Raw genomic sequence first — 230,686 nt, 5'->3', positions numbered from 1 at the left:
ACTTCTGGTTGCCTGCATTTTTATGCAGGTTGTGGCATCACTGCCGACTCTGACCCCCGCAAAGAATGGAACGAAACCTGCTACAAGATGCAGACCTTATGGCAGGGAATTCAGTCATAGGAAAGTTGCCAGAGATTTACACTTGACAAGAAAAAGTTTAGATGGGCTGTGTCGTATGGGTGGCAAGTGAAATAGAACAAGTGTATAAGTGTGTATTGACCTCTTGTTTTTTCGGAAATGCAGTGAAAAATTTTATCCTGCTAAGCGGTAAGCAACAAAGAGATTTCTTGCTTTCGCTCGAAATGATAACGGAAAACAGCAAAATGCCAAAGGGCTCTTGCATTGACAAAGAGGAAGGGAGAGCATAAGAGCAAAAGCCTGAAAAGATAAAAAGCCCCTTTTGGTAAGGGGCAGTTTTTTTATAAAGATAGATTTTGTGTATTTGTTCAAAACTTTCTCATATGAACTCTTTGCCAAAGAAATGCAAATTAGCAGAGCAATGCAAAAAATGCGGTAGTCAGAGCGTAGTAAAAAATGGGTTAGTCAGACATAAGCAAAGATACAAATGCAAACATTGTGGTTATAATTTTACCATTAGAGATGCAATAGAAAAAGTGAAGCCAGAAGCAAAAGCTCTTGCCATGTTACTTTATGGCAGTGGTTAAAGCAACTTATGGAATGATTGCACGACTTTTTAACATAAGTCGTAGAACCGTATTATACTGGATAAGAACCATGGGAAGAAGCTTGTCTATTCCTGAAATAGACACAGAAGTAAAAGAAGTACAGATAGATGAGATGTGGCATTTAAAAAACAAAAGTTACGGCTCTGGCGAGCCGTGGATTGTCTTAGAGGTAAAACCATCGGATGGATTATTGGCAATCGTGATGCTCGAACCTTCAAGAAATTATATGAACGATTAAAAGATAAGGCTGAGAGATTTTACACAGATGATTGGGAAGTTTATAGAAAGATAATACCAGAAGATAAGTTGATACAAAACAATTAGAATAGAGCAGAGCAACTCGAATGTGAGGCATTATCTTGGACGGATGACAACAAAAAACAAGATAGTATCAAAATCTATAGAGATGATAGATATTTCATTACGAATAAGCTGTTGTCTAAATGAATATGGATTCTGTGAAATTTTTTCAAAAAAAGTTTTTATCTATCTTCACTTAACACTTTCCTATTTTAGGATTTTCATAGAAGGTCATTTTGAATGAAATACCTCAAAATAACCCCTTTGATTGGAAATCTTTTACAATCACAACTTCGTACATTGTAAAACATCTAAAATTTCAAAAAATGAGAAAGCAGACCACTTGCCATTCACTTGAAGAAGCTCTCAAAGAACCCTTGAAGGTGTATAAGTTGAAGTTGAGAGGTAACCAATTAGGCATCCTACCCAAAGAAATTGGGAAATTGAAAAATTTGGAAGAATTGGATTTGAGCTTTAACCGATTAAGCACTCTGTCCAGAGAAATTGCAGAACTAAAAAATTTAAGAGTACTGAATTTGTGGAATAATCAACTCAGCACCTTGCCCCAAGAAATTAGAGAACTGAAAAATTTGAGAGCATTGGATTTGAGGCATAATCAATTAAGCACTCTGCCCCAAGAAATTGGAGAACTGAAAAGTTTACAAGAATTGAATTTATGGGGTAATCAATTAAGTACCCTGCCCCAAGAAATTGGAGAACTGAAAAATTTGAGAGCATTGAATTTGTGGGGTAATCGATTAAGCACCCTGCCCCAAGAAATTGGAGAACTAAAAAGTTTGAGTGCATTCGATTTGAGCTATAATCAATTCAGCATTCTGCCCCAAGAAATTGGAGAACTGAAAAATTTGGAAGGATTGTATTTGTGGGGTAATCAATTGAGCACCTTACCCCAAGAGATTAGAGGGCTAGAAAAGTTGCGAATATTGGATGTGGGTAATAATCAATTAAGCGCTCTACCCAGAGAAATTGGAGAACTGAAAAATTTGGAAAAATTGTATTTGAGCAATAATCGATTAAGCACCCTGCCCCAAGAAATTGAAGGGCTGGAAAAGTTGCGAATATTGGATGTGAGTAATAACCAATTAAGCGCTCTACCCAGAGAAATTGGAGAACTGAAAAATTTGGAAAAATCGTATTTGAGCTTTAATCGATTAAGCACCCTACCCCAAGAAATTGCAGGACTGAAAAGTTTGCAAGAATTGAATTTGAACCACAATCAATTAAGCGCCCTACCCAGAGAAATTGGGAAAATGGAAAATTTGCAATATTTGAATTTACAAGGAAATAAATTAAGCACCCTACCCCAAGAAATTGGGGAACTGAAAAAATTGCAAGAATTGAATTTGAACTATAATCAATTGAGCGCCCTACCCAGAGAAATTGGGAAAATGGAAAATTTGGAAAAATTGTATTTGAGCAATAATCGATTAAGCACCCTACCTCAAGAAATTGGAGAACTGAAAAGTTTGGAAAAATTGAATTTGAGCCATAATCAATTAAGCACCCTGCCCCAAGAAATTGGAGGACTGAAAAAATTACGAGAATTGAATTTGAACTACAATCAGTTAAGTGCCCTACCCAGAGAAATTGGGAAAATGGAAAATTTGGAAAAATTGTATTTGAGCAATAATCGATTAAGCACCCTACCTCAAGAAATTGGAGAACTGAAAAGTTTGGAAAAATTGAATTTGAGCCATAATCAATTAAGCATCCTGCCCCAAGAAATTGGAAGGCTGAAAAAATTGCAAGAGTTGAATTTGAGATATAATCAGTTAAGCGCTCTGCCCAGAGAAATTGCAGAACTGAAAAATTTGCAAAAATTGAATTTGAGCAGTAATCAGTTAAGCATCCTGCCCCAAGAAATTGCAGAATTGAAAAATTTGCAAGAATTAAATTTGAGCTTTAATCGATTAAGCATCTTACCCCAAGAAATTGGAAGATTGAAAAAATTGTATTTGCGGAGTAATCGATTAAGTGCTCTACTCCAAGAAATTGGAGAACTGAAAAATTTGATAGTATTTTATTTGATGGATAATCAATTAAGTACCCTGCCCCAAGAAATTGAAATTGGAGAACTGAAAAATTTATGGCATTTGAATTTGATGAATTTGAGCAGTAATCAATTCAGTATCCCAACTTCGAGTGCTTTTTCATACTCATCAGCAAATTTGAATTTGAGGCTTAATCAATTCAGCACCCTGCTCACAGAAATTGCAGAACTGAAAAAGTTGGAGAAAGAGTTGCTATTCATTCTCCCCCTACGCGAAATTAAAGAACGGGAAAGGTTAGATAAAGAATCGCTATTCAGCACCCTACTCAAAAAAATTGGAGGACTGAAAAAGAAGTGGAAAGCATTATGCATGTAGACTTGATAACTAAGTATAGATTTTATAGCCTTAATGCCCAAAGGGGTGCGAGGCGCCAAAAGGTAGTGTCTCATTTTGTGTGTATGAGGTTCTATATGTAAGTATTTTTTGAATTTGCAAGAACGAAACGAAGGCGTAGCCGTAGTGAAGTTCTTGCAAAGTTAGATTGCATCGGTTCTACTGCTCCTCCCATTGAAATGAACCATCATAATCTAATTTTGCTTTACGCTCGTAGGCTTTATGGTTCATCGCCACGTAACCCATCAATAATATGGCTGCCTCTGGATTGGGTAGCGCCGCTCGCATGCGCAACGTCCTTTTGTAATCCCTGTTTAGTAGTATATATCATCGAACGTATCCTGTAATCATACTTTAAGTAGGTCAAGTAGTATCGATACCGTTCTGTTGACATCCGCTCCAATACAGGGTATTTTTTCTTATTCCTCTCTATGAAGCAAAGCCACCTTTGCCAGCTCTTCTCAATACTATCATTTGAATTATCCACTTGAAATGCCTTAATCAGCTGCTTTGCTATCTCATGTTTATCTTTGGGCTTGATGTATTTTAACACATTCTTTTTCAAATGAAACACGCAAAACTGGTGCGATACTTGGCTGTAATGTTTAGCGACGGCTTCCTCTATGCCCGCTAAGGCATCGCTGACGACCAAGTCCACTCGTTTGACGCCTCTTAAAAATCTATCTTTATATGACACTCTCAAAGCAGGATAGTATCAAAATCGATAGAGATGATAGATATTTCATTACGAATAAGCTGTTGTCTAAATGAATATGGATTCTATGAAATTTCTCAAAACAAGTTTTTATCTATCTTTAATTAACACCCTCTTTTTCTTTTGTCATCTCTACAAGCACGGGCAGATGTTTTTTCACTGCCTAATAAAAAACGGTGCTTGCGACAAGCAATTGTGCCGTAGCACCGCCGGGAAGCATACATTTTTCCTCGAGAAAAGAGGGGGGCATTCCTAAAAGAGATGCCCCGCTGACTTTACTCTTTCTGTTTGTTTTCTTTCTTGCCTTTGTCAGCTTTATTTTTTGAGCCTTCCCCTTTGACCTTTACTTCCTTGCCGTCGGTCAACAGCTTGGATATAGCCACGAAAGGCGCTACCACAATTTGCTCGCCTTCTTTCAAGCCTTTCACGATTTCGATGTTGTCGAAGTCGCTGATGCCGGTTTCCACGATGCGAGCTTCTACTTTGCCGTCTTTATAGACAAACACCACGGTAACAGGCTCTTCTTTTTGATTACCAGCCTTGTTGTCCGATTCCTGCTTTTCTTTGTTGGGCTTGTCGGTCTGCCCTTTTGCTTTTTTGAGTTCGGAAGGCAGGCGAGTAGTGGCGGCAGCAATAGGCACTGCCACTACATTTTCTTTGCGGTTGGTGATGATTTCGACCGAGGCAGTCATACCGGGGCGCAAGGGGTAGCGCTTGCCACTTTGTCGGCGCAACATGTTTATGGATTCTGGCAAAATGCGGATGCGTACTTCGAATTCGGTAACAGCGTCGGCGGTGGCACTTTGTTTGGCGGTATTGGCAATAGAGGTAACCACGCCGCGGATGGGCGTTTCTACATCCATGAATGCGTCTATTTCGATGGTGGCGGTATCGCCCAAAGATACCTTCACGATGTCGTTTTCGTTTACGTCTACGCGTACTTCCATGTTGTTGAGATTGGCAATGCGCAGCAGTTCAGTACCTGCCATTTGAGCGGTACCTACCACTCGCTCGCCCATTTCTACGTTGAGCAACGACACGATGCCACTGGTGGGGGCATAAATGGTGGTGCGGCGTAGGTTGTCTTGTGCCTCTTTGAGGGTAGCCCGGGCGCTGGCAACAGCATATTGGCTTGCTTCGGTGCTGCTTTTGGCGGCTTCGTATTCCTCTTTGGCTACTTCATAGTCTGTTTTCGATTGCTCGTATTCCAAATCGGAAATTACCTTTTCTGCATAGAGTTTTTGGTTGCGCTCATAGTTGGCTTTGGCAATGAGGTAGCGGGCTTTGGCTTGCGACTCGCGGGCACGTGCCTGCATAAGCTGCGCCTGCTGTTGTTGCAGAGCGGCACGGGCGCGGTCCACCGAAGCCTGAAGCAAGTCGGGGCGCAGGCGCACCAACAGTTGCCCTTTGACGACCGAGTCGCCTTCTTGCACAGTGAGTTCGATGATTTCGCCCGATACTTCGGAGCTTACTTTTACTTCGGCTTCGGGTTGTATTTTGCCCGAAGCTGCTACCTTTTCTACGATGGTAGTGCGCTGCACAGCAGCTATTTCTACTTCAGTCAGTGATTTTTTGCCTATCCAGCCGGCTCTTTGAGCCACAATAAGTAATGCGACAAGCACTACGCCGCTCACGACGAAATGCCATGTTTTCAGGCGGCGGCTTTTCTTTTCTTTCATAACTGTATGTTGTTCCATGATGAATGAAGCTCTATTTGAATACTTGGATTTGAACTGAAAAAGTTGATACGTTTATTGGCTAGCGCCTTGCGTGAGGTAGTCGAGCACCTTGATACGGAACAAATATTCATATTTGGCACGGATGAAGTCGGCTTGTGCACGGGCGAGGTTGAGTTTTGCTAGGTTGTAATCTACAAAAGAGGCACCCCCCAACTCGAAACGTTTTTCCGCATTGCGGAAAGTGCGCTCCAGCGCTTCTATTTGTTTGAGACGAGCGTTGTAGGTAACTTCGGCACTCAACAAGTTATTGTAGGCTTGTTCTACACTCTGGCGCAATTGGTTGCGTGTTTCTTGCATTTGTATTTGAGCAGTGCGCTCCTGTATTTTGCTTTGTTGTATGGCATTGCGGGTGATGCCTGCATTATAAAGAGGAATGCTAAGGTTCAATGATAGAAAAGAGCTGAGGTTGAAGTCCATTTGGTTCCAAAAACCGTTGTCCACAATTTTGCCGTTGGGTATGCTCTGGTTAGCAACCACTATTTTTGAGGGGTCGTCTTGCAAGTAACCAATGGGCACCTGCACGGTAGTGGTAGTGCCGTCGGGTCTGAAAATCCGTTCGGGTGCTGAGTTAGTGTAGAACGAGCTGATACCGGCATTGAGTGAAAGGGTGGGCAGGCGTCTGCCTTGAGCTATTTCACGGCTGACGCGGGCGCTTTCGGCACGCAGCTTGGCACTTTGCAGGCTGTATTGGTTTTGTGCTGCTTGTTCGAACAATTCTTCTATGCTCTTGTTGGCATAGGGGTTGATGATGCTTTCTATTGCTACATCTGATACATCGAAAGCTGTATTTACAGGCATATTCATGAGCTGCTGCAGATTGAGCTTGGCAAAACGCAGTTGGTTTTCGGCAGCAATGATGTTGACATCGTCGTTGGCAAGCTGAGCTTCAAGGTCGAGGACTTGATTTTCAGCGGCGGCACCGGCAGCATACTGTGCTTTCACGCGCTTGAGCTGGGCGTCGGTGGAAGCGCGCTGCGCTTGTGCCACTTTGAGCTGCTCTTTAGCCATGACCACTTGAAGGTAAGCATTTGCCACATCGATGGCTATTTGCTGCTTTTGTTGTTCTACGTCGTATTGAGCTGCTTGGTAATCGAGGCGGCTCTTTTTGATGTTGTTGCTTTGTTGAAAACCATTAAACAGCGTCATGCCGGCATTGATGCCTAAGCTGGTAGAGTTGATAGTTCTTTGTACAAACTGGTTGGTGAAGGGGTCGATGGAGCGCCCTGTGCGGAAGGTCTCGGTGGCATTGCCGCTAATCGAGGGCAGCAGGTTCTCTTTCGATTGGCGGTAGGTGCTTTGGGCGCTTTCAGCCTGCAGGCTGCTGCGTTGAATGCTGAGGCTGTTTTGCACTGCTATTTGCACGCATTGCTCCAGCGTATAGGTTTGCTGGGCGCGGGTCCATGAGCTCGCGAAAATGAAAAGCAAAAGGAGAAGTCCCGTGATTCGCTTCATGCTGTTTGGGTTTATGATTTGTTGAATATAACTTTTTTGTGCACTGTTTTAGTGTGCTTGCAGCAAAAAGATTTGCATTTGGAGAGCATGCAAGCAAGTGCAAAGATAGCGAATCGATGGGATGCCCCAGTTTTTACAGGTCAATATCAGGGATATAGATGACTTCTTTAATCCAAGGGATGCTTTTCATGTATTCGAGGGTGATGGGGCGTATGCCTGAGTCCATCTCGTAGCAATGGCAGGCGAGGTCATTTTTAGCTTTGCGAGAGACTGACAAGGTAGCTATGTTGCAGTCGTCGTGAGCAAGGATGTCGGCAAGGAAAGCAACGGCGCCTTTGGTGTCTTCTGCCATCACGATGAGGGTATGCAAGGAAGCCGAAAAGTTGGCACGGAAACCGTTGTATGAGGCTATGTTGATGAGACCACCGCCTCGGCTTTCACCTATGACCTCTATGCTGCGCTCGCCACGACGCAGCTCCAGTTTTATGGTGTTGGGGTGTAGGGTAGAAGCATTGCCCACTGCGCGGAAGCGATATTTCAAGCCTTGTTGTTTGGCATGCTCAAACGATTCTTTGATGCGCTTGTCGTCGGTCTTGAAGTCGAGCAAGCCAGCGATGATGGCGCGGTCGCTGCCGTGCCCTTCGTAGGTGCGTGCAAACGAGTTGAAAAAGGTGATGGTGGCTTCTTCTGGTATGCCGCCCAATAGGCGTACGGCTACTCGTCCGATGCGTACCACACCGGCAGTATGAGAGCTGGAAGGTCCAATCATAACGGGTCCAATCATATCAAAGATGCTGCTGCCTTCTGACATAATCTTGTAGTTTTGTGCTGGTAAAGGTACACAATATTTCAAAGAAAATGTGGTATTATTTTGATAATTGCTGGGTGGAGGCGCCTTGCATCAGCCCCGAAGACCGTGCCTTTCAATACGGTGATGGGCTGTTTGAGACCATCATCGTGCGCGAAGGGCGGGTTTTGTTTGCCCAAGACCACTATGCGCGTTTACAGCGGGGTGCATCAGCCTTGGGCTTGGCACTGCCCGATTTTGTGCCTACTTGTCCACAGGCATTTGCCCATTGGCTGCAGGCTATTGTAGAAGCGTGGGAGGGACTGTCGGGGGGGAGTTTGCCGCCTTGTGTGCGTTTGAAGCTGATTTTGTGGCGTCGTGCTGGCGGCTTGTATCGTGCCATGCAAACCGAGGCTCATTGTCTTGTGAGCTTGCGCCCCCAAGAGCGACTCTATCAGGGCGATGCCGTGCGTCTTGCTATATATGATGCTTACCGTTTGCAACCGCATCCATTGTCGCAAGTGAAGTGTTTGCAAGCGCTGCCTTATGTGTTGGCAGCGCGTCATGCCGCCCGGCAGGGCTTTGATGATGCACTGTTGATTGACACAAGGGGCTACGTGGCAGAAGCCACTTCTGCCAATGTGTTTTGGGTGGAAGAAGGTGTTTTCTGTACCCCCCCACTGGATACTGGCTGCGTGGAGGGTATCATGCGTTTGCAGTGGCTGCGCTACCTCAAAGCACGGGGCATAGAGTGCCGGCAGTTGCACCGTTTGCCGCAACAGCTGACCACCTACGCCGAGGGCATGTGGTTGGTGAATGTGGGCGGGGTGCGGCGAGTGCAAGAGGTGAACGGTCATTGCTTGAATGAAAGCAATGAAGTACAAGGCTTTGTGATGGAGATGCAGGCAGCCATATGGGGGGCTGCTATGGAAAGCGTTTGATTCCTTTGCTTGATTGCTGCAAGCAACTTAACTTGTGCCTTTGCCTTGGCCAAAGGCTCATCTTTACAGAAAGAAAAAGAATCAAGTCCTAAGCTTATGTTGTACTATTTGTTTACTTACTTAGACCGAGAATTTGACCTGATAGGTGCCGGCGTTTTTCGCTATATCTCTTTCCGGGGCAGCATGGCGGCGGTTTTCTCTCTTTTGATTGCTACTGTCTTAGGAAAAAGAATCATTGCCTATCTCAAAAAACAGCAGATAGGCGAGAAGGTACGGGAGCTGGGCTTGGCGGGGCAAAGCGAGAAGCAGGGCACACCTACTATGGGCGGTCTTATCATCTTGCTGGCTATATTTATTCCGGTTCTGCTTTTTGCTGACTTGTCCAATATTTACGTGATTCTGCTGCTGGTTACTTCGGGCGGTTTGGGCATCATTGGTTTTGTGGACGACTACCTCAAGCTGAAGAAAAGCAAGGAAGGGCTCTCCGGCAAGTTGAAAATATTGGGGCAGGTAGTGATAGGCATCATTGTAGGGGCAACGCTCTTTTTTCACGAAGAGGTAGTCTTGCAGGAAAACATACCTGTGCAGCGCTCGGAGCAGATAGCCCAGCTGCCAGCCGTTACGGGGCAAAGGGTGGTGGTGCGAGAAGGCAAAGCTTACTTTGCCGTTACTTACAAAAGCACCAAGACCAATGTGCCTTTCATGAAAAACAACGAGTTTGATTACGAAGCACTGAATATATTTGGCATAGATTGGCTCACACCACTTATTTACATTCTGGTGGTTACGTTCATCATCACGGCGGTGTCGAACGGTGCCAACATCACGGATGGCATCGACGGCTTGGCAGCGGGTACTTCGGCAATTATAGGTACTACGCTTGCTATTTTTGCCTATCTGTCAGGTAATGTCATTTTTTCCGATTACCTGAATGTGCTTTACATACCCAACTTGGGTGAGGCAGCTATTTTCTGTACGGCATTTACAGGGGCGTGTGTTGGTTTCCTGTGGTACAACGCCTATCCGGCACAAGTATTCATGGGCGACACAGGCAGCTTGTCTCTGGGGGGCACCATTGCAGTACTGGCACTGTGTGTGCGCAAAGAGCTACTGCTGCCCCTGCTTTGCGGTATCTTTCTGATAGAAAACCTCTCGGTGATGATTCAGGTGGGTTATTTCAAATACACCAAACGGAAATACGGCGAGGGGCGGCGTGTTTTCAAGATGGCGCCCCTACACCATCACTATCAAAAGTTGGGGTATCATGAGGCTAAGATTGTAACCCGCTTTTGGATTGTGGGAATCATGCTGGCTATCTTGACTTTGGTAACCCTTAAACTGCGCTAAACAAACTTTGGCTTGCTTTTTGCGTATGCATTTCAACGTTCATCAAAAATAAAACACTCCTATGAAAAAGTTTTTAATGCTGATGATGCTCGGTCTTTTTGTTCAGACTGCTTGGGCGCAGTATTACAGCTTTGGTATTCGCACCGGCATCAATGCCAATAAGTTGATACCCAACAGCGATGATTTGAAAAACGATGGTTACAAATATGGCTTGGTAGGTGGCGCATTCCTGCGTTTGGGGGTTGGCAACTGGTATGTGCAGCCCGAATTGTTGATTTCGCAGAAGGGCGCCAACATGAAAGGAAGCGGCAATTTTACGAATATCGAAACCGTGAAACGCAATATCAACAGCTTGGACGTGCCTATTTTGCTGGGGCGCCGTGTTCTGGGCAAGGTTGTGCGAGTGAATGCAGGTCCGGTGTTGAGCTTCCCTTATTCTGTAAAAGAAGAAGCAACCGACAGCAACGGACAGACCGTTACCACTGATTATGAAGTGAAAAACTCAACCATTGGTTATCAGGCGGGAATAGGTTTGGATTTTGGCAAACTTACCATCGATGCCCGTTACGAAGGCAGTCTGAGCAGATTGGGCAAAGGTAGCTATCAGGTATTCAACCGCACTTTCAAAGCCGACGACCGGGTAAGTACATTCCAAATTACCTTAGGGTTTAAAATCATCGGCGAATAAGCAAGCCCACAAGTCATAAATTTTAGCCCGGCAAAAGCTGGGCTTTTTTATTTGCATAGCGGGCAGGGTGCATCAAAATCTTGTCTTTTAAAATCTAAAGACGCAAGGAAGAAGCAGTTAATTTTGCAATCGGGCTTCTTCTTTTATCGGGCGGTATTCATCCACTTCCAACTCCACTTCATGAGGTTTGTAGAGTCTTTCTTTGCCCTGCTCGTCCCATTGACGCAGCACATAGGGCTTTTCATTGGTGTCTGGTTTGCGCGGATAGTGTATTTCGCGCTTGCGTTGCCCGTTGGGGTAGTATTCCATCCACACGCCTACGCGTTGCCCCGCTTCATATTGCCCTTTGATGGCGATGCGCCCGTTGGGGTAAAAGAAGTAATAATTGCCCTCTATCTTTCCGTGTTTGATGGGAATGACCTCTTTTAGCTTCGTTTGTTTTTCGTCGTAATAGGTACGCTTCGACTCCTTGAGCCAACCACGGAAATAGTTGGTTTTATCAATAAGGACCCAGTCGCGGTCGAGGGCGTCGTTTCCGTAGCGCACCCAGCGTCCGTGTTTGGCACCATAGTAATAGAAGCCTTCTTCTATGACCTTGTCTTTGTATAGCTTGCGGTAAGGACCATGCAGCAGCTTTGCTTCGCTGCGTTTGATAGAACTGTAATCTGTGTGATAAAGCTTGCGTCTTTTTTCCCAGTACCAAGCAACTTCTTCCACTTTGTTGTAGGGCTCATGCCAGTTGGGCAGGTAGTGAAATATTTCTACGGTTCCGTTGTCGTGTTTAATGAACGTCTTTTTGGTTTTTACACCGTAGTAAGTGTTGCGTTTCTTTATTTTCCGCTCTTTGTCTTTGTTTTCTTTTTTTTCCGACAACTCTACTGAAAGGTCTGGGATGCTGTCGGTTTCCAGAACAGAAGGGGTTTGTGCACACACGCCAAAGCCAATGAGCCACGCTATAAGAAAACCAATGCCACGCATAAGAAAGGAATCTTGCTTTTTGTTTTTCGAAAAAGAAAGTTAGCAAAAAAAGTGCAAAAAGATGATGAGTTGAACGTGCATTGTGTGAGAAGGTTGCCATTAGTTGGTCGTCGAGGATGCTTGTTGTTCACCATGCCAAGTCGGCAGCGCAAGCAAACAGTGCTTTGTAATCGATTCCTTAGACATCGCGCATACAGATGGCACACACTGAGTGGCTGTTGGGTACGACTGTGAGCTTTCACCTAAGCGCAAGTCGTTGATTTCAAGCAGGTAGCGATAAAGTTCGTTTTCACGGCAGTTTGGCTCTTTGACGATAGGAGAGAAGCTACGCAGAAAATGACGCATTTCGCTACTGTTGAGCGCTCTCTTGCACGAACACCTCAATACCATGCTTACTTTTCGGGATGGAACGATTGAGCAGAGTCCAGACCTGCCGACTCTACAAAAAGGCAACTATACTTCAGCTGCCGTAGGCATGGGGTTTTGGCTGAAATGAAAGAAATCGGAGAAACAGAAAAAACGGGGAGCTTGTCCCCGTGTGTTTTAGCGGTCTGAAAAGGTCATTTGCAACTCATCGTCCAGCTTGTCTGCCCACCAGCCCAAATCGAGCATGCAAGTAGCCAGCTCTTCGGCGTCGAGCCCGTGGATGTCGCGCTCATAGGTGGCATACACTTGGTTGCTGCCGGGCATGAGTGTCAATTTGACGCCCAAAGAACGGTCGTTGAGCTCAAGCAGGTGCTTATACACCTCGCACTCGCGTGCTGGGGGCACCTTCATAATGGGGGAGAAGATGCGCAGGAAATAGCGCATTTCGCCATTGCTGAGCGGGATGCCCTGCACGAATACTTCTACGCGGGCAGAGCCCCGCTGAAAATACCATGCATTTTTTTCCGGGTCAAAGGCTTTTTTAGGGTCCACGCCTACTTGTTGGGCAAAGTTGGCAATCATGTCGTGCACTTTCTGTACTTCGGGTGTCATCAGAAAACTAAGGTTTAGGCTTAAACATCTCGGAAGCTACAAAATCGTGCGAGGAAATTCAAGTCCATGCAAAATACATTAGTCTTCTTTTTGCCAATGTTGCAAAACGTCTAACAACTGCTTGTTTTCTTCCGCTTTGCCTACTGTGATTCTCAGACAGTTGTCGCATAAAACCACTCGACTGCGGTCTCGTACTATGATACCATGCCTTATTAAATAACGGTAAATGGCGGGGGCATCATGGACGCGCACTAAGATGAAATTGGCATCGGAGGGAAACACCTTATCCACAAAAGGCAAGGCTTTTAGAGCATGGTGCAGCGTCTGCCGCTCGCGTTGGATTTGCTCTATCCACAAAGCTACTTGGCGTGGCTGCTCGAGCGCTTGCAAAGCCATTTTTTGCGAATAGGCATTGATGTTGTAGGGCGGTTTGATTTTGTCGAGCAGTTCTATGATTTGAGGATGGGCATAAGCCACGCCCAAGCGCAAGCCGGCAAGCCCCCACGCTTTGGAAAAGGTTTGCAGTACGACCAACTGAGGGTAGTGCTGCAAGTGAGGAAGCCACCCCTCATCATCGCTAAAATCAATGTAGGCTTCATCGACCACTACCAAGCAATGGGTGTGGTTTAGGATAGCCCGGATGTCTTCTTTGCGTAGCAAATTGCCTGTGGGGTTGTTGGGCGAGCAAAGCCATATGATTTTGGCATGCTTGCTTTGTTCAATCACCATTTGGGTATTGAGCTGGAAGCTTTCGGGCGTGAGTGGCACCTTTACTACCCCTGCGTTGTGTATGGCAGCACTGACCTCGTACATGCCATAGGTAGGGGGTGTGATGAGGATGCTGTCTTGAGCAGGTTCACAAAATGCTCTTATGAGCAAGTCTATGGCTTCATCGCTGCCATTGCCCAAAAATATTTGTTTAGGCGACACGCCTTTGAGGGCAGCCAAACGCTCTTTGACAGCCTGCTGGTGTGGGTCTGGATAGCGGTTATAGCTCGAAGCGCTCAACAAAGGACTGCCAAAAGGATTTTCATTAGCATCGAGATAGATATGTGCTTGTCCGCTGAATTCGTCGCGGGCAGAGCTGTAGGGGCGTAGCCCTCGTAAATGGGGGCGCACGCACTGCATGATGTTGTCAATGCTGAGGGAGGTGTTCATATTCATAGCTGTGGATTGGGAGACAAGGCATCTAAACGGACTTCTACGGCTAATTTGTGGGCATCTAAGCCTTCGGCGGCAGCCATATGACAGACGGTAGCCCCTAATTGTTGCAAGCCTTCGGCAGTGATTTCCTGAAAGGTGATTTTCTTAACGAAGGAATCGAGCGACACGCCGCTGTACATACGGGCAAAACCGTTGGTAGGCAGCGTGTGGTTGGTGCCCGAAGCATAGTCGCCGGCAGACTCGGGCGTGTAGTAGCCCAAAAATACTGAACCGGCATTGGTGATGCGTTCAACATAGCGGGCAGCATCTCGACGCGCTACAATCAAGTGTTCGGGGGCATAGCTGTTGAGCAGCCGCAGGGCTTGTTCTGCGTGGGGCATGACAAAGGCACGGCTGTGCCGCAGTGCTTCTCGTGCAATGTGGGCGCGAGGCAAATGGCTTAGTTGTGTCTCGATGGCTTGCAATACCTCGTTTATCTTTGCTTCGGTGTCGCATACCAATATTACTTGGCTATCGCTGCCGTGCTCTGCCTGCGACAACAGGTCGGCAGCCAAGAAAGCGGCAGGGGCGTGCTCATCTGCCCACACGGCTACTTCTGACGGACCCGCTGGCAGGTCAATGGCAATGACGCCTTCGGCAGCCAGCATCTGTTTGGCAGCTGTTACGTATTGGTTGCCGGGTCCGAATACTTTGTCAACTTTTGGAATGGTGGCGGTGCCGTATGCCATGGCAGCGATGGCTTGGGCACCACCCACGGCAAAGACCTTGCCGATACCACAAAGCGAGGCAGCAGCCAATATGGCGGGATGCACTTTGCCGGTGGCTGTTGCTGGTGTGCAGAGCACCACTTCGCTGCAACCTGCAATCTGAGCAGGCACGCCCAGCATCAAGACGGTAGAAAAGAGCGGTGCCGTGCCGCCGGGTATGTAAATGCCTACGCGCTCGATGCCTACACTGCGCCGCCAGCAGCGCACCCCCGGCATGGTTTCTATTATTTTGGGCTCTTCTTTTTGAGCTTCATGAAATGCCCGTATGTTGGCATAGGCTTGGCGCAGTGCCTGCCACAGTGTGGGCTCTATCTTTTGAGGCGCTTCGTTTATGGCTTTCTCCTCTATTTGCAAAGCGCCTTCGTAGCTGTCGAATTGGCGGTTGAAGCGCTGCAGGGCAGCATCGCCCTCTTGGCGCACGGCTTCTATGATAGGGCGGACGCGCGCACCTAAGTCATCGGCTTGCAGAGCAGGACGTGCCAGCAGCTCTGCCCATTGGTCGGTGGGTGGTTCTATAAATACTTTCATCAGTAAATCATTTTTTCGATAGGAACGACTAAGATGCCTTCGGCGCCTGCGGCTTTCAGCTGCTCGATGATTTCCCAGAATTGGTCTTCTTGAATGACCGAATGCAAGGAAGACCAACCTTCCATAGCCAAAGGCAGTATGGTAGGGCTTTTCATGCCCGGCAGTATTTCCGTGATTTTAGGAATGACTTCGTTAGGAGCATTCAGCAGTATGTACTTGTTGTTACGGGCGTTTTGTACCGCCTCGATGCGAAACAACAGCTTTTGCAGCAGCTTTTGTTTTTCATTGCTTAAAGTAGGGGTTTGAATGAGCACCGCCTGCGAATGGAAGACAACTTCTACCTCTTGAAGTCCGTTGCTCATGAGCGTGCTGCCAGTGCTCACGATATCGCAGATGGCATCGGCTAAACCAATGCTCGGGGCTATCTCTACCGAACCGCTGATTTCGTGAATGGTGGCTTTTATGTTGTTTTTCTTCAGAAAGTCGCCTAAAATATTGGGGTAGGAAGTGGCTATGTGTCTGCCTTGTAGGCTTTCGATGCCTTGGTAGGATTCACCTCGGGGGATGGCAATGGATAGGCGACATTTCGAAAAGCCCAGTTTTTGGGCTATGGTTACGGCAGAACGGTCTTCTACTACCACATTTTCGCCCACGATGCCCACATCGGCGACCCCATCGGCTACATAGCGAGGAATGTCGTCGTCGCGAAGGAAAAGGAATTCGGCAGGAAAGTTATCGGCAACGGTTTTTAGTTTACCGGTTCCATTGGTAAAGCTTATACCGCACTCCTTGATGAGCTTGAGCGAAGCATCGCTTAGCCTTCCTGATTTTTGTAATGCTATGCGTAGCATATTCGATTGTTTTTTAGGATTGAGAAAAAAAACATAATTGTTGAAGGGAGCGTTTGCTTGACAACGCCCTGCTGGTATGCTTGCGGGCATACCCAATGAAATGGGGGGTAATATGTTGTGCTTGTGGCTCTCTTAAGGCAGAGAGCCATGATGGAAGGCGTGATGATGCCATGCAGTCTGGAGGTCAGACTGCCAGAGAAGCTCGATGAGGATAGGATAATATGTGCAGCTTCGTGTTTGCATCGCTGGCGCAATGATACGTAAGAAAGTTTTATTATGCAAGTTTTCTTGCAAAAGAAGCAGCCCGATGCTTTGTAAAGTACCTTCAAACGTTTTATCTTTTCCATATTTCGTACAAAAATATTCCTCGCTATGTGTTTGCGCGTCGATATACATACACACATCATACCCGAGAAGCTGCCTTCCTTTAAGGAAAAGTTCGGTTATGGTGGTTTTGTTTCGTTGGACCACCACAAGAAATGCTCTGCACGCATGTTGATTGACGGTAAATTTTTTCGTGAAATACAAGACAACTGCTGGAGTCCAGAAAAGCGCATCCGGGAGTGCGACGATTTCGGAGTGGATGTGCAGGTGCTCTCTACCATTCCCGTGATGTTCAGTTATTGGGCAAAGCCGTTGGATGCCCTTGCCGTAAGTCAATACCTCAACGACCATATTGCCGAAGTGGTGGCACGTTATCCGCGCCGCTTCGTCGGTTTGGGCACGGTGCCTTTACAAGCCCCTTCGCTGGCAATCAAAGAGTTGGAGCGTTGTGTAGTGGATTTGGGCTTGGCAGGGGTGGAGATAGGCACCCATGTCAACGAGTGGAATCTGTCGGATGAAGAGCTTTTCCCTTTCTTTCAGGCAGCCGAAGAGCTGGGGGCTGCTATTTTTGTGCACCCTTGGGACATGATGGGCAAGGAGCGTATGCCTAAGTATTGGTTGCCGTGGTTGGTGGGCATGCCTGCCGAAACCTCGTTGGCTATCTGTTCTATGATTTTTGGGGGAGTATTTGAGCGCCTGCCGCGCCTGCGTGTGGCTTTTGCTCATGGCGGCGGTTCCTTTCCCATCAATTTTGGACGCATTGCCCATGGATTTGAGGTACGTCCCGACCTCTGCGCCATCGACAACAACGTGCATCCCAAGGAGTATTTGGGGCGTTTTTGGGTAGATTCGCTGGTGCACTCGCCCGAAGCCCTCCGTTTCATCGTGCAGTTGTTTGGGGAAGACAAAGTGGCTTTGGGCACCGATTACCCCTTTCCTTTGGGCGAACTGGTGCCGGGGCGCCTGATAGAGCAAACCGAGGGGTTAAGTGAGCTTCAGAAACGGAAGCTGTTGGGTGAGAATGCCTTTCGCTGGTTGAAATTAGACCCGCAGCCTTTCTTGGAATATAAACAGAAAAACAAACCGACAAAAGAAGAAAAGTCATCGGTCGATTCTAAGCAATCTTCTTAAATTGCCTTCCTTTTGTTTTACGAGCAATGAAAAACCAAATAGTAGTATGCCCAAAGTACTGATTGTAGGTGCCGGTTTGGTGGGCTCGTTGCTTGCCTCGTTTATGGCACGGCGTGGTTTCGAGGTGGAAGTGTTCGAAAAACGTCGCGACCCCCGCCTTTATGGTATGGAAGAAGGGCGTTCCATCAATTTGGCGCTGTCGCACCGCGGCTTGCGCGCTCTGGAGCGTTTGGGCTTGCAAGACGCCGTGTATCCGCTGATGATACCTATGCGTGGGCGCATGATTCACGACACTGCCGGGCAGACGCTGCTGCTGCCTTATAGCACCAAGCCCGACGAATACATCAACTCTATTTCCCGCTTAGATTTAAACGTGGCTTTGGTGAATCACGCAGAAGCTTACCCCAATGTGAAAATACAGTTCCAAGCGGCTTGTGTGGGTGTAGCCCCCGAAATCCCCGCCATTGAGGTAGAAACGGACGGGCAACGTCGCTGGGTGGAAGGCGACCTGCTTTTTGCTGCCGACGGTGCTGGCTCGGTGATACGCCGCACCTTGAAAGCAACCGGGCTGCTTCAAGAAGAGGTCGATTTTTTGGATTATGGCTACAAAGAACTAACCCTACCGGCAGGCAAAGGAGGGGCATTTTTGATAGAAAAGCATGCCCTGCACATATGGCCCCGCGAAACCTTTATGTTGATTGCTTTGCCCAATTTGGATGCAACTTTTACCTGCACTCTCTTTTTACCTAAGGAAGGCGTTGCGCATAGTTTCGAAGCTTTGAATACCCCGGCAAAAGTGCAGGATTTCTTTGACGCGTATTTCCCAGATGCTTCACGCATGATGCCGGCACTTACTGAGGAGTACTTCCGCAATCCGGTGGGTATTTTGGGAACGGTGCGCTGCTACCCTTGGGCGTATCGGGGCAAAGTGTTGTTGATTGGTGATGCTGCTCACGCCATTGTGCCCTTTTACGGACAAGGCATGAATGCCGCCTTTGAAGACTGCCTACGCTTGGAAGAGTGCTTCGATGTCTATGGGAAAGACTGGCAAAAGGTGTTTGAGCTGTATCAGACAAAGCGCAAAAAAGACACGGATGCCATTGCCGATTTAGCTACTGACAACTTTTACGAAATGCGTGACCGTGTCAATGATGAAGACTTTCAGCGGATGCGTAAGCTCGAATACCTGTTGGAGCAGCGCTATCCAGATTATTTCTCAAAATATGCTTTGGTAACTTTTCACCCAGAAGTACCCTATTCGTTGGCAAAACAACGCGGTGAGCTGCAAAACCAAATATTGCTGGATATTTGTCGCCGCCAACCCGATATTGAAAAAATAGATTTGGAAACTGTGTACCGCAAAATAAAAGAAGCGATAGAAACACTGCCTGTTTCGTCATGAAAAAATGCGTAACATTGCACCTTCATTAAAGAGTTTTACCTCAAAAAACAACCTTATGGCAAGGCGTTCAAAAGAAGAAATCATCAAAAGCATAGACCCCAACGATGTGGGGCAGGTGGGACGACTGTTTGGCTTGCCCTATGAGCCCGAACATGCCGAAGTGGTGATTGTGCCCGTACCTTGGGAAGTAACGGTATCTTATGGCACGGGCACTTCCGATGCCCCTGAAAATATATTGTATGCCTCGGCGCAGGTAGACCTCTACGACCCGGATATTCCCGATGCATGGAAAATGGGGATTGCCATGCTGGACCTGCCTGAACACTTGGCAGAAATGAGTGCTACCCTGCGCGAAGAAACGGAAGATTATATTCAGTGGTTGGAGCAAGGCAAACCCTCTGACTGGGAAGGGGCTCCTTATATGCACGAAATACCTTCCGTGGTCAATCAGGAGTGTGAAAAAATGAACCAATGGGTCTATCAAACGGCTTCCGATTGGCTCGATGAAGACAAGATAGTAGCTGTCTTGGGAGGAGACCATAGCACCCCCTATGGCTTGATACGTGCCTTAGCCGAGCGTTACGACAATATCGGTATTTTGCAAATAGATGCTCATGCCGACCTGCGAGAAGCTTACGAAGGGTTCCGTTATTCGCATGCTTCTATCATGTACAACGTGCTGAACGATTTCCCCGAAGTAACCAAGTTGGTACAAGTGGGCGTGCGCGACTATTGCGAGGCAGAGTGGAATATCATTCGCTCGCAGCCGCAACGCATAGCTGCTTTCTTCGACCAACAAATCAAGGAGGGTATTTATGAGGGCAAGACATGGAAAGACTACTGCAAGGCTATCGTAGAGCAGCTGCCCGAATACGTATATATTAGCTTTGACATTGACGGGCTGGACCCCAAGCTGTGTCCTATGACCGGCACCCCCGTAGCTGGCGGGCTCGAGTTCTTTGAAGCTGTGTATTTAATCAAACAAGTGGTGCGTTCAGGACGTAAAATCATAGGCTTCGACTTGGTGGAAGTAGGGGGGAGCTTCGAAGACGAATGGGATGCCAACGTGGGGGCGCGTATGCTCTATAAACTTTGTAACTGGGCAGGGCATTCAATGGGTAAAATTTAAAATAAAACAGCCGCTTATTATGGTCTTTATTCTGATTTTGGTGCTTACCATACTCGCACAAATTTTCTTTCCGTGGTGGAGTATGGCGGTAGTTTGCTATGTGGTGGCTGCCTTGTTTGGCAAGCGCTTCTGGGCGACGACTTTCTCTGCTTTCTTGGCTGTGTTTTTCATCTGGGCAATTCGTGCTTTTTTTGCCGACCTGCAAAACGACCAACTGCTTTCGCACCGTATTGCCGCCATGTTGGGTATGCCGCAAATAGGCGATTGGCTCTTTTTAGTGTCGGCATTGTTGGGGGGAGTGATAGCCTTCATGGCAGCGTGGAGCGGCTATGCCACCAAAAGGCTATTCAGAAAAAAAGACCTCAAAAAACAAACTGTTTATCGTATGTAAATCAAAGCGTTGCCTTTAGGGCAGCGCTTTGATGTTTATCTTTAATCTTTTGAAAACAAATGCGTAACTTTGTCCTGTCCTTCGTGACCTTTCGTCTATTTTGAACCTTTTAATCCTGATAGAAAATGCAAGAGTTCGGATTGAAGTCTGAAAAACGCAACTTGGCAGACATGAACATCACGGCTGCCAAGGTGTACTGGAACCTGACCCCCGCAGAACTTGTAGAACATGCCTTAGCCAATGGCGAAGGGCTGCTTGCCGACAACGGAGCCATCATGTGTGATACTGGTCAGTTTACTGGACGCTCGCCTAAGGACCGATTCATCGTAAAAGACGAGCTCACTGAAAATACCGTTTGGTGGGGCGATATAAATATACCTTTCTCACCAGAGCAGTTCGATGCCCTGCATCGTAAAATGCTCAACTACTTGAAAGACAAGACCATTTATGTGCGTGATGCCTATGTTGGTGCACATCCGGACTACCGCCTGAATCTGCGTGTGGTCAATACCAAAGCATGGCAGAACCTGTTTTGTCATAATATGTTCTTACGTCCCAAGCGTGAGGAGCTTGTACACTTTGTGCCTAATTTCACCATCCTCTGCATTCCCGAATTTGAAGCAGACCCGGCAGTGGATGGCACCCGCCAGAAAAACTTTGCCATCCTGAACCTAAGCAAACGCATGATTCTGATTGGTGGAACAGGCTATGCCGGCGAAATGAAAAAAGGTGTTTTCTCGGTATTGAACTACATGTTGCCGCACGAACGCGGCATTTTGTCTATGCACTGCTCTGCCAACATGGGCAATGCCGGCGATACGGCAGTGTTCTTTGGCTTGTCGGGCACAGGCAAAACAACCCTCTCTGCCGACCCGAACCGCAAGCTCATCGGCGACGACGAGCACGGATGGGCACACGATGGCGTCTTCAACTTCGAAGGTGGCTGCTACGCCAAAGTGATAAATATTACCCGTGAGAGTGAGCCCCAAATCTGGGATGCTATCAAGTTTGGTGCTATTCTTGAAAATGTCCGTTGCTTTGAGGGAACCCGTACGCCCGACTATACCAACAAGTCGGTAACGGAAAATACCCGTACGGCTTATCCTATCTATCACATAGAAAATGCATTGGAGCCCTCTATTGGCGGGCATCCCAAAAACATATTCTTCCTGACTGCAGACGCCTTCGGCGTGTTGCCGCCTATTTCTAAACTTACCCCCGGGCAGGCAATGTATCATTTCATTTCGGGATATACTGCCAAGGTAGCCGGTACCGAAGTAGGTGTTACCGAACCGCAAGCTACTTTTTCGGCTTGCTTCGGTGCGGCTTTCTTGCCTTTGCATCCCACCAAATATGCCGAGCTGCTGGGCGAAAATATGCGCAAGCACCAAGTAAATGTTTGGCTGGTCAATACCGGTTGGACGGGGGGTCCTTATGGGGTAGGGTCTCGTATGAAGCTGGCTTATACCCGCGCCATGCTCACAGCTGCTTTGGAAGGAAAACTCGACAACGTAGAGTATAAAGCACATCCGGTGTTTGGGGTGGCAGTGCCTCAGACATGCCCCAATGTGCCTGATGAGGTACTGAACCCGCGCGACACTTGGAGCAACAAAGAAGCCTACGATGCCCAAGCTCAAAAATTGGCGCAACTCTTTGTGCAGAATTTTACAAAATATGAAGCGTTTGCCAACGACGAAATCATGAGTGGAGCACCGGTAGTAGAAGCAGCTTCAAAATAACGCACTTGATTTACTCATAATGGCATAAAAGCGGTTGCCTTCTGCGGCATCCGCTTTTCTTTATTTGGCAAAACTGAATACACATTGTTGCGTCCGCTTTGTATCTTTGTTCCTTCAAAACTGTAAGAAAAAAAGCACATGAATGCAAAAGTATTGGCGGTAATACCGGCGCGCTATGCTTCTACGCGTTTCCCCGGGAAGGTACTGCATCCCATTGCCGGAAAAAGCATGATAGCGCGCGTGTATGAACGTGTGAAGCAAGCCCGCGGGCTCACAGAAGTGGTAGTAGCCACCGATGATGAACGTGTAGCCAGCCATGTGCAGGCATTAGGGGCACGAGTGCTGATGACTGCCCCGGAACACCCCAGCGGCACAGACCGCTGTTTTGAAGCGCTGCAAAAAAGTGGGGCACATTATGACTATGTGCTCAACATACAGGGCGATGAGCCTTTTATCGTGCCCGCACAGATAGAGGCTCTGCTTGCTTTAATCGATGATGCCCATAAGTTGGAGATTGCCACGCTCATCAAGCCGATAGAGCGCTTGGACGAGCTCAAAGACACGGGCGAAGTGAAGGTAGTCCTCAACACTCGAGGCGAGGCTTTGTATTTTAGTCGCTATCCGGTGCCTTTTGTGCGCGACATGCCTCTCGAAGAAGCATGGAAACACTACACTTTCTATAAGCACGTGGGCTTGTATCTGTATCGTGCCGATATTTTGGAGGCAGTATGTTACTTGTCGCCTTCGATGTTGGAGCGTGCCGAGTCGCTTGAGCAACTGCGCTGGTTAGAACATGGCTATCGTATTCACACGGCAATTACAAGTTACGACAGCGTGTGTGTGGAAACCCCCGAAGATGTGCAGAAAGTAGAGCAGATGCTTGCTCAGGGGCTACTGAAATAAAACGCCCCCAACTTTCATTTGCTTACTTTTTGGCGGGAGGATAGGGATATTCGGCAAAAAGCCGTTGTACCATAGCTGCTTGAAGTTCGGGCAGCTTTTTTCGTTTTTTGTCTATTTCTGCAAATGCCCATCCTTGCCACAGTAGGCGCCCAGTTTGGGCATCTACGATGTCCACGACAAGCGTGAGTTCCTCATATTGTCGTTGGTAAGCGTTCATGGTAACCGGATAAACCGGATAAAAAGGGTAAGGGCGCCAGCCGATCCAGCCCCAATTATTGTTGAAGCTCTGTTGAAACTCTTGTTGAGTTTGCAAATCCATGCGGAATTTTACATGCAATTGGGCTGCTGCCGCTTCGGAAGCCGCAGACAAGCCTTTTTCCGTAAGTGCTTGGGTGATGAGGTTGGTCATACGTTGGCGACTCAGGTCGCTGTTTACTACTGGGTCTTTGTCGTTGCTAAAGCGGTAGTAGTCCACCACGATAAAAGATTGATATCGACTGAAATCGACCGCTGGTGCCCGGTCGGTGCTGTGGGTGATGCGGCTGCTGCTGCATGCGCTTATCCATAACCAGCAACAAACGCTCAGCCAAAGGGGAATACTGAGGTTTTTACGAAGCATTTTACTCTAAACGTTCAATTTCATAGCTTTGTGCAAATTTAAAAATAAAACCTGTCTTTTGAGCGTCTTATGAAAGTTGTGGAAGTCAACAACAAAGCACTGCGCAAGGAATTTTTGGAGTTTCCGGTGCGCCTTTACAAAAATGACCCGTCCTACATTCGTCCCTTGGACAAAGACATCGAAGAGGTATTTGACCCGACTAAAAACAAGTTATTCCAAGGTGGCGATGCTTGTCGCTGGATTCTACAAGACGAACAAGGGCAAACCATTGGTTGTGTGGCAGCTTTTTACAATGAAAAACTGGCAATGAAAGATAACGAGCAGCCCACCGGAGGCATGGGCTTTTTTCATTGCATCAACAATCAAGAAGCTGCCAACTTGCTGTTCGATACCTGCAAGCAGTGGCTGCAGGCTCGTGGCATGGAAGCTATGGACGGTCCTATTAACTTTGGCACTCGCGATCGTTGGTGGGGGTGCTTGGTCGATGGCTTTACCGAGCCTAATTACTGCATGCCTTACAACTATCCTTACTATCGTGAACTTTTTGAAAATTATGGCTTTCGCCAATATTTTAAGCAATATACTTACTACCGTTGGATTCCCGACCCGCTGAAACCTAAGGTACTCGAAAAAGCCAAGCGTATTTATGAAGACCCACGCTATACTTTTGACCACATGCGCTTGTCGAAGCTTGAGAAATATGCCGAAGACTTTCGTACCATTTACAACAAGGCTTGGTCAAAACACCATGGAGTAGAACCCATGACTGCCCAGACGGCACTGAATATCATGAAAAAGCTGAAGCCTATTTTAGACCCCGAAATCATTCTGTATGCTTACTATGATGGTGAGCCCGTTGCCTTCTTTATTATGTTGCCCGAAATGAACCAAATCGTAAAGCACCTGAATGGAAAGCTCGACTGGTGGGGCAAGCTGAAGTTTTTATGGTACAGGCGCGTGGTGGGGGTGAAGAAGTTGTTTGGGGTTGTTTTTGGCGTAGTGCCCGAGCACCAAGGCAAAGGGGTGGAGTCGGCAATTGTTTACTATTACTCTACCATGGCGCATACCCCCGGCTATCGCTACAAAGAAATGGAAATGAACTGGATAGGTGACTTTAACCCCAAAATGATGCGGGTTGCCGAAGACGTAGGCGGGCACATTTATAAAACCCACATCACTTACCGTTACTTGTTTGACCGTCAAAAGCCTTTTAAACGCTATCCAATTATAGAGTAAAAAGCAACATTTGAGCCCCCGCGCTTCGTAGGGGCGTGTTTTCAATATTTTCAGATAAAACAATAGGGTCGTGTTTTCAATGCTTCAAATCAACCAAGAAAGGCTACCGAAAAGGCAGCCTTTCTTGGTTTTGTCTTTATATACCTGTTGCTTACTTGGCGGGTGCTTCTTGTGCTTGCTTCGAACGGAGTGCACGAGGAATAGCAATCGAAACAACAGGAATCTGAGGGCTATTCAAAATGGTGTAGTTTTCAGGGTTCAGGTCTTTTACCTTTACTGACTTGCCCAAGTCCAGGTGTGAGATGTCCACCTCTACATATTGAGGCATATTTTTCGGTAAAGCCTTTACTTTCAGTTTACGCAATTTGATTTCGGCTTTTCCACCTTTTTGTACACCGATGGAAGTGCCTACAACCTTCACGGGGATTTCCATCTTCACAGGTCTGTCTTCACGCAGCAACAAGAAGTCGGCGTGGGTGATGTAGTCAGCTACTGGGTGGAATTGAGCTTGCTGCAGGATGGCATCATACTCATCGCCCTCGATGTTCAGCTTTACGAAAGCTACTTCGGGGGTATAAACCAAGTCTTTAAACAGAGACATAGGCGCATAAAAGTGTATGGTTTCTTCGCCACCATACAGCACGCAAGGAACATATCCCTCTACGCGGAGTTTTTTGGCTGAGCTACTTCCCAGCTCGTTGCGCTTATACCCTACAATTTCTACAGTTCTCATTGTTTTCTTTTGTTTAGGTAATCCTTCTTTATTTCGTTTAAACCTTTATTTATGCGTTGAGATAAATAACGAACTGATAGATTCGTAATCATGCACTTTTTTGATGGCAGTAGCAAACAACTCTGCCACGCTGAGCACTTTTATCTTGGGCGACTTTTGACGCAAAGGAATGGTATCGGAGACTACCAGCTCTTCCAACACGGAGTGGTTTATGTTGTCATAAGCATTGCCCGACAAGACGGGGTGGGTGCAAATAGCACGCACGCTGCGGGCGCCCTTTTCCTTCAATACAGCGGCTGCCCGACAGATGGTACCCGCCGTGTCCACGATGTCATCGATAATTACCACGTTGGCGTCTTTTACGTCGCCAATCACTTGCATGCCTGCCACTTCGTTGGCGCGCTTGCGGTGTTTGTCGCAAACGACCATGTCTGCTCCAAACATCTTGGCAAAGGCACGTGCCCGTCCCACACCTCCTACATCGGGGGCTGCAAATACCAGGTTTTCCAGATTCAGGCTTTCCAGATAAGGCGCAAAAATGGCAGAACCATCGAGATGATCTACGGGAAAGTCAAAAAAGCCTTGAATCTGCCCGGCGTGCAGGTCGCAAGTCATGAGGCGGTCGGCACCGGCTGCCGATAATAAGTTAGCCACCAGTTTGGCAGCGATGGCTACACGTGGTTTGTCTTTACGGTCTTGGCGTGCATAGCCGAAGTAAGGCATTACTACCGTAACGTATTTTGCCGATGCCCGACGTGCCGCGTCAATCATGAGCAGCAATTCCATGAGGTTGTCCGCCGGTGGAAAAGTAGATTGGATGAGGAATACATCGCAGCCGCGAATGGACTCTTCGTAATAAGGCGAAATCTCGCCGTCGCTGAACCGCTGAATGGTAATAGCGCCTAAGGGCTTACCATAGGCTTCAGCTATCTTTTCGGCAAGATAGCGGGAGCTGGTGCCAGAGAACAGTTTGACAAAGTTTGGGTCAGCCATGGTTTTGAAACGTTCCTTTTTGAAATTTTTTACAAACTTAGGCTATTTTCTCTAAGTCTCAAAGCGCTATTACCTTCTCTCGGGCAAAATACGAAGCGCAAATATCTGACTTTTTTATGAGTTATGCAATCCTTTCACTATAAAAAGAAAGGCGCGGGTATTTCAATTACTCGAAAGGTTCCTGCCGTCTTTCAGCATGACGCTCCTTTCTTTCTTGAATACCTGATATTCCCTGATGCTGCCTTGTAGTTCCGATATGATTACTTTGAAGATAGTATAAACCGGAATGGCGAATATCATGCCCAAGCCTCCAGCAAGGTTGGCGCCAAAAAAGATGGCTATAAAGATAGCCAGCGGGTGAGCCTTCACGCTGCGCGAAAAGATAAGCGGCTGTAGCAAGAGGTTGTCTATCAGCTGGGTAATAGCAAAAACGATGAGTATTTTCAGCGCTAAGAATGATGCCGCCTGTGTGCTCAATTCCGAGTGTAAGGCAATGGAGGAGATGCCTACTATCAAACCGAAACTTCCACCTAAAACAGGACCCAAGTAGGGGATAAGGTTGGCAATGGCGGCAAACACAGCGATGGTGATGGCATAAGGTATGTTTAGTAAGCTTAAGCCAGTTGCCACGATGGTAAATATAGCCACCATTTGCAGCAAGATGCCCAGCAGGTAATTCGACAGCAGCCGTTCTATTTTATACACGGTGCTGATACCAACCTCGAAGTAGCGGTTGGGTATCATGCTGGTGAGTAGGTTGTGAATAAAATTCTTTTCGTAGAGGAAAAAGAAAGTAATGAAGAAGACAGCCAAAGTGCCGATGAAAAATTGACCGGCAAAGCTTAGCAGGGTGTTGAAAAGGTCGCCGATGCGTACCGATTCGAACAGGCGTAGCACAGCCTGTTGTATCTCCTGCAGCAGCTGCCCTTCGGCTATGTGCATGTCGAAGCTTTTATTCAAAAAAGACTCTATGCGGTGTAATGGCGCTTTGCCGCGTTTGAGCAATTCATCAAATTGTATGCTTTGGATGAGCTGCACTTGGTCGTAAATCAAAGGGGCAAACAGCACCAAAAAGGTGATAAGGAAACCGAAGAAGATAAGGAAGCTCAGTATCACTGCCAAAACCCGCGGCATACGTATGCCGAAGAACTGAAATTCGTGCAGTGCATTGACAATAGGTCCCAGCATTGCCGACAATATCAGCGAAATGACAAGATAGGAGGCTATGTTGCCGAAATAATAAGTAAAAAGCCATAAGCCCGTTAGCAGTAGGACGCCTTGTACCAAGATGCGGTTGATGGGCTTTTGAAAGTCAATAAAGCGGACTAAGACAACGGCACGCCCGTCTTTTTTTTGCATGGCAAAAGTAGCTTAAGTGGGGGTGAAAATAATAAAAAAGGCAGCTTTTTTCAGGAAAAGAGCTGCCTTTGAAGAAGAATGTTTCATGAATTATGCTTGCGGGCGCTTTTAGTCCCACTTAAGGTCGCTATCTTCTGCAGAAAACTCGGTGCTGAGCGAGTCGAAGTCGTCATCAAGAAGGTGGCTGTCCAGCTCTTCGCTTTTCTTTTCGAACTGCGAGAAGTCTACGTTCGGCATCAAATCATTTTTGATGTGCTCAATGGCTTCTTGCAAAGCTTCAGTGAATTTGGCGAAGTCCTCTTTGTAAAGGAAAATCTTGTGCTTTTCATACACATAGTTTCCATTGCGGAGACGCTTCTTGCTCTCAGTGATTGTCAGGTAAAAGTCATCACCGCGAGTAGCTCTTACATCAATGAAGTAGGTCCTTTTACCCGCGCGTATGCGCTTGGAGAAGAGCTCTTCCTTTTGTCCGTTGTTCACTCTTTTCTCTTCCACAAATCTAACAGTTTGGTTAAACATCGGAGGTAAATATATAAAGTTTTTCTTTTAAATCGCAAGTAAAATAACGAATTATTTCACTTGTGAATTTATGCCCAATGCCTAATGACTTCATTTTTTGTGTTTTAAAATAAAGTACCGGCTATTTTGGGGTTTTTGTGTATTTTTGGGAATGTAAATCAACAAAATCGAGAGGATGAAGCTTGTTTATCGGGTTTGTTTTTTATGGGTGCTATGCTGCGTGCTGGTGTGCTTGACGAGCGGCACATCGCATGCCCAGCGACGCTATAAAGACAAGGGGGGCGCTTCTTATTATGCTGATAAGTTCAATGGTCGAAAGACAGCCAGTGGGGAAATATTTGACAATGCTGCTATGACGGCTGCGCATCGCACCTTGCCTTTTGGTACTTACGTGAAAGTAACCAATTTGGCAAATGGGAAGAGTGTGATAGTGCGCATCAACGACCGTGGACCTTATGCGCACGGGCGTATCATAGACGTGACTAAAGCTGCTGCTATTCAACTGGGTATGGTGGGCACCGGCACCGCCTGGGTGATGGTGGAAGAAGTAGATGCTCCGGACCCTCCTACGGGCGAGGTACCTGAAGCATCCGAAATGCCGGGAGCAGACAGCAACCAGCTGGCGGGTAAATTCCAAACCGGGCATACCTACAGCATGTGGGGCACCGAACGCTTTCCCAAAGGGATAGGCTTGCAAGTAGGCTCTTATCGCGACGCTGAAAATGCCATAGACCAATGCCGCACATTGATTAAACAAGGAGGCTTGGAAGAAGTGTATATTCAGGTAGGATGGTCGGGCGGGCGCATCTATCGCGTGATAGTGGGGGCTTATCCTACCCGAGAAGAAGCTTTGTTGTTGCTGCCTCGCATCCGGGCACTGGGCATGGATGGTTTTCCGAAACGTCATTTTGACTGATGAACAGGATTTACGCAGCAGTGATAGTGGCAGGTGGTTCGGGTAGTCGTATGCAAGCAGCTATGCCCAAACAGTTTTTGCCTTTGCGGAATAAGCCCATCTTGTGGCATACGATTCAAGCTTTTCTGCATTTTCGCCCTCATATGCCTTTGGTGGTGGTGCTGCCCCACAGCTACATCGACTACTGGCAGACAGAGTGGGCAAAGCTTGAAAAAGATTGTCCTTTTATTTGTGTGCCAGGGGGAAGCAGCCGCTTTCATTCTGTTTGGAACGGCTTACTGGCACTGAAGCAACATTTAGACGAGCCGGAGCATGCCTTAGTGGGCATCCACGATGGGGCGCGCCCTTTGATAGGTAGCACTTTGCTTGAGCGTGTATACGAGGCGGCAACGATGCATGGTAGTGCCATTCCCGCGGTACCTTTGAAAGATTCTATACGGGAAGTGATGGAGCCAGAGGGGCATCGGGCAGTTGAGCGCAGCCGCTACCGTTTGGTACAAACACCACAAGTATTTGTCTTCCATGACCTGGTAGAGGCTTATGAGCGGGCGTGGCGCAGTGGTAACACAGAGCGTTTCACCGATGATGCTTCGGTGATGGAAGCTGCCGGGCATCGCTTGCATTTGGTAGAAGGCGACTACCGGAACTTGAAGATAACCACCGCTGAAGATATGCTCGTAGCCGCTGCCTTGATGTCAAAATAAAAAGGCTGCTCTAAGGATAGCAGCCTTTTTATAGCCTGTTTTTTTAGTTAAGATTAAAATTCATCCTCATTGAAGAAGAAATCTTCTTTGGTAGGATAATCGGGCCAAATTTCCTCAATGCTTTCGTAGGGCTGCCCATCGTCTTCCAACTCTTGCAAATTTTCCACCACTTCCATAGGGGCACCTGAACGAAGAGCATAGTCAATGAGCTCTTCTTTGGTAGCAGGCCAAGGTGCATCTTCCAGATAAGACGCCAATTCGAGTGTCCAGTACATACGCTACACAATTTTAATTTATCCCTAATCTATTATCGCAATTGTAATCGTTTTTTGCAAAAAAAGGTTTCAAAAAAAGACTTTTTTCTTAGACTTAAAAGAATTTAAAATCATCACTTTCTTCTTCACCCAGCACCACACGCAGCCGCTCTTCAAATTCTCTGAGCATCACTTTTTTAACCATTGCCTTGCGCTGCTGCGTGTGCGGGTTGAAGTTGGGTTTGTAAGTCCGTACTTTTTCTAAGTTTCGCTCGGCTTCGGCTATTTCCTGCTCATCGCGGCGGATGGTTTCGCGCAAGAAGCTGATTTTTATTTTCAGCTGGTCTTCTTCGGGTTTGAAGTCAAAATCAGGATATTTGCGGCGCACGACTCGCATCAAATAGCTTTCTTCAAACACGCGGTCGCTGATGAGGCGGAAACGTCGTGCCAAGGCTTTGTCGATGAGGCGCGGGTCTTGGGTCAGTTTCTTCCACTCCGAAAGCAAGAACTTAGCCCTTTGAATAGATTCGTCGGTATTGACACCCACCAACGATTCCATTTCTTTGCAGAACTCGGCTTGCCTTACCCGTATAAACTCATCCATATTGAGGGGTTGAATGTTCTCTACGGGTACCCCTTCTTTATATTGCTTGTAGCGATGGAAAAACTCGTTGTTTACTTTCTGGAAGCGTTTCCAAAGCTTCACCATGCGCTTGTGCGACACTTTGCCCACTTCTTTCCACTGGGCTTGTATTTCTTTGATGCGCTCGGCTACTGCTTCGAAATCATTGGAGTATTTCAGGTCGTTGACCTCTTGTATGAGCTGACGGTAGCGTTCTACTTTTTCTTTTTCTTCTTGCCGCTTGGCTTGGAAAAAGTTTTTCCGATTGGCAAAGAAGGTTTTGAGGGCGGTGGTGAAACGTTCTTCCAGCTCCTCTTCATAGATTTCATCGACAGGTCCGGTGCGAATCCAGCGCATTTTCAAGTCTTGGATGCTCTCGCTGTTGGCTTTCCAGTTGCTTTGCTGCTGGGCTATGTTTTCGAGCTGTTTTAGTATCTCGCGCTTGATTTCAAGGTTTTTGATTCGGTTTTGGGCTATCATCTCACGCAGATAAATCTCCAACTCGTCGAGTTGCTTGAGCAGCGATGGAAAATCCCCCAAGCCGTTGAACTTGAGCAGATACTCGCGCAGGTGCAGCAGTTTCATGAGGTAGGAGCCTTTGTTTTCGGCTTCTTCTATCTGTTTTTTGAGCTCCTCTACTTTGTTTACGGCTAATTGGTAGCGCTTTTCGAAGTACTCTATGGCAGCTTCGGGGCTTTCTTTTACAAAACCTATTTCGCGGTCAGGATACTCAAGGTAGCCTTTCAAATACACCTTGCCATCTTTTACATAGCCGTAAGTGCTTTCTGCATCATACTTCATGGTAGTACGTCTTTTTAAGGGTTGCCAATATGCAAAAATTGTTGTTTAGGTTTTAAATAAAAAAGAGACGAATCAAATATAATTCGCTCTTTGATTAGCCTGCTTTTTGGAGCAGCTTTAAGCCGCCAATTTCCATTTTTCGCTAAGTTCCAAATTTTTTTTAAATAAATAAATAAGGCTTATCTGTCATTGGCTGCTGCTTGATGTGGTTGCAGGGGAGGAGCGCGCATGAATGCGCACAAAATTTGCTAACTTGCAGCACGTTTCGACGAAACAACACCAGAAACCAAACGGCTTTGTATGAGTAACGAAAAAATTATTTTCTCTATGTCGGGGGTGGGGAAAGTGTACCCGCCCAACCGCTATGTGTTGAAAGACATCTACCTCTCTTTCTTTTACGGTGCTAAGATAGGCATCATTGGTTTAAACGGCTCGGGTAAGTCCACTTTGCTGCGCATCATTGCCGGCGTCGATAAAGACTATATTGGCAATGTGGTGTGGTCGCCGGGCTATAGCGTAGGTTATCTACCCCAAGAGCCCGAATTGGATAAAAACAAAACCGTGCGCGAGGTGGTAGAAGAGGGCGTGCAGGAGGTGGTGAACCTACTCAAGGAATTCGAAGAAATCAATATGAAATTTGCCGAGCCTATGGACGATGAGGAAATGACGCGCCTCATTGAACGGCAAGGCGAGGTGCAGGAGAAGTTGGACCAGCTGGATGCTTGGAATTTAGACAGCAAGCTGGAACGCGCCATGGATGCCCTGCAGCTGCCACCAGCGGATGCTAAGATAGAGCATCTGTCGGGGGGCGAAAAACGCCGCGTGGCTTTGTGCCGCCTGCTATTGCAGCAACCCGACGTCCTTTTGCTTGACGAGCCCACCAACCACTTGGATGCTGAATCGGTGCATTGGCTCGAGCAACACCTCAAACAATACAAGGGCACCGTCATTGCCGTTACCCACGACCGTTATTTCTTGGACAATGTAGCCGGCTGGATTCTTGAACTGGACCGCGGCGAGGGCATTCCCTGGAAGGGCAACTATTCGTCTTGGCTGGAACAAAAGCAACAGCGACTGGCGCAGGAGGAAAAGGCAGAGTCGAAGCGTATGAAGACCCTCCAGCGCGAATTGGAGTGGATTCGCATGACGCCCAAAGCCCGCCAAGCCAAAGCCAAAGCCCGTATCAACGCTTACGAAAAGCTATTGAGCGAGGAAGGCAAGCAGAAAGAAGCACATCTGGAGCTCTACATCCCCCCCGGACCCCGCTTGGGCAACAAAGTAGTAGAGTTTGAGCACGTAACCAAAGGTTTTGAAGATAAACTGCTGTTCGAAGATTTGAGCTTTTCGTTGCCGCCCGGTGGCATTGTAGGGGTGATAGGTCCTAACGGGGTGGGTAAAACCACGCTTTTCAAACTCATAGCAGGCAAAGAAAAACCCGATGCGGGTACCATCACCATCGGCGAAACCGTGAAGATGGCTTATGTGGACCAAGAGCACGATGTGCTGGACCCCGAAAAGACCGTCTTCGAGACCATCTCGGGAGGCAACGAATTGATTCAGCTGGGCAACCGTCAAGTGAATGCACGCGCTTATGTGAGCCGCTTCAACTTCTCGGGTTCTGACCAAGAAAAGAAAATCAAAAACCTCTCGGGGGGCGAGCGCAACCGTGTGCACTTGGCTATGATGCTTAAAGAAGAAGCCAACCTGTTGTTGCTGGATGAACCTACCAACGACTTGGATGTAAACACGCTGCGTGCCTTAGAAGAAGCCTTGGAAAACTTTGCCGGCTGTGCAGTGGTGATTTCACACGACCGCTGGTTCCTTGACCGTATCTGTACGCACATCCTGGCATTCGAAGGCGACGCACAGGTGTATTGGTTTGAAGGCAACTTCAGCGAATATGAAGAAAACCGACGTCAGCGTTTGGGTGATGAAATACGCCGCTTCCGCTATAAAAAACTGGTAAAATAAACCGCCTGAGCCCGCTTGCAAGAGCGGGCTTAGTTTTTTAACTTCACCACTTAGCTGAATTGAACGTATCCATGCAAAAAAAAGTACTGTTGGTCGTTTGGGCGCTGTGTTGGGGGGTGCCGCCCCTGCTCGCACAAGAGCTGAACTGCCGGGTGATTGTCAACGACAAACAAATGCAAACGGCACAAACCACCGAGCGTGCCATCTTTCGCGAGATGGAACAAGCCATCTCGTTGTTTATGAATGAACGCCAATGGGGACAAGACAACTACCTGCCCGAAGAGCGCATTGGCTGCACTTTGGAAATTACTTTGATTCAAGGCGACGTGAATACGGGGAACTATCAAGCTACCGCCCAAATAAGGGCTTTGCGTCCGGTGTATGATACCGACTACGAAACCCCTTTGTTGATTTACGTAGACCGACAGTTTAACTTTCGCTTCCAAAAAGGACAACAGCTCATTTTCAACGAGAACGTATTTTCCGATGACCTTACGGCTATGCTGGCTTATTATGCCTATTTCATCTTGGCAATGGATGGCTACTCGTTTGCCGAAGACGGCGGCGAAGAGTGGGTGCAAAAGATGAACAACTTGGTAAACTTGGCGCAAACTGCCGGTAATGTAGGGTGGCGGCGCGGAGACGTACGCAACCGCTACTGGCTGGCAGAGAACCTGCTGAGTCAGCAGCTACAAGGCGTGTTGAAAGCCTATTACAATTACCACCGCAAGGGCTTGGATTATTACGTACAAAAGCCCGAGGCTGCCGTAGAAGCAGCTATGCAGTTGGTGCGCAGTATGGGCGAAGCTGCCCGCTTGAAGCCCAACGCCTTACTTGTGGCAGTCATCAGCGATACCAAAGCGCAGGAGTTAGCTTCTATTCTGAAAACAATACCGGCGCAAGAACAAAAAGAAGTAACAGACATTTTTCGTCGTGTGGACCCCCCAAAGGTACCTCTCTTTCAGCAAGCCTTTGGGCAAAGTGCTGCCGGCAGCCTGCAAATTCAAAACCGTTGAACGATGCCTAAACGTTTGACGTACATACTTACCAAAGACCTGCCCAAACAGTGGGCGCAACTGCCCACCCATAAACTGCACCTTGTAGATAAACAAGGGCGAGTATGGTTGATTACAGCCGACCAGCTCGACGAGCAAAGTATTTCCGGCATAGACGGCAAGGGCAGGCGTCTTACTTTTGAGTTGGGGCAGCTACAAGAAATATGGTACGATATTCCGGCTTCGTAGAAAACAAGAAAAACATCTGCTCATGCTTATTCATCTGTCTATACGCAATTATGCTCTGATTGAGCAACTGGAAATGCGTCCACACCCCGGGCTTAATGTCATTACTGGTGAAACGGGGGCGGGCAAGTCCATCATGTTGGGGGCTATTGGATTACTGCTGGGGGAGCGTGCCGACAAAAGAGCTTTGATGAATGAAACAGAAAAGTGTATTGTAGAAGCCACCTTCGATTTGACACCTTATCATCTGGAGGCACTCTTCGATACCTACGACCTCGATTATCAGGATTTGACCATCATACGGCGGGAAATTAGTCCAGCAGGTAAGTCGCGGGCTTTCATCAACGATACGCCCGTTACGCTGGACGTGCTGAAAATTTTGGGGCGCCGTTTGATAGATATCCATTCGCAGCATGACCATCTTTTACTGGGCGATGACGCCTACCAACTGGCTTTGCTCGATACCTTTGCTGGCAATGACTCTTTGTTAGATGAATACCGCCGTTTATTTACCCATTACCGCAGCATACTGCAGCGCTACGAACAGCTCAAGCAGCAAATAGAGCAGCAGGAGCAGGCACTGGACTATGAGCGCTTTTTGTGGCAGGAGCTGCAGAACGCCGCCTTAGAGGAGGGAGAGCAGGAGCAACTGGAACAGCGCCTCGAAAAACTCGAGCATGCCGAAGCCATTCAACAAGCGGCTGCCGAAGCGCTACAAGCTTTGGAAAATGAAGAGTATGGAGCTGAAAGCGTGCTTTCCGTAGTAGTGGAAGCACTCAAGCGCTTGCGCTCCTATTCCGAAGACTTTGGCGAGCTGTACGAGCGTGCCGAAAGCGTTTTGATTGAGGTGCGCGAGCTGAGCCGTGACATCGCAAATGCCGTAGAGGAGGTGGAAATAAACCCGCGTGAGGTACAGCGCATTCAAGAACGTCTGGACCTGCTCTATTCCCTGCAAAAAAAACATAAAGTACACGACGAAGCTCAACTGATTCGGCGCAAGCAGGAGCTGGAGCGCCGTATAGAACAGGCGTCGGTGTCGCGTGAAGAGCTGGAGGCGCTCGAGCAGGAAATACGGAAACAGAAACAACAATTGCACGATTTGGCTATGGCTTTGCGGGCACAGCGTCAAGCACAGGCAAAAGCACTGGCAGAAGCCCTCGTAGCACTCTTGCAAGACATGGCAATGCCGCATGCTACCGTGCAAGTGCAGGTGCTGCCTTGCGAAGCGCTGTATGAAGAAGGCTTAGACAAATTGCAACTCTTGTTTAGTGCCAACAAAGGCATTGCCCCCGGACCCCTCAAGGAAGTAGCATCGGGAGGGGAGTTCTCGCGTCTGATGTTGGCTATTAAATACCTATTAGCACAAAAAACAGCCTTACCTACTTTAATCTTAGATGAAATAGATACGGGCATTTCTGGCGAAACTGCCATGAAAGTAGCACGCATGATGGCAGAGATGTCGAAACATCATCAGTTGATAGCCATCACCCACCTACACCAAATTGCCGCCCTTGCCGATGCGCATTACTACGTTTACAAAGACGAGGCGGGCAGTCGTACTTTCAGCCGCTTGAAGCTATTGAGTGTCGAAGAACGGGTGCATGAGATAGCACAGATGATTAGTGGGCAGCAGCCTTCACCCTCGGCACTGCAAAGCGCGCGCGAGCTGCTGGCTCAGAATCGCAGACCATAAGACCATGGGCTGTTTTGCCCTTGGTGGTAAAGAGAGTGTTAAGTGAAGATAGATAAAAACTTGCTTTGAAAAATTTCATAGAATCCATATTCATTTAGACAACAGCTTATTCGTAATGAAATATCTATCATCTCTATAGATTTTGATACTATCTTGTTTTTTGTTGTCATCCGCCCAAGATAATGCCTTACATTCGAGTTGCTCTGCTCTATTCTAATGCTTTGTATCAACTTATCTTCTGGTATTATTTTTCTATAAACTTCCCAATCATCTGTGTAAAATCTCTCAGCCTTATCTTTTAATCGTTCATATAATTTCTTGAAGGTTCGAGCATCAGATTGCCAATAATCCATCCGATGGTTTTACCTCTAAGACAATCCACGGCTCGCCAGAGCCGTAACTTTTGTTTTTTCTATAAAGTGCCACATCTCATCTATCTGTACTTCTTTTACTTCTGTGTCTATTTCAGGAATAGGCAAGCTTCTTCCCATGGTTCTTATCCAGTATAATACGGTGGTACGACTTACGTTAAAAAGTCGTGCAATCATTCCATAAGTTGCTTTACCACTGCCATAAAGTAACATAGCAAGAGCTTTTGCTTCTGGCTTCACTTTTTCTATTGCATCTCCAATGGTAAAATTATAACCACAATGTTTGCATTTATATCTTTGCTTATGTCTGACTAACCCATTTTTTACTACGCTCTGACTACCGCATTTTTTGCATCGCTCTGCTAATTTGCATTTCTTTGGCAAAGAGTTCATATGAGAAAGTTTTGAACAAATACACAAAATCTATCATTTGTATAAGACTCTCAAAAAAAGGCTGCTTCTTCCCAAAGCAGCCTTCAAGAGTAGGGTACTTTTTTATAGCTTATTCTTCAATCCCGTATTTTTGGGTATATATGTGATACAAACGTGTTTGTTTGCTTTCTAGTTTGAGCTCTCGTCCTTGAATGAAAGCCCGTTCGATTTGGTTGCTGCGCATGTCGAGGGCGTCGCCGCGTGAAATAAACAAAGTGGCATCTTTGCCTACTTCGAGGCTACCTACCTGTTTGTCTATGCCCAAAATGTGTGCATTGTTGAGTGTAATCAGTTGTAGCGCCTCTTCGGGGTCTAAGCCATAAGCAGCGGCAGTACCAGCAGTAAAACCCAAGTTGCGGCTACCCATAGCTTCCATGTCACCGGCATATTGCAGCCCCACCAGCACACCGGCGCGGAACAAAAGGGCTGCTTGTTTGTAAAAGTGGTCTGTATCGCTGTCTTCATAGGGAGGAAGGTCATGCACACGGTTGAGCAACACGGCTACTTGCTGCTCTTTCAGAAAGTCGCTAATTAACCAAGCTTCTGCAGCACCCACCAGCACCACATGACGAATGCCTGCTTTTTTCGCAAACTGTACAGCTTCTACCATCTCGCGTGCGCGGTCGGCATGAACATACAGTTTTTTGCTGCCGTCGAACAAGCCGCGCATGGCTTCAAATTTTAGGTTGACTTCTGTCGGTTCGCTTTGGCGTGCATAGGCGGCAGCTTCGGCAAAAAAGTCTTCTATGTATTGCAACTGCTTGTCTCTGTTTTTATTGGGTTCTATAGGACCATTCCACCCGCGGCGCTGGAACATAGGCACCCAGTTCATGTGAATACCATCGTCGGCTTTGAGCACGGCTTCTTCCCAAGTCCAGCCGTCAAGCATCATGATAGAAGAGGTGCCAGAAATGACCCCGCCGCGTGGAGTGCTTTGGGCTATCAATACACCATTGAGGCGCACGGTAGGGATGATTTCCGAATCGGTGTTGTAGGCTACTAAAGCACGCACGTTGGGGTTGTATTGCCCTGCTTCGGCAAAGTCGAGGGTAGCACGCACGGCGTCGATTTCCCTTAAGCCCAAGGTGGTATTGGGTAAGATGAAGCCGGGATACACATGCTTGTTGCGTCCGTCTATGATTTCTGCCCCCTCTATGCGGATGGGTTCCTGGCTGATGGCAGTAATTTTGCCTTTTTCAAAAGCCAAATAGGCATGGTGCATAACTTGCCCATTGCCTAAGTGGAGTGTGGCGTTGTTGATAACCACTGGACGACTTTGCGACGGGGCAGGTGCAGGGTTTTGCGCAAGGCTTGTCAAGCATAAGAGCAAGCCGAATATGAGCAAGGTGTATAGCTTATGCATATTGTTTGAGGTTTTTTTAATACTCTTGTGAACAACGATACGAAACTTTGCTTTATTTTAAAAATGCGTAAAACAAAAGTCTAAGAATATGAGTGAGCGCAGGATTATTTACCTTGATAATAACTCAACAACGAAAGTACCGACTGAGGTGGTAAATGCTATGTTACCGTTTTTTGATGAAATATATGCTAATTCAAGTAGCAGGCATCGTTTTGGTTTTTTAGCAGAACAAGCTATCTCCAAGGCAAGAAAGCAAGTAGCTACATTAGTTGGAGCATCGTATCCAGAAGAGATTGTCTTTACGAGTGGAGCTACTGAAGCTATTAATCAGGTGATTAAGGCGGTGCTTCCTGAGAACACTAAGAGGCGCCACATAGTAACATGTCAAACAGAACATAAGGCTATTCTGGATGTATGTGCTTATGCAGAGAAGGTTTTGGGTTATCGAGTTACATACTTGCCGGTAAAAGATAATGGACTAATAGACCTGGATGTACTCGCTGATGTTTTGTCGGAGGATGTAGCTTTAGTGGCTGTTATGTATGTAAATAACGAAACAGGCGTTATTCAACCAATACAAAAGATTGCCGAAATGTCTCATCGTGTAGGAGCTATCTGTTTTTCTGATTACACGCAGGCTTTAGGGAAGGTTCCTGTAAATTTAAGCCAAGATGGTGTTGATATAGCATGCTTTAATGCGCACAAATTTCATGGTCCAAAAGGTGTTGGTGGAATATGGTGCACTTCAAAAGTTCAGGATGGAATGCGACTAAGGATTTCACCTTTATTACACGGAGGGGGGCATGAGAAGGGTAAAAGAAGCGGTACCTTAAACGTCCCAGCAATTGTAGGTATGGGGGTGGCAGCAGAGATAGCTTTTTTGGAGATGGAAAGCAATATAAAGAAAATGGAGTATTTGAGAAATTTCTTTGAAGATAAGATAAAAAAATCCATAGATGGCGTAAAAATTAATTCAGAGACTGCCCCAAGGGTGTGTAATACAAGTAATATAACTATAAATGCTATTGATTCAGAAGCTTTAATCGCTGCTTTATGTCCAGAGGATGAGGGTGCACCTTGGGTTGTTATAAGTAACGGCAGTGCTTGCAGCTCTCACACCATTGAACCATCCTATGTTTTAAGAGCGATGGGGCTTTCAGAAGATGATGCAGCCGGAAGTATACGGGTATCTTTAAGCAAGTTTACAACTGAAGAAGAAATAGATATTGCGGTTGATAGAATAAGTTTTGCTGTAAAAGAGCTCCGAGAATTGGCTGCATTATAAATGAAACTCTTGTGGAAGATGCTCCTTCCACAAGAGTAAATTTTAATTAGATTGCATAAGTTTGGAAAGGGGTACCTAACTGATATCCTTCTTCTTCTTTTAAATTAGTAAGCGCTTCTCCAGGCTTTAATTGCTCCATGGCTTGTTTTACTTTGGAGTCCAAATTCTGAGGATAATTAGCAAATTCTCTGATGGTCTGAGTTTTTTGTTCTTTCAGTTGGAAAAGGAAATTGGTACCACAAGCACTACCTAAATGGAAGCTTTTATGCACAAAATCTGTAATGGTTTGGGATATTAACATAATGCCAACGCCTTTGCTACGAATAGTTCGCAGGATTTCTTCCAGCAGACTATGGGTAGCTTTATCTTTAAAAACAAAGTGTGCTTCATCTATAACCAGCAAAAATCTGACGCCTTGATAACCTTGCTCGTTAGGAGTATCTTCCATTTGAATGAAAATGTGATATATATAATATATGACAAGAAAGACTGCCGTTATCCGAACATTTTCAGGTAAGCTGCTGGGAATGCTTAAATAGTAGTTATTGTTAATGACTTCTGCATTGTTTTGTGTATCAAAGAGAGGAAGTTCTGCCAGGCGGTCTATTAATTCAGTAAGGCTATCAGGTTTATTGGATTCAAGTTGTTGATAGATATGATTGAACGTTAAAGGTTCACCCGAGCTTAAATTATCGATTGCATTTTTTATAGCTGTCTTAAGATGAGACTTCTGTACTTCACCGATTTTGGGGTTACACTTCGTAAGAATATCTATGAATCTGAGGATAGAAGATATTTTTTCGCTTTCATTAATTGTATTGATAATAGATAAGGGGTTAATGGGAAATTTACTTTTAGACAAATCTCTGTATTCACAGTTCGTTTCATTAATAAACAGATCTGAATAGTTCTCTTGTTGCCTACCTTGCCCTTTAAAATCTATAAATAAAAAATTTACTTGGTGGTTCGTTTTGTTTACTATTTCCTTGATGAGGTGGCGGGCAAATCTTGTTTTTCCACTTCCAGAAGTTCCTGCAATAGCTATGTGGCAGTTGGGGCGAAATTGTGTGTTATTCCATTCAAATTGAAGTACTTTACCATTTTTTAACTTTCCTATTTCTATTTTAATAGGAGCGGAATAATGTTTTTTGCCTGGAATACTATAATGAGGACTTGTTATAGTAGGAGCTAATGTATCAATAGAAACTAACTCAAACACTCCATCGGTTACTTTTTTTAGAAGATAATCTGTACCTCTGATAGTGCTGGACTGTGTAGTGATTTCATTGTGTATAAGTTCTATTCCATGATCTACATGCGCTTTTACATACTGCGGTAGCTTAGGGTCATCAGGGGAAATACTATAATGCTGGCAGACTAAAGCAACATAAATATCTTTATATTTGCCAAATAGAGTGTCTTCTTTATATTCTTTCCCTTTACTATCTTTTTTTTCTGTTTCTAAGTCTATTTTTTTTCCGGTGCGCAGAGAAAGCACCAATGCAAGGCGTGCAATGAGATTCTCTGGTGCGTCGGTATATATTTTTTTGGTTAGGAAGCTTATTCTCTTTTGATTTTCTTCTGATGTTTTTATATGAATATTACTTGTCATAAGCTAAGTATTTTTTATTGTAGGTATTTAGTAGTTCTTCTGGTGCTATTTCTTCAAAAGAGCTTTTTCCGTCTTCATTTATAATGAGGTAGCTTTTAGCAATATAGGGGATAAGTTTTTGATACTCTTTTTCTGTCAGCTCTTTATTTAAGAGAGGGAATATTACAACTTGCTCACTTATTGTGGGATAAAAGTGTTCGATAATATTTGTAGCATGGAGTTGGTCGAATTTTTGCATTGGTGAGTCTATAAATACAGGGAACTCAATGCCACTCTCTTCGACTAACCCTTTAAGGATAGCAGTAGCTAACATCTGCTGTTCCCCTTTGCTAAGAGAATTCTTCGGTATTTCTTCTCCATGACTATTGTATAGCCTAATACTCATGGAGCGTTCGATAGTCTGAATCTCCACTCTGTCAATTAAGTTGGTTTTATGCATAATTGACTTCAAGCCTGCAAGAATACGTTGCTCTAGCGTTTCTTTTTTCTTCTTATGGAATTTATTTATAAAGTCGTTAAGCTTGGAGCGAAGATCCTTGATGAATTTCTCCTTCTTCTTAAATTCCTCACGGGTTTTTACCTTTTCTTCCAGTTTTTTAATGTCATAACTTATTTTGTTTGCTTTGTTTTCAAGTTCTTTTAGTTCCTGTTCTTTAGCTCCTATTTCTTTTAATAGATTTTCTATTTCATTTTCTTTTTGCTTTTTTCTTTCTCGTAATTGTTGGGTTTCTTCTGTATTAACCGACGCTTCAGCTTTTTTTATCTTGTTTCTTATTTCGAGAAGCCTATTCTCTACCATGTTTCGTTCTTCAATTGTCTTTGCAAATACTTCTTTGAAGGATGTCGCAATGTAGTTAATTAACTTCTCTATCTGATTCTTTTGATTTTCTGTATAGTTAAGTTTGAATGTGCCAGAAGTGGGTTTATTTTCTATTGGTAATTCATAAATGGTTTCTCGTACAGCTTGTTCTATAGCTTGCTCTATAATATTTTTCAGACGTCGGTGGAGAGAAAACTCATCGCTGGTGTTCTTTTTATACTCTTCCCAGAACTTGTCTATTATCGTATTTATTTTTTCATCAATATCTTTTTCTGCTGCTTCTTGCCATTTTTCTTGTAGTTCGGTGTCTATCTTCTCTTTTACTAATAAAAGTAGATTACCTGCACTTGCTAATGGGGTCCATTCATAAAGCTGTAATAGTTCTTGTTTGAGCTTGCTCTCTTCCTGCTTTAGCTCTTCTTCCTCCTTTCTAAGGTTATTTATATAATCTTCACTATATCCCAAAGCCTTTTCTATTAGAGAGTTTTCTATTTCTTGTTTTTGATAGTCTAAATTTCTTTTCTTTTCTTTGAGTTCTTCAATGCAAGTTTTTATTTCTGGGATGGTTATCTCTATTAATGTATCATATTGAGTTCGTAAATTGTTAAACTTAGCTACTTCGTCGGGGCTTGCCGACTCCCTTTTTATTTTACCCAGAAGTTGCTCTAAATAGTCGCTAATTTGTTCATATTTATGAATTCCTAAGATTTGAGAATAAGCCTTGCTGAGTTCCTCGCCTTGTTGAGTAAGAGATAGTTCAGCAATGTTTACTATTTTTTCTGCATCGAATAAAAAGAACTTGGCTATATCTATTGGAAGGATATTTTCTCTAATAAAATAGTCTTTGTTTTTATCTTCATCTAAATATTCTTCATCTGGAAGGGGCATGTCCTCTGATTCTGACTTAATATAGAGCGTATCGGTGCTTTCTTGTATATCGTACTCACGTTTGATTCGTACATTGTATATTCCATCTACCAACTCTACGTCTTCCATAAGAACTTCAACATAGTATTTTGATATACCTTCTTTTTTAGCATCCCTATTTAATGATTTATGAAAGAAGTTTTGGTATCCTCCTTGACTGTCAACCTCTTTTTTATACATTTCATCTACCATCTCCATCTGCTTACCATATAGGCACCACACAAGTCCTGTCAAGAAAGACGTTTTCCCATAACCATTATTACCGCTAACAATAATAATATTTTTACCATCTCTTACACTAAGATCAATGGTGTTTAATCCTTTATACACTCTGTAGTTATAGAATGTGATCTCTTTAATTTTCATAGTAGTTATCTTGAGTATTACTCTTCTTCTTGAACCTGAATGCTTTTATTGATAAGATCTTCAAAATCATTTAGAATATTTTTCTTACGAAGATAAAGAGTTTTGCTTCTGTATAGCTTTAATAGGTTTTTAATTAGCTCTACTTGTTTGGCATCTTGACAGATTTCTAGTAGTAGATTTAGCTCTTCTTTTAATTTTTCATCATATTTACTCATAAAGAACTCTTTTTGTAAAATTTCCTTATAAATATCTGAAACTTTTACATTAAAGAAAAGGTCATTGTACCAATGATGTTGGATAATAGCTAACTCTCTCTCTGATATAAGATTTATATTTGGGTCAACCTTGGAAAGTTCTTTTTGTGCGCTTAGAAGTCTTCTTAATATTTCAACACGCGTTTCAAACTTGTAAGGACCCCACTTTCCTTCTTTTTCGTTTCCATCGCGCCCTTTCTTCATCCGCCATTTTTCTGGATTGTCGCGCGTTTCAACTAAGAAGTCTCTAATTTCGAGGAGGGGCTGCATCCATCTTTCTCCTGTATCAATTAATCCTTCCATCGACTTATCACGTTTGACTACCGTACATACCCAACACCCAAACCGGCTTTGTCCACATGAAGGAGTAGAAGTGTCTATGACCAAAGGACAGTCACCTCCATTTGCATTTTTGTAGAGGGCAGCAAGTTGTCTGTGGGTTCCACCCCACGGAGGCGATACTTGTAATAAATAGCGCCAGAGCTCATCGGTAGTAATATCTTTGATTGGAGCATAAATGTATGCATTGGGAAGTGAGTGGGAGCGGAGACGGCTACTTTTAATCTCGTACTTTTTTATTGATGCAGCTCGGGTGGCACTTTCATCACTGCGTGTTCCCAATAGGATTATGGCACCACCAGTTGCCTTTATTACATCCTTAATAAATCGAGTGGTAGGGTTTATTTTCAAACGGTCCGTACACCATCTAAAGAACTTGTTTGGGGCTGGATAACCCAAGCCAATCAGTTTAACCCAAAATGTGTCGGTAAGCTTCGGAACTGTACGGACAACTTTAATAGGCATATTTTCTTGCTGTGCTGCAGACTCTATTTTTAAAAGTGTATTATAAATGAATGATACGATGCGAGGGTTCTCTACCAATGTGTCATTACATACTACGTAGATGGGGCGCTTTCTCTCAGAAGCAGGAAGCTTCTTTATAGCTTGCCATACAAGCTGAAGTAAAAGTGTGCTGTCTTTACCACCACTAAACCCTACTATCCACACTCGATTAGGCTTATCGTTTATGTATTGGTCTATTATTTCTTGTTCTATATGATAGAGTTTGTCTTTTAAGGCAATTTTTGTTTGCGATGCTTCCATGATTCTGTATTTTGGGTAAGAAAATAGGTTTTCAACATACTATAAACAAGAAACTTATATATATTAGGATTTTTTGAAATGTCTTAAAAAACTTTTTCAAAGCGTTGCGTCCATTGCTTTTGTTCGGTTTCTACTTTAATGAAATACACACCACGTGCCCACTGGGAGATGTCTAAGCGAATGCTTGTCGTGTTTGTCAAAAGCTGCTCATATATGAGTTTGCCTTCGCTATTGACTATGCGGAGGGTAGCTTGTGTCTTTACATCGGGCAGTTGAATGTGTAGCTCTTGTCCTGTGGGATTAGGATATAGCCGCATTTCCTGCGGTTTCGGCGCATCGTTGTTGAGAGGCGGCGTTTCGTTTTTGATGTAGAACTGCCATTGTCCTTTGCCCAGCGAATCAGTAAGTACCCCATGGGCATCGGACACCCAGCCGAAGGGGATAATTACATAATAGTTTTGCCCCGGAGAAAGCGCTTCTCTTAAAGCAATCTGGATGCTCTTGCCTTGAATATGACTTGGCTCAAGTGCGATGCTTTGCACAATTTGATTATCTGAACTACGGCGAATTTGTAGCTTTCCGCCAAAATACTGCAGCGGACGGTCGTACTCTATAAGTAGCTTGTCTATTTGCGATTGGTAGAGGCTATCACCGGCTTGTGGGCTGAGGCGCTCAATCTGGGGGGGTATTTCGCTGGAAAAATGCAGTAAGGAAGCCAGTGCTGCTTGCACTACTTTATGAAAATAAGGGACATCCATGTTTTGCAACAGGTCGGTGCTGCTATGGTAATGTGCCGTTTGGTAGCTTTCGTAAAAACCCATGATATTGTAGCCTGCTGCCTCAAAGGGCATATAGTCCGAAGCATAAGCATGACTAATCACCGCATCTAAGGAAGTATATAGCTTTGTGATGTTTGCCATCCTTTGGGTGAAATGCGCCGAAATAGCATTGTTTACAGTAGATACGTTGCTTTCGTCGCGTTCACAATACACAAAAGTGTTGCGCTTGTTTTTATCACCGCCTATTTCATCCAAGTTGATGAGTGCCCGGATGGCAATATTTTGAGGTTTAGCTACTTCTTCTACGTAGCGCTTACTGCCTATAAGTCCTACTTCTTCGGCGCTGAAATGTACCAAACGTACCGAGTAGGGCAGGTTCTTCGATTGTATGATACGGGCAATTTCGAGTAGCGCCACTGTGCCGCTGCCGTTGTCGTTCACCCCCGGACCATTGGGCGTGCTGTCGTAGTGGGCGCTCAGGTAAATGTAAGTATGGGGAAAAAGGTTGCCTTTTTTGGTAAGGACAATGTTGTATAAGGTTTTCTGGGCATAGGAAAAGGCGTACTCACTGATTTGTTCAGGTGAGTAGCCCATGTCCAGATAGCATTGCTTTATCCATGCGCGCGTAGCTTCCAGATTTTGGCTACCTATGTTTTTGATACCCAATTGTTCGTATTCCCGCAGAAGCGACTCTAAGCGCTCCATACTTACTTGACTAACCGCAGCGGCAATTTCGTCTTGCATGTGCTGAGCGTACAGGGTAGGCATTGCCACTTGCCATAGCAGGAGGTTTAATAACACAAACCACAATGTTTTTTTGCTTTTACGCATAAAAAGTATGAAATTTTAAACGCCTTCTTCAAAAGACTATGGAGAAGGACAATTCCCTATCACAGTTTACGAAATTACAAACTGTTTGTGCGAAATCAAAGGAGAAATTCAGAAAGACACCTGTTGGCTCTAAGTGTATGCATCTTGCTTTTTTTGTTGTTGTGTGGTTGTCAGAAAAAACAAAATATTACGACGCGGGCACAGGTGGAAGTGCACTACGTGGTTGTGTCGGCAGATAGCCTTCGAAGTAGCGAGGCGGTAGCACAGGCAACCCTGCCATGGAAGCCGCTGCCAACCAAAGGTATCAATTTAGGGATACTTCACAATAAAGAATTATGGTTGAAGATAGCTGTGAGCTTACCAGAAAGTGAAGAGTCTTGGGGAATAGCTATAGGGAATGCCTTTTTGGATGAAGTACTTTTTTTCAAAGAAGATAGGCTACATCGGCGGTGGCAGCCATGCTGGGACAGTAGTGCTTGGCGTAGCTATGTATCCTTATTCCCGCAGTGTGTGATACAAGAACCTACGGCTCGTTTTCTGGTGAATGTGCGTTCCGAAACCCCTCTGATAGTGCCGTTTTATTGTTTGCCTATGCGGGAGCTAAGCAAGAAAGAATCGACTTACTTCTTGTTTTATGGATTTTTTGTAGGCTTTGTTGCTCTGTTGCTGCTGATGGCTTGTTGGGCATGGTGGTATTTAAAGGAGCGAATATACTTTTATTTTGTCATTTTGCTGCTGGGGGCTGGTGCAGCGCTTACCCTTAGTGGAGGAGTTTTATTCTGGTGGTTACCATTCTCTTGGACAAGCGCTAAGTTATTACTCAATACAGCAATAGGTGTTTGGGTTATTGGTGCTGTAGGTTTAGTGCGTGCTTTTTTGCCCCGCGAACACTTACCGAGATGGGTAAGTATTTGCTTTAAGGCTTATTGGGGGGTTGGATGGTTTTTTTTGTGGGCAAGTTGGTTGTTCCTCTCCTCGCAGCTTGCTTTTATAGGAGGCAGCCTTGCCGTGCCGATGAACATCATCATCACTTATGCCATATGGCTTAGCTGGCGGCGGGGCGAGCGTGTGTTACTATTCTTGATGATAGGGTGGGGGGTATATACTTTGTGTATAAGCCTTTACGTTGTAACGGCAATGATGGGCAACGGATGGTTTTTTGCCCAGCATCCTTGGGCAGTAGTCAGTCTTATTTTGCAAAGTTTATTTTTTGTGCTGGCTTTGTTTCATCGTTATAGTTTGTGGCAAACAGCCCACATGAGAGAGCGCTTAACAGTGGAGGAAGAAAAGGCAAGGATGTACCAAGACATAAGCAATCACCTTCAGAAAGAGCTGAAGGAAAAATTGGCAAGTATAAAGCAGCAAAAAGAAGAAATAGAGATGCAAAACGAAGAGCTTTTGCAACAAAGTACGCAGCTATTAGAACAGCGTGAACATATAGAAAAACAGTTGCATGAGATAAAAAGGTTGAATGCTGAATTAGAGCAGCGTGTAGCCGCGCGCACTACCGAGTTGCAAGCTTCTAATGAGCGCTTGCTCAGATATGCTCGCCAAGTGGAAGATTATGCTTTTGCTTTGGCACATAATCTGCGAGCACCCTTGGCGCGTATTATGGGCTTGGCACAGCTTATAGAGATGAAAAGCGAAGAGCAAGGAGGGGCTGCCGCGGATGTTTCAGTAGATACCCTGATTCAATCTATAGTGAAATCTGCGTATGAAGCGGATGAGGTATTGCACGATTTGAATGAAATTGTGGCAATACGAGCGCAAGGGATTGTAAATATGCAGCTGGTCTCGATGCCGGAACTTGTGCATGAGGTGATTCAGTATTTACAAACAATTTACAGGGTGCCCTTTTCTTTCAAAGAAGACTACCGAACAAGTTTGGTATTTGCCAACAGGGGGTACCTTCGCGAGGTGTTGATAAGCATTCTGGACAACTCTTTTCGTTTCCGCAATTCTGCGCGTGAATTGCACATTGTTGTTCGAGTTTTTCAAAGCTCAACAGAATATTATGCCATAGAAATAGAAGACAACGGCTTGGGTTTAGATGTTGCTACTTTCAGAGCCAAACTATTTCACCCTTATCAAGTCTTTCATGCACAATCTGGCAGAGGCATAGGTTTGTATGTGGCATACGTGAAAGTGGAAGCCATGGGAGGCAGCATCGAAATAGATGGCAAGCCCAATGAAGGGCTGCGGGTACGTATTTTGTTGCCAATCAAAAAATAGTGCCCCCGGCAGGAATCGAACCTGCACCGAGAGTTTAGGAAACTCCTGTTCTGTCCATTAAACTACGGGGACAACTTCCCAGTGCAATTATCTGAAATCACCTCTAAATTGTCAAGAACGCAGGTGGTTTAATGCGTATTTAAATAGTTGGGGTAGATTTGGTAGAAGTGTTCTTTTACGATTGACAGCAGCTTGCTGCGCAGCTCATCGATGCCCTGTTTTTGCAGCGCCGAGACCGACACTATGCTCCGTACCTTGCCGACCCAGTGGCTTTGCTGAAGCAAAAGAGGCAATTCCTGTTTTTCTTCGGGCAGAGCATCCACTTTATTGAATACCAGCAGTACGTCCTTGTCGGCAGCACCAAGTTCGCGCAAGGTCTGGTTGACTACTTCTATTTGTTCGTCGAAAGAGGGGTGTGTGATGTCCACCACATGTACTAGTATGTCGGCTTCACGCACTTCGTCCAATGTGGACTTGAAGCTCTCGACCAAGGTAGCAGGCAGCTTGCGTATGAACCCCACGGTGTCGGCAATCAAGAAGGGAATGCCCTCCCATACTACTTTGCGCACGGTAGAGTCGAGTGTGGCGAAAAGTTTGTTCTCTGCCAGCAAGTCGCTTTTGGTGAGTAGATTCATGAGGGTAGATTTGCCCACGTTGGTGTATCCCACAAAACTCACGCGCACCATGTTGTGGCGTTGTTTGCGGCGGGTTTGGTTTTGCTTGTCTATTTTCTCCAGCTTTTTTTTGAGCAAGGCTATCTTTTGCTTGACAATGCGCCGGTCGGTCTCTATTTCTTTTTCGCCGGCGCCACTACGTGTGCCAGTGCCGCCCCGTTGGCGCTCCAGGTGGCTCCAAAGACCGGTGAGGCGGGGCAGCAGATATTCATACTGCGCCAACTCCACCTGGGTTTTGGCTTGGGCTGTCTGGGCTCTTTGCCAGAATATGTAAAGAATAAGCAGGTTGCGGTCGTAAATGCGCCTGTTGAAGTACTTTTCCAAATTGCGTACTTGCGAAGGGCTTAACTCATCGTCAAATATGATGGTGTCTATCTGGTGTTCTTCAACATACTGTTTGATTTCCTCTAACTTGCCCTTCCCTACGAAGGTGCGGGCATCGGGGCGTTCTAACCGTTGCGTAAAGCGCTCTTTAACATCAATAGAAAGGGTTTGGGCTAAGAATGCCAGCTCGTCTAAATACTCCTCTACCTTTTCGCGGCTTTGTTTGGGGGTTTGTAGTGCAACTAAAACGGCACTTTCATTTTGTTTTAATTCCTTGAGATTATCAATCATAAGCTGTGTTTACAGAACGAATTGTTTAAATTGCAATATTAACGTTTTTGCGTGGCTCTTTTTAAAAACAGCCGTTCGTTTGTTTTTCGTTCAATGAACATGTATGCGTTCCATATACAAGATAGCGATGGTTGCCAATAGCAGCTGGAATTTAGCACATTTTCGCGCACCTCTGATTCAGCATTTTCTTGCACAGGACAAAGAGGTGTGGGCTATTGCGCCTATGGATGAGAGTAGCCAGCGGTTGAAAGCGTGGGGGGTTCGCTGCCTACCTTTGCAAATGCAAGCCAAAGGGGTGAATCCATGGCAAGATGGGCACACCCTATGGCAGTTGTACACTTATTATCGCAAGCATCGCTTCGATGTGGCTTTGCATTTTACGGTAAAGCCTAATCTTTATGGTTCGGTGGCTGCCCGCTGGGCGGGGGTGCGCTCGGTGTGCAACGTATCGGGCTTGGGTACGGTCTTTCTGCACAATACGCCCGCCACGCGCATAGCCCGTTGGATGTATCGTTTGATGCTGCCCGCAGCAGACTGGGTTTTCTTTCAAAATCAAGAGGACCGCCAACTCTTTTTACAGAGGCGTTTGGTACAGGCAGAACGCTCCGGGTTGGTGCCCGGCTCGGGGGTCGATACTGACTACTTTGCGCTTACGCCTTTGCCTACTGCTCGCCCTTTTACTTTCCTTTTGATTGCACGCGCCCTTTACGACAAAGGGATAGTAGAGTTTGTGGAAGCCCTGCGTTTGTTGCGCCAAAAATATGCGCTTGAGGTGCGTGGGGTCCTCTTGGGTAAAATAGCTGAGCAGCCTACAAAAGTCGATATTCCGCGCAAGCAAGTCGATGCTTGGGTGAAAGCAGGTGATATAGAATATGCCGGTGTTGTAGAAGACGTGCGCCCGTTGATTGCTGCTGCTGACTGCGTGGTATTGCCTTCCTATCGTGAAGGTAGCTCGCGAGCGCTGCTTGAAGCTGCTGCTATGGGGCGCCCCCTCATTGCTACCGATGTGCCGGGATGTAACAACATCGTGTTAGAAGGCGTAAACGGTTTCTTGTGTAAACCTGCCGATAGCTCTTCCTTGGCAATGAGTATGAAACGCATGATGGATTTATCGGTAGAGCAGCGAAAAGCGATGGGTATTGCTGCGCGCCAGCGGGTAGAAACCCTCTTCGACACACGCCTTGTGATAGAAGCCTATGAACGGGTACTGCAATATCTAAACACTTTACAATAGATTGCTTTTTGGAGTAAAAGTTCTATTTTTGTTTGAAACTAACCCATGATAACAAAGAAAGTTACCAATCTTTTTGAATTGATATGATTGTAAAACCGACTACTATTGAAGGGGTTTATGAGATATACCCTCGTGTATTTGAAGACGAAAGGGGATATTTCCTCGAGTCTTTCCAATTGGAAAAATTGCGTGAACAGGGTATTGACGTACCTTTCGTACAGGATAACCAATCCTTTTCAAAAAAGGGCGTCTTGCGAGGGCTGCATCTGCAGTTGCCACCCTACGAACAAGATAAGCTGATTGGAGTTGTTTGGGGCAGTGTCATCGATGTAGTGGTGGATGTTCGCCCCGGCTCACCCACTTTCGGGCGCTGGGAGGCTTTTCGTTTAGATGCCCGTGAGCATAAACGCTTGTTTGTGCCCAAAGGGATGGCTCATGGTTTTGTTACGCTCGAAGACACCGTCTTTGTTTATAAATGTAGTGAGTACTATCATCCGGAGGCAGAGGGTGGCATCGTATGGAATGACCCTGCGCTGGCGATTGATTGGGGGACGGCTTCGCCTATTGTGTCGGCAAAAGACCAGCAGCTACCTACCTTTGAAGAATTCTGCGAAAAACTGCTGCCCAAAATCAAAGAATTCTATGCCTTATGAGAGCGTTAGGAATAGGACTCTGCCTGTTGCTGTTGTTTACCTCTTGTGGGGTATATAGGCAAAGTCTGTTACTGCAGGTAAAACAAGACCATATCTACGATACTCTGTTGCAAAAACGCTATGAGGCGGAGAACAACTATGTTTTACGTCCTTATGAAGAAATTCAACTGCGGGTATATAGCAACGAAGGGGAGGAAATTCAGGTAATAGATGCGCTGAGTGGAATGAGGCAGCAAGGAGCCGTCAACCAGCAAATGTTTCAGACGCAGCAAGGCTTTTGGGTTTATCGCATTCAAGCCGACAGCACAGTGCTACTGCCTTTAGTAGGGCGGCAAAAGCTGGCAGGTTATACGCTCGTGCAAGCCGACAGCCTGTTGTCTGTGGCTTATAATGCCTACTACAAAGGGGCTTTTGTGAAGATAAACCCCACCAGTCGGCGGGTGGTGGTCTTCCGTGGACAGGAAGCTACAGTGCTTCCGCTGAAATATGAGGGCATGACTTTGCTTGAAGTGCTTGCCGAAGCCGGTGGCATAAACAATCAACTGAGAGCGACCAACATACGCTTGGTGCGTGGCGACCTGCAAAACCCCAATGTCTATGTTATTGACCTCACAACCATAGAAGGCATGCGGCGTATCAATATGCAGGCATATCCCAATGATATTCTTTATGTTGAGCCGTTGCGTCGTCCTTTCCTCGAAGCATTCAAAGATGTATCGCCTGTAGTGAGCATGATTACTGGTCTGAGCACTTTTATCATCAGCACACTTTTGCTTATTCGTCAGTTTTAATTTAGATGCCATAGCAAGTCGAAGCAGCGCCACTTATGAAAGAAGAAGAACTGAAATCTATCGCTCATTACCAGTCTCATACGTATGAGTTTGAGTCTCCATCACATAAGCAAGAAGAGGCTTCTGTTGACTGGGCTAAGCTTCGGTTGATTCTACGACGACACTGGTGGAGCATTTTTCTTTTTCCTTTATTGGGGCTTTTGGGAGGTTACTTTTTTTTGCGCTACACCAAGCCTACCTATCAGGCTGAAGCCACTTTGAAGCTTATCCCTAAGATAGAAGCTCAATTTTCCCCATTGGGCAATGTTATGCGGCAAGAGTGGGACAACCTGATAGCTGGGGAGCTGGAGGTCATTCGCTCGCCTCTTATTTATAGTCGCATCGTAGAGCTCTTGCCGTTGAGGGTGAGTTATCATGCCGAGGGGCGCATCTTGGAAAAAGAACTATACCGGCTCTCTCCTTTCGAAGTAGTAGAGTATGAAATCAGCGATGCCGCATGGTATGAATGTAAAATTTATTTCGAATACTTAGGAGATAAAAAATACCGCTTGAAAGTAAAACGGCAGGATGTGTGGCAGCAATACAGTGGGGTGTTGGGCAAACCCTTGACTGTCGATGGCATGCGCTTGCTTCTGAAAGCAAATACTGAGGAAAAGACCTTACAAGATATAAACACGCCTTTGTACTTTATTTTTCATTCAGACAGTTATCTGTACAACTACCTTCAGCAAAACTTGGAAGCACGCATTGCCAATCAGGCAGCCAAGGTAATTCAACTCTCCTTTAGAGATTATGAGCCTTACAAAGCCTACGAAATTATCAAAAAGGCGGTACAGGCATACACTGCTGTAAGTATAGACATTAAGAACAAAGCAAACAAGCAAAAAGAACAGTGGCTTGAAACGAAGATACAAGAAACGGAAGCTGAGCTAGGAATCCTTGAAAAGGAGATAGAGGACTTTATCATATCCAACAAGTCGCAAGACATAGGCAACGACCTTGGGCAATACGTTCAGGCAATTAAGGACTTGACCAAAGAAAAAACCTTGCTTGAAGAGCAGCTATCGGCACTTCGTAAAGTAGAGCAGATGCTCGACGATACCACTTCGCGTCCTTATATTTTCTTTTTTGCTGCCATCGAAGACGACTTTATTACTCAAAGCTTGATAAAAATCAATGAGTTGAAGCAGCAACAAGCGCAGCTACGTCTGTCGGTCAATGAAAATACGCTGGCATACCAAAAAGGCAGCATGCAAATCACGGCACTGAAAGAGCAGTCGCGTGCATATATTTATGAAAAGCGTCGCTATTTACTGTCGCAATTGTTTAAAATTAACCGTCAGATTGAGCTTTCAGAGTCTGAGTTTGCAGGCATTCCTTCCCGTAATAGGTCTTTCAATAAACTGCAGCAAAAATACTCACTTATTGAAAAGTACTACAACGAATTACTTAATCAGAAAATTCAATTGGGGTTGGCAGCTGCCGGTACTGTTCCTGACTTTGAGGTGCTGTCCGAGCCCAAAGTACCCGGTCAACCTATAGCGCCCAATCGGCGCATGATTTATCTGGCATCGTTAGGGACAGGCGTGGTGCTTTCCTTATTGTGGCTTGTGTTGCAGTATGTGTTGCATAATACCATTGAGTCTATACAAGACCTCGAGCGCCTCACCCACCTGCCTGTGCTTGGTAGCTTGCCCAAGAGCCGTAAAAAGGATATGGATGTATCGCGCATTTTGGTGAATGACAATCCCAAATCCTTTGTGAGTGAGGCATTTCGGACAATACGTACCAACCTTGATTTTATGTTGCCGCCTTCTTCAAAGACAGTGAACCGTTTTCGAAATACAGCCATTGCTATTTCCTCCACGATTAGTGGCGAAGGCAAAACCTTTACTACGTTGAACTTGGGGGCTATCATTGCTATGTCCGGTTTAAAAGTAATTTTAGTTGACTTAGACCTTCGAAAACCGCGACTACACTTGTCTTTGAACCTGCCTAACCACAGTGGCGCCAGTACACTATTGAGTGGGCAGCACAGCCTCAAGGAGTGTACCTATTCTACCGAAGTGCCCAATCTGTACGCTATTCCCGCAGGTCCTATACCGCCCAATCCCTCCGAGCTGATTTTGAATGATGCTTTTATCTCGCTTTTAGAAGCGTTGAAAGAAACATATGATGTGGTTATTCTCGATACACCGCCGGTAGGCTTGGTAACCGATGGTATGTTAATTATGAAGCATGCCGATTTGCGCATATTCGTCTTGCGGGCTTCCTACTCCAAGCGTGCTTTTGTCAAGAGAATTGAACAAAGTTTGAAGGCTCACCACCTTCTTAAAACTGGTCTGGTGCTTAATGCCGTCGATATTAAAGAGCAAGGTTACGGCTATGGCTATGGTTACTATGATGAAGAAAGCCAGCGACACTCTTTTTGGCAGCGTCTAAAACAAAGACTACGGTAAGCTAAAATGAATAATGAGCATGTGGTTTGGATTTTGGAGAAGCACCCATCGTCATGAAAAAGATTTGTTGTCTTGGATTAGACACCAAATAGGAGCTGACTTGCATGCCCATTGGTTGCCTGCCATAGACGATGGCGCAAAGACCTTTTCAGAAGGTGCCAACATGCTTACATTGATGCAAGAGATGGGCTGGCATACGGCAGTAGCTACTCCTCATATCTTGTATCCCCATTACCCCAACACTCCCGACAGCATTGCTGTCACCTATGAGGCAATGAAAACCAAGCTTTCTTCTACTTCTTCTTTGCTGCCCCGCACCGCTTATGCTGCCGAATATTTCGCAGATGAGTATTTTTTTGAAGCAGTCAAACAGGATAAACCCTTGCTTTGTTTCGGAGAACGATACGTCTTGATGGAGTTACCCGTTTTTCAGCAACCACAATTCCTTCCTAGTCTTTTGTTTGAACTGCGACGAAGGGCATACGTTCCTGTTTTGGCGCATCCGGAGCGCTACTTCTACTTGGGACCTGCACTCATAGAGCTGTGGCATCGCTACGACGGCTTGCTTCAATTGAACCTGCTTTCTCTGTTGGAGCACTACGGCGCAGGCGCGCGCAAGCAAGCAGAAGCTTTGCTTAAAGAAGGAATGGCTGATTTTGTAGCTACTGACGCCCATCATGTCCGTCATCTGCAGGCTCTTTGGAAACTGCCTTCCGTATCTGCTTGGAAGCTGCTGCAGCGTCATACTTTTAAAAATTCGCTTTGCTTGCTGTAATTTTTTTTCTTTGTGCCTTGTTGCCTATGATGAAAGCACCTGTTTTTTGAAAAACACACATCTATGGAATGGCAAGAACTCAAGCGGCTGGTGCGGCAGGGGGAAGGCTTACACCTGGAGTTTAAACTGAAGACCTCTCATCCCGAAAAAATCATCAAGGAAATGATAGCTTTTGCCAATACCGAAGGGGGCATGTTGATAGTGGGGGTGAGCGACGACTTGCAAATTAAAGGCGTTAAGTTCCCTGATGAAGAACTCTATGTGCTGAAAAAAGCCATCCAGAAACATATCTTTCCTGCTTTGGATTACCACTTGGATATCATGCAGGTCGAAGACCGCAAAGAAAGAGAACTGTTGATTTTTCATATACCCAAATCTGCCGGCTTGCTGTACTTTATAGACGAGCAGGGCAATAAAAAGGTATATGTGCGGGTAAACGATAAAACCATACAGGCAAGCAAGGAGATGCGAACGATTCTTCTCGAAAAGCGTAAAAACAAATCGTTCCGTTTTCGATATGGCGCCAAAGAGCAGCTTTTGATGCGCTACTTGGCAGAGCACGGGCATATCAACGTATCTACTTTTGCCGAAGTAGCAGGCATCTCCAAACGTATGGCTTCACGTACACTCACCTTGCTGGTGCTGGCAAATGTGCTGACCATTCTTCCCCAAGAGCAGGGCGAAGACCTCTTTCGTGCACTGGAACCAGAAGAACCTTCCGTGAATGGTCAAATACGCTGAGTAAGCAAGCAAGAGAATGGCAAAGTTTTTTTATATTTCATTTTCAAAGTGAATGCCTATGAAACTTTTGAATAATTTGCCCTTGCGCCTTATTGCCGTTGTAGTAGCCGCTTTCTCCATGCTGCTGCTTTTTGCCTACTTCGCTACGATTTACTATCAAGGCATCAAGACGAAACATGTCAATACCGTAGCTATGGCGGTAGAAGCTGGGCGCTTGGCAGATGAAATAGCTGAAATGGTAGAGCTATGGGCTACTACCTCCGACTCCTCGGTAGTGCTTTCGAATTCTGCCGATAAACTTGAGCAACTGCGTGCGCGCTATGCTACTTATCTGGAGGTGTTGCAGAGCGGCGGAAAACGTACCATTGGCAAGCGGCAAAAGGTCGAAATTGTGCGGGTGAAAGAAGCCGAGGGGCTTCTGCGGGAGCTGCAAAAAGACTGGAAAGAATTGTCGCCTTCCATTGAGTGGCTGGTGCGTTATTTAAGTGGCATACCCGATGCCACACAGGCAAGCTACGATAAAGCGTGGGTGAGCATTCAAAGCTCGGAATTTGCCCGCAAAAATGACAAACTCAGAGATGTTTACTTAGATTGGGCGCAGAAACAAGAGTATACCCAATACCTTTGGTTCTACACACTATTGACACTAACCATCTTGCTCTTCTTTGTGCTGTTTGTAGTAGTGCGCTACTTGTTGTTCCAGCCTATTCGTCAGATTGCAAGGGTAACAGCACAGCTGGCAAACGGCGAGCTGGGCGTGAAAGTAACACACTACAACAACAATGAAATAGGGGCAGTGGCACGCAACCTCAACCGCATTTCTGAAACACTCTTCTACGCTTCAGAGTTTGCCAAGGAAATAGGTCAAGGCAACTTAGATGCAAAATATAAGGGAAACCAAGAGGTATTGAATAATACAGAAAACAACTTGATTGCCATCTTGGAGCAGATGCGCCAACAGCTGAAAGAGGTAGCACGCCGTGACCAGGAAGAGCGCTGGATAGAAGCTGGGGTAGCTCACTTTGCAAGTGTTTTGCGGGGGGCTTCCAACTTGCCACTTGACGAACTGGCATATCTTATCATTTCCAACTTGGTGCAATATATGGAGTTGCAACAGGGCGCCATTTATTTTGTTCAAGAGCAGATTGCCAAAACTTCCTTGAAGTTACTGGCTGCCTATGCCCTCAATAAACGGCGCTACATAGACAAAGAATTCTTACCTGGGGAAGGACTGGTAGGGCAGGTCTATCGCGACAAAAGTACGGCGTATCTGGAAGATGTACCGCCCACCTTCGATAAAATTAGCTCTGCCTTGGGGGCAGCCAAGCCGCGCAGTGCTTTGGTGGCACCCTTGAAACTCAATGAAAATGTATATGCCGTAGTAGAGCTCATGAGCCTGCACCCTATACCCAAATACAAAAGAGATTTTTTGGAGAGGGTGTCCGAAAACCTTGCCTCCGTGATTCTTACAGCAAAGAACAACGAACGCCTCAGAAAAATACAGCAAGAAGCCGAAGAGGTCGAAAAGCGTATCAAGCGCCGGGGTATATAACTTGTTCCATTCCAAAACAACCAGACGATGCCGTGAAACTATAGCCATGTTTTCACGGCTTTTTTTATTGGCATGAAGATTTTTATTTGCGAAAATTCGCTTTTTGAAAAAAATACACTTTTTTATTAGTTTCGCTACTGTGTTTTCTGAAAACCTGTCTTTCTGTCTTTGATTTCCTACTTTTAAAATGAAAAAACCATGGTAACACCTTTGCCTCCGCGCCCCATCAAAAAACTGATGGTAGCCAACCGTGGCGAAATAGCCATTCGTATCCTGCGGGCTGCTTCTGAACTACACATCCGTACAGTAGCTGTCTACACCTATGAAGACCGTTATTCTTTGCACCGCTTCAAAGCCGACGAAGCCTATCAAATTGGCGATGAAGATGAGCCGCTTAAGCCTTATCTCGACATCGAAGAAATCATACAACTGGCAAAGAGCAAGCAGGTCGATGCCATCCATCCGGGTTATGGCTTCCTCTCTGAAAATGTGGCATTTGCCCGGCGTTGCGAAGAAGAAGGTATTATATTCGTAGGTCCGCGTTCCGAAGTCATGGCAGCACTGGGCGACAAGGTGTCTGCCAAAAAAATAGCCCGGCAGGCAGGTGTTCCCGTAATTGAAGACAACAGTCGCCCTATCACCGATGAACAAATAGCACTCGAAGAAGCGCAGCGCATAGGCTACCCTATTATGTTGAAAGCGGCTGCCGGTGGTGGCGGGCGTGGCATGCGGGTGGTGCGCAATGCGCAGGAGCTGCTTAAGGCTTTCGAAGAAGCCAAACGCGAAGCGGGGCGCGCCTTTGGCAATGACACTATCTTTATGGAACGCTACATCGATAACCCCAAGCACATAGAAGTGCAAATCATGGGCGATAATTATGGCAACATCGTGCATCTTTACGAGCGCGACTGTTCGGTGCAGCGCCGTTTTCAGAAGGTGGTGGAAGTAGCCCCTGCCAAAACACTCTCACACGAAACCAAACAAAAGCTCTATGACTACGCTTTGCGTATTGCCCGCCATGTAAACTACAACAACGTGGGGACGGTGGAATTCCTCGTTGACCCCGCCGAAAATATTTTCTTCATAGAAGTGAACCCACGTATTCAAGTAGAACACACCATCACCGAGGAAATCACCGGCATCGACCTCGTGCGTTCACAAATAGAAATTGCCCGGGGCTATAAACTCAGCGACCCGCCTATTTGGATTCACAGCCAAGACGACATTCAAGTAAACGGTTTTGCTATTCAATGCCGTATTACCACCGAAGACCCTCTCAATGACTTTAAACCCGACTTTGGCACCGTCGTTGCCTACCGCAATGCCGCTGGCTTCGGCATCCGTCTCGATGAAGGTAGCTCTTATCCAGGGGTGCGTGTGTCGCCCTTTTTTGATTCCATGCTGGTGAAAGTATCGGCATCGGGGCGTACCCTCAAAGGAGCAGCACAGCGCCTACATCGCGCCCTGCGCGAGTTCCGTATTCGCGGTGTGAAAACCAATATTGGCTTCTTGCTCAATGTGATTTCACACCCCGTCTTTCAACGCGGCGAGGCTACCGTCAACTTCATACAGCAACACCCCGAACTGTTCGACATAGAGAAGCGCTTGGATCGCGGAACCCGAACCCTGCAATACTTGGCATACGTGACGGTCAATGGGCATCCCGACCTCAAAAACAAAAAGTTGGAAGAACGGACTTTCAAACACCCCAAGCTGCCCACCAAAGACCGCTATACCGACACCCCGCCCGGTACCAAGCAAATGCTTGAAGAGATGGGGCGGGAGCGTTTTGTGGAGTGGCTCAAGCAAGAAAAGAAAATACAATTCACCGATACTACCCTACGCGATGCGCATCAATCTTTGTTGGCTACTCGCCTGCGTACCATTGACATGGTGGAAGCTGCCGCTTGCTTTGCCCATCACCACGCACAAACCTTCTCTATGGAGGTATGGGGAGGTGCCACCTTCGACGTGGCATTGCGCTTCTTGAAAGAGTGCCCTTGGCAGCGCCTGCGCATGATACGCCAAGCCGTGCCCAATATATTGCTACAAATGTTGTTGCGGGGGTCCAACGCTGTAGGATACAAGGCTTATCCTGACAACCTCATAGAAAAATTTATAGAAAAAGCCGCAGAAGAAGGCATTGACGTATTCCGCATTTTTGATTCACTCAACTACCTCGAGAATCTAAAAGTAAGCATCCAAGCGGTGCGTAAATACACCAACAGCTTGGCAGAAGTAGCCATTTGCTATACGGGTGATTTGCAAGACCCTAAACGTAGCCAAAAATACAACCTGCAATATTATATTGACTTAGCACGACGCATCGAAGAGGCTGGGGCTCATATTTTGGCAATCAAAGACATGGCTGGTTTGTTGAAGCCCTATGCCGCTGAAATGCTCATCTCGGCTCTGAAAGAACACATAAGCCTACCCATTCACCTGCATACTCACGATACGGCTTCGGTGCAGTCGGCTACTTACCTGAAAGCCATAGATGCCGGCGTAGATGTCATAGATGTGGCTATTGCTGCCCTGTCGGGGCTTACCTCACAGCCCAATTTCAACGCTGTGGTGGCTATGTTGAAAGGGCACGAGCGCGAAAACCCTTATGACCTTCATCACCTAAACAAGCTCTCGGACTACTGGGAAGCCGTGCGCGCCTATTATTACCCCTTCGAAGCGGGCTTGCAGGCAGGTACCGCCACCGTTTATGAGCACGAAATGCCCGGTGGGCAATACTCCAACCTGAAGGCACAAGCCGAATCGATGGGCTTGGAAGACAGCTTTGAGACCATTAAAGAAAATTACCGCCTTGCCAATGAGCTCTTTGGCGATATAGTAAAAGTAACCCCCAGTTCTAAGGTAGTAGGCGACATGGCTATTTTTATGACTTCCAACGGGCTTACCCCGCAAGATGTGATGGAGAAGGGGGCTACTTTGGCATTCCCCGAGTCGGTAAAACAATTTTTCCGTGGCGAGTTGGGGCAGCCCTACGGCGGCTTTCCGCAAAAGCTCCAGAAGCTGGTGCTCAAAGGGGAGCGCCCCCATGAAAAGCGCCCCAACGAATACTTGCCTCCCCTCGACTTCGAGGCTGAGTTTGAGGCTTTTCAACAAAAATTTGGCGAGGAGTACTCTTTCTTAGATTTCCTGTCCTATTGTCTTTACCCGGCGGTGTTTGAGCAATATCACGAGCACCGTAGCCGCTATGGCGATGTGTGGTACATACCTACACCGGCTTTCTACTATGGCTTGAAAGACGGCGAGGAAATCCTTGTGAACATAGACGAGGGCAAAACCATTCTCATCAAAAAAGTAGGGGTTTCTTCTACGGTCGATGAAGAAGGCTACCGCATGGTTTCTTTTGAGCTGAATGGTCAATTGCGCCGTGTGCGTGTGCGTGATGAAGCTGTGGGGCAGGTGAAGCAGGCGCATGCCAAAGCTACCGCCCCCAATCACATAGGTGCCCCCTTGCAGGGCAAAATTTCGGAAATCAAAGTAAAAGAAGGCGAGAAAGTAGAGGTAAACCAACCCCTCTTTGTCATTGAAGCTATGAAGATGGAGTCCGTAGTGACGGCGCCACGCTCGGGAACAGTAGGCAAAATACACCTTACAGCAGCTACTCTTGTGGAGCAAAATGACTTGATATTGGAACTTAACGATTGATGCGAAAACGAGCACACCCAGCAAACGGAAGGCTGAAAACTCAGTCTTCCGTTACCGTTTATTGAGGAGTAGGAGCATTGCCCATTTGCCCAAAATTCGTATTATACCAAAAACGAAGAGAACTGATTTTTCCTTTACCTTTGCAGAAAACGAAGCATAACAAGATGACAATGACAAACAAAAAGCCGAACGCTTATACCGAAGACAATATCCGTACGCTCGAACCACGTGAGCACATACGCTTGCGTCCCGGTATGTATATTGGCAAACTGGGCGACGGCTCTTCGCAAGAAGATGGTATTTATGTGTTGTTGAAAGAAGTCATAGACAACGCCATAGACGAACACATGCAAGGATATGGCAACTGCATAGAAGTAACCATAGAAGATAAGCGGGTGAGCGTGCGTGATTATGGGCGTGGTATCCCTTTGGGCAAGGTGATAGACTGTGTGTCAAAGATAAATACAGGCGCAAAATACGATTCCGAAGCATTTCAAAAATCCATAGGCTTGAACGGCGTGGGTACCAAAGCCGTGAATGCCCTCTCTTCTTACTTTATGGTGCAGTCTATCCGAGAAGGCAAAACCAAAATTGCCGAGTTTGAGCGGGGCGTGTTGGTCAAAGACCATCCCTTAAAGCCTTGCACTGAACCCGACGGTACTTTGGTTGTCTTTGAGCCCGACGACACCATTTTCAAGCACTTTAAATTCATTCCACAGTTTGTTGAAAACCTGTTGTGGAATTATGCTTTCCTGAACGCAGGCTTGACGCTGACGTTTAACGGTAAAAAATTCGTATCTCAAGACGGCTTGCTGGACCTGCTACGTCGCAAAGTGAATGAAGAGGAAATACGCTATCCTATCATTCACTTGAAAGGCAAAGACATAGAAATAGCGATGACTCATGGCTCGCAATATGGCGAAGATTATTACTCTTTCGTAAACGGGCAGTACACTTCGCAGGGAGGTACCCATCAACAGGCATTCCGCGAAGCTATAGTAAAGACCGTGCGCGAGTTTTATAAAAAAGACTTCGACACTACCGACATACGAGCTTCTATTGTGGCAGCTATCAGCATACGCGTGCAAGAGCCTATATTCGAGTCGCAAACCAAAACCAAACTGGGGTCTACCAACCTCTCGCCCGACCCGAAAAGTCCAACCATCCGGGCATTTGTGAATGACTTTGTAAAAAAGGAGCTCGACAACTACCTACACCAGCACCCCGAAACCGCCGAGGCACTGCTTAAGCGCATTCAGCAGTCGGAAAAAGAAAGGAATGAGATTGCAGGCATCCGCAAACTGGCAAAAGAAAGAGTGAAAAAAGCCAGCCTACACAACAGCAAACTGCGCGATTGCCGCATTCACTTCAACGACAGCAACAAAGAAGAACGCTTCGAAACCACCATCTTTATTACAGAGGGAGACTCTGCCAGCGGTTCCATGACCAAAGCGCGCGATGTGCGCACGCAAGCCGTATTTTCATTGCGTGGCAAGCCGCTCAACTGCTGGAATGCCAGCAAAAAGGTAGTCTATGAAAACGAAGAGCTGAACTTGCTGCATCATGCTTTGGGATTGGATGAAGGGCTTGAAGGCTTGCGTTACAATCGTGTGGTGATTGCCACCGATGCCGATACCGACGGCATGCACATCCGTCTGTTGCTGCTTACCTTCTTCTTGCGCTTTTATCCCGACTTGGTGCGTCATGGGCATGTGTATATTTTGGAGACCCCGCTCTTCCGCGTGCGCAACAAAAAGCAAACCATCTATTGTTATTCCGAGCAAGAGAAAGTGCAGGCGGTAGAGAAGCTGGGCAAAGGAGTTGAAATCACGCGATTCAAAGGGTTAGGCGAAATATCACCCGAGGAATTCAAGCAGTTCATAGGTGAAGACATGCGCCTCGAGCCTGTCATCCTGCAAGAGCACACCAACATAGAAAAACTGCTTTCTTATTATATGGGTAGCAATACCTCTGAGCGTCAGAATTTTATTATCAACAACTTGCGCATAGAAACAGACACCCTCGACCCACGCTTGGCAGAGCGTGTGGCGCTGGAAGCCTAAAAATGCAGATGCCTTCGGGCATCTTTTTTTGCTTTCAAGCCTTCTGTTTTTGTATATTTGAAACGTTCAAACAATTGTTTTTTTAATCAACAAACGTCTATACAACATGAACATTCACGAATATCAGGCGAAAGACATATTGAAGCGTTATGGAGTGCGCATTCAAGAAGGCATCGTAGCCGACACCCCTGCCAAAGCCGTAGAGGCTGCCCGTCAGTTGCAAGAAGAAACTGGCACTGGAATCTTTGTTATTAAAGCCCAAATTCATGCCGGTGGACGCGGCAAAGGCGGTGGCGTGAAGCTTGCTAAAAACATCAACGAAGTAGAAGAGGTAGCCGGAAAAATATTGGGCATGCAGTTGGTCACTCCCCAAACTGGTCCCGAAGGCAAGAAAGTGCATAAAGTGCTGGTAGCCCAAGACGTCTATTATCCCGGACCTTCCCAACCCAAAGAATATTATCTTTCTATCTTGTTAGACCGTGCTACCGGTCAAGATGTTATCATCGCCAGCTCCGAAGGAGGGATGGACATCGAAGAGGTAGCCGAAAAGCACCCCGATAAAATCGTAAAAGAATTTATCGATACCCGTGTGGGCTTGCGCGACTTTCAGGCACGCAAAGTAGCTTTTGCGCTCGGCTTGGAAGGCGATGCCCTGAAAGAAATGGTGAAGTTCATCAAGAACCTTTACCGCGCTTATGTGGACATAGAGGCTTCTTTGGTGGAAATTAACCCGGCACTGAAAACCTCTGACAATAAGGTGATTGCCGTAGATGCCAAAGTGAACTTGGAAGACAACGCCCTCTTCCGTCATCCTGATTTGGCTGCCCTGCGCGACATCACCGAAGAAGACCCCGCCGAAGTGGAAGCCGGAGAATATGGCTTGAACTACGTGAAGCTGGATGGCAACGTGGGCTGTATGGTGAATGGTGCCGGCTTGGCTATGGCTACTATGGATATGATTAAGCTGTCGGGAGGCGAACCCGCCAACTTCTTGGATGTAGGAGGGAAAGCCAATGCCCAAACCGTAGAAGCCGGTTTCCGTATCATCCTCAAAGACCCCAACGTGAAAGCTATTCTCATCAATATCTTTGGTGGTATTGTGCGTTGCGACCGCGTCGCCAACGGAGTAGTAGAAGCTTACAAAAACATTGGCGAAATCAACGTGCCCATCATCGTGCGTTTGCAGGGCACCAACGCCGAAGAAGCTGCCAAAATCATCGACGAGTCGGGCTTGAAGGTATATTCTGCCATCACACTGCAAGAAGCTGCCGAAAAAGTGCAAAAAGCAGTAAAAGGCGAATTGGTATAAAAAAGCTTATTTTCCCAGACGGGCAGCCTTCGGGTTGTCCGTTTTTATTTTTTTGTTTTACAGCCTTTTTCCCACGCTCTCGATTTGCTTTTTTGAGGTTTTGCTTCTTTTGGTGGTTTAGGTGTTTTGGCTATTTGTTTTAAACCTATTGCTCTCTTTTTGTCATTTCGAGCGCAAGCAAGAAATCTCTTTTGTGTTTTGTTGTTGCGGGATTGAAATTCTTCATCACTACACCTACGTTTCGTTCGAAATGACAAGGCGGAGCTTCTTGGAGTTGAAAGCAGTCGGCTGCGCTTGTGTTTTGTTAGAAATACAAAGGCTTTTAATTACACCAATTCGCGGATTATCCACACACCGGCAACCACGGAAGCAATCCCCCCAACAACACTTATGGAAATATAAAGCAAGCTTTGAGCTGTGCCCTGTGTTTCGAGCAGTTCCACATTTTCGAAAGCAAAGGAAGAAAAGGTGGTGAAGCCACCACAAAAGCCCGTTGCCAACAGAAGCACGTATTTTTTAGGGAACTGAGGCATTTCGTTCAGCAAGCCATAAATTACGCCAATCAACAGGCAGCCGAGTAAATTCACGGTAAGGGTCGCCATGGGCAGACGGTCCCACTGCCACTCTTTGAAAAGTAAAGCCGTGCCATAACGCAACATGCTGCCTACGGCACCTCCCAGTGCTACCCACAAAAAGGACTTCAGCATTGTCTTATTTTTTTGAGTATGGATGTGGGGCAAAAATACGAATAGATGGCAAGCAAAAAAAGCTTTTGAATAGCTCGTTCACTTGTAGATACATACAAAACAAGCAGGCAGTGGCAAACAAGTATTGCTGGCACTGCTAAGATAGCCGCCTTTGCACATGCAGCGCAGAGGCAGTAGCAGCATAATTAAGCTATGGTAGCTTAGTCATCCAACTTAATCTTTGATGTTTTCTTTTCCGGTACAGCTTCTTCTTTGGGGCGTCCCACAAAGCTTGCCATTGACTCATAAATGCCCAAGCCTTTGCCTATAATCCAGTCAAAGACACGAGTAGGCATCAAGCCGCGTAAGATGGGAATCAGGTGCACCGACCAAGGCGCCGTAACCAGTATTTCGTCTTCCTTGACTGCATCGATGATTTTGTCCACAATTTCTTCTGGTTCCAACAAGGGAGCCAACAAAGGCGGCTTTACCCCTTCAAACATACCGGTTTTGATGTAGCTGGGCGTTACGGTTGTTACTTTCACCCCCGTCTTTTCTTCTTCCATCTCTATGCGCAGCGACTCGGACCATCCCAATACTGCCCATTTACTGCCCACATATACCGACATTCTGGGGTTTGCCAGCAGACCGGCAGCAGAAGCAATGTTGACAATATGACCGCTTTTTTCTCGCAACATATCGGGTAGGAAGGCTCGTGCTACATGCATTACTCCCAATACATTCACCTCAATAGTTTTGCTGATTTCTTCGTGGGTGTGTTCATGGAAGAATTTACCCACCACTATGCCGGCATTGTTGAATAGAATGTCGATTTTGCCTACTTCCGACAGAGTAAGCGACGCTGCCGTTTTGATTTCTTCTATTTTCGATACATCTACGATGTAGGTGCTCACTTGATAGCCTTTCTGTTCAAAGTCTTTTTTGGTTTCAGCCAGACGCTGCTCATTGATATCCCAGATGACTAAGTGGGCAGCTCCTTCTTTCAAGCAGCGCTCACCCAGCAAGCGCCCGATGCCATTGGCGCCGCCGGTTACCAACACTTTTTTACCTCTGATTTTGGTCATGACGGTTAATGATTTGATTGCATAACAATTTACAAAAAATATATCACAATTTATTTGTTGTGCGTCTGTCTGTATAGAAAGTGTCGCTTTTGTGCACTTTGCATGCATTCTTATGTAAGACCTTGCACCAATAATAGTGGACTTGCCCGTTGCCCTTCAACGAGTCGCCGGAGGTTGCGTAGTGCTGTATATGTGAAACTACTAATCGGATACAGTGATGAACACAACTGCATTTTTGACTCGGCAAGCCAATAAACACCGTTGGGCAGGACAAATAGGACCTTTTGCTGTGTGGGAAGTGTGCTATGAAGAACTTCCGCATTTTACACGCTTTGTTTTTGACGTGTATGCACGCACCTACTCCCGTCTTCATGGCTGGCAGCCTGCCGAAGAAGACTATTACAGGCTACTCGAAGAGGATGAACTTTTCTATCCTTTCTCTCACTACTGGCTTTTTAAAATAGGCAAGCGCACAGTAGGAAGTGTAAAACTTACCCTCTGGAACCCCTCTCTGGAACTGCCTCTGCAGAAATACTTTGGCATAGACCCTGCTACTTTAAGCAAGCGCCCCATTTGGCACTGCGGGCGATTGGCTACCTCTTGGCACGACGACATTCCCTTGCCCAAACAAAGCGTATTGCCCGCTCTTTGTTTCTGGGCAGTGGGTTTTGTAGCAGCCCATGAGGGGGTATTGGTGGCAGAAGTGGATGCCGCTGTATTGCGCTTGCTCAAAAAACTCGGTTTGAATATCAAAGAGTTGGGCGAAGCTAAATACATAGTTGGTTCTGTCACGGTGCCCATGATGATAGAGCACCATGATTTAGAAAACTGGGTGAATGCTCAATCGGAACACTATGCGATACGATAGAAACTACCTCTATATAACACCGGAAGAGCAGAAACGCCTGGCAGAATGCCACGTCCTCTTGGCAGGTTGTGGCATTGGCAGCAACATAGCAGAATGTGCTTTGCGTTTGGGCTTTGAGCGTCTGCGGCTTGTCGATGGCGATAGTGTCTCTATAAGCAACCTGAACCGCCAGAATTATACACAACAAGATGTAGGGAAATTAAAAGCCGAAAGCCTTGCCAAGCGTCTGCAGGCTATTCATCCGCAGGCTGCTGTGGAGGCAGTGCCTGCTTTTATGGATATTCGCAATATAGAAGATTGCCTGTATGGAATAGATGTGGCTGTAAACGCCTTGGATTTCACTTCTGACCTTCCTTTTTTGTTTGACCGTGTTTGCGCCCATCGCCAAATACCGGTCATACATCCCTACAACTTGGGGTGGGCAGCCTTGGCGTTAGTGGTGCCGCCCAAAGGACCTTTCTTAGACGACATTGTGGGGAGCCAACCGGAAAAGGCAGAAGTGCGCTTTGTGCAACACTTGTTAGAAGAGCTTCTTCCACAGGCACAGACTGCTTGGTTGCGTGAGGTGGCTGCCCGCTATGCTACCATGCCAGAAGCGCCCTCACCGCCGCAACTTGCCGTAGGCAGTTGGGCAGTGGCGGCACTCACTACCCGCCTGCTTTTTCTCTTGGCTACCTCGCCTGCACAAGTGCAGCCCTATCCGAGAGTGTATTGGCTTTCTACTGTGTGATAGACCGATATAGACTTCACAAACCGGCTGTCAAAAGCAGTCGGTTTGTCTTTTATCGAGTAAAGTGAGTCGTTGGTCGAGTTTGTTGCTGCTTTTGCTTGGATGTGTTGCTGCTTTTTATGCTTTTATCGTGTGTTCTGCTGCTTTTGTCGTGTAAAAATCTACTTTTGTCGTTTTGAAATTACATTTTTTAGTAAAAGATAAACTTGCTTGAAGAGAAAAGAAAAAACACTGGCTCCGCTTTTTCTCTTACAGCAGGGAAGCACAAAGCCAGTGGAGAGCTACTTTAAGTTATCTATAAATTCTGAGGGTGATTCCTTGAAAGGAAACTTTCAGCAACCTAATACTTGAAATGAAGAGGAGGAAAGAATGAAAAGGCACAATTTTTAGGTTTGCTTCCTCAAAAAAAAAGGGCTTCTGTCAGAAGCCCTTTTTTAGGAGCACTTGGTTTCTTTATACATAATTACTTAGCATAATAGGCATGAGCAGCATCAGGATGTCTTCTTCTTGCGACTGTTCCGCCGGCATAATGATACCTGCGCGATTCGACCCCGACAGAGTAATTTTTACCTCTTCGGTAGCAATGGCACTCAGCATCTCTATCAAATAGCGGGCGTTAAAGCCGATTTCCATGGCTTCGCCCTCATATTGGCAATCGATGGTTTCGCTGGCTTCATTGGAGAAGTCGATGTCTTCTGCCAAAATTTCCAAGCGGCTCCCTCCAAGCTTGAAGCGCACCAAATGTGTGGCTTTGTTGGCGTAAATATCCAAGCGCTTCAAAGAGTTGAGTATTTCCTGACGGTTGACTATCAGTATCTTATCATTGTTTTGAGGAATGGCGTTTTCATATTCGGGGAAGCGCTCTTCTATCAGGCGGCAAACCGTCCGGGTATTGTTGAAGGAGAAGAAGGCATTATGGGGTGTAAAAGTAATGGCTACTTCGGTCTTGTCGTTAGGTAACGCGCCTTTTAGCAGATTCAAAGCTTTCTTGGGTACAATAAAAGCACTTTCTATGGGTGTGTTGATGTCGTTGCGGCGGTAGCGGATGAGGCGGTTGCCATCGGTTGCCACAAAATTCACGTGATTGCCTTTCAGCTCTATGAAAATGCCATTCATGGCAGGGCGCAGCTCGTCGTTGCTTACTGCAAAAATGGTATTGCTGATGGCTTCGGCTAAAACGTCGGCAGGAATAAAAATCTCGGTGCCCGACTGCGGCGTAGGTATGCTGGGAAAATCCAGTGCATTTTCACCTGCCAGCTTGTAGTGTCCGTTAGCAGAATGAATTTCAGTGACGAAACTCTCCAAGTCCACGCTGATAGTTATCGGCTGCTCGGGCAGGCTTTTGAGCGTATCCATCAATATTTTGGCAGGGACTGCCACGCTGCCCTCTTCGTCCACCTCTACAGGCAGGGAGGTCATCATAGTGGTTTGCAGGTCAGAGGCAATGGCAGTAAGCTGTCCGTTTTCAATTTTTAGAAGAAAATTTTCCAAAATAGGCACTATCGGGTTGTTGCTGATAACGCCCGATATGGCAGACAATTTTTTATGAAGTGCTCCGGTTGATATGGTGAATTTCATACTAATGACGGTTTGCGCATAATTTAATGGAACCTATTCAGTGCAGCAAAGATAAGATATTAAAAGATTGAAAACAAAAGCTTCTTGGGAAGGCAAACCAAAAATAGAGGGGCTTTTATACTTTCCAGATGCTTATTGCGAGCCTAAGCGAGAAATCTCCTCTACCTTATGTTGCTTGACGGGATTGATGTCTCTCACTCGCTTGGCTCGTTCGAGATGACAGACGGCGAGAGGTGAGAAACGACAGCGCTATCATGGAATGTGATTTTGACACCCCCTCTATTCTATGGAGTACTCGCAAGCTTTGCTGAGTGAGTGGCGTTTTGCTTGTTTTTTACTTATGGCTTTTTTTACTTTAGCATTGTCTTTTACAAAAATTGTTTCATGAGCGTACCAGAGATACGAACCATTCACTCTAAAGAAGAACTGCAAACAGCCTTTGCCATTCGCTACCGGGTCTTTGTGGAGGAGCAGGGGGTGCCTGCCTCCGAAGAACTGGATGAACACGAAGACAAAAGCCGCCACTTCTTGGTCTTGGAAGAGGGAGTACCGGTAGCTACTGCCCGTTGGCGTTTGACCAGCGAAGGCGTGAAGCTCGAACGCTTTGCTGTATTGCCTGAACACAGGAACCGCGGTATAGGAGCACAGTTGTTGCAGGCTGTTTTGGATGATGTGCGCCGGCAACATCCCGACAAAAAGATTTACTTGCACGCACAGCTGCCAGCGCGCCGCCTTTACGAGCGCGCCGGCTTCGTGCCCGAAGGCGATATTTTTGATGAGTGCGGTATTCTGCATATTAAAATGCATTGGAAAGGCGAGTAAGCAAAACGTGGGTAAGGAATCAAACCCAAGGCTTCCACTAAGCCATAGGCACTTGTGGAAGCTTTTTTATTTTTTCTTCTGGAAAGCGACGAACTGAAACTTGCTGATAGATAGTTTTTATAGTTTTTGCTTATTGAAGAATAAATAAAATCGATTTGAATTATTTTTTCTCTTTTTTTTGCTTTGTACTTAGTAAAAATTATTACTTAGAAAAAATAGTTTTTAAATTTAACCTACTAAAACGGAGCAAATCTATGGAGACAAAACAAAACGGAGTAAGCAAATGCCCCTTCCACAACGGACAGATGAAATATGCCGGGGGAAAGGGGGTACAGAACATCGATTGGTGGCCCGAGATGCTGCGGCTCAACATCCTGCGCCAACATTCGGAGCTGGTCAACCCCATGGGCAAAGACTTCAACTATGCCGAAGAGTTCAAAACACTTGATTTGGAAGCTGTAAAAAAAGACCTCATGGACTTGATGACCCAGTCGCAGGATTGGTGGCCTGCAGACTATGGGCATTATGGTCCGCTCTTCATCCGCTTGGCATGGCACGCTGCCGGCACCTATCGTATTGCCGACGGGCGAGGTGGAGCCAGCCGTGGTTCCATTCGCTTTGCACCACTCAACAGCTGGCCCGACAACATGAACCTTGACAAAGCCCGCTACCTTTTGTGGCCCATCAAAAAGAAATATGGGCGTAAGATTTCTTGGGCAGACCTTATCATCTTGGCAGGAAACTGTGCCTTGGAGTCCATGGGCTTCAAGACCTTGGGCTTTGCCGGTGGACGTGAAGACATCTGGCAGTCAGAAGAAGACATTTACTGGGGCAGCGAACATGAGTGGCTTGGACATGAAGCCCGTCAAAAAGAAGAAGGAGGGGAATTAGAAAATCCCTTGGCAGCTACACACATGGGGCTGATTTATGTGAACCCAGAAGGTCCGAAAGGAAAACCCGACCCTCTGTTGGCAGCACGCGACATACGCACTACTTTTAGCCGCATGGCTATGAACGACGAAGAAACCGTTGCGCTTATTGCCGGCGGGCATACCTTTGGCAAGATGCATGGTGCCGTAGAGCAAAAATATGTAGGACCGGAGCCAGCAGCCGCACCCATAGAACAGATGGGCTTGGGTTGGAAAAACAGCTATGGCAAAGGGCATTCGGAACACACCTTTACCAGCGGCTTGGAAGGAGCTTGGACGACCAATCCCATCCGTTGGACACACGACTACTTCAAGCACCTTTTCGAGTATGAGTGGGAATTGACCAAAAGCCCTGCCGGAGCTTGGCAATGGAAACCCAAAAATGGCGCAGGTGAGGGCACTGTTCCCGATGCCCATGACCCCAACAAACGCCATGCACCCGTAATGCTCACCACCGACTTAGCCTTGCGCGTCGACCCAGTGTATGAGAAAATTTCTCGCCACTTCTATGAAAATCCCGATGATTTTGCCGATGCTTTTGCTCGGGCTTGGTTTAAGCTCACCCACCGCGACATGGGACCGCGCAGCCGCTATTTGGGTCCCGACGTGCCCAAAGAGGTATTCTTGTGGGAGGACCCTGTACCGCCCGTAACTCATAAGCTTATCGAAGAGCAGGAAATCGAAGCTTTGAAAAAGCAAATATTGGCATCGGGCTTGAGCATCTCTGATTTGGTAACTACCGCTTGGGCGTCGGCGGCTTCTTTCCGTGGTTCCGACCGGCGAGGAGGTGCCAACGGTGCCCGCATACGTCTCGAGCCGCAACGCAGCTGGCGTGTCAACAATCCGCCACGCCTCAACAAAGTGCTGTCGGTGCTCGAAAGCATTCAAAAGCAGTTCAATGAAGCACAAAAAGACGGTAAGCAGGTGTCTTTGGCTGATTTGATTGTGCTGGGCGGTTGTGCTGCCGTGGAAGAAGCGGCACGCAAAGCCGGCTTTGAAGTGAAGGTGCCCTTCACACCGGGGCGTACCGACGCTACCCAAGAACAAACAGACGTGGACTCTTTTGCTGTGCTGGAGCCCGTAGCCGATGCTTTCCGCAATTACATTTGCGACGATGCCTTGGCGCGTCCCGAAGACCTGATGGTGGACAAAGCCCAGCTGTTGAATCTCACCGCACCTGAAATGACGGTGCTCATCGGAGGGATGCGTGCCCTGAATGCCAACTATGACGGTTCGAAGCATGGGGTCTTGACCGACCGCCCCGAAACACTGACCAACGACTTCTTCGTGAACCTCTTGGATATGGGCAACGAATGGCGTGCCATTGACGACAAGCAGTATTTGTTTGAAGGGCGCGACCGCAAAACAGGTATCCCCAAGTGGACTGCCACCCGCGTAGACCTCATCTTTGGTGCACATGCCGAACTGCGTGCCTTGGCAGAAGTGTATGCCTGCGACGATGCCGCAGAGAAGTTCGTGCATGACTTCATCAAAGCATGGGATAAGGTCATGAACCTCGACCGCTTCGACTTGCACCGCTAATTAAATATCCCATCTCATCCGGAGACGACAAGCGAACGACCACCTCTACGGTGGTCGTTTTGCTTTAAAGCCAAAGCCGCTGCCCTTTCTATGCGAATTTACAAGCACAAGCGCTCACACATCTTGTCATTTCGAACTTTTAGGTAGTGAAGTGATAAATCTCATCACAACAAGCCACAACAGCTAAAAGAGCACGCTCGCTTGGACTCGAAACGACAATCTAAAACCGACAAGTGCTACAGAAGTGAGGCAGGTGATGGTTGAAAAGGGCTGTTTTTTTAAAAGTAAAATCCACAGAGGAGCTGTGCCCCTGTGGATGAAAAGTATATCTTTCTGAGAAAAAGCGACCTATGCCTCAGGATTGGCTTTCTTGTAGTCGGCGAGAAATTTCTCTAAGCCAATATCGGTCAGCGGATGATTGAACAGCGCTTTGATGGCACTGAGCGGGCAGGTAACCACGTCGGCACCAATCAAGGCACTCTGGATGATGTGCATGGGATGGCGTACAGACGCCGCCAATACTTGTGTATCAAAACCGTAGTTGTTGTAGATGGTAACGATTTGCTCGATGAGTGCCATGCCATCAGTAGAGATGTCATCTAAGCGACCGATGAAGGGGGAGACGTAGGTAGCACCGGCTTTGGCTGCCAAGATAGCTTGCCCTGCCGAAAAGACTAAGGTGCAATTGGTGCGGATGCCCTTTTCGTAAAAGTACTTGATGGCTTTCACGCCGTCGGGAATCATAGGCACCTTTACCACGATGTTAGGATGCAGCTCGGCAAGTTCCTCTCCCTCTTTAATAATGCCCTTGAAATCGGTAGCGACCACTTCGGCGCTTACGTCGCCATCTACCAACTCGCAGATTTTTACGTAGTGGTCGAGGATGTTCTTCTTGCCAGAGACGCCTACTTTAGCCATCAGGGAAGGGTTGGTGGTTACGCCATCCAAGATGCCAAACTCGGCTGCTTCGCGTATTTCGTCTAAATTGGCGGTGTCGATAAAGAATTTCATAAGACCGGATGGATTGGTTTTGCCTCGCAAAGATATTAAAAATGTGTGGCTTCTGTTTATGGCTGGGAAAATGAAGGCGCCAGCAAGCTAAGCGCCTCGAAAAAATCTATAATCAAGGAAAAGATGCCTCGATAAGCGGCAAGTGAGAGGGCTTGGGGGCGGTCTTCGGGGTCATGGTAGGCTTGGGAGCCGCCACGTGCATAGATGAAAAAGGCAGGCACGCCCATACGCGAAAAAAAGTAATGGTCGGAGTTGGCTGCCGCCCCGCGTGCTTCTATGCTTGCCACATATTGCTTTTGTAAGTCTATACGACTAAGCAGTTGGTAGGCTTCTTCATATATTTTACCATTGACAACGGTAATACCTTCTTCGCCGGTGCCTACCAAATCCAAGTTAAGCAAAAAGCGGATATCTGACAGTGGAAAAAGAGGGTGCTGTACATAATGCAACGAACCTTTGAGTCCTATTTCTTCTGCACCAAAAGCAATGAAAGCGACCGAGTAGGGCAGTGGGTTGGCTTGGAAGTAACGAGCCAACTCAAGCAGCATGCTCACGCCCGAAGCATTGTCGTTGGCACCCGGAAAGTAAACATCGCCGATGCTTCCCAAGTGGTCGTAATGGGCAGTAACGACCAAAAATTGCTGAGGATGCTCGCTGCCTTCCACATACCCAACCACATTGTAACAAGGGTATTCGTTCAACTGCTGTTGCTTTAGCTTGAAGCCGATACGTTTGCTTGCATGTACTCGGGCAATCAGGGAGTTTTTTAACTGAAAAGTGGGTGCCAATACAGCCCGGGGGGCAAGGCTACCTATGACACGGGGCGCGAAGTCAATCCATGCGCCGGCTTGTTGTAATTTTCGAGCAAGGGAACTGTCTGTTTGCAAATAAGTAAGGCTTTTATCATCGGCTACCACGGCATAGCGCTCGAGGTGCTTCATTTGCAGCAATTGGCGCCGCTTTGACATGTCCAACACAAAAGTGGAGTCCAAAAAAAGCAAGCGTTTGTGCCCTTTGCCACCACGAGATGCCGGATGAGGCAAATAGTCGTAAGCAAGCTGCATCTTCTTCCCATTGAGGCGTAGTACAGCCTTATCAAAGGTATTGACTGTCAGCTTGAACGGTTGAAGATAATCGGGAGCATTTGCAAATGTGCGAAGTCCTATTTTGCGGAATTCATCTGCCAAGTAGAATGCTGCCTTTTGGCTTCCGTTGTGGCGATAGCCGCGCCCATCCATAAAAGGGCTGCACAGCGTGTCGAGTGTTTGGCGCACGCGTGCAAGGTCTTGCGCTTGCACGGCAAGGCACAAGCCCAAGCCCAAAAAAACGACCGTTACTATTCTCATGAAGCAGTTTTCTTTGGGTTGGATTGGCTATTTTCCATTTCTTCAAAATGGATAGGAGGCAGGTCTATGTACCAGTCGGCGTGAGGCGACCAACGATGACACATAGGACATTGTGTATGTCGGTGCACAGTTTTGCAGTTGGGGCATTGCCCGTAGGTTTCGAAGGTATCCCACACATGCCCGCAATGGCATTGCCAATAGGCGCCACCATCGGGTTCCCATTCACATTGCGGGCAGCGCACTTTTTCTTCTTGTGCCATAATTGGTAGAGTTTTAAACATTCCATAAAGCTAAGATAGCAAAAAGTGGGGCATACCCTTTCATTTTTGCCTTTTTTCTAATGAAGCACCCGAAGCAGGCAGTTGTGCCAAAGAGGCAGACTTACAAGCCGGCAAGCTGCAAAAGGAGCAAGTGCAAATAGTACAAACTGCTGGCATTCATTCCACGCTATCTTTATTATCTTTGTTGAGACGAAACCCTTTGTTTCGTCCTTCCCCTTGATTTATTTAGTTTTTGAAAAAAACAAGCAATCCAACCAAAGCACAAAAATGCGAACGCCTCTTATAGCCCCTTCTTTGTTAGCCGCCGACTTTGCCAATTTGCAATCTGCCATCCAAATGGTGAACCAAAGCCAAGCCGATTGGCTACACCTCGACATCATGGATGGCGTGTTTGTGCCCAACATTTCATTTGGTATGCCCGTTTGCGAAGCGGTGCAGCGTCATACCACCAAGCCCTTGGATGTGCATTTGATGATTGTACAACCTGAGCGTTATCTCGAGGCTTTTAGTCGCTTGGGGGCTTCGGTCATCAGCGTGCACTACGAAGCTTGCCCCCATCTGCATCGCACTTTGCAGCAAATCAAACAATTAGGATGTAAAGCCGGCATTGCCATCAACCCACACACACCGGTAGAAGCATTGCAGGATATTTTGCATGAAGCTGACTTGGTATGCATGATGTCGGTGAATCCCGGTTTTGGAGGGCAGCAATTCATTGAGCACACCTATGACAAAGTGCGCCGTTTGCGCCGCATGATAGATGAACAAGGGCTGCAAACCCTCATCGAAATAGATGGAGGGGTGAAACAAAGCAATGCCGCTGCTTTGATTGCCGCCGGTGCCGATGTGCTGGTAGCCGGTAGTTTTGTGTTTTGTGCCGACGACCCCTTGCAAACCATAGCAGCTCTCAAACAGACTACCGCATGATAGGGCGTTGGTACCGCTATGGGTTGCTTTTGCTCTTGTGGGGACATGCTTTTGCTCAGCAGCAAGAGACGCCCCTGCGTGGCTATTTGCTCGACCCCCAAGGGCAAGGCATCGAGCAGGCAGCAATAGTTTGGGCAGCCGATTCAAGCCGTTATACTTTCACCCGTGCCGATGGCTCTTTCGAATTGTGGCTACCCGTCGGAAGACAAACCCTGCGCGTTTCTTTTTTGGGCAAGGAAAAGTATTTTACGGTAAAGATGCCCGTAGAACAGCCAGTGCGCTGGTTATGGGAAAGTCTCTACCTCGATGAGGTGGTAGTGGAAGGCAAAGACACCTTGCTGCAAGAAGAAACCAGTGCTTTTCGTTTTACTGCTCTGCAAGCCAAGCGGGCGCCTACGCCCTTTGGCGACTTCAACAAAATATTAGCAAGCTTGCCCGGAGTCGTCAGCAACAACGAGCTGTCTTCGTCTTACTCGGTGCGCGGAGGTAATTACGACGAAAACTTGCTGTATGTCAATGGCATGATGGTGTACCGCCCTTTGCTCATACGTGCTGGGCAGCAGGAGGGGCTTAGCTTTGTGAATCCCGATTTGGTCGAAGAGGTGCGTTTCTATACAGGAGGCTGGCAAGCAGCCTATGGCGACAAGCTCTCGTCCTTGATGTTGATTCGCTACAAAGAACCTAAGGAATTCAAAGCCTCTTTGAGCGCGGGCATCCTCAACAGTGCGGCTCATGTGGAAGGGGTTGCCGCCGCCGGACGTATGACCTATGTGGCGGGCATACGCCGTAAAAGTGCGCGGTATCTGCTCAATACGCTGCCGGTCAAAGGGCAATATTTGCCCAACTTTGTGGACGCACAGGCTTGGCTTACCTACAAACTAAGTCCTCGTCATAGTTTGAAAAGCTTGTTGACTTATGCGCGCAACCGCTATTTTGTGCAGCCCGATTTTGCTCAAACCGACTTTGGAACGGTAAACCGTAAACTACGTCTGTCGGTAGCTTTCGACGGGCAAGAGCAAATGCGCTACGACATCACCCAAAACAGCCTCCAGCTGGAAAGCCAATGGAGCAGTCAACTGCACACTCAGTGGGTGTTTTCTTTTATACGTACCCTTGAACGGGAATTTACCGAAGTGGAAGGGGCTTATCGTCTGTGTGAAGTAGGGCAAAACTTTGGTGCCGGTGGTTTTAATCAGTGTGTTAGGCAGTTGGGAACGGGTAGCAATTACTTGCATTTGCGCAATCTTATGGTTGGGCAAATATGGGCATTGGAAAACCGCTCTTCTTATCGTTGGCAGCGGGGGCATCTCACCGAATGGGGGATGCGCTGGAGCCATGAACTTGTGAAGGAATTCATAGACGAATACCGCTTTGTGGACTCTGCCGGCTATGTGCGCATCAGTGAGCAAATAGACGGGACCAACCGTGTGGAAGGGCAACGCCTTAGTTTTTTTGCCCAACAGAGCATTTATGTGGATTCGCTGATGAGTGTGCGTGCCGGTGTGCGTGCTACCTATTGGACCTATAACGGGGAATGGAACGTCAGCCCTTCTGTGCAATGGAGTGTGCGCCGGCGCAGGCGCCTCGATTGGGTGTGGCGTGGTGCTGTGGGGCTTTATCAGCAGCCCCCGTTTTATCGCGAATTGCGCGGCTTTGATGGACAATTGCGCCCCAAAGTGCGTGCCCAACAAGCTTGGCATGTAGTGATGGGCGCCGATTTGCTTTTGCCGCTGCTGGGGCGTCCTTTCCGCTTTACTGCCGAGGCATATTACAAATATCTGATGCAGCTGAATCCTTATGACGTAGAGAATGTACGCATCCGCTATTACGCTCGCAACGATGCGAAGGGGTATGCCGCCGGCTTGGACATGCGCCTGAACGGTGAGTTGATTCGAGGTACAGAGTCTTGGATAAGCCTCAGCTTGCTGCGTACGGAGGAAGACCTCGCTTTCGATGACAGAGGATATTTGCGCCGTCCTATGGACCAGCGTCTGACCGTAGGGGTATATTTGGAAGACCACCTGCCTTCCAATCCTTCGTGGCGGGTAAATATGCAGTTGCAATGGGGAACCGGTTTGCCTTTTGGCGTGCCCAACGAGCCGGCTTTTCGCAGTGCTTTTCAAGGAAAGCCATACAGGCGTGTGGATTTGGGTTTTTCAAAATACATCAGTGATGTACGCTGGAGCGAACGCCCCTTCTTAAAGTCTTTATGGATAGGCGCTGACATACTGAATGTGCTGGGTATCAACAATGTGATTTCTTACACATGGATAGAAGACGTCTCGGGGCAGCGGTATGCTGTGCCCAATGCACTCTCGGCAAGATTTTTGAACTTCCGCATAGTAGGAGAGTTTTAAGCTTATCACCAAAACTCACACTTATGAAAGGCAGCAAAAAAATATTTATCGCATGCTTTTGGCTTTTATTGTCGTTGGCTTGCGCCCCTCATAAGGTGCAGCGCCTCGATGCGGCACAATCTGTTGATTTGAGTGGTGTGTGGAATGACACAGACTCCCGTTTGGTTGCCGAAGAAATGACGCGTCAAATAATGGAAGCCCGCTGGCACCGTAACTTTTATATGGACCATGAGCGTGAACCGGTGGTGATAGTAGGCTTTATTCAAAACAAAACGCATGAGCACATCGATACCGACACTTTTGTAAAAGATATTGAACGGGTACTCATTGAATCGCGGCGGGTGCGCGTGGTGCAAAACGCTGCCCTGCGCGACAAAGTGCGCGAAGAACGTTTAGACCAACAAAACTTTGCTTCGCCTGCCACACAAAAGCAATGGGGCAAAGAACTGGGCGCCGATTTTATGCTCTTGGGCAGTATCTCCTCTGTTGTGGACGTCGAAAGGCGCAGCCGGGTTATCTACTACCAAGTGAACTTGCAGCTTACCAATATAGAAACCAACGAAGTGGTTTGGATAGGTAAGAAAGAAATTAAAAAGTTTGTAAAGAACTAAAAAAACGTATGGCAAGCCACGCTTTACGTAGCTTCATATTTGCTGCCTGCCTGCTTCTTGGGGGGTGTTCTTCTTACTATGTGAGTTATTATGACTACCATCAAGCCTTTGAAAAAGCAGATTTTGAGGCTGCCTTGAAGATATTAAAAAAAACGCAAGTGCCTCGCCGAGACCATCTCTTGTATTATATGAATTTAGGCACTGCTGCTTTCATGGCTCAGCATTATGAAGAGGCTTTGCAGTACTTTGAAACCGCTTATCGCTTAGGCAACAATCTATCGCGCAATTATCTAACAGAGGGAGCTGCCGAGCTGATTAACCCCATGTACAAGCCCTATCGTGGCGAGTATTTCGAGCTGTTGATGATTCATTATTACAAAGCTTTAGCTTATTTGAAGCTTGCCCGTTATGAAGAGGCGATAGTAGAATGCCGGCGCGTGGATATACTGCTGCGCCGTTGGGCAAGTTATTACAAAAATCACGAAAAGATTCAATACAAGAGCGACGCTTTCTTTTACCTGATGATGGGGCTTGCTTACGACGCCATGGCTGACTACAACAACGCTTTCATTGCTTATCGCAATGCATGGAACGCTTATCAGACCATCCATGCCGAATTGTTTGGCTTGTCTGCGCCCGGGCAACTGAAAAAAGACTTGTTGCGTACTGCTTATTTGAGTGGCTTGACCGAAGAGCTGCGTTTCTTTGAAAAAGAGTTTGGAATGACTTATGAACACAAGCCTGCAAGTGAAGTGGAAGGGGAGTTGGTGTTTTTTTGGCATACTGGCTTGGCGCCTGTCAAAGTGGATAAGGTCATTGGTTTTGCTACGCGTGTGATTGGAGACAGAGCATATTTTTACAACGATGAATATGGCTGGAAGTTCGAGGAATATATTTCTAAGTACGAAAGAGAGAGGCTGGGCAAATTAGAAGTCTTCAGTATAGTGATTCCCGAGTATAAAGAGCGCTCACCTCTCTATCAATCGGCTTATTTGATAGCCGACGAAGATACTGTAAGCATGGAGCTGGCAGAGGATGTGAATGCCGTAGCTTTCTATACTCTCAAACAGCGTTTGTTTTGGGAGATATCGTCGGCAGTGCTGCGCATGGCTATTCGCAAAGCCATCGAAAAAGGTATAGAAAAAGACAATGAAGAAGCAGCTATGTGGATAGGCTTGTTGTTGCAAATGGGGCAACAAGCCGATACCCGTTCTTGGATGACTTTACCCTATGCCATTCATTATGCTAGAGTACGCCTGCCTGCAGGCAAGCAAAGCGTGAAACTACTGGTGCAAGGCACTGGGGGCAAGCGCAAAAACTACGATTTTACTTTTGAAGTGAAGGCGGGGAAGACGACGTTTCACTATTTCCACAACCTGCAAACCGAATCTTTCAGTTATTATTGAGCGCAAGGACTGCCCTCCCAGCTTTGTCGTGAGAAAGAGCGCGAGGGCAGTGAGGGCAGTGAGCAATCTTAGCTTCGGCAAGCGGCAAAAAAAGAAGAGCCCCCAGCCAGTTTACGAGCTGCTGTAAAAGCACAGGCTGCAGAGCTTGCTTATTTCTTCTTTGGTTTGGGTGCCGAAGCAATGACGCTGACGCCAAGCAACTGAACAGGAGGCGTCTTGAACTCATACACGATGCGCACAATGCCACCTTGCTGTGGGGTTATTCGCAGCGAGCCCTCACGAGATTCGGCGAGTTTTTTATTGTGCGTGTCAAAAACGTAGATAACAGGACTTTGCGCTTCACTCCAATTGCCACAAATGGCAATGTTGTAGCGGGCAGTGCTGCTGAATATATAGCTTTGATGGATTTTATATCCTTCTTTGGGCGTAGTGCTTACATTGAAGCGGTAGGTTTTTACCACCTGAAAGCCGTCGGCTATTTTGGATAGACAGCTTTTTTCTATCGCATCAAGATAGCGTTGTTCCTCACTCAGGCTGTCTTCAGCTGCTGCGTTGTTTTCTTCTTTTTGCGCCATCACCTCGAGCGAAACAGAAACAAAGCAAATCAGAGCAAACAGGGAAAATATCTTTTGCATACGGGAAATGATTTTGATGTTTTAAAGTTACAAAAAGAGCGGCAAATTGATGCCGGAAGCTGGCACCATCGAAAAGGTAACTAAATTTCTTGGAAAACGCTGATTTGCTTTTTGAGAACTTTACTCTGTGGAAAAGTTACTTTTAGCCTCTGCTATAATTTGACCGATGTTTACCTTGCTGGATTACCGTGCTTCGGTGCTGGGGCGAACCTCTACTGTTTCGGCTTGTGCAAATGAAGAGAATAACGGCTATTCAATTGGGAGACTCCCTTACGCTTTCTACTTCCTTGAAAGGGGGCTTGAAAAAAAATTGTTTTATTTTCGTGTAAAACTGAAATCGTCATGTGGCAGCTGATTGAGTGGAGTCGCCTTTTGGGTGGTCTGGGAGCTTTTCTTTTGGGTATGCATTTGTTGGAAACCGCCTTGGCGCAAATGGGCGGCAGTTCGTTCAGTAAACTGCTGCGCAAAGCTACCCGTACGCCCTTGTTGGGCATCTTTTGGGGAACGGTAGTTACTGCCTTGCTTCAAAGCAGCTCTTTGGTTTCTTTGATGGTGGTAGCTTTGGTGGGTGCTGGTATTTTGGGACTTCCTCAGGCTTTTGGTTTGATTATGGGTGCCAACATAGGGACTACTGCCACCGGTTGGCTGGTTACGCTCATCGGTTTTAAGCTGAATGTCGAAAAATTCGCCTTGTGGGGATTGGGTATTGGGGCATTCTTGGCTGTTATTTGGAGTTACAAAACTTGGATGAAGCTGGCAGGGCAAGCCATCGCCGGCTTTGCGCTACTTTTCATAGGGCTGGAATGGATGAAAGAAGCCATTGCCCACTTTGCCGAAGTGGTAGATTTAAGCGCTTGGCAAGAGGCTGGCGCTTTGACTCTTTTTATTGTAGGTTTTGTATTGACTGCCATCATTCAGTCGAGTTCTGCCACTATGGCTATCACTTTGAGCGCCATGCACGCCGGCATCTTGGGCTTCTATCAGGGGGCTGCTTTGATGATAGGGGCAGATTTGGGTACCACAGTAACCGTATTCTTAGGAACCCTCGACGGCAATGTAGTCAAACGGCAGGTGGCATTGACTCACTTCCTCTTTAATTTCATTGTGAATATGACAGCTTTTGTCTTTCTGCCTTGGGAAATTGCCTTGATAGAAAAGATATTGGGTATTTACGACCCCTTGCTCGCTTTGGTTGCTTTTCACTCAGCATTGAATGTTTTGGGGGCTGTCTTGTTCTTTCCTTTCATTCATCCCTTTATGCGTCTTATAGAGCGTTTAGTAAAACAAAAGAAAACTACAGAAGCGCGTTTCATTCACCAAGTGCCCGCTTCACAAACAGACGCGGCGTTTATTGCTTTGCAAAAGGAAATGGCGCATTTGGCAGAGCGGGTAATTGGTTGGGGGCGTCTTTTGTGGGACATCAAGCCTTTGCCCAGACATGAGTCGCCCGAAGCCTTCTATGCAGCCACCAAGCAGCTGGGAAGCGAAGTGATTGCCTACATAGCACAGCTGCAGCAACACATGAAAACAGAAAGCGATGCGCAAACTTTGACCAATTTGTTGTGGTCGGTGCGGCGCCTGTTGCGTGCAGCCAAGAGCCTCAAAGACATACGGCACAATATGGAGCACTATCGTTATGATGAACGCGAGGCGGTGCGGCATCTTATTACTCATATGCGCGAGCATGCAAGCCTTACACTTAGTGCTTTGGAAGAAAAACAGGCAAACGGGGGGCAAATGCAAGATTGGACTTTGCGAGACTTATGGACATTGAATCGTGAGCATCAGCACCGCCTGAATGAGGAAGTACTGCTAAATATCACACTATACGCACCAGAAGAAGCGGCTACCTTTCTGAACATGATTCATGAGAACAAAGAATACCTCGAAAGCATCATAGAAGCTTTGGAAAGGCGAACGGATACCGGAGAGTTGCAAGAGGCAGCTGCTCAAAAAATTACATAGAACGGGCGTAAAAGTTGGGTATAACTGGGATGATAATCTATCTGGTTTGCTTGCCGTATGTATAGCGTTTCTATCCTTTTGATTTGCTGTGCCTGTTTGCTAAAGACGGTAATGAGGCGAAAGAGAGGGTGTTTTTCGCTATGGTAAATTTGCATTTGCTGGATAGCATGTAAACCTACTTTTTTGGCATACTGTTCGAACTGTTGCATCTCATGGGGTGGATAGAGCACTACCAGCTGTCCTTGGGGTGCGAGCAGCTGTTGGCTGCGCGCTGCCAGCTTTTGCGGTGGTAGCGACTCAACTCCATGCGTTGCCAGCTGTTTGCGCTGTTCTTGCGGGCGCATGCTGCTTGCAAAAAAAGGGGGATTTACTACAATCAAATCGTAAAGGCAGGGGGCATTCCATTGCAGGACGTCTTGCTGTTCAAACAAACAGATGCGCGAAGCAAAAGGACTGCGCGAAAAATTGAGTCGAGCTTGACGGCAAGCGTTTTCTTCAAGTTCTACGGCATGAACAAGCGCCTCGGGGAAGCGCTGCGCCAGCATGAGCGCCAACAAACCGCTGCCGGTGCCTATGTCTAAAATATGACGGGGAGCAGTAGCGGGGGGCGGCGCCCAAGCCCCCAATATGCAGGCTTCGGTACTTACCTTCATGCCACAAAGGGCATGCTCCACACTAAATTGTTTGAAGCGAAAGATGTCATTTTTCTGTCGTTTGGGCATATTCGCCACAACCATTGTACTGCTGGGACACCTGATTTTTACGGCTGTCAAAAATAGTAACTTTCACCGAAAGAGGGTATTCAAGGTCAGACATGCCGTCGCTGCAGGTTTGTGGAGAAAAGGTAGCTTGCAAGCGGTAAGTGGCATGCTGAGCGCGTAATATCCATGTTTCACCTCGATGGGTGTAGCTCTCTATCGTCAAAGTGTCTTTGCCTGTATCGGGGCGCTCCCATACAGCAGTGGTAGTATCTACAACATGAAGCAGCCAGAAAGGTTCGGTACCTCGTGCTATGGCAGGCATGGGTTTCCTGCTGTTCGCTTCGTCGCTTGCTTGCTGTTGGTTTTTTACCTGGCAGCCGCCGAGCAGCACAATAAGCAACACCGGGAGAAAAGATTTGTAATGCATCCTATCTAAAGGTTTTTAAATCTTGTAATAAACTAAGCAACTCTCTTGCCTGAGAGTACTATATTAAAATACCTGTTGAAGCAAAAATCACACCAATAGACTTGTCATTTTCTCACTTTGCGCAGCTTGTAGTTTCGAAAGAAGCTCAAGCGTAGGTTGTTATCTTGAACAAGCAAATCGAGTGAGGGCGTCCAATCTCGTCAAGCAGCAAGAAGCAAAAGATATTTCCTGCTGGTGCTCCGGATGACAAAAGGAAGTGAGCCCAAAAGCACAAAGCCTCGCTTACTTTCTCATTTTTTACGTATCTTTTCCCAAAATGGAAAATAGTATGACCAAAACCACTCCTTTGCTCATTTATGGTGCCTATGGTTTTACTGGCAAGCTGATAGTTGCCGAAGCCGTCCGTCGTGGGTTGCGTCCTGTGCTTGCAGGGCGGAGTCCCGAAAAAACAGCTGCTATTGCCCAACAATACGGCTTGGAACACAGGGTGTTCTCGCTGGACGACGGCATTGCGCTTCAACAGGCTTTGAACGACGTTCAGGTAATTTTACAATGCGCCGGTCCTTTTATTCACACGGTGCGCCCGGTATTGGAAGCCTGCTTGGCAACGCGCACCCATTATGTGGACATCACCGGCGAAATAGAAGTCTTTGAGTACTTGGCTGCTCAGTCGGGGCGTGCCGAAGCACGGGGCATTGTCTTGTTACCGGGCAGTGGTTTCGATGTGGTACCTTCCGATTGCTTGGCTGCTCATCTGAAAAGCCTTTTGCCCGATGCACATAAGCTTACTTTGGCGTTTAAAGGGGTGTCGCGCATGTCCAGAGGTACGGCGTTCACTATGGTAGAAAACCTGGGCAAAGGCGGTGCGGTGCGTCGCAATGGCAAGATAGTAGAAGTGCCGGCAGCGCACGAAACAACGCGCATGGATTTTGGCGATGGAGAAATATCTATGGCTGCTTCTATCCCCTGGGGCGACGTATCTACAGCTTATTATAGCACCGGCATTCCCAACATTCAGGTTTTTATGGCTTTGCCCAAGCCCATGATAGACCAAATGCGGAAAGCCTATCGCTGGCGTTGGCTGCTGAAGCTTTCAAGCATAAAAAAGTATTTGAAAAAACAGGCAGAGAAGCGCTTCACCGGACCTGACAAACAGCTGCTCAAGGAAGGAAAAAGCTACTTGTGGGGACGTGTGGAGAACCCACAGGGCGAAGCCCGTGAAGCTCGTCTTATCACGCCCGAAGGCTACTATCTCACTTCTCTTACAGCGGTAGAAATTGCTTGCCGTCTCTTGGAGCCGCACCGCATGAAAGGCTTCTATACGCCTTCCAAAGCCTTTGGAAAAGACTTTATTCTGGCTTTTGAAGGAGTGAAACGCATAGATTTGACTCCCGAACCGGCAAGATAAGAGACATAAAGCCTCAGACGCGAATTTTACTTTTCGTGTTTGAGGCGCTTTCTGCTGTGCCATGTGTCATTGGAGAGGAATGCGCTGCATATAATTGCGCACTTGCTCTACGTTCACGCTGCGCACAATCTCTGCCCGAAGACGCGCGTACTGTTCTTTCAGCTCTTGGATTTTATTGTCAATGGCTTCGGGCTTTTGCGACAGCTGCCGGCTATTCCGTAGAATGTTTTCTATGGCTTGATGATAGCCGTCGAGCAGAGACAAGAACTCTCGGTAAAGCGTTTCCAACTCTTGGTCTATCTGATGCACCTTTTGTATGGCTATAACAGGATATATCAGTCGAGTATCGCTTGTCAGCTGTTCGTATTGTATCTTCCCAGCGTCTGTATAAGAAGCTTCAATGTTGCGGATGAGGCTGTCCACGTGGCTGTATTGATAATAGGAGTGCATGAGTGTTGACAAGGGCAATTGTTTAATTTCCTCGCGTTTTTCGGGGTGCAGCGTAATGCATTGTTGGCGTACAAACTCCAGCAAAAGTTGGTGAAGTGCTTGGGCGCGCACGCGTAAACTCGATAGGTTTTGCTGCGACTGCCGATTGACATCCGACAGCATCTCGTAGTAGCGAAGGTATTTCTGTAGTTCTGTTTCGAAGGCTTTCAGGTCACTTATGGTAATGTCTTCTTCTTCGAAGGCTACTTTGTAAATAAGTTGTGTTACCGATTGAAAATAGTGGACGGTGGGAATTACCTCGCTCACTGCCTGTGATAAGGGAGAGTCGAATATGTGTTGCATAAGTGCAATGAGGCGAGCGCCTTTCTTGAAACGTTTCGCTCGCGAAAAAATCTTTTCTTGTACAAGGCGGATGGTCGCTTCCTTTAAACTGAAGCCCAGCTCTTGATTGGTGGGGTTGTGCAGGTTGTTGATGAAATTGAAATAATAACTGCTCGTAATAAAGTTTTCTATGGCTTGCAGGCTGCGGCTGCTTTGCTCACAAAACAAAACCGTTTGGCGGATGCTTTGCACGTGGTGCTCATATTGGGTGTGGGCGGTGGCACGACGTTTTTCTCTTAGTTCTCGTATCATTTGCCCCTGCCACTGCACATGTTGCGACAGCTCTGCATATTGCCGACGAAGCAGCTCGAGGCTATCGCGATAGCTCGACTGCGTATGCAAGAGCAGTTGCCGCAAGCTGTCCAGTTGGGCATTTGCGTGTGTGCTGGCACAAAAAGCAATGAACCAATAAAGGAGGTGTTTTTTCATATAAATTTCTTTTAGGCGATTTTGCTTGTTCATATTCAATGGTAGTACTTTCGGCTGTAAATTAGCTCGGCTACCGGTTCAGTAACCATATAACGGATAGAGCGCCCTTCTTGTATGCATTGGCGGATATAGGTTGCTGATATGTCGAGCAGTGGCGCTTCTATGTAATGCACTTTGGGGTGCTCGCGAAAGCCGTGTTCTGGAGTGTGGGGACGCGGATATACATACAACTCATAGTATTCAAGTATTTGCTCGTAGTTTTTCCACTTATGAAAGTGCGCTAAATTGTCTTCGCCCATCAACAGGGCAAAGCGACGTTTGGGGTATTTCTCTTGCAGATAGGTGAGGGTGTCTATGGTATAGCTGGGCTGAGGAAGGTGAAACTCAATATCACTTACTTCGAAGTTCGGATTGTCGTGAATAGCAGCCCGTACCATATCCAAGCGGTCAAACTCATGCAACAGGCTGCTACGCTTCTTAAAAGGATTCTGCGGCGACACCACAAAGCACACTTTGTTCAGGTCGGTGCTTTCTACTGCTACATTTGCCAATATCAAATGACCTACATGAATAGGATTGAAAGAGCCAAAAAACAAACCTACTTTCATCGCTTCTTTTTAAGGCAAATTTATGTTTTTACTCTGGCATGCAGGTTTGCCGGTGTGTCAATCCCCACTGTATCATGGCATCAATGACATCGGTCAGGCGGTATCCCGATTCTGTAAGTTCATATTCAATCAGCACCGGGCGGGTATTGTGTACCAGTCTTTTGACTACCCCGTTAAGCTCCAGTTCTTTCAACTCTTTTGACAACATGCGGGGGGTGATGCCCTCTATGTTTCGCTCCAGCTCATTGAAGCGTTTCTTGCCATGAATCAGTGAGGCGATGATGGGAAGTTTCCATTTGCCACTAATCACGTTCAGGGTGTCATTTACTGCCAGTACATAACGCACCGGGCATTGTTTGACTTCCAAAAAGCTTCCCAAGTGATTGTTTTTCTTGGCTTTAGTCTCACTGCTGTACATTTGCAATTGATTTTTAAAAGCTATCTGCTTCTTTTTTTATAGCAAATCTAATGCTTTTATTCTGTTCATTCACTGAGAACTATAAAAAATGACCGTTTTAGGAGTTTTACGATGGTGCTTTTGCCACTAAAAATAAACGATAAGCGCGTTCTTCAGGAAAATCTGGGGCATATATTAAAAACCATCCTTTGATTTTCTTCCTCTTTTGGGGCGGCAGCCATGGGCATAGCTATGGTGCTGCAGCAGAGCAAGGGGTTGACTGCACCTTCATAGAAGGCTGTTCGTCGGACGAGTTACTCGACCTTGTGGAAGCAAAATTTGCGCAAACTAAAAGGGAAGAGCGCAGAAGCCAAATCTCTCTATTATTGTAAACACAGCCAAGGGCAGTCGTTTGGCTGCCTTTTTTTATCTACAAAAAGAAGGAGTTATTTGATTTCCTCTTCGTTGATTTTCAATATCTTGCCAGTCTCAACAAAGTGCAACACCAGCTGTTCGGCTTCTTTAAAAGCTTTTTCTAAATTCTCATTCACCAGCACCACATCGAATTCCGGTTCAAACGACATCTCATAGGAGGCTTTTGCCATGCGTGTTTCTAAACTCGCATCGGTTTCTGTTTGTCTTTGCATCAAACGCTGCCGCAGGATGTCCAAACTGGGTACTTTGACGAAAATAGCCAAAGCGTGGTCGCCGTAGTAGTTTTTTAGTTTTAAGCCCCCTTTGACATCCACATCACATATCACGTGCTTGCCTTCGTTCCAGATGCGTTGAATTTCTGACTTTAGCGTGCCGTAATAAGCACCCGGATACACTTCTTCCCACTCTACAAATTCATTGTTTTTGATTTTTTCTCGGAACTCGTCTGGGGAGAAAAAGTAGTAGTCTTTGCCGTGCTCTTCGGTGCGCCCCCGGCGCGGACGGGTGCAGGCAGAAATAGAAAATGCCAATTTGTCAGGAAATTTGTTCAATAAATGCTTGACAATGGTGGTTTTGCCTGCCCCCGACGGAGCCGAAAAAATGATGATTTTGCCTTGTTTATCGACTGACATGCCTATTGCTGAGGATTCGGTGAGGGTGCAAAAATAGAAAAAATAGGCAGACTTGTTATTCTTGACCGTTTTCTTCTTTTATCTTTTGTTTGATAGCTTCTAACAGTTCGCAGGGGCACTTGGCATTGACTTTAATTTTCAGGATAGAGCGGATAGCCTCTTCCAGTTCTTTGCAGTCGTTGCAAAAAAGGCACTTGCGCATGTGTTCATCTATCTGACGCTTTTGTTCTTCGCTCACTTGACCGTCCAAATACAAATAGATGCCTTCCCAGCTGAAGTTGTTGCATCTCTTTTTTTCTGCGGTCATAGGCGGTTTGGTAGTTTCGTTGCTCGTTTCCTTCGACATGGTTTTATGCATTTTTTAAATATCCCATCTTTTTGGCATAATCGTGTAGTTTTTCTTTGAGCAGGTTGCGGGCGCGGTGTAGTCTTGAACGCACGGTGCCTATGGGGATGTCCAGTATTTTAGACATTTCCTCGTAGGTGAAACCCTCAATGTCGCACAAAATAATGACAATACGGAAATCTACTGGCAAGCTGTTGAGGGCATTAGCCACTTCGTCACCTATTTTGTCGTGCACGGTTTCGCTGCGCAAGTCTGTAGTTACCGACAACCTGCTGTTGTCTGCTTCATCGGAGTTGTAGAACGACTCTACTTCCTGATAATCTATTTTTGCAGGTTCCTTACTTTTCTTGCGAAAGTTATTGATGAAGCTGTTTTTCAATATTCTGAACAACCATGCTTTGGCATTGGTTCCTTGTTGGAAGGAGTCTAAAAAGCGAAATGCTTTCAGGTATGTTTCTTGAACTAAGTCTTTGGCGTCGTCTTCGTCTAAGGTAAGGCGAAGGGCAGAGTTATACATGGCGTCTGCGTGTGGCAGAAGCTCTTCATTGAAGATTTTGTATTTTTCTTCTCTGGTGTACGTCATATTTTTGGTCGAATGAGTTATCATGGAAATATATCTCTCATTTTTAAGGTAAGAAAACTTCTTTATTGATTTTTGTTTGCAAAAAACGTGCGCGAGTCCAAATTGTTGTATCCTGCATGCCTTTTTGTCGTGCGCGGTGGTGGGTGTCCGTCTGACGGAGCAGCGAAAGGGGCAAAAAGAAAAAAAAGCGCGCCCTAAAGCACGCTTCAAAGGAGGATAAGTGCACGTACCAGGGGCGGGACTCGAACCCGCACGAGCCTTTTAGGGCTCACAAGATTTTAAGTCTTGCGTGTCTACCTATTCCACCACCCCGGCAAAATGGAAAAAGAGCGAAAGACGGGATTCGAACCCGCGACCTCAACCTTGGCAAGGTTGCGCTCTACCAACTGAGCTACTTTCGCTTTTTGTATCGCCCCTGTGTTTTACAAAGCGATACAAAAGTAGGGGTTTTTGAGATATACACCAAATAATTTAGCAACTTTTTTTCTTATGGTTTGCTTTTCTTGCTGATAGACAGGAATTTGTTTTTCAGCTTTCGCACCTTGTTCAGGCTAAAAGTAACTTGTTCGCTTTCTTCTTCTTCAAACAAGCCTTCATAGCCGCCGGCTTGCGATTCTTTCACATTTTCTTGTACTTCTACCTCTTCATATACAGATAGGATAGCTTGCAGGTCGGGGCGCAGCTGGCGCCATGTTTTATTGCCTTCGCATTGAGAGGCGATATAAAGCAGGTCGCGCGCGGTTTGCTCGGCACGGGCAATGTCGAGCAGATACTTGGGGTTTTTCTTCTCGAGCGTTGCTTCACACTTTCTATAAAGCGTATGCGCCCATGCGCTGATTTCGAAGTCTGTGCCCAAACGATTCAGCACAGCCCGGCTGCTGTCGTCTTGTACCATATCGGCACATTGGCGCAAAACGGGGTCTTTGTAACGTTGGGCATGCAGCACACTTGCCGACGCAGTCAATAAAAGTAGGGTAAGCAAAAGACGTGTCATAGGGCTATTTTTTTAGGTTTTACATAAAGTGTAAGCCTGTCATGGCTTGACTACTCAAAGCTACTAAGAATTGTCTGTTTGTAGATTACTTATGTGGAATTTTTTGTTATGAAAATTGCTTCATATATAGACCAAACTTAAAGGTTGTTTATTGTTCTTTAAAAAAGGAGCTCGCATGAAAAAAATGCCTTTGTCAGGAAAAAGGGAGTTGCATTTGGGTTTGAAACAAAATGCCCGACAATTTGCTTTGTTGGTATTTGTAAATATGCTGGTGGGTGCTGTATTGGGGGTAGAACGCTCGGTTTTGCCGTTGATGGCACAAACCCGCATGGGCGTGGCTTCATACACTGCCTTGTTGTTGTTTATTGCCGTTTTTGGTTTTGCTAAAGCCATGACTAACTACTGGATGGGCAAAAATGCCAACCGCTATGGGCGCAAACCTCTGTTGCTTTTGGGTTGGGGGCTGGCGCTACCGATACCATGGCTGCTTATGTATGCTGCTTCGTGGCAGTGGGTACTGCTTGCCAATCTTTTTTTGGGGATGAGTCAGGGGATTGCCTGGACGAGCACCGTGATTATGAAGATAGACCTTGCCGGGCACAAGCAGCGGGGCTTGGCTATGGGGCTGAATGAGTTTGCCGGTTACGTGGCGGTAGGGGTGGCTTCATGGGTAGCCGCGCGTGTGGCAGAACAACATGGGTGGGAGGCTACTTTTTGGCTGACGCTGGGGCTGACAGGCATGGGTTTGTTCTTGTCGTGGATAGGGGTGCGCGATACTACTGCTTTTGTGCATCTGGAAGAAAAAGCCACAGCAACACTGTCTTTGCCATGGAAAGAAAAAACACGCAGACGCATCGTAGGGGCAGTGGTTCAAGGTGGTTTCTTCAACAACCTGAACGATGGTGTTTTGTGGGGGCTGCTGCCTTTGTGGTTGGCACAGCGCTATGAGGGCTTAGAGGATATTGGTTTGTTGGTGGGGCTTTATCCGGCTGTGTGGGGCGTTGGGCAGCTGTTTACTGGACCTATGGCAGACTATCTGCCCAAGCGTCCGGTGCTATGGGGCGGCATGTTTTTGCAAGGAATATCTATCTTGGGGCTTACTGTGGCTGCGTCCACACCTCTGTTGGTGATAGCATTGTTGGGGCTTGGTATAGGCACTGCCATGGTTTATCCTACCTTTTTGGCAACCATTGCCGGAGTGGTGTCTGCTTATGCTCGTGCCCGCTATTTAGGAGTGTATCGCCTGTGGCGTGATTTGGGCTATGTAGGCGGGGCATTGCTTTCGGGCTGGCTTGCCGACAGCTGGAGCCTTGAACTTGCCTTTTGGGTAGTGGGAGGGCTTACTTTGGCATCAGCTGTGTTTTTGCGTTTGCGTTTGCCGGACAACCTGTAAAAAGAGAAAGGCAATAGCTTGAATTTTATTATCTTTTACGGGAAGTCAAAGCAAGCTGCCTGTTTTTAGGTTCACACAATCGTTGGTATCATGGAAATAAGAAGTCTTGCGATAGCTACCCACTGTTTAGATGATTTGTATGATTTCTATGCTGCAGTGCTGGGCTTGCCTGTGGGCGAATCTTCACGGCAAGGGCAGCCTTCTTTTACGATTACCCTTGAAGGCACTCGCTTCACTTTCTCGGAGGCAGCGCAAGGACAGCCTTACTACCATTTTGCATTCAATATAGCAGAGAACAAGATAGAAGAGGCGCTCAAATGGATAAAAGCCAAGGGCATTGAGCCTATCGAGTGGAATGGTATTGTCATTCATGACTTCAAAAACTGGAATGCTCATTCTTTTTATTTCTTCGACCCGGCAGGCAATATCGTAGAGTTCATTGCTCGCCACGATTTAAAACAAACACAACGGAATGCCCCTTTCGATGTTTCGCATATCTTTTCGGTGTCGGAAATAGGGTGGGTAGTTGACAATGTATTAGATGCCCGGCGGGCTATGCAAGAAGAAATAGGTTTGCCACTTTACTATACAGAGGGGGATGGGCGCCGTTTTGCAGCCATGGGAGACCCTTGCGGTTTGTTTATTTTAGTAGAAAAAGGGCGAGACTGGTTTCCTACCCAACGCCCCGCCCGAGTGTTTCCTATGAAAGTAGCCATCAGCATGCCCGTAGGCAGCATTGTGGCTTCGGTTTGGACTTGTTTCCCTTCTGAAAACTACCCCTACGCTTTGGAAGTACTTTAATGCATGGGTATATCGTTGGTGGCGCGTAAAACGTCGGCGCGGCTGATTTGCCCCAGCAGGTTGCCGTCTTGGTCCACTACCGGGAAGCGTTTGAAGGGGGTAGCCAAAAACTTCTCTGCCACTTGCAGTATGCTTTGGTCAGACCTAACGACTTCCAAGCTTTTGCTCATGTAATCTTCTACTTTGCCCGGTGGCATTTCGTTGTAAAGGCTATCGACCAACACACGCAAGCAGTCTTTTTCAGAAATCATGCCTATCAGTTCGTTGTATTTATTCACTACCGGACCACCCGATATTTTGTGTTTGATAAGCAGGCTGATGGCTTCCAATATGCTTTGTTCCGGATAAAAAACAATCAAACGGCTGAGTGGGGTCATGTAATCGGTTACAAGCTTACTTCGCAGCATAGATGTTATGGGTTTGGATGAACAAAATATAAAATGCAGAATGTGTGGATTGCAAAACAAAATATACTTTTTTGGTTTTAAATCAAAATAAAAAAGCTTTTTTTGCAAAAAAACAAACAAATGTACTCGATGGCTATAATAAACCTGCATCACTGAAGCTGTAGTAGCTTTCTTCAAATAAAATCAAATGGTCCAGCAGCTTGATGTCAAGTAACTTACCGGCATCGGCAATGCGCCGCGTGATTTCTTTGTCGCTTTCGCTGGGTTTGGGGGTTCCTGCTGGGTGGTTGTGAGCTATAATCAAACTATTGGCTAAGTGCTCTATGGCGTGTTTGAAAATAAGGCGTATGTCAGTAGTGGTGCCGCTAATCCCCCCTTTGCTTATTTGTATAGGTGGACAAATGGGCTTGTTGGCGCGATTCAAAAGCAGTATCCAAAATTCCTCGTGGCTAAGATGCGCTAGATATGGATAGAAAATTGCAAAGGCATCCTTGGGCGAAGTGATGGCTTGCTGGGTTTGAGCGGCAGCTTTCAGGCGACGTGCCAGCTCAAGAGCGGCGGCAATTGTGATGGCTTTGGCTTTGCCTATGCCTTTGGTTTTCATCAGGTCTTGTAAGCCATTGCTTGCCAGCTGCAGCAGGCTGTGGTTGTTTTTTTGAAGCAGTTCGCGCGCCAAGTCCAAGGCACTTTTGCGACGGGTGCCTGAGCCAATGAGAATAGCCAGCAGCTCGGCATCGCTCAGTGCATTTTTCCCTTTTTGAAGCATCTTTTCACGGGGGCGCTCGTCGGCAGCAAGGTCTTGAATGCGCAGATAAACGGCAGCTTTCTCTTCCATACTTTTGGGCGGTTAGAGGGCAGCATTTATGGAAGAAGATAAGCAAAAAATGACACTTTGCCTAATGGTCGGATGCTATTGCAACAGAAAAACAAAAAAGCGAGTGAAGAGCATCACTCGCCCGGCTATCAATAAAATGTCTTCCTGTGCCGTTTGCTTACGCCAAGCTGTTGACGTGTTTGTATAATTGCGACTTATGGCGCGCAGCTTTGTTTTTGTGGATGATATTGCGCTTTGCAAGTTTGTCCAGCATAGAGCTCACTTTCTTCAACAGCTCTTGCGCTTCGGTCTTGTCAGTCGTGGCGAAGAGTCGCTTCATGAACGTTTTGGTTGTTTTTTTATAGTAACGATTATGCAAGCGACGCTTCTCAGCTTGACGCATTCTCTTTTTTGCTGACTTCAGATTTGCCATTGTTCTTATTTTCGGTTAATCTCTTAGGGACGCAAATATATAAGACACGATTTGATTTTACAAACTTCATCCCTAAAGTTTTGTATTTTGTGTGGAGTTGTTTTCCTGCATTTGCAGGAGCTCGCGCTCTACGTCGCGCAGGTCTTGCCGCACCAGCTGCTCGGTTTCTGGCGGTAGCTGGCGTGTACGCAGTAATTCCAGCAGTCGCATCCGCTTTTCCATGAGCTGTTCTTTGTGCACCATTTCCATAAGCCTTGAGGTTAGGTTTGTCAAGCATTGGAGCTGAGAGGCTTCGTGCTTTTTTACAGATGCCTCAAGAATCGCACCAAGCCGAGTGTTCCTTTCAAAAACCTTTTTACTTCCCGTTTGGTTTGTTTTAATGTCTTTTTTTCCAAGCTAAATTTAGTATCTTCATAAAAAACGATGAGCATATGTCTGAATATTACAAGCTAACGACTGCCGAAAAGCTAAAAATACGCACACTCAAAGAGCTGAAAGCCGTTGGCTATCAGCCGGAAAGCATCAAAGATGAATTGAGGCGTAATCTTATCCGGGCGCGTGCTGAAAAACGCCCTGTTTTTCATGGTATCTGGGGGTATGACCAAACCGTAATACCCGATATAGAGCGTGCTATTTTAGCAAGACATCACATCAACCTGCTGGGGCTGAGAGGGCAAGCCAAAACACGCATTGCCCGCCTGATGGTGGGCTTGCTCGATGAAGTGATTCCTGTCATTGCCGGCAGCGAAATCAACGACGACCCTTTGCAGCCACTTTCTTTTTATGCACGCGAACAGCTGCAAAAGCTGGGCGACGATACCCCCATAGAGTGGCTGCCTCGCGAAGCGCGCTATACCGAAAAACTGGCGACCCCCGATGTGTCGGTAGCCGATTTGATTGGCGACATTGACCCCATCAAGGCGGCGGCTATGAAGCTGTCTTATGCCGACGAGCGCGTCATTCATTTCGGTTTGATACCCCGTTCGCATCGTTGCATCTTCGTGATGAATGAGTTGCCCGATTTGCAGGCTCGCATACAGGTGGCTTTGTTCAATATCTTGCAGGAGGGCGACATTCAAATTCGCGGTTTCAAAATGCGTTTACCCTTAGATATTCAGTTTGTTTTTACTGCCAATCCGGAAGACTACACCAACCGGGGCAGCATCATCACACCCTTGAAAGACCGCATCGATAGTCAAATATTGACGCACTACCCCCGCAGCCGCGACATAGCCAAGAAGATTACAGCACAAGAAGTGCATTTGAGCCAAGAGCAGAAAGAGAAAGTAACCGTGCCCGAATTGTTGCGTGATTTAGTGGAGCAAGTAGCCTTCGAAGCCCGTCAAAGCGAATATGTAGACGCCAAAAGCGGTGTGTCGGCGCGCTTGACCATCTCGGCATATGAGCACATGGTCAGTTCGGCAGAGCGTCGTTGCTTGTTGTGCAATCAGGCGCATACCATAGCGCGCGTTGCCGATTTGTGGAACATCGTTCCAGCAATTACTGGAAAAATAGAATTGGTGTATGAAGGAGAGCAAGAAGGTGCCGGGAGTGTAGCCCGTCATTTGATAGGGCGTGCCATTCGCAGCTTGTTCCGTGAGCTCTTCCCCGAGCCGGAGCAGATAAAAAAAGAAAAAATGCCCAATCCCTACGCGCCGGTGTTGGAGTGGTTTTCAAAAAATGACCTTGAGTTGAGTGCAGAAGAAAGCGACCGGCAATATCAAGAAAAACTGAGCGCAGTCGCCGGTTTGAAAAAAGCCGTGGAGATATTTCATAAGGGGCTCTCTGCAGAAGAGCAACTGCTCATGATGGAATTTTTGTTGCATGGCTTGGCTGAATATTCCCAAATTAGCCGTAAGCAGCTGAATGCTACTCATCAATTCCAAGATATATTGAGCGGCATGTTGGGCGGAGTAGCCCCAGATGAAGGGGATGAAGATGGCAGCGATATTTTCTAAGCCATCTCGAAGCAAAAGCTTGTGGTTCTGCTCTTTTTTTTAAATTTGTGCTAATCGAATTTTTGTACATGGCTATTCAAATAAGTTGTACATCTTTGAAAGACTTGCCGCACGTGGTAGAGCAGGTGTTCGATATATCGGAAGGGATAGTTGTGTGGGCATTGGATGGGGACTTAGGGGCAGGAAAAACCACCTTTTTGCAGGCAGCAGGTAAGCACTTAGGCATTGCAGAGGCTATTCAGAGTCCCACTTTCAGTTTGGTGAACGAGTACCGCTTGCCCAGCGGGGCACCTGTTTATCATTTCGATTTTTATCGCATCAATACACCGGAAGAAGCCCTCGATATAGGGGTAGAAGAATATTTTTATTCCGGCGCCCGGTGTTGGATAGAGTGGGCAAGCTGTATAGAACCCTATTTGCCTGTACCTCGTCTGTCTATTCACATTCGTCGCCGGGAGAACGAAGAACGTATCTTTGAAATAGAACGCTATGAGTAAGCAATCGGGAGCCAGCGGTTTTGAAGAATTGGCAAAAGAGTCTTTGTTGTACCCCCAAGAGCAGCCGGCTCTTCTGAAAAACAAAGAGAACCATTTGGTGATAGGCATTCCCAAAGAGTTGGCTACTTTCGAAAACAGGGTGCCTATTACTCCAGATGCCGTAGCCGTGCTCGTTGCCAACGGGCATGAAGTGATAGTGGAGGCTGGTGCCGGCGATGCAGCGCACTTCTCTGACCGTGAATATTCCGAAGCTGGAGCACAAATTGAATATAGCCGCGAAAAGGTATTTGAAGCCAATTTTGTTTTGAAAGTAGAGCCACCTACCTTCGAGGAGTTGGAGCTTATGAAGCCGCATCATACTTTGGTGTCGGCGCTGCCCATGGCTAAGCTCACTGCCGAATACATACAGGCGGTGAATCAAAAGCGCCTTACCTGCTTTGCTTTTGAGTTTATAGAAGACAAAACTGGCAATATGCCAGTAGTGCGCGCCATGAGTGAAATTGCCGGCAGTACCGTGCTGTTGATTGCTTCCGAATACCTCAATACCATGAACGAAGGGCGGGGTATCATTTTGGGAGGCATCACAGGCGTGCCGCCTACCAAAGTAGTCATCATTGGAGCGGGCACCGTAGCCGAATATGCCGCTCGCGCGGCTTTAGGCTTGGGGGCAGAAGTGAAAATCTTCGATAACAATATTTACAAGCTGCGCCGCCTCAAATACGCTCTGGGGCAACATGTATATACCTCTACCCTGAATACCCTGCTGCTGCGCGAAGCCCTGAGCGAAGCCGATGTAGCCATTGGTGCGGTACGTGCCCAAGAAGGGCGTCCCCCCTGCATCGTAACCGAAGACATGGTGCGTGCTATGAAACCCAATTCCGTGATTATAGATGTAAGCATAGACCAAGGGGGCGTTTTCGAGACTTCGGAACTGCGTACTCACCGCAAGCCCGTCTTTAAAAAATACGATGTGATTCATTATTGCGTGCCCAACATCGCGTCGCGTGTAGCCCACACCTCCAGCATTGCTCTAAGCAACATTTTTACGCCTTGGATTTTGGAAATAGGCGAAAGTGGAGGGGTAGAAAAGATGATGCAGCGCAACCCTTGGTTCATGAAAGGAGCCTATGCTTTCCGAGGCAAGCTTACCAATGCTGGCGTAGCCAAAAAATTAGGCATGCAATATAGCGACATCAGCCTATTGCTTGCTGGCTTGTGATGCGCCTTGTTCAAGAAGCCACGCTTTGAGCTGTTTGATGCGCTCACGGTGGGTAATCTGCGGAAAACCCTCGACCGGGTCATGTACTTGTTCCAAGAAGCGAAGCACCTCTTCGTGGTGAGGGGTGCGTTTGCCCGTTTGTGTGTCTATGTATTTCGAAGTAGTCCACAGCAGGTTCTTAATTTCTTTCTTCTCGTAGTCGGTCATGAAAAATTCCGTCACGATGGTGTCGGTATCATAGTAAATGATGTGCGAAAAGATATGCACGATTTCGCCCACCCACGCCGAGCGCACATAAGATATGTTGTGGTTGTAAATGACCCAGGTGGCATGGTGGCGCCTGTAAAAATCCGATGAGGTCATGCCGTAGAAATGCACGATTTGGTCTTCTCGTGCATTGAAGTAATAATCAAAATATTTGGCGTTGTTGAGATGCTTGAGCGGGTCGCAGTCCTGAAAACGTATGATAGCCGGTGAATCCATCAACTTGGGATAGTGTTTACTGGGGTCGAATTGAAACATACTTTATGGTGTTTTGTTTTTTGTAAGTTTAAAGACATAAGCAGTATCGTAATCATCAGGTTAATTTTTCGAAGGCTTTGAATGCCCACGAAGTAAGCAGTATGACAAAAGCTTGGGCAGGTGTGCTCACCAAGTAAGGCGTGAAGTATTCCCAGAACCATTCAGACGGCTTGTATAGTTTAAAGTGTGCGTACGTCCACCAGCAGTCCCAATGGTGGGCACAATTGGCGCAGCGAAAACATTCTATGTTTTCCCCGAAAAACAAGTGGGGAACAAACACCGCCGGTACAGTGATGATAGCCAAAGCAAAAAGTGCCAGTATCGGTTTTTTCCGAATGCCGGAAGATAGTTTTCTGGGAATGATGAAATGAAACAAAATAGCCAGTGCTGCGAAAGAGCTACTTATTGCCGTGAGCCAATACAAGTGCTGAAACGTGATGTAGCGCAGCCATTGCGTTTTGCGCACCACTAAAGGCGTGAGCGTGCGCGCATTCAACCAGCTGAACATCAGCCCTAAAACGATGAGTAGCAAGCTAATGAGCAACCACTTACTCACCCACTCTTTTTGGAGTTGTGGGGCTAAATAGGTTTGCCAAAACTGCCGGAGCGTATGCTTGAAGCGCTGAAAGTACAAAACCCGGCGACGGGCACCACCAAAAGGAGGTACTTCGGGAATGCCATAGCGTTGCCGTCCTTTGCCGTTCCACTCGCAGTGATATACGTAGTTCTTTTTTCCATTGGTAACCCATAAATAAGGCGCCGGCAATTGGTTGTCATACGAGAACACTTGCTTGATTGCCTCCTGCATGACCGCTTCGCTGGCATCGGGGCGTTTGCATTCCACCCACAAAAAAGGCTTCTGTTTTTGCTCGTCTTCAAATACGGCAATGTCTATGCGTTTGTAGGAAGAGCCCATCTTGACCGGGTGCTCAAAAGTGATGCATGTAGGGGGGTATTGTCGTTGAACCACCAAATAAAGGTAGGCATTCAGGCGTACCTCTTCTTCGGGAGTGGCAGGAAAACTTTGCCCTACAAGAGGATATTCTATGTATTGCTTGTGGCGATAAAACAAGCGGCGGCGCTGCCCCTTTGCTCTTAGTTCGTGTTCGTTCATCGAAGCAACAAGAAATGTAGTTTTCAAAAAACAATTAACTTGCTTGCAATATTACAAAAAAGCGGCGGCTGTTTTCAAGCACTTCTTTTTTGAAGAAAGTAAGATTAAATTTAACTTTGGCGGTAATTTTAGAAAACAACAAGACATATCATAACTTATCGAAGCTATGGCGGAAGTAATACGCATGCCCAAGATGAGCGACACCATGACCGAAGGTGTTATTGTGGCTTGGCATAAAAAAGTAGGTGATACCATTCAACCCGGTGATATTTTGGCAGAGGTAGAAACAGACAAAGCCGTCATGGAGTTGGAAGCCTATGAATCGGGTACCATTTTATATATAGGCGCCAAAGAAGGTGATACTGTTTCGGTAGGTGCTGTTCTTTATATAGTGGGCGAGCCCGGTGAATCTTATGAGCACCTGTTGAAGGAAAGCAAGGTGGAAGCCCTTGCTATTGAGCAGGCAAATTCAAAGGAGGCAGTAAGCAGCGCTCCAGCCAACCCCTCTGCTGGTAGCCATATAGACATCCACCACCTACCTGTGAAAGTAGAGCGCATGCCCAAGATGAGCGACACCATGACCGAAGGTGTTATTGTGGCTTGGCATAAAAAAGTAGGTGATACCATTCAGCCCGGTGATATTTTGGCAGAGGTAGAAACAGACAAAGCTGTCATGGAGTTGGAAGCCTACGAGGGCGGAAAACTTATTTACATAGGGGCAAAAGAAGGGGAGGCTGTCCGCGTGAACGATATTCTCTACATCCTGGCAGAAGACAACTTGCCTATGAGTGTGGAGGAAATATTGGATATCTTGAACAACAAACAAGGTCTTGCGCCTACTACAAAAGAAAGCAAAGACAAAAAAACGGCACCTACAAAACAGGCGGTTCCCACGTCTGAAGAAGAAGCTGTTTTTACCGCTGAAAATGGACGTATCAAGGCATCGCCCTTGGCACGCCGCATGGCAGAAGAGCTGGGCATTGACCTTAGCAAGGTGAAGGGCACCGGTGAAGGAGGGCGCATAGTAAAGCGCGATATTGAAGCTTATCAAACGCAAGCACCCGCACAAGAGCCCACACAAAAGCCGGAAAGTTTGGCGACGGCACCAGCCGTTTCTATGTCCGAAAGCGAATACGAAGAGGTGCTTGTAAGCCAGATGCGCAAGACCATCGCCCGCCGTCTGTCGGAAAGCAAGTTCACGGCGCCTCACTTTTATCTTACCGTGTCCATCAATATGGATAAAGCCATGGCAGCGCGTAAGCAGATGAACGAGATGTCGCCTGTAAAAATATCTTTCAACGACTTGGTAGTAAAAGCAACGGCAATGGCGCTGCTCAAACATCCAGAAGTCAATGCCGCTTGGCTGGGCGACAAAATCCGCTATTACAAGCATGCACACATAGGCGTGGCAGTGGCAGTGCCCGAAGGGCTGGTGGTGCCTGTGATTCGTTATGCCAACCAAAAATCCTTGTCGCAAATAGCGCAAGAAACCAAAGAACTGGCAGAAAAAGCTAAAAATCGCAAGCTTCAACCTGCCGACTGGGAAGGTTCTACTTTCAGTGTGTCTAACTTAGGTATGTTTGGTATCGAAGAGTTTACTGCCATCATCAATCCGCCCAATGCCTGCATCTTGGCAGTGGGCAGCATTCAGCAGCAGCCTGTAGTTGTTGATGGCGAAATAAAAGTAGCCAACATCATGAAAGTAACTCTTTCTTGCGACCATCGCGTGGTAGATGGAGCGGTAGGAGCCGCTTTCTTGCAAACCCTGAAAGCCAATCTGGAAGAGCCTTTACGTATGTTGGTATAAGACAATTCGCTTACATATTTGTTTACATGCAGAAACCTTAAAATAAACAAAAGAATGAGACAGGTAATAGCCGATGGATTGAGTTTTCGCTTGTCGGAAGAGCATTTGGAAGTACAGCGCGCAGCGCGCGAATTTGCTCAGCGCGAATTGTTGCCCGGTGTTATCGAACGTGATACCCACCAAATCTTCCCTGCCGAGCAAATTAAAAAAATGGGCGAGCTGGGTTTTATGGGTATGATGGTGGACCCCAAGTATGGGGGAGGAGGCATGGATACCATCTCCTATGTGCTGGCTATGGAGGAAATCTCCAAAATCGACGCTTCTGCCTCGGTGTGTATGTCGGTAAATAACTCACTTGTATGCTGGGGATTGGAGAAATATGGCACCGAAGAGCAAAAGCAGAAGTACTTGGTGCCGCTGGCAAAGGGTGAAAAAATAGGGGCATTCTGTCTTTCGGAACCCGAAGCTGGCTCGGATGCCACCTCGCAGCGCACCACTGCCGAAGATAAAGGGGATTACTACCTGTTGAATGGTACCAAAAACTGGATTACCAACGGGTCGTCTGCTTCTACCTATATCGTTATAGCGCAAACACATCCGGAGAAGGGGCACCGTGGCATCAATGCGCTCATTGTAGAGAAGGGCATGGAAGGTTTCACCATCGGTAAAAAAGAGGACAAGATGGGGATTCGTGGCTCAGACACCCACTCTTTGATGTTTACCGATGTGAAGGTGCCCAAAGAAAATCGTATCGGCGAAGACGGCTTCGGTTTCAAGTTTGCCATGGAAACCTTAAATGGTGGACGCATAGGCATTGCTGCCCAAGCACTGGGCATTGCAGCTGGCGCCTATGAGCTGGCGCTGCAGTACAGCAAAGAACGGAAGGCTTTTGGGCGTCCTATTTGTGAGCTGCAGGCGATTCAGTTCAAGCTGGCAGAAATGTATGCTAAGATAGAAGCTGCTCGCCTGTTGGTGTACAAAGCCGCTTACTTGAAAGATATTGGGGAAGATTATGCTTTAGCAGCTGCTACTGCCAAGCTATACGCCTCGGAAGTAGCCATGTGGGTAACCACCGAAGCCGTGCAAATACATGGTGGCTATGGCTATGTGAAAGAATATCACGTAGAGCGCCTGATGCGTGATGCTAAAATTACACAAATTTACGAAGGTACTTCTGAGATACAAAAAATAGTCATTGCCCGCAATATCTTGAAATAGTGAAATCAAAGACTTTGATTTTTCTTTTGAAAGGCAAAGTAGTATAAAAAACATCTACTTTGCCTTTTGTTTTGCCTGCTTTATTATTATGTTTGCTTATTCATAATGCTTAAGACAAAAACAAGAAATGCAGCCATGAACTCCGATTTTCAAAAGGTCATTGAAGCCTTGGAAATTAAATTTCTGCGGGCAAGGTATGTGCAGATAAAAAAACCCTTCGTTATTAAAAATTTTTGCGATGTTGACAATGCCCTTTTCTTGCTTCACAAAGGCAACATATCCTTGCGCATAGGTGAAAAACTGATTCATGTCCAAGAGGGGGATATGCTTTTTATTCCCGCTGGCAAGCAAGCGCATATTGCTTATGGCAAAGGAGAAGGTGCCGAAGAGTTGACTTATGAAGATTATTTGGCGCGTCGCGAGGAGTTCTTTTTGTCTGTCAATGAGGGGGCTTTATATCCCCGGCTCGAAGACAGTTTCAGTTATGTTACTTTCTCGGCACGCATATTTGATGCCGTCAGCTTTTTTGCCAATTTGGACATACCGCCGTTTGTCATCTCACGCGAAGCCGGCTTGCAACGACAGCTACAAGACATCATGTGGGAGGAGTTTGAGCAGAATATAGGCAAAGAGCGTATGCTGAAAAACAAAACCGAGGAGCTGGTAATTGGTATCCTGCGTTATATTGTTGCCAATAATTTGTTCATGGAAAAGTTAGCTACCAACATGAACTACTTCAAGGACCCCCGCCTGATTGATATTCTGAACTATATTAAAAATTACCTTTCGGGAGATTTGTCGAACAAAGTGCTGGCAAGCGTAGCCAATATATCAGAAGACTATGTGGGGCAGTACTTCAAAGCCATGATGGGCATCAACCCGCAAGACTATATTGAGTATCAGCGCATGGAAAAGGCTGTGGAGTTGCTGCGCACAACCAAAAAGAGTATCAGAGAAATAGGGCGTGAAGTAGGCTACAAAGATACCGCTTATTTTTGCCGTCGATTCAAAATGATGTTTGGTATCTCGGCAGGAAAGATGCGCAAGCGTACTTCCTTAATGAACGTATAGCCAAAGAACAAAGAACTACTTCCTGACAGTAGTATGCAGCCCGCCGGTAGGTGGGCTATTTTGCTTGAGGAGGTTGCTTTGTTTTATCGTAAAGCAACAACAACATGGGCGGTTCTACCAATGTAGTGATTCGTGGCTTTAAGTCTATCACGGGCGATAACCAGGCACTGTTTGTGATTGACGGGGTGCCTGTGGACAACTCAACGCCTAATACTACTGCTCAACGCACCGGACGTGGTGGTTATGACTATGGTAATGCCGCTGCCGACATCAACCCCGACGACATCGAGTCGATTACTGTACTGAAAGGTCCTGCAGCTACTGCGCTTTATGGCTCTCGCGCAGCCAATGGTGTGGTAATGATTACTACCAAGAAAGGTAAAAAAGGGCTGGGTATTACTGTAAATACCGGCGTTACTTTCGGTAGTATCATCAACTCTACCTTCCCCACCTATCAAAAGAAATATGGTCAAGGCTATGGTCCTTATTATGAAGATCCCTCTGGATTTTTCCTTTATCGTGATGTAGATGGTGATGGAAATCTCGATTTGGTGGCTCCTACTTCTGAAGATGCCTCTTACGGTGCACCTTTCGATCCCAACTTGCTGGTATATGACTGGGAAGCTTTCGACCCTACTTCACCTAACTTTGGGAAGCCTAAACCTTGGGTAGCTGCCAAGAATGGACCTTCGTACTTCTTGCAAAAGCCTGTGCAGACCAACAACAACATATTGATTAGTGGTGGCTCTGACAAAGGCTGGTACAAACTGGGCTACACCCGCACCGATGAAACTGGTCTGCTGCCCAACAGCGAGTTGAAAAAGAACTATGCCAACTTTTCAGCTGCTTACAACATCACCAACCGTTTGACTGCTACCGCTTCGGTGAATTTGACTACCGTGAAAGGTTTAGGACGTTACGGAACCGGTTACGACGAACAAAACATGATGACCAACTTCCGCCAGTGGTGGGCAGTAAACGTGGACTTGAAAGAACAAGAGGATGCCTTCTTCCGCTCTGGCGAGAAGAATATTACATGGAACTGGGCTGACCCCAGCGACTTAGTGCCTATTTATTGGGACAACCCCTATTTCGTGCGCTATCGTAACTATGAAAATGATAATCGCGTACGTACTTTGAGCTATGCTCAGTTGGACTACAAAGCTACCGACTGGTTGAATCTGCAAGGGCGTGTGTCATTGGATGCCTACGATGAACAGCAAGAAGAGCGTAAAGATGTAGGTACTGTAGGTGTTTCTTCTTACTCTCGCTTCAACCGCCGCTACCGTGAAACCAACTACGACTTCTTGGCACGTGCCAATAAAGCGTTTGGAGCACTTAGCGCAAAAGGTTTGTTTGGTATCAACATTCGTCGTACTACAATAGAGTCCATTTATGCTGCTACCAATAACGGCTTGGTAATCCCTGGTTTGTTTGCTTTGTCAAACTCTCGCAACCCGCTGGAAGCTCCTTCCGAAGGTTTCTCGGACATCCAGGTGAATGGCGTGTATGCCGGCGCTACTTTGGGCTACAACAATTTGCTGTTCTTAGACCTGACTGCCCGTCGTGATGAATCTTCTACCTTGCCCAAAGGTAAGAACGTTTACTACTATCCTTCTGCTTCTTTGAGCTTTGTATTCTCTGAATTGTTGGATTTCGATTGGTTGACTGGAGCCAAGCTACGTGCCAACTACGCAGAAGTAGGTAACACAGCGCCTTTCAACTCCGTAGGCGACTACTTCTTGGTGAACTCTCCCTTTGGCAGTGCTGCTTTGGCTACTGCACCCAGTGTAAAAAACAATCCTGATCTGAAGCCTGAGCGTACGCGCAGCTATGAAGTAGGTTTGGAAGCCATCTTTGCCGACGGACGTATTGGCTTTGATGTAACCTACTACAAGCAAAATACCTTGGATCAAATTATCCCGACACAGGTATCTCGTACTACTGGTTATAGTGCTGTTTATATCAATGCCGGTAATGTGCAAAACCAAGGATGGGAAGTACAATTATTTGGTGAGCCCGTAAGAACTGACAACTTTACTTGGAAAATTTCGGCTAACTGGACCCGCAACCGCAACAAGGTGCTTGAATTGGCTCCCGGTATCGACAACATTCTCTTAGCCTCTATGCAAGGCGGTGTGAGCATCAATGCTGCTCTGGGACAACCCTACGGTACCATTCGTGGAACCAACTTTGTATATCTCAATGGGCAGAAAGTAGTAGATCCTGCTACGGGCTACTATCGGAGAACAACTACCTCTAACGAGATCATTGGCAACTTGAATCCTAACTGGATAGCCGGTGTAACGAATACTTTCACCTATAAGAACGTATCACTGAGCGCTTTGATTGACATGCGTCAGGGGGGCGATGTTTTCTCTTTGGACCTGTATTATGGTATGGCAACCGGTTTGTATCCAGAAACTGCCGGCTTGAACGACAAAGGCAATCCTGTGCGTGACCCTGTAAGTCAGGGTGGTGGGGTGCTCTTCCCTGGTGTGAAGCCCGATGGGTCGCCCAACGACGTATATGCTTCGGCTGTAACCTTTGGTACTTTTGGTTATCGTCGTAATCCTGCAGCCGGTTTTGTTTACGACGCCAGCTATATCAAATTGCGTGAACTAGCCCTCTCTTACCGATTCCCAGAGAAAATCACCTCTCGTCTGGGCATTGTAAAGGGAGCGTCTCTGTCGATAGTTGGACGTAACTTGGCTATCCTGCACAAAAATCTGCCTTATGCAGATCCTGAAGACGGCATGAGTGCTGGTAATATTCAAGGTTACCAAGTAGGTTCTTATCCTACGGTTCGTAATATCGGCTTCAACTTGAAAGTACAATTCTAAACGATTGATTTCTATGAAAAGAGCAAATAAAATATTGGCATTGGTCGCCTTGTTTTTACTGACCATCTCGTATGGTTGTAAAGACCTGACCAAACTAAACGAAAACCCCAAGGTACCCTCAAAGGTGCCTTCAGAGACCTTGTTTGCCAACGCAGTGCGTAATTTGAGTGACCAATTGGCAACGCCCAACGTGAACTCCGGCATTTTCCGCCTCTTGGCTCAACAATGGGCGCAAACTACTTATATTGATGAGTCTAACTACGACTTGGCAACTCGTAACATTCCTCAAAACTTTTGGAATAGGATTTACCTGGGTGTAATCAAGAATTTGCGGGAAGCCAAACGTTTGTATGCAGAGGAAAAGTATGCGGCAGGTACCACCGATGCTAAAATCCGTGCCAACCGTGAAGCCATTACCGAACTCGTAGAGGTGTACGCATGGCATATCCTTGTGTTTACCTATGGCGACATTCCTTATTCACAGGCGATGGACATCAACAACCCACAGCCGGCTTACGATGATGCCTATGATATAGTGCGGAACTTGCTGACACGTATCGATGCAGCCTATGCCAAGCTGGACAATGGTTATGAGGCTTTCGGTGCTTATGACCTGATTTATGGCGACGACATAAACCTCTGGAAAAAGTTCGCAGCCAGCTTGAAGCTTCGCATTGCCATGCTCTTGGCAGATGTTCCGGGTTTCAATGCACAAGCAGCCGTGGAAGACGCTGTCAGCAAGGGGGTATTTACCAGTCAAGCAGAGCGCGCAGCTTTCCGTTACTTATCTGCTCCACCCAATACCAACCCCGTATGGGTTGACTTGGTGCAATCAGGGCGTAAAGATTTTGTGGCAGCCAATACCCTGGTTGATTCTATGAATGCAAAAAGTGACCCTCGGGTGCCTTTCTATTTCACGAAAGACGCAAGTGGTGGCTATTCGGGTGGAATATACGGGGACAACAACAACTATGCTACTTACTCGAAGCCAAGCGATATTGTAACTGCCCCGAATGCTGAGCACATCCTCCTGGATTATGTGGAAGTTGAGTTCTTGCTGGCAGCAGCTGTCGAGCGTGGATACAATGTAGGAGGAGCTGCCTCGAGCCACTTTAAAAATGCAGTGATTGCTTCGGCTGAGTATTGGGGGGTAGATCATCCTGCAGCCAGTGCTTTTGCGAGCGGACTTCCTTATAGCGGTACCACTGATATCGGTGAACAAATGTGGGTAGCGATGTACAATCGTGGCTGGGAAGCTTGGACCTACTGGCGTTTCTTTGATGCACCTACCTTGGAAGCACCTCCCGATGCTCAATGGCCTGTGGTACCGGTGCGCTATCCTTATCCGGTACAGGAGCAAAACCTGAATGAAGCTAACTGGAGAGCAGCAGTACAGAAAATAGGAGGGGATGACATACCCACTGTCAAACTCTTCTGGGATAGAAATTAAATATCCTCTGTAGGATACTCCCCAAGACAGACCGCCGAAGCGGTCTGTCTTGGTTTTAGGCAGGAAAAGAAAAGGCACCTTTTCGGGTGCCTTTGTTTGTTTGCTTTGCGTTTTATTTTAGCATCTCTTGTTGCAGCTGCTTTATTTTCTCTTGCAGTTGTTTGAGTGTATTGCCATAATCGCTTGCGGAGGTGAGAGGCGCCGATACGCTAAAATAGAATTTGATTTTGGGTTCCGTACCCGAGGGGCGCACCGAAACCAAGGCGCCTTCTTCGGTAAGAAACTGCAGCAAATTGGAAGCGGGAGTATCCAGCGCGCGCGCTTTCTCGGAAGAGGGGTTCCATGCCTTCTTTTTGAGATAGTCGCGTATTTCTACTACGGGGCTTCCTCCTAAAGTTCTTGGGGGCTGTTCGCGAAAAGCCTGCATCATTGCTTGTATCACTGCTTGCCCTTCTGCCCCTTCTTTAGTAATAGACAAGAGCCCTTCGTAATAAAGCCCATATTCAAGGTGTATATGCCTGAGCAACTGCAACAATCCACCGTAGTGCTCTTTTGCCCAAGCAGTTACTTCGGCTATCATGGCACAAGCCGAAATGCCATCTTTGTCGCGCACGAAGTCTTCTATCAGATAACCATAGCTTTCTTCGGCAGCCATCAGGAACTGCTCCACCCCTTCTTTTTGGCGCATGATGGCAGCGATGTTCTTAAAACCGGTAAGGGTATCGTAGCAACGGAGTCCGTGTGCCTCTGCTATTTTTTCTATGAGAGGAGTGCTCACAATGGTTTTGACGATATAGAGCGGCAGGGTGTCGGTTTTTCGGTGCTTGGCAAGGTAGTAGAGCAAAAGGCAGGCGGTTTGGTTGCCGTTGAGCAGTACATACTCGCCCGAGTCATCGGGTACAGCAATGCCCAGACGGTCGGCGTCGGGGTCATTTGCCAATATGAGGGCTGCTTTTACTTTCTTGCCCAGTTCTATAGCCAGTTTTAGGGCTTCTGTCTCTTCTGGATTGGGGTACTTCACCGTAGGGAAGCTACCGTCGGGTTGGGCTTGCGCTTCTACCACATGTAAGTTATGAAAGCCCCACCGTTGCATCAGTCGAGGCACCAAGGTGATGCCTGTGCCATGCAAGGGGGTATATACAATGGGCATGTGGCTGTGTTTTTCCACGCATTCTCTTTGAATGGACAGAGCACAAATCTTTTGTACATAGCGCTCTTCCAGCTCTGGACCGATGGTATGAATCAGCTCGGGGCGGGCGCTGAGCGGTACTTCTTCTATGCGCGCCTGCTTTACTTTTTGTATAACGGCTTGGTCGTGGGGTGCTACCAACTGTGCTCCGTCTTTCCAGTAGGCTTTGTAGCCGTTATAGGCAGGTGGGTTGTGAGAGGCTGTGATGACTACCCCGCTATGGCATTTCAGTTCCCGTATAGCAAACGAAAGCAGTGGGGTAGGACGCAGGTTGTCAAATAAAAAAACTTCAATACCATGTGCTGAAAATACACTGGCAGTAACTTGGGCAAAATAATCGCTTTGGTGCCGGCTGTCGTGTGCTATGGCTACACGCAGTTGCTCATTAGGAAACTGCTCTTTTAAATAGAGTGCCAATCCATGAGTAGCCAAGCCCACAGTGTAACGGTTCATGCGGTTGGTGCCTACGCCCATGATGCCACGCAAGCCACCGGTGCCGAATTCTAAGTCTGTGTAAAAAGCATCTTGGAGGGCTTGAATATTGCCTTCTTTAAGCATTTGAAGCACCGCCTGGCATGTATCTTCATCGAAGGGCGGTTGTGTCCATTCCTTTACTCGTGCTTCTATTTCTGGCGATAGTGTTGTATTGGTAGTCATAGAATGAAGGTTTTTGGGTATGAAGAATCACAAAAATAAGCGAGTGTGAGCAAAAAACAGCTTGCGAAATGTCGCGCATAAATAATGCCACTTAAATTTTGCCGTTCTTTTTATAAAGCCTACATGCATGGGTATGAAGGGGGGACCCTGTATTTGCAAGCGCTCATTCTTGTAGCCGGACGAACTTTTTTGCGGTACCGTTTACAAGTATCATTGAATGTTTTTTCGAAGGATTTGTTTCCGTCGTTCATATTCTCTATTTTTTCTTTGCTTGCCACAGCAATAAAAGTATATACTCCGTAAAAATGAAAAGGTTCTTTTACTTGGCGCTTTATTTTTTTGGGAGCGTGTTTGGGGTAGGTGCTCAGCCTCCGGCAGAGCACTATTTTGCCGATGCCCATCGGGCAGCCTGCCAGCAATTGGAGGCTTATGCTCCGGAAGGAGAGCGCCTTTTAGGCGACACACTGTTGCCCGAAGCTTGGGCGGTGGTGTATCCCGAGTTGTTGCGTTATTCGTTGTGGCGCGATGAGGCAGAAATTTATCTCTTACAGCAGTTGTATGTGCGCTATGGGGCAGGTTACGCCAATTTTTCCATAGGACTTTTTCAAATGAAGCCCTCTTTTGCAGAAACCTTAGAGCACTTGGCAGCAAACTGCCATTGTGCCAATCCTTTGCCCTACCTAAAAGGAGAGACGCCAGAACAGCAACGACATAGGCGTTTGCAGCAATTGACAGAGCTCAAAGGGCAGCTCCTGTATTTAAAAGCCTTTTTTTGTGTGGCATATGCCCGTTTTTCTTGGTTGAAGCAAGCGCCGCCGGCTAAGCGCATTCGTTTTTTGGCAGCCCTCTATAATTATGGTATTGAGGCAAGCGAACAAGAAGTGCTTGACTGGATGAGAGTAAAAGCTTTCCCTTATGGGCGTTACCATTCTATTCGTTATGCCTATGCAGAGCTTGCATGGCAGTTCTACAGGCAGTGGGTTTCACAAAAACAATAGACTGCTGATGCCCAACAGCATCATAAACTTTAAGTATTGACTCAAAAAATGAAACTCCTTTTGGGTGTCTGCATGAGCCAGCTTCCAAAGCAGGTAAGCCGCAGCCGGCGTTGTGGTGCTTAGCAGATAAATGGCAGCCCGCACCGGCAGCAGCCAGTAGCTGCCCAGCAGAAGAATGCCCATAAACACGAGCAAGACATACAGCAGCTTTCTTGTTTGGGGTAGCCCCCATAAAATAGCCAGGGTGCGGCATCCGTGGGTGCGGTCGCCGTGCAGGTCTTCCAAGTCTTTGACTATTTCGCGGATGAGCGTCATGATAAACGCAAAGCAGGCATAAAGCCAAAGGGTGGGAGAAGCTTCTTTCTCGAGCAGGGCAAGCAACAACAAGGGGAGGGCAGAAAGTAGGGCAATCAAGGCATTGCCCCAAAAGGCGGTACGCTTTAATACACCAGAGTAAAACCAAAGCAAGAACTGAACCCCTAATACAGCCATAGCAAGAAAGAGCGACAGAGGAAAAGCAAGCAGAAGACCTAAAACATTGAGCAGGGTATAGAGCAACAAGCCTTGCCGCCGGCTGATGTGTCGTCCAACTACCACCCTTTGGGGGCGGTTGATGGCATCTATTTTTATGTCGTAATAATCGTTGATGATGTAGCCTGCTGCTGCAGTGCATACCACGCTGCCCACAAACAGCCAAAAAGAAGCATCCAAGAGGGCATGCAGGCTGTGCTCATAAAGGAAATACTTGCTGAACACCAACACCAGCACTATCATGAGCAGATTGGGCAGGCGCAGCAAGCGCATGACAGCATTTAGCTTTGAAATACTTTTTTCCACCATACTTGAAACGAAATCAGTGCCCACAGGCGTGCATGAGCATCGCCCGGATTATTGGAAAACAATTGTTTTTTGAGCTGATTGACTGCATGAACGTCAAAAATGCTTTGCGTTTGGATGAAATCTTCTTCTAACCATTCGTGCTCTACGCGCCAGCGCAAAGGACCGCGCAGCCATTCGGCAATAGGCACCTCAAAGCCTTTTTTGGGGCGTTTATACAGCATTTTGGGCAGCAATTCGCGGAAGGTGTCCTGTAAGAGGCGTTTGCGCATGCCCCCCGACACTTTGTAACTGCCCGGCAGTGAAAAGGCAAACTCGACTACTTCGTGGTCCAGAAACGGCACCCGCACTTCCAATGCATGTGCCATAGACATGCTATCTACTTTTTTCAACATGTCGTTCGGAAGCACCAAACGCAGGTCTGCATGCAAAACTTCGTTCAGGTCGTATCCGCTAATGTTTTGAATATAGCCAAGGCGTAAGTCTTCAAAACTTTTGAGGCTTTGAGCTTCTTTGAAGGCAGGTTGAAGCAACTGAAGTGCCTGCTGGTACCCGGCAATGCAAGCCCACCGCCAGTAGCGTTCTTGGGGAGTCAAACGCACCCCTTCTACAAAACGATTGAATTGTCGTATTTTATTGGGCAAGAAACCGCCCCTATGTTGGGGCAGGTGCCGGCTTATCTGATAAGGCAATGCAAACAACCATGCCCATGATGCCCAGCGGCGTGCATAATACTCTGCCAAATGCTTTTGATAACCACCAAAAACTTCGTCTGCACCATCACCCGACAAAATAGCTTTTACTTTGCAGCTTGCCTGTTTGCTAATCATGTAAACAGCTACCGCAGAAGAATCGGCAAAGGGCTCGTCGAAGTGCGCCAGTATGTGGTCGATATGATGCAGCATGTCATATTCGCGCAGCTCAAATACAAGATGCTCCATGTGGTATTGCCTTGCGACGGCTTCGGCGTAGGGGAGCTCGTCGTAGAAGCGGTTTTCTGGAAAACTGACCGAAAAAGCCTGTATCTTTTGCCCCTGCTGGGCTGCCAAAATACTGACTATAGAGGAGTCGATGCCGCCACTTAGAAAAGTGCCTACGGGCACATCGGCAATCAGGCGTTTAGCCACAGATTTTTCCAAAAGGTCGCGCAGTGTTTTCTGGGCTTTTTCATAGTCTGGGGGCGGTGTGGTAGCGGCTTGGGGCGCTATAGCATAGTAGCACTTTTTGGTCATTTCACGCCTACGCAGCAAAATAAAGTGTCCGGGTTCGAGTTGCTGCACAGCATCCAGCATGCTGAGGGGGGCAGGTACATAGTTTAGCTGGAGGTATGCCAGCAGAGCGGTGGCATTCACTTTTTTTTCTATGCCATAATGCAGAATGGCACGCAATTCAGAGGCAAACAAAAAACGGTCTTCATCTAAGTACCAATACAGTGGCTTGATGCCGAAACGGTCACGGGCTAAAAATAAACTTTTGTCTTCTTTGTCGTAGATAGCAAAGGCAAAAAAGCCGTGTAGCTGATGCAGGCAGTCTTTCCCCCAATGACGGTAGGCATTCAACAATACTTCCGTATCTGACTGTGTGCGAAACGAATAGCCCATCTCTTTCAGGTGTTCACGCAGCGCACGGTAGTTGTATATTTCTCCGTTGAAAACAATCACATAACGCCCGCTCTCGTCGCTCATGGGTTGATTGGCAGCCGCCGACAGGTCTATGATAGACAAGCGGCAATGCCCCATGCCCACGAAATAATCTATAAAAGAATCTTGTGCATCGGGTCCTCGGTGTGCAAGGCTTTGGGTTGCCTGCTGCAGATGAATTAGAGCAATACGCCCGATTTCGTTGAAGGCATACACGCCGGTGATTCCACACATAAAAAAACAGCTTGCTTTTGTTTCAAAGATAACCCAAATTAAATAACAGCAGCCAATTTTTTATAGACTGCCAGAGATAAACAGATTGTACTTTGAGAATAAAGCTCAAAGACAAACGAAATCAAAGGTGGTTTTTCAAAAGAAAGCCACCTTGTAAGCTTAGGGCTGCAGGCGTATGCCTATGCTGAAAGTGCGGGGGCGCGCTGGTCCATAGATATAGTTGGAATCGCGCTGTGCCCCTCTGTCAAAGTCTTTCTGGTAAGCATTCAATAGGTTTTGTATGCCGGCAGATGCGGAAAGAAGGGACATTGCTACGTAAGCGATTGGGTGAGCTTACCAACTTAAAAGCATTTCTGTAGCTAATTTCAAGTAGGCGTCTTTTTCTTGCGAGAAATCGACTACTTTGGGTTTTTCTTGCGAGTTCTCCTGTGTGTTGTTGCTTTCGATTTCATCGTCATCTTTTTGCTCACGCTCTGTTTCCATTTCTGCCTTTCGTTTACTTTCGTTGAGGCTTACCGTAGTACGTTTATAGCGTTCACGCGTCTTTTGTATGTCGCTGAGCAGCTTTTGCATGTATTCTTTTTCTTGCACCAGCTTATCATACTGCTTTTGCAGCTGCTTTATTGTCTTTTCACTCAAAAAGTTCAGAGTTTTGTAGGAAGCGGGTGCTATTTTATCCCATGGCAAGGCAGTAGGATAGGAGGCTTCGCCTACTTCATCTTCCGGGTAGAAGCTGGGAAGCTGAATGTCAGGCGTAACGCCTTTGAGCTGGGTGCTCTCGCCCGAGATGCGGTAGAACTTTGCCAAAGTGATGTTGAGCTGCCCTTGGTTTTGCTCGCCTATGTAGCGAGCCAAGTCAATGACACTTTGCACAGTGCCTTTGCCGAAGGTAGTTTCCCCAATGACTAGCCCGCGGCGGTAGTCCTGAATGGCGCCGGAAAATATTTCCGAGGCGGAGGCGCTCAGGCGGTTCACCAAAACCACCAATTTGCCGTCATACACTTGGGTTACCTCTTCGGTTTGGTTTACACGCACCTTGCCATCTACGTCTTTGACCTGCACCACCGGACCACGTGGGATAAACAAGCTGGTCAAGTCGATGGCTTCTTTCAAAGAGCCTCCCCCATTGTAACGGAGGTCTATGACCAAGCCTTCGATGCCTTCGGCTTGCAGCTCACCTATCAGGCGGCGCACGTCGTTGGTAGTACTTTTGTAGTCGGGTTTCCCTTGCTGATACTCTTCGATATTGATATAAAAGGCAGGCACTTGTATAACACCTACTTTGTGTTTTTTGCCTTTGTTGTCAGTATAAACAATCACTTTCTTCTGTGCCGATTGTTCTTCAAAGGTGATTTTTTCGCGCACCATGCGTACTTCCATGGGTTTGGCATTGGCACCGTCTTTGGCAGGCAAAACCAGCAGGCGCACTACTGTGCCCCGAGGACCGCGAATCATTTGTACCACTTCGTCGAGACGCCAGCCGACTACATCCACAAACTCACCCTCATCGCCTTGGGCTACGGCTATGATTTTATCATTGGGGTGCAGCTTGCCGCTCTTGTAGGCAGGACCGCCCGGGCGCACTTCGCGTATGATAACGTAGTCGTTTTCGGTAGAGAGTACAGCACCGATGCCCTCCAGCGAACGACGCATGCTGCTGCGGAAATTATCGGCATCGATAGGCGAGAGGTAGGCAGTGTGAGGGTCGTAGGTGTGTGCCAGTGCATTTAGGTAGCTGCTAAATATATCTTCGGCATTGGTTTGCATGATGGACTTTTGCAGGCGTTCATAGCGCTTAATCAGGCGGTTTTGAATGGCGCTGTCGGCTTCGCCTGCGAGTTTGGAAGTAAGGAACTGGTCTTTGAGTACCTTGCGCCATGCTTCGTCCAGTTCAGTCATAGACTGTGCCCACTTCGCTTGGCTGCGGTTGCGGTCATAGACTTCGTCTTTGGAGAAGTCGAAGCCTTGGCGGATGATGTGCATATTACGTTGTATGCGTTCGGCATTGCGCCGCAAATACACATTGAAAATGTAGAAGCCCACGCTTACATCACCGGCAAGCAGGTGGTCGTCGAGGGCATAACGGTATTGTTCAAAGTCTTCGATGTCGGAAGCTAAAAAGTAAAGTTTGTTTTCGTCCAGCTCTTTCAAATACATATCAAAAATAGCCGAAGACATCGAGTCATTGAGTGGAATCTGACGATAATGATAGCGAGAAACCATCTCACTCACCACACGGGCACGCTTTTGATGCATTTCTCCCGGGCGAATGACCGGCAGCGTGTCTTGAAACTTTTCCCACACTTGGGCTGGTAGAGTGGGCGAGGAGGTTTGTTTTTGTTGATACTTGAAAGCCAAAAAAACAAGGCTCAAAGGAATCAAGGCAATCAGAACTCTTTTCATGATGTACCAAATCTTATGTTTCATAGGTTTCAAACGAATTGAAGGGGTTAGGCGTATGCAACTCAGTCGTTTTGTATGGCAAACTGCCAAGTGGGATATGACCACTGGTAGTCTGTCAATGGTTTTTTAAATATACCATAAAAAGCTGAACCGGAGCCGCTCATGGAAGCATAGCAGGCACCGGCTTCATAGAGCTGTTTCTTTAACAAAGCCAAATCAGGATATAGTTCAAGCACGTAGTCCTCGAAGCGGTTTACAACCACTGTGCCCCATGCTTCGGGTTCGTGGGTGCACAAGAAGCGCTCCAAGTCGTAGCCGACAGGCGCCGGTTGTATGTGGCGATACGCATTGGCAGTGCTAATATGTAGCTCAGGATAAACGACTACCAAGTGATAGCCATAAAGACTAAGCGGGAGTGGGTGGCATATTTCGCCGCGTCCGGTACATATTGCCGCTTGCTCCTCTATGAAAAAGGCGCAGTCGCTGCCCAAAGCAGCTGCATATTCTTTGAGGATTGCAGTGGGGAGTTTCAGGTCAAAAAGTTCATTGAGTAGTTTCAGGGTGGCAGCCGCATCAGAAGAGCCACCGCCCAGCCCTGCTCCCATAGGTATATGTTTGTGCAGGTAGATGGCTACTTCATCTATACCATGCTTTTGCTGCATGAGTCGGAAAGCTTTGGTGCAAAGGTTGTCTTCGGGGGCACCGGGCACGTTTAATCCCGAAATATGCAAACTATAATTGGGGGCGGGCAGGATTTCCAGCACATCATAAAAAGGAATGGGGTAAAAACAAGAGCACAAGTTGTGATAACCGTCGGTGCGTTTCTCGGTAATATACAATCCGATATTGATTTTTGCTTTGGGAAATGCAATTGCCATAAATACCAACTTTTTTAATAAATAAAAGCCCTTTAATGAAAGGGCAATCTATAAAAAAAGCGGGAAGCTGTCTATGCTCCCCGCTTTTTAAGCAATAAGCCATTTATTTTTTCAATTGAAAATGATTGAAAAAATCTTGTACATAGTCTTCTTCCAGAAAGTCATCGGTGCTGGAAATCGCTATTTGGTATAATCGGGGACCTACTGCCAACAGGCGGTAGTGCAAAAATAAACCATCTTTGGTACTGCCAGCCGTCAGCTCTATTGCTGGATGTCCTTGCCACTCAAAGGAGCTGTCTTTGCGTATGACGGGTTCACCATAAAAGCTACTCAAAATGCCCGCTTTGGCTTCTTCGATGATTTGTTGGGGTTGGGGTTTGCCGGGATAGTCGATATAGATGAGGGCAAAGATTTGTGAGCCAAGGTCGAGAAGATAGGCATGGCTTTGAGCCTTCACACCTTTGGCGAGCATCAGTGTGTCTATTTGATGACGGGGCTCTGCTGGAAAAACAAGACTGAAAGCTTGGGTTTCGACCGTGTACTGGTTCCCGTTGGTGGGCGTTAGCTTCATTCTTGGCGGGGTGTCGAGCGCTGCGACCGCGCTGCTGTCGGCGTTGGTTGTAGTCTTACCATTTTCCGAAGAGGACTTGCAGCTGCTGCCAGTCCATAACCATGTTCCCAAAAGAGCAGCGAGTGTAAGGTGTATGAAGTGTTTCATTGAATTACTTGTTGTGATTTTGTTCACGAATATAGTTTTTTTTCGATTCTGCTCGAAAAAAAGTTTCACCTTCTTTTGAAAACATCTTTTTTTGCTTTACAGTGTGAAATCAAAAGGAAAGCGGTTTATCATGAAAATCATAGGACCTTTCGAGCAGTTGCTAAGTATGGAGAATATGCCTTTGCGTGGACCCATTAAAGATGAAGAATGCGTGGTGTTGGAAAATGCGGGGGTGCTTATCGAGCATGGACGGGTGGTGCGTGTGGGGACTTTCGATAGGCTGTTGCGCGATTATCCTACGGCACGTGTCGAGTGGATAGAGGAGGCAGCCGTAGCGGTGCCCGGTTTGGTAGATGCACACACACACCTGTGTTTTGCGGGCAGCCGTGCCATGGACTATTGCATGCGTATGGCAGGCAAGAGCTATCAAGAGATAGCCAAAGCTGGGGGTGGTATTCTCAGCTCGGTACGTTTTACGCGTGCCGCTTCCGGGCAGGAGCTCGCAGAAGGCATCAGCCGTCGTCTGCATTTTTTGAACACTATAGGCGTTACTACCTGTGAAATAAAAAGTGGTTATGCTCTGGATAAAGAAGGCGAGCTGAAAATGCTACGAGCTATTAAGGCAGTGCAGCGGCGTACGGCTGCACACGTGGTGCCTACTTTCTTAGGTGCGCACACTTGCCCGCCGGAATTTCAAGACAAAAAAGCGTACTTACAATTTTTAATTGAAGAAGTGCTACCTGTGGTGAAAGAAGAAGGCTTAAGTGGGCGTGTCGATATTTTTGTGGAAGACATCGCTTTTTCAGTAGAAGAGGCGCGCTTTTATTTGCAGCAGGCAGCAGCCAAAGGATTTCATATTACCGTGCACGCCGACCAATTTACGCCGGGAGGGGCACGTTTAGCTGTTGAGTTGAAGGCTCAAAGTGCCGACCACCTCGAAGCATCTGCTCAAGAAGACATTGCTGCTTTGGCGGCTTCTGACACTGTAGCGGTGGTATTGCCCGGTGCTTCTTTAGGTTTGGGTATTCCTTTTGCACCCACACGCCGCTTGTTGGATGCTGGTTGTATCGTTGCTGTTGCCTCGGATTGGAATCCCGGTTCGGCACCTATGGGCGACCTGTTGGTACAAACTGCCTTGCTGGGTATTTACGAGAAGTTGAGCAGTGCCGAGTTGTGGGCAGCCATTACCTATCGTGCGGCGCATGCCTTAGGTTTGGGACAAGAGGTCGGGCGTTTGCAAGCCGGCTTCTGGTGTGATTTGGCGGTCTTCCCCACAAACGACCATCGGGAGATATGGTATGCACAGGGGCGCATGAAGCCCTGGGGCGTATGGGCGCGTGGTGAACGTTTGGTGTAAGCTATGCCTGTGTGTGTTGTTTTGGTAACTACGGGCGAGATGCTTGCTTCCTGTATCGTCAGCTGTTAAATGGCGTTGTTTTTCAGAGCTTACAAAATACAGCCTTAGTTAGGTGGAAGGGAGCGCAAGCGTGGTGAAAAATTTCATCAAACTAATGATGCTCTCGAAAGGCTCAGAATGAGATAGCTGCTTGGAGACTACGACAAGCTTGCAAAGACGGCAAGTATCTATTTCCATTTGCTTATATTGCAGACATGTTTCACCTATAAAACTGCACAACTATGACAGACAACCTGCACCATCACGACGAAGCATTCGATGCCTATCATGACCACCAAGAGACAGAAGGCAAATTCCTATTTTTTGATACAGACGATGCATTTGACGAGGATGAAGGCTTTGAGGAGGAAGTATTTGACGAGGATGAATGCTTTGAAGAGGAGTGGGACGATGCTTGGAATGAGGTGGAGCTGGATATGTATAACGACTACTACAACGAAGATTTAGACATGGACCAGCAGAGTCAAGATTATTGGGACAATATTTGATTAAGCCTTTTTTGATGCTGTTCCATATTCTTTTTTCTACGAAAAAAGCTGCCTTTTGAGGCAGCCTTTTTTCTTAAAATTAGGTTGGGACGGGTGTAAATTACAGTTTTCTGTGAGAGCCATCGCAAAAGGGCGGGTTTTGCGTATGTTTGCAGCCACAGAAATAAACGGTTTTGCTTTCCTCAAAGCTAATCATCTTAGGTGAAAATTCTGTGCCCTTGTGGCTGCCGTCGCAGAAAGGTTGTTTTTGGCTCTTGCCACAGGCGCACCAAAAATACTTTTTACCTGCCTCTACCTCTACGGCGTAGGGGGCTTTTTGTGGTATTGCTAAAGGTTCCATAGGCAGCATTCTTTGAAGTTTAATTGCAAAATAATGAAGAAGCGAATAGTTATTTCTGTGTTAGTACAACAATTGTTGTTCTTGCTTGGTTCAGCAAAAGTAATTGATAATGGAGAATGGAGAATTGATAATTGATAATGGAGAATTGATAATGGAGAATGGAGAATGGAGAATGGGGTAGATAGGTTGCTCTATGACGATTTTAAGCGAGCTATGATTTGTTCGCCCCCTTTGGTCTTATCGCCTATGTTGACCAGTATTTCGGCGTCGAGCGGAAGGAATACATCCACGCGACTGCCAAACTTAATAAAACCGAACTCTTCGCCGGCATGTAGCTGGTCTCCTTCTTTTACGTAGCACTTAATGCGTTTGGCTAAAGCACCGGCTATTTGACGTACCAGCACCAGTTGTTTTTGGGGTGTTTCCAGTACCAAGGTGGTGCGTTCATTCTCGGTGCTGGATTTGGGGTGCCAAGCCACGAGATATTTGCCCTCATGGTAGCGGTAATATCTCACGCAGCCTTCTACGGGGCTGCGGTTGACATGCACATTGAACGGCGACATGAATATGGATATTTGCCGGCACTTCCCTTTGAGGCATTCCGGCTCTTCGGTTTCTTCTATAACTACTACCTTGCCATCGGCAGGGGCAATTACCAGCCCTTCACCCGTAGGCGTGTGGCGCTTGGGATGACGGAAAAACTGAAGAATGAGTAAGTAAAAAAACACACTTGCTGCAAGAACACCCCATCGGAGCCAGTCAGTTACGCCACTCAGCCATAAGCCCGTATTCAGGGCGAAAAGTATTAGGAGTAAAGTGAGCAGCAAGCGGCGTCCTTCTTTGTGTATGGTCATGGTATTGGCTTTGATTTTTAAAAGGTTCTTAAACACGTAAAAATAGCACTATTTCTTCAAAAACAAGCCTCGAAGCTTGTCGTTTGTCATGAGCTTGCCAAGCTGAAAAGCAGCAGCTTGCAAGTGCTGAGCTGTTTGTGTGAGGGCTTCTTCCAAAGACATGGGCGCAGGCAATATGCTGCACACATAATCGTAGGGGAGTTTTTCTGACATTGAAACCTCGCAAGTGCCACAGAAAGCCACGCACAGCTTACCTTGTTTTTGCGCTTCATGCCCTACAAAATGAGTAACTTTCCCGAAATGGCTTTGCCGGTCTAACTTACCTTCAGCTGTAATGACTACATCGGCTTGTTGCAGACGGGCGCCAAAGTTGAGCCGTTGGGCTATCCACGACGCCCCTGCCATGAGCGGCGCATCGAAGAAGACATGCAAACCGAAAGCGATACCGCCGCCAGCACCACTTCCTGCAAGGCAGGCTGCCTCCCGTGCGTGAGGACAAACGGTGGCTATACGCTCTATGGCTTGCCGTGTGTGTGCTTCGAGCTGTGGCAGTTCTTCTTTTGAGAAGCCCTTTTGCAAAGCATAAGTAAAAGCAGCACCTTCGACACCTGTCAAGGGGTTTTGCACATCACACAGGGCTACGATGTGGCAGTTGTGTGGAAGGCTGTTGGCGGGCATCTCTATGCGCTCTACTTCATACAGACTATGTGCAGTGGGAATGAATGTGTTGCCTTCGTGGTTAAAGAAACGTACGCCCAAGGCGGCTGCCAAACCCAAGCCCAAGTCGTGGGAGGCGCTGCCCCCAATGCCGACATAAATGCGGCGTGCCCCTTGCTTGATGGCTGCCTGTATCAACTCACCCACACCATAACTGCTGCTCTGGTGAGGATTTCGCTTGCTGGCAGGAATAGCTGCCAAACCGGCAGCAGCGGCTACTTCTATGAAGGCAGTTTGTTCGTTGGGTAACCAAAGCCACGTGGCTTCATGAGGTCGCAGCAGGGCATCGTGGCAGGTGCTGTGTTGCCATTGGCTGCCGCCTGCCTTATGCATAACCTGAAGAAAACCATCGCCGCCGTCGCTCAAAGGGCAGCAGTCAATAGAAAAAGCAGATAACCCATCGGCTTGTTGCAGTCCTCGGGCTATCTGCTCGCATACTTCTTGCGCAGACAGTGCTTCTTTGAATTTATCGCAAGCAATGAGCCAGCGCATCCTTTTTTACAATATCAACAGGGCATCGCCATAAGTGAAAAAGCGATATTTTTCTTTAATCGCTTCTTGGTAGGCTTTCATGATGAGGTCATAGCCACCAAAGGCGCAGGCACTCATCAGGGCAGTGGCTTGGGGAAGTTCAAAGTTGACCAACAAGGCATTGACTATTTTAAAATCGTAGCGCGGGAAGATGAATTTGTCGGTCCAGCCGGCGCCTGCTTTCAGACGGTTGCTCGCCGAAACAGAGGTTTCTAAGGTGCGCAAGGTGCTGATGTCCACCGCACACACACGACGTTTGGCTTCCAATGCTTGATTCACGGCTTCGGCGGTTTCTTCCGGAATGACATACTGTTCCGAGTCAGTACGGTGCTTGGTGAGGTCTTCTACCTCTACCTCGCGGAAGCTACCCAAGCTGATATGCATGGTAATGGGTTTGATAGCTACCCCTTTGATTGCCAGTCGTTTGACTACCTGCTTAGTGAAGTGCAAGCCGGCAGCTGGGGGGGCAATGGCGCCTTCTACTTCGGCAAAGATGGTTTGGAAGCGCTCTTCATCGATGGCTTCGGCTTTGCGATGGCTGTAGATAGGGTCTGGAAGGGGCGGGTTGCCCAAACGCTTGACCGTGGCGTAGAAGGCTTCTTCTTCGCCATCCCATAGGAAGCGGATGGTACGCCCGCGGTTGGTGGTGTTGTCGATTACTTCACCCACCAGTTCGCCATCACCAAAAAATAGTTTGTTGCCCACCCGTATTTTACGGGCAGGGTCCACCATGGCATCCCACAGGTGCGACTCTTTTTTCAGTTCACGCAACAGAAACACTTCTATCTCGGCACCTGTTTTTTCTTTGTAGCCATAGAGGCGTGCCGGGAAAACTTTGGTATTGTTTACGACCATGAGGTCGCCTTCGTCAAAATAATTTACAATATCGCGAAAAGTACGATGCTCTATTTCACCGGTGTTGCGGTGCACAACCATCAAACGGGCGTCATCGCGGTTTTCTGCAGGGTAAAGAGCTATCAATTCACTGGGCAAATCAAAACGATAAGCCGATAATTTCATTTCTGACTTCGCCATACCTCAAATTTTAGGCTTGCAAACTTAAGAAAAATCATTCGAAACACGCAAAAAAACAGCTTTTTGTGTAATATAGTTCTTAGAAAAAGTCAAATGCAGGCAATAGCCCGATATTTTTCATCTTCTTTGTACTTTTCTGCCTCTTGTTTGCGTTTAGGTAGCAAACAGAAGAAGTCAAAGATATGCAAAAAGCCTATAAAATCTTGCGCATCTACACCCTTTTGGTTTGGGAGAGCTTTTCTTTTGCTGTGCAGTCGCTGCGTGCCAACTGGCTACGCACCATCTTGTCGCTCTTTGGAGTAACTATAGGCGTGTTTGCCATCATCACCGTATTTACGGTGGTCGATTCGCTGGAGCGCAGCATCAAAGAAAGTCTGAATTTTTTGGGCAAGGATGTGCTTTACATACAGAAGTGGCCTTGGGTTTTTGGTCCAGAATATCCTTGGTGGAAGTATGTCAATCGCCCGGTAAACACCTATGAAGAGTATGAGTTTGTGGCGCGCTATGCGCAAAATGCTTCAGCAGTGGCTCTGTTTGCCGGGCGGGGTGGGGTCGTCTTGCAAAGCGGTAGCTTCAGTGTGGAAGAGGTTACTTTGCGTGGAGTTACCTATACTTACTCTGCGGTGGCGAATGTCGAACTGGCAGAAGGACGTTACTTCCTGCCTCATGAAATAGACAACGGCTTGAATGTGGCTATCATAGGGCACGAAATAGCTCGAACACTTTTCCCGAATCGTTCAGCAGTAGGCAAGGACATCCGCCTGAAAGGGCGTAAGTTGCGTGTAATTGGCGTGATGAAGCGCGAGGGGGCGAACTTCTTGGGTGCCCCCAGCTCGGATAAGAGCTGTATTGTGCCTTTCTTGTTTTTTTCTAAGCTCTACAGGGTGGGGAAGGATGGACGCGAGCCAATCATTGCTTTGAAAGGGAAAGAAAGCGACGTGGGGTTGATGCGCCTTGAAGCAGAAGCCAGAGGTCTGATGCGTCGTAAGCGTGCTTTGCGCCCTACCGAAGAGGATAATTTTGCCATCAACCGCCCGGAGTTTTTGACCAACCAGCTCAATGCCATCTTTGCAGTGTTGAACTTAGCCGGCGGGGTCATAGGTAGCTTTGCCATGCTTGTTGGAGCATTTGGTATTGCCAATATCATGTTCGTGTCGGTCAAAGAACGAACGTCTATCATAGGAGTACAGAAGTCATTGGGGGCAAAAAACTTCTTTATTCTCAACCAGTTTTTGTTTGAAGCGGTCTTCTTGAGCCTTTTTGGTGGCATGATAGGACTCTTCTTGGTTTGGTTAATAAGCTTCGCTTCTTTGGGTTCCTTAGAGTTGGAACTCACTTTAAGCAATATACTGCGTGGCGTTGTGTTGTCGGCGGTGGTGGGGGTGTTGTCAGGTATTCTTCCTGCTTGGAGTGCCGCCCGTCTCGACCCCGTGAAGGCAATCCGTACCGGAGAATAAAATATTGTATCAAATGAGCGCCGTTGTTTCGCCTCTTATCAAGAGGTAGTCGAGCCAATCACGCCTACATTTCAAGCACCGCAAGAGGAAAGCATGGCTTATATGGGCAGACAGTCATGCACCTGTTAAGACGAAAAAGGCACGGTATCTTGTTTAGGTACCGTGCCTTTGTTTAGGTTTATCATGGGTATTAGCTGTAGTAAGGCGATATCATAAGGTAAACGGTTACCCCGGAGGCTGCCACGTAAACCCAAACCGGATATGCCCACTTGACTATTTTACGGTGCTTGGCATATTGTTTCGTATAAGCAAAATATAAGGCGAACAGTACCAAAGGCACCACTATTGCCGACAGGGCAATGTGTGTAATTAGGATGAAGAAATAAAGGCTGCGTATCCAGCCCTCACCGCCGTAAGGAGTATGAGTACCAAAAGTGTGATAAATCACATACGACACAAGGAAAATAGACGAGAGCACGAAAGCGGTCATCATACACAGGCGATGCCAAGCTATGTTTTTTCGTTTGATGGCAATGAAGCCGGCAACAAGAGCCACGAAGGTGGCGCTATTGATAAAAGCATTCAGATGAGGCAGGAAATCTACCGATTCATAGGTGATGTTTTTGCCGGTGCGTTGCATGTAAACCAATATAGCCACGACTATGGGAATGGCTACCGACACCACAGCAATGATACGGCGATAGAGTCGGTCTTGTGAGGAGGTAGATAGGGTATTCATGGCGTCTTGTATTTAGATTTTAAGAAGGGTTTTGTCCTATAAACAGAGGATGAACTAAGGAAGTTTGACCGCAATCAGCGTTTCGGTAATCAAGCGGTCATACTCCTCCATATCACTGCCGTAATGCCCACGTACATAACCCTGTTTGTCCACTAATACAAAAGGTTGCTGGCGGTAATCGTGCCACGGCGACAGGTACGACAAGTGGAGCGAATCGGGGGCAATATCATGCAGCATTACCGTCTTGTTGGTTCGAAAATAAACCTGCAGGCGTTGCCACTGCGCTTCGGTTGCTGGGGAAGGGGCAGTGGCTTTTAGCCTTACTATGTGCACCTTGCCGCGGCTGAGCCATGGCAACTGGGATTCAGGCAAAGGCAGAGGAAGGGTATCGCCCGGAGCTTTCAGCTCGTAACGCCCCTCGTAGGGCAAATCATAGTGATTTTCACCAAAGAGATAAAGGGTAACAAAAACCAAAACAGGTGCCCCCAGCATGAGTAGGAGGACACCCGTTTGTGTGATACGTTTTATTTTCATGGTACAACTGAACTTCTTAGTGAGCCCCACCTTCTGCGATGAGTGCTACAATCAACCATACCACAAAAATCATGGGGAGCAGAATAGACCATATCAGTGATTTTACTTCATGCCTAAGGTGCATGAACTCGCCTACAATATAGAATGCCTTTATAATAGTCAAGCCGATGAAAATAGCTATTTTCAAAGCACCGGGGTTCATAGTAAAGGCTATAAGGAACTCAAGCGCTGTTACCCCCAGCAGTATCCAGAATACCTGAAGCAGCCTTTTTACTTGTGGAGTGCTATTTGAAGCTGTATTTGCCATAGTTGTTTTCTTTATTTCAGTGATTGGTTTCGAGCAAAAGTTTTACACAAGGTAGAAGAAGGTAAATACAAATACCCATACCAAGTCCACAAAGTGCCAGTAAAGCCCTACTTTTTCTACCATCTCGTAGTGTCCACGACGTTCATATACACCATATACAGTATTGTGGAAGACGAGCAGGTTCAAGATGACGCCACTAAACACGTGCATGCCGTGAAAACCCGTGATGAAGAAGAAGAAATCGGCAAAGGGTGTTGGTCCGTATTGGTTTTGAATGAGGTTGGCACCTATAAAGCCACCAGCAGCACCGTAGGGTGATTCTGGGTCACCCATGATGAAGTGGGTCCATTCCCACGCTTGACAGCTCAAAAAGGTCAAACCACCGAGGATGGTCCAAAGCATCCATTTGGCTACTGCGTCTTTGTCGAGGCGATGTCCGGCTTCTACTGCCAGCACCATGGTTACACTACTTACAATCAAAATAAAGGTCATCAAACCTACAAAGACCAGAGGCAGGTGTACCCCGTGGAAACCCGGGAAGGCATTGAATACATATTCTGGGACGGGCCAGTACTCAGTAGAGAACTTGAATTTACCATGCACAGCCGGGTCATAAGCCGGATGTATGAAGCGCACCATGCCGTAACCTACTAGAAAAGCTGAGAAGGTAAAGGCGTCGGATAGCAAGAAAAACCACATCATCAGTTTGCCATAGCTGGCATTCATGGGCGATTTGCCGCCAAACCAAGGGCTGGTTTTGTCTTGCACATTGCTCACTGTTACAGTTGTAGATGCCATAATTTTCAGTGTTAAGTTTTTATTCGTTTGTTATTCAGTAATATGAACGTATGAAGCGTTTCAACGTGGCTAAATTAGCGATTTAGCAGTAAAAATAAAAACAGATAGACCCAAAGTCCGTCGAGGAAATGCCAAAAGATGGTGGACATTTCGAGATGCAAGCGCCAATTTTCTTGTTGAGCTTCGGTTTTTTTCTTCATTACAATCACGATTAGCCAGTAAATCAAGCCGGCAATCAGGTGGAAAGCGTGTACACCCATTAGTACATAAATGAATGAGCCAGCAGGGTTGGCAGGGTTGCCTTCATAGTCCACGCCTCCAAAGAAAATGCCTCTGCGCACGAGGTCCACCCAGCCCATCCATTGCATAGCCAGAAACAGCAAACCTAAGGCGAGGGTAATCAACAAAAAAGCAGAGGAGCGCTTGCGGTTTCCTTGCTTGCCTGCTCGGTAAGCCATTTGAGCGCTCAGGCTGCTAAGCAACAGTACGCCTGTGCTATACCAAAGCACCTTGGGTAGCTCGATGGAGAGCCATGCGCTGTCTGCCTGTTTGACAATATAGGCAGAGGTGAGCGAGGCAAAAATCATGACAATGGACACTATAAACAGCCAAAGCATGAATTTTTTCGGGTTCATGCCGAAGGTGGGGGTGGGCTCTTCGACATACAACAGTTCGTCCAGCACTTTTTCCTCTTTCATAATCGTTTGGGTTTGTAATTTTGCCGCCTTACAAAGGTAGGGTTGCTTTTACAAAACAACACGCACCAGGCAAAGGTTTTTAATTTACACCGGAGAATAGGCGGCTCCAGCGTATTTTATGTAGCAGCTCAGCATAAGGGTCTATGGAAAGCCATACAAACACCGCCTTGCCTACCACATGGTCGTAGGGTACAAAGCCCCAAAATCGTGAATCCAGTGAATTGTGGCGGTTGTCGCCCATCATGAAGAGGTAATCTTGGCGAAAAGTATATTCTTTCACTTCCTCTTCGTTGATATAGAGCTTGTCGTTCTTTACTTCCGCCTTAGCGTGCCCCTCATATTGGACAATGGTATGCCCATAGAGGATAACATTTTCAGGAGTCATAGGGATTTTATCGCCTTTTTTGGGCACGTAAAGCGGACCGAAGTAGTCTTCATTCCAATTGAACTGCGGATGGTGGGGAAATACACGCAAGTTGCCGATACCCTCTTCGGCAAGCGACATTTCTACTTTTTCTACTGCGGGCAGTTTTTTCAGGGCTTCGGCGGTTGCGGGCGTCATGGTGATGTGGTAGCCAAAGTTGGTGGCATACACGTCGGTGTTGCTGTCGCTCGAATAACGGATGCCCAACTCTTCGAATACACGGGGGCGAATGCCTTGGTTGGTATAGACATCATAGCGAAACTGTACGCCTTCGGGGTATGCTTGTTCCACACCGTTGATATACACTTTGGCAGCTTTGATTTGAATGGTATCGCCACCTGTAGCCACGCAGCGCTTGATGTAGTGTGTTTTCAGGTCGGTAGGATATTTGGGGCGCCCCGGTTCTTGCGGCGGAAAGTTGAACACCACCACATCGCCTTTTTGCACCTTCGACAAGCCGGGCAGGCGATACATGGGCAGCTGTATCCAGTCCAGATAAGAAGGAATGTCTGTTCCCCAGATGGTTTGGTGGGTCAAGGGTACCTGTAGAGGGGTTTGGGGGGTACGTGCCCCGTAGCTTAATTTGCTTACAAACAGGAAGTCGCCTACCAGTAGGCTGCGTTCCATAGAAGGGGTGGGAATGGTATAAGCTTCCACAAAAAGCCAACGGACCAAGGTAGCCACAACAACGGCAAAGAGCAAGGAGTCGAGCCACTCGCGCAGTTTGGACTTGGGCTTTTTATTTTTTTCTTCTTTGCTTTTCAAAAAGGACAACTTCATGGTACGGTATGTTTTGAAAAAGTGATTATTTACGTTTTAGAACGACGAAAAGGAAATGCCCAACTGCTCTTCGAGCAGTTGTTCCATGCCAAAAAAACCGCTGTTTTGACGTGCCAGAAATTCGGCAGCCAGCACCGCGCCATAAGCAAAACCATGGCGCGAAAAAGCCTCATGTTTTAACTCTATGAGGTCGTCGGTTGAGCGGTAGCGCACAATGTGGATACCGGGCACTTCATCGATGCGCTTGGCTTCGATGGGCAGGTGTATGGCTTGGGCTTCGGTAGCGAGTGCCCACCCTTGTTTTTGCGGATAGTGTGCCAGAATATCTTCTGCCAAACGGATGGCGGTGCCGCTGGGCGCATCTTTTTTATGTATGTGATGCACTTCCTCCATGCTCACCTCATATTGTGGTTGACTGCTCATGAGGCGGGCAGTCAAACGGTTGATAAGAAAAAACAAATTGACACCTATGCTAAAATTAGGGGCATAGAAAAACGGCGTTTGATGTTTCTCTATGAGTTGTTTTACTTCTGGCAGATGGCGGAGCCAACCGGTGGAGCCACTCACTACCGGCACTTGTTGCTGCAAACATTGCCGGATGTTGTCAAAAGCACTTTCAGGACCCGTAAACTCAATGGCTACGTGGGTATTCTCTGGCGATAGTGTGGATAGTTGAGCCTTGTTTTCACGACCTATGATGGCGGCTATGTGGTGTCCTCTTTGGCGGGCAATGCGCTCGATGGCTTTACCCATCTTGCCGTAGCCGATTAGTGCTATGTTCAAAGTCATGCGTTTGTTTAACCGTTTGTTGAAATAAAGTTAAAACTTGAGCGTAAAGGTAACACCTTTTGCCCAAATGCCATGACTGTGGGGGAGTGGTTCTATGTGAGGCGACAGGTGCAAGCTGATGTCGTCGCTGAAATCGAAGCCTGCCAGATGGGCATCTACAATGGCATCGGCAATATTCAAGCCGTAGGTGAGGATGCCCACCAATATAAGCAACTCTTTGTTGCGGCGGGTGAAGCTGCGTAGATAACGGGTGCGGTTCAAATCCAGCTGGTTGGGGTTGCCGTTTAGGATGGTTTGTTTATACAGGTTGTCGAAGTATTGATAATAAGAGTCGTTCCAGTAAATGCCATAGGCGATGGCGCCTAAGGCAGCGTAAATCACTGGCACCTTCCAAGGTTTTTTATTATAGACCTGTCCCCAACCGGGCAAGACAGCAGAGCGCTTCGCTGCTTCGATAGGCGAAAAGGGGTTAGTCCCTATCTTTTCGATATAGGGCATGGCTGCTGTGGGTTGTGCCTGACGTAGGGCAGGCGCAGGGTGCACTTGCAGGCTATCGGTTTGTGCCCATCCGGCTTGCCAGCAGCAAGCAAGCAAACACAACACTACTAACCGGTGATTCATGGACATTGATTATATGTTGAGGATTTCGAGCAGGCGGTTGAGCTCGTCTATGGAAGTGAACGGTATTTTGATTTCCCCTCTATCGGGCGACTTACCGGTTTTGATTTGTATTTTGGTGCCAAAATGCGAGGACAAGCGTTGCTGTAGCTGCTTGAGTTCGGGTGTCAAGTCGCTACGGCTTGGTTTCTGGCTTGGTGAGGTTTTGGTTTGCACTGCCTGCACCAGCTGTTCCACTTGACGCACCGATAGCTTTTCGCTGATGATTTTTTGGTAAATGAAGAGTTGTTGGGCAGGGTTTTCGAGGCTTATCAGCGCGCGGGCATGCCCCATGCTCAGCAGTCCGTCGCGCAAGCCTGCTTGAATGTCGGGGGGTAATTTTAACAGACGCAAATAGTTGGTTACAGTAGAGCGCTTCTTGCCCACACGCTCGCCCAGTTCTTCCTGTTTCAGCCCACATTCGGTAATGAGGCGTTGATAACTCAGGGCTATTTCTATAGGGTTGAGGTCTTGGCGCTGGATGTTTTCAATCAGTGCCATCTCCAGCATTTGCTGGTCGTTGGCGGTACGCACATAAGCAGGCACGCTTGTAAGCCCTGCCAGCTGTGAGGCTTGCCAGCGACGTTCGCCCGAAATGATTTGATACTTGCCGTCTTCTAAGCGTCGTACAGTAATGGGTTGTATGATGCCGTGCACCTTGATGGACTCAGCAAGCTCTTGCAGCGCCTCGGGGTCAAAATCCTGGCGTGGCTGAAAGGGGTTGGGTTCGATAGAGCTAATTGGGATTTCTTGTATGCTGTCTTGTTTTGGGTTGGTAGAAGGGGTGGTTTGCTGCATTGCGTCGCTGTCGGAGAGCAGCGCGCCCAGCCCTCTGCCTAATCCTTTTTTGCGTTTATTCATCGTCACTTTTGTGCTTTAGGACTTTTCGCCTTCAAAGGTAATTGATTCTTTTCTAATATTTCCTTTGCAAGAGCTAAATATGATTCGGCGCCTTTGCTGGCGGGGTCATACATGATGACTGGTAGCCCGAAACTGGGCGACTCACTCAGCCGCACGTTACGCGGAATGACCGTATCGAAGACCATCTCTTTGAAATGCTGCTTCACGTCTTCAATGACTTGATTCGACAGGCGGACACGCAGGTCATGCATGGTCAGCAAGATGCCTTCTATCTGCAGGGCAGTGTTGAGGCGTGCCTGTATGATTTTGATGGTATTGAGCAGCTTGCCCAAGCCTTCCAAGGCGAAGTACTCGCACTGCACGGGTACCACCACCGAGTCGGCAGCCGTAAGGGCATTCACGGTGATAAGCCCCAACGAGGGCGAACAGTCTATCAATATGAAGTCGTAGCTGTTGCGTATGGGTTCAATTGCCTGCCGCATCTTTACTTCCCTTTCTGCGAGGTTAATCATCTCTACTTCGGCACCCACCAGGTCGATGTGAGAAGGCACAATATAAAGATTGGGCACTTGCGAAGGCATGATGGCACCTTGGATATCCACGCCGTCAACCATGCATTCGTAGATGCTGTTTTCTACTTCGCGGGGGTTGAGCCCCAGACCCGAAGTGGAGTTGGCTTGGGGGTCGGCATCGATAACCAATGTTTGATATCCTAAGTGTGCCAGGCTGGCAGCCAAGTTGATGGCGGTGGTAGTTTTGCCTACACCACCCTTCTGATTGGCGATAGCTATCACTTTTCCCATGAAGATTCCGGTTTTAATAAGCGAAAAGTACAGATAAATTCTTGCATTTAAAAGCAAAACGGTATTTTCGTTACAGTGAGTTGTTTTTTACGAATAAAATATGCAGATTTAGCATTAAATATACGCCTTTGTTGAAATCAAGGATACAATTAAACTTTTTAAAAATCTCTCATATGGTACGCAAAATCTTATCGTTTATTGTTTTGGCTGCTTTCTTGGCTGCCTGTGGTGGGCAGTCTGAAAAAGGCGCCCCAAAGAAAGTCTTCCGTTACAATCAAACGGGGGGATTGAAGTCGCTTGACCCGGCATTTGCTAACAACCGGGCAACGGTATGGGCAACCACCCAGATTTACAACGGCTTGTTCGAGATGGACGAAAGCCTGCACCCCATGCCAGCACTGGCAAACACATGGAGCATCTCAGAAGATGGTAAAACCTACACCTTCATCATCAAGAAAGGAGTTTATTTTCATGACGACCCTTGTTTCCCCGAGGGAAAAGGGCGGGAGCTGAAAGCCTCGGACTTTGTCTATTCGTTCAAGCGAATCATGTCGCCAGCAACCGCCAGCACCGGACGCTGGGTGTTCGAAGGCAAAGTGTTGACCAACCCCGACGGCACCTTATCCGACTCGGCATTCATTGCTTTGGACGACTACACCCTGCAAATTCGCTTAAAAGAGCCTTTCCCGCCATTCTTAGACCTGCTGACAGTGCCCTATACTTATGTGGTGCCCCAAGAGGCAGTAGAATACTACAAAGACGACTTCCGCAGCCACCCCGTGGGTACTGGTCCGTTTAAGTTCAGAGAATGGAAAGAAGGCGAAAGCCTGGTGCTGGAGAAAAACCCCAATTACTGGAAAGCCAAAGAGTTGGGTAAGGATATACCCTATTTAGATGCTGTGCAGGTGCGTTTTATTGAAGACCCCAACCAAGCATTTCGCGAGTTTCAAGCTGGCAACTTAGACTTCATCACCGGTTTACCGGAAAATGCCAAAGACATTTTAGACGCACAGGGCAACGTAAAACCTGAATTTGCAGCGAAGTTTAATGTTGAAAAAGCCGATTATCTCAATACCGAATACATAGGTTTTCAGATGAACCCCGAAAACTATGTGGAGCCGGAAAAGCATCCTTTCCTCAAAAAAGAGTTCCGGCAGGCGCTGGCTTATGCTATAGACCGTAACGAATTGATTTATTCGCTGCGCAATGGTTTGGGCAAGCCGGGCACTGCAGGTATTGTACCCATAGGCATGCCTTCGTTCGATTCTTCGGTGGTGAAAGGTTATCATTACAACCCAGAAAAGGCACGTGAGTTGCTCAAAGCTGCCGGTTACCCGAACGGCGAAGGCTTAGAAAAATACCAACTGAAGCTTGCGACCTATTCTACTGACCTCAATATTGCGGAGTTCATACAAAAACAATGGGAGAATATAGGCGTGAAAGTGGAAATAGAAACCGCACAATTCTCTACACATCAGCAGCGTGTGGACAATGGTAAGGTGAACCTATTCCGTGGCTCGTGGTTAGCAGACTATCCTGATGCCGAGAACTATCTGGCTATGTTTTACAGCAAGTATTTGTCGCCCGCAGGACCCAACAAAACCCACTTTATCAACCGCACCTATGACAGTCTGTATGTGGCTGCCATGTATGTGAAAGAAAACGCAGAGGACCACTTTAAGCGCTATTCTATTTATCACCAGATGGAAAAACTCATCCTGGAAGAGTGCCCAGTAATCATCCTGTATTACGATGACGTGTTGCGTATGTCGCAAAAAAATGTGACCGGTTTGCGCATCAATCCTATGAATATTTTGAGTTTGGAAGAGGTAGATTTCATGAACCCCAACTAAAATTAAGGTGGTCATGGAAATAGCGAGGTTATAGTGCTTGCTTCTGTCGTGGCAGCTGCAAAGCGCCGGCTTTGTAAAGGCTCGGCGCTTTGTTTATATTCGATGCGTTTTGGCTTTGATTGCGCTTGATATGATGCTTCAGGTAGGGATTAAACGTTTGTTGATTGCTTTTTTCCTCATCTTGATGAGTTTTGTGGTGGGTACACTTGCCTACCAGCTGATAGAGGGCTATACGCTTTCGGAAGCCTTCTATATGACTGTCATTACTTTTTCTACCGTAGGTTATACAGAAGTACGCCCTTTGTCGGAAGAAGGGCGCCTGTTTACTTCTCTTTTCATTGTATTCAACTTATTGGTTGCCGGTTTTGGGATATCTACGCTCACTTCCTTCTTCTTTGAAGGAGAAATCCAAAAACTATTTTATAGCTTAGGTGTCAGCAGAAACGTACGCAAAATGAACAATCATGTGATAGTATGCGGCTATGGACGCAACGGTGTTAAGGTATGTGAAGAACTGCTTAAGGCAAAGCGCGATTTCGTCATCATAGAACACGACCCTAAGATAAGTCGCCCTGTATTTGGCAAAGATGTACGTTTTGGGTATATCTTGGGCGATGCTACCCTCGACGAAACACTCAAAGAAGCACGCATAGAGCATGCTGCCGCCATTGTCATCACCTTGCCCAAAGATGCCGAAAATGTATTCATCACTTTGACTGCCCGAGAGTTGAACCCCCGTATTTTCATTGTAGCGAGGGCATCGGAAGAATCCTCTGAGCGCAAACTGTACCGTGCCGGTGCCAATCGGGTGGTGATGCCCGACCACATCGGAGGTATCCATATGGCTCAAACGGTCACCAAACCTTATGTAATAGAATTCCTTGATTTGCTTTCGGGCGTTGGCGATACTCGCCTTGATTTGGAAGAAGTGCGCGGCTATTGGCTGCATTCTGATGTAATAGGCAAGTCGTTGGCAGAATTGAATATACGAAGTGCCACAGGGGGGGCAGTGGTGTTGGCATTGCGTGAAGGTGGGCAGTTTGTTTTCAATGTTGACCCACACCGCCCTATCCGCAAAGAAGATGTGTTGATTATTTTGGGATTGCCCGAGCATTTAAAGAAATTTGAAGAACTCTACATGCAGGAGAAGCACTTTACTTTTTGAAAAGATACCCTGCGAGGCGCCCCACTGACCTCTCGCAGGGCGTTTTTATTAAGATTTCAGTAAGCTTAAGAGTTGCTCATGCGCCGCTGACACCTCGTGTACAGGCAGCAAGCAGCTTTTGTCCACGCACACATAACAGGTAGTTAATCCGTTTATGGCTTTCCGTTCTTTCAAGTTGGGCAGCATGCTGTTTTTACCGTCATTTTCGCAGCTACCCATCCAAAGAGCGTGGGGTAGGTAATAGACACTCAGCTGCTTGCGCATTTCAAGGGCTTGATTGCCTACAATTGCCACTTCGGCGGTGGGGCGCACATAGTGTAGCCACAGGTGTGCCCAATGTGCCAAATAGCGCACCTCTGTTTGAAGCATAGGGCTGACAGTAGCCAGCAGGCGTTGTGCCTGCTGTTGCCATGCTTCCTTTTCGAGTAGGATGCCCAAGTAAAACAGATTGTGTGCCATTACTGCATTTTCGGAGGGAATGACGCTGTCGAAGAGGTTGCTTTTATTGGCAATGAGGTCCTTGCTGTGGAGGGGTGCCATGCGATAAAGCCCTTCTTCATCCAAGAAAAGAGATTGGGCTTGTTCGAGTAATATTTGTGCTTTTGACAGGAACCGCTCATCGAAAGTAACTTGGTAAAGCGCTATGTAGGCAGCAATCACATGGGCGTAGTCTTCTGCCAAACCATGCCCTTTGGCTTGTCCTTCTTGGTAGCTGTGATAGAGCATGCCTTGCGTATTCAGCTTTTCATCTATGAATTTTGCTACTCGCAAAGCAGTATTTTTGAACTCTTCCTGTCCAAAGGCATTGTATGCTTCGCATAGTCCTTTGATGAGCAGGGCATTCCATGCAGTCAATATTTTGGTGTCGCGAGCGGGTGGGGTGCGTAGGGCGCGCACGTGCAACAGGCGCTGGAGCATGCTGTGCAGGTGGCGAAATTCTTTTTCATCGGCAGGCAGGCGGTGCATACGCAGCACATTTTTGCCTTCTTCCCAGTTGCCGCTGGGCTGCAGGTCGAATACTTCTGTGAAGGCGTCGAAATCGTCTTTTAGAACATCCAGCACTTCCTCATAACGCCACACATAATATTTGCCCTCTTCGCCTTCGGAGTCGGCATCCAGCGCGGCATAATAGACACCTTCGGGGCTTAGTAGCTCGCGGTTCAGAAAATCGAAGGTGCCGAAAACCACTGCTGCCTTATATGCTTCGGGCTGCAAGCGATAGCTTTGAGCGTAAAGCCCTATGAGTTGGGCATTGTCGTAGAGCATCTTTTCGAAATGAGGCACATGCCAACGGCTGTCCACCGAGTAGCGGGCAAAGCCACCGCCCACGTGGTCGTAGAGCCCACCCATGTACATGGCTTGCAGGCTGCGCTCGGTGTGTTGCAGCAGCGATGTTTGCTTGAGGGCAACACCCGCATAAAGCATGAACTCATACACACAAGGAGTGGGGAATTTGGGAGCGCCCGAAAAACCACCATGCAGGGTGTCGAAGGCTGCTTCGAGACGGTGCAGGCTTGCCTGCATGGCTGCTTCGGTGGGCAGCTGTTTGTCTTTTCGCAACCCGAAACGCTGCGAGAGACTTTGCTGCAGAGCATGGCTCAGCTTGGCAGCGGCTTCTTCTAAGGCTTGGCGCTCGGTTTTGAAGGCTTTTACTACATTGAGCAGCAGTTGCTTCCATGTTTGGGGTGGAAAATAGGTGCCACCATAAAAGGGGCGGCGGTCGGGGAGTAGAAATACATTGAGTGGCCAGCCGCCGGGCAAGCCCATCGCCTGTACGGCATCCATATAGATGGCGTCGAGGTCGGGGCGTTCTTCTCTGTCCACTTTGATATTGATAAAGTGGGCATTCATGAGGTCGGCTATCTCTTGGTTTTCGAAGCACTCGCGCTCCATCACATGGCACCAATGGCAGGTAGAATAGCCGATGCTCAACAGGATGGGTTTTTGCAGTTTCTCTGCCAGTTCGAGGCTTTCTTTGCCCCAAGGCATCCATTGCACGGGATTGTAGGCGTGTTGGCGCAAATAGGGGCTGGTTTCGTGTATCAGCGCATTGGGGGTTCGCTTGCTTTGTGAACTCATGAGGTAAAAAACGTTTTTTGAGAAAACACTTGGACAAGTTAAATAGTGCGCCAAAAGAGAAAGCTGGGGACGGCTGTTTGCGAACGCCTTGAAATATGTAGTTTTGCACAAGGTCTAATAAAAGCCGACACCATGACACATGTTGAGTTGTTTACGTTCAATCCTTTTTCAGAGAACACGTATGTGGTGTATGACAAGCAGAGCCGTGAGGCAGTCATCATAGACCCGGGTTGTTGGGAAGCTGCCGAGCGCCAAAGTCTGATGCAATACATACAAGAACAGCGACTGCAAGTAAAGGCAGTCTGGAATACGCACTGCCATCTGGACCACGTATTTGGCAATCGCTGGGCAACCGACACCTTCGAAGTGGGCTTGTGGGCACATGCTCAAGAGCAGTTCAACTTAGACAATATGGCGATGGTGTGCACTTACTTTGGCATCCCGCCTTTTGACCCGGGCAGTATAGACCACCCTTTGAAAGAAGGCATGCAGTTGGTGGTGGGCAATGCCGTTTTTGAAGTACTTTTTACACCGGGGCACTCGCCCGGTCATGTGGTTTTCTACAATGCCGCCGAGGGCTATTGCATCAATGGCGATGTACTTTTCCGAATGAGCATAGGGCGCACCGACCTGCCCGGTGGCGACCATCTCACGCTTTTGCGTTCTATCCGTGAAAAGTTGTTTGTGCTTCCCGACGACACCCTGATATATACTGGGCATGGCGAGCCCACTACCATAGGTTTTGAAAAGCAGCACAATCCGTTTTTGAATGGGATGTATAGTTAGGTTGGCAGGGGTGCCCTTCATCATTTGCGTTTGGTCAGTCCACGCAGAATATTCACCACTGGGCTGCCGGTAGTGGCTGCCGTCGGGAAAATACCCTCTTGTGCGGCACGTACCTGCTCTACGGTATAGAACGCCTTGGGGTGGTAATGACGCAGGCGCTCGATGAAGCGGGGCAGGCGCTTGCGCTCTACTACCGAGAAAAGAATTTTTACATTGCCACGGCTGCCGCGAGCATCCACTAAGGTATAGCCGAAACCTTCGTTGCTGAGAGCAGTCAGCAGCGAAGGGTTCAATTCTGGTAAAATGGCACGTACAATGAGCATGCCCACCGCCAACTTACCTTCGATGAGCATGCCCACGAAAGTGCCCGTAGCATAGCCGCCGGCGTAAGCCACATAAGAAATGGGGTTGTTTATGTATTGAAATATTTGCCCGATAGCCAACAGCCATATCAGCGATTCGAAGAAGCCCAAAAAAGTAGCTATTTTGCGCTTGCCGTTCATGACAAACATAATGCGCACAGTGGCAATGGATACGTCGCTTACCCTTGCTAAGAAAATCATGGCGGGCAATACAAACCAACGAAACTGTTCGGAGCTAATACCGAAGTGTTCGATAAAGAAAGATTCCATAGCGGTCTGCTCGTTTTGATGCTGCAAAGAAAGGGCTTTTGATGGGGTGATAACAATTTTTTTAATGGCTAAAAGTTGCCATGTTCGGGCACGACAGCTCTTTCTGGGTTACATCCAGCGGCGGGCGGCTTGCCAGTCAAACAATCTCGCCTTTTTCCATGCCTGCTTTGATGTTGCTAAGCATCACTTCGGTCATGCGGTCTAGGTCATAAGCCGGCTGCCAGCCCCAGTCTTGGCGTGCAGCGCTGTCGTCGATGCTTTGAGGCCAAGAGTCGGCGATTGCCTGCCGGAAGTCGGGTTGGTATTCTATGGTGAAATCCGGGATGTGTTTTTGAATGGAAGCGGCTATTTCGCGCGGGCAGAAGCTCATTCCATGCAGGTTATAGCTGGTGCGCACCTTGATTTTGTTGGCATCGGCATGCATTAGCTCCAGGGTGGCGCGCACGGCATCTTCCATGTACATCATGGGGAGATAGGTGTCTTCTTTCAAGAAACAAACAAAATGCTTTTGGAAAAGCGCTTTGTGATAAATCTCTACGGCGTAGTCGGTGGTGCCACCGCCGGGCATCGATTTATAGCCGATAAGTCCCGGGTAGCGCAGGCTGCGCACGTCCACACCCCAACGGTTGAAATAATATTGGCACCAGTTTTCGCCTGCTTGCTTACTGATGCCATAAACTGTGGTGGGTTCCATAGAGCAGTGTTGGGGGGTGTTTTGGCGCGGAGTGGTAGGACCAAAGACTGCAATAGAGCTGGGCCAATATACTTTAGCAATCTTGAACTCTATGGCGGCATCCAGCACATGGAGCAGCCCTTGCATATTTAGCTGCCAAGCGTGCTTGGGGTGTTTTTCACCCGTAGCCGACAACATGGCTGCCAAATGATAAATCTGTGTGATTTTGTGTTTTTGAATCACTTCGGCAAGGGCTTTGGGGTTGAGTACATCTAGTTTTTCGAAGCGAGGGAACAGCTGCTTACGTCTTTCATCGGGGTTGCGCACGTCGGAAGCCAGCACGTGTGCTTCGCCGTAGATATTTTGCAAGCTGGCTACCAGTTCGGTACCCAATTGCCCGGCTGCGCCAATCACCAATATATTGTCTTGTGTCATAGAAGATAGGTTGTCTTGAACAATTTCTTTAAGTTTGTGCAAAGTTAGCATTTAAAGTAAAAATTGAATAATTTCATGGCACAGACGCAGCCGCTGAGTTTAGAAGAGTTTTTGCAAAAGAAAAAAATAGACGTGGTCGCTTTGAGCAAGCACATGCCGGAGCTCTGGAATGAGTGGCAAGCGCTGTGGCAGGAGATGAGTCCGCAGAGCTTTGACGCCCAAAAGAAATTTTTGTTCAACCGTCTGCGTCGTCGCTTTCCGCTTTCTGCCTCTGTATCTTCAACATAAACCTACGATAAAACATGTACGGAAAAATACAAGAACACCTGCAAAAAGAACTGCAATCGATTCGTGAAGCAGGTCTCTTTAAAGAAGAGCGCATCATCAGTTCGCCTCAAGGTGCCGAAATTACCCTTAAAGATGGGCGCAAAGTGTTGAACTTCTGTGCCAACAACTATTTGGGGCTTTCGTCGCATCCGAAGGTAATAGAAGCCGCCAAGCGGGCTATCGACACTCATGGCTTTGGCATGTCATCGGTGCGTTTTATCTGTGGCACCCAAGACATTCACAAAGAGCTGGAAGAGAAGATATCGGCTTTTTTAGGTACCGAAGACACCATCCTTTACGCTGCCGCTTTCGATGCCAATGGTGGGGTGTTCGAGCCGCTCTTTGGTCCCGAAGATGCCATCATTTCCGATGAATTGAACCACGCTTCCATCATCGATGGCATACGTTTGTGCAAGGCACAGCGCTTCCGCTATAAACACAACGACATGGCAGACTTGGAAGCCAAGCTGCGGGAAGCCCAAAGCGCCCGTTTCCGTATCATCGTTACCGACGGGGTGTTCTCTATGGACGGTACCATCGCCCAATTGGATAAAATTTGTGAACTGGCAGAAAAATACGATGCGCTGGTGATGATAGATGAGTGCCATGCCACCGGCTTCATGGGCAAGACCGGACGCGGCACGCACGAGTACCGCAATGTGATGGGGCGCATCGACATCATCACCGGCACTTTGGGGAAAGCATTGGGCGGTGCTTCTGGCGGCTTTACCTCCGGACGCAAAGAAATCATCGAGATGCTGCGTCAGCGCTCACGTCCTTATCTTTTCTCCAACGCTTTGGCACCGGCTATCGTGGGGGCTTCTATTGCGGTCTTTGACCTGCTGAGTGAGACCACCGAGTTGCGCGACAAGCTCGAGTACAATACCAAGTATTTCCGTAAAAAGATGACCGAAGCCGGCTTCGACATCAAGCCGGGCGAGCACCCCATCGTGCCCATCATGCTTTATGATGCTGTGTTGGCGCAGAAGTTTGCCAACCGCCTTTTGGATAAGGGCATCTATGTGATAGGCTTCTTCTATCCGGTAGTACCGCAAGGGCAGGCGCGCATTCGTGTGCAGCTGTCGGCTGCTCATGAACAAGAACACCTCGACAAAGCCATTCATGCTTTTGTGGAAGTAGGGCAGGAGCTGGGCGTATTGAAGGCTTCTGTTTAAATCCTGTTTAAACAAAACAGACAGAAGGGCTTGCCGGCTCTTCCGTCTGTTTTTGTCGTTTCGGGTGTAGGTGAACAAATTTCTTTTGTTTCTTGTGCCTTGCTTTGATGAGATTCAGGTTTTTTACCGCGCTTACGCTCCGTTCGAAACCACAGCTTATGTGCATCCAATATAGTTGGAATGGGCTCACAGTCTTTTGATAGAGGGCTTCAGGGCATCCATTCGAAAAGGCGGTAGTGCCCGTCGTCCATTCCCAAAGCACGATAGGTGGCAATGGCTGCTTCGTTGTTTTGTTCTACATACAAGCGGATACCGCAAAACTGCTTGTTTTCTTGCACTTGCTTTTGAGTGAAGGCATAGAACTGTCGAAACACCCCGCGTCGGCGGTATTCGGGCTTTACATACACCGATTGAATCCAGATGACATAGGCATTGCGCCAATCGCTCCATTCATAGGTGTGCATCATGCAGCCGGCAACCTCATTGCCATGCAGGGCTATGTAGTATTTGCCTTTGGTAGGGTTTTCCAAAACGGCTTTGATGCCTTCATAGAGTGTTTTTTGTGAGAGCTCCATGCCTTCGCTTTCCTTTGCCATTGCTTGCTGAAAGGCAATCAAAAGGTCTAAGTGCTCAGGCAAGGCGGTTTGAATACGGCATTTAAGCTCCGGGTTCATTCCTCGTTTCATCGGGTGATTTTGCTTCATCCGATTTTTGATTTTTAGCTGTTTGAAAAATTCCTGTAAGTACTTCCTGTAAGATGTTTTGCAGCTCTTCTTGTGCTTGGCGCAATTCTTCGAAGAGCTGGGCATTGCGCGGGCGCTTGCTTTGAAAAGCTTCTTCAATAAGGTCTTTCAGATGCGGCAGTTTCTTGGCAATGAGCTCTTCCAAATCGAATGTTATCTCCACATTGATTTCCTGTGCGTCGGCGTCTTCTTTCACTTTTTGCCGTGTCTGCTCATATAGCTTTTCTTTGGCTTCTTGGATGGCTTCTTCTTGCAACGTCAGCAGCTGTTTCTGCTCTTTGGCGTATTGCTTGGCAAGCTGCTTGGCGGCAGCTTTTATTTCTTTTTTCATGTGCTCGGTGAGGTGTTCATTTTCTCCGGCAAGCACTGCGGTGATGGCTTGCTCCAATTTTTTGCGTAGTGCTTTTTTGTCGAATTGGTTTGAGTGGCTCATGATAGGTCGTTTTTTCAGTTTTCGTCAGGTGGTGGGGCATTCTGAATACCGAAGCGGGCAGCACGTTGCTCCCAACTTTTACGTGCCCATTGCTGGAGGTCTTCTATATTATCCAGCTCGTCCATGATTTCGGTACCCAAGAGGGTTTCTACACAATCCTCCATGGTGACAAGACCGGCTACGCCACCGTACTCGTCCACTACGATGGCAATATGCTCGCGTTCTTGCATGAATTTGTTGAATATCTCGGGTAAGGTTAGCGTATCATGAATGAAAATGATATCTCTTTTCAATGAAACCAGCGGCTCGTTTTCCTTTTGGTTGATGATATGCTCAAGAATTTCGCTTTTCAACACATAGCCAGTGATGTTGTCGATGTTTTCACGAAAAATGGGGATGCGGGAGAAACGCAACTTAGGATGTTTTACGTAAAAATCCCGGATGAGGGTGTTTTCGTCGGCTGCCAGCATCACGGTGCGCGGCGTCATGATGTCCGACACCCTGATGCTGTTGAGCTGCAGCAGGTTCTTGATGATTTGGAACTCCTCTTTGCGGAAGATGCCTTCTTTGGCACCTACTTCGGTCATGGCAAAAAATTCAGCCCGGCTAAAAACGCTTTGTTGTTTATTGCGTTTGAGTAGGCGGGTGATGAAACCCGTCATCCACACCAAAGGCGACATAATAAAGGTGATGCCCCGGAGGGTAGCCACAGTAAAACTGGCAAGGCTTTGGGCATAGCTGGCACCAATGGTTTTGGGTATGATTTCTGAAAACACCAAGATGGCAATGGTGAGTCCGCCCGAAAAAATCAGCGGTGAGGTTTCGGGAAAGAGCACACTGGCTTGCACGCCTACGCCGGAAGCACCAATGGTGTTGGCGATGGTGTTGAGCGAAAGGATAGCTGCCAGCGGGCGGTCAATGTCGGTTTTCATGGCTTTTAGGTGGCGGGCAAATGCTTTGCCTTCTTGTAGCTTCATTTCTACGAACGACTCCGGTATGCTTAGCAGGGAAGCCTCCATTAAGGAACAAAGGAATGAGGTGAGTAGTGTAAGTAAAACATAAGAGATTAACACTTCCATGGATATTATTCTTTACTTGGTTTTTTAGCATTGTGCTCATGAATGGTGGCTTCATAGGCATGGTCTATATGCAAAGCACCGTGCTGGGCAGCCTGCACAGCCAAGCAGTCGCAACGCTCATTTTCGGCATGCCCTGCATGCCCCTTGACCCACACAAAACGCACTCGGTGTTTTTGTAGAAGTGGCAAGAGCTGCTTCCACAAATCGGCGTTGGCGGTGTTTTTAAAACCGCGCTGTTGCCATTTCTTTAGCCATCCTTTTTCTATGGCATTTACCACATACTGCGAGTCGGAATAGACAACCACCTGCCAGCCACTGCCTTTGATTTGTTTGAGTGCTTCAATTACAGCCAGCAGTTCCATGCGGTTGTTGGTAGTAAGTCGGAAGCCTTTGGAGAATTCTTTTTCATGTTGTTTGTAGCGCATGATGACGCCATAACCTCCGGGACCCGGGTTGCCCAGCGATGCGCCGTCTGTATAAACTTCTATGATTTCTTGCGAAGACATGCTGTAAGCAGCGCTTTAGGCAGGCATGAAATAGTGTATGTTGTTTTTGAATATCTTGATAGCGATAGCCAACAGCAATATACCGAATACTTTTCGAAGAATGTTGGTGCCGGCAACGCCCAAGCGCGTTTCCAACCATGCCGAGGCTTTTAAAACCACATACACCAGTAATAGGTTAATGACAATGCCGATGAGAATCACGGGGCGCTCATATTCGGCACGCAGAGAGATGAGCGTAGTCATGGTGCCGGCGCCGGCAATCAGCGGAAACGCCAAAGGCACAATTGCCGAGGTTTTGGCATCGCCGGTGTCTTTGAAGAAATGAGCGCCCAGTACCATCTCCATGCCAATCAGGAAGATAATAATAGAACCAGCAATAGAGAATGACTGAATGTCCACACCTAAAAAGTGGAGTAGGAGGTCGCCATAATACAAGAAAACGACCATAATAAAGCCTGCCACAAGGGTGGCTTTGGCAGCATCCAGTTCACCTGCTTTCTTGCGCAGGTCTATGATGATAGGGATGGAGCCCAAAATGTCAATCACTGAAAATAAAACCAGCGAGACGGTAAGTACATCTTTCCAATAAAGGTGTTCCATAGCCATTGTTTTAAAGTTAAAGGTGATATTGTAAGGTATGTTTAAACGCTTTGAAAGGTAGAAAAAACATCTAACAGTTGTTGAAAATGAGTATCGGGGATTGCCGGGAAATTGGCAATACGGAAGCTGTGGTTTTTCCATTGACCATAGCCATTGCCTATGTATATGCTCCTTTTCAGTGCATGCTGCTTGAAGGCTTGCACCTGTGTGGGCTCCCCTTGCACGCCTATGACCGTTACCGAGCGGTTGGAGGCGTTGGCTACCAGTGGCTGCCACAAAGAATGTTCTTCAAAGAAGTGATACCACGTCTTGGCGCGCTGCCGCAGCTTCAAATCTATTTCAATTATGTGGGGAATGTGTTCGAGCACACGCATCAGCAGGTATATGTTCAGCACGTTGGGGGTATAGGTGGTTTGGTTTTTTTCCATTTTTTCGAGCATGTAGGAAAGGCTGTTGTAACGCCCGCTTTCGCCAATTTCATGTACACGTGCTACTGCCCTTGGCGACAAACACATAATGCCTAAGCCGGCGGGTAAGCCGAAACACTTCTGCACGGAAGCATACCATATGTCTGCCTGTGTCCAAGGGAGCACTACGCCGCCCATAGAAGAGGTAGCATCGACCGACAAGAGCGCATCGGGGAATTGCTCGTGTAGCTGCGACAGAAAGAGGGCAGGCAGGGTAGTGGCGTTTGATGTTTCATTGTGGGTGATGGCTATCAACTCGCTGTCGCTGGGTATTTGCTCAAGTAGGTGGCAAGGGTCATCGTTCAGCTCAAAAGCCAAGCCTGTGGCTGCCGGGTGCAGGTGCTGGGTATAGGCAAAACAACGCTCGCCAAAGGCACCACTATACAGGTGGGTGCTGCGCTCACGGATGAGCGATTGCGCAATCACCTCCCATGATTCTGTAGCTGAAGAAAGGAAGAGCAAAGCGTAGTTTGCCGGCAGGTCGAGCTTTTGCTGTATGAGCAGGCGGCAGCGTGCTACCATTTCTTCGAAAGCTTTGCTGCGGTGGGGCAGACTCAAAATACCCTTTGCATAAGCCTCTTGCAATGCCTCTTGCAGCAGGCTGTACACTTGGGCAGGTCCCGGGTTGAATGTAATAGGAGGGTTCATAGAGTTGTGAGCTAAAGCATTTTTGTAGAGCGAAACTAAAATTTTGCACGAATGATAGCAATATCGTCGGTAGGAAGGCAGTTGTATTCACTTGCCAGCTGTGCAAACTTGCGCTGGAGCATCGTGGGCATATAATCGTAGGTGTTGTCTATGAACAGATAATGGACGATGTCGAAAGTCTCGCTTTCAACGCTCAGGTGCGGCGATGCGACGGTTTCTATGCCATTGCTGGAAATGGTGATGTCTTGAGGTTTCTCTATTTTGAAGCAATAGGTGTGGTGTTTATACCATTTGTCGAAAGAGAAACGGGGAAGGTGGTAAGCCAAATAGTCCATTTCGGAGTGGGCTTCTATTTCGGTGATTTCACCATCGATGCACAGCACGCCGTTGCCCGACACCAGCAAAAAAACTTCTTGCAGCTCTTCGCTGTAAAACATCAAGACAAAAGTTGCCAGTAGCTCGTTGGTTTTGAGTTGAAGCCGCTTTTGGATGAGCTTCAATTCTTTAACAAATTGGAGCATAATCTGGCGCACATAATCTTCAGATTGTACGTACTCTTGGGTATTGAAAGGCATATTTTGTACCACCTTGCGAAGCAACTTGCCATAGAGGGCGGCGCTGAACTGGCTGTCGTAGCCCGAAGAGCAACCGTCGATAACGGCGCCAAAATAGAAGGAGCGCCCTATGGGCAGGTCCAATAGAAAATCTTCACAATAATTGGGGTGTTCGCTTCCTTTCTGTATGAACTTATATATTTTCATTGGGACGTTGGCAGTTGTTCAAGGATGATATAAACGGGGAAATGGTCGCTGTAACCACCCAGATATTTTTCGCCTGCATATGTACGCAGCGGGTAGCCTTGATATTCCCCTGTCTTTTCGCGCAGATAATCAGGATTGAAAATGCGGGCACTGCCTATTTTGTAGTGCAGCCGACTGTTGGGATTGAGCAGTGGGGCGGACAATATAATTTGGTCAAGCATCTGCCAAGAGCCACGATAACAATAACTACCTTCCTGCAGGTAATCGAGTACCCCCATGGCATTGTACAGCTCATCTTCTTTCAAATCGAAAGAGTGGGGGCGTGCTTTCAGCCCGTCCCAAATGCTGGCATCTGTGGGCTCATCGTTGAAGTCGCCCATGACAACAATGTTGGCATGGGGCTGACCGGCACGAATCGCCTCTATAATTAAACGTACCGTACGGGCGGCTTCCATCCGTTTGAGGGCGCTCTTTTCCACGTCACCACTGCGTGAGGGAAAATGGCACACCAGCACATGCAGGGTATCTTTTCCGCCCAAGATGCCCGACACCAACAATACATCGCGTGTTTTGTCATCGGGCAGGTTCACAGGATAGGCTTTGCTTACTAGAGGCTTGAAGGCATAGCGTTTGTAGAGCAGTGCCACGTCGATGCCTCTTTCGTCGGGCGAGTCGTAATGAACGATACCATAATCTTTTAGCCGCAAGTAATCGGTATTGACAAGGTCTTCAAGCACTTGTTTGTTTTCTACCTCGCAGAGCCCCAGTATATCGGGAGCATAGTTTTCTATGCGGGAAATAACAGTCGATAGGTTTTTGAGTTTGGTTTGGTAGCGTTCTTTAGTCCAATGGAGGCGACCGGTGGGGGTGAAGTCGTCGTCGAGAGTGGTGGGGTCGTTGTAAATATCAAATAAGTTTTCCACGTTGTAAAAAGCCAATACATATTGTTTGCCAGCCGTTTTCTGCTTGGCAAAAGGCAGTATTTGAGCAGTAGCGCTACTTGGCAAGAGAAGTGCGGCAACTACAAAAAATGTATAGCAAGATGCTTTCAATGCTTGTTTCATGTCCAAAAAATTTGATTTCTGTGAGCATCTAATTTAAGCAAGATAAATAATAGCATGGTAAAAGCCCACAAAGAAGAGCCTCCGTATGAAACAAAGGGCAAGGGAATACCCACCACAGGAAACAGCCCCATGGTCATAGACAAGTTAAGCGTAAAATGCAGAAACAAAATAGAGGCTACACAATAACCATACACGCGGGCAAAGCGCAGCTTTTGACGCTCGGCTATATATACGATGCGGAACATCAGCACAATAAAAAGCACGATAAGTGTCATGCTGCCCAGCCATCCGAACTCTTCGCCTATGGTACAAAAGATAAAGTCAGTTTGTTGTTCGGGTACAAAATTGAATTTGGTTTGCGTGCCCTGCAGATAGCCTTTTCCGCTAAGACCGCCCGAGCCAATGGCTATCTTGGATTGTTGTAGATTGTAACGCGCATGCCGCGCTTCTTTATCTACGTTTTCATCAATCAGTACCAAAATACGCTCTTTCTGATGCGGTTTCAGTATTTTGTCGGATTGAAAAATCGTGTCAACACTGGCGGCAAAGCCCATAAAAAGGAGTGTAGGAATGCCTACAAGCAGCAGTAGTTTGGCAGAGAAGCCTTTATTCAAATAACTCATCAACATGATAAGAAGGGCTGCCAGCATCAAGAAAGTAAATAGTAAGTAGCTGATGGGCTTTATGACCAACGCCAGCACAAAAGTAAGCCCGAACAGAGCTGGGGCAATCAAAAACAAGGGTGAGAGTCCTTCACGAAACATCACGAGCACGAAAGCAGCAAACACCAGTGTAGAGCCAGCATCGGGTTGCAGCAAGATGAGGAATGCCGGCAGCCCTATGATACTAAAAGCAATGAATAAGTCGCTCCAGCGGTTAAGTCGCACTTCTTTGTTGTTTAAGTACTTTGCCAGTGCCAACGAGGTGAAAACCTTGGCAAATTCGGCAGGTTGAAGCCGCATGCCGCCAAAATCGAACCATGCTCGCGCACCACCAATTTTTACGCCGAAAATCAGTACCAGAATAAGCAGCAACACACCGGTGCCGTAAGCCAGATAGCCTAAGGACTCGAATAGGCGGTAGTCTGTGAAAAAAATGACACTCACAATCAGCAAGGCACCTGCAATCCATAACAGTTGTTTGCCTGCCGAATGCGAAAGTGAATAAATGGGTTGCGGGTCTTGGGGATTATGCACTGCCGAGTAGATGCTCAACAAGCCTATGAGTACCAAGAGCGCATAAAGCAGTACGCTCAGCCAGTCGATATATCGTAGGGGTTGGTTTCTCACGTGGGTCAATATTTTTTAGGTGAAAAACTCTTTTGAATGGTTGTCTTTTCCAGCTCTTTTCGGAGCACGTCGCCCGTCAGGTACTTTTCAATCATCAAGCTGGCGATGGTAGCTGCCCATACGCCCCCAAAGCCGGCATTTTCCACATACACGGCAATGGCTATTTTGGGGTTTTGCTTGGGGGCAAAAGCTATGAAGGTGGCATGGTCTTCGCCATGAGGGTTCTGCACGGTTCCCGTTTTCCCACAAATGACTATGTCTTGCTTTTCGGCAGGCAGCTGGGCTTGCCACGACACGGTGCCTGCTTTAAATGCCATTTCCATGCCTTCTATGATGGGTGAAAAGTAGGCAGTATCTATTGGAACTACATGCTTTTGGCGGTAGATGGGCAAAGGTCCTCCCAAAGCACTCACCTCTTTTATCAGATGTGGCGTATAGTAATACCCCCGGTTGGCAATGATGGCTGCCAAGTTTGCCATTTGAAGCGGAGTTACGCCTATTTCGCCTTGTCCTATGCTCAGTGAATAAACGTTGGAGAAATTCCATCGTCCTTCTCCATACATGCGGTTAAAGTAGTCTACGTCTGGCAAGTAGCCACTGCCTTCGTTGGCGATGTCTATGCCCAAGTGTCTGCCAAATCCGAAGCTTTCGACGTACTGCTTCCAGCGCTTGTAATTCCGGACGATGTGTTGAAAGTCGTCGCCTTCTTGAAGAATTATGCGGCGAAATGCCAAATAATAAAATGGGTTGCAAGAGTAGCGTATCGAGCTCAGCACGTTGGTAGGTGAGGGGTGTCCGTGGCATCCTACCAATTTTTGGTTGCAGGGCAGGTAGTCATGGAGTTGTAAGGCACCGATTTGAAGCCCTATGAGGGCTTGCACAGTCTTGAAGGTAGAGCCCGGCGGGTAACGTGATTGTATCGCGCGGTTGTATAGAGGCTTGCCCGGGTGTTGTAGTAGCTCGGCGAAATGCTTCGACAAGCTGGGACCGCTCAATAAATTAGGGTCATAAGATGGTGCTGAAATCAAAGCCAGTATTTCACCGCTTGAGGGCTCAATAGCCACGATGGCACCGGTCTTGTTGCTCATGAGCAGCTCACCATAGGCTTGCAAATCAAGGTCGATAGAAGCAATTAGCTCACTGCCTGCCTGTGGCTTTTGGTCTAATTTCCCCCCTTTATAGGCGCCTACCACCTGGTTGAAGTTGTTTTTTACCACATATTGCACGCCTTTTTTGCCACGCATATAATATTCATAGAATGCCTCTATGCCGCTTTTGCCCACGTAGTCGCCTTGCTGATAGTAGCCGGTAGTGTCTTTTTCCAGCTCTTTAGGGCTGATTTCTGCAATGTAGCCTAATGCATTAGCAAGGCTTTGGTGTGGATATACTCGCACCGAGCGGGCTTGTACGTACACCCCTCGAAAGTCTGATAGAAACTCTTGCAGGCGGGCATACTCCTGCCTGCTGAGTTGAGGTATGATTACTCCGCCCTTGCGTGGGTTGGGTATTTTCCGAATGCGCTTGATGAGTTCTTCTTTCGATAAGTTGACAAGCCGGCAAAAGGCTGCCGTATCTACTTGGCGGAAGTCGTAAGGAATCAACATTAAATCGTAAACTGGCTCGTTATAGACTATCAACTTGCCATTGCGGTCGTAGATAAGCCCCCGGTGGGGCTGTTCTATCAGCCGCTCTACCACATTGCGGTTTGCGGCTTCTTTATAGGAGTCGTCAATCAGTTGTAGGTAAAAAAGCCGTACGGCAAATAACAAGCCTACCAGTATGAACAAAGCAAAGAATACATATTTCCGTCTCTCAAATTGCATACTTTCAGCTTGCTTTTAAACCGCTCATGAGTCCAAACAGATGAACGACTACTGCGGTGAACAATGCACTTGCTCCTATGCGCAGTAGGATAAACCACACAGAAAGCCCGCTGCCACCGGCTTCAATAAAAAACAACACCAAATGATGTATAAACAGCAGCGAAAGCGCATACGCAAAGAAAGGAAGCATGCCGATGTTGTTTGGAGTGAGACGCTCGAAAGACTCTGTGTCATTGCCTGTGCTCGATGTCAGCAGCTTGAGCGCGTGTGGTTGAAGATAAGCCAGCAGGGTAGTAGCAGCCGTGTGGATGCCATTGGTTTCATAGTGCCAGTCCATGAGTACTCCCATAAGAAATCCGCTGAGAAGGGTATCTATGGGGCGACGCTGCCCCAGCAGTACCCAGTAGCCGGCATAGGCAAAACAGGCGGCTTGTTTGAACAACAACAGGCGACTGCCTATGAGCCACTGAAAGAGCAAAAAAAACACAAATAGAAATATATCCTGTATGCTTCTGCTTCTCATAAACGCCTAAAAATTGATGCCTTCGGTGAGGCGGTCTATCTCTTCTTTGTCTTTTTCCTTGAGCACATACACATAACGCAGTTGTCGGAAATCGGTACTTAATTTTACTATCACGTCGTGGTAGGTGCTGCCGGGAATGTCTTTTACCTCTACTACTGTGCCCACCAGCAGGTTTTTGGGGAAGATGCGGCTAAAGTTGGAAGTAAACACGCTGTCGCCCCGGCTGACCTTTACAGGTTGGGGTATATCTTTAAGCACTGCATATTGCGGATTGCGTCCTTCCCAACGCACAAAGCTCTCGTGTCCTACACGAGGCAGGTAGGCAGAAACCCCAAATTTGGTACTCAGCAATGAAAGCACTACGGCGTAATGTGGGCTACACTTTACTACTTTGCCGGCTACACCCGTGGAACTGATGACCCCCATGCCCGGGGCGACACCTGCCCGGCTACCTTTGTTGATGAGGAAATAATTGGTAGTGAATTGTGTTTGATTACTAATTACATTGGCATCTACCAGTTCATAACGTGTGCGCAGCAGACTGTCCTGTGGTAAATGCCGGAGTGCTTCTAATTGGTTGATATGGGCATAAGCCTGCCACAACTCGCTGCGCAGCCGGCTGTTTTCTTGCAGCAGCATGCGGTGGTCTTGCTTCAAATGAAAGAAAGCATACACACCAGCAACTTGTGTTTGCACGAAGCCGCTGAACTCGCGCCCCCACTGCCTTAGTATATAAGAATGATAGCTATTGCCTTGACCCATCCAGACAATAGCTATCACTTCTAACACTACAAAAAGCAAAAAAGCACGAATGCGATATAAAAAAGCAAAAAATGCTTGCATAGCAATACAGGAGCTTGGTTAAGAGGTGCCTATTGGGAGCTGGGTCTTTTTTAGCCTGCTTTTAAGAGGTCATCAACACAGGGCGGTAATGCTCAAGGTTTTTGAGAGCAATGCCCGTACCGCGCACCACGGCGCGCAAGGGGTCCTCTGCTACGTGAATCGGCAGCTTGGTTTTCATATGCAGACGCTTGTCGAGTCCGCGCAGCAGAGCCCCGCCGCCGGTCAAGTGAATGCCATTTTTGTAAATGTCGGAAGACAACTCCGGGGGCGACATTTCCAGCGCCTTTAATACGGCATCCTCTATTTTGAGGATGGATTTGTCCAAGCAGAAGGCTATTTCCGAATAGCTCACCTTAATTACTTTGGGAATGCCGGTCATCAAATCGCGTCCTCGCACTTCATAGTCGTCGGGTGGGTTGTCCAGTTCTGCCAGTGCCGAGCCTACTTCTATTTTGATTTGCTCGGCGGTGCGTTCACCGATGAGCAGGTTGTGCTGGCGGCGCATGTAGTCCAGAATATCGCGGGTGAATACGTCGCCAGCAGTACGTATGGACTGCTCGCACACGATGCCCGACAGGGCAATGACTGCAATTTCAGTGGTGCCCCCACCAATGTCCACAATCATCGAACCTTCGGGTTGCTCTATGTCGATGCCTATACCAATGGCAGCAGCAATGGGTTCATGAATCATATAAACTTCTTTGGCGCCGGCATGCTCGCAGGAGTCTTTCACGGCACGTTTCTCTACTTCGGTTACGCCCGAAGGAATACACACCACCATACGGTAGGAAGGTTGAAACAAACGCCGTCCGGTGTCTATCATTTTAATCATGCCCCGAATCATCAGCTCGGCAGCCGTAAAGTCAGCAATCACGCCGTCTTTAAGCGGGCGGATGGTCTTGATGTTGCTGTGTGCTTTTTCATGCATTTGCATGGCGGTGCGCCCTACAGCCAGTACCTTATTGGTAGGGCGGTCAATGGCAATGATAGAGGGTTCATCTACAACGATTTTGTCTTTGTAGATAATCAGGGTGTTGGCGGTGCCCAAGTCAATGGCAATATCGGCAATAAACAGGTCTTTTAATCCCATAGTTGAATGCGTGATTTTAGGCGTCAAAGATATAAAAAAAAGCTATGCCTGATAGCACTTTTATGAGAAAGCGCCAAAAGAGTAGGGTTAAATATAGAAAAAAAAAGAGTACCCCATGGGGTACTCTTTTTTTGGGCGCTGGATGCCATGAGATTTAGTGTTTGAAGTGGCGGTATCCGGTGAATACCATTTTCATCTCGTGGGCATCGCAAAAGTCTATAGATTCTTGGTCGCGGACCGAGCCGCCGGGCTGAATGACGGCACGGATACCGGCTTGGTGGGCTATTTCTACACAGTCGGGGAAAGGGAAGAAGGCGTCGGAAGCCATGACTGCCCCTTGTAAGTCGAAGCCGAAATGCTTTGCCTTGGCAATGGCTTGCTTGAGAGCATCGACACGGGAGGTCTGTCCTGTGCCACTGGCTAACAATTGCTCGTCTTTTGCCAATACAATGGCATTCGATTTGGTGTGTTTTACCAGCTTATTAGCAAAAAGCAGGTCTTTGATTTCTGCCTCGGTGGGTTGCCACTTGGTTACGGTTTTCAGCTCTTGGGCAGTTTCTACTTTACTATCACGCTCTTGGCGTATGATGCCGTTCAGCACGGTACGTATTTGCCATTGTGGCAACACTTGGTGTTTCTGGCGCAGCAAGATGCGGTTCTTTTTGCTTTTGAGCAGTTGGAGGGCGTCCTCGTCGAAGTCAGGCGCAATGAGCACTTCTACGAACAGCTCGTTGATTTTTTCAGCAGCGGCAAGGTCAATAGGGTGTGTGGAAATGAGCACGCCACCGAATGCCGACACGGGGTCGCCTGCCAACGCTCGCTCGTAAGCATTGGCAACGGTATGGGCATAAGCAGCCCCGCAGGCATTGTTGTGCTTCAATATGGCAAAGAAGGGGCGTAGGTCTTGGGCGAAGTCGGCAGCCAGCTGTATGGCGGCATCTATGTCTATCAGGTTGTTGTAACTGATTTCCTTACCGTGCAGTTGCTCCAGCATGTCGTCGAGCTTGCCATGAAAGAATCCTTTTTGATGAGGATTCTCGCCGTAGCGCAGCGCTTGGGTTTCGCTGATACTTACTTTCAGGCTTTCACTGCTGTGGGTGTCGTTGTTGAAATAATTGAAGATGGCTGTGTCGTAATGCGAACTGATATCGAAAGCAATGGTTGCCAGCTGCTTGCGTTGTATGAGCGTGGTGTGTCCGTCCTGTTCGAGTAGTAGGCGATACACTGCCTCGTATTGCGCGCGGGAAGGCACAATCACCACCTCGCGGAAGTTTTTGGCAGCTGCCCGAATCAGAGATATGCCTCCGATGTCTATTTTTTCGATGATATCGGTTTCACTTGCCCCCGAGGCTACGGTGGCTTCGAAGGGGTAAAGGTCTACTACCACCATGTCGAAGGTGGGGATGTCGTGTGTTTGTAGGTCTTGGCGGTCGTCGTCGAGATGGGTACGTGCTAAGATGCCGCCAAATACTTTGGGATGCAAAGTTTTGACGCGCCCCCCTAAAATGGAAGGATAGCCGGTGAGGTCTTCTATTTTGTGTACGGGCAAGCCCAGCGATTCAATGTAGTGGCAGGTGCCGCCCGTAGAGTAAAGCTGCACACCTTGACGATGCAGCAGGCGTAGCAGCTCTTCCAGTCCTTCTTTGTGGTAAACAGAAATAAGGGCTGTTTGAACTTTCTTTTTGAGTTCCATGATGATGAATCTATCTTTTTTGAGGGTTAGGATGCAAATAACTATGCTGCTAAGCACTGGAGAAGGGCAGCGCGCGCAATAGCTCTTCCACTACCTTAGGGTAGTACTTGTGCTCCAAAGCATGGATTTGCTCTGCCAGCTGTTCTGGCGTGGTGCCTTCTTTTACTGGCAAACGTGCTTGAAATATATGCTGTCCTGCGTCATAGTGCTCATTCACATAGTGAATGGTGATGCCCGATTCCTTTTCTTTGTTTGCTACTACTGCTCGGTGCACATGCATGCCATACATGCCTTTGCCACCGTAGTGTGGCAAGAGTGCCGGGTGTATGTTCACGATGCGCTGCGGGTAAGCTTCGATAAGCCTCGGAGGGATGAGCCATAAAAAACCTGCCAATACGATAAAACCTATGTCGTGCTGTTTAAGCATAGCGATTAACTCTTCGGTGCGCTCATAAAGCAGCTCACGGTCAATAAGCAAAAAAGGAACGTTCCACTTCTTGGCACGTTCCAGCACGTAGGCATCCGGCTTGTTGCATACGATGAGCGCTACTTCTCCCACGTCGGGGGCTTGCTCCTTGAAATAACGAATCAATTGTTCGGCATTGCTTCCACTGCCCGAGGCAAAAACAGCTATCCGGTGAGTCATGACAAAATGCGGCTTGGGGGTCGGTGAGGTTTGGTTTTGCAAAGGTATCAAAAAAATGTCAGCCCTATGACCTTTGACAAATATATTTTGCATGATATTGACAGAAAAAACGAAAATGGTAAAACATTGACAATGCTCTTGACAAGCCTGCGCATTGGAAGCGCTTCAGTGGGGGTTGCTCCATGCTTTTGACCCCAAACATTTGAAGGGCAAAACAGAAACAAGAGTAGCTAACTACCATCAATGCCGACGATAAGGCAAGAGACAAGCGTCTTAGTGCTGCCGATTACCTTGCTATAGAGCGTCTTACGATTTTAAGCTTGCCAAAAGCGCTAATTATCGGCTATTGGGAAAGCAACCGCCTGCATTTTGTTGTGGGCGAAAAAAGTTAGATATTAAGAGATACATGTAAAATTGTTTTTTTGTGTAAATGTTTCGAAAGCCATAGAGTAAAACTCAAAATTTTTTAGCTTATGACAGAATCACCCTCTTCCGAGTGTCTGCCCCGGCTTATAGCAGCTACTCTGGAAGAAATGGCGGTAGTAGTGGCGCAGCTGCCTGCTGGCTTTTATGAGCGTCCGTTGCCTCTTTTGGAAGGCAACAGCATAGGCATGCATGTACGCCATGTGATTGAGTTTTTTGAGTGTCTTGCAAAGCAACTACCACAGGGCATCATAGATTACGACCTTCGCGAAAGGCAAAAACACATAGAGCAGGACCGCCAAGCTGCCTTGGCAGCCATCGCCCGTTTGCAAAATCAACTGCTTACTTTTGGGCAAGACGTGTCTCTGCAGTTGAAAGCCTTGATAATGCCGGATACCGCCAAAGTGAGTGTGCCCACTACGCTTTTCCGTGAACTTGTGTATAACTTAGAGCATGTCATCCACCATGCCGCTTTGATACGCACGGCTGTTTTGCATTACCATCCGCAGATGTGCTTGTCCGAAAGCTTTGGCTTGGCTCCTTCCACGCTCAAGTATCGACAATATTCGTAAATTGCCGGGAAAACAGTATGCAGTTAGATATTCGTCTGTTAAATACTTTCGAAGGACACAAAAGCAGTATATACGCACTTGCAGAAGGCGATGAAGGTGGTTTTTTTTCTGCTGGTGGCGATGGTATCATTGCGCATTGGAACGTGCATGACAACGAGCAGGGACTTATGCTTGCTCGCGTGCAAAACCCGGTGTTTGCCATGTACTTCCATCCACAAAACCGCCATTTGCTCGTGGCAGAAAATCATGAGGGCTTACATTTGATAGACCTGCAACAAAAAAAAGAAGTTGCTTCGTTGGCTTTAAGCAAAAAGCGATTTTTCGACATACAAGCCCTTGATGAACGTTATTGGCTGGTAGCTGGCGAAGAAGGCGTGCTATTTGTCATCGAGAGCAGCACCTTTCGTTGTGTGGAGAAAATAAAACTTTCAAGCGAACGTTTGCGCAGCATCGCCGTGCATTCCCAGCAGTCGCTTATAGCGGTGGGGGGCAGCGAAGGCGTATTGTTTTTGCTCGACAAAAACACTCTGCAACTGAAACAGCGCCTTGAGGCACATGCTTCTTCTATCTTTACCGTGCGCTTTCACCCTGCGGGCACTTATCTGCTTAGCGGTGGGCGCGATGCCCGTCTGAAAATATGGGATGTATCCGCAGACTTTACGCTAAAACAAGAAATCCCGGCACATTATTACACCCTCAATACCTTGTCTTTTCATCATCAAGGGGGGGACTTCTTAACTGGCAGCATGGACAAGACCATCAAGTGGTGGGATGGCAATTCTTTCCGCCTATTGAAAGTTATTGACCATCAGCGCTATGCCGGGCATCGTTCGTCTGTGAATGCTCTTTGTTGGATGAAATACAAAAACTTGATTCTTTCTGCCGGTGACGACAGAACCATAAAAGTATGGAAAATAGAGGCGCATAGATGAGGAAGGTTTTTTAAACAAAAATCCTCCACACTTGATTAGCTATTCGATTTATTGATATATTTGCGCAGCATTGCAACCATTCTAAAAAAGAACAATAATGTCCATAGCTGTTATTGTCGCTTCCATTGCAGCATTTACCGTAGTCATTTTGCTATTGGTGTTTTTGCTGCTGTTTGCCCAGTCTAAGCTGGTGCCGCAAGGAAAAGTAAAAATCATCATCAATGGGGACAAAGAGCATCCCTTGGAAGTGTCGCCCGGGCAGTCGCTCTTGAGCGCCTTGGCTACCTCCGAGAAGAAAATCTTTTTGCCTTCTGCCTGTGGTGGTGGTGGCACCTGTGCCATGTGTAAGTGCCAAGTCTTGAGCGGTGGCGGCGACCTGTTGCCTACCGAAGAGCCGCATATCAACCGCAAGCAGCGGGAAGAACACTACCGTTTGGCTTGTCAGGTAAAGGTGCGTCAAGATTTGGAAATACACATTCCCGAAGAAATCTTCGGAATCAAGAAATGGGAGTGCGAGGTAGTCTCGAACTACAACGTGGCTACTTTTATTAAGGAGTTTGTAGTGAAGCTGCCCGAAGGTGAAACCCTCGATTTCAAGCCCGGTGGATACGTGCAGATAGATGTTCCGCCCATTGTGGTAGATTTCAAAGACATCGACATACGCCCGCACCCAGATGACCCTGCCGGACCGGACAAGTTCCGCCCTGAATGGGACAAGTACAACATGTGGGCGCTCAAGATGGTAAACAAAGAGCCGCAGTTCCGCGCTTACTCTATGGCAAACCATCCGGCGGAAGGAAACATCATCATGCTGAACGTGCGTATTGCCACGCCGCCGTGGGATAGAAAGAAAGGTGCTTTCATGGATGTGAACCCTGGTGTATGTTCTTCTTACATATTCTCTCGCAAACCCGGCGACAAAGTGACCGTATCTGGTCCTTATGGTGAGTTCTTCATTAACCCCACCGACCGCGAAATGATTTACATCGGTGGTGGTGCCGGCATGGCTCCCTTGCGCTCGCATATCTTCCACTTGTTCCAAACCGAGCGCACCAAACGCAAAGTGTCTTACTGGTATGGCGGACGCTCGCGTCGCGAGCTCTTCTATATCGACCATTTCCGTAAGATAGAAAAAGAGTTTCCCAACTTCCGCTTCTTTGTAGCGCTTTCCGAGCCGCTGCCTGAAGACAACTGGAAGGTGAAGAAAAACATAGACGACCCCGAAGGCGAAGGCTTTGTAGGGTTCATTCACCAAGTGCTGTATGAACAATATCTGAAAAATCACCCCGAGCCAGATGAAGTGGAGTACTACCTCTGCGGTCCTCCGCCTATGCTGGCAGCCGTAACCAATATGTTGCGCGACTTGGGCGTGCCCGAAGAGAACGTACGTTACGACGACTTCGGAAGCTAATAAGTACACCCTCTTACCTCTTGTTTTACCCCCTTGTGTCTTGAGCACAAGGGGGCTTTTTTTATATATTCAAGGGAAGAAAAAAGAAGCACTATGCAGCATTTAAACTTTGAACCCGCGCTGTGGTGCAAGCCTGTGGAAGAGTCGCTTTTGCAGCACCATTATGAAGCTGGTGATTTCTTTCATAGTCTGAAAATACATGGACGGCATCCGCTTGCCCACCGGGAAGTGGAATCATGCGACATAGCCATCATAGGACTGGGAGAATATAGGGGCGGATGTGCGGGCAGCGAGGCAATACAACAGGCAGCCGACGTATGGCGCAAACACTTCTACCGTCTCAAAACACACCACAACCATTATCAAATCGTCGATTTGGGCAATCTTATTATGGGCGATACCCTCGAAGACACCTATACCCGCCTACATATGGTTTGCGAGCAGTTGCTGCGCATGAAGACCCTGCCCCTGATTGTCGGAGGCACGCACGACCTGCTATATGGGCAGTTTCGGGCGTTTGAAAGGCTCGAGCAGATGATTACTTTAGCCAATATAGATGCAGTAGTGGATTTGGGCGAAGAGAAAGCCCCCCCATGCAAGCAGCACCTGTACAAGGTGTTGATGCACCAACCCAACTATATTTTTGATTTTGTACAATTGGGGCATCAGGCTTACCTCAACGATGCCAAGACTTTGGAAGTGCTTGAAAAGTTGAATTTTTCGGTTTTGAGCCTCGGACAAATGCGCAACGACTGGCTGGAGGTAGAACCACTCATCCGTGGGGCGCAGCTGGTTGCTTTCGATTTAAAAGCGATGAGTTCATTGGCTGCACCCGGGCATGGCGCCGGGCATCTGTTTGGCTTTAGTGGTGAAGAAGCCTGCCATCTGGCGTGGTTTGCTGGTTTAAGTCCCAATGTTCGTTCGGTAGGCTTCTATGAGTTCAATCCGCAGAAAGACCCTTCCGGACAAACGGCTTTTCTACTAGCAACCATGGTTTGGTACTTTGTAGATGGCTTTTACCGCCGCCGACCAGTCAACTTTCAAAGCGAAGATTTTATTCACTATCGGGTGCCTATAGGCAAAGGAAAGCAAGTCTATGAATTGCATTTCTACAAACAACAAACCACCGAAATGTGGTGGGTAGAAGTGCCTTATAGCCGAAGCGATGTGTTCACTGAGCCTCATTATTTGCCTTGTTCCTACAAAGACTATCAGCATGCTTTGGAGGGTGAAGTGCCCGAGCGGTGGATTCAGGCTTCAGCTAAACTACTTTGATGTTTGATTGGACCAGTGGGGCAGAGGCAGCCTTTTGTGTGATAAGCGCTGGACAGCAAGCACTTCAACTCTTAAAAGAGGGCTAAGCAGGGTCTACATCGACCACTACCAACAAACGGCGGTAGTCTTTTTGTAAGGTCAACTGTTGAATACAGTGGGCTATGTATTTTTTAACGCTACCCAAGTGTATGCCTTGTCGCTCTATTTTTACCAGTATATTACGCAAATAGTAGTTCTTTACCCTGTCAACCAGGGGAATGTCGGGACCCAAGATGCGTGCTTTGCCCAACTGCTTCTGCAGCTGCTCTACTAAGTCATGGGCAGCGGCATGGGCAACTTCTTCTTTGCTGTGTTTTACTTGTAGCCCAATGAGGCGTACGAAAGGCGGGTAGTTGTATTTCTGCCTTTCTTGCAGTTCTCGTGTTACCAACTGCTCATAGGTTTGCTGCTGTACATCCAGCAAAACGGGGTGCTCTGGGTGCCTGCTTTGGATGATGACTTCGCCTTTGCTGTCTTTTCTGCCGGCGCGTCCGCTTACTTGGGTGAGCAGCTGATAAGCCCGCTCGTGGGCGCGGAAGTCGGGGAAATAAAGCAGCTGGTCGGCATCTATGACACCCACCAGCGTTACCTTTTCGAAGTCAAGCCCTTTGGTAAGCATCTGAGTGCCTACCAAAATATCGATATCGTGGGCTTCGAAACGGTCAATGAGCTTTTGATAAGCTTCTTTTCCGCGGGTAGTGTCCAAATCCATGCGTGCCACCCGCGCTTCTGGAAACAACAGCTTCAACTCGTCTTCTATTTTCTCGGTGCCGATGCCTACATTCCTGACACGCGTAGAACCGCAGGCTTGACAAGTGCCTTTGGCACCTTGATGATGCCCACAATAGTGGCAGCGCAATGCCCGCTCGTGCATGTGATAGGTAAGGCTCACATTGCAAAAGCGGCATTTAGGAATCCATCCACAATCTTCGCAATACAGGTAAGGCGAATAGCCTCGCCGGTTCTGAAATAAAATGACTTGCTCTTGCGCTTCGAGCCGCTTGCGGATGGCTTCATACAATTCGGGTGTAAAGGAATATTGCAGGCGGTTTTTCTTTTGTGCTGTTCGCAGGTCACTGATGTGCACTTGTGGCAATTGGGCATTGCCATAGCGCTCTTGTAGGGCTATGTATCCGTATCTTCCTTGCTGGGCATGGTAGTAGGTTTCTAAGGCAGGAGTTGCCGAGCCCAAAAGCACTTTGGCATAATGTAGCTTGCCCAGCATCATAGCCACGTCGCGGGCATGATAGCGCGGAGCCGGCTCATGCTGCTTATAGGAAGCCTCGTGCTCTTCGTCCACGATGATGAGCGACAGGTTGTCGAAAGGCAAAAAGACAGCCGAGCGCACCCCTACAACAAAACTGAAACGTCCCGACTGCACGCCACGCCATACCTCCGCACGCTCGTTGTCGGAGAAGCGGGAGTGATATACGCCCATCTTGTCGCCAAATATTTTGCGCAGGCGTTGTACAATCTGAGTGGTCAAAGCTATCTCTGGAAGCAGGTATAGGACTTGTGAACCGCTCTCGAGCGCTTGCTGAATCAGGTGGATGTAAATCTCTGTTTTGCCACTGCCTGTAACTCCATGTAGAAGAGCAATGTCTTTTTTCTCTTCGAAGAAGGCTTTTACTATTTGTTGCAATGCCTTTTCTTGTGCTGGGCTTAGGGTGGGTGGTGGAAGCAGCTTGTCAGCATCCACCGCTGCAAAGCGCGATACTTCGACTTCGAACTCTTCGAATATACCCTTCTTAATGAGGGCTTGGATGGCAGCCTCTTTAATGCGTGCATCGGTGGCATACAGGCTTTTTTTTTCTACTCCGCTTTCGTTGCGGGTCCAGTCGCGCAGAATCCCCGATGCCTCTATGTATTTAAGCAGCGCATACCATTGCTGTGGCGCTTGCTTCTCCAAAGAAGAGAGCAGTTCATTCAGGGCATTTTTGTCGTGCAGCCATTGTGCAGCCAAACGCACTTTGCGCTGTCTCTTGGGCGTATAGCGCTCTTTGGTTTTCTCGAAGATGTCTATCAACCCTCTATCTTGCAGTTGCTTGAGCAAGCCATAGAGCCGGCTGTTGCGCACTTTGCGGCTGAGTTCTTCATATTGCAGGGCTTCGTGCTTTTGAATGAGCGCCACAATGCGCCGCTCTTCTTCGCTGAGTGTGTGTGCTTCGATATCGATGCCCGGTACCAGACTGATAAATGATTGTGTGTTGATTTTGAGTGCAGAGGGCAGGGCTGCCTGTATCACCTCGCCCGGGGTACACATGTAATAGTCAGCCATCCAAGCAAAGAGCGACAGCTGCAGGTCATTCAGGGTAGGGGTGTCGTCGAGCACTTCAAGGATGGGTTTGGCGCGGTAGTGCTCGGGCGCCTGATGGTGTAGCCGCTGCACGATAGCCGTAATCGTTTTTTGTTTTCCGAACGAAACGACCACGCGGCAGCCTGCCTGAACATTTCTTGCATGCTCTTCGGGTACTTGATAAGTATAAAGTTGCGGAAGAGGTAGGGGGATGATAACATCGGCATACAGATGCTGAGTGTGCTTGTTCATGTCCTCTTCCGCACTTTTTTAGTTTTCCAGTTCTATTTCAAACTGAACCAAGTCCACAAACTCCTGCACACGCGCTTGTACTTGCTGTGGGGTGAGTGTTTCGAGACGCTCGGTGCCAAATTTCTCTACGCACAGCGATGCCATAGCGGAGCCGTAAATGACGGCACGCTTCATGTTGTCGAAAGAGATGTCGTTGCTTTCGGCTAAGTAGCCTATAAAGCCGCCTGCGAATGTGTCGCCTGCGCCAGTGGGGTCAAATACCTCTTCGAGGGGCAGGGCAGGGGCAAAAAACACTTGATTGCCACGGAAAAGCAGCGCACCGTGCTCCCCTTTTTTGATGATGAGGGTGTGTGGTCCCATAGAAAGTATTTTCTTGGCTGCTTTGACCAGAGAATATGCTTGGGTCATTTGACGGGCTTCCTCATCATTGATAGAGAGCACGTCCACCATCTTAAGCGTTTTTTGCAGCTCATCCCAAGCGGTTTCCATCCAGAAATTCATGGTGTCCATGACAATAAGCTTGGGGCGCTTTTTCAACTGCTCTAAGACTTGGCGCTGCACCTTCGGCGACAGGTTGCCCAGCATGACATAGTCGCAATCTTGATAGCTTTCGGGAACAACGGGGTGAAAATCTGCCAGTACGTTCAGTTCGGTAGTCAGTGTATCGCGTGAGTTCATGTCTATATGGTAACGTCCTGCCCAAAAGAATGACTTTTCGTTTTCTTTGATTTGCAGCCCTTCGGTTTCTACGCCGCGTTGGCGCAACATTTCTATTTTTTCTTTGGGAAAATCACCCCCGACTACCGACACCAGCTTGATAGGACGGTGAAAGAAAGAAGCAGAAAGAGAAATATACGTGGCTGCTCCGCCGATGATTTTATCGGTCTTACCAAAAGGAGTTTCTATGGCATCGAAAGCAACAGAACCAACAACTAACAAAGACATACTATAGCTTTTTATTTTTTGTTTAAGGAATTTCGACGTTCAAAAGTACGAATTGGGTGGCGTTCGAAAGGAATGTTAGGGTCAAAAATTTTGCGGTAAGTGATATGCTTTTTATGTATTTTGAAATCCATATCTTCTACAATACGCCGCATCACAGGATTAAAGTCGCCAATCCAGTTGAGTTCTACCCACTCATAAGGGAATGTAGGTTTTAGCGCTTCTTCTTCTAAGCAACAGGTGAGTGCAGCATCGATACCTCGCCCCTGAAAACGCGGTACAATGCCAAAGACCAAGCCGGTCATGCGCTTGCAATAGCGGCGCATGTTCCCTTTGTAATACATGAACTTGAGCTTTGCCCACAGATTGAACTTGCCATGCAAGTGTTTGAATAAATCATTTACTTCGGGCAACATAACCATGATGCCTATGGGCATGTCTCTATAAAAGGCAAACCATATCAAGCGTTCGTCAACGATAGGCATGATGCTCTGCATTAAAGCGTAGCTTTCGGCTTCTGTCAAGGGAGGGACGTCCTCTATGACCGCAAATGATTGATTATATACCTGTGTGAAGGCATGTACGTAGTCTTTGAGTCTTTTCTTGTTCAGCTTTTCAAAACGGTAAGCCTCACTGGAAAAAATACGCTTGGCACGCGCATGCAAATCTTCGTTGACACTGCCCACTGGGCGTCCGTAAGTATATTGCTCAAAATAGTTTTGAAAGCCATAGGCTTCAAACAAACGGCGATAGTAGGGGGGATTGTAGTTTTGCTGGTAGTTGGGCGGATGAAAGCCCTCTACTAAAAGCCCCCACCAGCGGTCCCGCTCGCCGAAGTTAATGGGACCATCCATCGCTTGCATGCCCCGAGCTTCGAGCCATTCGCGACACTTGTTAAATAGCCGGTTGGCAGCTTCCTGATTGTCAATGCAATCAAAAAAACCAAAACCACCGGTAGGCTGCTTGTTGCCCATCCATTTCGTATGCTCATCCACGAAAGCGGCTACCCGCCCTATGGGGTTCCCGGCATCATCTATCAGTACCCAGCGTGTGCACTCGCCATGGCTATGCGCCGAGTTTTTGTTGGGGTCAAATACCGCCTCTATGTCTTTGTCTAAGGGGCATATCCAATTGGGGTCGTGGCGGTTGATGTTTTTGTGTACCTCTAAAAATAGCTTTACTAACTGCTTGTCTTGAGGTTTTACCTCTAAAATTTTCATGAAAAATACTTATTTGACTTTTGTTCGAGAAAGTACGAAAATTTTATTGCATCAAGCAAACTTGGTGTAATAAAGCCTTAGTTTTGCTTGTTGGATTGACTTCCTTAGCCGCATAAAGGCTTGATATTGTGGTTATTTGTGAAAGAGTGCGAAAATATTTAAAAACTAAATGCCATAAAGTAACATACAGCCTGCTTGCTTGTGGCGATAACCTTTTCGGGCGATGCTATATCGGAGAATGACTACCAAAAGAATGAGAAGTACATTTTGCTTGATGCCACATATTCCATAACTTCATTTTGCAAGCAATGCCTAATTTTGCCTTTCAAAATATGTAAAAATGTGAATGTAGCTTCTGATAAGCACGAAAGCACAATGGAAGAATGGACAGCTGCCCGAGTGCACACTGTCTTGGAGTCTCTTTTGACAGCGTCGCCACGGCTTGCCTTGCCGCAAGCCATCATCCGGCAGCTGCTGACCGACACGCGCAGTATTCAAAAGGCTGCTCATACGCTTTTTTTTGCCATCCCGGGCAAGCACTACGATGGACACCGCTTCATCGCAGAGGCATACGAAAAGGGCGTGCGCCACTTTGTGGTGCAAAAAGAGTGGCATCACGATTTCCCGGATGTGAATGTGTGGCAAGTGAAAAATACCGTAGAGGCTTTACAAGCTTTGGCAGCAGCACACCGCAGCCGCTTCCACATCCCCGTGGTAGGCATTACTGGCAGCAATGGAAAAACCATTGTCAAAGAGTGGCTATTCATGCTGCTGGCGCAGGAGTACTCTATCGTACGCAGTCCTAAGAGTTTCAATTCGCAAATAGGAGTCCCTTTGTCGGTGTGGCAGATGCGTCCCTACCATCAATTGGCACTGTTCGAAGCGGGCATTTCACAAAGCGGTGAGATGGAGCGCCTGGAGCGTATCATACGCCCTACTGTTGGTATTTTGACCAACATAGGCGCTGCACATGACAGTGGCTTTCCCAATCGTACGACAAAGCTGCAGGAGAAATTGAAGCTTTTTACTCATGCCCGTTGTCTTATTTACCCTTCGAAGCTAAAAGAGCTCTATCCTGAGGCATGGGAACAACTGCCAGCGCATGTATATCACCTTTCGTGGGGAACGCACCCATCGGCAGTTATGCAGTACAAAGTGCTGGAAGAGCACAAAGAAGGCGTACGCTTGGCTGTACGCTATCAGGCGCAGAGCTTTCATCTGCATTTGCCTTTCATAGACGAAGCTTCCATAGAAAATGCCCTTTCTGCCGTAGCATTCATGCTTTACATGGACTATCACCCGGAAGTAATAGCAGCCCGTGTCCAGCGCTTGCGCCCCTTGTCTATGCGTATGGAAGTGAAGCAGGGGGTACGCCACAATGTGCTCATTGATGATTCCTATAGCAACGATGTGGAAAGTTTGCATGTTGCTTTGTCTGTTTTGCAGCATCAGGCACAGGAGCGCCGTAAAGTGGTGGTGTTGTCCGATATGCTGGAAACGGGCTTGCCTCATTCGGTACTTTATCATCGTATAGCCGAAATGCTGGAAGCCGCCGGGGTGTACACCCTCATAGGCGTGGGCGAAAATATCTGCCTACACCGTTCTTTTTTCTCTGCTATCCCGGAGGTGCATTGCTTTCCCTCTACTTCGACACTGCTGGAAAGCGGACTGCTCGACCGCCTGCATCATAGCCACATTTTAATCAAAGGGGCGCGTAAGTTTGCTTTTGAGCAGTTGGTGCGCCATCTGGAGCAACACCTGCACCGCACGCTTCTGGAAGTAAACCTCGATACGCTCATGCATAATTACCACTGCGTGCGCCGCCGTTTGCATCCTGCTACCAAAATTATGGTTATGGTAAAAGCTTTTGGCTATGGCAGCGGCATAGAAGAAGTGGCACGCATGCTTTCCTTCCTAAGAGCCGACTACTTGGCGGTGGCTTATACCGACGAGGGGGTTCGATTGCGTGAACAGGGCATCACGCTGCCCATTATGGTAATGAACCCGGAAGCCGACGCCTTCGAAGCGCTGATTGAACACCGCTTAGAGCCGGAGCTGTACAACCATCGAGTACTCAGTAGTTTTCAGACTTTAGTAGAGATGCGCGGGGAAAGTGCCTATCCGGTGCATATCAAAATAGACACCGGCATGCGGCGCCTCGGTTTTGAACAAAATGAGTGGAAGGCGTTGGCACAACACTTGGCACAACAGCAACACTTAAAAGTGGAGTCGGTATTTACGCATCTGGCGGCTGCCGACGAGCCGGCACATGACAGCTTTACCCGTCACCAACTGCAGCTCTTCGAAGAAGCCTGCCTTTATTTCCGTGAGGCGTTGCATTATCCTTTTTTGCGACATGCCTTGAATTCGGCAGGTATTTTGCGCTTTCCGGAGGCTCAGTACGATATGGTGCGCCTGGGCATTGCGCTTTATGGAATCGACCCATCGCAGCTGCTGCAGGAAGAACTGGCATTGGCGGTGCGTCTTAGCACCAATATTGCACAAATTAAACATATTCAGGCGGGCGAAAGTGTAGGTTATGGGCGCCGTTTTATGGCAGAAAAACCAATGCACATTGCCACCATTAACATCGGCTATGCCGATGGTTTTCGACGCGCATTATCGAACGGCAGAGGAGTAGTGTATGTACATGGAAAAGCAGTGCCGGTTGTGGGCAATGTTTGCATGGATATGTGTATGATTGACGTAAGCGAAGTGCCGGAAGCAAAAGAAGGAGACCGGGTCATTATTTTTGAAAATGTAGAACAGCTTAAAGAATTGAGCCAGCGCTTAGGTACCATCCCCTACGAAATATTGACAGGGATAGGCAGTCGGGTCAAGCGAGTTTTTTATACCGATGCTTAAGTATGGGAGCAAAGAACAAGGCGCCCACGATAAGTGTGAGCGCCTTGTGAGAGCGCGAGACGGGACTCGAACCCGCGGCCCTCAGCTTGGGAAGCTGATGCTCTACCAACTGAGCTACTCGCGCCTGTTGCAAGCAATCTAATCAAAAAAACCTACTTAGCAAAAACTAAGCAGGCTTGTTTTTTTCATTCGAGCGCGAGACGGGATTCGAACCCGCGACCTCAACCTTGGCAAGGTTGCGCTCTACCAACTGAGCTACTCGCGCTTGCCTTTTGTCTTTAATTGACGATGCAAATATAGCATAAGCCCGATGAATTGTGCAAATATTTTTTTGAAAAAAATTTTTTAAAATTCCTACCTCTTTGTATTTCAGCCGCTTTTGTTTTGAAAAAATGCCGAAATATTCTCTGCTGAAACGAGCATGATTCGTTTAACACAAACACAGATGAAAATTCATCATGCGAGTTCTATCCGACCAATTAAAAAAATTATTTACGGATGAAAACAAACAGGCACCGAGTCTTGAAAGGACTAAAGCAAAAAAAGGAGAAGTTTTGAACTTCTCCTTGCGCGGAACGGACGGGACTCGAACCCGCGGCCTCCGGCGTGACAGGCCGGCGTTCTAACCAGCTGAACTACCGCTCCTGCTTGTCTCTTATTGACGCTGCAAATATAGAAAGCTTTTCCATATCGTGCAAGCCCTATGGCTGTTTTTTGTTTGACTTCATAAAAGTGAATTCTGTAAAGAGTTGAAAGAGACGATTATTCGATTTGTTTGAAGAAAAAAAAGAAAAAATGTTTTGATATTTTACCTGTACTCGCTAAGTTTGCAGGCGCAAAGACGGAAATGGTGGCGTGGCCGAGCGGTTAGGCAGGGGTCTGCAAAACCCCGTACGGCGGTTCGAATCCGCCCGCTACCTCTGAAAGCAGAAGGGGAATCGGATTTTCGGTTCCCCTTCTGCTTTTTTTTACTGCTTACTGTCTGTTTTCCTTTTGGCAAAAAAAAGGCGGACAATTACCGCCCGCCTCAACAAGCAAGTATGTGCATGCCGCTTATCCTTGCTCCATATATCGTGGAAGTGCCCCTTCGTACAGCTCGTAGGCTTCTTGCACGTCCATCCACTTGTCTTTGTCCACTATGAAATGCTCTTTGATTACTTCACCAATGAGTTTATACTCTACGCCTTTGCCTTCCATGAAGCGCTCAAATTTCTTTTGATGGGTAGGCTTGACAGTAACCACCACACGGCTTTGGCTTTCGCCAAAGAGATAAGCATCACGGCGGAAGCGCTTGTCTGTACGAATACGGAAGCCCAGCGCACGGGGCATAGCCGACTCAGCTAAGGTGATGAACAAACCGCCGTCAGAAACATCATGTGCAGAACGCAGTAAGCCCGCACGAATCAGCTGCTTGATGAGCTGCTGCACTTCCCACTCTTCGTCTAAGTGGAAGAAAGGAGCAGGAGAAGCCTCCACGCCGTGATAGGCATAAAGATATTCAGAAGAAGAAATACAGTTTTTTGGCGAACCAATCAGGTATATTAAATCGCCCGCTTTTTTGAAATCGAGGGTCATCTGCCACTCGCGGTTTTCGAGCAGCCCCAGCATGCCTATAGTAGGGGTGGGAAATACCGGACCTTCCTCTGACTGATTGTAGAAGCTCACGTTGCCACCGGTTACAGGGGTTTCAAAGCGCTCGCATGCTTTTTTCATGCCCAAAATGGCATGCACAAACTGCCAATATACCTCCGGGTTGTAGGGGTTGCCGAAGTTCAGACAGTTGGTGATGGCAATGGGCTCGCCACCGGAGCAAACGATGTTGCGGGCAGCTTCGGCAACGGCTATAGCAGTGCCCTGCTCGGGGTCGGCATGCACATAGCGGCTGTTGCAGTCCACCGTGATAACTATCGACTTGTTGGTTTCTTTTAGGGCTACTACAGCGGCATCGGAGGGAGCATTGGTCGATTGGTTGGCGGTGCCTACCATCGAGTCGTATTGTTCATATGCCCAGCGTTTGGAGGCGATATTGGGTTGTTGCAAAAGAAAACGTGCTACCTTTTTCAGGTTGCGTGGCTCTTTGACCTGTGAGATGTGAAACTTTTTGTATTCTTGAAAATAGGCAGGCTCTTTATATTCTCGGTAGTAAACGGGGGCACCGCCGCCCAGTACCAAGCTCTCGGCAGGCATCTTGGCAACTACATCGCCTTTCATGAAAAAGCGCAGCTCTTGGCTGTCGGTTACTTCTCCTATTTTGGCGTAAGCTACATCCCACTTTTCAAAAATCTGCTCTATTTCCTTCTCTTTGCCTTTCTTTACGACCATGAGCATGCGCTCTTGCGACTCAGAAATCAATATTTCAAAAGGCTGCATGCCTTCTTGACGGGTGGGTACCTTGTCGAGGTGGATGTCCATACCACTTTTTCCACGGGCACTCATTTCGGAAGTAGAGCAGATGACGCCGGCGGCGCCCATGTCTTGTATGCCCACTACATGTCCTGTAGCGATGGCTTCAAGGGTAGCTTCCAGCAGCAGCTTTTCCATAAAGGGGTCGCCTACTTGCACTGCCGGCAGGTCTTTTTCCGACTCTTTGGTGATTTCTTTGGAGGCAAAAGAAGCGCCATGAATGCCGTCACGCCCCGTAGCCGAACCAAAGATATAAACCGGATTGCCCTTGCCTTGGGCAATAGCTTTAGCTATGCGGTCGGTACGTACTATCCCTGCCGAAAAGGCATTCACCAAGGGGTTGCTTTGGTAGCACTTGTCAAAGAATATCTCACCTCCTACGGTCGGAATACCAAAGGCGTTGCCGTAGTCGCCAATGCCTTTGACTACGCCGCGCAGTAGGCGCTGTGTTTTGGGAGTACTCGGGTCGCCAAAACGTAAAGAGTTTAGTTGGGCAATGGGGCGTGCACCCATAGAAAAAACATCACGGTTGATGCCTCCCACGCCCGTTGCCGCCCCCTGATAGGGTTCTATTGCTGAAGGGTGATTGTGTGATTCTATTTTGAAGCTGACAGCCCATCCGTCGCCTATATCAACCAAGCCGGCATTCTCCTCACCGGCTTTCGCCAACATACGAGGGGAATCTTTGGGCAGTTTTTTCAGCCACACAATGGAGTTCTTGTAGGAGCAGTGCTCCGACCACATGGCAGCATAACAGCTGAGCTCTGTGAAGTTGGGGGTGCGCCCTAATATTTCTACAATGCGATGATATTCTTCTTCCAAAAGACCTAATTGAAGCGCTATTTTGAGTAACTTATCTTCGGTTGGGGTGGACATGGTGTCTCTTTGGTTTTGTTTTGGCAAAAATAGGGAAAGGCTTTTGACCAAACAGCATTTTCATTGAAAAACTTAAATGGTCGGCAGATGTATTTCTGTGAGCATGGAACGCACGCTTCCCTTGCCGTATTGTTCGATGGTGTCGAGGGGGGTATGTAAAATCTTGGCGTAGCGCTCCAGGTGCTCCTTTTGGTCTTCGCTCAGGGCTTGATATGCCCGTGAAGACATGACCAAGTAGTGAATGCCTGTGTTATTCACCACCTCCAGCACATTGCAGCAGTAGCTGTCCACTTGTTCATGACTGACTTCGATGATATCTTTTTTCGATTTCTTGAACTCTTGGCGCAGCACATCGCGGTCGAAGTCCAAAGTAATGGCATCCATGCAGAAGATAACGTATTTGGTGCCAATGCTCATGATGGAGTCAGTATGACGTATCGGCTTTTTGTGGGCATCTACTGCCTGAAAAGTAACTGTGCGATATTGGAGCAAGCTGCCAAAGTTATTCAGTACTTGGGGGTGGGTACAGGCAGAAAGGCAGGCATAAGCCACTTTTTGCGTGCGGTCCAGCGCCATGCTTCCGGTGCCTTCCAAAAAGCGCCCTTTAGTTTCGTGATGGGTAAGGTCTATGATGTTGCGCAGAACAAACTGCTTTTTAAGTGCTTCCAAGATGTCTTTGCGTCGCTCTTTGCGCCGGTTGGGGGCTTCCAGAGGGTAGAGCACAGCATTGCCGTTGCTGTGGAACGATACCCAGTCGCTTGGAAACAGGGCGTCGGGGGAAGGGTCTTCTTTTACGTCTTCAAACACAAGCACATTGACGTCGTGCACGCGCAACAGGTTTAGCAGCCCGTCGAATTCCTTCAAAGCTTGGCGATGGATTTCCTCTAAGCCCAAAGCAGCCACATCGAGAGCTTCCTGCTCAATGGTCTGTGGGTTGGGACCAAAGCGCGTGGGGCGAATCATCATTACGTAAGAAGTTGCTTGCATAATTTTTAATTTCGTTTAGTCACACTGTCTTTTAATATAAGTTTTTTTTGGGCAATGATTCAACCCCTGCCAGTAAAAATGCGTTGTGTTTTTAGTCTTTTATGTTTTGTAGCAGCTCTTGATAAAGTTGGTAATTTTTGTCGTCAAAGCAGCAAAAAATCACTCTCTCAGGCAAGGGGTGGGTCTTTAAATAATCCGTAACTGCACGGAACGCCACTTGCGCTGCTTCGCGCTTGGGATAACCATATACCCCCGTGCTTATGTTGGGAAAGGCAATACTTCGCAAGCCCTTTTCGCTTGCCAAAGCGAGGCTGTTGGTATAGGCTTCTGCCAATAGCTTGGCTTCTTGCTGCCCACCACCATGCCATACTGGTCCTACGGTGTGAATGACATGGGCAGCAGGTAAGTTGCCTCCGCTCGTAATCACGGCTTTGCCCGTATCGAGTTGCCCAATTTTTGCGATGATTGCCTTGCACTCTTCCAATATCTGCGGGCCACCGGCACGGTGAATGGCACCATCCACGCCTCCGCCACCCATCAATGAAGGATTGGCTGCGTTCACTATGGCATCCACCTTCAGACGGGTAATGTCGCCTTGCATTACTTCTATTCTGTCTTTCAATTTCATAGCTTATGTTGTTAAAACCAAAAACTACTCTACTGTCTTCAGTTTCTGTTGTGTGCGTCGCAACCATACAGGTAGTATCAATATTCCCAGCAGCAGATAGGGATAATAAGTGAGCAAGCGCCAGAGCACCCCCACGGTGCCGCTGAAGCTGCCTAAAAACTCGGAATACAGCTCTGTGAAAAAGTACTCGGCAGTACCGGTGCTGCCGGGCGTAGGTGATATGAGCATGCTTATCCATAAGACTATCTGCCTGCCAAACACAAGCAAATGGTCCTGTAGCGACAAGTCAATAAATGTTTCCATCAGAAAATTCAAAGTGACATAACGGGCAGTCCATATAAATAAGGTGAATCCTGCCGCCTGCAGCCAGTAAGCGACGGGCTTGCCTTTGATTTCTCTTGAAGCTATGATAAGGTCGTTGCCTGTGTCATAGGCAGCTTTGCGCCAGCGTTTGAGCCAACGGAAGGCGGTGATTTTTAGCAGCAGCCACTTCACCACACGGGGACGAGCTAAAAGACCGAATGCCATGAAAAAAGTGTACAAAGCAATGAGTAGGTAGCTAAACCAAAAAGTCCACTGCATGGTTTTGTTGAAACTACCTACAAATACCTCACCTTGTGAAAACCAAATGGCAAGTGGGGCAGCAAAAATAAAAAAGGCGTTGTCGAGCACTGCCGTGAGCAACACATAAGCCAGTGCTTTACCAAACCGGATACCCTCACGGTTGAGAATAAAAATAGCGACAGCCGTACCGCCCACTACCGAGGGCGTGACAGCCGAGGCAAACTCCCACAAGAGAATACTGTATAGGCTGCCACGCCAGCCGAGTTCTTTTTGAGATAAATAACGGATGCGCGCAGTATATCCTCCATCACGTACGAGGAGCGCAGCTATGGCTCCCAATAGTGCCGGCAACGAGGCTTGCCAGAAATATTGCCATTGCGAGGGCTCATAGGTCCAGTAGAAAATAACCACGGTTGAAAGTAAGCCAATAAGCAACGGAATAAAGGTACGCTTAGGACTTAGCTTGCGTAAAATGTCTTGTTCTTGGATTTTCATAAAGCGATGCTTTGCTGCAACAGAACAAAGGTACAAAGATTCAAAAAAAGCATCTGTGTGAAGCGAGTGCCTCTTGACAAATGCTTAAGTTTGCCTTCAAAAACTCGAATGAATAAAGAGGTTATAGTTGTTGGTGGTGGTGCTGCCGGCTTTTTTGCTGCTATCCACATTGCCCGCAGTGGCTTGCCGGTTACTATTCTCGAAAAAACACCCAACTTGCTCAGTAAGGTGCGTATTTCGGGCGGAGGGCGTTGCAATGTGTTGCCTGCCTGCTACGACGTAGAGCAATTGTACCTGCACTATCCCCGTGGGGGGCGCTTCCTGCGCAAATTATTTTATGAATTCGGACCACGTGAAGCATATGAATGGTTTAGCCGTCAAGGCGTAGCCCTTAAAACAGAAGCCGACGGACGAGTATTCCCGGCTTCTGACAGCTCGGAAACCATCGTGCAGTGCTTGATGCGGGCAGCAGAGGAGGCAGGAGTGAAGGTGTGTACACGTGCCGATGTGGTAGAACTGAAGCCAGCAACTGAGGGGCAATGGTCGGTTGTGCTTGCTTCCGGCAAAAGCCTACCGGCAGCAGCTGTGGTGCTTACCACAGGAGGCGGCAACAAACACAAACACTATGCATGGATAGAATCGCTTGGGTTGTCGGTAGTTCCGCCAGTGCCCTCCTTGTTTACTTTCAACATAGAAGATGCCGCTTTGCGGGGACTGCAGGGGGTGAGTGTGCCTGCTGCAAGGGTAACCCTGCCTCAATGGAAAATGACTGAAGAAGGACCTCTTTTAGTTACCCATTGGGGTATGAGTGGACCTGCCGTCTTGCGCCTGTCGGCATGGGGCGCGAGGCTTTTGCATGAAGCGGCTTATCAAACGCAGGTGCGAGTCAATTGGATAGGGGTGCTCCCTGCTGTCATGGAAGCCCGCCTGCGTGAAACCATAAAGCAAAATCCTGATAAAAAACTGAAAAATACCTATGTAGGCTTACCTAAGCGTTTGTGGGTATATCTTTGTCAGCGGGCTCAACTATCAGAAGAAATTACATGGAAACAACTCTCAAACAAGCAATTACAGACGCTTTTGTGTTTGCTGTGTGCCGATGAGTATGAAATTAGTGGAAAAACCACATTTAAAGAGGAGTTTGTAACCTGTGGAGGCGTGGATTTGCGGGAAGTGTCTGCCAAGACCATGATGAGTAAAAAGCTACCGGGGCTGTTTTTTGCCGGTGAAATCCTCGACATAGACGGCATAACAGGCGGTTTCAATTTTCAGGCTGCATGGACTACCGCTTACATGGCTGCCACGGGCGTTAGGCGCTTCTTGTTTGGATAAAAGCCGCATTATATTGTGCGTTTGTGTGATTTTGTAAAAATTTTTGAAGATTATTTTTGCTTTTGCAAAACTTTTTATAGAATTGCAACGTACTTATGGTACATGATGCTTATTAAAAGTTTAACTAAAAAGTACGTTGTTATGAACAAACGCAATCTCTTTACCGCAGCCGGCTTGGCTGCATTCTTTGTGGCTTCTTGCTTAACAGGCTGCAAACAGCAGGAAGAAACCATGACCCCTGCACCCACTTCCGATGTACAAGTGGTGGAAAGCAGCGATGCCTATGAAGGGCGTTACATCGTAGTGTTCAAAGACGAGGTAGCTGCCACCTTCCGCAGCCGTATTCCTGCTGAACCCAACCGCCGTGAAGGCAAACTGGAGTACTCCCGCCGTGTGGAAGAACTCGCACGCGAGGAAGTAAGCCGCCTGTTGGCAGAAGTGGGTATTCAACGCGACAAATCAACCCTCGACAATGTGTACGGCAATGTGTTTTTAGGTTTTGCTGACCAGCTCTCTGCTGAGGAACTGCGCATCTTACGTCAAGACAGTCGCGTGGCTATCATAGAGCCAGACCGTCCGGTTTTCTTGGAGCCGGTAGAAGTAAAAGAAGGTACCAATGCGGCACAAACCACCCCCTGGGGCATCACCCGTGTAGGCGGTGCGGTAGAATCTACCGGATTGTCTCGCTGGGCTTTCGTCATTGATTCTGGCATTGACCTCACGCATCCCGACTTGAACGTAAATACCCAGTATAGCCGTACGTTTGTAGGTGGAACCCCCACTGACCAAAACGGTCATGGCACCCACGTGGCAGGTACTATTGCCGCTAAAAACAACTCTTATGGCGTAGTAGGAGTAGCTGCCGGTGCTACTGTGGTGTCTATACGTGTGTTTGGTGCCAGTGGACAAGGCTCTACTTCAACCATCATCAATGGTGTGGACTATACTGCCAGCGTAGTAGTACAAGGTGATGTAGTAAACATGAGCTTGGGTGGTGGGGCTTCTACCTCCTTAGACAACGCAGTGAAAAATTTGGCTTCCAAAGGCGTATATGTTGCCGTGGCTGCCGGTAATAGTTCTGCCAATGCTAACAACTACTCACCTGCGCGTGTAAACTACTACAATTCTTCTAATGGCGGTAAGGTGCTGACCATATCTGCAATGGACAGCCAAGATCGTTTCGCCAGCTTCTCGAACTATGCTAACCCACCGATTGATTTTTGTGCACCGGGTGTGTCTATCTACTCAACCTACAAAGGCGGCAGCTATGCTACCCTTAGTGGTACTTCTATGGCTACTCCGCACATTGCAGGTATCATGCTGGTAAACAATGGTGCAGTATATACCAGTGGCTATGTCAAAAACGACCCCGACGGAAATCCCGATCCTATAGGGCGCCGTTAATAATGATTACTTCAAAATAGAAACGGGGGTGCTCGTAGGGCACCCCGTTCTTTTTTCTATGCTCTGTTTATATCGTGATTTAATGGAAACAAAGCTCTAAACGTACTGCCTTCTTGTGAAGTTTGTATCAACTCTATGTCACCTCCTATTTCATTGACCATCTTTTTGCAAAGTGCCAAGCCAATGCCTGTTCCTTTTTCGTTTTTGGTACCGTAGGTACTTTTCTTTGTATTTAAATCGAATATTGTGGGCAACACTTCTTCTGGAATGCCTCTACCTTCGTCCCGCATTGTTATGGCAGCTTTGCCCGGTACAGCTAACCCGCTTCCTATGTACACTTTACCGTTTTCGGGGGTGAATTTGATGGCATTATGCAACAAGTTGCGTATGACAAATTTGATAATATGTATATCGGAGTGTAATTCTATATCTTCCCCGCTTGGCTCATACACCAGTTGTATGCATTTATGCTCTGCCATAGGGCTGAGTAGCTCTATACTCTGTACGATGACTTCGTTTAAATAGAAGCTCTTTTCTACACTCTCCTCTTTGACCACCTTGACGACCCAGTCGTTGAGTGCATTCCATAGCTCTACCAAATATTGAATATTTTGCTGCATCTCATGCAACATGGTGGGAGGTACCAAAGCTTTGATTTCGTCAAGGTGCTCTACCAGCTGAATGAAAGCAGCAAATGAATTGAGCGGCGACTTCATGTCGTGGTTGATAGCACGCAATAGAGTGTAGATGCTGTCGAGTTTTTCTTTGGCAGTTTTGGGGTGTTTCGAAGCTCCGTTCATGGCATAACTCAGCTGTATAGAGCGGCGCGTCAGTATGCGCTCCACAATTTCTCTCTTTTCCTCGAATATAGCGTTTAACCGTTGTAAAATCAAATTCTCGGCTTCTTCTATGACACGGAGGGCATTGGTGCTACGAATGGGCTTGTTCCGGTTGCCGCCAAGTACCTGCTTCACATACACATATTGCAGACTCAGGGTATTAGCTATTTGTTTTTGGTCTCCACTTTCCAATAGCTCTCGTATCCATAAGGCATAGAGGGGGGATACTTCATACCGTTTAGAGAATGAGTTCTTAAGCTGCTTTTGCATAGAATAGATGGGTTATGATGTAATGGCACTTTTAAGCACTATTTTTAATTGATAAATATTTTTACATTTGCATACTAAATGGGTTTTAAAATATGCATCGTGCCTATGTGTCCTGTTATTGAATATTAAAGTTGTAATAATCGTCCAAATTTATTGGAAAATAAAGAAAAAAACAACCTTTTGAAACCGACTGGCAGTTTTTGAGACTGACATCACTATTAAACTGGAAAAGAGATATGCTTTATTTAGGTAAAAACATTCGATTTTTAAGAAAAAGAAAAGGTTGGACGCAAGAAGACCTTGCCAATAGAATTGGAAAGAAAAAAAGCATCATCGGCAACTACGAAAAAGGCGTTACCGAGCCTAATCTGGCAATCCTTATGCGCTTGGGTGAACTTTTTGGGGTGTATTGGGCACATTTGGTAGATTGTGACCTTAGTGGTGAGCCGCACGCTTCGTTTTTGTCTGATGAAATACAAAGACAGATAGGAGAGTATCGTCGGCAAATAGAGCGCTTGGAGCAAGAAAATCGCCGATTGGAAGAAAAATTACGCCGGTTGGAGTAGCTGCAGCACCGGCTGAATGGGGGATGCACCAAGCCATTTTACTTGTAGAGGCAGGTAGTAGCAGCCGCTGTCTTTTAATTGCTTTTGCCAGAGGGGCATGTTTTTAATTTTGGCAAAGTCTTTTTCTGTCGTAAGTAAAGAGGCGCCTTGGTGTTTCTGTAAGCTGCGCAATACACTTTGCAGCGTATGGTCATTGTAGTTGTGGTGGTCGGCAAAGGCAAGGTGCTCTTTTATCTTAAACCCGCATGACGCTGCTGCCTTTTCAAAGAGCGAGGGGGTGGCAATACCCGATAGAAGCACCACCTCGCTTTTACAGGGCGGGCTTCCCTGCCATACAGCTTTGACGCTGCCATAAGCATAAGTAGAAAAAAATACTGGTTTGTCCCCCGTATAACGTCTTATTTGCTTTTCTATTTCTCTTTGCTCTCTTTCAGAAATGTCTGCCGGGCACTTGCTGACTATGACAATGTCTGCTTGCCGGGCTCTGCTGCGCAGGTCTCGCAAATCACCGGCAGGAAGCATGAAATCCCTGTAAAATGGGCGGTAATAATCGCATAAAAGTACATAAGCAGTGGCTTCTAAGGCACGATGTTGAAAGGCATCATCAAGGATGACTATTTCCGTATCTGGGTGTTGGACAAGCAGCGCCCGGATGGCTTCTATGCGTCGGCTGCCTACGCTTAAACCGCTTATTTTTTCTTTGTATTTCATCCATATTTGATAAGGCTCATCGCCTATGTCTTCTGCACGCGTGTTTGCATCGGCTACTACCACGCCACGGCTTTGGCGTTTATAGCCACGGCTTACTACCCCCACGCGGTACCATTGGCTTAGGCTTTTTATAAAGAACTCGGTATGAGGTGTTTTGCCTGTACCCCCCACTGTTAGGTTGCCAATGCAGAGGGTGGGACGGTCTGCCCGCTCGCTTTTGAATATGCCCCAATCATACAGCAGGTGCCGTACCCGCACTGCCAAAGCATAAAATGGCACGAAAAGCCAGCCTATGCTCCGGCGCAAGCAGTATATGAAAAGATTTTTCATCTTATCACTCTCCAATGACTTCTATGTTGAAAGGTGCAGGCAAGAAGCAAAGCAACAAAATCAGAAGGCTTAGCCAGCCCAAGAGTTGTCGCCCTCTGCCGATGGGGGCTTCCATGTACGCTGTGGGATGATAAATCCCCAAAAAGCGCCCTAAGATAAAGATAAACACCAGCCAGCCACTGTATCCTTCGGCTTGAGGAAAAAGCCAAAGAGTAGCAAACTGCAAGAACACTACCGATAGTGCCAGCGTAAGCCGATGCATGGGGAAAGGCGAGGTAGAGTAGAAGCACAGATATAAAAAGTAAACATAAAGTGTCAGGTGTATCAACAAGCGGGGAAATGGAGTGTAAGGACTTACCAAACCCAAGCCTGCGTAGTATAAAAAACCATAAAATAAAACAACAGCTGTACGGTTGAATAACTTGGGACCCAACAAGCCGTAGAGGATATGCCCGCCGTCTAACTGCCCTATGGGTATTAAATTCAGGGCGGTAAACAGCATGACAATATAAGCGGCTAAAAGGTAAGGATAATGCATCATCTCACGCGTGTCAGGAATGCGGCTGCTGTCTTTTACCCAATAGCGCTCGGCAAGTAAAAAAAGCAAGGGTTTTTGCAGGCTCACCAACAGCTTGGGTGTGCCCGTGCTGTCTGCTTCGTATGCATATTTGCTGTAGTCGTCGCCATAGATTTGGTATCCTGGCATCTCTTTGTATTCAGGGTGTATGTCCAGAACATAAGAACGGGGGGGCAGGTGGGTATAGCCGTAATACAGGATGCCCAAACCCACAATAAAGCCTGCCAATGGACCTGCAATGCCTACATCAAAAAATTGCTTGCGGCTGCGCATGCGTTCTTTGATACGAATGAAGGCACCCATAGTACCGATGCTGCTGCTCAGGTCAAAAAACCAAAAGGGAAGATAGTATGGCAACGTTACCCGGATACGGTAATAGCGTGCTGTAAAGTAGTGCCCAAACTCATGAAAACTCAGTGCCAAAAGTAAGGGGATTGAGTAGTGAAAACCGTCGCTCAGAGTACGGCTGTTGACCCAGTCCGAAATGCTACCATTGCTCCAGTCGAGAATAGGCTTGCCATGTATCCATTCGGCACCAGCAAAGGTGGTGGTTACCAAAGTGATGACAAACAAAAGCAAGTGTATGCCTCCTTTGGATTTATGTTTTCTGTATCTCATAGGTTGAAAACTTGGCTGTGTTGAGCTGATTTTGTGGTACATGAAGGGTATGCATGCCCAGCTGCGCCGCCGCTTCTATGTTGGCAGCACTGTCGTCAATAAAAAGAAGCTCGTTGGCTTTTGTGCGGCTCGTTTCAAGCACATATTCGAAAGCACGGGCATCGGGTTTGGTGTATCCTATTTCATAAGAGAAAAACAAGGCGTGAAATAATTCGTAGAATGAGGTGCTGTGCTCTTGTTGAAGCATCTGTTCTATGCATTCTATATGGGCAGGGTTGGTATTACTCAGTAGCATGAGACGATAGCCGGCAGCTTTGAGTTTTTGCAACAGGCGGATACGTTCGGCAGGGATATCGAGCAAAAGAGCCATCCATGCTTTTTCTATTGCTGCCTCTGTAACCTCGGGGCGCATGTACTGTTTCAAGGCGGCGTAAAAATCGGAGGTGTTTATTTCCCCGCATTCATATGCATGGAAAAATGGAAGCTTGGCAAGGGCATTCCAATCTTTCAAGCGGTCGTGATATGCTGGCTGCAAAAGTGGAGTAAAAGCTCGTATGGTGCGCTCAAAATCTATATTGATAATAACGCCACCCAAGTCAAAAAGCAAATTTGGAGGTAACTGCACGTCTTTTTTGCGTTGGTTGTTGCAAATATCTAAAACAATGTGTGCATTTGCTAATGTCGTTGTATATGTGTGATGAAATGTTTTTTAGCCTTCCGAAGGCTATTGAGTATAATGACTGAATAGCAAGGTTTTAGCTGGTTTGAGAATTATTTTTTTGGTGCTATTGTTGCAAGTTCAAATATGATTACGTAAAATTGCACTCGAAATCACGTGCAAGAGCGTGATGCGGACCCTTAGCTCAGCTGGTTAGAGCACCTGACTCATAATCAGGGGGTCGCTGGTTCGAGCCCAGCAGGGTCCACAGTCATAAGCTACCCTTTACACAAGGGTAGCTTTGTTTTTTTGCAATGGATGCAAGCCTTGCGGCACTCAAGCCAAAAAGGAAGCCCCTATATATAGAGCTTCCTTTGCATTTTTGAACTTTTCTTAAACCGTATTTATTTAGTTGCGCTTCAAGAAAGCACGCAGCATCCACAAGTCTTTCTCTTTGGCTTTGATGTCGCCTGCCAACATATCGACAGTACCTTCATCTTCTGTTTCTTCGGCAGCTTTCAGTGCCTCACGCTCAAGAGCCACTATCGCCTGTATGTTTTCGATGAGGGTAGCAACCGACTCTTTGTCGCTACGCACATTTTTTGCTGCTTTGATGGCAGCATGTTTCATGTAATCAGCAAAAGTGTGTAGTGGAGTTCCGCCCAAGGTCAAGATGCGCTCTGCTATGGTGTCTATCATCTGCTGGGCAGCAGTATAAAGCTCTTCAAACTTAGCGTGGAGGGTGAAAAAGTTTTCCCCTTCGATATTCCAATGGAAACCTCGTAGGTTTTGATAATACACTTGGTAAGTAGCCAGCAGGGTGTTCAGTTTTTCAACGACAGCTGTAGTAGCTTTGTTTTCCAGTCCGATATTGTTTTCCCGTATTTTTTCCATAGTACTAGTGGTTTTTAGATGAAACATTTGTTCTGTATGCTTACTGCATAATATAATAAATTATCCTTGATAATAAAAGTTTCTGATTACACTTTTACATAAACTGAAAAAACAGATAAAGATAAACCCATATACCCCCTATGAAATGCCAGTAAACAACGAGCAGTCGCAGAAAAAGGCGGTTGGGAGGGTTCATGGCATAAATGAAGGCGTCCACGTAGTTTAGCTTAAGCAGCGAGATAGCGAAGAAATACAGCAAAGCCAGTAGCCCTATGCCCAAGTGTGCCAAATGCAGCACTATCAGCACAAAAAACAAACTATGGAGCGGGGTGCTGCGCATCAGCTCAAGGTTCTGTTTGTAGAGGCTTTCCCAGCCTTGCCATTGGCAAAAAGCAAAAGCGAGCGAAAGTATGAGGGTAGTGCCCAGCAAATAACGATAGGCAAAGTAGGCATCTTGCAAAAAGGCTTTGTATGCTTGTTGCAGCGTGAGGCTGCTGCATACAATGACGAAAGTGCTTATGCCAAGCAAGCGGGGCACTTCAAAAGGAAGTGCCGGAATCTGAAGGCGGTATTTTAAAAAGACCGCACTCAGAAAAACAAACATAATAGAAATGCCTATAAGCCCTAACCACAGCATAAAACTGAGGGGCTCGCGCCTTTGGGTTACTTTTTCTAAGAAAGAGCTATTTTTTTCCATAAGATGTGCTTGGTGTGGATATGCTCTTTTAATAAAAACAAAAAAAGAAGTTACAGGTTCGAAAAAGGCAAACAAAAAGGCAACCTGGAGGTTGCCTGCATGCTTATGGTGACTGCACAACTGTCGATTGCTGTTAGTCGCCGTCGCCACTGTCATAAGTGATATACAATCCAAGCAATGAGCTCATGTCGCTTTTAAAATAGCGTGTATGCTTGAGCATCTCTGTGTGTAGTGCTACAACCGTTGTGTATTGCGTTTCGATGAGGGTAGAGAGTCTTGCCTGACTGTCGAGTGCGTCCAGTTTTTGATAAATGCTTGCCAGTTGAGCTTCTGTGTTGTCGGAGAGCTCTTTGCCTCCTGCTACAGCCAGCAGGTAGTCCTGAAAGCCCAAGCCGTCTTGCCCGTTGGCACCTACGCCCCGCCAAATGTTTTCTATGGCTTTCATGTTGGCACGAATCATCTCAATCGATACACCACTGTAATATGCCTCTACGTACATAGGTGCGGGCGAAGTCATTGGGGCTTTTTTCCCCAATGGAATGCCCAGCTTAAAGTTTTTTATACGTTCGTAGCCCAGGTTGAATTCGTTGAACAGCAGAGTAAGAGAGCTGCCGGCATCCGTGCCGTCGTTGTCAATGAAAGAAGCTTTTCGTTCTCTCCAGCGTTCGCGTGTTTTTTCTATCTTCAGCACCAAATGGTCGGCAACCGCTTTTAAATACAGGCGGCGGTTGCTGTTGTTTATAAATGCATCTATGATGGCTTGCTGATTGCCGTCGGTGCGGAACAGCAGATAATCCATAGCCAAAAAGCCCCGAGTATTTCGTTGGAAGTTGGCAAAGCTGTAATTCCCTTGGCTGATGTATTGCTCAATGAGGTTGCTGTCTGCTGGAAATACGCCTATTTCCTCGAATAAACTTTTATCGAGTGTATTGGGCTCAATCAGAAAATCGAAGTTATACATGTTGGCAGACTGCCATACCGTATATGTTTGCTTCCATTGCGCCTGCAAGCTTTCCAGCGTGTTTAGTGAAGGGGCATCTACAAAGCTTTGGGTAGCCTTCTGTAGGCGCTTGGCTTCATTGTACAGGCTGTCAAAAGCTGGAGTTATTAGATTGTTGGCTATGTTTTCGAGCAATCCGCGCCGGTCAAAGTTTTGCGGTTGACCTTCTTTTTTGGAATCGCAGGCAGTCAAACCAATTAAATAGATGACCGATAGGGTATGGAGTAGGAGGGAAGTAAGTCTGTTCATGAGTGAACGGGGTTTAGAGAAACATTTACCATAGAATAGATATAGATACTGAAAACCAAATGCACCAAAGGCATACTTGCGAGCATGCCTTTGGTGGCTGAAAGAAACGCTTGATTTATCTGCCTTGTTGAACCACCCAGTCTTTTTTGAAGTCTTCCAGGTCTGTATTGCTGAAGCCATATATTTCTTTTATTTTGTTAATGGCTTCGGTCAGCTTGCCTACTTGGTTGAAAGTATCAGTTACGAATAGGTAAGCAGAGGCTTCACTTTCTGCGGGAGCTTTCAAAATATTTAGAATCTCATCGACTTGGCTGTCAGTAATGATGCGTGCATTCTGAGGCAAGCGACGCCATCCGTGCAAGAAACCTACTGCTTCTGCATGGGCGTGCAGTGCATTTGCCAAATCGTTGTCGGAAGGAGAGGTGGCAGTCAATCTATTTTGGGCGTTGTACAGGTAGTTGATGATGGTAGCAGCACAAGATTTTTCCCAGTTGGTAAGATATTCTTTTAGGGCTGCACGCAGCTCTGCATCATAAGCTTTGCCCGCTTTTACCGCTGCCTGCGCTTTCAACAGAGCATTCTTAATGTTGGTGTAAAAGCCTTTGCCATCGTTTTTGTCACGCTTGGCAGCATATCTAGCAGCATATTTGTCGGGGTACTGGTGTTTGCTTTCGTCGCTGCTGTTCGGGAACGAAGGGTGAGCGCCAAAGATAGCCACCAGACGGTCGATGTCGGCAGGGGTAAGCTCTGTTTTCTGAGTGATGCCATAGGCATGATGGTAGAGCGCTGCTTCAAACAAACCTTTTTCTATGAGTTCTATCAATTCCAAGCCGCCTTCTTCAAACAAACGTCCACCAAAGAAACCACCTTTCCCGTTGGCAGCTCTGCCTTCGGTTTTCATGTCATAGGCACCACCGGTGCTGGCAGCAGCTACCTCTTTCAGATAGCTCAGTACCTGTGTGTTGTAGTAAGCCGAAGTAGCGCTTTGCAATTTGCTTCCCTCATAGAGGGCTTTCAGGGCAGCCTCGTCCAAGGGGTTGCTTTCCGAAGCTGCTTTGATGGCAGCTTTCAAATCATCTAAATTTTTTAAAATGGCTTTCTCTTCAACGGTATTGGCTTCATAATTAGCCGACTCGTAAGTAGAAGGTATGCTCAAGGGCGCCTTTTCGTCGTCTTTTTTACATGCGCTGAGCCCTAAAACTGCGATGCTTGCGGTCAGGAGAATCTTTTTCATAGATGTTTTTATTTTAATTTAGACTTGTTTTAAATAGTGATGCAAAGTAAATGTTTATTTAGAATAAATACAAATAATAAAAACCAAAATTTGCAGAACACCCTCAAAAAGAAGAAATTTGTCTTTGTAAATCAGAGCACTGACGTTTTATGAAAAAAATACTCATTGAACCGCATTATTTCCCGTCGCTTGCTTTTTGGGCGTGTTATGTGCAGGCAGAAAAGGTAGTATTGGACATCCATGCCTATTATGAGAAGCAGTCTTATCGTAATCGTTGTGAGATACTTACCGATAAGGGCGTGTGGATGTTGTCGGTGCCTGTGCGCAAGCCATGGAAGCGCCCGCTGCATGCCATAGAAATAGACAACCGCCATGCTTGGCAAAAAGACCATATCCGTGCCATAGAGGCGGCTTATCGCAAAGCCCCTTTTTATGAATACTTTGCCCCGGAAATTCTGACAATTCTGCAGGAGCCCATAACAACCTTGCTGCAACTTCAGCAGAGAATTATGACAACTTGTCTCAAACTTTTGCAGCTTCCCAATCGTTTTACATACAGCACAGACTACTATGATGCTGCCCAAGTGGCTGATTTAGAGATAATAGACATGAGAAACGTGTTGCATCCGAAGAAAAAAACAACTTTAAACATCCGCTGGGAGCCTTATATGCAGAACTTTGGTGCTAAATTTGTACCAAATCTAAGTATCTTGGATTTACTCTTTTGCATGGGACCTGCTGCCAGGTTGTATCTGCAGCAAGGCGTGAAGCTCTCTTTGAGCGAAAGAGTAGCATTTTGATTTGATAAATTAAGTGTGAAAGCGTATATTACAACATTAAATTTGTTCCGGAGGACAAGCACATGGAAGCAAAATTTTCGAATCGAGTAAAAGAGGTTATATCCCTAAGCCGCGAAGAGGCACTGCGCTTGGGGCATGACTATATAGGTACGGAACACCTGCTGTTGGGTTTGATTCGTGAAGGCGAAGGGCTCGCCGTCAACATATTGAAAAAACTGGGTGTTCCGTTGGATGAGCTGCGTGCCACGATTGAACGGGCTACCCGCGGCACTGCAGTCAATAATGTGAAAAACATTGCCAACATACCCTTTACCCGTGCTTCAGAGAAGGTACTCAAAATCACTTACCTCGAAGCCAAAATTTTTAAAACCAACATCATAGGCACCGAACACTTGCTGTTGTCTATCTTGCGTGATGAAGATACTCTGGCAACTCAGGTGCTGCATCAATTCAATGTAACCTACGATGTAGTAAGAGAAATGCTCGAATATCAAAACCAACCCAAAGCTTCTTTGGAGTCGGATGACCCAGACGAAGAAAGTCGCATGTTTAGTAGTGGGCGCGAGTCCAAAGGAGGGGAAAAATCAAAAACCCCTGTATTGGACAACTTTGGGCGCGACCTCACCAAAATGGCAGAGCAGGGCAAGCTTGACCCTATCATTGGGCGTGAAAAAGAAATAGAGCGCGTGGCGCAAATACTCAGCCGTCGCAAAAAGAATAACCCGCTGTTGATTGGTGAACCGGGGGTAGGTAAAACCGCCATCGCCGAAGGTTTGGCACTGCGCATTGTGCAGCGCAAAGTGTCGCGCGTGCTTTTCGACAAACGCATCGTAACGCTGGACCTGGCATCCTTAGTGGCAGGAACCAAGTATCGCGGGCAGTTCGAAGAGCGCATGAAAGCCGTCATGAACGAGCTGGAGAAATCGCCCGATGTGATTCTCTTCATCGACGAGCTGCACACCATCGTAGGGGCGGGTGGTGCCTCAGGCTCGCTCGACGCTTCGAACATGTTCAAGCCGGCACTGGCACGTGGCGACATCCAATGCATCGGCGCTACTACTTTGGATGAGTATCGTCAGTATATCGAAAAAGACGGTGCTTTGGCACGCCGCTTTCAGGTGGTAATGGTTGACCCGCCTACACCCGAAGAAACTCTTCAGATATTGAATAATATCAAAGACCGTTACGAAGAGCATCACAATGTAATTTATACGCCGGAGGCATTGGAAGCCTGTGTGAAGCTCTCAGACCGCTATATTACTGACCGCTTCCTGCCCGACAAAGCCATTGATGTGCTCGATGAGGTGGGGGCACGGGTGCATATCTCCAATATCCATGTTCCAGAGCACATCTTGAAACTGGAAGAAGAAATAGAAAAAGTAAAAGAAGAGAAAACGCGCGTAGTCAAAAGCCAGAAATATGAAGAGGCGGCTCAACTGCGCGACAAAGAGAAAAGACTCATTCAACAACTTGAAAAAGCCAAGATTGCTTGGGAAGAAGAATCTAAGCGCAAACGCTACACCGTAACCGAGGAGCATGTAGCCGAAGTGGTCGCTATGATGACCGGTATTCCCGTAACGCGTGTGGCACAAGCCGAAAGCCAAAAGCTGCTGCACATGGCAGACGAGCTGAAAAAACGGGTCGTAGGGCAAGATGCTGCCATCGATAAGCTGGCACGTGCCATCCGTCGTACGCGGGTAGGTTTGAAAGACCCCAAACGTCCTATCGGTTCATTCATCTTCTTGGGTCCTACCGGTGTGGGTAAAACCGAAATGGCGAAGGCGCTGGCAGAGTATCTGTTTGACCGTAGCGATGCCCTCATCCGCATCGACATGAGCGAGTACATGGAGAAGTTCTCCGTGAGCCGCCTCATTGGTGCGCCCCCCGGCTATGTGGGCTATGAAGAAGGTGGGCAGCTGACCGAGCAAGTGCGTCGTAAACCCTATTCTGTTATCTTGCTCGATGAAATAGAAAAAGCCCACCCCGATGTGTTCAACATCTTGTTGCAGGTGCTCGATGATGGGGTGCTGACCGATGGTTTGGGACGTCGCGTGGACTTCAAAAACACCATCATCATCATGACCTCAAACATTGGGGTGCGTGACCTCAAAGACTTCGGCGCAGGTATTGGCTTTACCACCAAGGCAAAAGCCGAAAGTATGGACGAAATTATGAAGTCTACCATCCAAAGTGCCTTGAAAAAAGCCTTCTCACCGGAGTTCTTGAACCGTCTGGACGATGTGATTGTGTTCAACTCGCTGGAAAGAGAGCACATCCATAAGATTATCGATATTGTGTTGAAAGACGTCTTCAAGCGCATCGAAGAGTTGGGCTACCATATCGAGCTCACCGAAGCTGCCAAAGATTTCCTCAGCGAGAAGGGCTATGACCCGCAGTACGGGGCACGTCCTTTGAAACGGGCTATTCAAAAATACTTAGAAGACCCCATTGCAGAGGAAATACTCAAAGGAGAAATTGAAGAAGGCGACACCTTAGTGGCAGATTACAAAGCAGAAGGAGACGAGCTTGTGCTCTCTATCCGCAAACAAGAAAAAGCTGGTTCATAAGGTATTGACAAACAAGAACCACAGGGCTGCCTCAAAGAGGCAGCCTTATTTTTTTGTATCGTCCTTGTGTGCTGTAGGAACATGCAGCCCACACAAGACGTTTTAAAATGGTATTTTTGCAACGAACAATCACCAAAACCATCTTTAAAAATTATGGCAAGAATCGTAGTGGGCATGTCGGGGGGAGTGGACTCCAGCGTGGCTGCCTATTTGCTTACCCAACAAGGACACGAGGTTATAGGTATGTTCATGCGTAACTGGCACGACGAAAGCGTAACGCTGCATGATGAGTGCCCTTGGATAGAAGACAGTAATGATGCCCTCTTGGTTGCCGAAGCCTTGGGTATTCCTTTTCATGTGATAGACCTGAGTGCCGAGTATAAAAGGCGCATCGTGGACTACATGTTTGCCGAATATGAGCGGGGACGCACGCCCAATCCCGATGTTTTGTGTAATCGAGAGATTAAATTCGATGTTTTTCTGCAGGCGGCTATGCGCCTTGGTGCCGATTTTGTAGCTACGGGGCACTATTGCCAAAAAGACAGTATCGAAAAAGACGGCAAGACTGTTTATCGTTTGCTGGCAGGTGCTGACCCCAACAAAGACCAAAGTTATTTTTTGTGTCAGCTCAATCAGGAGCAATTGAGCAAGGCATTGTTTCCCATTGGGCATTTGCACAAAAAAGAGGTGCGTGCCATTGCTGAGCGCGAAGGCTTGGTAACTGCTAACAAAAAGGACTCGCAAGGTTTGTGTTTTGTCGGAAAAATAAAACTGCCCGAGTTCCTGCAGCAAAAACTTCAACCTAAAAAAGGCAAGGTAATAGAGATTCCGGCTGATGCCCCTGCATTTGCCTCAAACGAACAGGCAACTGCACTCGATGCCCTTTGTGCTTCTTATGTCTTTTCTGAAGAGATGGGCGAGCCGGTAGGCGAACACATAGGTGCCCATTACTTCACCGTAGGGCAACGCAAAGGCTTAGGCATTGGGGGCAAAGAAAAGCCTTTGTTTGTACTTTCTGTTGATACAGAAAAGAATATCGTATATGTAGGGCAGGGCGATGACCATCCGGGTTTGTACCGTAAAGGCTTATTTGTCCGTGCCGATGAGCTACACTGGGTGCGTGAAGACCTGCGCATGCAACCGGGTGAGTCGCGAAGCTATATGGCACGCATTCGCTATCGCCAACCCTTGATGCCGGCAGAATTACATATGCATGAAGCAGGCTTGTATGTTACATTTCATAAGCCGGTGCGTGGCATCACACCGGGGCAGTTTGTGGCTTGGTACGAAGGCAACGAGCTGCTGGGCTCTGGAGTAATCCATGCCTAAGATATGCCTGAATGACCTTGGCTTTTTAGCATACTGCCGTTTCCCATTCATTCAGGAGGGAGCGGCAGTAAATCCGTCTTTGCTTTTAGTTTTGAGAGGCACTCAACAGGTGCCAGCTGGTGTGTAGCCCTTTTCTATTTTCCGTTGCAGCTCATGAATTTCTCTCTCATTGAATTGCTTCGCGAGCTTTTTGCCTTTTGCAAAAACTTTTCCGCTTTGCAGTGGTCGCCTTATTTATTTGCTGCCAGCAAGCGCCCTACACAGCAAGCTCCTTTTGATAGCGTGAAGAATTGAATACTTTGATTATCAGTGCTACATTCACTCAGATTAAACCTAAGTGAAGGCTTTTACAAGCTTACAGCAGGCAAATACCCGTATTTCCCTGTCTTTGTGGCTAAACCATTGTATCTTTACGGATGTTTTGAATGTTGAATAAAGAAGTGGTTTTCATGGCAAAGCAAAAGAAAAAAGCCGAAGGAGAGGCGTTTGTCAATCCTATCAATCCCGACCATGTTACAGACAGACCGGGCACGCTGCCTTATGCCCATACACGGGGCGGGGTGGTCATCAAGCCCGAAGACAAAGGAAAGCTGAAAGGGCGCGCCTTGGCGGCTATGTATGACCAAACCGAGCGCCAAATGCAGCAAATCTACGAGCAGGTAGAAGTACTGTTGCGCCAAGCCAAAGCTTTGCAAGTGCGCAAACGCATATCGGAGTTGATTTATACGGCAGAGATGGGCTTTGAGCCGGTCGTGGGCAAAGAATATCATCTCTATCGCCGCAGCGCTGACCAATACGTCCTGTCGTTGGTAGCGCCCGAAGAGTGGGGCAAAAGCATCCCTTACCAAGCCTATTGCGCTACTGCACGCTTGCTTTCAGACCATACTTGGGAAATCCTGAAGGCAACGGATGATTTCGAAGAGGTGATGAAAGACATCGAAGCAGATGAAGCATAGCCGGGGGCAGTTCTATTATTTTGTGGTGTACAAGCCATACGGGGTACTTAGTCAATTCACAGCCGAGCAGGAGGGAGACCTCACCTTGGCGTCTCTGTATGACTTCCCGCCGGATGTTTACCCCGTCGGACGTTTAGACAAAGACAGCGAAGGGCTGTTGTTACTTACCAATGACAATTTTTTGAAAAGCTGCTTGCTTGCACCGCAATTCAAGGTAGAAAAGAAGTATTGGGTGCAAGTAGAAGGAGAGGTAACAGCCCAAGCCATCGAGCAATTGAGACAAGGGGTAATCATACGTTTAAAAGGGAAAAACTATAAAACACTGCCGGCGCGTGTAAGCCGCATAGAAGCACCTGATTTGCCCGAGCGGGTGCCTCCCATACGCTTTCGCAAGTCGGTGCCTACTTCGTGGTTGTCTATAGGCTTGCATGAAGGCAAAAACCGTCAAGTGCGCCGTATGACTGCCGCAGTAGGTTATCCTACGCTTCGTTTGGTGCGGGCAGCCGTCGGCAACTTGTCTTTGTCCCGCCTGCAAATAAAGGAAGCCGGCGAGCTGCGCCTGTTAAGCAGGCAGGAGATATACCGGGCGGTGAGTGTACCTTTGCCCGGCAAGCATAAAACAACAAACCAAGGTTTCCGCTCTTAGCTTTATCTCTTTCATGATAGACGTTTATATTTTGCTTAATTTTCAGAAAAACAAATTCAATCCAACATGAAGGCTATTTTTTTATCTGCCGAGAAGAAAGACATTATTTTTACCGAACGTCCCAAACCTACGCCCAAAGCCGGTGAAGCTTTGGTGAAGGTGGTGGCTGCTGCACTCAACCATCGCGACCAATGGATACGCGTGGCGCTTTATCCGGGCATGACCTATGACTGCATATTGGGCTCTGATGCCTGTGGGGTGGTGGAAGCCGTAGGGGATGCGCACCACGAAGAATGGTTGGGTAAGGAGGTGGTCATCAACCCTAATCAAAACTGGGGCGAAAATCCCGAATATCAATCAGAGCGATACACTATCCTGGGCATGCCTACCGATGGCACTCTGGCAGAATATGTGTGTGTGCCTATTGACCGTTTGCATGTCAAGCCCGCACACTTGAGCTATGAAGAAGCGGCTGCCTTGCCCTTAGCCGGCTTGACAGCCTACAGGGCAGTGCGTCGTAAAGGCGGTATTCAAAAAGGGCAGCGCGTGCTGGTAACGGGTATTGGTGGTGGAGTGGCACAATTGGCTTGTCAATTTGCGCTTGCTTTGGGCGCAGAAGTCTATGTAACTTCGAGTAGTGATGCTAAAATTCAGAAAATGAAAGAGTTGGGAGTTGCCGGAGGTGTAAACTACAAGCAGGACGGATGGCATAAAGAACTACTGAAAGAGACGGGAGGCTTCGATGTGATTATTGACAGTGCTGGAGGCGATGGTTTTAATTTATTGCTCAAAACCATGAAACCCGCAGCTACCTTAGTCTTTTATGGTGCCACTTTGGGGAGCCCTTCTAAGCTGGACATGCCCCGCATTTTCTTTGGGCAATATACCATTAAAGGGACTACCATGGGCAACGACCAAGAGTTTGAGGAGATGTTACGTTTCGTAGAAGCGCACAAGTTGCGCCCTATTATCGATTCTGTGCGCCCGCTTGCCGAAGGCATTGCTGCTTTCAATGATATGCGCGACGGAAAAATATTCGGGAAAATTGTTTTAAAGCCATAAACATATGATACAGACGCTTCAAAATTTTCGCTTCCTTTGGTTGCTTTTGCTCATTTGGAGCAATTGCTACACTGCCTCGGCACAAGTATTTTGGAAAATCACGGGAAAGAGACTCAAACAGCCCTCTTATCTGTTGGGTTCCTTGCACATATACGATGGCAGTCATCTTTTGGAGCAGCCTGCTGTTAAACAGGCTTTCGACAACAGCCGCGTGTTTGTGGGGGAATTGGAAATGAAACCCACAGCCATGTTTGAGCTTTTTGCTGAGATGCTCATGCCTGGGGACACCACCTTGCAAGACCTTTTGCCTGAAAAGGACTATCAACGCGTGGATGCTTATATGCAGAAAAAAATGGGCATGGGCATTGCTTTCTTTGGGCGTATGCGTCCCATCTTTATTTACTTTCTGCTGACTACCATAGACGAAGCCGAACTCATGGAACCACGAGGCGATTCCTCTGTTTTGAGCCTGAATGTGAACAACTTCATGGATGTGTACTTGCAAGAGAGAGCTCGTGAGGCAGGCAAAGAAGTGCGGGCACTCGAAACCGTCAGAGAGCAGATGCAAGCGCTCACTGGCAGCATGTCGCTGCAAGAGCAAGCTACCACCTTGGCAGATTACGTGAAAAGTGGTAAACGCCAAAGGAAAGATAAGCAAGATACACGTCTTTTAATTGAGGCATATAAACAACAGGACCTACGGCGCTTGGAAAAAGCCCTACGCGATAACTTTGATGAAAAACAATACCGCTTGCTCATAGTGGAGCGCAACCATCGGTGGGTACCTAAAATGGAAGTTATTATGCAAAAAGCTCCTGCTTTCTTTGTGGTGGGAGCGGGGCACTTGGTTGGTGAAGAAGGCTTGCTGGCACAGCTGAAGCGCTTGGGATACCAATTAGAACCACTGCCGCTTGTCCTGAAATAGCAAGCCAAAATGGCTTTGCTGCTTTCCTTGCGCTGTGATTATGTCTATATTTGCTCTTTCATAAAAGACGAATCATACAACCCCAAAAGCAAGATGGAAACCATAGCATACGAGAATATAGAAGCCTTGAAGAAAGAAGTAGAAGCCTTTGAAATTACCAATGAAGCTACTTTGGAGCAGTTCCGCCAGCAATATCTCAGTAAGAAGGGGGCTATTCCTGAGCTCATGAGTAAAATCAAAGACATAGCACCCGAAGAGCGTAGAAACTACGGCGCGGCAGTGAATGCACTCAAACAGTTGGCAGAAGAAAAGTGGCGTAGCCACAAAGAGCGTCTCGAACAACTGCCCGAGGCGGTAGAGCCCCCCATAGACCTTACCTTGCCCCCGCTGACCGAACCTATGGGCGGAGTCCATCCCCTCAGCATCGTGCGGCGGCAGATAGTGCAGGTGCTTGAGCGTATGGGATTCTGTCAGGCAGATGGTCCCGAAATAGAAGACGACTTCCACAACTTCACCGGACTGAACTTCCCGCCAGACCACCCCGCCCGTGAAATGCAAGATACTTTCTTCATTGAGCGTAACCCCGACATCTTGCTGCGTACGCACACCTCTTCGGTGCAAATTCGTGTGATGAAAAACAACCGCCCTCCCATGCGTATGTTCTCTGTGGGTAGGGTGTATCGCAATGAAGCCATCTCGGCTCGAGCACACTGTATTTTTCATCAAATAGAGGGCTTTTTTATAGACAAGGCAGTGAGCTTTGCAGACTTAAAGCAAACGCTCTATCATTTTGCCAAGGAGCTGTTTGGCAAAGAAACACAAATACGCCTGCGACCCTCTTACTTCCCCTTCACCGAACCAAGTGCCGAGCTGGACATCTCTTGTAACATATGCAAAGGTAAAGGGTGCAACATATGTAAATACAGCGGCTGGGTAGAAATAGGCGGTGCCGGCATGATTCACCCCAATGTGCTGGAAAACTGTGGTATAGACCCCGAAGAATATACCGGCTTTGCTTTTGGTATGGGCTTGGAACGCATCACCATGCTCAAATACCAAATAAAAGACTTACGACTGTTCACCGAAAATGACTGGCGTTTCCTTGAGCAGTTCGAAGGCTTGTTTTAAAACCCTTTTATAGAGGGAAGAAAAAGTGAAGAGACTTTTTTGCTTTTTCTTTGAAGAAGTACGTGGGGGACTATCCCCTACCCGCTGTTTTGGGCGACAGACAATGCTTTTTTGTTCCACCATAGTAATATTTTTGTGATTTTTGAGTTAAAAGAAACAAAACAAGGTATCTCATGAGAAAAATCACCACATTGCTCATGCTCTTGCTCTTGCATTGGGCATCTTGGGCGCAAATCAAGAACCAACAGCCTAAATTTGATAAGCTGTTTGACTTCCGGGCAACCCCTTACCGTTCGGCTTCCGGCTTTCCGGGACCAGAGTACTGGCAAAACCGTGCCGACTATCGCATCGAAGCAGAACTGCTCACCGACAAGCACCGTTTAGAAGGTACTGTAACCATAGACTACACCAACAACAGCCCTGATGAGCTGCCTTTCGTGTGGCTTCAACTGGACCAAAACAAATTCAAAGCAGATTCCAGAGGCACAGCAACCATGCCTGTGGATGGCGGTCGTCATGTGGGCAGTATCACCAACGGCTATGAATTGAAGTCAGTCAAAGTCAATGGAAAGGAAGCAAAATATATCGTGTCCGATACCCGCATGCGCATTGACTTAGAAGCACCCTTGAAGCCCAAAGGAGGCAAAACCACCATTACCATAGCATATGCTTTCGACATACCCGAATACGGTGCCGACCGCATGGGACGCAAGCAGTTTAAACACGGCTGGGTGTATGAAATCGCACAGTGGTATCCACGCATGTGTGTTTATGACGACATCAGCGGCTGGAATGTGAACCCTTACTTGGGAGCTGGTGAGTTTTACCTCGAGTATGGAGACTTCGATTATAAAATAACCGCCCCGACAGGCGTGGTGGTCATTGGCTCGGGCGAGCTGCAGAACCCCAAAGATGTATATTCTGCCGAAGAGCTGGCAGCTTGGGAAAAAGCCAAAAACAGCGATAAGACCGTAAGCATCATCTCTGCCAAAGAGGTAGAGAAGAAAATCAAAATGCTGGAACGTGCCCGTAGTGGAAAAGTAACGTGGCACTATGTGATGAAAAATGCTCGGGATGTGGCTTTTGGTGCCTCTCAGGCGTTTATTGTGGACGCTGCTCGCATCAACCTGCCAAGCGGCAAACAAGCACTGGCGATTTCTTGCTATCCAGAAGAAAGCATAGAAGGATGGAAACGCTCTACCGAGTATACCAAAGCCGCCATTGAGCATTACTCTAAAATGTGGTATGAATATCCTTACCCTACGGCTGTCAATGTAGCCGGCATTGTGGCAGGAATGGAATATCCCGGCGTTAGTTTCTGCAAGTGGTCCGATAAAGGCGACGAGCTGTGGGGGGTTACCGACCATGAATTTGGTCATAACTGGTTCCCCATGATTGTAGGCAATAACGAGCGTTTGTATCCTTGGATGGATGAAGGATTTAATACCTTCATCAATCACTACAGCACTTTAGCATTTAACAACGGGGAATATAAGGAGGCAGACTACCTGCAATATGCCAACCGCTACGCTGCTTATATTTTTCTTTCGCCCAACAGAGAGCCCATCGCTACCTATCCCGACATAGTACAAGACAATAACCTGGGAATTACAGCCTACTTTAAACCCGGTTATGGCTTGTTCTTGTTGCGAGAAGTGATTTTGGGACCCGAGCGCTTCGACCGCGCTTTCCGCTCTTATATCAATGCTTGGGCATTCAAGCACCCCACGCCTCTGGACTTCTTCAATACCATAGAAAATGTAGCTGGCGAAGACCTGGACTGGTTCTGGCGCGGATGGTTCTACGAAACCTGGGCTCTGGACCAAGCAGTGCGTCAAGTGAAATATGTAGAGAATGACCCTGCCAAGGGGGCTATTGTGAATATCGAAAACAAAGGCGAGCTGTTGATGCCCGTAATCATGGAGGTAAAAGAACAGAACGGCAAAGTGCATCGTTTGCAGTTCCCAGTAGAAATATGGATGAAAGGCAACAGTAAGGAACTGCGGTTGCCTACTACCTCTCGTATTACCTCCATCACACTAGACCCCGACAAGTTGATGATGGACGTGAATTATGCTAACAACGTTTGGAATCCTTAAAAGGTAGCTGCTACTTTTTTCAATTCTCTCAAAAGGCATCGAATCGTATTCGTTGCCTTTTGTTTTTCTATGGCAAGGTGTTTGCTTGTAAACCTGCTAAGTGTTTTGTTTTGTCTCTTGAGAGAGAGAGAAGCTGCACACTCGATTGATTTTTTTGTTTTTATGTTTTGAAAAAGCTATATTGTAAATAACACTTGCCTGCTGCTACCTATCTGACTTTTACGCTTTGCTTATTGAAGAAAATGAAGGGAATGACTGCAAATAGACATTTTATGAATAAGGTCGTGCCTCTCTGCCTTACTCGCTTTTTCGTCTGGCTGATGGTATTCCATCCATTTTTTCTCCAGGCACAGCATTATGCTTTTCGCAGCTACGGGGTAGAAGAAGGCTTGCCTCAGTCACAAATAGAAGATATCTTGGAAGACCGTCATGGGCGCTTGTGGATTGCTACCTTAGGCGGGATTGCCCGTTGGAATGGGTATAACTTTGAAGTATGGGATGAGCGCAAAGGCTTGGTCAATAACAATGTACATTGCTTGCTGCTCACCTCCGACGGCTATCTTTGGTGCATTACAGAGCGTGGAGTGTCTCGCTTCGACGGGCATACTTTTACTTCTTTTTCGCAAAAAGAAGGCTTCCCCGACGGCGTGGCTTTTAAAGTATGGAAAGGAAAAACGGGCAAAGACTGGTGGGCTTGGGTGCACACCGAGTATGGCGAAGTGAAGTTGGTGCACTATGAAAACGGGCGCTTTCAGGAAAAGAAGTTGCCCTTGCCCTTGCTTTCGGCTTCGGGCTACTTGCCAGACCTAATGATGGACCCTAACGGGCACATGTGGATAAGCAATGTGCACGGCTTGTTTTATCTTAAATCGAAAGCGGAGGCAGTAGATACTGTATGGCTTGCGCCCAAGCCCAAAAAAGAGGGCGTTGCTTATCCAGCCATCAAGCGGTTGCTGTGGGCAGAACCTTCCGGCATGCTGCTTTTGTCGATGGAAATAGCCGCCGACTCTTTTGCCATTTACCGTGCCTACCCCAATGGTACCATGGAGCTGTTGCCCGAAAGCCAAAAGGTAGCTACTGCCATTAGAACTTTCCGGGATAACAAAGGCAACTATTGGTGGGTATTGCGCAATGGTACCTTGTTGTGTACGCAAAAGGGAAACGTGCTGCATCGTTGGGATGCAGCCCATGGCTTGCCAGCAAGTAGTGTTGATTTTTTTTATCAAGACAGTCGCGGTGATTTCTGGATTGCTACCAACAACAAATTACTTTTTTATCAAGCCGATTCTTTTATACAATACGGGGAAGCAGAGGGGTTACAGAGTAATGAAGTATGGGCTATTGCCGAAGATAAATTCAACAATATATGGGTTGGTACGGCAGGGCGCCTTGGCTTGTATCGATACGATGAAGAAAAGGAGTATATGCGGCAGGTGGAAAGTCGGCAGGAATTACCTTTTCTGGGCAGGATTACTGCCATCGTGCCGCTGTCTGATGATACCCTTTTGTTGGGGACCTTCTATGGACTGTGGGAATACAGCATCTCCAAAAACTACTTTGCAAATGTTGGTGAAAAGTACGGTTTGGAAGGGGCAAAGCAGATAGCTCATATCCTTTATGAGCCGAGTACTGCCACCTTCTGGATAGCTACCTTAGGAGACGGGCTTTACAAAAAGACCCCTGACACCGTGCGGCACTATGATGCCCGCAGTGCCGGGTTGCCAAGCAACTTTGTCCGCTATGTTTTTAGAGACAGCCAAGAGCGCCTGTGGGTGTGTACTACCTATGGCATTTCTGTGTTGTTGCCCGGTGGGCAGTGGAAGCATTACACACGCGAAACGGTTCGCTTACCCAACGATTATGTACTGCAAGCAACTGAAGACCCTTGGGGGAACGTGTGGTTTGCCTGTTTGGGCGGGGTGCTCCGCTTCGATGGTAAGCAATTCAAGTTCTATGGGGGAGAGCAAGGTCTGAACAGTCATATTGTGTACTCTATTCTTGCCGTTGACGATAAGCTGTGGATAGGAACACAAACAGGTGCCAACTGTTGGCTCATCAACAACAGGGGCGAAATAATGAAGCGCCGCACCTTTGAAGCGGAAGAAGGCTTTGTGGCAAGGGAAAACAATGCAGCCGCCATTTATCACGACAGTCGCGGGCGCCTCTGGATGGGAACCATTCAAGGATTGCACCGCTTTGACTACCCCCAGCCTTTCCGTCAACCCAAAGCGGCATTTGTGGGCATTTCTAAAATTTACCTCTTCTTGCAACCTATAGATTGGACCTCCGAAGAATGGAAAGCATATTACGAAACCATAGACCCGGTGGTGAGGATACCCCTAAACCTCAAACTGCCGCATGACCAAAACAACTTGACTTTTGTCTTTGAAGCTTTGGATTATGCGCTTGCTCATAAGCTGGAATTCAGCTGGTGGATGGAAGGCTTGGACAAGCAGTGGGTACCGTGGAGTAAGCGGCGTGAGATTACCTATGCAGGCTTGGCACCGGGTAATTATACTTTCTGGCTCAATGTTCGTACTTCCGACGGCGATTTCCTGTTAGAAAAACCACTGCGTTATTCTTTCACTATACGCCCTCCGTTTTATAGTTCTACTTGGTTTTTTGTGCTTATAGCCTTGGTATTGGCTGCCTTGGTCTTTGTCATCATGTGGTGGCGTTCAGAGCGCATACGACTACAAAAGCAGCGCCTGGAGGTGATGATAAAAGAGGCGAAAAGGGATTTGGAAGAAAAAAACAAAGAACTGGAAGAGAAGAAAAAAGAACTCGAAGCACAGGCTCACCATCTCGAACAGCTCAATGCCACCAAAGACCGCTTCTTTTCCATCTTGGCACATGACATCAAAGGTCCCCTCAATTCTTTGACTGCCTTCCTCGACATCATGTCCAATCATCTGGACGAAATGAGCAAAGAAGATATTCAGTTTATGAGCAGTAGTCTGAACCGCTCAGTGAAAAACCTGTATCAGCTATTAGAGAATGTGCTCTCTTGGTCTCGCTCCCAAATGGGGGTTATTGAATATAACTTCGAGGAGTTTCCTTTGAAAAATGTAGTGAAAGAAAATTTGCAGCTGTTGCAAATGACAGCTGCCAACAAAGGGATAGAGTTGCTCGATGAAGTGCCTTCCGACATAGTAGTCTATGCCGACCAGCCTTCTCTTCATACGATTATTCGTAACTTGCTATCTAATGCTATCAAATTTACTGCTGAGGGAGGAAAAGTAAGTGTAGGGGCGTTTGTGGATGGTCAAAAAGCTATCGTGTACGTGCGCGATACAGGAGTGGGCATGCCTAAGGAAATACAGGAGCGTTTGTTTAAAGTAGATAAGCGAGTGAGCACCAAAGGCACTGCCAACGAAACGGGTACCGGCTTGGGGCTTATTCTTGTAAAAGAGTTTGTAGAGCGCAATGGTGGTGCAATATGGGTAGAGAGTGAAGTAGAGGTGGGTACTACTTTTTATTTTACCTTACCTTTCAGGAACAGCAGCAACGACCGCCAAGATAACTACTCCCAATCGACAGAAGGAGAACAGGCGATGCATTAGAAATCGTTATATTTGCAACTTCGAATCAAATTAAAAGCTAGTGTCAGAAAGAAAGCCTGCCGGATGGCTTGTGCATGCGGCACTGTTCTTGGTTGCACTCATCTACGGCTTCAACTATAACATTGCCAAACTTATCATTCCGCATTATCTGAATCCTTCAGCCGTAATTTTGTTGCGAGTGGTAGCAGTGTCGTTCCTTTTGGGCTTGTGGCACTTGTTGCGGGGAACCCCTTTGTACATAGCCCCTGAACACCGCGGGCGCTTGTTGTGGTGTGCGCTATTGGGCGTGGTGGTCAATCAGTTGCTTTTCTTTGAGGGTTTGGCGCGCACCTCCGCAACCAATGCCTCGGTAATTATGACCATGACGCCCATTTTTGTGCTGCTCTTGTCTTTGTTGATGGGCATGGAACAAGCCACCACACAACGTATGATAGGAATTCTTTTGGGAGCGTTGGGGGGATATGTGCTCCTCACACAGGGACAGTGGATGTTACGCCCGGCAAATGTATGGGGCGACCTGATGGTACTGGGCAATGCCCTGTCTTACAGCGCCTATTTGGTACTGGTGAAACCACTCATGCGCCGCTATCACCCTTTGGTAGTGATGTTCTATGTGTTTACACTGGGTATTTTGGGGGTCTTACCTTTTGGTTATATCGGGCTAGCTTCTGTTTCTTGGCAACAGCTGCCCTGGTTTGTGCTGGTTGCCATTGCCTATGTGCTGCTGGCAACAACCCTCACTGCCTACTCGCTCAATGCGTGGGCATTGCAATACACGCATGCTTCCGTAGTAGGCTTTTACATCTATTTTCAACCACTGGTGGCAGCCACTATAGATTTATGGCAGGGCAAAACCTCTCTGACTGTCTATACGCTTATGGCTACTGCCCTGATTTTTACCGGTGTTTTTTTAGTGAACATACAAAACAGCAGGAGCAGAAAGAAACAACAAGTTATAAGGTGAATTGAATGCGTAACAGCCTTGAAAGGAGGAAATGCCCCGCAGTCCTTAATTTTTAATAGCCTCTTAGTTGCCAAAAAGTTGCCTTATAGGTTGGCGGGTGTCTTCACTGCTCGTAGCAATAAATGACTCTCTTCTGCCTCCTATGACATTTTTTGGGGGTCCTATAGTGAAGCGAATGCTCTCGATGCTATGCTGTTTTAAACGCATTACCTCTGCGGCTGAAAGCATGTAAATACCTATTATGTCATCGTTTAAGCAATCGCGCAAGCCTCTGTCATAGCATTTAATCACAGAACCATCGCTCAGGTATAAATACACATCGCCAGCGAAATGCCTACTAAAAAAACCACAATCGCAATATTGACAATAGGTTGAGATTACCAGCCAGCCTCCACCATTTCGCTTCGCTACTTCTACACTAAGGGCAGGGGCGGAGAAATTCCTTCTGAAGAAAACATCGCCCGGAAATCTAAAGAGCCCTACATAGATGGACGGATAGCGCTGAGTGCCTATGTAGAGATAGCCTTGGCTAAAAGCAGCATGGCTGAGACAGCACAATAGAAGGATAATTGAAAGTCTTTGTGCGTTTTGCATAGCTTACTTAACGTTTGGTTGGCGATGCTTCAAAAATAAGGCTTGTGATAGATGACCAGCGGTTTTTGCAAGCTTGTAGAAGGAAGATAGCAGCCATCTACTCGCGTTCTTTCATGATTTCGGGAAGCAGGGTGTCGCGTAAGCCCGAGGCTAATCCTTGCCACAGAATACGCAAAAATCCATCCGAAGGCAGGCGGTTGTAATGAATAGCACCAGTTCTGTGCTTGTTTGTATTGCGAATGAGCATATTGACTAACTTCGAAACGATGCGGCGCTTGCGTTTGGCTTGTGCATCCAGCACACTGACTTTAAAGTTGCGGTATATTGCCAGCATACTGCCGCGATGTGCATGGTCATGCATCGTGCCTTTAAAGGTGATTTTTTTGATGGTGCCCGTTTGCAAGCTTACTTGTGTGGTGGGTTCCAACATACGATTCAAATAAACAGCCGACATACGCCCCAAGGTACCCGCATAAGTTGCATGTAGCACAGGGCTATGACGGTCGATATCCATGTTCAATGCCAATATGCCTTGCTTCATAAAAAGCGAAACCATTTCGATACGCAATGGCAGCGAGTCGCGAAGATTGCCTAAGTGATAGAGCTGCAAGTGCACTTCATCAAAAAATAGCTTGCCACTGCCTGTATTGTTCCATTGCTTTTGCTCGTAAGTGATTTGCCCACCTTCAAAAACGACTGTATCTATAAGCCACATGCCTGCTGTTCTTTGCAGTAGTTCATGAGGCATGGGCGGGCGGCGCAAGGGGTTTTTAGCCAAACGTAGGTCATCGATGGCATTCAACTGCCAGCTTGCTACTTGCAAACGGGGAATGTACAACTCTTCTCCCCGAAGCAAGGCATCCCATGGAACATGAGGCAGTCGCAGGTCTTGTAACTTTGCCTGCAAGATGGTTTTGGCATAAAGACGTTGCTTCCATAGCCCATCTGTGTTTACAGACGAAAAGAGCTCCACACTGCCCACCTCGACAGCCGGCAGGCGTCTCTGGAGCTTGGCATCGTGCAGGCGCAGGTGGTAAAGCGGCTCCGGGAACTCCAAATAATACTGCTTTATGCTAAGCCAAAAGTCGCTGTCTGCTTCTATTTGACCATTACGATGTACAAAACGCTCTATGTAAAGGTCGATGCCTTGCAGCTGATGTTTGGTAATGCCGTCTGCCTTTGCTACATGAAACAACAAATGGCTGTTGTCCACTTGGAGTGAGTCTATGCTCAGATAGGCAAGAGGAAAAGTCTGTGCCTTGTATTGGGGCATGAGAGGCTCTGCCCAACGGTCTTTTTCTATGCTTACAAATACATTGCCTGCCTGCATACGCCCCAATATCAGGCTGTCGCCTCTAACAAGTTTGGGAAGGTCAATTTTGCGGACATACAAATAAGGCACATAAGCCCGCGCATGCAAGGCACGCCATTGTACGTCGCGCAGGCGCAAGCCGTTGCCTTTGGCATCCCACTGCATGTGGGCGAAGCTAAGGGTATCGTGGGGGCTAAGACGAAAGAAAGCCCGTGCGGTGCAACGCAGAAAGGCGAGTGAGTCGAGCAGAGGATATTGCCCATCCAGCGGACCTGCAAGCAGGTTGGCATGTTGCACACGATATTGTGTTTGCTGTTCGTTTTGTTGCCACCATATGTCCGCATCCGATATTAACAGGCTGTCGAGATGCAGGCGTGCAGGCAGTATGAGAGACGCAGTAGAAGCGCCTTGCTGTTTGCTGGTCAGGCGCAGCTGTGGACGGATGAAAGCAAGGCTGTGGGCATGGAGCCTACCTTTTTGCCAAAGCGTGTCCCAATCGATGCCATGCAAGCGCCCTTGTGCTATGCGAAGAGATTGCTCCGTACCGTTTTTCCAACGAAGTTGGTACAAATGCATCTGCGCCCTTTGCTTGTCGAGGTTGAGGGAATCAAACTGTACACTTAGGTTGCCTTGAAGGCGTAGCCGACAGGCTTTACTCTTCAAACGAAATTGTTTTGCCAAAAAACTGTTCGACCACACATCCACCGAGTCTTGGATATATAGACCGTCGGCACGAAGTGAAAGCGATTGGATTTCACCTTCTACCGATAATGAAGAAGAGGGAAGCCAGTAGAGTGTAGGTACTGAAACATCTACATGGTGTATAGAAAGCTTCCATTGGTTTTGATGCAACCATCGGGCAAGCTTTTGGGCAGGTGCCAATGAGCGCGCGCTGCTATCGGAGGGGCTGACAGCTGCCGTTGGCGACAAATACAACTCCAGACCGCTTAGGCGTAAGGTGTCGGCTTGTAGGCGCCGCTCTCTCCATAGCGAAGTCCACTGCCAGCTGGGTACATAAAGCATTGGCAGGTAGCCCGCCACCATAGGGCTTGCAAAGTACAATTTTCGTGCTCCTATGCCCATACTATCGGACAGCAGGCGGAGGTCTGCCATGCCCCATTGCAGGCTGTCGCTTTGGTAGCTTAGCCGCTCGGCACGGAAATCTTCTATACACTGACCCAGTTGTTGCCATACTGCCAAGCTGTCTGTGCCCGGCAGTTGTAGTTGACGCAGGCGTAGATGATAGTCTTGTAGATTTAGCTGCGCTTTCCGAGTAGGAAGATGAAGCTGCAAGTTCCCTTTTTCAACAATACCATGACGGACGCGCAAGCGACGAAGCCACTGTTTCCATAAGAAATCTTTTTTTTCTTGACTACTTTGAGTTTCAATGTTAGACTGCTCTATTTTGACAAAATCTACCGATAGCTCGTCGCTGTTCCAGTAGTGTTGAAAATCAGGGCTAAGGTGTAAGCCATCTATTTTTATTTTTTGCCTTGGGGCATTTCTTACCAGCTGCTTTATAGACAACAAGCGGCGGCGTGTGTGCAGCCGTATATCCGAAGCTTGTATAGTTCCCTTCTCGAAGCTCGTTTTTTGGATGGAAAGTTCTATGTTTTGGCAGAAAAGAAAGTGCTTGTGATGGGTAGGCGAGAAGCCGTAAAGCTGCATATCGATGCCCTTGAGCTGGCTTTCAGGCAAGTGTACGCTTCCACCTGATAGCCACAGGCTGTCGATGCGCACTTCGTCGAACCATTGTTTGCTCAGGGCAGGCAGGTGGCGTTGCCATCGTGCTTTTTGCGACAGAAAAGAGTGTTTGCTTGCGGGCAGGCGTGTCAGATGTAGTTGCGGCGCTTGAAGCAAGACGGCATGCAAATGCAAACGGCGCTCAAAGAAAAGCGCAGTCCAGTGGATTCCCTTGATATGCAGCTCTTTTACTTGGAAATTGCCTTGCTTCCAGCCGAATGAGGGCGACCACACATCTACATTGGGGGTGCGGGTGTCGAAGTGCAGCGCCTTGATGTACAGGCTGTCTCCAGAAAAACTGCCTTGATAATCTTGCAATTGAAAAGTGGCGTAATGCGCAAAAAAAGGGCGTTGGGTTGAATAAAGGGCACTTCGTTCAACAACGATATCGAAAATCCTGCTTGCAAGCTTGCCCAGCCGGTGGGTATGTGTGCCGGAGGCGTACAATATCTTTAATTGCAAGGATAAGTCGTTTATAGACACTTCTTTCAGGTGCAGAGAAGGAGTAACGGCATTGATACTTTCAAAGAGCGCACGGCTGATACGGTAATAATTTAGCTTGCGTTCTGTTGAGGAACGACTGCCTTGTTGCTGCCAATAGATATTGCCACCTTGAATACTTATTTTTCGTATGAAAAGACTGTCATTTCGCCAATACTTCCACCAGTCAATATCTTCTATGCGAAGCAATGCCAAGTGGCTTTGGATTACGGGCAGCGTGTACTTCGTTTCCCTTGCTTGCTGAAGGCGTTGCTTGTCGGTTTGGAAGCTTATGTTTTTCAACAGCAGACTACCATCACGCCAGTCTATAAAGAGCTCGTCTATGTCTAAGCTATACACCCCTTGACTTTGGTAATACACCCATTCTTTGATTCCCTTTTTTAGAGCCGGAATAAAAAGCCAATAGAGAGTGGTGAAAGAGGCTATGCCAATGAAAAGGAACTGGCTTGCGCGCACCAAACGGCGTGCTGCCTTTTGTTGGCGTTTATAAAGTGCCTGTCTGTCCTCTCGGTTTTTCTGCATAGCCTGATTGTGCTTATGGATGCGTTGTGTTGGCTGAGGTCAACAACCAAGTAAGATAAGTAAGAAAAATGAATATTACCAAGCAGTGGATAAGCAGCAATCCGGCTTGCTTTGAGGGATATTGCATCGAAACAAGGGTTTCATTGGAGGGCAATGCGCCGGCTGAGGATTTCTTTTACTACTTCGAACAGCTGCAGTGGTTCCAAAGTACGCCACTGTGCGAGTGTCAGACTTTGCCCATAATGAATGTAATAGTCGATGCCGTACTTTTCCCACTCCTGATATACATGGAGGCGGAAGTTAAGGGCACATACCCAACCCTCCTCTAAATCTTCGAACCATTCCTCATAATAGGCGTCGTCGGAACCGTGAAAATTCAACACATTCTCACCAATGAGAATGAAGAAACGAATGCCTTGACGCAACAGATGGTCGATGATATTGCGCTTTAGATGCATGATGTCGTTATGAAGTGCGTCGTTCCATTCCCCCATCAGCTCTATGATGGCAAGCTGCTCGTGGTAATTGCAATACAGCAGCTTCATATAGAGGGTTTCCGAACCAAAAAAATCCCATGCTGGGTCTATGTAGTAGTTGTAGATGGTTTGTTCATAGCGCGAAAAATCGTATTGTTTTCCATAAAAAGGGGAGCGCTCATCTTCCGATGGGTCGTAGAAGCTGAGCCACCCCTCATATGGTAAAATGGTGTGCATACTTTTATGAAAGGTTTTGAATTTCACCAAAAAACAAGGAGGCAAGGGCGGCAAGTTCCTCGTAAGCCGCTTCTATGAGTTGCAGGTCGCGGTGCAGTAGGCGGTCTTCATGGATGAAAGGCACTATACGGCGCAAGGCACCATGCAAGGCATCGGTTCCTTTGCCTACCTGCACAGGTACTAAGTCGCCGAGTTGTTTCCGGCGCAGGTCAAGGGCTTGCGAGCTGCACAGCAAGTGAATACATACAATCTTCTTTACGTTCTGCAAGATTTCTGCCGCTTGGCGTCCGGCGATGGTGCCCATGCTTACGTGGTCTTCTTGATTGGCACAAGTAGGAATGGAATCGACCGAAGCAGGATGCGCCAATACTTTGTTTTCAGAAACCAAGGCAGCAGCAGCATATTGTGGAATCATAAGCCCAGAATGTAAACCAGAGGTGTCTTCTACCAAAAAAGCGGGCAAACCATCGTTGGTGTGTTCATCTACCAGCTTGTTGATTTGTCTTTCCAGTAGGTTGCCTATCTCACAGAGGGCTATCTTCAAGTAATCGAACGCCAACGCCAACGGTTGCCCATGAAAGTTGCCTCCTGAAAGGGCTACCCCTGCTTCAACAAACAGCAGGGGGTTGTCCACGACAGCATTCAGCTCTTGCTCCACTATAGCACGCACATGCCGTATGGCTTGCAGACTGGCACCCAATACCTGCGGCGTGCAGCGCACCGAATAGGCGTCTTGCGGCGATATTTTTTTCTCGATGATAGAGAAAATAGTTTGCCACTGTTTCCATGAAGGCTGTTGTTCACGCAGAGGCAGTAAACGATACACTTCCCGAGGAAATGGCTCTACTTCACCTTCTGCCAATCGTTCCAAACGTCTGGCTACTTCTGGCAGCTGTTGTATTGACAGCCACACCTCCGGAGGCAGTGCTTTCAACAGCGCACTTGGCTGTAGCCCCATCAGATGGCTGCCCTCGGTGGCTTTGCGTATCAAGGCGGCTGTATATTGCTGCTCGGCATGACGGCGCAAGGTGTGGATGCGAGCATCGAAGGCTTCGCTGCGAGCACACAGTGCCTCGAAAGCCATGGCAGCGCTTAAACATGCCAAATGGAACAATTGTTCTGCTTCTTTTACAGCTAAAGCCCCAAGGGCATTCATAACGGTAGTACCATTGAGCAAGGCAATCCCTTCTTTGTGCCACAAATCCAAAGGAGCCAAGCTGTGTTTTGCAAGCCATTGAGCTGCAGGCATGCGTTGTCCGGCATCTACCACTTCGCCTTCTCCAATTAAGGGCAACGCCATATGGGCTAAGGGACAGAGGTCGCCGCTGGCACCCACCGAGCCTTGCGACGGAATGAGTGGATACGCTCCCTCGTTCAGCATAAATGCTAAGCGCTCCAGCACCACAGGGCGGATGCCCGAATGCCCTGCCATGAGCGTATTGAGACGGATGAGCATGATGGCGCGGCTTGTAGGCGCATCGAAAGGTGCTCCCATGCCCGTAGCATGCGACAATAATAAGTTGCGCTGCAAGGCTTGTGCTTGTTCATAATCGTTGATGACTTTGGCAGCATTGGCACCAAAGCCCGTGGTTACGCCATAAATTACCCGTTTTTTCTTCACTTGCGCCTGTACAAAATCGCTGCTTTGCTTGACTGCTTCCATGGCAGTAGGACATAATTCCACCCGGGCTTTGCCGTGAGCCACCTTATATACGGCTTCTATATCGAGTCTATGACCGTTTAAGACAACTTTTTCCATACCTATGCTTTGATTTGTGCGCAAAGTTCAATCTTTTCTTTGGAAAATCTACACTGTAAGCCCTTTCTTTTACGGCTACGACAAAAAGGCTAATGTCCTGTAGCATTTACCTTCCACTGAAAAATCGGGATAGTCATATTGTCTTTTTTTCTGTCAAAATGTCCACTAATGGCTTTGAGGCGCACCTTTTGTTGCATACTAAAAGGAAAAAATGCTGCGTTTTTTAGGCAGTAAAACATCCATTGGAAACTTAAAAAAACTGAAAGGAGGAACTATGATGAAAGTGCAAAAAACATGGATGGTAAGTGGTATTGCAGCTTTGCTGGCAAGCGCCCTGACTGTATTGGCAGCTTATTACTGGTTGCCGCCGAAGGTCGTAAAAGTAGAGTCTGCCAACAGCATGCCGGTCAAAGGAGTATTATTCACTCAGAATGAAAATGGAGAGTTCGTACCTATTGATTTTACAACCACTGCCGAAAAAGTGATGGATGCCGTTGTGCATATCAAGTCTTCGATGTTGGTAACCAACCGTTCTTTGCAACCTTTTTTTGACAATGACCTGTTTCGGGAGTTTTTTGGTCCCGAATTTCGTATAGAACGCTTCGACGATGGTAAGCCTCAGTTGCAGATGGGCTCTGGCTCGGGGGTGATTATCTCCGAAAATGGTTACATCGTAACCAACTATCATGTTATTCGAGATGCGCAGGAAATAGAGGTAACCTTGCATGATAACCGCACCTTCAAGGCAAGTGTAGTGGGCACTGACCCCTCGACTGACTTGGCAGTATTGAAAATTGACGCCAAAGGGTTGAAAACAATTCCTTTTGGTAACTCCGATGTGGTGAAAGTAGGCGAGTGGGTGCTGGCAGTAGGCAATCCTTTTAATCTAAACTCTACGGTAACAGCTGGCATTGTAAGTGCCAAAGCGCGCAACATACGCATCTTGCGTGACCAATATGCCGTTGAGTCTTTTATTCAAACCGATGCTGCCATTAACCCCGGCAACAGTGGGGGCGCACTGGTGAACCTCAATGGCGAACTGATAGGCATCAATACGGCGATTGCCAGCCCCACAGGAGCCTATGCAGGCTATGGTTTTGCCGTACCTTCCAATATTGTAGAGAAGGTAGTAGAAGACATCTTGAAGTATGGTTCAGTGCAGCGGGGCTATCTGGGGGTGCTTATCCGTGATGTGGATGGCAACTTGGCAGAAGAGAAAGGACTGAAGACCACCACCGGGGTGTATGTAGATAGCCTCGTAGAGAAGAGCGCTGCGCAAGCGGCAGGCATCAAAAAAGGAGATGTGATTGTGGCAGTAGATGGTAAAAGTGTGAACAACAGTGCTGAACTGCAAGAGATGATAGCGCGCCACCGACCGGGCGACAAGGTAAATATCAAAGTTTTGCGTGGCGATAAAGAAAAAGAAATTCCTGTTGTCTTGAAAAACAGAGAAGGGGAGGCTCGTATTGCCAAAGTAGAGGGGAATCCCGAAGTAATTGCTCGTTTGGGTGCCGAATTGGTGGACCTCAGCAAGGAGGAGGCGAATAAGTTCAAAGTAAAAGGTGGCGTGAAAGTGAAAAAACTATATGCTGGCAAGTTGCGCACTGCCGGCGTGAAGGAAGGTTTTGTCATTACACATCTCGACAAAGAAGAAGTACATTCTGTAAAAGAACTCAACGAAAAGTTAGCCAAGAAAGAAGGAGGGGTAATGCTTGAAGGCTTCTATGAAGACATGCCTCGGGCTAAGTTCTATTACGCCTTTGGTCTGTAATATCATCTTGTAGATACAAACTTAAATTGTAAAAAACGGGCTTGGAAGCCCGTTTTTTCTTTGCTTTCAATGAAAAGTTGATGAAATATTTGGTTGTTTGCTTGCTGTACCATATATTTGAAGCTGCTTTTAACAAAATATTACATGTCTTATTAAAATCGAGGTCTTATGAAAAAGTTCTTTACTCTTTCTTTACTTATGCTTCTAAGCACTTGGGGTTGGGCACAGCAGCGTGTCTGCTATACCGACCAAGTCCATGAACGCCTGCTCAAAGAGCATCCCGAAATGGCGGAACGCATGGCTGAAATTGAGCGCCAAACGCAACGTTATGTAGCTTCCTTCAATCAGGCAACAGCCGCCACTACTGTCATAACCATTCCCGTAGTGGTACATGTTATTTACAGCAACTCCAACGAAAACATCAGCGACGCACAAATTCAGTCGCAAATCGACGTGTTGAACGAAGACTTCCGCCGCTTGAATGCCGACAGAGTAAACACGCCGGCTGAGTTTGCTCCCTATGCCGCCGATGTTGAAATTCAATTTGTGCTGGCATCGACCGACCCCAACGGTAACCCTACCAACGGTATTACCCGTAAATATTCGAGCCGTACCCAGTGGGGCACCAAGGACGACATGAAGTTCTCGTCTAAAGGTGGAGTGGATGCATGGCCTACCAACAAATACCTCAACATCTGGGTTTGCAACATAGGGGGTGGTATTTTAGGATATGCACAGTTCCCGGGCGGTCCGGCGGCTACCGATGGCGTAGTCATCAGCCCGCAGTATTTCGGACGTACTGGCTACGTGCAAGCACCTTTCAACAAAGGACGTACCGCCACTCATGAAGTAGGACACTGGCTGAATCTGCGCCACATCTGGGGCGATGGCAACTGTAGCGTGGATGACTTCGTATCGGATACTCCCGTAGCCGGTGCTCCCAACTACGGTTGTCCTACCTATCCTTCGAAGTCATGTCAAAACAATGGTGGATGGACCAGCGACCAGTTCATGAACTACATGGACTATGTCGATGACGCTTGCATGAATATGTTCTCTGCCGGACAAAAAGCCCGTATGCGTGCTTTGTTTGCTGCCGGCGGTGCGCGCGAAAGCTTTGTAAATGGCGGTGGTTCTACGTCGCCCACCACTCCTTCCTACTGCGCTTCCAGAGGCAACAACTCTTCTGCCGAGTGGATTCAGCGTGTGCGTTTAGGTTCTATCGACAACAATTCTGGCAACAATGGTGGCTATGGTAACTTTACCTCACTCTCTACCAATTTAACTAAAGGCGCGAGCTACACTATCTATATCACACCGGCATGGTCTGGTACTAAGTACTCCGAAGCTTATCGCGTGTGGATTGACTTCAACCGAGATGGCGACTTTGACGACGCAGGCGAATTGGTATATTCCCGCGCCCGTACTACTTCTACGAGCATATCGGGCAGCTTTACGGTCCCTTCTTCTGCACTGAGCGGTCCTACCCGCATGCGCGTGTCTATGAAGTACAATGCCTATCCGTCGCCTTGTGAGACCTTTGCTTATGGCGAAGTGGAAGACTATACGGTGAATATAGTGGCGGCACGCGAAGCTGTAGCAGCGCCTACTACAGCCGGCATGGAAGTAAGTATTTATCCGAATCCTGCCACACATTTTACAATCCTCTCATTTACTGGCGGTACCCACGGCGAAGCTTATACCGTGCGTCTTGTGGACATGCAAGGCAAATTGATTGAAGAGCGCGTGGTGAATACTACCGAAACTACTTTCGATTTATCGAAAATAAGAGCAGGCATTTATTTGGTGCAGGTAATTGATGAGCAAGGAAATCAAACAATCAAGCGTTTGTCAGTGCAAAACTGATAGCGTTATAATAGGACAAGACAAGTGAAGCAAAAACGTCCTGTCGGCTGGCAGGGCGTTTTTTGCTTTAGGGAATGCTTGAAACAAGCCCAAGTGCTCAAAGCAACTTATCTTTGTAAAAAAACTGGCTATGAATACATATGGCACTTTGTTCCGTTTGACCACCTTCGGCGAATCGCATGGACCGGGCATTGGCGGCGTGATAGACGGCTGTCCGCCCAATATTGAACTGGACCAAGAGGAGATTCAAAGGGAGCTAAACCGGCGGCGTCCCGGGCAGTCCAAAATAGTAACACAGCGCAAGGAAAGTGACTGCGTAGAGTTTCTTTCTGGCATCTTCGAAGGAAAAACCACTGGCACCCCCATCGCTTTCTTTATTCGTAATCACGATGCCAAAAGCAAAGATTATGGGCACTTGGCACACGCTTTCCGTCCTTCGCATGCCGATTATACTTATGCTGTAAAATACGGTATTCGTGACTATAGAGGCGGGGGGCGCAGCTCGGCACGCGAAACAGCTGCCCGTGTGGTTGCCGGTGCCATTGCGAAGCAGGTGCTGCGTCGTGAAGGTATCAGAATATGGGCATATGTTTCGCAGGTAGGCGAGATAGCCCTGCAGAAAGCATGGCATGAGTTAAATCCCGAAGCCGTAGAAAGCAACGAAGTGCGTTGCCCTGATGCCCCAACTGCCGAAGCCATGATTGCACTTATCCGACAGGTACGCAAAGAGGGGGATACCATTGGCGGTGTGGTAAGCGGAGTAATTGAAGGAGTGCCACCCGGGTTGGGAGAGCCTGTGTTTGACAAGTTACATGCCGAGCTTGCCAAAGCCATGATGAGTATCAATGCAGTCAAAGGCTTTGAGTACGGTAGCGGCTTCGAAGGGGCAAAAATGCGTGGCTCGCAGCACAACGACCTGTTTTATACAGATGAAACGGGGCGTATACGTACACGCACCAACTATTCCGGTGGCATACAAGGTGGCATCAGCAATGGCGAAACCATTTACTTCCGGGTGGCTTTCAAGCCAGTAGCTACCCTTATGCGCTCCCAAGAGAGTATAAATGAGCAAGGCGAAAAAATAACCATAGAAGGAAAAGGAAGGCACGACCCTTGCGTGGTGCCACGAGCCGTGCCCATTGTAGAGTCTATGGCGGCAATTGTCATTTTAGACTTCTTGCTGCGTCATAGAGCCTATGCTCTCGATTAGCTTATTTTGGGCAAGGGGGCAGGTTCTGCTTTGCTGTCAGCTTTTTTGTCGTTAGGGCAGTCGTTTACTGGCTTCCCGCAGAAACCGCACACAGCACCTTCTTCACGCAGAAAGGGGCTTTGCGAGGCACAAGTGCCGCGTACGCTTTCATCTTTTCCGAAGAGCAAACGCAGACCTAAAAAGACAAAAAAGAGAGCAAAAATGCTTATGGTAAAAAGAAAAGTTGTCATGACGTAATGAATAATTGTTTGTTAGGATAACAACAAAGCGCCGAAAAAGATTGCGTTTCTATAGAATAGATTCCAATGGGAAAGTGTCTTTCAGGCGGATGCCCTTGTCGGTGCGATGCACGCGCGCACACTGATAGCGGGCATCATGTTCGAAGAAAAAGACGTAATCGTGCTGTACGGCTTCTTCCAGCATACGGGCTTTTTCCTGAAAGGTAAGCAGAGGGCGCACATCGTAGCCCATGACATAATGCACTGGCACATGAGCGTGCGACGGAATGAGGTCGGCAGCATATACTATCCGTTGATTGCCGTAACGGATGATAGGAATCAATTGTTTTTCGGTGTGTCCGTCGGCAAAGAAGAAGTCGATGTGCTCGAAAGGCGAAGGTTGCCCTTCCTCTATGAAATGAAGGTGCCCGCTTTCGTGAATAGGCAGGAAGTTCTCTTTTAAGAAAGAGTGTACTTCCCGTGCATTGGGGTGTGTAGCCCATTCCCAATGCTGTGAATTAGACCAATAGCGCGCGTTGGGGAAAGTGAGGAGGTATTTTTCGCCTTGTTTGCGCACGGCACCGCCCACGTGGTCGAAGTGTAGGTGGGTGAGAATGACATCGGTTACTTCGTTGGGCGAAAAGCCTGCTTTTTGTATAGAGCCAAGCAAGGTGTCGTCGCCGTGTAGGTAGTAGTGTTTGAAGAAGCTTTCGGACTGCTTGTCGCCAATGCCAGTGTCTATGAGTATCAAGCGGTTGCCGTCTTCTATGAGCAAACAACGCATTGCCCAAGTGCACATGTTGTTCTCGTCGGCAGGCACATAGCGTTGCCAGATAGACTTAGGGACGATGCCGAACATCGCCCCGCCGTCTAATTTAAAAAATCCGGTCTCTATGACGTGTAACTGCATGGGTAAGAAAGGGTTTAGGCTGGATTTTCAATAAATACGCCCATGCGCGAGAATTTATCGATGCGGGCAGCGAGCAATTGAGTAATGTCTTCTTTTTGCAGGATTTCTATGTCGCGCAAAATGACTTGTTTTACTGTTTGGAAGGTGGTTTCGGGGTCTTGGTGAGCGCCGCCCAGCGGCTCGGGAATGATGTCGTCAATCAGCTTGCTTTTGAGCATATCTTGAGCTGTAAGCTTAAGTGCCTCGGCGGCTTGTTCTTTGTAATCCCAGCTGCGCCAGAGAATAGACGAGCAGGATTCTGGCGAAATCACCGAGTACCAAGTGTTTTCGAGCATATACACGCGGTCGCCAATAGCGATGCCTAAGGCGCCACCGGAAGCCCCTTCACCAATGACGATGCAAATGATAGGCACTTTGATGCGGAACATCTCGCGCAAGTTACGTGCGATGGCTTCGCCTTGCCCGCGCTCTTCGGCTTCCATGCCCGGAAAAGCACCGGGCGTATCAATCAATGTAACAATGGGCTTGCCGAACTTCTCAGCAAGGCGCATCAGTCGGAGCGCCTTGCGGTAGCCCTCGGGATTCGCCATGCCGAAATTGCGGTATTGGCGTTCTTTGGTATTGCGCCCTTTTTGATGCCCTATGAACATGATGGTTTGTTTGCCGATGCGCCCGAATCCACCCACAATGGCTTTATCGTCGCGTACTTGGCGGTCGCCATGCAATTCTATGAATTCTTCGCACAGTGCGCGTATATAGTCCATCGTATAGGGGCGCTCGGGGTGGCGTGATAGCTGCACGCGCTGCCATGGGGTTAGGTTGCTGTAGGTTTCTTTTTTCAGCCTTTGAATGCTTTCTTTCAAGCTGTTGATGGCTTCGTCGAAGTTGTGTGTATTCTTTTCTTTTGCCATTTGAATCATTTCTTCAAGCTTCGCCTCTAGCTCGGCGATGGGTTTTTCAAAATCGAGATATATTTTGTTTGCCATAACTAAGTGTTTTGTTTTTTGAATGCTTCTCGGATAGAGTCAGCCACTGCCGCCAGCTCTTCGGGGGTGGCTTTCATCCGGTGTGCAAAGTTAATATCATGAATTGAATTGAGCGGTATCAAGTGGATATGGGCATGAGGCACTTCCAAGCCGACTACTGCCACACCAATACGCTGGCAAGGCACCACCGCCTCGATGGCTTTGGCTACTTTTTTTGAAAAGACGTGCAAGCCAGCGAGTAGGTCGTCGGGCAGGTCAAAGATGTAGTCAATTTCTTCTTTGGGAATAACCAGCGTATGTCCCTTGGTTACGGGCATGATGTCGAGAAAAGCCAGATAACGCTCGTCTTCGGCAATTTTGTGGCAGGGTATTTCGCCACGCACTATCTTGGTAAAAATAGAAGCCATAGCGTTTGTAGGTTTGGTTTAGGGTAAATATCATGAAAAAAGCCGGTAAGCACAAGCTTGACCGGCAAATGCAAAAAGAATATTTCCATCTTGCTGTTGGCTTACAATTGTGCCAACGAAATTTCGAGCACTTCGAAAGTGATGGTACCTGCCGGCACGGTGATATCTACCTTGTCACCTACTTGTTTGCCCAAGAGCCCTTTGCCTATGGGCGACTGTACCGATATCTTGTTTTCCTTCAGGTTGGCTTCTTCTTCGGGTACTAAGGTGTAAATCATTTCCATGCCGTTTTTGGTATTGCGTATCTTGACGGTAGTCAAGATAGATACCTTCGATAGGTCAATGTTGCTCTCGTCGATGATGCGCGCATTGCTGATAAGCTCTTCGAGCTGCGATATTTTTAGCTCGAGCATTCCTTGTGCATCTTTGGCGGCGTCATACTCGGCGTTTTCACTGAGGTCGCCCTTATCGCGTGCTTCGGCAATTTGGCGAGCTATTTCAGCTCTTCCTTTGGTTTTCAGCTCTTGCAGTTCAGCTTTCAAGCGCTCCAGTCCCTCTTTGGTGTAATAATTTATTTTTGCCATAAAACCATGTCTTTTTACTTACTCACACATAATAAAAAAGAGAACGGTCGTATGTGTTACCATAGACCGCTCTTGTTTTGCTATTAAGTACAAAGGTAAAAAAATATTCTAAAAAAAACAAGCATCCCAAGCGGCACACTGCGGAAAATAACGTATATTTATTGCGGAATTTAATTTGACAAAACCAAAACAGGGAAGTATTATGAAACAGTTCATGGCATCATTGTTTACGTTGGTGTTGGTGTTTTTTGCCCAAAATGCATCTGCACAAGTGCAGGCAGTGTCGCCTGCTGTCCATCAAGTAACGAAAGTAGAGAAAGTAGAAAAGAAAAAATGCGACAAGTGCAAAGAAGGCAAGAAGTGCAAGAAATGCAAAGGCAAGGCGAGCGCCAAAGCAGAAGAAAAAAGCTGCTGCAAGAACGGAAAGGAAAAAGCTTGTGATAAGCGTAAAGAAAAGTCGGAAGAAAACGACAACTAAGCTAAACGGCAAACAAAGAAACAGAAGCGGGCAAAAAACACCCGCTTTTTTTCTTTTATTCATCAAATTATCACTACCTTTTAGCTAGTATAAAAGTGGTAACTTTTTGAACCTTTACCATGATGCTATCTGTACTACGACAGGCGGTTTGGCAAAAGCTTCTTGTTGTTTTCTTTTTTGTCCTTTTGCTCATAGAGCTACTCTTCTTTGTGCAACTGCTTCCCCCTCTTTCGTTGAGGCTTGCCTTGGCTTTTTTGTGTTTATGGTTGTTTCAGGCAGCGATTGTGTGGATACTCTTCCTTCAATTGCAGACGTTGAATCATCGCTTGGAAACGCAAGTCAGCGAACAAGCGGTGGCAAATCAGCTACTTGAACACCATCGGGCAGAATTGGCAAAAGCCCTGCAAGATATTCAGGTGGTGAGTGAAATAGGTAGAAAAATTACCGCCAGCTTGTCTTTAGACAAAGCCCTGCATACCATTGCCGCTTACCTCGACCGGCGGCTACCTTACGACGTATTGGCAATAGTGCAATATGATATGTTTCGCGCTTCCTTTGACGTCGGTTGCCACTTGTTGCCCGGTGGGGCTTCCTTGCCGCTTTCTTCGTGGATTATAGAGGATGTGTGTGCTTATAGCCTGCGCTACAAGCGTACGGTGCAGACATGGGATTTTCAAGAAGAGGGAGGCGAATACATAGAATCGCCCGTAGAGACGCCTATTCGTTCACTTATTTGTGTGCCTCTTATCAGTGCTTCCATTAAGTTGGGCTGTTTATATGTGGCTTCCTGCCAAAAAGACGCCTATACAACCGAAGAGGTAGATTTTCTTGAGAGTATTGGAGGCTACTTGGCTATTGCCATGGAGAATGCCCAAGTGTATGCTCGTGTAGAAAAGCAAAGCGAGCAAATTAAACTTAAAAACAAGCGCATTACCGAGAGCATTAACTATGCCAGTTACATTCAGCAGTCTATCTTGCCCAAAGAACAGGAAATACGAGCTGCTTTCCCTGAGTCCTTTGTTATTTATGAACCCAAAGACGTGGTAAGTGGCGATTTTTATTGGTTTCAACAGATAGGTAGTAAGCAGATATTAGCGGTAGGCGACTGTACTGGGCACGGTGTGCCGGGGGCTTTCATGAGCCTCATTGGGGTCAATTTGCTGAACGAAATTGTTTTGGGGCGGGGCATTGTTGACCCCGACAGTATCTTGGCAGAGTTGCACAAGGGCATTCAACGTCTTATGAAACAAAACGAAACCAAAATACAAGACGGCATGGATGCCGGCATATGCACAATAGACCTGCGCACCAAAATCATGAAGTTTGCCGGAGCAAGGATGCCACTCATCTACATTCAGCAAGGGCAGATGTACGAAATCAAAGGAGGGAAGAAGCCCATAGGTGGAATATGGACCGTAGGCGAAGACCCCGAAGCTTTTCACCGTCGTTTTGTGAATTTGAGCATCCCTACGGTGTTTTATCTTTTTTCTGACGGTTATCCCGACCAGTTTGGGGGACCCGAAGGGCGTAAGTTCATGCGTAAGCGCCTGCGACGCTTACTTATGGATATCCACCGCTTATCGATGAAGCAGCAAAAAGAAATACTTATTGACACACTCAACAATTGGCGCTATGGCGAAAATTATTTTCATAAACAAGTGGACGACATCTTGTTTATGGGAGTGAGGTTGCATTTGTTTTGAGCAAGAGCAACAAACATCAACAGAGAAAAACTAAAACGAAAAAAGGCGAGCTTTTGGCTCGCCTTTCGTGACCTCGGGAGGATTCGAACCCCCAACCTTCTGATCCGTAGTCAGATGCTCTATCCAATTGAGCTACGAGGCCCCTTTTTGTTTTATTCGACTTGTTTTTCCGTCGTATTGCAATGCAAAAGTAGTAGCTTCGGAAAAACTGTGCAAGTGTTTTCTGAAATTTTTTTTAAAAAGAACCTATTTGGTTGTTTTTCAGATGGTTTTTTACAATAAAAAAGTATGCGCTACTTCCTTTTGATGCGTTCAAGGCGCTGTAAACAGTGCGCTTCGATTTGTTGGGCTACTGCTTGCAACTTGGGGGCTTCGGTAGTCTCGAAAAAAACCGTAGGCTCGGGCGTATAACGGCGGGCTTGCATGAGCCACTCGTGTAGCTTGGCAATCGTTGAGGGGTCTTCTATTTGCGAAAGGGGTAAGGGATAGTAACTTTTGGGGGCATACAGCTCTGCCGTATGTATCCATAGGGGGTGTGCCGTGCCCACGATAGGCATTGCCCACGATAGATATTCGTAAAGCTTAGTAGGTATGCGCCCGGCAATACTTGCCTTGGGATGGTAGAGCATAAGTCCCGTGCCGCCTTGCTGCAAGCATCTTTCTATGGTAGCGTAATCCACAGGCTCAAAAGCCGCCTGCCTGTTGTCTATAAAAGGGAGATTTAAAAAATTTAGCTCTTCTGCTGAAAGCGCCGGCGACAGCTGCCCCGCCAAGACCAAGTGGTAGCGCGCATCTAAGGCATGAAGCTTGCGACAAAGGACAACAGCTTCGTACAAACCAAAAAGCCGGCTAAGGGTGCCTGTCACTACTAAGCGGAAAGGAGAAGCAGCAGCAAGCGGCAGAGCATGGCGCCGCACTTTGTTGGCTATCCATAGGGCGTGGGGATGTTTTCGCAACCATTCGATTTCTTCGGCATAGCATGCTTCGGCATAAAGCACACACTGCACGCGCGGTAGAAAAAAACGGTAACACAAACGCACTATGTATGCCCACAGTAGGCGTAGACGGTAGCCCTCGTGAGTCCGTACGTTGGCTTCGTAGTTCTCTTGTAAGTCTAATATCAGATAAGCCCCAAAAAACAGACGGTAGCACCAAGCGGCGGGCAATAGCTCCAGACTGCATACCATGACTACTTGCGGGCGCAGGCGCCACATCAGCCACAAAAGGCGACAGCTCGCCCACAGGCGGGCAAATGACAGTCGCTCCCCTTGAAACAAACAGAACTCGTTTGCTGCCTGCGGCTTGCCATAGCCCGCAAAATAAAAACGGGCAGCGGGCAAATGCCTTTTTAACGCCCAACTTAGTTTGTGATAATGACGTATATCTCGAATGGGTTTAAGTACCGACGCCACCAGAATTGTGATACTACCAGCTTGGTCGTACTCTGAAGCAGAAAATCTGCTCATTGTGCGCTTTTTATTATATTTTCGCAACATACAAATTTTTTTAGCGAATGCGGAAACTATTGACAACACTCTTATGTGTGATGGGTTTTCAACTGTTTGCCCAGCAGGATATTTCGCATATCAATGCACGTAAGTTTATCCGGCAGGTGTTGCTTATCTATTCCCCCGAAGAATACGCCATGTTGGAAACCTACTACCGTACACCGTCTGAGTTTACCCTTTCCAATGCCACCTTCAAGATAGGGCGTCATATAGATTTTCTGAACTATATCATGGACACCACACGCAAAGACTTGGCAGTGAACTCGGTGCCCGTGATGGTACACGAGATGACTCACCTTTATGCAAACCGTCGTGCTTATGCTCTTATCGAAAAACGAAAACTTTCTTTCGCACCCGGCGACAAATACCTCTGTATTTCATTGGATACTACCCGAGAGATACTCGTAAAACTGAAACCCACGCCCCCAGCGCGCTTCATGGCTGCCACTGTGCCGGAGCTACTGCGCGAAAACAAATACTATGACTTTATAGCTACCGACAATGAAACTGTGATGCCTCAAAAAGAAGGTATCTACGGACTGTTGGATGAATGGCATGCCTACATGCATAGTGCCCGCGTGGCTTTTAGCCTGCATCGTTTCTATGAACGCGAAGCCTTCTATGGGGCGCTTACTACCGACTACAGCGAACAACCCTTGCACGATGATAAGCCATGGAAAGATTTCTTCGCAAACTTCTATGAAATGTATTTACCCTACATCGAATTCAAATACTACATTTTGCAGTATCTGGCATATTGCAAGCAACATCAGCCCGAAGTGTATGATTACATCATTTTTGAAGACCGAGCTTTTCGAGCAGCCTATAAGGCTATAGACGAAGCCTATAAGCAGGTAATAGAACAATTTAGGGCTTACAAACCGCGGGTAATAGAATTGCTTACCAAGTTGAGTATCGAAGTGTCGGAAGAAAATATGGGTGGACAATATTTTATGTTTATCAATGAAGCGGGCATTGCCACCTATCAAAGCCTTTACGAAGCATTTGAAAAAGAAATACAAAAACAAGAACTTAGCGAAATAGACTTTTATCTAAAACAATGAAATATGCAAGGACTGCACTACAACGTAGATATTGTCATGTGCATTGACGCCACGGGCAGTATGTCGCCCATTATTGACCGTGTCAAAGAAAATGCACTGCGCTTTTATGACGACCTGATGGAGACCATGCAGCAAAAAGGCAAAGTCATAGACACCCTGCGGGTGAGGGTCATTGCCTTTCGTGATTTCTATTTCGACAAAGAAAAGGCTCTTGAGATGTCGCCTTTCTTTGTGCTGCCCCAAGAGCAGAATCAATTCAAAGCCTTTGTGGACAGTATTGTGGCAGATGGTGGAGGGGACGAGCCAGAAAACGGGCTGGAAGCTTTGGCGATGGCTATCCGCTCGGAGTGGAACAAAGAAGGAGACAAACGCCGTCAGATTGTCATTGTGTGGACCGATGCCAGCACCCATCCCCTGGAACTGCATGCTGCTGCCAAGCCGCAGGCTTATCCTGCCGGCATGCCCGCCGACTTCGACGAGCTGACCGACTGGTGGGAGGGGCAATACATGAGCCGTGCTGCCAAGCGGCTTATCATTTACTCGCCCGACGCCTATGCATGGACCGATATTGCCAACCATTGGGAGAACACCATACACTATCCTTCCAAGGCGGGCGAAGGCTTGAGCGAAGTGGACTATCAAACCATCTTAGATGCGATTGCCAATAGCGTATGACCGAAGTGCCAGGCTTTGATTTTGTGTTAGATAAAATAGCAGGAATGGGGGAAGATGCCCCCCCACTGCGCTTGTGGGATGCCAACAGACAACGCGGCTTGATTGCCGTCTTCGATGGCATGGGCGGTGCCGGTTCTGCGCCTTGTTTGTGGGAAGGGAAAGAGTATTCTGGCGCCTATGTAGCAGCCCGCCTGGCAGCGCAGCAGCTAAGTCTTTACTTTGAAAACTATGAAGGGGCACTTGAAGACTTTGCCGGAGGCTTGCAAGAAAAGTTTAAAGATTTCTTTGCCCGCCAAGCCGAAGCGCTGTATCCTGCCGGGCAGTCGAAACTAAAAAGCCGCTTGGTGCGTCTTTTACCCACCACCATGACCGCCCTGCTGTGGGAGCCCATGCCCAACCAAATAGACAGCTATCGTCTGTGTGTGCTTTGGGCAGGCGATTCGCGCGCTTATGCCTTGCTGCCTTCCAGCATAATATTGCTAACCAAAGACGACGTGCGTCAAGAAGAAGGAAACAGCGATTTGCTTGACCAGTTGGTCAATGATGCACCACTGAGCAACTGCATTCATGCTGGTGGGGACTTTACCATCAATCAAGCTTTTTATACGGTCGAAGCCCCCGTGTGTCTGTTGGTTGCTACCGATGGTTGTTTTGCTTATCTGCCGTCGCCGCCACATTTCGAGTACCTCTTGCGCCATACTCTGGAGCAGACTCATGGCGCAGGTATGCACAGCTGGGCAGAAATACTAAAAGAAAAACTTCACACCATAGCCGCCGATGACGCGAGCATGGCTCTGGTAGCATTAGGAGAAGCCGCTACCGACAATGCCCTGCTCTATTGGGTGTTTACCAAAGGAAATGCACATCTTTATCGTCGCTTTATTGCGCCATTGAATGAGTTAATTGTTCAAATGGAAGAGCTCAGAGAACGTAAAGAACAAATAGAAGAAAAGCTGAATGTATTGGAGCAGGAAAAGCAGCATTTACGCAAAAAACTGTGGGAAGCTTATTTAGCTTCTGGAAGAATGCAACAATTTTAAGGGGCAATGCAAAAAGGGGACATCATCCATGGCTATCGTATTTTGCGCGACTTCTCGACAGCCGGCGGGGGACTGAGCAAGTGGTCTTTTGCTGAAAAAGGTGGCAAAGAGTACTTTATCAAGGAGTTCCTTTCACCCAAATACCCGACGGAAGACGCACCGGGAAGTGCAAAATCGAAAGAAAGAAAAAGGCTGGCATGTGAGCGCTTCGAGAAGCATCACCGTGCCTTGATGGAACGCATCAACGAGCGCTGCGGAAAAGGTGGCAATCTTATCTTTACACTCGATTTTTTTCGGGAGGGAACTACCTATTACAAAGTAACCGAAAAAGTGGATACGGCTTCGCTTGCCCCCATAGACATCAGCCGCTTGCCTTTGAGCAACCGCTTGTTGATTCTCAAAACCGTTGCCCATTCATTGCAGATACTACACCGCGCTGGCATCGTGCACGGCGACCTTAAGCCCGATAACATCCTCATCAAAGAAACTAAAGCTAGGTTATACACTACCAAGCTCATCGACTTTGATAACAGCTACTTTATAGGACAACCACCGGAACTGTCCGAAGAGCTGGTGGGCGATATGGTCTTTTATGCTCCAGAGGTGGCGGCTTATGTACAGGGCAGCGAGGCTGTTAAGCCCGAAATGCTGACCGATAAAGCCGATATTTTTTCTTTAGGACTTGTTTTCTGCTTGTATTTAACCGGTGAGCTGCCAGCATATCCTGCAAAGTACAGTTATCCCGGCTTGGCAGTCTTAGCAGGGCATACTTTGCGCCTGTCGGGGGCAGAGGTGCCTTATAAACTGAAGCGTCTGGTCAATGACATGCTGCGTTTACATCCTCATGAGCGTCCTGCCATTTCAGAAGTATTTGAGGTGCTGAAAGCCATCAATACCGATGAACCCTATGAGCGGGCGCCAAAGCCTTTACCATACAAAAAAGAAGAAGACAAAGAAAGCAACGTAGTGTCAAGCCCTTCGTTGAAGGGCACCTTGCTGCGCAAGTCCACCGGAGTAACTACAAAAACAACAGGTGATGAAGAAACGGACAAGAAAGAAGCACATATCGGACTGCCTAAAAAGCCTACGTTGCGCGGAAAAGGCTTGCATCTGGGAAAAACTGGTAAAGACGAAAAGCGTAGCTCATGAATGTAGGTATTGACATAGGCAATACCCGTATAAAAGTGGGTGTCTTTGAACAGAATAAACTATGGCAATATTTTGAGTTTGATGAGTTCTGGCAGTTGCACGAATGGCTGAAGGCTCAGTCTCATATCCGCCATCTGATAGTTGCCTCTGTAGGCAGGTATAGACTGGAAGACCTGCCTACGGCTCACATCCCAGGCGTGAAAATGCAACTTTCTCATGAGAGTGAACTGCCCATTCGCATTACTTATCACACACCACACACCTTGGGAGTGGACCGTGTGGCAGCCGCTGTAGGAGGGCATACACTTTTTCCCGAACATCCCGTATTGGTGATAGACATAGGCACCTGCATCACCTATGACTTGGTGACGGAAGCAGGAGAATTCCCCGGAGGCATCATATCGCCCGGGGTGCGTCTGCGTCTGCAAGCCATGCATGCTTTTACGGCACGCCTGCCGCATTTAGAGTGGAGCATAGAAGAAGAGCTCCCGCCGCTGGTAGGGCGCAGCACCACAGAAGCGATGAAAGCGGGTGCTGTGCATGCCGTAGTCGGTGAAATTACATTCTTTGTGGAATCTTTTAAAAAAGACTACCCCAACTTACAGGTAATTTTATGTGGAGGCGATGCTTTGTTCTTTAAAAAACAACTAAAATTTCATAACTTCGCAGAGCCAAAATTGGTACTACTTGGGCTGAACCGAATTTTAAACTACAATGCAAAAAAATATACTTAACACTTTTCTACTTGCCTTCCTGCCATTGACTTGCCTTTGGGCTCAAAGCTCACCTTATTCTCTTGTGGGTATCGGTAATTTTATGCCCGAAACTTTTGCCCCACAACAAGCCATGGGTGGATTGGGAATAGCCTACGGAGAGTTCCTTACCGGAAACATTAAGAACCCTGCCCTTCTTTCAAAAAACAAAAATACTATTTTTGATGCTGCAGCGGGCGCACGTTATGTGTGGATGGAAGACAACAACCGAGCACAAACAGACTTTGGCGCCAATGTCGATTACTTCTCTTTGACCCTTTCTATTTCCAAGCGTTGGTCTACCGCTTTCGGTTTGATGCCCTATACTCAAATGAACTTTCGTACCCGTAATGTGGAGCCTGTAGAGGGTACTCCTTTTGAAGTAGAGTACCGGTCTCAATCAATAGGGGGAATTAACACGCTCTTTTGGGCGCATGGCGTGCAGTTGACCAAATCGCTCTCGGTAGGCGTGCGTGGCAATTATATGTTTGGTGCGCTTGAAAGCGAAACGCAAAGCATGGTTTATACCGCTGACCGTGATTACCAAGTAGTATATTACAACCGACTGAACCCCAAAGGGTGGGCAGTAACGCCCGGTGTCTTTTGGAATAAAGAGATAGGCAAAAAAAGAAACCTGAACATCGGCGCCACTTATACGTATAGAAACCAGCTGAACACCAATCGCTTTGAGTCCATAGAAAGACGCTCGGAGGTGGGGGCTACCATCACCGTGGACACACTTTACGAAGGAGAGGTGGGCACCATCGTGCTGCCCAACCGCTGGGCATTGGGGGTGAGCCTTGAAGAACCAACCAAGTGGATGATAGGTGCTGAGTTAAGCATGGAAAAATGGAGTGATTACCGTTTTCTAGACAAAAACAGCCACTTCAACAACACCATGGAAGTAGCCGTCGGTGGGGTATATACACCCAACTTTCGTTCTGTAGACAACTTCTTTGAGCGTATTTCTTATCGTGTAGGAGTGAACTACCGACAGCTTCCTTACGAGTTGGGCGGAAACAGAGTAGAAGAGTTTGGCATCAATTTTGGCATGTCTATGCCTGTAGGAGTAAGCCCAGTACGCTTCACTTATCTGCACTGGAACTTATCACTGGGGCAGCGCGGTACTGTAGAAAAGAACGGATTGCAAGAACGTTTCGTACAGCTGGGTATTGGGGTGTCCATGAATGACTTGATGTGGTTTAAACGACCGAAATACGATTAAAATCCTGAACAGCTATATGCGCATTAAAATCTTTTAAAAATCAAAACGATGTATGTTATGAAAAAGTGGTTTGTTACACTCGCCTTGATACTTACATATGTGCTTGGTATGGCACAGGCTCAACAACCCAACTGGCCCGAAGATACAGCGCTGCGTCAGATGGCTATGGAGAAGGTGGCTTTTTACCGCGATGAAATAAATGTATTTAATCGACCGGAAGGTGCCGTGGATGCCATCAGCTGGCTGCTGAAAAATGCCCCTGACTTAGGAGCTTTCCTCTATACCGATGCAATCCGTGCATATTATGCGCGTATTCAGAAAACACAAGACCCTGCTGTAAAAGAAGCTTATCAAGATACCTTGATGACTATCTTCGACCAGTCTATCAAATACTTCAATAATGAGGCAACTACGCTCAACTACAAGGGCTACTATGCCTATAACTTCTACTATCAGAAGCCCGAAAAGATGGAAGAATTGCGAAAGCTTTATGAGCGCATTATTGAGTTGAATGGTCCTAATACCTATCCTGCCAATGTGCAGTTCTATCTTTTGGTAGCCATTAACCTGCTCAATCAAAAGAAAATAGACAATGCCAAAGTAGTGAACATATATCTTACCTGCAAAGACCTTATTGCTAAGGGCTTGGTAGCTGCCAGAGACGAACAAACTAAAAAGCAATGGCAAGACGCCGAAAAGAACATAGATGCCTACTTTATGCAATATGTGAAGCTTGATTGTGCACAGATAGAAAGCATCTTCAGTAACAAGTTCCGTCAGTCGCCCAACAAAGAAATGGCTGCTCAAATTCGTGATATTATGAAGGCTGCCCAGTGCTACAACAGCAACCTGTTTTTAGAAACTATGGATTACCTGTTCCGTGAAGAGCCTACCTACAACAACGCCATTGTCGTAGCTACGCTTTATGAATCGAAAAATCAGACAGCCAAAGCCATGGAAGTATATCAAAAAGCATTGGGCTTGGCTGCTACGAACGAAGAGAAAGCCAAAGTATATAAAGAGCTGATGGGCTTGACCTTACGTACTGGTGCCAAGCAAGCTTGCCGCAATTATGCCCTCAAGTTGGCAGAGCTTGACCCGAACGAAGCGCCATTGGCTTACACCACCATCGGCGACCTGTACTTGAAAAGCGGTTCGGAGTGCAGCAGTGGCGAAAACCCCGTAGAGCAAAAAGCCTATGCTATCGCCGCCTACAATATGTATAAGCGCGCAGGCAACAGCCAGAAAATGGCACTTGCCCGTAAATACTTCCCCACCAAAGAAGAGGTATTTACCGAAGGTATGGCAGGTAAGAACGTTACCATCAATTGTTGGATTGGCGAAACCGTTACGATTCCTCAGTTGAGCGACTTATAATTTCTGTTTTCGACATGAAATACACGAGCAGTGGCATCGGATGGGGGCAAGCCCTTGTCCGGTGCCTTTTTTTGGGTGTTTCCCTTTTTCTTGTGTTTGCTTGCGACGAAGAGCGGAAAAAAGGCATCAAGGAGATGAAGGTATACAGTGGTCCACTCATAGAAAGTGAAAATATAGTGTCTTTGTACAGCGATTCTGCCAAAGTGAAAATCAAGCTTGAGGGCAAGAAGCAGGCGCAGTATGAGAATGGCAATATAGATTACCCCGAGGGAGTGAAAGTTACCTTTTTTGATGACTACACACGCCCCAAAGCGGTACTATCGGCAAGACAAGGCTACTATTACAAAGAAAAACAGCTTTACCGGGTAGTAGGCGAGGTGTGGGTGAAAGACTTGAAAGAAAACAAAAGCCTACAAACCGAAGAACTCTTCTGGTCGCCTAAAGACAAGAAAATCTACACCGATAAATTTGTTATCATCACTACCCCCACAGAAATCATCAAAGGGGAGGGCTTAGTTGCCAATGAGGACTTCTCTTATTATGAAATACAGAAACCTACTGGCATCATTACCCTTGATGAAGAGGTGGAATAGGGCAAGGCATCGTTGTCTTCTGTACCAAGCACGTCTGTGTGGCTTGAAACAGCCACAGACGTGTTCTATGTTTTGCTGGCGATTGCTGCCAAACGTTGCTCAATGCGCTTGATTTGCCGGATATGGTGGCGCAGATGCTCTTCCCAAAAAGAGAGAATTTCACCCATACCCATGCGCCCGGAAATGGGGTGCTTGAAAAGTGCTTTGTGCTCGTATTCTTCTGGCATATTCTTTATGAACTCCTCCATTTGCCGGCGTGTGTTACGCCATTGTTCTATCAAAGCAGCTACATCGGGCTGTTCGGGCAGGTGGCTGACTACCGCAGGCGCTTTGAACTTTAGCGGAAGCGAAAGCATCAGTTTCAACAGCTGCCCACGCAGGCGATGCAGCAGTGTGAGCTCAGGTGGTGGTCCATACGATAATTTCTTTTGAATGTAGCTCATGGTACCGGTTTCACCCAACACCAGGTGATTGATTACCTGAGCTATAGACCATGCATCCTCTGCCGGTTTAAAATGCAATTCTTGTTCGTTGTAGGCTTCTATATTGCGCAAAAACGCTTCAAGCTCTTGGTTCATGCTTTGCAGACGTTGAAGCCAATGTGCCTTTTGCTTACTCATCTTTTTTTCTTTCAAGATACAAAATGGCAGTCAATGAAAAAACTCTTTTTGCTCTCTCAAAAGCAATCGTTCGGGGAAGGTTGTGGCGCTCATGTGCCAGTCAGTTGCCACAAAGCCCTGTTGTCAGTAGCAACAAATGGGCATTTCATATAACGCCACGCCCCACAGGCAAGAGATGCTGAGCCTATGAAATCATCTTTTTGCCTATGCCATATTTTGTTTTGTAAAGTACGTGAAATAATAGCCCATTTACTTCGTTAATTCTTAGATTTGTAAAAACCAAAACAACATTTCATGATTATGAAGCAGTGGTATTATGCGCTGGCTTTGACTGCCGTCTTAGGGGCTTGCCAGCAAAAAAATGAAGACAAACAACAAATAGATTCTACGGAAGTAGCAGCTGCCCCACCTATCGACCTGTCGAACTTCGACACCACCGTGTCGCCTTGCGAAGACTTTTTTCAGTATGTCAATGGGGGATGGATAAAGAAAAACCCTGTCCCCGAGACAGAGAGCCGTTGGGGTAGCTTCAACGAAGTGTATGAGCGCAATCAAAAGATTTTGAAAGAAATAGCCGAAAAAGCTGCCGAAGCCAAGGCGCCCAAAGGAAGTAACGAGCAGTTGGTGGGCGACTTTTATGCTTCAGGTATGGACTCGCTCA

Annotated in this window: 205 protein-coding genes, 9 tRNA genes and 1 pseudogene (2 of these 215 only partly in view); 96 read left to right on the top strand and 119 right to left on the bottom strand. The window is 47.2% G+C overall.

All coding sequences use genetic code 11. From position 1 onward, the window contains the following. The 4 genes from FHS56_RS04080 to FHS56_RS04065 form a co-directional block, all read left to right on the top strand. Positions 1-120 carry the end of a chorismate-binding protein gene (locus tag FHS56_RS04080; protein WP_166918586.1) on the top strand. Its footprint begins 1,083 nt before the window's first position, so the window shows 120 of its 1,203 coding nt (coding positions 1,084-1,203); the start codon falls outside the window, past its left edge; it ends in the stop codon at positions 118-120. 341 nt (positions 121-461) lie between these two features. Next, positions 462-665 carry an IS1 family transposase gene (locus FHS56_RS04075; protein WP_166918585.1) on the top strand — a complete coding sequence of 68 codons (204 nt, stop codon included), beginning with the start codon at positions 462-464 and terminating at the stop codon, positions 663-665. Between the two features lie 13 nt (positions 666-678). Continuing rightward, the gene (locus FHS56_RS04070; RefSeq protein ID WP_166918584.1) at positions 679-924 is read left to right on the top strand and encodes a hypothetical protein; all 246 of its coding nucleotides are present in this window, start codon (positions 679-681) and stop codon (positions 922-924) included. A gap of 388 nt (positions 925-1,312) precedes the next feature. Further along, positions 1,313-3,373 carry a leucine-rich repeat domain-containing protein gene (locus FHS56_RS04065; RefSeq protein ID WP_166918583.1) on the top strand — a complete coding sequence of 687 codons (2,061 nt, stop codon included), beginning with the start codon at positions 1,313-1,315 and terminating at the stop codon, positions 3,371-3,373. Positions 3,374-3,550: 177 nt separating this feature from the next. Here the strand turns inward: FHS56_RS04065 and FHS56_RS11975 are convergent, their stop codons facing one another. From FHS56_RS11975 to sdaAB, 5 genes and pseudogenes are all read right to left on the bottom strand, one after another. Further along, complete coding sequence (locus tag FHS56_RS11975) at positions 3,551-3,679, bottom strand: hypothetical protein (protein WP_262886440.1); 129 nt, start codon at positions 3,677-3,679, stop codon at positions 3,551-3,553. A 37-nt stretch (positions 3,680-3,716) separates the two neighbouring features. Continuing rightward, a pseudogene (locus FHS56_RS12070) lies at positions 3,717-4,088 on the bottom strand (transposase); the annotation flags it as partial. 293 nt (positions 4,089-4,381) lie between these two features. Then, positions 4,382-5,803, bottom strand: coding sequence for an efflux RND transporter periplasmic adaptor subunit (locus tag FHS56_RS04055; RefSeq protein WP_243844137.1), 1,422 nt, complete (start codon positions 5,801-5,803; stop codon positions 4,382-4,384). A 54-nt stretch (positions 5,804-5,857) separates the two neighbouring features. Continuing rightward, on the bottom strand, positions 5,858-7,297 hold the full coding sequence (locus FHS56_RS04050) for a TolC family protein (RefSeq protein ID WP_166918581.1): 1,440 nt from the start codon (positions 7,295-7,297) through the stop codon (positions 5,858-5,860). 133 nt (positions 7,298-7,430) lie between these two features. Beyond that, the gene (gene sdaAB / locus FHS56_RS04045) at positions 7,431-8,108 is read right to left on the bottom strand and encodes an L-serine ammonia-lyase, iron-sulfur-dependent subunit beta (protein ID WP_166918580.1); all 678 of its coding nucleotides are present in this window, start codon (positions 8,106-8,108) and stop codon (positions 7,431-7,433) included. A gap of 47 nt (positions 8,109-8,155) precedes the next feature. Here sdaAB and FHS56_RS04040 point away from each other — a divergent pair, with 47 nt between their 5' ends. The 3 genes from FHS56_RS04040 (at position 8,156) to FHS56_RS04030 (ending at position 11,060) form a co-directional block, all read left to right on the top strand. Continuing rightward, positions 8,156-9,025 (top strand): aminotransferase class IV, encoded by an 870-nt coding sequence (locus tag FHS56_RS04040; RefSeq protein WP_166918579.1) that lies wholly within the window; start codon positions 8,156-8,158, stop codon positions 9,023-9,025. A gap of 96 nt (positions 9,026-9,121) precedes the next feature. Further along, positions 9,122-10,372: a phospho-N-acetylmuramoyl-pentapeptide-transferase gene (gene mraY, locus FHS56_RS04035; protein WP_166918578.1), complete on the top strand. Its 1,251-nt coding sequence runs from the start codon at positions 9,122-9,124 to the stop codon at positions 10,370-10,372. A 61-nt stretch (positions 10,373-10,433) separates the two neighbouring features. After that, positions 10,434-11,060, top strand: coding sequence for a porin family protein (locus FHS56_RS04030; RefSeq protein WP_166918577.1), 627 nt, complete (start codon positions 10,434-10,436; stop codon positions 11,058-11,060). 117 nt (positions 11,061-11,177) lie between these two features. Here FHS56_RS04030 and FHS56_RS04025 read toward each other — a convergent pair whose 3' ends face one another. From FHS56_RS04025 to hisG, 5 genes are all read right to left on the bottom strand, one after another. Beyond that, positions 11,178-12,038: a toxin-antitoxin system YwqK family antitoxin gene (locus FHS56_RS04025; RefSeq protein WP_166918576.1), complete on the bottom strand. Its 861-nt coding sequence runs from the start codon at positions 12,036-12,038 to the stop codon at positions 11,178-11,180. Between the two features lie 543 nt (positions 12,039-12,581). After that, positions 12,582-13,016 carry a YbjN domain-containing protein gene (locus FHS56_RS04020; protein WP_166918575.1) on the bottom strand — a complete coding sequence of 145 codons (435 nt, stop codon included), beginning with the start codon at positions 13,014-13,016 and terminating at the stop codon, positions 12,582-12,584. A gap of 78 nt (positions 13,017-13,094) precedes the next feature. Further along, positions 13,095-14,174, bottom strand: a complete 1,080-nt coding sequence (hisC, locus tag FHS56_RS04015) for a histidinol-phosphate transaminase (protein ID WP_208409622.1) — start codon at positions 14,172-14,174, stop codon at positions 13,095-13,097. A gap of 2 nt (positions 14,175-14,176) precedes the next feature. After that, complete coding sequence (gene hisD, locus FHS56_RS04010) at positions 14,177-15,475, bottom strand: histidinol dehydrogenase (RefSeq protein ID WP_166918574.1); 1,299 nt, start codon at positions 15,473-15,475, stop codon at positions 14,177-14,179. Then, a complete protein-coding gene (hisG, locus tag FHS56_RS04005; protein ID WP_166918573.1) occupies positions 15,475-16,326 on the bottom strand; it encodes an ATP phosphoribosyltransferase in 852 nt (283 codons plus the stop codon). The genes hisD and hisG overlap by 1 nt, the downstream gene beginning before the upstream one ends. 372 nt (positions 16,327-16,698) lie before the next feature. Here hisG and FHS56_RS04000 point away from each other — a divergent pair, with 372 nt between their 5' ends. From FHS56_RS04000 to kdsB, 6 genes are all read left to right on the top strand, one after another. Beyond that, positions 16,699-17,781: an amidohydrolase family protein gene (locus FHS56_RS04000; protein WP_208409621.1), complete on the top strand. Its 1,083-nt coding sequence runs from the start codon at positions 16,699-16,701 to the stop codon at positions 17,779-17,781. Positions 17,782-17,827: 46 nt separating this feature from the next. Next, positions 17,828-19,183, top strand: coding sequence for an FAD-dependent oxidoreductase (locus FHS56_RS03995; protein ID WP_166918572.1), 1,356 nt, complete (start codon positions 17,828-17,830; stop codon positions 19,181-19,183). Between the two features lie 55 nt (positions 19,184-19,238). Next, positions 19,239-20,312, top strand: a complete 1,074-nt coding sequence (locus tag FHS56_RS03990) for an agmatinase family protein (protein ID WP_166918571.1) — start codon at positions 19,239-19,241, stop codon at positions 20,310-20,312. A 19-nt stretch (positions 20,313-20,331) separates the two neighbouring features. Beyond that, a complete protein-coding gene (locus FHS56_RS03985; RefSeq protein WP_166918570.1) occupies positions 20,332-20,703 on the top strand; it encodes a hypothetical protein in 372 nt (123 codons plus the stop codon). Positions 20,704-20,828: 125 nt separating this feature from the next. After that, complete coding sequence (pckA, locus tag FHS56_RS03980; RefSeq protein ID WP_166918569.1) at positions 20,829-22,442, top strand: phosphoenolpyruvate carboxykinase (ATP); 1,614 nt, start codon at positions 20,829-20,831, stop codon at positions 22,440-22,442. A gap of 138 nt (positions 22,443-22,580) precedes the next feature. Further along, positions 22,581-23,345: a 3-deoxy-manno-octulosonate cytidylyltransferase gene (gene kdsB / locus FHS56_RS03975; RefSeq protein ID WP_166918568.1), complete on the top strand. Its 765-nt coding sequence runs from the start codon at positions 22,581-22,583 to the stop codon at positions 23,343-23,345. A gap of 22 nt (positions 23,346-23,367) precedes the next feature. Here kdsB and FHS56_RS03970 read toward each other — a convergent pair whose 3' ends face one another. Then, positions 23,368-23,964, bottom strand: coding sequence for a DUF4136 domain-containing protein (locus FHS56_RS03970; RefSeq protein ID WP_166918567.1), 597 nt, complete (start codon positions 23,962-23,964; stop codon positions 23,368-23,370). A 69-nt stretch (positions 23,965-24,033) separates the two neighbouring features. On the opposite strand from FHS56_RS03970, the gene FHS56_RS03965 reads away from it, so the two are divergent. Further along, complete coding sequence (locus FHS56_RS03965) at positions 24,034-25,200, top strand: hypothetical protein (protein ID WP_166918566.1); 1,167 nt, start codon at positions 24,034-24,036, stop codon at positions 25,198-25,200. Positions 25,201-25,351: 151 nt separating this feature from the next. On the opposite strand, the gene FHS56_RS03960 is transcribed toward FHS56_RS03965, so the two are convergent. From FHS56_RS03960 to FHS56_RS03945, 4 genes are all read right to left on the bottom strand, one after another. Then, complete coding sequence (locus FHS56_RS03960) at positions 25,352-25,933, bottom strand: 50S ribosomal protein L25/general stress protein Ctc (RefSeq protein ID WP_166918565.1); 582 nt, start codon at positions 25,931-25,933, stop codon at positions 25,352-25,354. A 45-nt stretch (positions 25,934-25,978) separates the two neighbouring features. Next, positions 25,979-26,926, bottom strand: a complete 948-nt coding sequence (locus tag FHS56_RS03955; RefSeq protein ID WP_166918564.1) for a ribose-phosphate pyrophosphokinase — start codon at positions 26,924-26,926, stop codon at positions 25,979-25,981. A gap of 162 nt (positions 26,927-27,088) precedes the next feature. Further along, positions 27,089-28,285 carry an AI-2E family transporter gene (locus FHS56_RS03950; RefSeq protein WP_166918563.1) on the bottom strand — a complete coding sequence of 399 codons (1,197 nt, stop codon included), beginning with the start codon at positions 28,283-28,285 and terminating at the stop codon, positions 27,089-27,091. 108 nt (positions 28,286-28,393) lie between these two features. Further along, positions 28,394-28,780 carry a DUF3276 family protein gene (locus FHS56_RS03945; protein ID WP_317165652.1) on the bottom strand — a complete coding sequence of 129 codons (387 nt, stop codon included), beginning with the start codon at positions 28,778-28,780 and terminating at the stop codon, positions 28,394-28,396. A gap of 199 nt (positions 28,781-28,979) precedes the next feature. Between FHS56_RS03945 and FHS56_RS03940 the strand changes: the two genes are divergently transcribed. Beyond that, entirely contained in the window at positions 28,980-29,720 is a 741-nt protein-coding gene (locus tag FHS56_RS03940; protein WP_166918561.1) for a septal ring lytic transglycosylase RlpA family protein, read from the top strand. Then, positions 29,720-30,424 carry a 2-C-methyl-D-erythritol 4-phosphate cytidylyltransferase gene (ispD, locus tag FHS56_RS03935; RefSeq protein ID WP_166918560.1) on the top strand — a complete coding sequence of 235 codons (705 nt, stop codon included), beginning with the start codon at positions 29,720-29,722 and terminating at the stop codon, positions 30,422-30,424. The genes FHS56_RS03940 and ispD overlap by 1 nt, the downstream gene beginning before the upstream one ends. A 53-nt stretch (positions 30,425-30,477) precedes the next feature. Here ispD and FHS56_RS03930 read toward each other — a convergent pair whose 3' ends face one another. Together FHS56_RS03930 and FHS56_RS03925 are read right to left on the bottom strand one after the other, a co-directional pair. After that, on the bottom strand, positions 30,478-30,699 hold the full coding sequence (locus FHS56_RS03930) for a DUF2795 domain-containing protein (protein WP_038030434.1): 222 nt from the start codon (positions 30,697-30,699) through the stop codon (positions 30,478-30,480). 94 nt (positions 30,700-30,793) lie between these two features. Next, entirely contained in the window at positions 30,794-32,101 is a 1,308-nt protein-coding gene (locus tag FHS56_RS03925; RefSeq protein ID WP_166918559.1) for a DUF349 domain-containing protein, read from the bottom strand. 300 nt (positions 32,102-32,401) lie between these two features. On the opposite strand from FHS56_RS03925, the gene ettA reads away from it, so the two are divergent. The 4 genes from ettA to recN all read left to right on the top strand — a co-directional run bounded on the left by ettA (position 32,402) and on the right by recN (position 37,006). Next, complete coding sequence (gene ettA / locus FHS56_RS03920) at positions 32,402-34,072, top strand: energy-dependent translational throttle protein EttA (RefSeq protein ID WP_166918558.1); 1,671 nt, start codon at positions 32,402-32,404, stop codon at positions 34,070-34,072. Between the two features lie 71 nt (positions 34,073-34,143). Next, the gene (gene porD / locus FHS56_RS03915) at positions 34,144-35,088 is read left to right on the top strand and encodes a type IX secretion system protein PorD (RefSeq protein ID WP_166918557.1); all 945 of its coding nucleotides are present in this window, start codon (positions 34,144-34,146) and stop codon (positions 35,086-35,088) included. Positions 35,089-35,091: 3 nt separating this feature from the next. Then, positions 35,092-35,316 carry a hypothetical protein gene (locus tag FHS56_RS03910; protein WP_166918556.1) on the top strand — a complete coding sequence of 75 codons (225 nt, stop codon included), beginning with the start codon at positions 35,092-35,094 and terminating at the stop codon, positions 35,314-35,316. A 22-nt stretch (positions 35,317-35,338) separates the two neighbouring features. Beyond that, positions 35,339-37,006, top strand: coding sequence for a DNA repair protein RecN (recN, locus tag FHS56_RS03905; protein ID WP_166918555.1), 1,668 nt, complete (start codon positions 35,339-35,341; stop codon positions 37,004-37,006). Positions 37,007-37,044: 38 nt separating this feature from the next. Here the strand turns inward: recN and FHS56_RS03900 are convergent, their stop codons facing one another. The 3 genes from FHS56_RS03900 to FHS56_RS03890 form a co-directional block, all read right to left on the bottom strand. After that, the gene (locus FHS56_RS03900) at positions 37,045-37,359 is read right to left on the bottom strand and encodes an IS1 family transposase (protein ID WP_166918554.1); all 315 of its coding nucleotides are present in this window, start codon (positions 37,357-37,359) and stop codon (positions 37,045-37,047) included. Positions 37,360-37,374: 15 nt separating this feature from the next. Continuing rightward, positions 37,375-37,770: an IS1 family transposase gene (locus FHS56_RS03895; RefSeq protein WP_166918553.1), complete on the bottom strand. Its 396-nt coding sequence runs from the start codon at positions 37,768-37,770 to the stop codon at positions 37,375-37,377. Positions 37,771-37,879: 109 nt separating this feature from the next. Further along, positions 37,880-39,172, bottom strand: a complete 1,293-nt coding sequence (locus tag FHS56_RS03890) for an amidohydrolase family protein (RefSeq protein WP_166918552.1) — start codon at positions 39,170-39,172, stop codon at positions 37,880-37,882. An 88-nt stretch (positions 39,173-39,260) separates the two neighbouring features. Between FHS56_RS03890 and FHS56_RS03885 the strand changes: the two genes are divergently transcribed. After that, on the top strand, positions 39,261-40,457 hold the full coding sequence (locus FHS56_RS03885; RefSeq protein ID WP_166918551.1) for a cysteine desulfurase family protein: 1,197 nt from the start codon (positions 39,261-39,263) through the stop codon (positions 40,455-40,457). 46 nt (positions 40,458-40,503) lie between these two features. On the opposite strand, the gene FHS56_RS03880 is transcribed toward FHS56_RS03885, so the two are convergent. From FHS56_RS03880 to FHS56_RS03865, 4 genes are all read right to left on the bottom strand, one after another. Then, positions 40,504-42,069 carry a helicase HerA-like domain-containing protein gene (locus FHS56_RS03880; protein WP_166918550.1) on the bottom strand — a complete coding sequence of 522 codons (1,566 nt, stop codon included), beginning with the start codon at positions 42,067-42,069 and terminating at the stop codon, positions 40,504-40,506. Next, the gene (dndD, locus tag FHS56_RS03875; RefSeq protein ID WP_166918549.1) at positions 42,059-44,182 is read right to left on the bottom strand and encodes a DNA sulfur modification protein DndD; all 2,124 of its coding nucleotides are present in this window, start codon (positions 44,180-44,182) and stop codon (positions 42,059-42,061) included. The genes FHS56_RS03880 and dndD overlap by 11 nt, the downstream gene beginning before the upstream one ends. Positions 44,183-44,199: 17 nt before the next feature. Next, positions 44,200-45,540, bottom strand: a complete 1,341-nt coding sequence (gene dndC / locus FHS56_RS03870; protein WP_166918548.1) for a DNA phosphorothioation system sulfurtransferase DndC — start codon at positions 45,538-45,540, stop codon at positions 44,200-44,202. 83 nt (positions 45,541-45,623) lie between these two features. Then, on the bottom strand, positions 45,624-47,120 hold the full coding sequence (locus tag FHS56_RS03865; RefSeq protein WP_166918547.1) for a M20/M25/M40 family metallo-hydrolase: 1,497 nt from the start codon (positions 47,118-47,120) through the stop codon (positions 45,624-45,626). A 174-nt stretch (positions 47,121-47,294) separates the two neighbouring features. Between FHS56_RS03865 and FHS56_RS03860 the strand changes: the two genes are divergently transcribed. Then, positions 47,295-49,382, top strand: coding sequence for a 7TM diverse intracellular signaling domain-containing protein (locus FHS56_RS03860; RefSeq protein ID WP_166918546.1), 2,088 nt, complete (start codon positions 47,295-47,297; stop codon positions 49,380-49,382). Here the strand turns inward: FHS56_RS03860 and FHS56_RS03855 are convergent. Together FHS56_RS03855 and hflX are read right to left on the bottom strand one after the other, a co-directional pair. Beyond that, a tRNA-Arg gene (locus FHS56_RS03855) sits at positions 49,383-49,454 on the bottom strand. It lies immediately after the preceding gene. Between the two features lie 56 nt (positions 49,455-49,510). Then, a complete protein-coding gene (gene hflX, locus FHS56_RS03850; RefSeq protein WP_166918545.1) occupies positions 49,511-50,671 on the bottom strand; it encodes a GTPase HflX in 1,161 nt (386 codons plus the stop codon). A gap of 103 nt (positions 50,672-50,774) precedes the next feature. Here hflX and FHS56_RS03845 point away from each other — a divergent pair, with 103 nt between their 5' ends. The 10 genes from FHS56_RS03845 to sucC all read left to right on the top strand — a co-directional run bounded on the left by FHS56_RS03845 (position 50,775) and on the right by sucC (position 65,914). Beyond that, a complete protein-coding gene (locus FHS56_RS03845; RefSeq protein WP_166918544.1) occupies positions 50,775-51,905 on the top strand; it encodes a glycosyltransferase family 4 protein in 1,131 nt (376 codons plus the stop codon). Between the two features lie 83 nt (positions 51,906-51,988). Further along, positions 51,989-52,558 (top strand): dTDP-4-dehydrorhamnose 3,5-epimerase, encoded by a 570-nt coding sequence (gene rfbC / locus FHS56_RS03840; protein WP_166918543.1) that lies wholly within the window; start codon positions 51,989-51,991, stop codon positions 52,556-52,558. After that, positions 52,555-53,349 carry a polysaccharide biosynthesis/export family protein gene (locus FHS56_RS03835; RefSeq protein WP_166918542.1) on the top strand — a complete coding sequence of 265 codons (795 nt, stop codon included), beginning with the start codon at positions 52,555-52,557 and terminating at the stop codon, positions 53,347-53,349. Before rfbC ends, FHS56_RS03835 begins: the two co-directional genes overlap by 4 nt. A 35-nt stretch (positions 53,350-53,384) precedes the next feature. Next, complete coding sequence (locus tag FHS56_RS03830; RefSeq protein ID WP_166918541.1) at positions 53,385-55,808, top strand: polysaccharide biosynthesis tyrosine autokinase; 2,424 nt, start codon at positions 53,385-53,387, stop codon at positions 55,806-55,808. Positions 55,809-55,827: 19 nt separating this feature from the next. After that, positions 55,828-56,583: a CpsB/CapC family capsule biosynthesis tyrosine phosphatase gene (locus FHS56_RS03825; RefSeq protein ID WP_166918540.1), complete on the top strand. Its 756-nt coding sequence runs from the start codon at positions 55,828-55,830 to the stop codon at positions 56,581-56,583. 63 nt (positions 56,584-56,646) lie between these two features. Beyond that, positions 56,647-57,324 (top strand): AlbA family DNA-binding domain-containing protein, encoded by a 678-nt coding sequence (locus tag FHS56_RS03820; RefSeq protein WP_166918539.1) that lies wholly within the window; start codon positions 56,647-56,649, stop codon positions 57,322-57,324. 58 nt (positions 57,325-57,382) lie between these two features. Next, positions 57,383-58,876, top strand: coding sequence for a GAF domain-containing protein (locus tag FHS56_RS03815; RefSeq protein ID WP_166918538.1), 1,494 nt, complete (start codon positions 57,383-57,385; stop codon positions 58,874-58,876). Positions 58,877-59,074: 198 nt separating this feature from the next. Then, a complete protein-coding gene (locus FHS56_RS03810; RefSeq protein ID WP_166918537.1) occupies positions 59,075-62,542 on the top strand; it encodes a pyruvate carboxylase in 3,468 nt (1,155 codons plus the stop codon). Between the two features lie 170 nt (positions 62,543-62,712). Next, a complete protein-coding gene (locus FHS56_RS03805) occupies positions 62,713-64,605 on the top strand; it encodes a DNA topoisomerase IV subunit B (protein ID WP_166918863.1) in 1,893 nt (630 codons plus the stop codon). A gap of 106 nt (positions 64,606-64,711) precedes the next feature. After that, positions 64,712-65,914, top strand: coding sequence for an ADP-forming succinate--CoA ligase subunit beta (sucC, locus tag FHS56_RS03800; protein WP_166918536.1), 1,203 nt, complete (start codon positions 64,712-64,714; stop codon positions 65,912-65,914). Positions 65,915-66,240: 326 nt separating this feature from the next. Here sucC and crcB read toward each other — a convergent pair whose 3' ends face one another. Further along, on the bottom strand, positions 66,241-66,621 hold the full coding sequence (gene crcB / locus FHS56_RS03795) for a fluoride efflux transporter CrcB (RefSeq protein WP_166918535.1): 381 nt from the start codon (positions 66,619-66,621) through the stop codon (positions 66,241-66,243). A gap of 200 nt (positions 66,622-66,821) precedes the next feature. Next, on the bottom strand, positions 66,822-67,685 hold the full coding sequence (locus FHS56_RS03790; RefSeq protein ID WP_166918534.1) for an SDR family oxidoreductase: 864 nt from the start codon (positions 67,683-67,685) through the stop codon (positions 66,822-66,824). A 217-nt stretch (positions 67,686-67,902) separates the two neighbouring features. On the opposite strand from FHS56_RS03790, the gene FHS56_RS03785 reads away from it, so the two are divergent. Further along, positions 67,903-68,553, top strand: coding sequence for a hypothetical protein (locus FHS56_RS03785; RefSeq protein ID WP_166918533.1), 651 nt, complete (start codon positions 67,903-67,905; stop codon positions 68,551-68,553). Further along, the gene (locus tag FHS56_RS03780; RefSeq protein ID WP_166918532.1) at positions 68,540-69,283 is read left to right on the top strand and encodes a HesA/MoeB/ThiF family protein; all 744 of its coding nucleotides are present in this window, start codon (positions 68,540-68,542) and stop codon (positions 69,281-69,283) included. The genes FHS56_RS03785 and FHS56_RS03780 overlap by 14 nt, the downstream gene beginning before the upstream one ends. A gap of 453 nt (positions 69,284-69,736) precedes the next feature. Here the strand turns inward: FHS56_RS03780 and dnaN are convergent, their stop codons facing one another. Next, complete coding sequence (gene dnaN, locus FHS56_RS03775) at positions 69,737-70,861, bottom strand: DNA polymerase III subunit beta (RefSeq protein WP_166918531.1); 1,125 nt, start codon at positions 70,859-70,861, stop codon at positions 69,737-69,739. Positions 70,862-71,245: 384 nt separating this feature from the next. On the opposite strand from dnaN, the gene FHS56_RS03770 reads away from it, so the two are divergent. Further along, positions 71,246-71,683 carry a GNAT family N-acetyltransferase gene (locus tag FHS56_RS03770; RefSeq protein WP_166918530.1) on the top strand — a complete coding sequence of 146 codons (438 nt, stop codon included), beginning with the start codon at positions 71,246-71,248 and terminating at the stop codon, positions 71,681-71,683. A 254-nt stretch (positions 71,684-71,937) separates the two neighbouring features. Continuing rightward, positions 71,938-74,154, top strand: coding sequence for a catalase/peroxidase HPI (katG, locus tag FHS56_RS03765; protein WP_166918529.1), 2,217 nt, complete (start codon positions 71,938-71,940; stop codon positions 74,152-74,154). A gap of 348 nt (positions 74,155-74,502) precedes the next feature. Here the strand turns inward: katG and fsa are convergent, their stop codons facing one another. The 3 genes from fsa to FHS56_RS03750 are packed head-to-tail and all read right to left on the bottom strand — an operon-like array spanning position 74,503 to position 76,771. Further along, on the bottom strand, positions 74,503-75,165 hold the full coding sequence (fsa, locus tag FHS56_RS03760) for a fructose-6-phosphate aldolase (protein WP_166918528.1): 663 nt from the start codon (positions 75,163-75,165) through the stop codon (positions 74,503-74,505). 56 nt (positions 75,166-75,221) lie between these two features. Beyond that, the gene (locus FHS56_RS03755; RefSeq protein WP_166918527.1) at positions 75,222-76,511 is read right to left on the bottom strand and encodes a M28 family metallopeptidase; all 1,290 of its coding nucleotides are present in this window, start codon (positions 76,509-76,511) and stop codon (positions 75,222-75,224) included. Next, on the bottom strand, positions 76,508-76,771 hold the full coding sequence (locus FHS56_RS03750) for a hypothetical protein (RefSeq protein ID WP_243844136.1): 264 nt from the start codon (positions 76,769-76,771) through the stop codon (positions 76,508-76,510). Before FHS56_RS03750 ends, FHS56_RS03755 begins: the two co-directional genes overlap by 4 nt. 288 nt (positions 76,772-77,059) lie before the next feature. Between FHS56_RS03750 and rpe the strand changes: the two genes are divergently transcribed. Genes rpe through FHS56_RS03730 form a run of 4 tightly spaced genes read left to right on the top strand, consistent with a single transcriptional unit; the run spans position 77,060 to position 82,093 of the window. After that, positions 77,060-77,719 (top strand): ribulose-phosphate 3-epimerase, encoded by a 660-nt coding sequence (rpe, locus tag FHS56_RS03745; protein ID WP_166918525.1) that lies wholly within the window; start codon positions 77,060-77,062, stop codon positions 77,717-77,719. Beyond that, positions 77,716-80,076, top strand: coding sequence for a TonB-dependent receptor (locus tag FHS56_RS03740; protein WP_166918524.1), 2,361 nt, complete (start codon positions 77,716-77,718; stop codon positions 80,074-80,076). Before rpe ends, FHS56_RS03740 begins: the two co-directional genes overlap by 4 nt. Positions 80,077-80,099: 23 nt before the next feature. After that, the gene (locus FHS56_RS03735) at positions 80,100-80,687 is read left to right on the top strand and encodes a penicillin-binding protein activator LpoB (protein ID WP_166918523.1); all 588 of its coding nucleotides are present in this window, start codon (positions 80,100-80,102) and stop codon (positions 80,685-80,687) included. Positions 80,688-80,695: 8 nt separating this feature from the next. Continuing rightward, entirely contained in the window at positions 80,696-82,093 is a 1,398-nt protein-coding gene (locus FHS56_RS03730) for a COG3014 family protein (protein ID WP_166918522.1), read from the top strand. A gap of 149 nt (positions 82,094-82,242) precedes the next feature. Here FHS56_RS03730 and FHS56_RS03725 read toward each other — a convergent pair whose 3' ends face one another. After that, positions 82,243-82,728, bottom strand: coding sequence for a hypothetical protein (locus tag FHS56_RS03725; protein ID WP_166918521.1), 486 nt, complete (start codon positions 82,726-82,728; stop codon positions 82,243-82,245). A 342-nt stretch (positions 82,729-83,070) separates the two neighbouring features. Here FHS56_RS03725 and FHS56_RS03720 point away from each other — a divergent pair, with 342 nt between their 5' ends. Next, positions 83,071-84,693: a Na/Pi cotransporter family protein gene (locus FHS56_RS03720; protein WP_166918520.1), complete on the top strand. Its 1,623-nt coding sequence runs from the start codon at positions 83,071-83,073 to the stop codon at positions 84,691-84,693. On the opposite strand, the gene FHS56_RS03715 is transcribed toward FHS56_RS03720, so the two are convergent. Further along, positions 84,678-85,415, bottom strand: coding sequence for a tRNA1(Val) (adenine(37)-N6)-methyltransferase (locus FHS56_RS03715; RefSeq protein ID WP_166918519.1), 738 nt, complete (start codon positions 85,413-85,415; stop codon positions 84,678-84,680). The two genes, FHS56_RS03720 and FHS56_RS03715, sit on opposite strands and share 16 nt — an antisense overlap. Then, on the bottom strand, positions 85,393-85,821 hold the full coding sequence (locus FHS56_RS03710; protein WP_166918518.1) for a hypothetical protein: 429 nt from the start codon (positions 85,819-85,821) through the stop codon (positions 85,393-85,395). Before FHS56_RS03710 ends, FHS56_RS03715 begins: the two co-directional genes overlap by 23 nt. A gap of 328 nt (positions 85,822-86,149) precedes the next feature. Here FHS56_RS03710 and FHS56_RS03705 point away from each other — a divergent pair, with 328 nt between their 5' ends. Beyond that, positions 86,150-87,229, top strand: a complete 1,080-nt coding sequence (locus tag FHS56_RS03705; protein WP_166918517.1) for a saccharopine dehydrogenase family protein — start codon at positions 86,150-86,152, stop codon at positions 87,227-87,229. Positions 87,230-87,295: 66 nt separating this feature from the next. Here FHS56_RS03705 and FHS56_RS03700 read toward each other — a convergent pair whose 3' ends face one another. From FHS56_RS03700 to FHS56_RS03660, 9 genes are all read right to left on the bottom strand, one after another. Then, entirely contained in the window at positions 87,296-88,489 is a 1,194-nt protein-coding gene (locus tag FHS56_RS03700; protein WP_166918516.1) for a hypothetical protein, read from the bottom strand. Between the two features lie 35 nt (positions 88,490-88,524). Next, entirely contained in the window at positions 88,525-89,097 is a 573-nt protein-coding gene (gene nadD / locus FHS56_RS03695) for a nicotinate (nicotinamide) nucleotide adenylyltransferase (protein ID WP_166918515.1), read from the bottom strand. Between the two features lie 28 nt (positions 89,098-89,125). Continuing rightward, entirely contained in the window at positions 89,126-89,515 is a 390-nt protein-coding gene (locus FHS56_RS03690) for a winged helix-turn-helix transcriptional regulator (protein ID WP_166918514.1), read from the bottom strand. Positions 89,516-89,940: 425 nt separating this feature from the next. Further along, positions 89,941-90,561 carry a guanylate kinase gene (gene gmk / locus FHS56_RS03685; RefSeq protein WP_166918513.1) on the bottom strand — a complete coding sequence of 207 codons (621 nt, stop codon included), beginning with the start codon at positions 90,559-90,561 and terminating at the stop codon, positions 89,941-89,943. A gap of 55 nt (positions 90,562-90,616) precedes the next feature. After that, positions 90,617-90,907 carry a zf-HC2 domain-containing protein gene (locus tag FHS56_RS03680; protein ID WP_166918512.1) on the bottom strand — a complete coding sequence of 97 codons (291 nt, stop codon included), beginning with the start codon at positions 90,905-90,907 and terminating at the stop codon, positions 90,617-90,619. A gap of 4 nt (positions 90,908-90,911) precedes the next feature. Then, on the bottom strand, positions 90,912-91,490 hold the full coding sequence (locus FHS56_RS03675; protein WP_166918511.1) for a sigma-70 family RNA polymerase sigma factor: 579 nt from the start codon (positions 91,488-91,490) through the stop codon (positions 90,912-90,914). A gap of 227 nt (positions 91,491-91,717) precedes the next feature. Continuing rightward, positions 91,718-91,805: transfer RNA gene (locus FHS56_RS03670), tRNA-Leu, on the bottom strand. Positions 91,806-91,818: 13 nt separating this feature from the next. Continuing rightward, a tRNA-Gly gene (locus FHS56_RS03665) sits at positions 91,819-91,891 on the bottom strand. An 86-nt stretch (positions 91,892-91,977) separates the two neighbouring features. Further along, the gene (locus FHS56_RS03660) at positions 91,978-92,484 is read right to left on the bottom strand and encodes a hypothetical protein (protein ID WP_166918510.1); all 507 of its coding nucleotides are present in this window, start codon (positions 92,482-92,484) and stop codon (positions 91,978-91,980) included. A gap of 175 nt (positions 92,485-92,659) precedes the next feature. Between FHS56_RS03660 and FHS56_RS03655 the strand changes: the two genes are divergently transcribed. Further along, complete coding sequence (locus FHS56_RS03655; protein WP_166918509.1) at positions 92,660-93,877, top strand: MFS transporter; 1,218 nt, start codon at positions 92,660-92,662, stop codon at positions 93,875-93,877. 90 nt (positions 93,878-93,967) lie between these two features. After that, positions 93,968-94,678 carry a VOC family protein gene (locus FHS56_RS03650; protein ID WP_166918508.1) on the top strand — a complete coding sequence of 237 codons (711 nt, stop codon included), beginning with the start codon at positions 93,968-93,970 and terminating at the stop codon, positions 94,676-94,678. On the opposite strand, the gene FHS56_RS03645 is transcribed toward FHS56_RS03650, so the two are convergent. From FHS56_RS03645 to FHS56_RS03630, 4 genes are all read right to left on the bottom strand, one after another. Continuing rightward, entirely contained in the window at positions 94,675-95,085 is a 411-nt protein-coding gene (locus tag FHS56_RS03645) for a CBS domain-containing protein (RefSeq protein WP_166918507.1), read from the bottom strand. The two genes, FHS56_RS03650 and FHS56_RS03645, sit on opposite strands and share 4 nt — an antisense overlap. A gap of 133 nt (positions 95,086-95,218) precedes the next feature. After that, positions 95,219-95,920 (bottom strand): RadC family protein, encoded by a 702-nt coding sequence (gene radC / locus FHS56_RS03640; RefSeq protein ID WP_166918506.1) that lies wholly within the window; start codon positions 95,918-95,920, stop codon positions 95,219-95,221. A gap of 157 nt (positions 95,921-96,077) precedes the next feature. After that, positions 96,078-96,332, bottom strand: a complete 255-nt coding sequence (gene rpsT, locus FHS56_RS03635) for a 30S ribosomal protein S20 (protein WP_038030350.1) — start codon at positions 96,330-96,332, stop codon at positions 96,078-96,080. A 72-nt stretch (positions 96,333-96,404) separates the two neighbouring features. Next, a complete protein-coding gene (locus tag FHS56_RS03630) occupies positions 96,405-96,581 on the bottom strand; it encodes a hypothetical protein (RefSeq protein ID WP_166918505.1) in 177 nt (58 codons plus the stop codon). Between the two features lie 182 nt (positions 96,582-96,763). On the opposite strand from FHS56_RS03630, the gene FHS56_RS03625 reads away from it, so the two are divergent. From FHS56_RS03625 to FHS56_RS03615, 3 genes are all read left to right on the top strand, one after another. After that, entirely contained in the window at positions 96,764-98,290 is a 1,527-nt protein-coding gene (locus FHS56_RS03625; protein WP_166918504.1) for a P-loop NTPase family protein, read from the top strand. Positions 98,291-98,358: 68 nt separating this feature from the next. After that, entirely contained in the window at positions 98,359-98,787 is a 429-nt protein-coding gene (gene tsaE / locus FHS56_RS03620) for a tRNA (adenosine(37)-N6)-threonylcarbamoyltransferase complex ATPase subunit type 1 TsaE (protein WP_166918503.1), read from the top strand. Beyond that, on the top strand, positions 98,780-100,006 hold the full coding sequence (locus FHS56_RS03615; RefSeq protein ID WP_166918502.1) for an alanine dehydrogenase: 1,227 nt from the start codon (positions 98,780-98,782) through the stop codon (positions 100,004-100,006). The genes tsaE and FHS56_RS03615 overlap by 8 nt, the downstream gene beginning before the upstream one ends. Here the strand turns inward: FHS56_RS03615 and FHS56_RS03610 are convergent. After that, on the bottom strand, positions 99,986-100,528 hold the full coding sequence (locus tag FHS56_RS03610) for an acyl-CoA thioesterase (protein WP_166918501.1): 543 nt from the start codon (positions 100,526-100,528) through the stop codon (positions 99,986-99,988). The genes FHS56_RS03615 and FHS56_RS03610 overlap by 21 nt on opposite strands. Positions 100,529-100,583: 55 nt before the next feature. Beyond that, positions 100,584-101,669 (bottom strand): type I restriction enzyme HsdR N-terminal domain-containing protein, encoded by a 1,086-nt coding sequence (locus tag FHS56_RS03605; RefSeq protein WP_166918500.1) that lies wholly within the window; start codon positions 101,667-101,669, stop codon positions 100,584-100,586. A gap of 139 nt (positions 101,670-101,808) precedes the next feature. On the opposite strand from FHS56_RS03605, the gene FHS56_RS03600 reads away from it, so the two are divergent. From FHS56_RS03600 to FHS56_RS03580, 5 genes are all read left to right on the top strand, one after another. After that, positions 101,809-103,449 carry a pyruvate dehydrogenase complex dihydrolipoamide acetyltransferase gene (locus tag FHS56_RS03600; RefSeq protein WP_166918499.1) on the top strand — a complete coding sequence of 547 codons (1,641 nt, stop codon included), beginning with the start codon at positions 101,809-101,811 and terminating at the stop codon, positions 103,447-103,449. Positions 103,450-103,503: 54 nt separating this feature from the next. Continuing rightward, on the top strand, positions 103,504-104,667 hold the full coding sequence (locus FHS56_RS03595) for an acyl-CoA dehydrogenase (RefSeq protein ID WP_394352646.1): 1,164 nt from the start codon (positions 103,504-103,506) through the stop codon (positions 104,665-104,667). Between the two features lie 135 nt (positions 104,668-104,802). Next, complete coding sequence (locus FHS56_RS03590) at positions 104,803-105,738, top strand: helix-turn-helix transcriptional regulator (RefSeq protein WP_166918498.1); 936 nt, start codon at positions 104,803-104,805, stop codon at positions 105,736-105,738. A 104-nt stretch (positions 105,739-105,842) separates the two neighbouring features. Further along, positions 105,843-108,581: a SusC/RagA family TonB-linked outer membrane protein gene (locus FHS56_RS03585; RefSeq protein ID WP_166918497.1), complete on the top strand. Its 2,739-nt coding sequence runs from the start codon at positions 105,843-105,845 to the stop codon at positions 108,579-108,581. A 13-nt stretch (positions 108,582-108,594) separates the two neighbouring features. Then, the gene (locus FHS56_RS03580; protein ID WP_166918496.1) at positions 108,595-110,031 is read left to right on the top strand and encodes a SusD/RagB family nutrient-binding outer membrane lipoprotein; all 1,437 of its coding nucleotides are present in this window, start codon (positions 108,595-108,597) and stop codon (positions 110,029-110,031) included. A 112-nt stretch (positions 110,032-110,143) separates the two neighbouring features. Here the strand turns inward: FHS56_RS03580 and FHS56_RS03575 are convergent, their stop codons facing one another. Further along, a complete protein-coding gene (locus FHS56_RS03575; RefSeq protein WP_166918495.1) occupies positions 110,144-111,877 on the bottom strand; it encodes a phospho-sugar mutase in 1,734 nt (577 codons plus the stop codon). Between the two features lie 305 nt (positions 111,878-112,182). Between FHS56_RS03575 and FHS56_RS03570 the strand changes: the two genes are divergently transcribed. Further along, on the top strand, positions 112,183-112,875 hold the full coding sequence (locus tag FHS56_RS03570) for a hypothetical protein (protein WP_166918494.1): 693 nt from the start codon (positions 112,183-112,185) through the stop codon (positions 112,873-112,875). Here FHS56_RS03570 and FHS56_RS03565 read toward each other — a convergent pair. The 6 genes from FHS56_RS03565 to FHS56_RS03540 all read right to left on the bottom strand — a co-directional run bounded on the left by FHS56_RS03565 (position 112,861) and on the right by FHS56_RS03540 (position 119,585). Continuing rightward, entirely contained in the window at positions 112,861-113,679 is an 819-nt protein-coding gene (locus tag FHS56_RS03565) for a geranylgeranylglycerol-phosphate geranylgeranyltransferase (RefSeq protein ID WP_166918493.1), read from the bottom strand. The two genes, FHS56_RS03570 and FHS56_RS03565, sit on opposite strands and share 15 nt — an antisense overlap. A gap of 8 nt (positions 113,680-113,687) precedes the next feature. Beyond that, positions 113,688-115,586, bottom strand: a complete 1,899-nt coding sequence (asnB, locus tag FHS56_RS03560) for an asparagine synthase (glutamine-hydrolyzing) (RefSeq protein ID WP_166918492.1) — start codon at positions 115,584-115,586, stop codon at positions 113,688-113,690. A gap of 159 nt (positions 115,587-115,745) precedes the next feature. Next, positions 115,746-115,895: a TonB-dependent receptor gene (locus tag FHS56_RS03555; RefSeq protein WP_166918491.1), complete on the bottom strand. Its 150-nt coding sequence runs from the start codon at positions 115,893-115,895 to the stop codon at positions 115,746-115,748. Positions 115,896-115,919: 24 nt separating this feature from the next. After that, entirely contained in the window at positions 115,920-117,989 is a 2,070-nt protein-coding gene (locus FHS56_RS03550; RefSeq protein ID WP_166918490.1) for a carboxy terminal-processing peptidase, read from the bottom strand. Positions 117,990-118,051: 62 nt separating this feature from the next. Beyond that, positions 118,052-118,867, bottom strand: coding sequence for a 4-(cytidine 5'-diphospho)-2-C-methyl-D-erythritol kinase (gene ispE, locus FHS56_RS03545; protein ID WP_166918489.1), 816 nt, complete (start codon positions 118,865-118,867; stop codon positions 118,052-118,054). Positions 118,868-118,970: 103 nt separating this feature from the next. Beyond that, positions 118,971-119,585, bottom strand: coding sequence for a hypothetical protein (locus tag FHS56_RS03540; RefSeq protein WP_166918488.1), 615 nt, complete (start codon positions 119,583-119,585; stop codon positions 118,971-118,973). Positions 119,586-119,715: 130 nt separating this feature from the next. Between FHS56_RS03540 and hutI the strand changes: the two genes are divergently transcribed. Continuing rightward, complete coding sequence (gene hutI / locus FHS56_RS03535; RefSeq protein WP_166918487.1) at positions 119,716-120,942, top strand: imidazolonepropionase; 1,227 nt, start codon at positions 119,716-119,718, stop codon at positions 120,940-120,942. A 281-nt stretch (positions 120,943-121,223) separates the two neighbouring features. Next, positions 121,224-121,490 carry a hypothetical protein gene (locus FHS56_RS03530; protein WP_166918486.1) on the top strand — a complete coding sequence of 89 codons (267 nt, stop codon included), beginning with the start codon at positions 121,224-121,226 and terminating at the stop codon, positions 121,488-121,490. A 100-nt stretch (positions 121,491-121,590) separates the two neighbouring features. Here the strand turns inward: FHS56_RS03530 and FHS56_RS03525 are convergent, their stop codons facing one another. The 4 genes from FHS56_RS03525 to queA form a co-directional block, all read right to left on the bottom strand. Then, complete coding sequence (locus tag FHS56_RS03525; protein WP_243844135.1) at positions 121,591-121,830, bottom strand: CDGSH iron-sulfur domain-containing protein; 240 nt, start codon at positions 121,828-121,830, stop codon at positions 121,591-121,593. A 191-nt stretch (positions 121,831-122,021) separates the two neighbouring features. Next, positions 122,022-122,684 (bottom strand): phosphatidylserine decarboxylase family protein, encoded by a 663-nt coding sequence (locus FHS56_RS03520; protein WP_166918484.1) that lies wholly within the window; start codon positions 122,682-122,684, stop codon positions 122,022-122,024. 48 nt (positions 122,685-122,732) lie between these two features. Then, positions 122,733-123,893: a glycerate kinase gene (locus FHS56_RS03515; RefSeq protein WP_166918483.1), complete on the bottom strand. Its 1,161-nt coding sequence runs from the start codon at positions 123,891-123,893 to the stop codon at positions 122,733-122,735. Between the two features lie 6 nt (positions 123,894-123,899). Next, positions 123,900-124,952, bottom strand: a complete 1,053-nt coding sequence (gene queA / locus FHS56_RS03510) for a tRNA preQ1(34) S-adenosylmethionine ribosyltransferase-isomerase QueA (protein WP_166918861.1) — start codon at positions 124,950-124,952, stop codon at positions 123,900-123,902. A 197-nt stretch (positions 124,953-125,149) separates the two neighbouring features. Between queA and FHS56_RS03505 the strand changes: the two genes are divergently transcribed. After that, complete coding sequence (locus FHS56_RS03505; protein ID WP_166918482.1) at positions 125,150-126,424, top strand: ABC transporter permease; 1,275 nt, start codon at positions 125,150-125,152, stop codon at positions 126,422-126,424. Positions 126,425-126,614: 190 nt separating this feature from the next. Here FHS56_RS03505 and FHS56_RS03500 read toward each other — a convergent pair whose 3' ends face one another. From FHS56_RS03500 to FHS56_RS03455, 10 genes are all read right to left on the bottom strand, one after another. Next, the gene (locus tag FHS56_RS03500; RefSeq protein WP_166918481.1) at positions 126,615-127,163 is read right to left on the bottom strand and encodes a DUF420 domain-containing protein; all 549 of its coding nucleotides are present in this window, start codon (positions 127,161-127,163) and stop codon (positions 126,615-126,617) included. 54 nt (positions 127,164-127,217) lie between these two features. After that, positions 127,218-127,697, bottom strand: coding sequence for a hypothetical protein (locus FHS56_RS03495; RefSeq protein ID WP_166918480.1), 480 nt, complete (start codon positions 127,695-127,697; stop codon positions 127,218-127,220). A gap of 16 nt (positions 127,698-127,713) precedes the next feature. Next, positions 127,714-128,004: a cytochrome C oxidase subunit IV family protein gene (locus tag FHS56_RS03490; RefSeq protein ID WP_166918479.1), complete on the bottom strand. Its 291-nt coding sequence runs from the start codon at positions 128,002-128,004 to the stop codon at positions 127,714-127,716. A gap of 42 nt (positions 128,005-128,046) precedes the next feature. Further along, on the bottom strand, positions 128,047-128,802 hold the full coding sequence (locus FHS56_RS03485; RefSeq protein WP_166918478.1) for a cytochrome c oxidase subunit 3: 756 nt from the start codon (positions 128,800-128,802) through the stop codon (positions 128,047-128,049). A 74-nt stretch (positions 128,803-128,876) separates the two neighbouring features. Further along, complete coding sequence (locus FHS56_RS03480; protein WP_243844134.1) at positions 128,877-129,500, bottom strand: cytochrome c oxidase subunit 3; 624 nt, start codon at positions 129,498-129,500, stop codon at positions 128,877-128,879. A 79-nt stretch (positions 129,501-129,579) separates the two neighbouring features. Further along, positions 129,580-130,704, bottom strand: a complete 1,125-nt coding sequence (gene lepB, locus FHS56_RS03475) for a signal peptidase I (RefSeq protein ID WP_166918477.1) — start codon at positions 130,702-130,704, stop codon at positions 129,580-129,582. A 36-nt stretch (positions 130,705-130,740) separates the two neighbouring features. After that, a complete protein-coding gene (gene dapB, locus FHS56_RS03470; RefSeq protein WP_166918476.1) occupies positions 130,741-131,487 on the bottom strand; it encodes a 4-hydroxy-tetrahydrodipicolinate reductase in 747 nt (248 codons plus the stop codon). Positions 131,488-131,523: 36 nt separating this feature from the next. Then, on the bottom strand, positions 131,524-132,114 hold the full coding sequence (locus FHS56_RS03465; protein ID WP_166918475.1) for a DUF5683 domain-containing protein: 591 nt from the start codon (positions 132,112-132,114) through the stop codon (positions 131,524-131,526). A 9-nt stretch (positions 132,115-132,123) separates the two neighbouring features. Then, a complete protein-coding gene (locus FHS56_RS03460; RefSeq protein WP_166918474.1) occupies positions 132,124-133,011 on the bottom strand; it encodes a ParB/RepB/Spo0J family partition protein in 888 nt (295 codons plus the stop codon). A gap of 2 nt (positions 133,012-133,013) precedes the next feature. Beyond that, entirely contained in the window at positions 133,014-133,814 is an 801-nt protein-coding gene (locus FHS56_RS03455; RefSeq protein WP_166918473.1) for a ParA family protein, read from the bottom strand. Positions 133,815-133,987: 173 nt separating this feature from the next. Here FHS56_RS03455 and FHS56_RS03450 point away from each other — a divergent pair, with 173 nt between their 5' ends. Then, positions 133,988-135,667, top strand: coding sequence for an ABC transporter substrate-binding protein (locus tag FHS56_RS03450; RefSeq protein WP_166918472.1), 1,680 nt, complete (start codon positions 133,988-133,990; stop codon positions 135,665-135,667). 37 nt (positions 135,668-135,704) lie between these two features. Then, positions 135,705-136,832: a potassium channel family protein gene (locus FHS56_RS03445; protein WP_243844133.1), complete on the top strand. Its 1,128-nt coding sequence runs from the start codon at positions 135,705-135,707 to the stop codon at positions 136,830-136,832. 48 nt (positions 136,833-136,880) lie between these two features. On the opposite strand, the gene FHS56_RS03440 is transcribed toward FHS56_RS03445, so the two are convergent. Beyond that, the gene (locus tag FHS56_RS03440; protein ID WP_166918471.1) at positions 136,881-138,911 is read right to left on the bottom strand and encodes a thioredoxin domain-containing protein; all 2,031 of its coding nucleotides are present in this window, start codon (positions 138,909-138,911) and stop codon (positions 136,881-136,883) included. Positions 138,912-139,043: 132 nt separating this feature from the next. Here FHS56_RS03440 and FHS56_RS03435 point away from each other — a divergent pair, with 132 nt between their 5' ends. Then, complete coding sequence (locus FHS56_RS03435) at positions 139,044-139,697, top strand: MBL fold metallo-hydrolase (protein ID WP_166918470.1); 654 nt, start codon at positions 139,044-139,046, stop codon at positions 139,695-139,697. A gap of 20 nt (positions 139,698-139,717) precedes the next feature. Here FHS56_RS03435 and FHS56_RS03430 read toward each other — a convergent pair whose 3' ends face one another. Together FHS56_RS03430 and FHS56_RS03425 are read right to left on the bottom strand one after the other, a co-directional pair. Next, the gene (locus FHS56_RS03430) at positions 139,718-140,329 is read right to left on the bottom strand and encodes a DUF2179 domain-containing protein (RefSeq protein WP_166918469.1); all 612 of its coding nucleotides are present in this window, start codon (positions 140,327-140,329) and stop codon (positions 139,718-139,720) included. 136 nt (positions 140,330-140,465) lie between these two features. Next, complete coding sequence (locus tag FHS56_RS03425; protein WP_166918468.1) at positions 140,466-141,437, bottom strand: NAD-dependent epimerase/dehydratase family protein; 972 nt, start codon at positions 141,435-141,437, stop codon at positions 140,466-140,468. A 75-nt stretch (positions 141,438-141,512) separates the two neighbouring features. Here FHS56_RS03425 and FHS56_RS03420 point away from each other — a divergent pair, with 75 nt between their 5' ends. After that, on the top strand, positions 141,513-141,725 hold the full coding sequence (locus FHS56_RS03420; RefSeq protein ID WP_243844132.1) for a hypothetical protein: 213 nt from the start codon (positions 141,513-141,515) through the stop codon (positions 141,723-141,725). 14 nt (positions 141,726-141,739) lie between these two features. Beyond that, on the top strand, positions 141,740-142,939 hold the full coding sequence (gene kbl / locus FHS56_RS03415) for a glycine C-acetyltransferase (protein WP_166918467.1): 1,200 nt from the start codon (positions 141,740-141,742) through the stop codon (positions 142,937-142,939). Between the two features lie 209 nt (positions 142,940-143,148). Here the strand turns inward: kbl and FHS56_RS03410 are convergent, their stop codons facing one another. The 15 genes from FHS56_RS03410 to purN all read right to left on the bottom strand — a co-directional run bounded on the left by FHS56_RS03410 (position 143,149) and on the right by purN (position 157,147). After that, entirely contained in the window at positions 143,149-143,625 is a 477-nt protein-coding gene (locus FHS56_RS03410; RefSeq protein ID WP_166918466.1) for a GNAT family N-acetyltransferase, read from the bottom strand. Beyond that, positions 143,597-144,115, bottom strand: coding sequence for a hypothetical protein (locus tag FHS56_RS03405; RefSeq protein WP_166918465.1), 519 nt, complete (start codon positions 144,113-144,115; stop codon positions 143,597-143,599). The genes FHS56_RS03410 and FHS56_RS03405 overlap by 29 nt, the downstream gene beginning before the upstream one ends. Positions 144,116-144,129: 14 nt before the next feature. Next, positions 144,130-145,194, bottom strand: coding sequence for a hemolysin family protein (locus FHS56_RS03400; RefSeq protein WP_166918464.1), 1,065 nt, complete (start codon positions 145,192-145,194; stop codon positions 144,130-144,132). Positions 145,195-145,199: 5 nt separating this feature from the next. After that, complete coding sequence (gene rnhA / locus FHS56_RS03395) at positions 145,200-145,685, bottom strand: ribonuclease HI (protein ID WP_166918857.1); 486 nt, start codon at positions 145,683-145,685, stop codon at positions 145,200-145,202. Between the two features lie 30 nt (positions 145,686-145,715). Beyond that, a complete protein-coding gene (locus FHS56_RS03390) occupies positions 145,716-146,306 on the bottom strand; it encodes a MarC family protein (protein WP_394352644.1) in 591 nt (196 codons plus the stop codon). 35 nt (positions 146,307-146,341) lie between these two features. Beyond that, complete coding sequence (locus FHS56_RS03385) at positions 146,342-147,415, bottom strand: aminotransferase class V-fold PLP-dependent enzyme (protein WP_166918462.1); 1,074 nt, start codon at positions 147,413-147,415, stop codon at positions 146,342-146,344. Positions 147,416-147,450: 35 nt separating this feature from the next. Beyond that, positions 147,451-148,176 carry a hypothetical protein gene (locus FHS56_RS03380; RefSeq protein ID WP_166918461.1) on the bottom strand — a complete coding sequence of 242 codons (726 nt, stop codon included), beginning with the start codon at positions 148,174-148,176 and terminating at the stop codon, positions 147,451-147,453. Continuing rightward, complete coding sequence (locus FHS56_RS03375; protein ID WP_166918460.1) at positions 148,173-149,240, bottom strand: endonuclease/exonuclease/phosphatase family protein; 1,068 nt, start codon at positions 149,238-149,240, stop codon at positions 148,173-148,175. The genes FHS56_RS03380 and FHS56_RS03375 overlap by 4 nt, the downstream gene beginning before the upstream one ends. Continuing rightward, positions 149,237-150,529, bottom strand: a complete 1,293-nt coding sequence (gene rodA / locus FHS56_RS03370; protein WP_166918459.1) for a rod shape-determining protein RodA — start codon at positions 150,527-150,529, stop codon at positions 149,237-149,239. Before rodA ends, FHS56_RS03375 begins: the two co-directional genes overlap by 4 nt. Before the next feature lie 5 nt (positions 150,530-150,534). After that, a complete protein-coding gene (locus tag FHS56_RS03365; protein ID WP_166918458.1) occupies positions 150,535-152,352 on the bottom strand; it encodes a penicillin-binding transpeptidase domain-containing protein in 1,818 nt (605 codons plus the stop codon). 4 nt (positions 152,353-152,356) lie between these two features. Next, positions 152,357-152,875, bottom strand: coding sequence for a hypothetical protein (locus FHS56_RS03360; protein WP_166918457.1), 519 nt, complete (start codon positions 152,873-152,875; stop codon positions 152,357-152,359). Positions 152,876-152,881: 6 nt separating this feature from the next. Next, positions 152,882-153,718: a rod shape-determining protein MreC gene (gene mreC / locus FHS56_RS03355; RefSeq protein WP_166918456.1), complete on the bottom strand. Its 837-nt coding sequence runs from the start codon at positions 153,716-153,718 to the stop codon at positions 152,882-152,884. Between the two features lie 61 nt (positions 153,719-153,779). Beyond that, a complete protein-coding gene (locus FHS56_RS03350; RefSeq protein ID WP_166918455.1) occupies positions 153,780-154,808 on the bottom strand; it encodes a rod shape-determining protein in 1,029 nt (342 codons plus the stop codon). 154 nt (positions 154,809-154,962) lie between these two features. Beyond that, a complete protein-coding gene (gene purH, locus FHS56_RS03345) occupies positions 154,963-156,501 on the bottom strand; it encodes a bifunctional phosphoribosylaminoimidazolecarboxamide formyltransferase/IMP cyclohydrolase (RefSeq protein ID WP_166918454.1) in 1,539 nt (512 codons plus the stop codon). 49 nt (positions 156,502-156,550) lie between these two features. Beyond that, positions 156,551-157,147, bottom strand: a complete 597-nt coding sequence (gene purN, locus FHS56_RS03340) for a phosphoribosylglycinamide formyltransferase (protein WP_166918453.1) — start codon at positions 157,145-157,147, stop codon at positions 156,551-156,553. 473 nt (positions 157,148-157,620) lie between these two features. Between purN and FHS56_RS03335 the strand changes: the two genes are divergently transcribed. The 4 genes from FHS56_RS03335 (at position 157,621) to FHS56_RS03320 (ending at position 161,760) form a co-directional block, all read left to right on the top strand. Next, positions 157,621-158,142 (top strand): DinB family protein, encoded by a 522-nt coding sequence (locus tag FHS56_RS03335; protein ID WP_166918452.1) that lies wholly within the window; start codon positions 157,621-157,623, stop codon positions 158,140-158,142. A 17-nt stretch (positions 158,143-158,159) separates the two neighbouring features. Further along, on the top strand, positions 158,160-159,074 hold the full coding sequence (locus tag FHS56_RS03330; protein ID WP_166918451.1) for a WD40 repeat domain-containing protein: 915 nt from the start codon (positions 158,160-158,162) through the stop codon (positions 159,072-159,074). Positions 159,075-159,171: 97 nt separating this feature from the next. Continuing rightward, the gene (nqrF, locus tag FHS56_RS03325) at positions 159,172-160,485 is read left to right on the top strand and encodes an NADH:ubiquinone reductase (Na(+)-transporting) subunit F (RefSeq protein WP_166918450.1); all 1,314 of its coding nucleotides are present in this window, start codon (positions 159,172-159,174) and stop codon (positions 160,483-160,485) included. Positions 160,486-160,578: 93 nt separating this feature from the next. Next, positions 160,579-161,760, top strand: a complete 1,182-nt coding sequence (locus FHS56_RS03320; RefSeq protein ID WP_166918449.1) for a formimidoylglutamase — start codon at positions 160,579-160,581, stop codon at positions 161,758-161,760. 82 nt (positions 161,761-161,842) lie between these two features. On the opposite strand, the gene priA is transcribed toward FHS56_RS03320, so the two are convergent. The 3 genes from priA to FHS56_RS03305 are packed head-to-tail and all read right to left on the bottom strand — an operon-like array spanning position 161,843 to position 166,509. After that, positions 161,843-164,347 carry a replication restart helicase PriA gene (gene priA, locus FHS56_RS03315; protein ID WP_166918448.1) on the bottom strand — a complete coding sequence of 835 codons (2,505 nt, stop codon included), beginning with the start codon at positions 164,345-164,347 and terminating at the stop codon, positions 161,843-161,845. 18 nt (positions 164,348-164,365) lie between these two features. Next, a complete protein-coding gene (locus tag FHS56_RS03310; protein ID WP_166918447.1) occupies positions 164,366-165,292 on the bottom strand; it encodes a PfkB family carbohydrate kinase in 927 nt (308 codons plus the stop codon). An 11-nt stretch (positions 165,293-165,303) separates the two neighbouring features. Then, entirely contained in the window at positions 165,304-166,509 is a 1,206-nt protein-coding gene (locus FHS56_RS03305) for a hypothetical protein (protein WP_166918446.1), read from the bottom strand. A 375-nt stretch (positions 166,510-166,884) separates the two neighbouring features. Between FHS56_RS03305 and FHS56_RS03300 the strand changes: the two genes are divergently transcribed. Then, a complete protein-coding gene (locus tag FHS56_RS03300; RefSeq protein WP_166918445.1) occupies positions 166,885-169,374 on the top strand; it encodes a bifunctional UDP-N-acetylmuramoyl-tripeptide:D-alanyl-D-alanine ligase/alanine racemase in 2,490 nt (829 codons plus the stop codon). Positions 169,375-169,425: 51 nt separating this feature from the next. Here the strand turns inward: FHS56_RS03300 and FHS56_RS03295 are convergent. The 3 genes from FHS56_RS03295 to FHS56_RS03285 all read right to left on the bottom strand — a co-directional run bounded on the left by FHS56_RS03295 (position 169,426) and on the right by FHS56_RS03285 (position 170,019). Continuing rightward, a tRNA-Gly gene (locus tag FHS56_RS03295) sits at positions 169,426-169,498 on the bottom strand. A 68-nt stretch (positions 169,499-169,566) separates the two neighbouring features. Beyond that, positions 169,567-169,639: transfer RNA gene (locus FHS56_RS03290), tRNA-Gly, on the bottom strand. Between the two features lie 306 nt (positions 169,640-169,945). After that, positions 169,946-170,019, bottom strand: a tRNA-Asp gene (locus tag FHS56_RS03285). A 204-nt stretch (positions 170,020-170,223) separates the two neighbouring features. Here FHS56_RS03285 and FHS56_RS03280 point away from each other — a divergent pair. Next, a tRNA-Cys gene (locus FHS56_RS03280) sits at positions 170,224-170,294 on the top strand. A gap of 133 nt (positions 170,295-170,427) precedes the next feature. On the opposite strand, the gene purL is transcribed toward FHS56_RS03280, so the two are convergent. The 4 genes from purL to FHS56_RS03260 all read right to left on the bottom strand — a co-directional run bounded on the left by purL (position 170,428) and on the right by FHS56_RS03260 (position 175,327). Continuing rightward, the gene (purL, locus tag FHS56_RS03275; protein ID WP_166918444.1) at positions 170,428-172,653 is read right to left on the bottom strand and encodes a phosphoribosylformylglycinamidine synthase subunit PurL; all 2,226 of its coding nucleotides are present in this window, start codon (positions 172,651-172,653) and stop codon (positions 170,428-170,430) included. Positions 172,654-172,725: 72 nt separating this feature from the next. Further along, positions 172,726-173,640, bottom strand: coding sequence for a citrulline utilization hydrolase CtlX (ctlX, locus tag FHS56_RS03270; RefSeq protein ID WP_166918443.1), 915 nt, complete (start codon positions 173,638-173,640; stop codon positions 172,726-172,728). Between the two features lie 91 nt (positions 173,641-173,731). Further along, positions 173,732-174,268, bottom strand: coding sequence for an O-acetyl-ADP-ribose deacetylase (locus tag FHS56_RS03265; protein ID WP_166918442.1), 537 nt, complete (start codon positions 174,266-174,268; stop codon positions 173,732-173,734). A 24-nt stretch (positions 174,269-174,292) separates the two neighbouring features. Beyond that, positions 174,293-175,327 carry a lysylphosphatidylglycerol synthase transmembrane domain-containing protein gene (locus tag FHS56_RS03260; protein WP_166918441.1) on the bottom strand — a complete coding sequence of 345 codons (1,035 nt, stop codon included), beginning with the start codon at positions 175,325-175,327 and terminating at the stop codon, positions 174,293-174,295. A gap of 108 nt (positions 175,328-175,435) precedes the next feature. On the opposite strand from FHS56_RS03260, the gene FHS56_RS03255 reads away from it, so the two are divergent. Together FHS56_RS03255 and FHS56_RS03250 are read left to right on the top strand one after the other, a co-directional pair. Next, positions 175,436-176,659 carry a BaiN/RdsA family NAD(P)/FAD-dependent oxidoreductase gene (locus FHS56_RS03255; RefSeq protein WP_166918440.1) on the top strand — a complete coding sequence of 408 codons (1,224 nt, stop codon included), beginning with the start codon at positions 175,436-175,438 and terminating at the stop codon, positions 176,657-176,659. A gap of 141 nt (positions 176,660-176,800) precedes the next feature. Then, positions 176,801-178,063, top strand: coding sequence for a S8 family peptidase (locus FHS56_RS03250; RefSeq protein ID WP_166918439.1), 1,263 nt, complete (start codon positions 176,801-176,803; stop codon positions 178,061-178,063). A 56-nt stretch (positions 178,064-178,119) separates the two neighbouring features. Here FHS56_RS03250 and FHS56_RS03245 read toward each other — a convergent pair whose 3' ends face one another. After that, positions 178,120-179,172 carry a sensor histidine kinase gene (locus FHS56_RS03245; RefSeq protein WP_166918438.1) on the bottom strand — a complete coding sequence of 351 codons (1,053 nt, stop codon included), beginning with the start codon at positions 179,170-179,172 and terminating at the stop codon, positions 178,120-178,122. 236 nt (positions 179,173-179,408) lie between these two features. Here FHS56_RS03245 and FHS56_RS03240 point away from each other — a divergent pair, with 236 nt between their 5' ends. Then, positions 179,409-179,738, top strand: a complete 330-nt coding sequence (locus FHS56_RS03240) for a helix-turn-helix domain-containing protein (RefSeq protein WP_166918437.1) — start codon at positions 179,409-179,411, stop codon at positions 179,736-179,738. On the opposite strand, the gene lpxK is transcribed toward FHS56_RS03240, so the two are convergent. From lpxK to FHS56_RS12030, 3 genes are read right to left on the bottom strand one after another with little or no spacing between them, the layout of a single operon-like run. Further along, positions 179,721-180,779 carry a tetraacyldisaccharide 4'-kinase gene (gene lpxK / locus FHS56_RS03235; protein WP_166918436.1) on the bottom strand — a complete coding sequence of 353 codons (1,059 nt, stop codon included), beginning with the start codon at positions 180,777-180,779 and terminating at the stop codon, positions 179,721-179,723. The two genes, FHS56_RS03240 and lpxK, sit on opposite strands and share 18 nt — an antisense overlap. A gap of 4 nt (positions 180,780-180,783) precedes the next feature. Continuing rightward, on the bottom strand, positions 180,784-181,974 hold the full coding sequence (locus FHS56_RS03230; RefSeq protein WP_166918435.1) for a site-2 protease family protein: 1,191 nt from the start codon (positions 181,972-181,974) through the stop codon (positions 180,784-180,786). Continuing rightward, positions 181,955-182,599: an HAD family hydrolase gene (locus FHS56_RS12030; RefSeq protein WP_166918434.1), complete on the bottom strand. Its 645-nt coding sequence runs from the start codon at positions 182,597-182,599 to the stop codon at positions 181,955-181,957. Before FHS56_RS12030 ends, FHS56_RS03230 begins: the two co-directional genes overlap by 20 nt. A 227-nt stretch (positions 182,600-182,826) precedes the next feature. Here FHS56_RS12030 and FHS56_RS03220 point away from each other — a divergent pair. Then, a tRNA-Ile gene (locus FHS56_RS03220) sits at positions 182,827-182,900 on the top strand. Positions 182,901-183,040: 140 nt separating this feature from the next. Here FHS56_RS03220 and FHS56_RS03215 read toward each other — a convergent pair. From FHS56_RS03215 to FHS56_RS03200, 4 genes are all read right to left on the bottom strand, one after another. Further along, positions 183,041-183,526: a Dps family protein gene (locus tag FHS56_RS03215; protein ID WP_166918433.1), complete on the bottom strand. Its 486-nt coding sequence runs from the start codon at positions 183,524-183,526 to the stop codon at positions 183,041-183,043. Between the two features lie 94 nt (positions 183,527-183,620). Continuing rightward, the gene (locus FHS56_RS03210) at positions 183,621-184,223 is read right to left on the bottom strand and encodes a cytochrome c oxidase subunit 3 (protein WP_166918432.1); all 603 of its coding nucleotides are present in this window, start codon (positions 184,221-184,223) and stop codon (positions 183,621-183,623) included. Between the two features lie 133 nt (positions 184,224-184,356). After that, a complete protein-coding gene (locus FHS56_RS03205) occupies positions 184,357-185,472 on the bottom strand; it encodes an imelysin family protein (RefSeq protein ID WP_166918431.1) in 1,116 nt (371 codons plus the stop codon). Between the two features lie 115 nt (positions 185,473-185,587). Beyond that, positions 185,588-186,706: a hypothetical protein gene (locus FHS56_RS03200; protein ID WP_166918430.1), complete on the bottom strand. Its 1,119-nt coding sequence runs from the start codon at positions 186,704-186,706 to the stop codon at positions 185,588-185,590. Between the two features lie 149 nt (positions 186,707-186,855). Here FHS56_RS03200 and FHS56_RS03195 point away from each other — a divergent pair, with 149 nt between their 5' ends. The 11 genes from FHS56_RS03195 to FHS56_RS03145 all read left to right on the top strand — a co-directional run bounded on the left by FHS56_RS03195 (position 186,856) and on the right by FHS56_RS03145 (position 202,745). Continuing rightward, positions 186,856-187,506, top strand: a complete 651-nt coding sequence (locus tag FHS56_RS03195; protein ID WP_166918429.1) for a WbqC family protein — start codon at positions 186,856-186,858, stop codon at positions 187,504-187,506. Positions 187,507-187,568: 62 nt separating this feature from the next. After that, positions 187,569-190,073, top strand: coding sequence for an ATP-dependent Clp protease ATP-binding subunit (locus FHS56_RS03190; protein ID WP_166918428.1), 2,505 nt, complete (start codon positions 187,569-187,571; stop codon positions 190,071-190,073). A gap of 153 nt (positions 190,074-190,226) precedes the next feature. Next, entirely contained in the window at positions 190,227-191,402 is a 1,176-nt protein-coding gene (gene mnmA / locus FHS56_RS03185) for a tRNA 2-thiouridine(34) synthase MnmA (protein ID WP_166918427.1), read from the top strand. Positions 191,403-191,851: 449 nt separating this feature from the next. After that, positions 191,852-192,358, top strand: a complete 507-nt coding sequence (locus FHS56_RS03180) for a DUF2452 domain-containing protein (protein ID WP_166918426.1) — start codon at positions 191,852-191,854, stop codon at positions 192,356-192,358. Then, positions 192,348-193,004: a pseudouridine synthase gene (locus tag FHS56_RS03175; RefSeq protein ID WP_166918425.1), complete on the top strand. Its 657-nt coding sequence runs from the start codon at positions 192,348-192,350 to the stop codon at positions 193,002-193,004. Before FHS56_RS03180 ends, FHS56_RS03175 begins: the two co-directional genes overlap by 11 nt. Before the next feature lie 66 nt (positions 193,005-193,070). Continuing rightward, a complete protein-coding gene (locus tag FHS56_RS03170; RefSeq protein WP_166918424.1) occupies positions 193,071-194,066 on the top strand; it encodes a quinone oxidoreductase family protein in 996 nt (331 codons plus the stop codon). Between the two features lie 4 nt (positions 194,067-194,070). Further along, positions 194,071-194,991 (top strand): TraB/GumN family protein, encoded by a 921-nt coding sequence (locus FHS56_RS03165; RefSeq protein WP_166918423.1) that lies wholly within the window; start codon positions 194,071-194,073, stop codon positions 194,989-194,991. A 102-nt stretch (positions 194,992-195,093) separates the two neighbouring features. Further along, complete coding sequence (gene pheS, locus FHS56_RS03160) at positions 195,094-196,119, top strand: phenylalanine--tRNA ligase subunit alpha (protein WP_166918856.1); 1,026 nt, start codon at positions 195,094-195,096, stop codon at positions 196,117-196,119. Between the two features lie 173 nt (positions 196,120-196,292). Further along, complete coding sequence (locus FHS56_RS03155; protein WP_166918422.1) at positions 196,293-198,218, top strand: M1 family metallopeptidase; 1,926 nt, start codon at positions 196,293-196,295, stop codon at positions 198,216-198,218. 272 nt (positions 198,219-198,490) lie between these two features. Continuing rightward, positions 198,491-201,781 carry a sensor histidine kinase gene (locus tag FHS56_RS03150; RefSeq protein ID WP_166918421.1) on the top strand — a complete coding sequence of 1,097 codons (3,291 nt, stop codon included), beginning with the start codon at positions 198,491-198,493 and terminating at the stop codon, positions 201,779-201,781. Between the two features lie 40 nt (positions 201,782-201,821). Continuing rightward, the gene (locus FHS56_RS03145; protein WP_166918420.1) at positions 201,822-202,745 is read left to right on the top strand and encodes a DMT family transporter; all 924 of its coding nucleotides are present in this window, start codon (positions 201,822-201,824) and stop codon (positions 202,743-202,745) included. Between the two features lie 63 nt (positions 202,746-202,808). On the opposite strand, the gene FHS56_RS03140 is transcribed toward FHS56_RS03145, so the two are convergent. The 4 genes from FHS56_RS03140 to FHS56_RS03125 form a co-directional block, all read right to left on the bottom strand. Then, positions 202,809-203,339: a hypothetical protein gene (locus tag FHS56_RS03140; protein ID WP_166918419.1), complete on the bottom strand. Its 531-nt coding sequence runs from the start codon at positions 203,337-203,339 to the stop codon at positions 202,809-202,811. A gap of 97 nt (positions 203,340-203,436) precedes the next feature. Beyond that, complete coding sequence (locus FHS56_RS03135) at positions 203,437-207,417, bottom strand: hypothetical protein (RefSeq protein ID WP_166918418.1); 3,981 nt, start codon at positions 207,415-207,417, stop codon at positions 203,437-203,439. A 140-nt stretch (positions 207,418-207,557) separates the two neighbouring features. Further along, positions 207,558-208,130 carry a hypothetical protein gene (locus FHS56_RS03130; RefSeq protein WP_166918417.1) on the bottom strand — a complete coding sequence of 191 codons (573 nt, stop codon included), beginning with the start codon at positions 208,128-208,130 and terminating at the stop codon, positions 207,558-207,560. A 4-nt stretch (positions 208,131-208,134) separates the two neighbouring features. Continuing rightward, positions 208,135-209,889, bottom strand: a complete 1,755-nt coding sequence (locus FHS56_RS03125) for an HAL/PAL/TAL family ammonia-lyase (protein ID WP_166918416.1) — start codon at positions 209,887-209,889, stop codon at positions 208,135-208,137. A gap of 274 nt (positions 209,890-210,163) precedes the next feature. Between FHS56_RS03125 and FHS56_RS03120 the strand changes: the two genes are divergently transcribed. The 3 genes from FHS56_RS03120 (at position 210,164) to aroC (ending at position 214,736) form a co-directional block, all read left to right on the top strand. Next, positions 210,164-211,660, top strand: a complete 1,497-nt coding sequence (locus tag FHS56_RS03120; RefSeq protein ID WP_166918415.1) for a Do family serine endopeptidase — start codon at positions 210,164-210,166, stop codon at positions 211,658-211,660. 168 nt (positions 211,661-211,828) lie between these two features. Continuing rightward, positions 211,829-213,526, top strand: a complete 1,698-nt coding sequence (locus tag FHS56_RS03115; protein ID WP_166918414.1) for a GEVED domain-containing protein — start codon at positions 211,829-211,831, stop codon at positions 213,524-213,526. Between the two features lie 130 nt (positions 213,527-213,656). Continuing rightward, the gene (gene aroC / locus FHS56_RS03110) at positions 213,657-214,736 is read left to right on the top strand and encodes a chorismate synthase (RefSeq protein WP_166918413.1); all 1,080 of its coding nucleotides are present in this window, start codon (positions 213,657-213,659) and stop codon (positions 214,734-214,736) included. Here aroC and FHS56_RS03105 read toward each other — a convergent pair. The 5 genes from FHS56_RS03105 to greA form a co-directional block, all read right to left on the bottom strand. Beyond that, entirely contained in the window at positions 214,733-214,966 is a 234-nt protein-coding gene (locus FHS56_RS03105; RefSeq protein ID WP_166917841.1) for a hypothetical protein, read from the bottom strand. The genes aroC and FHS56_RS03105 overlap by 4 nt on opposite strands. 58 nt (positions 214,967-215,024) lie before the next feature. Continuing rightward, positions 215,025-215,864, bottom strand: coding sequence for an MBL fold metallo-hydrolase (locus FHS56_RS03100; protein WP_166918412.1), 840 nt, complete (start codon positions 215,862-215,864; stop codon positions 215,025-215,027). Positions 215,865-215,878: 14 nt separating this feature from the next. Beyond that, a complete protein-coding gene (locus FHS56_RS03095) occupies positions 215,879-216,838 on the bottom strand; it encodes an acetyl-CoA carboxylase carboxyltransferase subunit alpha (protein ID WP_317165655.1) in 960 nt (319 codons plus the stop codon). Positions 216,839-216,852: 14 nt separating this feature from the next. Next, on the bottom strand, positions 216,853-217,257 hold the full coding sequence (locus tag FHS56_RS03090) for an HIT family protein (RefSeq protein WP_166918410.1): 405 nt from the start codon (positions 217,255-217,257) through the stop codon (positions 216,853-216,855). Positions 217,258-217,358: 101 nt separating this feature from the next. Then, positions 217,359-217,841 carry a transcription elongation factor GreA gene (greA, locus tag FHS56_RS03085; RefSeq protein WP_166918409.1) on the bottom strand — a complete coding sequence of 161 codons (483 nt, stop codon included), beginning with the start codon at positions 217,839-217,841 and terminating at the stop codon, positions 217,359-217,361. Between the two features lie 202 nt (positions 217,842-218,043). Between greA and FHS56_RS03080 the strand changes: the two genes are divergently transcribed. Then, positions 218,044-218,319, top strand: a complete 276-nt coding sequence (locus tag FHS56_RS03080) for a hypothetical protein (protein ID WP_166918408.1) — start codon at positions 218,044-218,046, stop codon at positions 218,317-218,319. A 119-nt stretch (positions 218,320-218,438) separates the two neighbouring features. Continuing rightward, positions 218,439-220,022, top strand: coding sequence for a GAF domain-containing SpoIIE family protein phosphatase (locus FHS56_RS03075; RefSeq protein WP_166918407.1), 1,584 nt, complete (start codon positions 218,439-218,441; stop codon positions 220,020-220,022). A 68-nt stretch (positions 220,023-220,090) separates the two neighbouring features. Here the strand turns inward: FHS56_RS03075 and FHS56_RS03070 are convergent. Next, positions 220,091-220,164: transfer RNA gene (locus FHS56_RS03070), tRNA-Arg, on the bottom strand. 151 nt (positions 220,165-220,315) lie between these two features. After that, positions 220,316-221,488, bottom strand: coding sequence for a glycosyltransferase family 4 protein (locus FHS56_RS03065; protein WP_166918406.1), 1,173 nt, complete (start codon positions 221,486-221,488; stop codon positions 220,316-220,318). Positions 221,489-221,568: 80 nt separating this feature from the next. Between FHS56_RS03065 and FHS56_RS03060 the strand changes: the two genes are divergently transcribed. The 8 genes from FHS56_RS03060 to lptC are packed head-to-tail and all read left to right on the top strand — an operon-like array spanning position 221,569 to position 229,405. Beyond that, the gene (locus FHS56_RS03060) at positions 221,569-222,594 is read left to right on the top strand and encodes a hypothetical protein (RefSeq protein ID WP_166918405.1); all 1,026 of its coding nucleotides are present in this window, start codon (positions 221,569-221,571) and stop codon (positions 222,592-222,594) included. A gap of 3 nt (positions 222,595-222,597) precedes the next feature. Further along, positions 222,598-223,269, top strand: coding sequence for a vWA domain-containing protein (locus FHS56_RS03055; RefSeq protein WP_166918404.1), 672 nt, complete (start codon positions 222,598-222,600; stop codon positions 223,267-223,269). Next, complete coding sequence (locus tag FHS56_RS03050) at positions 223,266-224,309, top strand: protein phosphatase 2C domain-containing protein (RefSeq protein ID WP_166918403.1); 1,044 nt, start codon at positions 223,266-223,268, stop codon at positions 224,307-224,309. The genes FHS56_RS03055 and FHS56_RS03050 overlap by 4 nt, the downstream gene beginning before the upstream one ends. A gap of 6 nt (positions 224,310-224,315) precedes the next feature. Then, positions 224,316-225,458 carry a serine/threonine protein kinase gene (locus FHS56_RS03045; protein WP_166918402.1) on the top strand — a complete coding sequence of 381 codons (1,143 nt, stop codon included), beginning with the start codon at positions 224,316-224,318 and terminating at the stop codon, positions 225,456-225,458. Next, positions 225,455-226,192, top strand: a complete 738-nt coding sequence (locus FHS56_RS03040; protein ID WP_166918401.1) for a type III pantothenate kinase — start codon at positions 225,455-225,457, stop codon at positions 226,190-226,192. The genes FHS56_RS03045 and FHS56_RS03040 overlap by 4 nt, the downstream gene beginning before the upstream one ends. Beyond that, complete coding sequence (locus FHS56_RS03035) at positions 226,173-227,435, top strand: porin family protein (protein ID WP_208409617.1); 1,263 nt, start codon at positions 226,173-226,175, stop codon at positions 227,433-227,435. The genes FHS56_RS03040 and FHS56_RS03035 overlap by 20 nt, the downstream gene beginning before the upstream one ends. Positions 227,436-227,492: 57 nt before the next feature. Further along, positions 227,493-228,812 carry a hypothetical protein gene (locus FHS56_RS03030; protein WP_166918399.1) on the top strand — a complete coding sequence of 440 codons (1,320 nt, stop codon included), beginning with the start codon at positions 227,493-227,495 and terminating at the stop codon, positions 228,810-228,812. 14 nt (positions 228,813-228,826) lie between these two features. Beyond that, positions 228,827-229,405, top strand: a complete 579-nt coding sequence (lptC, locus tag FHS56_RS03025) for an LPS export ABC transporter periplasmic protein LptC (RefSeq protein ID WP_166918398.1) — start codon at positions 228,827-228,829, stop codon at positions 229,403-229,405. Between the two features lie 65 nt (positions 229,406-229,470). On the opposite strand, the gene FHS56_RS03020 is transcribed toward lptC, so the two are convergent. Continuing rightward, positions 229,471-230,025, bottom strand: a complete 555-nt coding sequence (locus FHS56_RS03020) for a DinB family protein (RefSeq protein WP_166918397.1) — start codon at positions 230,023-230,025, stop codon at positions 229,471-229,473. Positions 230,026-230,319: 294 nt separating this feature from the next. On the opposite strand from FHS56_RS03020, the gene FHS56_RS03015 reads away from it, so the two are divergent. Further along, a protein-coding gene (locus FHS56_RS03015) for a M13 family metallopeptidase (RefSeq protein ID WP_166918396.1) crosses the window boundary here: on the top strand, positions 230,320-230,686 show its beginning. Its footprint extends 1,694 nt past the window's final position; the window shows 367 of its 2,061 coding nt (coding positions 1-367); the start codon lies at positions 230,320-230,322; its stop codon lies off the right edge, out of view.

This window comes from Thermonema lapsum (genome assembly GCF_011761635.1).
In the GTDB taxonomy this organism is placed as follows: domain Bacteria; phylum Bacteroidota; class Bacteroidia; order Cytophagales; family Thermonemataceae; genus Thermonema; species Thermonema lapsum.
This window is presented reverse-complemented; position numbering and strand designations above follow the sequence as displayed.

Bases quoted from the DNA above. Each gene is read 5' to 3' on its own strand.
- FHS56_RS04075 (WP_166918585.1), top strand. From the start codon at position 462: ATGAACTCTTTGCCAAAGAAATGCAAATTAGCAGAGCAATGCAAAAAA.
- FHS56_RS04070 (WP_166918584.1), top strand. From the start codon at position 679: ATGATTGCACGACTTTTTAACATAAGTCGTAGAACCGTATTATACTGG.
- FHS56_RS04065 (WP_166918583.1), top strand. From the start codon at position 1,313: ATGAGAAAGCAGACCACTTGCCATTCACTTGAAGAAGCTCTCAAAGAA.
- FHS56_RS11975 (WP_262886440.1), bottom strand. From the start codon at position 3,679: ATGCGAGCGGCGCTACCCAATCCAGAGGCAGCCATATTATTGATGGGT.
- FHS56_RS04055 (WP_243844137.1), bottom strand. From the start codon at position 5,803: ATGGAACAACATACAGTTATGAAAGAAAAGAAAAGCCGCCGCCTGAAA.
- FHS56_RS04050 (WP_166918581.1), bottom strand. From the start codon at position 7,297: ATGAAGCGAATCACGGGACTTCTCCTTTTGCTTTTCATTTTCGCGAGC.
- sdaAB (WP_166918580.1), bottom strand. From the start codon at position 8,108: ATGTCAGAAGGCAGCAGCATCTTTGATATGATTGGACCCGTTATGATT.
- FHS56_RS04040 (WP_166918579.1), top strand. From the start codon at position 8,156: ATGTGGTATTATTTTGATAATTGCTGGGTGGAGGCGCCTTGCATCAGC.
- mraY (WP_166918578.1), top strand. From the start codon at position 9,122: ATGTTGTACTATTTGTTTACTTACTTAGACCGAGAATTTGACCTGATA.
- FHS56_RS04030 (WP_166918577.1), top strand. From the start codon at position 10,434: ATGAAAAAGTTTTTAATGCTGATGATGCTCGGTCTTTTTGTTCAGACT.
- FHS56_RS04025 (WP_166918576.1), bottom strand. From the start codon at position 12,038: ATGCGTGGCATTGGTTTTCTTATAGCGTGGCTCATTGGCTTTGGCGTG.
- FHS56_RS04020 (WP_166918575.1), bottom strand. From the start codon at position 13,016: ATGACACCCGAAGTACAGAAAGTGCACGACATGATTGCCAACTTTGCC.
- hisC (WP_208409622.1), bottom strand. From the start codon at position 14,174: ATGAACACCTCCCTCAGCATTGACAACATCATGCAGTGCGTGCGCCCC.
- hisD (WP_166918574.1), bottom strand. From the start codon at position 15,475: ATGAAAGTATTTATAGAACCACCCACCGACCAATGGGCAGAGCTGCTG.
- hisG (WP_166918573.1), bottom strand. From the start codon at position 16,326: ATGCTACGCATAGCATTACAAAAATCAGGAAGGCTAAGCGATGCTTCG.
- FHS56_RS04000 (WP_208409621.1), top strand. From the start codon at position 16,699: ATGTGTTTGCGCGTCGATATACATACACACATCATACCCGAGAAGCTG.
- FHS56_RS03995 (WP_166918572.1), top strand. From the start codon at position 17,828: ATGCCCAAAGTACTGATTGTAGGTGCCGGTTTGGTGGGCTCGTTGCTT.
- FHS56_RS03990 (WP_166918571.1), top strand. From the start codon at position 19,239: ATGGCAAGGCGTTCAAAAGAAGAAATCATCAAAAGCATAGACCCCAAC.
- FHS56_RS03985 (WP_166918570.1), top strand. From the start codon at position 20,332: ATGGTCTTTATTCTGATTTTGGTGCTTACCATACTCGCACAAATTTTC.
- pckA (WP_166918569.1), top strand. From the start codon at position 20,829: ATGCAAGAGTTCGGATTGAAGTCTGAAAAACGCAACTTGGCAGACATG.
- kdsB (WP_166918568.1), top strand. From the start codon at position 22,581: ATGAATGCAAAAGTATTGGCGGTAATACCGGCGCGCTATGCTTCTACG.
- FHS56_RS03970 (WP_166918567.1), bottom strand. From the start codon at position 23,964: ATGCTTCGTAAAAACCTCAGTATTCCCCTTTGGCTGAGCGTTTGTTGC.
- FHS56_RS03965 (WP_166918566.1), top strand. From the start codon at position 24,034: ATGAAAGTTGTGGAAGTCAACAACAAAGCACTGCGCAAGGAATTTTTG.
- FHS56_RS03960 (WP_166918565.1), bottom strand. From the start codon at position 25,933: ATGAGAACTGTAGAAATTGTAGGGTATAAGCGCAACGAGCTGGGAAGT.
- FHS56_RS03955 (WP_166918564.1), bottom strand. From the start codon at position 26,926: ATGGCTGACCCAAACTTTGTCAAACTGTTCTCTGGCACCAGCTCCCGC.
- FHS56_RS03950 (WP_166918563.1), bottom strand. From the start codon at position 28,285: ATGCAAAAAAAAGACGGGCGTGCCGTTGTCTTAGTCCGCTTTATTGAC.
- FHS56_RS03940 (WP_166918561.1), top strand. From the start codon at position 28,980: ATGAAGCTTGTTTATCGGGTTTGTTTTTTATGGGTGCTATGCTGCGTG.
- ispD (WP_166918560.1), top strand. From the start codon at position 29,720: ATGAACAGGATTTACGCAGCAGTGATAGTGGCAGGTGGTTCGGGTAGT.
- FHS56_RS03930 (WP_038030434.1), bottom strand. From the start codon at position 30,699: ATGTACTGGACACTCGAATTGGCGTCTTATCTGGAAGATGCACCTTGG.
- FHS56_RS03925 (WP_166918559.1), bottom strand. From the start codon at position 32,101: ATGAAGTATGATGCAGAAAGCACTTACGGCTATGTAAAAGATGGCAAG.
- ettA (WP_166918558.1), top strand. From the start codon at position 32,402: ATGAGTAACGAAAAAATTATTTTCTCTATGTCGGGGGTGGGGAAAGTG.
- porD (WP_166918557.1), top strand. From the start codon at position 34,144: ATGCAAAAAAAAGTACTGTTGGTCGTTTGGGCGCTGTGTTGGGGGGTG.
- FHS56_RS03910 (WP_166918556.1), top strand. From the start codon at position 35,092: ATGCCTAAACGTTTGACGTACATACTTACCAAAGACCTGCCCAAACAG.
- recN (WP_166918555.1), top strand. From the start codon at position 35,339: ATGCTTATTCATCTGTCTATACGCAATTATGCTCTGATTGAGCAACTG.
- FHS56_RS03900 (WP_166918554.1), bottom strand. From the start codon at position 37,359: ATGGATTATTGGCAATCTGATGCTCGAACCTTCAAGAAATTATATGAA.
- FHS56_RS03895 (WP_166918553.1), bottom strand. From the start codon at position 37,770: ATGAACTCTTTGCCAAAGAAATGCAAATTAGCAGAGCGATGCAAAAAA.
- FHS56_RS03890 (WP_166918552.1), bottom strand. From the start codon at position 39,172: ATGCATAAGCTATACACCTTGCTCATATTCGGCTTGCTCTTATGCTTG.
- FHS56_RS03885 (WP_166918551.1), top strand. From the start codon at position 39,261: ATGAGTGAGCGCAGGATTATTTACCTTGATAATAACTCAACAACGAAA.
- FHS56_RS03880 (WP_166918550.1), bottom strand. From the start codon at position 42,069: ATGACAAGTAATATTCATATAAAAACATCAGAAGAAAATCAAAAGAGA.
- dndD (WP_166918549.1), bottom strand. From the start codon at position 44,182: ATGAAAATTAAAGAGATCACATTCTATAACTACAGAGTGTATAAAGGA.
- dndC (WP_166918548.1), bottom strand. From the start codon at position 45,540: ATGGAAGCATCGCAAACAAAAATTGCCTTAAAAGACAAACTCTATCAT.
- hflX (WP_166918545.1), bottom strand. From the start codon at position 50,671: ATGATTGATAATCTCAAGGAATTAAAACAAAATGAAAGTGCCGTTTTA.
- FHS56_RS03845 (WP_166918544.1), top strand. From the start codon at position 50,775: ATGCGTTCCATATACAAGATAGCGATGGTTGCCAATAGCAGCTGGAAT.
- rfbC (WP_166918543.1), top strand. From the start codon at position 51,989: ATGATTGTAAAACCGACTACTATTGAAGGGGTTTATGAGATATACCCT.
- FHS56_RS03835 (WP_166918542.1), top strand. From the start codon at position 52,555: ATGAGAGCGTTAGGAATAGGACTCTGCCTGTTGCTGTTGTTTACCTCT.
- FHS56_RS03830 (WP_166918541.1), top strand. From the start codon at position 53,385: ATGAAAGAAGAAGAACTGAAATCTATCGCTCATTACCAGTCTCATACG.
- FHS56_RS03825 (WP_166918540.1), top strand. From the start codon at position 55,828: ATGTGGTTTGGATTTTGGAGAAGCACCCATCGTCATGAAAAAGATTTG.
- FHS56_RS03820 (WP_166918539.1), top strand. From the start codon at position 56,647: ATGGAATGGCAAGAACTCAAGCGGCTGGTGCGGCAGGGGGAAGGCTTA.
- FHS56_RS03815 (WP_166918538.1), top strand. From the start codon at position 57,383: ATGAAACTTTTGAATAATTTGCCCTTGCGCCTTATTGCCGTTGTAGTA.
- FHS56_RS03810 (WP_166918537.1), top strand. From the start codon at position 59,075: ATGGTAACACCTTTGCCTCCGCGCCCCATCAAAAAACTGATGGTAGCC.
- FHS56_RS03805 (WP_166918863.1), top strand. From the start codon at position 62,713: ATGACAAACAAAAAGCCGAACGCTTATACCGAAGACAATATCCGTACG.
- sucC (WP_166918536.1), top strand. From the start codon at position 64,712: ATGAACATTCACGAATATCAGGCGAAAGACATATTGAAGCGTTATGGA.
- crcB (WP_166918535.1), bottom strand. From the start codon at position 66,621: ATGCTGAAGTCCTTTTTGTGGGTAGCACTGGGAGGTGCCGTAGGCAGC.
- FHS56_RS03790 (WP_166918534.1), bottom strand. From the start codon at position 67,685: ATGACCAAAATCAGAGGTAAAAAAGTGTTGGTAACCGGCGGCGCCAAT.
- FHS56_RS03785 (WP_166918533.1), top strand. From the start codon at position 67,903: ATGAACACAACTGCATTTTTGACTCGGCAAGCCAATAAACACCGTTGG.
- FHS56_RS03780 (WP_166918532.1), top strand. From the start codon at position 68,540: ATGCGATACGATAGAAACTACCTCTATATAACACCGGAAGAGCAGAAA.
- dnaN (WP_166918531.1), bottom strand. From the start codon at position 70,861: ATGAAATTCACCATATCAACCGGAGCACTTCATAAAAAATTGTCTGCC.
- FHS56_RS03770 (WP_166918530.1), top strand. From the start codon at position 71,246: ATGAGCGTACCAGAGATACGAACCATTCACTCTAAAGAAGAACTGCAA.
- katG (WP_166918529.1), top strand. From the start codon at position 71,938: ATGGAGACAAAACAAAACGGAGTAAGCAAATGCCCCTTCCACAACGGA.
- fsa (WP_166918528.1), bottom strand. From the start codon at position 75,165: ATGAAATTCTTTATCGACACCGCCAATTTAGACGAAATACGCGAAGCA.
- FHS56_RS03755 (WP_166918527.1), bottom strand. From the start codon at position 76,511: ATGAGAATAGTAACGGTCGTTTTTTTGGGCTTGGGCTTGTGCCTTGCC.
- FHS56_RS03750 (WP_243844136.1), bottom strand. From the start codon at position 76,771: ATGGCACAAGAAGAAAAAGTGCGCTGCCCGCAATGTGAATGGGAACCC.
- rpe (WP_166918525.1), top strand. From the start codon at position 77,060: ATGCGAACGCCTCTTATAGCCCCTTCTTTGTTAGCCGCCGACTTTGCC.
- FHS56_RS03740 (WP_166918524.1), top strand. From the start codon at position 77,716: ATGATAGGGCGTTGGTACCGCTATGGGTTGCTTTTGCTCTTGTGGGGA.
- FHS56_RS03735 (WP_166918523.1), top strand. From the start codon at position 80,100: ATGAAAGGCAGCAAAAAAATATTTATCGCATGCTTTTGGCTTTTATTG.
- FHS56_RS03730 (WP_166918522.1), top strand. From the start codon at position 80,696: ATGGCAAGCCACGCTTTACGTAGCTTCATATTTGCTGCCTGCCTGCTT.
- FHS56_RS03725 (WP_166918521.1), bottom strand. From the start codon at position 82,728: ATGCAAAAGATATTTTCCCTGTTTGCTCTGATTTGCTTTGTTTCTGTT.
- FHS56_RS03720 (WP_166918520.1), top strand. From the start codon at position 83,071: ATGTGGCAGCTGATTGAGTGGAGTCGCCTTTTGGGTGGTCTGGGAGCT.
- FHS56_RS03715 (WP_166918519.1), bottom strand. From the start codon at position 85,415: ATGCCCAAACGACAGAAAAATGACATCTTTCGCTTCAAACAATTTAGT.
- FHS56_RS03710 (WP_166918518.1), bottom strand. From the start codon at position 85,821: ATGCATTACAAATCTTTTCTCCCGGTGTTGCTTATTGTGCTGCTCGGC.
- FHS56_RS03705 (WP_166918517.1), top strand. From the start codon at position 86,150: ATGACCAAAACCACTCCTTTGCTCATTTATGGTGCCTATGGTTTTACT.
- FHS56_RS03700 (WP_166918516.1), bottom strand. From the start codon at position 88,489: ATGAAAAAACACCTCCTTTATTGGTTCATTGCTTTTTGTGCCAGCACA.
- nadD (WP_166918515.1), bottom strand. From the start codon at position 89,097: ATGAAAGTAGGTTTGTTTTTTGGCTCTTTCAATCCTATTCATGTAGGT.
- FHS56_RS03690 (WP_166918514.1), bottom strand. From the start codon at position 89,515: ATGTACAGCAGTGAGACTAAAGCCAAGAAAAACAATCACTTGGGAAGC.
- gmk (WP_166918513.1), bottom strand. From the start codon at position 90,561: ATGTCAGTCGATAAACAAGGCAAAATCATCATTTTTTCGGCTCCGTCG.
- FHS56_RS03680 (WP_166918512.1), bottom strand. From the start codon at position 90,907: ATGTCGAAGGAAACGAGCAACGAAACTACCAAACCGCCTATGACCGCA.
- FHS56_RS03675 (WP_166918511.1), bottom strand. From the start codon at position 91,490: ATGACGTACACCAGAGAAGAAAAATACAAAATCTTCAATGAAGAGCTT.
- FHS56_RS03660 (WP_166918510.1), bottom strand. From the start codon at position 92,484: ATGACACGTCTTTTGCTTACCCTACTTTTATTGACTGCGTCGGCAAGT.
- FHS56_RS03655 (WP_166918509.1), top strand. From the start codon at position 92,660: ATGAAAAAAATGCCTTTGTCAGGAAAAAGGGAGTTGCATTTGGGTTTG.
- FHS56_RS03650 (WP_166918508.1), top strand. From the start codon at position 93,968: ATGGAAATAAGAAGTCTTGCGATAGCTACCCACTGTTTAGATGATTTG.
- FHS56_RS03645 (WP_166918507.1), bottom strand. From the start codon at position 95,085: ATGCTGCGAAGTAAGCTTGTAACCGATTACATGACCCCACTCAGCCGT.
- radC (WP_166918506.1), bottom strand. From the start codon at position 95,920: ATGGAAGAGAAAGCTGCCGTTTATCTGCGCATTCAAGACCTTGCTGCC.
- rpsT (WP_038030350.1), bottom strand. From the start codon at position 96,332: ATGGCAAATCTGAAGTCAGCAAAAAAGAGAATGCGTCAAGCTGAGAAG.
- FHS56_RS03630 (WP_166918505.1), bottom strand. From the start codon at position 96,581: ATGGAAATGGTGCACAAAGAACAGCTCATGGAAAAGCGGATGCGACTG.
- FHS56_RS03625 (WP_166918504.1), top strand. From the start codon at position 96,764: ATGTCTGAATATTACAAGCTAACGACTGCCGAAAAGCTAAAAATACGC.
- tsaE (WP_166918503.1), top strand. From the start codon at position 98,359: ATGGCTATTCAAATAAGTTGTACATCTTTGAAAGACTTGCCGCACGTG.
- FHS56_RS03615 (WP_166918502.1), top strand. From the start codon at position 98,780: ATGAGTAAGCAATCGGGAGCCAGCGGTTTTGAAGAATTGGCAAAAGAG.
- FHS56_RS03610 (WP_166918501.1), bottom strand. From the start codon at position 100,528: ATGTTTCAATTCGACCCCAGTAAACACTATCCCAAGTTGATGGATTCA.
- FHS56_RS03600 (WP_166918499.1), top strand. From the start codon at position 101,809: ATGGCGGAAGTAATACGCATGCCCAAGATGAGCGACACCATGACCGAA.
- FHS56_RS03595 (WP_394352646.1), top strand. From the start codon at position 103,504: ATGAGACAGGTAATAGCCGATGGATTGAGTTTTCGCTTGTCGGAAGAG.
- FHS56_RS03590 (WP_166918498.1), top strand. From the start codon at position 104,803: ATGAACTCCGATTTTCAAAAGGTCATTGAAGCCTTGGAAATTAAATTT.
- FHS56_RS03585 (WP_166918497.1), top strand. From the start codon at position 105,843: ATGGGCGGTTCTACCAATGTAGTGATTCGTGGCTTTAAGTCTATCACG.
- FHS56_RS03580 (WP_166918496.1), top strand. From the start codon at position 108,595: ATGAAAAGAGCAAATAAAATATTGGCATTGGTCGCCTTGTTTTTACTG.
- FHS56_RS03575 (WP_166918495.1), bottom strand. From the start codon at position 111,877: ATGACTACCAATACAACACTATCGCCAGAAATAGAAGCACGAGTAAAG.
- FHS56_RS03570 (WP_166918494.1), top strand. From the start codon at position 112,183: ATGAAAAGGTTCTTTTACTTGGCGCTTTATTTTTTTGGGAGCGTGTTT.
- FHS56_RS03565 (WP_166918493.1), bottom strand. From the start codon at position 113,679: ATGCGCTTGCTGCGCCTGCCCAATCTGCTCATGATAGTGCTGGTGTTG.
- asnB (WP_166918492.1), bottom strand. From the start codon at position 115,586: ATGTGTGGAATCACCGGCGTGTATGCCTTCAACGAAATCGGGCGTATT.
- FHS56_RS03555 (WP_166918491.1), bottom strand. From the start codon at position 115,895: ATGTCCCTTCTTTCCGCATCTGCCGGCATACAAAACCTATTGAATGCT.
- FHS56_RS03550 (WP_166918490.1), bottom strand. From the start codon at position 117,989: ATGAAAAGAGTTCTGATTGCCTTGATTCCTTTGAGCCTTGTTTTTTTG.
- ispE (WP_166918489.1), bottom strand. From the start codon at position 118,867: ATGGCAATTGCATTTCCCAAAGCAAAAATCAATATCGGATTGTATATT.
- FHS56_RS03540 (WP_166918488.1), bottom strand. From the start codon at position 119,585: ATGAAACACTTCATACACCTTACACTCGCTGCTCTTTTGGGAACATGG.
- hutI (WP_166918487.1), top strand. From the start codon at position 119,716: ATGAAAATCATAGGACCTTTCGAGCAGTTGCTAAGTATGGAGAATATG.
- FHS56_RS03530 (WP_166918486.1), top strand. From the start codon at position 121,224: ATGACAGACAACCTGCACCATCACGACGAAGCATTCGATGCCTATCAT.
- FHS56_RS03525 (WP_243844135.1), bottom strand. From the start codon at position 121,830: ATGGAACCTTTAGCAATACCACAAAAAGCCCCCTACGCCGTAGAGGTA.
- FHS56_RS03520 (WP_166918484.1), bottom strand. From the start codon at position 122,684: ATGACCATACACAAAGAAGGACGCCGCTTGCTGCTCACTTTACTCCTA.
- FHS56_RS03515 (WP_166918483.1), bottom strand. From the start codon at position 123,893: ATGCGCTGGCTCATTGCTTGCGATAAATTCAAAGAAGCACTGTCTGCG.
- queA (WP_166918861.1), bottom strand. From the start codon at position 124,952: ATGAAATTATCGGCTTATCGTTTTGATTTGCCCAGTGAATTGATAGCT.
- FHS56_RS03505 (WP_166918482.1), top strand. From the start codon at position 125,150: ATGCAAAAAGCCTATAAAATCTTGCGCATCTACACCCTTTTGGTTTGG.
- FHS56_RS03500 (WP_166918481.1), bottom strand. From the start codon at position 127,163: ATGAATACCCTATCTACCTCCTCACAAGACCGACTCTATCGCCGTATC.
- FHS56_RS03495 (WP_166918480.1), bottom strand. From the start codon at position 127,697: ATGAAAATAAAACGTATCACACAAACGGGTGTCCTCCTACTCATGCTG.
- FHS56_RS03490 (WP_166918479.1), bottom strand. From the start codon at position 128,004: ATGGCAAATACAGCTTCAAATAGCACTCCACAAGTAAAAAGGCTGCTT.
- FHS56_RS03485 (WP_166918478.1), bottom strand. From the start codon at position 128,802: ATGGCATCTACAACTGTAACAGTGAGCAATGTGCAAGACAAAACCAGC.
- FHS56_RS03480 (WP_243844134.1), bottom strand. From the start codon at position 129,500: ATGAAAGAGGAAAAAGTGCTGGACGAACTGTTGTATGTCGAAGAGCCC.
- lepB (WP_166918477.1), bottom strand. From the start codon at position 130,704: ATGAAGTTGTCCTTTTTGAAAAGCAAAGAAGAAAAAAATAAAAAGCCC.
- FHS56_RS03465 (WP_166918475.1), bottom strand. From the start codon at position 132,114: ATGAATCACCGGTTAGTAGTGTTGTGTTTGCTTGCTTGCTGCTGGCAA.
- FHS56_RS03460 (WP_166918474.1), bottom strand. From the start codon at position 133,011: ATGAATAAACGCAAAAAAGGATTAGGCAGAGGGCTGGGCGCGCTGCTC.
- FHS56_RS03455 (WP_166918473.1), bottom strand. From the start codon at position 133,814: ATGGGAAAAGTGATAGCTATCGCCAATCAGAAGGGTGGTGTAGGCAAA.
- FHS56_RS03450 (WP_166918472.1), top strand. From the start codon at position 133,988: ATGGTACGCAAAATCTTATCGTTTATTGTTTTGGCTGCTTTCTTGGCT.
- FHS56_RS03440 (WP_166918471.1), bottom strand. From the start codon at position 138,911: ATGAGTTCACAAAGCAAGCGAACCCCCAATGCGCTGATACACGAAACC.
- FHS56_RS03435 (WP_166918470.1), top strand. From the start codon at position 139,044: ATGACACATGTTGAGTTGTTTACGTTCAATCCTTTTTCAGAGAACACG.
- FHS56_RS03430 (WP_166918469.1), bottom strand. From the start codon at position 140,329: ATGGAATCTTTCTTTATCGAACACTTCGGTATTAGCTCCGAACAGTTT.
- FHS56_RS03425 (WP_166918468.1), bottom strand. From the start codon at position 141,437: ATGACACAAGACAATATATTGGTGATTGGCGCAGCCGGGCAATTGGGT.
- FHS56_RS03420 (WP_243844132.1), top strand. From the start codon at position 141,513: ATGGCACAGACGCAGCCGCTGAGTTTAGAAGAGTTTTTGCAAAAGAAA.
- kbl (WP_166918467.1), top strand. From the start codon at position 141,740: ATGTACGGAAAAATACAAGAACACCTGCAAAAAGAACTGCAATCGATT.
- FHS56_RS03410 (WP_166918466.1), bottom strand. From the start codon at position 143,625: ATGAAACGAGGAATGAACCCGGAGCTTAAATGCCGTATTCAAACCGCC.
- FHS56_RS03405 (WP_166918465.1), bottom strand. From the start codon at position 144,115: ATGAGCCACTCAAACCAATTCGACAAAAAAGCACTACGCAAAAAATTG.
- FHS56_RS03400 (WP_166918464.1), bottom strand. From the start codon at position 145,194: ATGGAAGTGTTAATCTCTTATGTTTTACTTACACTACTCACCTCATTC.
- FHS56_RS03390 (WP_394352644.1), bottom strand. From the start codon at position 146,306: ATGGCTATGGAACACCTTTATTGGAAAGATGTACTTACCGTCTCGCTG.
- FHS56_RS03385 (WP_166918462.1), bottom strand. From the start codon at position 147,415: ATGAACCCTCCTATTACATTCAACCCGGGACCTGCCCAAGTGTACAGC.
- FHS56_RS03380 (WP_166918461.1), bottom strand. From the start codon at position 148,176: ATGAAAATATATAAGTTCATACAGAAAGGAAGCGAACACCCCAATTAT.
- FHS56_RS03375 (WP_166918460.1), bottom strand. From the start codon at position 149,240: ATGAAACAAGCATTGAAAGCATCTTGCTATACATTTTTTGTAGTTGCC.
- FHS56_RS03365 (WP_166918458.1), bottom strand. From the start codon at position 152,352: ATGCAATTTGAGAGACGGAAATATGTATTCTTTGCTTTGTTCATACTG.
- FHS56_RS03360 (WP_166918457.1), bottom strand. From the start codon at position 152,875: ATGAGAAGCAGAAGCATACAGGATATATTTCTATTTGTGTTTTTTTTG.
- mreC (WP_166918456.1), bottom strand. From the start codon at position 153,718: ATGCAAGCATTTTTTGCTTTTTTATATCGCATTCGTGCTTTTTTGCTT.
- FHS56_RS03350 (WP_166918455.1), bottom strand. From the start codon at position 154,808: ATGGGATTAAAAGACCTGTTTATTGCCGATATTGCCATTGACTTGGGC.
- purH (WP_166918454.1), bottom strand. From the start codon at position 156,501: ATGGAACTCAAAAAGAAAGTTCAAACAGCCCTTATTTCTGTTTACCAC.
- purN (WP_166918453.1), bottom strand. From the start codon at position 157,147: ATGACTCACCGGATAGCTGTTTTTGCCTCGGGCAGTGGAAGCAATGCC.
- FHS56_RS03335 (WP_166918452.1), top strand. From the start codon at position 157,621: ATGACAGAATCACCCTCTTCCGAGTGTCTGCCCCGGCTTATAGCAGCT.
- FHS56_RS03330 (WP_166918451.1), top strand. From the start codon at position 158,160: ATGCAGTTAGATATTCGTCTGTTAAATACTTTCGAAGGACACAAAAGC.
- nqrF (WP_166918450.1), top strand. From the start codon at position 159,172: ATGTCCATAGCTGTTATTGTCGCTTCCATTGCAGCATTTACCGTAGTC.
- FHS56_RS03320 (WP_166918449.1), top strand. From the start codon at position 160,579: ATGCAGCATTTAAACTTTGAACCCGCGCTGTGGTGCAAGCCTGTGGAA.
- priA (WP_166918448.1), bottom strand. From the start codon at position 164,347: ATGAACAAGCACACTCAGCATCTGTATGCCGATGTTATCATCCCCCTA.
- FHS56_RS03310 (WP_166918447.1), bottom strand. From the start codon at position 165,292: ATGTCTTTGTTAGTTGTTGGTTCTGTTGCTTTCGATGCCATAGAAACT.
- FHS56_RS03305 (WP_166918446.1), bottom strand. From the start codon at position 166,509: ATGAAAATTTTAGAGGTAAAACCTCAAGACAAGCAGTTAGTAAAGCTA.
- FHS56_RS03300 (WP_166918445.1), top strand. From the start codon at position 166,885: ATGGAAGAATGGACAGCTGCCCGAGTGCACACTGTCTTGGAGTCTCTT.
- purL (WP_166918444.1), bottom strand. From the start codon at position 172,653: ATGTCCACCCCAACCGAAGATAAGTTACTCAAAATAGCGCTTCAATTA.
- ctlX (WP_166918443.1), bottom strand. From the start codon at position 173,640: ATGCAAGCAACTTCTTACGTAATGATGATTCGCCCCACGCGCTTTGGT.
- FHS56_RS03265 (WP_166918442.1), bottom strand. From the start codon at position 174,268: ATGAAATTGAAAGACAGAATAGAAGTAATGCAAGGCGACATTACCCGT.
- FHS56_RS03260 (WP_166918441.1), bottom strand. From the start codon at position 175,327: ATGAAAATCCAAGAACAAGACATTTTACGCAAGCTAAGTCCTAAGCGT.
- FHS56_RS03255 (WP_166918440.1), top strand. From the start codon at position 175,436: ATGAATAAAGAGGTTATAGTTGTTGGTGGTGGTGCTGCCGGCTTTTTT.
- FHS56_RS03250 (WP_166918439.1), top strand. From the start codon at position 176,801: ATGAACAAACGCAATCTCTTTACCGCAGCCGGCTTGGCTGCATTCTTT.
- FHS56_RS03245 (WP_166918438.1), bottom strand. From the start codon at position 179,172: ATGCAAAAGCAGCTTAAGAACTCATTCTCTAAACGGTATGAAGTATCC.
- FHS56_RS03240 (WP_166918437.1), top strand. From the start codon at position 179,409: ATGCTTTATTTAGGTAAAAACATTCGATTTTTAAGAAAAAGAAAAGGT.
- lpxK (WP_166918436.1), bottom strand. From the start codon at position 180,779: ATGAAAAATCTTTTCATATACTGCTTGCGCCGGAGCATAGGCTGGCTT.
- FHS56_RS03230 (WP_166918435.1), bottom strand. From the start codon at position 181,974: ATGAGATACAGAAAACATAAATCCAAAGGAGGCATACACTTGCTTTTG.
- FHS56_RS03215 (WP_166918433.1), bottom strand. From the start codon at position 183,526: ATGGAAAAAATACGGGAAAACAATATCGGACTGGAAAACAAAGCTACT.
- FHS56_RS03210 (WP_166918432.1), bottom strand. From the start codon at position 184,223: ATGGAAAAAAATAGCTCTTTCTTAGAAAAAGTAACCCAAAGGCGCGAG.
- FHS56_RS03205 (WP_166918431.1), bottom strand. From the start codon at position 185,472: ATGAACAGACTTACTTCCCTCCTACTCCATACCCTATCGGTCATCTAT.
- FHS56_RS03200 (WP_166918430.1), bottom strand. From the start codon at position 186,706: ATGAAAAAGATTCTCCTGACCGCAAGCATCGCAGTTTTAGGGCTCAGC.
- FHS56_RS03195 (WP_166918429.1), top strand. From the start codon at position 186,856: ATGAAAAAAATACTCATTGAACCGCATTATTTCCCGTCGCTTGCTTTT.
- FHS56_RS03190 (WP_166918428.1), top strand. From the start codon at position 187,569: ATGGAAGCAAAATTTTCGAATCGAGTAAAAGAGGTTATATCCCTAAGC.
- mnmA (WP_166918427.1), top strand. From the start codon at position 190,227: ATGGCAAGAATCGTAGTGGGCATGTCGGGGGGAGTGGACTCCAGCGTG.
- FHS56_RS03180 (WP_166918426.1), top strand. From the start codon at position 191,852: ATGGCAAAGCAAAAGAAAAAAGCCGAAGGAGAGGCGTTTGTCAATCCT.
- FHS56_RS03175 (WP_166918425.1), top strand. From the start codon at position 192,348: ATGAAGCATAGCCGGGGGCAGTTCTATTATTTTGTGGTGTACAAGCCA.
- FHS56_RS03170 (WP_166918424.1), top strand. From the start codon at position 193,071: ATGAAGGCTATTTTTTTATCTGCCGAGAAGAAAGACATTATTTTTACC.
- FHS56_RS03165 (WP_166918423.1), top strand. From the start codon at position 194,071: ATGATACAGACGCTTCAAAATTTTCGCTTCCTTTGGTTGCTTTTGCTC.
- FHS56_RS03155 (WP_166918422.1), top strand. From the start codon at position 196,293: ATGAGAAAAATCACCACATTGCTCATGCTCTTGCTCTTGCATTGGGCA.
- FHS56_RS03150 (WP_166918421.1), top strand. From the start codon at position 198,491: ATGAATAAGGTCGTGCCTCTCTGCCTTACTCGCTTTTTCGTCTGGCTG.
- FHS56_RS03140 (WP_166918419.1), bottom strand. From the start codon at position 203,339: ATGCAAAACGCACAAAGACTTTCAATTATCCTTCTATTGTGCTGTCTC.
- FHS56_RS03135 (WP_166918418.1), bottom strand. From the start codon at position 207,417: ATGCAGAAAAACCGAGAGGACAGACAGGCACTTTATAAACGCCAACAA.
- FHS56_RS03130 (WP_166918417.1), bottom strand. From the start codon at position 208,130: ATGCACACCATTTTACCATATGAGGGGTGGCTCAGCTTCTACGACCCA.
- FHS56_RS03125 (WP_166918416.1), bottom strand. From the start codon at position 209,889: ATGGAAAAAGTTGTCTTAAACGGTCATAGACTCGATATAGAAGCCGTA.
- FHS56_RS03120 (WP_166918415.1), top strand. From the start codon at position 210,164: ATGATGAAAGTGCAAAAAACATGGATGGTAAGTGGTATTGCAGCTTTG.
- FHS56_RS03115 (WP_166918414.1), top strand. From the start codon at position 211,829: ATGAAAAAGTTCTTTACTCTTTCTTTACTTATGCTTCTAAGCACTTGG.
- aroC (WP_166918413.1), top strand. From the start codon at position 213,657: ATGAATACATATGGCACTTTGTTCCGTTTGACCACCTTCGGCGAATCG.
- FHS56_RS03105 (WP_166917841.1), bottom strand. From the start codon at position 214,966: ATGACAACTTTTCTTTTTACCATAAGCATTTTTGCTCTCTTTTTTGTC.
- FHS56_RS03100 (WP_166918412.1), bottom strand. From the start codon at position 215,864: ATGCAGTTACACGTCATAGAGACCGGATTTTTTAAATTAGACGGCGGG.
- FHS56_RS03090 (WP_166918410.1), bottom strand. From the start codon at position 217,257: ATGGCTTCTATTTTTACCAAGATAGTGCGTGGCGAAATACCCTGCCAC.
- greA (WP_166918409.1), bottom strand. From the start codon at position 217,841: ATGGCAAAAATAAATTATTACACCAAAGAGGGACTGGAGCGCTTGAAA.
- FHS56_RS03080 (WP_166918408.1), top strand. From the start codon at position 218,044: ATGAAACAGTTCATGGCATCATTGTTTACGTTGGTGTTGGTGTTTTTT.
- FHS56_RS03075 (WP_166918407.1), top strand. From the start codon at position 218,439: ATGATGCTATCTGTACTACGACAGGCGGTTTGGCAAAAGCTTCTTGTT.
- FHS56_RS03065 (WP_166918406.1), bottom strand. From the start codon at position 221,488: ATGAGCAGATTTTCTGCTTCAGAGTACGACCAAGCTGGTAGTATCACA.
- FHS56_RS03060 (WP_166918405.1), top strand. From the start codon at position 221,569: ATGGGTTTTCAACTGTTTGCCCAGCAGGATATTTCGCATATCAATGCA.
- FHS56_RS03055 (WP_166918404.1), top strand. From the start codon at position 222,598: ATGCAAGGACTGCACTACAACGTAGATATTGTCATGTGCATTGACGCC.
- FHS56_RS03050 (WP_166918403.1), top strand. From the start codon at position 223,266: ATGACCGAAGTGCCAGGCTTTGATTTTGTGTTAGATAAAATAGCAGGA.
- FHS56_RS03045 (WP_166918402.1), top strand. From the start codon at position 224,316: ATGCAAAAAGGGGACATCATCCATGGCTATCGTATTTTGCGCGACTTC.
- FHS56_RS03040 (WP_166918401.1), top strand. From the start codon at position 225,455: ATGAATGTAGGTATTGACATAGGCAATACCCGTATAAAAGTGGGTGTC.
- FHS56_RS03035 (WP_208409617.1), top strand. From the start codon at position 226,173: ATGCAAAAAAATATACTTAACACTTTTCTACTTGCCTTCCTGCCATTG.
- FHS56_RS03030 (WP_166918399.1), top strand. From the start codon at position 227,493: ATGAAAAAGTGGTTTGTTACACTCGCCTTGATACTTACATATGTGCTT.
- lptC (WP_166918398.1), top strand. From the start codon at position 228,827: ATGAAATACACGAGCAGTGGCATCGGATGGGGGCAAGCCCTTGTCCGG.
- FHS56_RS03020 (WP_166918397.1), bottom strand. From the start codon at position 230,025: ATGAGTAAGCAAAAGGCACATTGGCTTCAACGTCTGCAAAGCATGAAC.